Genomic DNA, 179,322 nt, shown 5'->3' on the forward strand with positions numbered 1-179,322 from the left:
CGGTGGGCGTCGTTGCGGGCCTGACCGCAGCGTCCGGCGTTCTGGTGGCCGTGCGCATGCGCAGCACGGACCACCATCCCGCTTCCTAGGCGGAGCAGCTATCCGGCTGCATCAGCCTGCTTCTTCAGGAACGCGAGCAGGGCCTCGTTGACCTCGGGCGCGTGCGTCCACAGCAGGCCGTGCGGGGCGCCGTCGATCTCCACGTAGTCCGCGGAGGGCAGCGCCTTGGCGAACCGCCGGCCGGTCACATCGATGGGGAGGATGTTGTCTGCGGTTCCATGCAGGATCAGGGCCGGCACATCGATTTTCGGAATATCGGCGCGGAAGTCGGTCAGCCAGGTGGGCTGTGCAGCGACCAGGGCGGTGGCACCGGCCGCGGCGGCGACGTTCCAGCTGGCATCCACTGCTTCCTGGCTGAGCCGCGGGGTGCCGAGGAAGGTGTCGCTGTTGTAGAAGTTCTTGAAGAATTCCCTGAGGAACGCATAAGGGTCTGCGGTGACGGCTTCGGTGAGTCCGTCAAAGACCTGCTGGGGGACACCGTCCGGGTTGTCGTCGGTCTTCAGCAGGAACGGCTCCAGTGAACCGAGGAACGCTGCACGGGCCACCCGCGCCGAGCCGTAGGTGCTCAGATAACGAGCCACCTCACCGGTGCCCATCGAGAAGCCCACGAGCACCGCATTGTTGAGGTCCAGGGTTTCCAGGAGGGTCTTGAGGTCCGCCGCGAAGGTGTCGTAGTCATAGCCTTTGGTGGTCTTGCTGGACTTTCCGAAACCGCGGCGGTCGTAGGTGACAACGCGGTAGCCGGCTGCCAGGAGGGCTGTGGTCTGCCGTTCCCAGGAGGAGCCATCCAGCGGGTAACCGTGGATCAGGACAACGGGTTGGCCGCTGCCGTGGTCTTCGTAGTAGAGCTCAATCTCGGTGCTGTTTTCGGTTCCAACGGTGACAAATGCCATCTCGGCGGTCCTTTCCAGGCTTCGGAATCAGGTTCAGGGCGCAGCAGTGTCCTGCGCCCGGCATTCCTTACTCTAGGGAACGCCGGGCGCGGCACCAAGGGCATGCCTACTGGGAGGGTTGAGGCAGAACGCAGTCGACCTTCGGGTTGACCCCCAGGTAGTTCAAGGGGCCGGCGATGATGGTCACGGCCACCGTTCCCGCTTCGGCGCAGGACCCTGGCGATCCGCCGAAGTAGCCGCGCTGCCAGGCAGCCAGTCCGCCGATGATGAGCCAGATGACAATCAGTGCTCCGAGCAACTTCATGGTGTCCTCCTAGGACCGCGGCCGCCTGTGCGTTCAATTATGCGCCGTTAACCGGAATCCGGACAGGTGGCTGGAAGGGCTAGCGGCGGGGGCCGAAGCCGCCGCCGCCCATGCCCCCGGCGGTGTATTCACCGGCCGTTACAGTGCCCACCTGGTCGGCGCCGTCAAGGGAACCTTCGCCGAGGCCTGCGCTGACGGTGGCGGTGCCGCCGGTGTAGACGGTGTATTTCTGGCCTTCGGTGATGGCGGCCGAGGAGAACACCAGCGACGCCGTCGCCTTGGTGGTCACGAAGGCTGCCACCACGGTGCCGGCCGAATCGGCGATCTGCACCACGGTGCCGGCCGGGACTGCCGAGCCGAGGGTCACCTGGACGCCGGACTGCGTGGAGGAGGTGCCCGGCGTGACCACCATGCCCACGCTGCCTGCCGCTGCCACGGTCCCGCCCGTGACGGTCAGTTCACCGTTGACGTCCAGGGCGCCGTTGCCGGAATTGGTGGGGCCGTTGACGACGACGGTGCCACCGGAGATGCTGGCGTTGCCGTTGGAGTCGAGGCCGTCGCCCTGGGAGTTGATGGTCAGGGAGCCGCCGGTAACCTCCACCGTGTGGGGGCCAACGGCTTCGCCGCCCCCGCCGCCCATCCCGCCACCGGCAGCCGAGGTGGACCCGCCCGAGGCGTTCACGCCGTCGTCGTTCGCGGTGATGTTGGCCGTCCCGCCGGTCACCACGATGTGCTGGGCCTCCAGGCCTTCCTCGGATTTCCAGACCGTGGTGACGCCTGCTGCGATGGTCAGGGTGTTGAAGGCTTTGATGCCGTCGTCCGCCGCGCTGACGTTCAGGGTGCCGCCGTTGATGAGCACCCAGCCGCGGCCTTCGTCCTCCCCGTTGTCGGACTTGAAGCCGTCGTCGCCTGCGGTGACCTGGTAGGCGCCGTCGAGGAGCACGGCGTAGTCCTTGCCGACGATTCCGTCGTCCGTGGCGTTTACGGTGACGTTGCCGGCGGCCAGCACCAGGCCGTCCTTGGAGGAGATGCCGTCGTTGAAGTTGCCGTCCACGTTCAGTGAGCCGGTGCCGGCGATGGTGAGATCGGCCTGGGAGTAGAGGGCGGCATTCGGGGCGTCCTCGGCGGTGTCCGCGTAAGTGGAGGCGTCGCTGATTGCGTTGGAGGTGCCGTCTTCGAGGTAAATGATTGCCTCGTTGGCGCTCCGGACCACAACCGGAGAACCGGTGGAGCTGGAGATTTCCGCGCTGTCCAGGATGATGCGCACCACGTCTTCCTCACCGGCGGCCACCACCACCTGGCCGTCGGACAGCGACCCGCTCAGGCGGTAGGTGCCGGCCGCGCTGAGGGTGACGGTGTCGCCGTCGACCTTCACGGCGTCCGACGACGAAGATGTCACAGAGCTGGCGCCGTCCGCCAGTGTCACGGCTACTTCGGAGGCCGCATCCCACGTGAGATCGTCCGAGTCGTAGTGCGTATCAGCGGCAAGGGTGTCCAGCGATACTGCGGCCTGGGCGGTGCCGGACGTCGTGGATGTGCCGCTGGACGAATTGCCGGTGGAAGTGGTGCCCGTCAGGGACGTTCCGGTGCTGGTGGGTGCGGTGGCGCAGCCCGCCAGTCCGAGGGCGAGGGCGAGGGCGGTGACGGAGAGGGCGTTGCGGAAGCGGTTCATGGTGTGTTCCTTCGGAGGTTCGGGGGAGGTGGGGGTCAGGCGGCGGGGCCGAGGTTCATGGTGCGGCGGAGGGTCCGGTTCCAGCGGTTGGCCGGCAGGTCCGGGCAGAGCGCCGCCATGCCGGTGGCGAACTTGGAGATCCGGGAGGGCCGGACGCCGTGGGCCCAGAGGTGCCGGTCCAGCGGGCCGGCGGCCGAGCCGGACTTGGTCTCAAGGATCACCGCGCCGTCCAGCACCCAGGCCTGCCCGCCGGGGCGTTGCCAGGTGACGCCGGTATCGATGGTGGCCCGGCTGCCGGATTGGGGCAGGTAAAGCGTGGTGCGGTGGTACCGGGTTTCGAGGACCGGTCCGAGGGGCCCGGCAGGGGCTCCGCCCACCGCGGCCGCCAGGGTTTCGTTGACGTAGTCCAGGCCTTCGGCGGTGATGCGGGCACGGTCCGTGAGCCCGTAAGGGATGCGTTCCTTGACTGTTGCTTCGCGGGCGCCTTCGGTTTTGACCTCCAGGAAGCTGAGGTTGCTGTCCACGTACGTCCTGGTGCGGACCTTGTAGCGGCGCCGCCGGCCGTGGGCGGCCAGCAGATAGCTGTCCAGCCGCGCGGTGTCGAAGTAGACGGAGTCGTAGGCGAAGCACCGGGAACCGTCCATTTCCAGGACCCGGACGTCGGCGTCGAACGTGGCCAGCAGCTCCTGGGCCAGTGTCTCGGGGACCACGTATTTGCGGTCGACCCGGGTCTGCAGCGCGGCGTCGGCGTTCAGCTCATCCAGGCCAACGGACGGCAGCCGGCTGAGCGAGCTGACGACGCCGGCGTCTGCAGGGGTGCTCATGCCGCACCTGCCGAGGCGTGAACGGGGGTTCCGATCGTCATGGTTTCGATTGCCGGCGGCCCGGCTGGGGTAATCCCGACGGCGGGGCTGTAGGCGAAGCGGACGTCCACGATGGTTTTGTCGTTGACCAGGTCGAGCTCGACGATGGTGGCGGAGTGGACCCTGCCGTGCAGGACTTCCTCGAGCCGGGCGTGCAGCTCGCCGTCCTCCGCCAGAGCACGGTCCAGGATCACGGTCTGGTGCCGGTGGGCCGGCAGGACGCGGGGGTGGTCACCTACGAACATCACCAGCAGGATCAGGCCCATCAAGGAGCCGGTCAGCCAGATGGGTTCGATGCCGAGTCCGGCGATCAGGCCGAGGGCAAGGGCCGAGAAGTAGTAGGCCACTTCATGCTGGGCCAGTTCGGTGGAGCGGAGCCGGATGATGGACAGGACGCCGAAGAGGCCAAGTCCCAGGCCGAGTCCTGCCGAGGAGCCAGACAGTGCGGTGGCGACGGCCAGGACGCCCACGTTCATGCCCAGATAGGAGACCACCAGGTCCCGGCGCCGGTGGCGGCGCAGGTAGAGGACGAACGTCAGGACGCTGATGGCCGCGAGGTCTGCGGCGATGAAGATAAGGGAAGTCATCGGATTCTCCGGAATCTGTTGGTGGGCTGTTCCCTACGATCCGCGGCCAAACTGTGCGGGTGCTGTGACGGGACCCAGGTCCGAATATGAGTGTTGGCCGGGAGCTCATCTCGTGTTTTCCGGCGCAGCGGGACCGCCGCGCCGCGGGGCCGGCATTCCCGGCGGACTTCGATCGCTAGGATCAAACCCGTGACAATTTCCCGTGACCTCGCACTCGGTCTGAGGCGACTCATGGTTTTCTGCGTTTTTATGACGTGCGTGATCACCGCGGTGTCATTTTGGGCGCTCCGGCAGCCCGGCACGGACGCCACGGAGGCCAGCGTGGCCCTTTCGCCCCCGCCCCGCTCGGAGGCGAAACTCGAAACGCTGTCCACCGGCATCACCCCTGCCGTGAACATCACCCGGAACGCGGATGCCCAGTGGCTCGAGCGGGCCGCGGTGCAAACCGGTATTCCGGCCCGCGCGCTTCAGGCGTATGTGGCTGCAGCCGGCGCGGCCAATCATTCCGCTCCGAACTGCGGGATCGGGTGGAATACGGTTGCAGCGATTGGCTTCATCGAATCCGCGCACGGAGCTTACGGCGGCGGAAACCTGACGCCCGCCGGGCAGGCAGGCGGACCCCTTGTTGGTCCGAGCCTGGACGGCAACGGATTTGCCGCCATCGCCGATACGGACGGCGGCGTCCTGGACGGCGACGCGCGGTGGGACCGGGCCGTCGGACCCATGCAGTTCATTCCCGCCACTTGGGAGTATGCGGGAAAGGACGGAAACGGCGACGGAACAGCGGACCCGTTTAACATGGACGATGCCGCCCTCAGCGCGGCCGGCTACCTGTGCGCCAAAGGCCGTGACCTCACCACCGCAACCGGGTGGACCGGGGCCGTCTACTCCTACAACCAGTCCCATTCCTACGTGGTCAAGGTACGCGACCAGGCCGTGTCCTACGCCGAGGCGACGGGCGCCACCGGATAAGGCCACGTGTGGCGGGCAGTACCTCGGCTACCGGCGCAACGTCGCGGGGTGGTGGCCGCGTCCCAGGTCCGGAGCCTCCTCGTGGTCAGCCTCCCGTACGGCGTTCCTGGCCATGTTCCCCCTGTCCGTATTCCCCACGGCCGCGTTCCCCGCAGCCGTATTCCCGGCAAAGAGGCGCTGCTGCACCGAGTAACTGACGGCCAGAAGCGCAACTTCGGCAATGAGCTTCGCCGGGAGGGCGGCGACGGACAGTGCGTCGAGCCCATAGATCAGCCCGTAGTTGGCGCCGAGCAGGACAGCCACCAGGCTGAAGTAGCGCACCCCGGCGGCAGCCGCGGGCTTGTCCCGGCCATGTTCAAACACCACGCGCCGGTTCACCAGGAAGTTCACGGCAGAGCTCACCACCCGGGCCCCCACCACCGCCAGCAGGAGCGAGTCCGTGGCCAGGGTCAGGAGCAGGAACGCCACCGTGTCCACCAGGAACGCCGCGAAGGAGGAGGCCAGGAACTTGAGGAGCGGCGCGTAGATGCGGACCGAATCTGCCACGGGCCGGAAATGGGACCCCGAGTTGTGGTCGAGGTAGACCGTGGCGATGTCCACGCTGCGGATCGCGTAGCCGGCCGGTTTCGCTTCCAGCAGCAGATTCAATTCGTACTCGTAACGTTCCCCGCGGACCGTGCGCAGCCACGGGAGCATGGATGCCGGATAGCCGCGCAGCCCGGTCTGTGTGTCGGGGATGCGCTGGCCGGTGGCCAGGGAAAACAGCAGCCCGGTGGCGTTGTTGCCGAATTTGCTGCGGGCCGGGACGTTGCCGCTGAAGTTCCGGGTACCCAGCACCATGGCCGCAGAGCCGGGCTGCACCGCAGCCGCAACGCGGAGAATGTCCACGATGGTGTGCTGCCCGTCGCTGTCCGCGCAGACCACGTTCCGCTCCGGCAGGTGGTCCGCGATGAAGCGGAAGCCGGTCTTGAGCGCAAAGCCCTTTCCCCGGTTGCGGGCATAGCCGATGACGTGGCACCCCAGTGCCCTGACGCCGTCGAACACGTCCTTGTACTCCGGCCCGCTGCCGTCATCGACCACCACCACGGTGGCCCACGGCTCGGCGTCACGGATGGAACGGATGAGGGCGGGCAGCTGCTGGTCCGGCTCATAGGCGGGGATCAGGATGATCATGGCAGGCCCTACTCCCCGATGTAGAGGATGTCGGAGGTGCCGCGTTCCTTGTTTTCACCCAGCGGGTTGTTAACCAGGTCCCCGTTGAAGTACATGGTGGAGGAGCCGCCGCCGTCGATGTTGTAGGCCGTGGTGGCGCCGAGGCCCTGCATGATTTCCGCCAGGCCGGTCATGGTGACGCCGGCGCTGTAGCCGGGGCTGCGGCCGTCCACCACCACGAACACGAGGTGGTTCTGCCCGATGATGCCGACGGCGGTGCGTGGCTGCTCACCCTGGATGGAGTGGTTGCCGAAGTTGGTGTCCACTTCCACGTCCTCGATGCCCTCGGCCACCTCGCCGTTGTCCAGCAGGGACGGGCCGAAGGAGAGGGTGTTCCAGACGCCGTCGGCCAGGAGCTGCCCGGCGGTGGTAGCTGTTTCGTCGTACACCTTCACGGTGCCGTCAGCGTAGAAGGCCAGGCCCTGGCGGGCGCCTTCATCGCGGAAAACCACGCCGTTGCGGATCACGATGCCGGTGTCACGGAAGCCGTAGTAATCGCCGTTGATGGCGAAAACGGCATTGTTGGCCTCGGCGATGGCGGACGTGGTTTCAGTGATGTTCTCGCCGAAGCTGTCCTCGGCGAAGGCTGATTTGAGGGTGGTGGCATCATCCAGCACGACGTCGGCAACGTAGTAGGTGACGGTGCTGTCGCCGCTGCCGGTGGTCACCGTGGAGATGCTGATGTTCGAGCTCTCGGATACGTAGGAGGTGTCCGTGGTGACCGCGGCAGTGGTGCCGGATCCGGTGGTGGTGTCCGCGGTGGTGCCGGTGGTGCCGGTCTGGCTCGTCCCCACCTGGCTGGCCTCGTACGCGGAAACGTCCGGGATTTCCACGTGCTGGACCACGAACCGGTCCAGCGCCCAGGCGGTTGCTCCGCCCGCTGAAAGCGTGAGGGCAACGGCCCCTGCGACGACGGCGCGCCGTACCCGGCCGCCCTTGCGTTCTGTGTTCTTGAGGGGAGTCATGCATCATTTCTAGGCAGCCAGGCTATCGCTCCGGTTTGCCGGAAATGTGCTGCGCCTGTGAAAGGGTGGGGACCATGGTCATCGCGGACAGGAACGTGCGGCTGCTGACGGTGGGCCACGGAACGGCGAGCCAGGCCGGGTTTGCGGAACTTTTGTCATCGGCAGGGGTCCAGGCGCTGGTTGACGTCCGGATAGCCCCCGGCAGCCGCAAGTTTCCGCATTTCGGCAAGGACCTCCTGGCAGAGTGGCTGCCCGCGGCAGGGGTGGAATACCGCTGGGAGAAACGGCTGGGCGGCTTCCGGAAGTTGCCGCCTGAGTCACCTGACGCAGCATTGCGCAACGAGTCATTCCGGGCCTACGCCGCCTACATGAGGTCACCGGAATTCCGGGCTGCCCTCGGCGGGGTGCTAAGCCAGGCCGGCGAGCAGTCCGTGGCAATAATGTGCAGCGAGACGGTGTGGTGGCGGTGCCACCGGCGGCTCATCGCCGACCATGCGCTGCTGCTCGACGGCGTCGACGTCCAGCACCTGATGCCGGGCGGAAAGCTCACACCCCACCAGCCTACGTCCGGGGTCCGGGTCGACGTGGCCGGGCTTGTGTACGACCAGTTGTAGCCCTGCTGAAAGCGGCGGCTACTGCTGCCGGTGCGAGGCAGAATCCTCCGTGGCCGTGGCCGTGGCCGTGGCCGTGGCCGGGGCATGGACAACGGGCGGGCAGAGGCTCAGGGCAAGCTCCTGCAGCTCCGTCGGGCGGAAGGGCTTGGTCAGATACGCCGCCGCGCCGGAAGCCATCCCGGCAAGGACGTCGTCCTCTTCGGACCTGGCAGTGAGGAATAACAGCGGCGCCGTGCTCAGGGAACGGATGGCGCGGGCGGCTATATGACCGTCCATGTCAGGCAGGCCAAGGTCGAGCGTGATCAGCGAAACGGACGGATCAGCTGCCGCAACGATGCCCTCGGCGCCGTTGGCAACTGCACGCACGTCAAAGCCGGCACGGGTCAGGACCGCCGTGACCAGCATGCGGATATCGTCGTCGTCCTCAATGACCAGACAGACGCGTTCGTTTTTCATTGTGAGCCCCCTGGAGCCAGCTTGGAACCAGTGTACGGGCTGGGGCGCAGGGCCGGCCCTACCCGTCGTAATGTGTCTCGACCGGCCCTTGGCCCAGGGCGTCAACTATTGACGACGCCACTTTGTGCAGCTTTGAATTGCGCGTACTGGACGCCGCCTTGAGGAGTTCGAAGGCTTCCTGCTGGCTGCAGCGGTTCTGGGCCATGATGATGCCCACCGCCATGTCGATCACCGTGCGGGATTCCAGGGTGGCCCGCAGGTTGGCTGCGGTTTCGCTGTAATGGGCGAAGCGCACAGCAAGCCGCAGCGCCAAGGACGTCTGGCGGACAAAGTCTTCCGCCGCGTCGATGAGGCGGGGCTCGAAGCGGCCGGCCCGGGGGGAGTAGGTCACCAGCGCGGCCTTGGTTTCGCCCTGCAGCTGGAAGGGAACGGCCAGTACAGAGCGGATACCCTGGCCCGCCACGGCTTCAGAGTATTCGGACCAGCGTGAGTCCTTTTCGGCGTCGGCTACAAGGACGGTCACCCGGTCCACGGAAGCAGCCATGCCGGGGCTGTCACTGGACTCGTATTCGATCTGCCCCAGGGCCCGGGCAGCAGCGCCGCTGCCGGCAATCGCTGCATCCTTGCGTTTGCGCAGGAGTACCAGGCAGCACAGCACTTCGTCGCCGGGATCGGAGAGTTTCCGGGCCGCTACCCGCGCGAGCTCGTCGAGGAACTCCTCAACATCGGTGCTGTTGAGCAACTCCTCGTGCAGGTGCTCGGTAATTGATGTAGCTGTGTTTGCAGTTGACTCGCCGGCCACGGTTCTTGGTGCCATTCGCTCAGGTCTAAACGAGCCATCGACTCCCCGCAATCCGCCACAGTGGCAGGAAGCCGCGAAGGTCGCTGGTTCGGACGAACTCTCCAACGGCCTGCTGCTAAACCGATAACCAGAAGTATATACAAGCCCGGGACCTCGAAAACGCGACCATGCCGGCCCTGCCGGAGGCTGGCGTTGTGTGACGGTTATGGGCAGAATGAAGCACACCGTCGGCGCTGCCGGGGGTGGACCCAGACCAGCCGGCTCTCACGCCGCGGAGGGACAGAACATGACCAGACTGCTCATCATTGGGCCGCCCGGATCGGGAAAAGGCACCCAGGCGGTACACATAGCGCGGCATTTCAGCATTCCCGCGGTGTCCACGGGCGACATCTTCCGCACCAACGTCAGCAACGAGACGCCGCTTGGCGTGGAAGCCGCCAGGTACCTCGACGACGGCGCGCTGGTGCCGGACGACCTGACCAACGCACTGGTCAAGGACCGGCTCCTGGAAGCGGACCTGCAGCCCGGCTTCCTGCTCGACGGGTATCCTCGGACCGCCACCCAGGTGACGGAACTGGACAACATGCTCGCCTCCCAGAGCAAGCGGCTGGACGCCGTCGTCGAACTCCGCGCCCCGGACTCCGAACTGGAGCAACGGATGCTCCAGCGTGCCAAGGAGCAGGGCCGGAAGGACGACACCATCGAAGTGTTCCGGCGCCGGCTTGACCTGTACCACAACGAAACGCATGAGGTCGTGGCGGTCTACGCCGGCAGGGGAATGCTGGTATCGATCGACGGCAGCGGCGACCCCGGGGACATCACCGAGCGCGCCATCGCCGCCGTCGAGAAGTTCCTAGCAGGAGGAGTAAAACCATGAAGATTGCTGTAACGGGCGGAAGCGGAAAACTCGGGCGCCACGTGCTGCGCAGGCTCGCTGACGAAGGGCACGAGGTGATGAACCTGGACCGTACCGGAGAGAGGAGCAAAGGGCTGGCCATCGTGGACCTCCGCAACTACGGCGAGGTCCTGGATGTGCTCCTCAGCCTTGACAGCAGGCACTCCGGGTTCGACGCCGTCGTCCACCTGGGAGCCATTCCTGCGCCCGGCATCATCCCGGACGCTGCGACTTTCGAGAACAACATGCTTTCCACCTACAACGTCTTCCAGGCCTGCAGGCGGGCCGGCATCAAGAAGGTGGTTTACGCGTCCAGCGAGACAGTGCTGGGAATTCCGTTCGCCATCGACCCTCCGTACATCCCCGTTGACGAGGAATACCCGGCACGGCCGGAAAGCACCTACTCGCTGGTCAAGCACCTCGAGGAACAGATGGCCATCCAGATGACCCGCTGGGACCCTGAACTGAGCATCACCGGCCTCCGGTTTTCCAATGTCATGGATCCTGAGGACTACGAGGGTTTCCCGTCGTTCGACGCCGACGCCAGGGAGCGCAAGTGGAATTTGTGGGGCTATATTGACGGACGCGACGGGGCCCAGGCAGTGGCCCGTGCACTGGAGAAGGGCACACCGGGCTTCCAGGCCTTCATCGTCGCGAACGCGGACACCGTCATGAGCCGCTCGAGCGCCAGCCTTGCTGCCGAAGTGTTCCCCAACGTCAAGGTGACCAGGGAGTTGGGCGAGCACGAGACGCTGCTGTCCATCGACAAGGCCCGGCGGCTGCTGGGGTTTGAGCCCGAACACACCTGGCGCACTTACCACCCGAACCGCACCACGCCTACGGAAGACTGACCCGGCGGCGAGGGGCACCGCTCTCACCCCGGATTTGCGCAACCGGCCAAGGATTCCCGCAGGATCAGGGAAGATTCCGTTATCGCAGGGCGGGGGCTCCTAGGCTTTTTATCGGGACGGTGTACCCGTTCCGACAAACAGCCGCCACAAGCCACTCTAGGACCCCGCATGCGCACCCGACGCTTTGTGCTGCCCGCCGCCAACGCAACCCTGATCGCCGCCGTCGTTCTGGCCGCAACTGCCCTCCCGGCGGTGGCGGCTGACGGGGCCGGGAACGACGGCGGGGCAAGGAACCGTTACATCGTCCAGTACGCCGGGGGAGCGGATGTCCCTGCCGAGGTGACGCGCTTGAAGTCCCAGGGCATCGCCGTCGGCCGCTCCTTTACCCACGCCCTGCGCGGCGCCGTGGTCACTGCCACGCCCGCCCAGGCCGCGGCGCTTTCCCGGTCGGCCGGTGTGGCATCGGTGGAGGTGGATGCGCCGGTGGGGATCACCGAGACGCAGCAGCCCGCGCCGTGGGGACTTGACCGGGTGGACCAGCGGGCCCTGCCTCTGTCAGGTTCCTATTCCTGGACGGCGGCGGGAGCCGGCGTCAGCGCCTACGTGGTGGACACCGGCGTGCTGGCCTCCCACTCCGAGTTCACCGGCCGGGTTACCGCCGGCTGGAGCGCTGTGGCCGACGGACGCGGGTCCGGGGACTGCAACGGCCATGGCACCCACGTTGCAGGGACGGTCGCCGGGTCAACCTACGGCGTGGCCAAGAGTGCGACGATCGTTCCGGTCCGGGTCCTGGACTGCACCGGCTCCGGCTACAACTCCGACGTCGTGGCCGGCCTGGACTGGATAGCCGCCAACCATGCCGCCGGAACCCCCGCGGTGGTCAACCTGAGCCTCGGCGGAGCCGCCAGCGCGGCCGTGGACACCGCCCTTCAAGGCGTCATCAACGACGGCGTCGCTGCCGCGGTGGCGGCGGGCAACTCCGCCGCGGATGCGTGCGCCGGCTCACCCGCGCGGCTGCCGGCCGCCGTCACGGTGGCCGCCAGCGACTCCGCCGACCGCCAGGCGTCCTTCTCCAACTTCGGCTCCTGCGTTGACCTGTACGCGCCCGGCGTCGGCATCACGTCCGCTTCCTACACATCAACAACGGCAACCGCTTCCATGTCCGGGACGTCCATGGCAACGCCGCACGCGGCGGGTGCAGCGGCAGTCCTGCTCTCCCAGAACCCGTCCCTCACGCCCGCCCAGGTGGCCTCGGCGCTTACCTCGAACGCCACCGCCGGCGTCATCACCGGCGCCGGGACCGGCACGCCGAACCGGCTGCTGTATGCCGCGGGCACAGCACCGGCTGCGCCTGCCGCGCCGGCGCCCACGGTGACGTCCCGGACGCCCGGTGCGGACTCGACGGCGGTGCCTGCAGGAAGCAATGTCACAGCCACTTTCAGCACGGCGGTCCAGGGCGTCAGCGCCGGGACCTTTGTGCTCCGGAACGCCGCCGGTGCGCTGATCCCGGCGGCCGTGGGCTACGACGCTGCCACCAGGACAGCAACCCTCGATCCCGCCTCCGCCCTTCCCGCCGACGCCGTTCTGACGGCCACGCTGACCGGCGGTGCCACGGCGATCCGGGATTCCGCGGGGACACCGCTGGCCAGCACCAGCTGGACCTTCCTTACCGGTCCGCCGCCCACGGTCACCGCTTTCACGCCGGGCAGCAACGCCCTCCTGGTCCGGCGGAGCAACAACATTTCCGTCACCTTCAGCGAAGCAGTCCAAGGCGCCGGCAACGCCACGTTCACGGTGAAAAACGCTGCCACCGGGGCCGTGGTCCCTGCCGCGGTCTTCCGCAACGGCACCACCGACCAGTGGATCCTGGATCCGCAGCAGGCCCTGGCGGCGAAGACCAAGTACACGGTCACGGTCACCGGCGGCCCCGCGGCAATCCGCGACCTCGCGGGCAACCAGCTGGCCACCAGGACCTGGCAGTTCACCACCGGTTCGTTCTAGCGGATCATTCCCGACGGGTCAGGCAGGCGGACGGTCAGGCGTCCGAGGGGCGGGAAGGGAGTCCGACGGCGGCTATTGGGGGGCGCCGTCGGACTCTCCTGACTGGCGTTCGGCTGTGTCCGCGCCGCCGTGGTGATGCTCGGACCAGATGTGGCTCATCTCTTCGGAGGACTGTTCCACAATCCTGCTCATCGCTGCGTGTGCGGCTGCGGCCTCGCCACGCTGGATGGCGCTGGCCACATCCACATGCAGCTGCAGCGCCTCATGGTGGGGAAGGTTAGGCATCAGGCCGTGCTGCGTTCGCCCGGTCAGGACCTCGGCCACGAGGTTCTGCAGCTGGGCGAACATGGCGTTGCCGGAGGCCTGGAGCACTGCGGTGTGGAACTCCACGTCCAATCGCAGGAATTCTTCCCGGTCGCCGCGCTGGCCTGCGGCCCACAGCCGGGCCGCCTGCGAGACAAGGTCGCTGCCGGCGTCCCACGATGCACGCTCGGCTGCAAGCCGGGCCGCCTGCGGCTCAATCGCGCCGCGGAGCTCATTGAGGGACTGCAGCTGTTCCAGGCGGCGGGATGAGGCGAGCCGCCACCGGATCACCTGGGGATCGTAGAGGTTCCATTCTTCTTCGGGCTGCACCACCGTGCCGAACCGCCGGCGGGAGGCCAGCATGCCCTTGGACGAAAGAACCCGGGCAGCTTCCCGGACCACGGAGCGTGAGACCTTGTGCTGCGTTTCCAGCTCGTCAAGCCGCACCAGGGAATTCGGTGCCAGGGCCCCGTCGGCAATAGCGAGCCCCAGACTCTGGACCAACGCAGCATGCCGGTCGGTAGGGGACACCGCCATGGGGTTCTTCATGGATAAATCATACTGCTTTGCAAAAGGGGTTGTTTAAGTCTGTCTTATTTCTCTATGCTCTTCCCCAGAGCAGATGTAAAGAGGCATTTGTCAGTGGCTGGACAGTGACGTCAGCCCGGAAGTAAGGGAGCGGTCGTGAAGCGACGTTCAATAGTTAAGTACGCGGCAGTCGCCGCAGCACTTTCGCTGGGGCTGACCGCCTGCGGCGGCGGCAGCGGCAGCAGCGACGCCAAGGAATCGGGCACCGTCCGGGTGACCCTGGCCAACCACGTCTGGACTGAAGGCATCAAGGCCGCCATTCCGGAATTCGAGAAGAGCTCCGGGCTCAAGGTGGAACTGACCCAGCTTGGTGAAGACCAGCTCTCGGACCAGTACAACGTCAAGCTCAACGCAGGCAGCGACGAGATCGACGTCATGATGTACCGGCCGCTCCAGGAGGGCAAGGCTTTCGCGAAGAACGGCTACCTCGCGGACCTGACCAGCAAGGTCTCCTCCGATTCCGGCTGGGACTGGAAGGACTACCAGGAGGGCCCGGTCAAGGCCACCACGGTTGACGGCAAGGTTGTTGGCGTCCCCATCATCACCGAGCGGGAGGTCCTTTACTACCGCAAGGACCTGCTCCAGGCCGCCGGCGTTGCCGTTCCCAAGACGATGGAAGAGCTTGAAGCCGCCGCAAAGGCCATCAAGGCAGCCAACCCGGACACTGCCGGCTTCGTGGCCCGCACCGGCAAGTCCGCCGCCGTCACGCAGTTCTCCAGCTTCCTGTACAGCTTTGGTGGCGACTTCACCGACTCCAGCGGCAAGTCCACCGTCAACTCGGATGCTGCCAAGAAGGCCTACGCCTTCTACGGCGGCCTGATCAAGAACTACGGCCCCGCCAACGTCAGCACGGACATGAGCTGGCCCGAGGCAATGGCCATCTTCACGCAGGGCAAAGCCGCCTTCTACACTGAGGCGGACTCGCTGTACAAGAACGCCACTGACCCGGCCAAATCCAAGGTTGCCGACAAGGTCGGGTTCGCCGCCCTGCCCGCCGGCCCCGCCGGTTCCAAGCCGTACAACATCCCGTCGTGGGGCCTGGCCGTGAACGAGGCTTCCGGCAACCAGGACAACGCCTGGAAGTTCATCCAGTGGGCCACCAGCAAGGAACGCACCCTGGCTGCACAGAAGGAAGGCGTCCCCGGACCCCGTGCCTCCGTCTGGGCTGACTCTGCGGGTACCTCCACGTACCCGAAGGACCTGGCCGAGGCCATTGCCACCAGTGCCAAAAACGGCATTGGCCACGACCGTCCCCAGGTGGTCACCGTAGGCAAGGCCCGCGAAATCGTGGGCGCGCCGATCGTAGCCAGCATCACCGGCGCCGACGCGTCCGCAGCAGCCGAAACGGCCCACACGGCCTTCCAGACCTTCCTGGACGGCGAAAAGAAGTAGTTCACACGGTGCACCCCAAGCCGCCGAGCGGTAACCGTGCACCACACAGCCAGGGCGGGACGGCAGCGACGCCGCCGTCCCGCCCTGGCTGGTCTTCACCCCCCAACTCTTTAGGTGAACCATGTCTGTATTGACTCCTCCCCGCAGCGCAGCACGGAACGCAGGGCGTGCTCCCGGTGCCCGCGACAAATTCTCCGACTGGGCCAACACGCACCGCAAATGGCTTTTCGCGGCCCCGGCGATGATCTTCGTCGGCGTCCTGATTATCTTCCCGCTTGCCTGGACCCTCTACCTGAGCCTCACCGATTCGCAGGGCTCCGTCCGGGCAGCCACCGAGTTCATCGGCCTGGAAAACTACCTCACCGTCCTCTCCGACGTGGAACGCTTCTGGCCTGCAGTGGGCCGCACCATGACCTTCACGGGCATTGCCCTGGTCTGCGAAGTGGTGCTTGGCATGGGCATCGCCCTGCTGCTATGGCGTCCGTTCCGCGGAGAAAAATGGGTCCGCGTCGCCATCCTGCTGCCGCTCGTCGCCACCCCGGTTGCTGTGGGCATGATGTGGCGGCTGATCTTCGATCCCAACATCGGGTTCGTCAACCAGCTGCTCGGCATGGTGGGCATCCCGCCGCAGCCCTGGCTTTCCGGCCAGGATACGGCGCTGGGCACCACCATCTTCATGGACGTCTGGCAGTGGACCCCCATGGTGGTCCTCATCCTGCTCGCCGGCCTGACGTCCCTCTCCGAGGAGCCCGATGAGGCGGCCCGGATGGACGGCGCCAACGCGTTCCAGCGTTTCTTCTACATCACCCTGCCCCTCATGATGCCCACCGTGATCGTGGCCATCCTGCTGCGCGGCATCGATGCACTGAAGACCTTCGACATCCTCTACGCCACCAAGGGCAAGGGCGGCGGATCCTTCCACGAAGTGGAGACCCTCAACGTCTACGCCTACGGGCTGAGCTTCGACTACAACCAGTACGGGCTGTCCTCCGCGGTGCTGATCCTGTTCTTCATGATCATCATCGGCACCATGTGGCTGCTGACAATGCGCAAGAAAGCGGCAAGCAAATGACCGTACTGAACGAAACCACCGTTAGCCGGACGTCCTCCGGACAGCAGCAGGTCCGCCGCCGCCGGAAGCCCCTGGGCACGCGCGCCTACAAGGTGTTCCGCGTGGCCGCCCTGATCGCCGTGGTGCTGTTCCTCATTGCCCCGCTGGTATGGATGCTGATGGCCTCCTTCAAGACCAACGTGGACATCTACGACACCGCCAAATCGATCATCTTCACCCCCACAGGTGAGAACTACGCGAACGTCCTCCAGCGCAACAACTACTTCGTCTTCATCTTCAACAGCTTCTGGGTGGCGTTCGTCTCCACAGCCCTGTCGCTGGTGCTGGGCGTCCCTGCCGCGTATGCCATGAGCCGGTTCACCATGCACCGTTCAGCCCTCGTGGTCCTGATGGCCCGCGTCATCCCCGGCGTTTCGCTGCTGGTGCCCTGGTACTACGTGTTCTCCAACCTGAAAATGGTCGGCGGGTTCGAAGTGCTGATCCTCAGCCACATGTTCGTCGCACTGCCGCTGATCGTGTACATCATGATGAGCTACTTCGACTCGCTCCCTCTGGAACTTGAGGAATCGGCCCAGGTGGACGGACTCACGCCCATCGGCGCGTTCCGCCGCATCACGCTGCCGCTTTCGGTGGCCGGAATGGCCACGGCCGGCATCCTGTCCTTCATCTTCTCGTGGAACAACTTCATGTTCGCGCTGGTGCTGTCCGGGTCCAAGACCAAGACGCTGCCCGTGGCCATCTTCGACTTCGTCTCCTACGCCAGCATCGACTGGGGCGGGCTCATGGCTGCCGCCACCGTGGTGACCATCCCCATCATGATCATTGCGCTCTTCACGCAGAAATACATCGTGTCCGGCATGACCGCCGGCGCCACGAAGGGCTAGGCCGGTATGACACTAATCAGCAGGATCGAAACCTTCCTCGTCGCACCGCGGTGGCTGTTTGTCCGGATCGAGACCGAGAGTGGGATCGTCGGCTGGGGCGAGGCAACCTGCGAGGGGCGCAGCGAGACGGTGCGCACCGCCGTCGAGCAACTCTCCGAGCTGTTGATCGGCAACGATGCCCTCCGGATCGAGGACCACTGGCAGGTCATGACCAAAGGCTCCTTCTACCGGGGCGGGCCCATCCTGGCCAGCGCGGTCTCGGGTCTGGACCAGGCTCTCTGGGACATTGCGGGCAAGCACTTCAACACCCCCGTGCACCAGCTCCTGGGCGGCCACGTCCGGGACAGGATCCGGATGTACGGCTGGGTGGGCGGGGACGAACCCAACGAGGTGGCGGACCAGATCAGCGCCCAGCTGGAAGTGGGGCTCACCGCCGTCAAGATGAACGCCAGCGGCCGGATGAGCCCGGTCGCCTCGGTGGCAGAGATCGACGGCGTCGTCCGCCGTGTTGCCGCGGCCCGCGAGGTGCTGGGGGAGCACCGCGACGTCGCGGTGGACTTCCATGGCCGCTTCAGCCTCGCCAACGCCCGTAGGGTGGCGCCGCTGCTGGAACCGTACCGGCCGTTCTTCCTCGAAGAGCCGGTGGTTCCGGAAAACACCCACCTGCTGCGCGAATTCACCTCCTCCACCACCACGCCGGTCTCCACCGGTGAACGGCTCTACAACCGGCAGGAATTCCTGCCCGCGCTGCAGGCCGGCATCGCGGTGGCCCAGCCGGACCTCTCCCACGCCGGCGGCATCACCGAGGTACGCAAGATCGCCTCGCTCGCGGAAATCTACGATGTCCAGCTCGCTCCGCACTGCCCCCTGGGCCCGCTCGCCCTGGCGGCGTGCCTGCAGGTGGGTTTCGCGACGCCTAACTTCCTGATCCAGGAACAGAGCATCGGGATCCACTACAACAAGGGCGCCGAAGTCCTGGACTACGTGGTGGACAAGACGCCGCTGAAGTTCGTGGAGGGCCACATTGAACGGCTGACCGGACCCGGCCTCGGCATCGAGATCGACGAGGCAGTGGTCCGCGCGGCGGACAAGCGCGGCCACGCCTGGCGCGGGCCGGTCTGGCGCCATGCCGACGGAGCCTTTGCAGAATGGTGAGTGAAATGACTGACGAACGCAGCAGCAACCTGACGTCCGAAGCGCTGCTTGCCGGCGTCAGGGAAACCCGGCTCGTGGGAATCGTGCGCGGCACCAACGGGACGGCCGCGGCGCGGGCTGCCCTGGCCGCGATGGAGGAGGGTTTCCGTTTCGTCGAGATCGCACTGACCACACCCGGTGCGCTTGAGGCGATCCGCGAGGTCCGCGCTGCGGCGCCCACAGGCTGTTTTGTCGGTGCCGGAACAGTGCTGAGCGTGCAGGACGTGGACGACGTCGCGGAGGCTGGCGGCCAGTTCGTGGTCACGCCGTCGCTGGCCGGGTCCATCCAGGAGTCTGCCCGGCGGGGAATCCCTGTCCTGGCCGGTGCCCTGACGCCCAGCGAAGCGCTGGAAGCGATGAACCGCGGGGCCACGGCAGTCAAGCTTTTCCCCGCCTCCATCGGCGGTCCCGGCTACCTCAAAGCACTGCGCGATCCCTTCCCCGGGATCCCCTTCATCGCGGTGGGCGGAGTGGGCCTTGCCGAGGCGGGCGGATACTGGGAAGCCGGCGCAATCGCCGTCGGACTTGGCGGACCGCTGTTCGGCGACGCCGGCTCCGGCGGTGACCTCGCGCCGATGCGTGAGCGGGCGAGGGCCTTTGTGGGCCTGGCGGACTCCTTTGCCAGCCGGAGCACCGCAACGGGCTCACGGTGAGCGCGGCCCCCGATCTCCTGACCTTCGGTGAATCCATGGTTTCGCTGCGGTCCACAGGCCCCCTGTCCGCCGGCGGCAGCCTGAGCATGCACGTCGCAGGCGCCGAATCGAACGTCGCCGTGGGCGTTGCCCGGCTGGGCCACAGTGTTGCCTGGGCAGGAGTGGTGGGCGCCGATCCGCACGGTGAATACATCCTGCGGCAGTTGCGTTCCGAACGGATTGCCACGCAGTGCAGGGTGGACGAAGCCCGCAGCACCGGCGTCATGTTCCTCGAGCAGAGGACGGCAGACCTCAGCCGGGTGTTCTACTACCGTGCCGGGTCCGCCGGCTCCACCCTCACGCGGGAGGACGTGGACGGTGCTTTATCGGCCGGCCCGCGCGTGCTGCACCTGACCGGCATCACCGCAGCCCTCAGCCCGGAAGCCCGGGACGCCGTGGAATACGCTGCCAAGCGCGCGGCGGCGGAGGGAATTGTGGTCTCGCTCGACGTCAATTACCGCAGCCGGCTCTGGTCCCGCGGGGAAGCCCGGGCCGTTCTGGCCCCTCTCGCGCGGCACGCGGACATCCTGATAGCGTCCGACGACGAACTGGACCTTGTTGCGTCCGGCACCTTGGGCGGCGGCAGCTCCGGCGACGCCGAAACAGCGCTCGCTGCCTCGTTGCTGGAGCAGGGTGTCGGCGAAGTCGTGGTGAAGCGGGGCGCTGCCGGTGCCGGCGTCCACACAGCCTCCGGCCGGATCGAGGCACCGGCCCTCACCGTGACAAGCATCGATACCGTGGGCGCCGGGGACGCATTTACGGCCGGTTACCTCTCTGCCCTGCTCGACGGCGGGGACGTTGCCGGCCGCCTGCAGCGCGGCTCCATCATGGGGGCGTTCGCTGTCAGTACTGCCGGCGATTGGGAGGGCCTGCCGGGCCGGAACGAACTGGCAATGCTGGGCGCCACGGCCAGCGGAACCACCCAACGCTAGCCGCCTGGGCCGAGGCCCGGCTCAGACGCGAACCTGGAACTCGGTGTGCCCGTGCCGGATCCCGTTAATCTGCAGTTCGAGCGCATGGACCCCCGCGTGATGCACGCGGGTGGTCATCTGCCGGAAGGCATGGCGCTTGGTCACCGAGCGGGTCTCACCCGCGGCCAGGGTCAGCGCTCCGATTTTGAAGACCTTGGCCGATCTGGTGCCGTTGGCTTTGACGTAATGGACCACATAGTCCACCGCCAGCCGGGCATCCGCGGGGCCGGTGTTGGAGATCTCGAAGTCGAAGGCCAGTTCGCCGGGCAGGGCCAGCGAGTCCCGGTCCAGCCGCGGTCCGTTCACAGCGATCGACGCCGGGACGAACCCCAGCAGCGCCAGCGCCCCCGGGTGCGCGTTCTTGATCAGGGTCCGCAGGCCGTGCCTGACCACCGGGGCGGTGTTGCTGTCCGGCGCCGACAGCCAGCGCTGTGCCGTCGCCACCACCAGCGCGGGCGCATGCCTGGCCACGTCATTGAGGTGGTTCGCGGCAGAGCGCCGCACGTAGTCCGACGGATCACGGTAGAGGGCATCCAGCAGCGGAATCGTCGCCTCCGGAGCCAGGACGATCCCGGGGACCCGCACCGCCCAGGGAAGGTAGGGCCGGGTTCCCTCACTTGCCAGCCTGCGGACATGCTCATCAGGGTGCACGGTCCAGCCCTGGATTGCCTGCAGGGAACGCTCCAGATCCGCGGCCAGGAGCCGGCGGACGGCGAATTCGCCGGTCAGCCTCGGCGTCAGTTCCGCCAGGAGGGCCAGGCAGTCGTCAAAGTCCTTCCCGGGATCAGCGCCGGAACCGGCCTCCAGCGCAAGCGTCACCGCGGCCTCCGATACCGGCCACAGGATCCAGCCGGTGAATCCCGCTGCAGTGAGGGCGCTCCGGAAGGCGCGGGCCGCCGTCGGGTATCCCGGGTCCGGCAGCAGCCGGAGGTCCGCCAGCAGCGCGCGGCTCACCGCATCAGTGCGGGCCCGCAGGCTCAGCAGGTCCAGTTCCGAGGCGGCGGCCACGACGTGGGGCCAGTGGGATCCCGGGGCGGCTTCGGCCAGGATTTTCGCCAGCATTCCCACGTTTTCCCGGTTGATCAACTCATTCATCACGCCCATTGAGTCAGGCTACCCGGCGCGGGTGGAGGCCTATGCCCTGCAGACGGGATAATCTTCACCCTAAGCAAATCCTCAACGGCGCACGGAGCGGAAATCATAGTGACAGAGCGGGCGGCATCAGGAAAGTCAGGCAATTCCGGAAAGAAGGGCGGCCTCTGGCGTACCTTCCACGAAAAGTTCGTGGTGGAGGAACGCTACGTGGAACCGGCCGCGAGGAGAGCCCTGTACCGGACCGCGGTGATCCTTATGGCCGTGGGTGCTGCCGCGTTCATCCTCACGCTGCTCCTGGTCCTGCAAAGCAACACCGGACCCTCCGCGGTCGACGAGTCCACCCGCAACTGGCTGCTGTCGCTCCGGTCCGAGTCGCTGACGGTTGTCATGATCTTCCTTGCCATCATCTTCGGCCCGATTGCGCTGCCCATCATCGTGCTGGTGGTGACTGTGGTGTGGGGTTTCGCGGCCAAGCATGCCTGGCGCCCCCTCGTCCTCGCTGGGGCAATGCTCAGCGGCGTACTGATATCGCAGATCATCCTGCAGATCGTCCGGCGCTCGCGGCCGCCGGTTGACCTGATGCTCTTCGGTGCCGACCACACATTCTCGTTTCCCTCCGGCCACGTGCTGGGGGCCTGTGACTTTCTGCTGGTGACCACGTTTTTGGTCTTCTCGCGCCGGGAAAACCCCAGGTCCGCTGTGATCGGCTTCGTGGGTGCGGGCGTCGGCATTGTCCTTGCCGTGGCGAGCCGGCTCTACCTCGGCTACCACTGGTTGAGTGACGCTGTGGCTTCCGTCTCCCTGTCGCTGCTGATCCTGGGTGTGGTCATGGCGCTGGATACGTGGCGCACTGCCCGGGTTCGCGGTGAACGGATCACCGGTGAACTCTCCAAAGCGGACGCCCCGGGAGACTAGTGGCAACATGCATCCCGGAAGATGGCGGCCGGACGGGGCGCCTGTGGCGCGGCCCGAATCCTGCAGGCTCTACTCTTCCGGCTGGGACCGCGCCCGTCTGAGCGCGCGGTGAAGCCTGGCGTTGGCTGCCTCGAGCTCCAGGACCCTGGCCACGCCTGCAAGATTGAGCCCCTGCTCCAGGAGTTCGCCGATATGCAACAGCAGGGCGATGTCCTCATCGCTGTACCGGCGGGTGCCGCCGGAGGTGCGGACGGGAGTGAGCAGGCCCCGGGTTTCGTACAGCCGGATGTTCTGCTGACCCGTGCCCGCCAGTTGGGCCGCCACGGAGATGGCATACAGCGGCCGCGCGGCGCGGGCCTGCGCTTTCCGTTCTGACATCCCGCGAACTATGTCCACTCGAAATTCCTTCCCTGCGATGTTGCATCAGTCTCTCACGGGTGCTATAAAAAATCTATATCCACCACCATAGATAAATGGGATGGATATGGACACTGGATACAACTTCTACACAGCTGAAGGAGTGGAAAGATGATGTTGATGCGTACGGACCCGTTCCGTGAGCTGGACCGGCTCACCCAGCAGGTCTTCGGAACCGTCGCCCGGCCGGCTGCCATGCCGATGGACGCCTGGCAGGAAAACGGAGAGTTCGTGGTGGCGTTCGATCTCCCGGGCGTCAAGCTGGATTCCGTAGACCTGAACGTGGAACGCAACGTGCTGACCGTCCGGGCGGAACGCAAGGATCCCACCCAGCCCAATGTCGAGCTGGTGGCCTCCGAGCGTCCGCGTGGTGTCTTCAGCCGCCAGTTGATTCTGGGTGAGGCACTGGACACGGACAACATCAAGGCCAATTACGACCAGGGCGTCCTCACGCTCCGGATCCCGGTCGCGGAGCAGGCCAAGCCGCGCAAGATCGAGATTGAAACGAAGCAGGAATCCATGCACGAGATCCGTTCGTAGGTCCCGGACGCCGGGGCGCAGGTGGCTTCCGCTGCCTGCGCCCCGAGCCGTTACCGTCCGAAAAGTACCCGCCAATGACCAGCCAGCCCGATTACTACGCCGCCCTGCGGCTGGATCCCGCTGCCACGCAGCAGGAGATTTCCCGTGCCTACCGGGCGCTGATGCGAACCCACCACCCGGACGTCCACGCCGGCCCGGCGGCCGACCGCGAGACCCGGGATGCCGAACTGCTGCGGATCATGCAGGCTTTTTCCGTCCTCCGCGACCCTGTGCGGCGGGCCGCCTACGACCGCACCGTTACCGGCGGCGATCGCCCCAGTGACACCGCAACCGACATCCCGGTCCGCAAGGTCCCCAGCAGGGCGGCTCCGGCCGGCACCAGCATCCGGATCACGCCGGTGCACTGGGAGAGTGGTCCGTGGATCTGAGGCGGAACCCAACAAACAGCCCTAACCGCGAGGAGGCGGATGAGCAATGAGCGAGTGGCGCCGCTACGATTCCCACCTTATTCCGGCGTTCCATGAACGGTTCGAACAGCGTTGGGGTGCAGGGACGGCGCCGTTCCTGGACCCCGAGGCCCACGAGGAGCCGCTTCCGCGGGCCCAGTGGATCAACCCCGCCACCGGTGCCGCCCTGGCAGTTGTCCCGGTATGGACCGCGGAGGAGCGGCAGCAGCGTTCCTTCGGGGTGTTCTACCTTCCGCCGGCCGGCGACATCTGGGTTCTCCGTCCCGGTTACACCGGTTACCTCGAACCTGCCGACGGCGAACCGGAACACCTCGTCACGCTGCGCAACGATGCCTACCGCAAGGCCGTTGCGCATGCCAAGGAGTTCCTCTTCGGTTCGCAGTGACACCGTGATTTCCCGGGGTTACAGTTCCGGTATGGCCGCACCCTCCCGGACAGTCCAGCGGTTGAAGGAGCTGTACGAAAATCTGCCGCTGCCAGCCGGGCATGTGATCGGAATGGCTGTTGACCTCCTCCTGGACCGGCTGCACCCCGCGCCCCTTCCGGGCTCGCGGTCCTTGCACCGGAGGGCCGGGGCGCTGCTGGTGTTCGCCGGCGTCGGCCTGAATCTTTGGGCGCTGCAGGAACGGCGACGCCGCACAGTGGGCCGCTTCGCACTGGAGCGGCCGGAGGAGCTGGTCACCACCGGCCCGTATGCCGTGACCCGGCATCCCATGTATGTGGGCTGGTGGTTCATTCGCCTGGGATTGGGAACCCTGGCCGGTTCAGCCTGGACCATGGTGACGCTGCCGGTCCTCTCGCTCGCGGGACACCCCGAAGTCCTCCGCGAAGAGGCACTGCTGGCCGAGCACTTTGACGAGTCCTACCCCGCCTATGCAGGACGGGTTCGGCGTTACCTCGGGTTTCCTTTCCGGCGTCCGCCGTAAGCCACGTCCCCGTGGACCATGGTGGGTCTTATCCGCACGGAATTATGCGAGGATATGGACCTGACAAAAGCGTGGGTCACGGATCCGCGGGAAACTTCTCCTCCGTCAATAAGGGCTGATTTCATGCACATTACCGCCAAGGAACTGGCCGGCCTGATCCCGGCGGACTTCACCCTGGGGGTTGCCACAGCCGCCTTCCAGATCGAAGGGGCGCTCGACGAGGACGGCCGCGGGCCCGCAGGCTGGGATGCTTTTGCGGCCAAACCCGGCGCCATCGTTGAGGACCACAGCCCGGTGACCGCCTGCGACCACTACCACCGCATGCCGCAGGACGTCGCCCTGATGAAGCAACTGGGCGTGGACTCCTACCGCTTCTCCCTGGCGTGGCCGCGTATCCAGCCCACCGGCAGCGGAGCCGTGAACAAAGCGGGGCTGGACTTCTATGACCGCCTCCTCGACGAGCTGCTCGCCAACGGGATTTCGCCCATGGTCACGCTCTATCACTGGGATACGCCGCAGGCACTGGACGACACCGGCGGCTGGATGAACAGGGACACCGCCTACCGGCTGGGGGAGTTCGCCGCCATCGCGGCCGAGGCGTACGGGGACAGGGTGGCACGGTGGTGCACCATCAACGAACCCGCCACTGTCACCACCAACGGCTACACCCTCGGCCTGCATTCCCCCGGCGAGGCCCTCCTGATCAACGCGCTGCCGACTGTCCACCACCAGCTGCTGGGCCACGGCCTCGCCGTGCAGGCGCTGCGGGCAGCCGGGGTACCCGGCGGAATCGGCATGACCAACGTCTACTCGCCGATGGTCCCCAACTCGATCAACCCGCTTGACCGGATCAGCGCCGGCCTGATGGATCTTGCCCAGAACCGGCTCTACGCGGACCCCGTGCTGACGGGCAAGTACCCGGACCTCATCCGTGCCGCGAAGTTCTTCAGCTCCTTCGAGCACCCGGACGAGGATATGGAGATCATCTCCCAGCCGCTGGATTTCTACGGCCTGAACTACTACATGCCCACCAAGGTCGCCGTGGGGCCGGGCAGCGGTGCAGTTCCCGCGAGCATGGCTGAGGCCATGGGCAGCGACCTGTCCGCCGTGGGCAACGGCGGAACGCCGTTCCATGTCGAAACCTGGCCCGAAGCGGACATCACGTCCTACGGCTGGCCGGTGAAGCCGGACTACATGCGCGTGGCGCTGAAGGAGATGGCCGAACGCTATCCGAACCTGCCGCCGGTGATCATCACCGAGGGCGGGGCGAGCTTCGAGGACATCATCGTCCGGGACAAGTCCACCAACACCACCTTCATCCCGGACGAACGCCGGCTGAAGTACCTTTCGGACCACATCGAGGCGGCACTGAAGGCCACAGCTCCCGGCGGTGAGGCCGAGACAATTGACCTGCGCGGCTACTACGTGTGGTCGCTGATGGACAACTTCGAGTGGTCAGCCGGCTACAAGCAACCGTTCGGCCTGCTCCACGTGGACTTCGAAACCCTCGAGCGGACCCCCAAGGCGTCCTACTTCTGGTACCAGGAGCTCATCGAGGAACGGAACCTCGCCGCAGCGGCGGGTGCCGCCGTCGCACAGGCCGTCACCGCGGAACCGGGCATCACGGACGTGCCCGACGACGACGTGCCCGCGTTGGGTGCCACCGCTTAGCGGGTGCAGCTGCAAGGCAGCGGGATCCGGAGCGGGATCCGCCTAGAGAAGGTCCAGGGCCTTCAGCTGCTTGGCCATCCCGGCGCCGTCCGTCGAGTAGATCCACGGCACCACCGAGGTGGTGTGGTCGCCGTCCTCGGAGTGGCCGCCGGCAAGGACTGACTCACTGACGGACAGCTGCCGGATAGCGATGGCGGCTACCTTGTCCCCGTACTCCTGGGCAAAACCGTTGTAGATCTCCTCGTCGTGCTGGCCGTTGTCGCCGATCAGGAGCCAGCGCATATCCGGGAATTCCTTGGCGAGCCGCTCAAGGTTGGTGTGCTTGTGCTCCTGGCCGCTGCGGAACCAGCGGTCATGGGTCAGGCCCCAGTCCGTCAACAGGAGCGCGCCGGCGGGATACATGTTCCGGCTGAGGAAGCGGGCCAGCGTGGGGGCAGCGTTCCAGGGACCGGTGGAAAGGTAAATGACCGGCGCTTCGGGATGCTCAATGGTCAGTCGGTCCAGCAGGACGGCCATGCCCGGGGTAGCCATGCGGGCACGTTCGCTGAGCACAAAGGTGTTCCACAGTGCCAGGAAGGGCCGCGGCAGGGCCGTGACCATCACCGTGTCGTCAATGTCCGACACGATGCCGAACTTTGCTTCGGCGTCGATCACCTGGATCAGCGTCTCCACGGGCTCTGTGCCGTCGGCGCGCAGGACGGCGGTGTGCCAGCCGGGGGAGAGCCGGACATCCACCACCGTGTCGATGAGCCCGCCGCGGTCCGCCTTGACCCTGGTGACGACGTCGCCGATGGTTATTTCAACCCCGGTGAACTGCAGCGGGACGCTGGTGAACGCACGCCAGCCCCGGATGTTCTGCGTGCCGTTCCGTGCCGCGTGCTCGGCCTGGCTGCCGGGAGTGGGCTTCTTCGTGAGAAGGACGCGCCCCAGCACGCGGACCCAGCCGGTGGAACCGTAGCCCTGGTAGGCGATGGTTTGCGGTGCGAAGTTCCAGCGCTTGGCAAGCCGGATGCGGACGCCGTTGACGACGTCGGATAGCCGGTGGGCCAGCAGGAAGAGCTGGGTGCCGGACAGCTGTGCCGTGTGCGGAAGGTTGTGCGGTGCGTTCTGAGGAGCCCTGTCCATGCTTACCACTCTGCCACAGCCAAGAGGCGGACCGGCAAGGCGGCGGCCCTTGCCGCCTTCCGTGACGTCAGCCCTCGCCGAGGATCCAGCGCAGGGTCTCGGCGTTCCGCACGGCGTTCCCGCCGCCGTCGTTATTGAAATAGGCATAAACATCCTGCCCGGCGCCGGCCCACTCGCGGATGCGGTCAGCCCACCAGTGCAGGTCGGTGTCCGAGTAGGAACCGCCGTAAAGGTGCTGGTGGTCCGGGCCGTGAAGCCGCACGTAGACGAACGGCGCCGTGGTTCGCAAAATGCACGGCAGATTGGCCCCGCTCATGATGCAGTAGGCCGCCTGGTGGCGTTCAAGCAGGGAATAGACGTCATGGTGCTCCCAGCTGGGGTGGCGGAATTCCACGGCAACCCGGATCCACCACGGGAGGGCCCCGAGAAAATAGTCCAGCCGGGCGTCGTCGCGCTCGAACTGCGGCGGGAGCTGGACCAGCAGGACAGCACGTTTGTCGCCCAGCTCGTGCCAGCAACGGGCGATGCGCTCGATCCACACTTCCGGCGCGTACAGCTTCTTCGCATGGGTCAGGCCGCGGGGAGCTTTGACGGACAGCTGAAAACCGTCAGGCAGCCTGCGGCGCCAACTGGCAAATGACGTATCCCGCGGCCAGCGGTAGAAGCTGGCGTTCAGCTCAACGGTGCTGAACCGGGAAACATAGTGCTGGAGCCTGTCCCGGGCAGGCAGGCCCGGCGGGTACAGGACGTTCTCCCAGTGGTCATAACTCCAGCCGGACGTGCCGATGTGGATGGACATTGTCAGCTCGGATCCGACGGCGTTGCGCAGGTCATGGTGCCTCCGGGGTTCAGGGCCGGCAATCAATTCAGGCTACACCGCCGGACTTCACCACCCGGGGCGATCCGTGTGGCACTGTATTGGAATGGCGCGGATAGAAGATTACGCAGTTGTTGGCGACCTCCACACCGCCGCCCTGGTCAGCACGGAGGGCTCCATCGACTGGCTCTGCCTTCCGCGGTTTGACTCGCCGGCCTGTTTCAACGCACTGGTGGATACGCCGGAAGCCGGACGCTGGCTGCTGGCACCGGAGGGCGGCGGCGCCTGCACCAGGCGCGCCTACCGCGAGGGCACCCTGGTCCTGGAAACAGAATGGGATACCCCCGACGGCACTGTCCGTATCATCGACTTCATGCCGCCGCGTGACGAGGTGGCGGACATCGTGCGGATCGTGGAGGGCGTGAGCGGGAGCGTCAGGATGCACGGCGAGCTGACCCTGAGGTTCGACTACGGGCACATCGTTCCCTGGGTCCGGCGGGACAAGCGCGGACTCCATGCCATCGCGGGACCGGACGCCGTCTACTTTGTCACCAACGCGCCCCTCCACGGGGAGAACCTGCACTCCGTCAGCGACTTCACGGTGGAGGCCGGGGAGCGGGTGCCGTTCGTCCTGACGTGGGCGCCCAGCCATGTTGGCCGCCCCCATACTGTGAAAGCCGAGGACGTGCTGGGCACAACCCTTGCGTTCTGGCGCGGCTGGGCGTCCCAATGCACAGTCAAGGGAAAATACCAGGACGCCGTGATGCGTTCTCTGATCACGCTCAAAGCCCTGACCTATGCCCCCACCGGCGGCATTGTGGCCGCCGTGACCACCTCCCTGCCGGAACAGATCGGCGGCCCCCGCAACTGGGATTACCGCTACTGCTGGCTGCGGGATGCCACCATGACCCTGCAGGCGCTGTTGGCCGCCGGTTACACGGCGGAAGCGGCTGCCTGGCGTGACTGGCTGCTCCGCGCCGTGGCAGGGGACCCGGCGGACCTTCAGATCATGTACGGGATCCACGGCGAACGCCGCCTTCCGGAGATGGAACTGCCGTGGCTTGCAGGGTACGAGAACTCCAAGCCGGTGCGGATTGGCAACGGTGCTGCGGAGCAGCTTCAGCTGGACGTCTGGGGCGAGGTCCTCGACTGCCTTGCGCTGACCCGGAATTCCCTGCTGAAGCACACGGACGAATCCTGGGATCTGCAGGTGATGCTGATGGAACACCTGGAAACAGTGTGGGACCAGCCGGACAACGGTCTTTGGGAGATGCGCGGGCCGCGGCGCCATTTCACCCATTCCAAGGTGATGGCCTGGGTGGCCGCCGACCGGATGGTCAAGGGTGTCCGGGACTTCGGGCTCCCGGGTCCGGCGGAACGCTGGGAAGCCCTGCGGGACACCATCCACCGGGAAGTGATGGCCAATGGCTTTGACCCGAAGCGGAACACTTTCACACAGTCCTACGGGCGCCCTGAACTTGACGCCAGCCTGCTGCTGATTCCGCGGGTGGGCTTCCTCCCGGCGGATGATCCCCGCGTGCTCGGCACCATCGACGCGATCCAGCGCGAGCTCACCGAAGACGGTTTTGTCCTGCGTTACCGTCCCGCAGACAGCGACGACGGACTCCCGGGGGATGAAGGCGTCTTCCTTGCCTGCTCCTTCTGGCTGGTGGAGGCTCTCCTGGGTGCAGGGCGTGCCGAGGAATCCACCGCCCTGTTCGAACGGTTACTGGAACTGGGCAACGATGTAGGGCTTTTCAGTGAGGAATGGGGCGTCAGGGCCGGGCGCCAACTGGGCAATACCCCGCAGGCCTTCAGCCACTTCGCGATGGTGACCAGTGCCCTTGAACTGCATCAGGACACCGTCCGGCGCAGCGACACCCCTATCCCCCCGGAGGCAGAAAGGGTAGGCCAGCGGGGACCCTAGGGCCTGATGGCACTACTGCCCCGGCCAGGAAGTAAGTATACTTACTAAGACTGGCGAAGCGCTCCAGGAAAAGCACAGCGCAGTGACTGAACAAGGGGTGATTGCAGTGGCCGGATATTTTGAACTGGTGGATGCGCCAGACGGCGGCTACAGGGTGCGGATGATGGATGGTTCCGGGAACCTGATGGCCATCTCCGTAACCTTTCCAACCAAGCGGGCCGCCGTGAAAGGCGTCGAAATGGCACGCGAGATCGCCGGCACGGGCTTGATCCGGGATTGCAGCAGCAACGGCGCCGGAACTATCCTCCGGGACCGGGTCCGTACAGTGTCTCCGAAGGATAAGGCTGCGGCGCACGGGAGGAAGCTGTCCGCACGCGCTGCTGTCGGGTGATGGGTTCCGGCGGTCCGGCCGGCGCGCCTCGCAGGGGTGTCCTGTTCGATGTTGACGGAACCCTGGTGGACTCCGCCTATGTGCACACCCTCGCGTGGTGGCACGCCTTCCGCATGCACGGACACGACGTCCCCATGGCTGCTATCCACCGGTGTGTGGGGATGGGCGGGGACCGTCTGGTGGACACCCTCCTGCCCGAAAACCGGGACCGGAACGCTGACTCCGAAATCATGGCAAGCCACGCGGCGGTCTTCGCCCTGAGCTGGCCATCGTTGCGTCCGCTCGACGGTGCCAGGGAACTGCTGGCCGCGTGCCACGCCCAAGGGATTGCCGTCGCCCTGGCATCCTCTGCCCGCGACCAGGACCTGGCGGCCACACGCCGGGCACTGGACTCAGATGAGTTCATCCACGCCGCCACCAGCGCCAACGACGCCAAGGCGAGCAAGCCGGCGCCGGACATCCTGGTGGCCGCCCTCGAAACTGTCGGCGTCCTCGCCACGGACGCTGTTTACGTAGGGGACTCGGTGTGGGACATGAAAGCCGCGGCCGCCCTGGGAATGCCGGCCATAGGAGTCACCTGCGGCGGGACCAGCGCGGCCGAGCTGCGCGATGCAGGAGCGGCCGAGATCTTCGACGGTCCCCGCGAGATCCTGGAGAATCTGCAGCACAGTGCCATTGGCAGGCTGCTCACACGGGCTTGATCCACGCGACGCTGACTTTGACCGAACCGTCGTTGCTCCTCTCCACCTCCTCAACCACCTCCGAAGCGGCAGCGCCCATGTCCAGGATCTTGGTGCGGTAACTCTCGAGCAGTTCCGTGAGGCTTTGCTCCGTCCATTCCCCTGGACGAATCCTCGTGGAGATCTCAACGGGCTCAGGCTGGTAAAGCGCCATAACGGCGTCTCCTCTCTGTCGGGCGGGATCAGGCTGGCGGGGCCGGGGCCTGCCGCCTCCTACGCTAGGGGCCTTCTCCGGCCCGCACAAGGAAAAGCAGCACGTGCACCGGTTGGGGGCCAAGCGGTCAGAGCGGCAGCAGTGAAGACAGGTCCGCCCGCAGCCCCGAGGCCGCCACCTTGCCCGCACCCACGGCATCCGCCCAACTCACCTTGCCGGTGACCATCCCCAGCCAGGTGGCGGCGTCGCACTCGATCACATTCGGCGGAGTGCCGCGCGTGTGCCGGGGCCCCTCAACGCACTGGGTAACGCCGAACGGCGGCACCCGGACCTCCACGGAGTTCCCCGGCGCCCTGGCGGTCACCTCCTCGAGCGTGTAGCGGACGGCCGTCGCGGTGACGTTCCGTGAAAGAGCGTCCGACGGCGACCCGGCAGCTTCCTGCCACGCGGCGAGGGCCGCTTTGCCCTCTTCAATGCCGATACGACGGCGAGCTGTGGCCATGAGGCCAGCCTCCCTTTTTCGGAAACAATCTCAGTAGTCGCGCAGCGCTTAGTCGAGGAGAGCGGACACTGCTGGCCCGAGGCGGATCCTTCCCACTGCCTGGCTGCCGCCCATGACCGGACTGACCACCCTTTCAAGGACACTGGAAACACCAGGGATGTCCACCGCCCCAGCGGCGGCTAGCATGGTCAGTCCTATCAGGGAGGTGGCGCGGATGTTGCCGTCCAGGATCTTCACGGCCACAGACACGCCCTGCGGAGTGGCCATCGCCAGCACACCCTCGGCGCCGATCTTGGCAATAATCCCCAGTTCGTCCATGACCACTGTATTGGCCTCGCCTTGGCCCTGGACAGCCCAGGGGTAGTCCAGCATGGACGTGGCGATGGTGGCTGCGCGGGCATTGGAGTTCTTGTCACCGGGCGCTTTTGCCAGCTTGGAGAAGGCCCGCGCCAGGCCGGCCAGCGATATGGCTGCCACCGGGGCCCCGCAGCCGTCAATCCCCAAATGCGCGATCCGTTCCCCGGCGTACTCTTCGATCACGCTTCGCACCCGCTGCTGCAGGGGATGGTTCGGCTCCAGGTAGCTGTGGGTGTCCCAGCCGTTTTCGGTGCAGGCCCACAGGAACGCCGCGTGCTTGCCGGAGCAATTAAAGGCAAGCTTTGACTTGCCGCGTTCGGAGCGCACCAGCCAGTTGCGGGCTGTCTCGTCCTGCGGCCACGCAGCGGGGCACTGGAGCTGGTCCTCGGTGACGCCGGCGGCCTTCAGCATTCCCGCCGCCACGTCCATGTGGTCAAGGGATCCCACATGGCTGCCGCACGCCAGCGCCACCTGGGCGCCACGCAACGGAACGCCGGACTGCATGGAGGCCAGTGCCTGAAGCGGCTTGAGCGCGGACCTGGCGAAGATGGGGGTGGTGATGTCGCCAAGCGCGGTCACCACCGTGCCGTCTGCTGCCAGCAGCACGGCGGAGCCGATATGCCGGGACTCCACAAAACCGCTGCGTTCGATGACGGCCAGTTCGACGGCGGAGTCCACGGTGAACGTGGCATGGGGGTTGTGCGGCATGAAGCCAGTCTAGGGGCCGGACCCCCTGATCCCGGGCTACTCCACGGTGACCATGACCGACTGCCAGCCGGACGCGCCGTCCGGCACGGGATCGGCCCGCCGGTCCGTCTGCACTTCGCCGGACCCGTCCGTGGCACGGACCTTGATGTAGTGCGGTCCGGGGGTGGCCTCCCAGTTGAAGGACCACTGCCGCCACGTAATGAGTGAGGCCTCGGTTGAAAGGACCGCTTCGGCCCAGGGGTTGTTGTCGATCTGGACTTCCACCTTGGTGATGCCACGGGTCTGCGCCCACGCCGTGCCGCCGATCGCGACGCGGCCGGCCGGCACCTTGGCGAACGACTTCGGAACCTCCACCCGGGCCATGGTCTTGATGGGGCCGCGTTCTGACCAGCCCCGCTGTGTCCAGTAGGCCTTGCTGTCCGCGAAGCGCGTTACTTCCAGGTCCACTACCCACTTGGTGGCGGAAACGAACCCGTACAGCCCAGGCACCACCATGCGCACCGGATAGCCGTGCTCCAGCGGAAGGGGCTCGCCGTTCATGCCGATCGCCAGCATGGCGTCGCGGTCATCCTGCAGTACTTCCAGCGGCGTGGAGGCGCTGAAGCCGTCGATCGACGTCGAGAGCACCATGTCCGCCCCGTCCTTGGGGCGGGCCCGCTTGAGGACCTCACGAATCGGAAGGCCCAGCCAGCGGGCGTTCCCGGCGAGGTTTCCGCCCACCGGGTTGGAGACACAAGTGAGCGTTACGTGCGATTCGATGAGGTCGGCGTCGAGCAGGTCCTGGAACGTGAGGCGGACCTCCTGCTCCACTAAGCCGTGGATCCGGAGCTCCCAGTCATCCGCGTTGATTTCGGGAACGCTCAGGGCAGTGTCGATCCGGTAGAAGTCGCCATTCGGGGTGATCCACGGCGTGACCCCGGGAGCGGGGGACTGGACGCCGGCCGGCACCGCCGCGGCGGGCTTGACCGGGGTGGGCAGCTGCAGGGCTTCGCGGGCCTGGGCGATGTTGCTGCGCGCAGCGCTGAGCAGGCGCCCGCCCGTGGCTGCGATCCCTGCACCGACAGCGGTGATGCCGGCAGCGGCAAAGAAGCGGCGGCGGCTGGTGGCGGGACGGCCGGGTTCCTCCGCACCGGTGTCAGCGGGCGCCTCCGGCCAGGCTTTCAGCCGCCAGAGCGGGGCGATCAGCAGCCGCAAAACCACGAGCCCGGCCACCGTTCCCAGGATGGTGGGGACGGCGTCGAGCGGCTTGACGCTTGCCCGCGTGACAACGCTGGCCACGATCACTGCCCCCATGAACAGCACGCCCGCCACGCCCAGCGACCATTTCCGGTAAGCCGCCACGCCCAGGACACAGGCCAGCAGCAGGATGGTCACTCCCATGCCCACGAACAGTGCGGCCTTGTCGTTGGTGCCGAACGTCGCGATGGCAAAATCCTTCATCCACGGCGGCGTGAAATCGATGAAGGTGGAACCCAACGCGATCACGGGCGTAGCCCGCGCCGTGAAGAACGCCCCTATCAGCTCCGCGACGGAAAGTACGACGGCGGCCGCCACCACGCCCGCCAGCGCGGCCATGGCGGTGGGACCCTTGAGCCAGTTCTTCAGCTTCTTCATACCTTGGGTTCGTAGCCGTCGGCACCGCAGATCGCTGATCCCGGTCACAGCTTGGACTTTCCTTAGGAGAGGGCAGGGTCCACAAAGTACCCTTGGAGACTGTGAAGGTACTCGTCATCGGCCCCGGAGGCCGCGAACACGCCATTGTCCGCTCCCTGCTCGCCGACCCCAACGTGTCCGAGGTCCATGCAGCTCCCGGCAATGCCGGCATCAGCAAGCTGGTCCCCACCCACCGGATTGACGGGAATGATCCCGGCGCCGTAGCTGCACTGGCTACCCGGCTCGGCGTCGACCTTGTGGTGGTGGGCCCCGAAGCTCCGCTCGCTGCCGGGGTTTCGGACGCGGTCCGCGAGGCCGGCATTCCGGTCTTCGGGCCCAGCAAGGCTGCAGCCCAGCTGGAAGCGTCCAAGGCGTTCGCCAAGGAAGTCATGGCTGAAGCCGGCGTTCCCACGGCCATGGCCCTGGTAGCTACCAACGCCGAGGAAGCAGCCTCTGCCCTGGACACCTTCGGTGCACCCTATGTGGTGAAGGATGACGGCCTCGCAGCAGGCAAGGGCGTTGTGGTCACCAAGAAGCGTGACGAAGCGCTGGCCCACGCCCAGGCGTGCTTCGATGCCGGCGGCACCGTCGTCATCGAGGAATTCCTGGACGGCCCTGAGGTTTCCGTCTTTGTCCTGTGCGACGGCCACAATACGGTGGCCCTCTCGCCGGCCCAGGACTTCAAGCGCATCTTCGACAACGACGAGGGCCCCAACACCGGCGGCATGGGCGCCTACACGCCGCTGGAATGGGCCCCCGCCGGCCTGGTCCAGGAAGTCATTGACCGGGTGGCACAACCCACCGTCAAGGAAATGGCCAACCGGGGCACGCCGTTCGTGGGCGTGCTGTTCGTTGGCCTGGCCCTGACCTCGCGCGGTACCCGGGTCATCGAATTCAACGTCCGCTTCGGCGATCCTGAAACACAGGCCGTCCTGGCCCGGCTCAAGACCCCGCTCGGTGCGCTGCTGCTGGCAGCCGCCAAGGGCGAACTGGACAACGCCGAGGAGCTTCGCTGGTCCAAGGAGACCGCTGTCGCCGTCGTCATCGCGTCCGAAAACTACCCGGACAAGCCGCGCACCGGCGACCGCATCCGCGGCCTGAAAAAAGCGGAGGAGCTTGAGGGCGTGCACGTCATCCATGCGGGTACCGCGTTCGACGACGACGGCAAAGTAGTCTCGGCCGGCGGCCGGGTGCTCGCAGTTGTTGCGCTCGGAAGTGACCTCGTGGAGGCCCGGGAACGGGCGTACGACGGCGTGGAACTGGTTCAGCTGGAGGGGGCCCAGTTCCGGACCGACATCGGACGGAAGGCCGCCCGCGGCGAAATCAAGGTGGCGTCCAACGCGACGGCATCACTGCCGGTGACGAAGGCGAGGGCATAACATGACCGGGAATTCCCCCCAGCGCGGATTCAGCACCGCCACCCTGGACTTGCCGGGTTGGACGCACGTTTACTCGGGCAAGGTCCGTGACCTGTACGAGCCGGCCGACGAAGCTGTCCGCCAGCAGGTCGGCCAGGACTGCGTCCTGGTGGTGGCCAGCGACCGCATCAGCGCCTTCGACCACGTCCTGGCGAGCGAGATCCCGGACAAGGGCCGCATCCTCACCCAGCTGAGCCTCTGGTGGTTCGACCAGCTTGACGTGGTCCACCACGTGCTGGCATCCACGGTGGAAGATGGGGTTCCCGCGGCCGTGGAGGGCCGCGCCATGATCTGCAAGAAGCTGGACATGTTCCCCGTGGAGTGCATCGCCCGCGGTTACCTCACCGGTTCCGGGCTGCTCGAGTACAACGCGCACGGGACGGTCTGCGAGATTCCATTGCCGCCAGGCCTGGTGGACGGCTCACGGCTGGAACGGCCCATCTTCACCCCGTCAGCGAAGGCCGAGGTGGGCGAGCATGACGAGAACATCTCCTATGACGACGTTGTGGCGATGGTGGGCGACGATATTGCCGGACGGCTGAGCGAGCTGACCCTGAAGATCTACACGGCGGCCGAGAAAATTACCCGGGAACGCGGCATTATCCTCGCGGACACCAAAGTGGAGTTCGGTTATGACGCCGTGTCCGGTGCCATCACCCTGGGCGACGAAGTGCTCACGCCGGATTCCTCCCGCTTCTGGGATGCAGCCACCTATGAACCGGGCAAAGCACAGCCGTCATATGACAAGCAGTACGTCCGCGACTGGCTGACATCGGCCGAGTCAGGCTGGGACAGGAAATCGGATACGCCGCCGCCGGCGTTGCCCGAGGACGTGGTGGCCCGCACCCGCGGCCGCTATATCGAGGCCTACGAGAAACTCACGGGCAAGGCGTTCGCTTAGCCGTTCGCTCAGTTTTGGCCCGCCTTCGGGTCAGCTTGCCTTGGCGTTTTTCGCCGCGGCGGCCGACCGCTCCTGGGCGAGCCTGATTTCCAGGATCGCGTCCAGCGCCTGCTGGACCCGGTCCTGGGCCCCGGCGGAGCTGAAATCTTTCTGTGCTTCGTGGAGGTACACCAGGGCTTCATCGGATTCGCCGGCGGCCTTGAGTGATTTGCCCAGCAGGAGTGCCACCTCGCCGGCGGTGTGCTTGGCCAGTGCGTCGGACTCGGCATGGATCTCGCGGAGCTTCTGGATGGCGGCAACGATGTCGCCCGTGAGGTACAGCCAGCGGGCGCGGATGAACGCGACCTCCAGCTGGTCGCTCTTCATGCCGTGCACGATGGAAAACGCCAGCTCCGCACGTTCAATGGACGCGAGCGTCTCGGGCTCCACAATGCCGGATTGGAGCCGCACCGCGGCCGAGGCCTTGTTGAAACGGGCCCACAGCTCGATGTCGTTGGCAGGGGAAAGCAGCTTTGCTGCCCGTTCGTGCTCTTTGACGCCTTCGGTGTAGTCGTGGCGCATAAAGGCCACGTTGCCGATGACCCAGGCCACCTCGCCCGCGAGCTGGGCCATTGAGGTCTCGTCCACCTGTTCCTTCATGGCCTGGCAGTATTTCCAAGCCTCGTCCAGCCTCCCGCTTTCGGCCAAAGCGCCGATGAGGATCCGGTGGGCACCGATAGTGACTGTCGAGCTCTTGGGAAGCTGCGACGACAGTTTCACCGCTTCCATGGCGTGGTCCACGGCAAGGGAGAGCTGGCCTTGGCGGTGGAACACAGCGGCAAGCATCTGGCGGGCCCGAACGGCCAGTCCAACTGACTCCTTGGCCATGGGGTGCTCCAGGAGGCGCTGGGTTATCTGCTGGCAGTCCTGCAAATCGCCGTGCTTCATGAGGCATTCCGCCTGCATATATGTCATGTTCCACCAGGCGCTGGTGTTTTTGCCCTCGAGTGCGATCCTGGCCGCAGTCGCTGCATGGCTCGCTGCCAGCGGGTAATCACGCAGGTCCCACGCCTGCCGTGCATAGAGGCCGGCAAGGACGTACTCGGCGTCGCTGACTGAGATGGGCTGGCTCCATGCTTCCAGGGCCTTGGGCGCCAGTTCCAACCGGCGGGCAAGTTCCTCGATGACCTCGGCCGTTGGCTCCCTGCGGCCGGTTTCCAAGAGAGAGATATAGCTCGGGGAATAAAGGTCCTTACCCAGCTCGGCCTGGGTAAGGCCACGTTCGAGCCGCTCCGCCCGGAGCTTCTCCCCGAATCCGTTGCCCACGGGATATCCTCCTTATTCTGGACAGCATATATACACAAAGCTTGACAGTCCCTGTGGAAGATATTTTACAATAGGTGTCAACAAGGACGTGCTGACTTTGTAACGAATCCGACTCGTATTGAGGACTCCATATGTTTAAGAAGATAGCTGCCGCTGCCGTACTGGCAGGCGCCTTGGCATTCTCCGCAGCGGCTCCGGCCGTCCTTTCCGCAGGTTCCATCTCCGACACCGCAGGTGTTTCTGTGGCCAGCGGTAACTGGCCCGATCCGGCATCGTCCAAGGTTTCGAAGAAGGACAGCGGCACCACTTACACCACCTACAGCGGTAACTGGCCCGACCCGGCCTAAGTAGCCTCCTGATAACGAGGCGGGGCCCCGGTGCATGAATTCCGTGCACCGGGGCTTTCTTTATGCCCCGAAGTTGTTGCACAAAAGAAATGAAAAAAAGAGGGTCTCCCGGGGGAGACCCTCTTTCATTTGGTCGGGATGACAGGATTTGAACCTGCGACCTCGTCGTCCCGAACGACGCGCGCTACCAAGCTGCGCCACATCCCGATCCGCTGCAAAAGCAACTTTACAAGGATAGCCGACACCGGGCCCGGAAGCGAAATCGGCCGGCATGACCGGGTCAGACCAGGGAATCCTTCCACGCCCCGTGGAGGTCCGCGAACCGTCCGCCACCGCCTATCAGGTCAGCCGGGGTGCCGTCCTCCACGATGCGGCCGTCGTGGACTACCAGCACACGGTCCGCCGACTCCACGGTTGAGAGCCGGTGCGCGATGATCAGTGCAGTCCGGGCGCCACGGGCGCCGCCATCGTCAGCGGAACCCCCGGGCACCCCGGCCGCCGCCGCGCGGTCCGCGCTGACTTCCTTTCCGCCTTCCGTAGTGCCGGCGCCAGCCCCGGCGTCCGCGGCGGCGCCGGACGTCGATCGAAGCAGCCGCGCAAGCCCGCTCTGGACCAGGCGCTCGGACGGAATGTCCAGCGAGGAGGTGGCTTCGTCCAGGATCAGCACTGCCGGACGGGCAAGGAATGCGCGGGCGAAACTGATCAACTGCCGCTGTCCGGAGGAAACCCGGCCGCCGCGCTTGTTGACGTCCGTGTCGTAGCCCTCAGGAAGTTCCAGGATGAACTCGTGGGCGCCTACAGCCCGGGCAGCGTCCTCGATATCTTCACGGGAAGCATCGGGCCGGCCCAGGGCGATGTTGTCCGCCACCGAACCGCTGAACAGGAAAGCTTCCTGGGTCACCATCACAATGTTCCGGCGCAGGTCCGTGGTGCTGAGGTTGCGCAGGTCCACGCCGTCCAGCATCAGCGATCCGGCAGTGACGTCGTAGAAGCGGGCGATCAGCTTGGCGAGGGTGGACTTGCCGGCGCCGGTCTGGCCAACAAGGGCCACCGTCTGGCCGGCGGCGATGTGCAGGTCCATGCTGGGGATGACCACCGGCCCGTCGCCATAGCGGAACTCGACACCCTTGAAGTCAATCGTGCCCCGGGCGTCAGGGAGGGCTACGGCATCCTTCGGCGGCCGGACCGTGGGGATCTCCTCCAGCAGGCCGGACACCTTCTCCAAGGCAGCCTGGGCGCTCTGGAAGGAGTTGTAGAACATGGCCATCTGGTCCACCGGCTGGAAGAACCGCTTGGTGGACAGCATCAGGGCAAGCAGGACACCGACGGCGAGATCCCCGTTCAGCACCCGGAAGCCACCGAACAGCAGCACCCCGGCCACGCAGACATTGCCGATCAGTACCAGGCCGGGTTGGAAGATGCCGTTCAGGTTGATGGACCGCACGGTGACCCGCCGGTAGTCATCGGAGAGCCGGCGGTACTCTGCCGCGTTCTCGCGTTCCTTCCGGAAGGCTTTTACGGCCCGGATCCCGGTCATGGTTTCCACGAAGTGCACGATCAGGCTGGCGGACACCACCCGTGACTCACGGAAGACGATCTGGGAGTGCTTTTGGTACCAGCGGGCAAGGAAGAACATGGGAACGCCTGCCGCCAGCACCAGCAGTCCGCTGCGCCAGTCCAGCGCGAAGACGGTTACGGCGGTGAAGACCATGAAGAGCATGCCGGACGCCAACGAGCTGACCCCGGAGTCAAGCAGTTCCCGCAGGGCCTCCAGGTCCGAGGTCTGCCGGGCAATGATCCGGCCCGAGGTGTACTTCTCATGGAACTCCAGGCTGAGGCGCTGGGTGTGCTGGAACACCCGCACCCGCAGGTCCAGCAGCATGGCCTGGCTGAGCCGCGCGGTGGCCGTGACGTAGAGGGCGGTGAGCCCCGCCGTCGCGATCGCGGCCAGGAGGTAGGCGACGCCGGTCAGCACCAGCGGCACGTTGTCGCCGGCACGCAGGGCCGGGAGGGCATGGTCGATTCCGAAGGCGATCAGGGCGGGGCCCGCGACGCGGGCTGCCTGCGAGAGGACCACCATGGCGATCGTCAGCCAGAACCTGAGCCGCACGGGACGGATCAGCGTGGCCAGCAGGGCGAGCGACCGGCGTCGTACTGCCCTGCTGTCGCTCTTACTGAGGTGGGCGTTGTCCTCGTTGGCGGTACCGAAGGTTGTGGTGGTCATCGCGTGATGTCCTCTGACTCTGAATCTGCCGCTTCCTCAAGCTCCGACAGTTCCGAATCCAGGTCGCGTGGTTCCCGGTCCAGGCTGGCGATGACGTAGCGGTAGTGCGGGCTGGTGGCGAGCAGTTCGGTGTGGGTTCCGACGGCGGCGATCCGGCCGTCCTCCAGCAGCGCCACCCGGTCGGCAAGGGCCACCGTTGACGGCCGGTGCGCGACGATCAGGGTTGTGGTGTCCCTCAGGACGGCACGGAGGCGGGTCTCCACAAGTTCCTCCGTGTGGACATCAAGGGCGGAAAGCGGGTCATCGAGTACCAGGACACGCGGCCTGGCGGCAATGGCGCGGGCCAGGGCAAGCCGTTGGCGCTGGCCGCCGGACAGGCTCAGGCCCTCCTCGCCGATGAGGGTGTCCACGCCCTCCGGAAGCGAGTACGCGAAGTGCGCCTGGGCCACGTCCAAGGCCTCGTCCAGGGCTTCGTCGGTCCTGTCCTGCGCCCCGAGCAGCACGTTCCCGCGGACAGAACTGGAGAACAGCGTGGTGTCCTCGAAGGCCACCCTCACCAGGCGCCGCAGCTGCTCGACGTCGAACTCCCGCAGGTCCACGCCGTCGATGGTGATCGAGCCCGCGGTGACGTCGTACAGCCGGGGGACAAGTTGGATCAGGGCACTCTTGCCGCTGCCGGTGATGCCCACCAGCGCCATGGTTTCGCCCGGCCGGACATCCAGGCTGATGTCCTTCAGGATGGGTTTGTCCGGTGCGTCCTCGAAGGCGAACGTGGCGTTGTTGAAGCTGAGCGCACCCTTGAGTTGTCCGGGCTTGCGCGGCTTCGGCGGGCTGGTGATGGTGTTGACGGTATCCATCACCTCGAAATGCCGGTCAAGGGCCGTCTTGGCCGTGAGAGCCATGGCCAGCAGCATGCCGGAAAATTCCACCGGCGTGGCCATGACGGCGGCCGTGGCGAAGAAGGCCACCAGCGCACCGATGCTCAACTGGCCGCCGGCGCACAGCATCACGCCCACCACCAGGCCGGCCCCGAGCGCCAGTTCAGGCAGCAGCGTGACCACCATGGTGAACGTGGCCTGGTGCCTGGCTTTGGCGATCTCGGTCTGGCGGAGCTCCTCGGCCTGTTCGTTGAAGTTCTCCAGGGCTTCCCGGCTGCGGCCGAACGCCTTGAGGACGCGGATGCCGTGGACTGACTCTTCAACGGTGGTGGCGAGGTCGCCTGCCTGGTCCTGGCTTCGCCGCGCCGCCTTGCTGAAACGGGTCCGGAAGCGGAAGCTGTAGGCCATGATGGGCACCGCTGCGGCCAGGAAGATCAGGGCCAACTGCCAGCTCATCGAGAACATGACCACTATCCCGATGATCACCGTCAGCGTGGTGACCACCAGCATGATCGCCCCGAACGCCATCCAGCGGCGCAGGAAGTTAAGGTCTGTCATGGCGCGGGAGAGCAGCTGCCCCGAACCCCAGCGGTCATGGAAGGACACCGTCAGGTCCTGCAGGTGGCCGTAGAGAGTCACCCGCATTTCCGTCTCCACGGTGGTGGCCGGGTTGATCACGAACTGCCGGCGGAGAGCCACCAGCACCGCCTCGGTGATGCCAAGGGCCAGGATCACGACGGCGGCAACCCACACGGCGCTTGAGTCCCCGCCCGGTTTCAGGGACTCATTGACAAGGACACGGAGCACCTGGGGGATGGTCAGGGCAACGACGCTGGCCAGCAGTGCGCAGAGGAGCCCCAGCACCAGCCGGGGGATGATCGGCCTGACGTGAGGGTAGAGACGGCTGATGGATCTGAAAAATGAGGTCTGCTTGGCCATGCCCGCTTCTCAAACTCTAAAACGAATGTAGTTTCCCGTAGCAACTACCCTATGCCATGGAGTGATAGGACTCACTCGCTACGGGATTATTCGCGTGAAGTAAGCGTCAGCAGGACGGCTTCGGGCTTGCACGCGATGCGGATCGGAGCGAAACGGGAGGTGCCGATACCGCCCGAGACGTTCACCGGCGTCGTACGTCCGTCGCTTTCCCAGTTGTTCAATCCCTTGGCCCGCCATGTGGGGAGATCGCAGTTGGACACCAGTGCGCCGTAGCCCGGGATACACAGCTGGCCGCCATGGGTGTGGCCCGCGAGGAGCAGATCCGCGCCGTCTTCGGTGAAGTGGTCCAGCACGCGCTGGTACGGGGCATGGATGACGGCGACGCGGAGGTGTGCGTTTTCGTCCTGGTTGCGGGTCCCGCGTGGCCAGCCTGCATAGCGCTCACGCTTCAGGTGGGGATCGTCAACGCCTGAGAAATCGAACCGGATCCCCTTCAGCACAACCGACTGGTGGCGGTTGGTCAGATCCACCCAGCCGCCCATCCCGAACCCTGTCCGGAGCCGTGGCCAGTCCAGCTCGACGGGGTTCTGCTTGGCCCTCGAAGGACCCAGCAGGTAGGCGGCGGGATTCTTGAAGGTGGGGGCGTAGTAGTCGTTGGAGCCCGGAACAAAGACGCCGGGAAACTCCAGCAGCGGGCGTAGCGCCTTCAGCAGAGGGTCGATTGCCTTGCGGTGGCTCAGGTTGTCGCCGGTGTTGACCACCAGGTCCGGTGTGAGCGACGCCAGGGATTGGAGCCATTGCGCTTTGGCGTCCTGCCCGGGGACAAAATGGATGTCGCTCAGGTGCAGGACCCGGAACGGTGCGTGTCCTGCCGGCAGGATGGCCAGCGTCTCTTCGCGGAGGACAAACTGGTTTTTTTCCCAGAGGCCGTAGCCGAAGGCGGCAAGGCCCGCGGTTGTGCCGGCGGCAGCGGTGACGGCAAAGCCGCGCCCGATGTTCCGGGCGCGGCTGGCCAAAGCAGGGCTGAGGTTCATGCGCGCCTAGCCATTGCCGTTTCCGTTGCCGGGCTTGCTGGGCTCGGGTGCAGGCGTTGAGGACTGCGGCGCCGGGGCGGGGGCCTGAGTTGAAGGCGTGGTGGGAGTGGTCCGTGCCGGCGTTCCGTTCACCATGTTGGTGGGCGGTGCAGGGAAGGGGTTCGTCCCGTAGGCGGGTGCAATCTGGGCCATGTACTTGGAGAACATCGGGCCCGCGATCATGTAACCGTCGATCGATTCATACTTCTTGCCGTTGATGGTCAGGTTCCGGCCGGGGCGGAGCTGGTCACCCAGCGGGTCGCCGAACCACGCCGCGGTAGCCACGCCGGTGGTGTAACCCACTACCCAGGTGGAGCCGTTGGTGTCGTTGGTGCCGGTCTTGGCGGCAACGGGGAAGTTGGTCTTGGTGGACAGCCGCGGCTGGATGAGCGCACCGGAGCCGCCGTTCAGCACTTCCTGCATGGCATACGCCACGCCACGGGCCACCTCGGGCTTGACCGCGTCCCGGCAGGAGGAGGACTGGGCGGGAAGCTGGGCGCCCGTCTGGTCAATGACCGACGTGATGGCGATGGGCTCGCAGTATTTGCCGTCGTTGGCAAACGTGGCAAAGGCGGAGGCCATGGTCAGCGGCGCGGTCTGGGTGGAACCGATGAGGTTTCCCAGCGTGGTCATCTTGACCTGCGGGTGGGGATCATTACCGGAGGGCAGGCCGGCGTGGATTCCCACGGCGTCCACGATCTTCTGGATGCCGCAAAGGTCAACCTGTGCTGCCGAGGCAAACGTGGCCGTGTTGATGGAGTTCATCAGGCCATACAGGACCGTCATGTTCCGGTAGTAGCCCTCATCGGAGTTCTGCAGGTCGAAGCTGCCGGAAACCCGCGAGTCATACCAGCCGACTGTGGGGTCCGGACAGGTGTTTTTCCAGGGGAAATTCTGCGGGTACTTGCGCACGGAGGCGTTGATGTTCGTGTTCATGGACTTGCCCTCGTTCAGCCACTCGGCGAACGTGAAGGGCTTCATGGTGGAGCCGGGCTGGAAACCGCCCAGGCCGTTGAGGTCGTTGCCGTCCTTGTCCAGCTTGTCCACATTGAAGTTCTGCGACTGGTTGAACTTGCCCTCCACGGGCAGGAAGGACGTGTTCTGCGCCATGTTCAGGATCTTGCCGCTGTTGGGCTGCACCGAGACGATGGACGCGCCCCAGTTGTCCGGATTGGCGCCGGCGGCCGCATCCGACTCAGCCTGGGCCACCTTCTGGGCGTTAACGTCCAGCGTGGTGGTGATGGTCAGGCCCCCGCGGAACACAGCATTGGTGCGCTCCTCGAGATCCGCGCCGTAAGCCGGGTTATTCAGGAGCAGGTGGAGCACGTAGTCGCAGAAGTACGGTGCCGTGGAGGCGTAGGCGCAGCCCTGGCGCGACGGCGTGACCTTCGGTTCCACCGGGGTGGCCACGGCGGCATCGTGCTCGGCCTGGGTGATCTTTTTCTGGTTAAGCATCAGGCCGAGCACCAGGTCGCGGCGCTGTTTGGCGTTCTCGGGGTTGGTGATGGGGTCGAACGCCGAAGGACTGTTGACCAGGCCTGCCAGCAGGGCGGCCTGCGGCAGCGTCAGGTCCTTGGCAGTGGTGCTGAAGAAGAATTTGGACGCCGCCTCAATGCCGTAGGCGTCGCGGTTGAAGAAGACGATGTTGAGGTATCCCTCAAGGATCTGCTCCTTGCTGAATTCCTTCTCCAGGGCGATGGCGAGCTTCATCTCGCGGAGCTTGTCACCCACACCCTTGTTCACGCCGTTGAGCTTGATGTCCGCGTCCTTGCCCTCGGCAGCGAGGTTGGAGTTGAGGACGTTGTTGACGTACTGCTGGGTGATGGTGGAGGCACCCTGCTTGTTGCCGCGGGCCGTGCTCACGAGGGCACGGAGGATACCCGTGGTGTCCACGCCGCCGTGCTCGTAGAACCTGCTGTCCTCGACCGCAATGATGGCTTTCTTCATGAACGGCGAGATCTGGTCCAGGGAAACCTTGGTCCGGTTTTCCTCGTAGAGGTTGGCGATCAGGCTGCCGTCCGCCGCAAGGATCCGGGTGGACTGGCTGGGCGGGTCAACCTGCAGCTCGGCCGGAAGGGTGTCGAAGAAGTCGATGGAACCGCTCGCCGCGCTGCCGGAAACGGCCGCCGCCGGAACCAGCAGGCCGGCCACCAGGACACCGCAAATAGCGCTCACGCCAAGGAAGCCTAAAATCTTTCCGAGGGTAGTGGCTGTGTCGAAAATGGGGTTCCTGCGAGTCACCATGTTTTCCACTTTACCGGCAAGGACTAGTCTTTCTCTCATGACCAAATGGGAGTACGCCACGATTCCGCTCATTATTCACGCCACAAAGCAGATCCTGGACCAGTGGGGCGAGGACGGCTGGGAGCTCGTCCAAGTAGTCACCGGACCGGACGGCAATGGCCTGGTTGCCTACCTCAAGAGGGAGAAGCAGTAGCAATGAGCACCCCCGCAGAAACCACCTCCGGCGCGGCAAACCTGCCGGATCCGGCCCCCGTTTCAGCCGTCGAGCAGCGCCTCGCCGAGCTGGGCCTGACCCTTCCCGAGGTTGCAGCCCCGGTAGCCGCCTACGTGCCGGCCGTGATCTCCGGCAACCACGTCTACACCTCCGGCCAGCTGCCCTTCGTCAACGGCAGGCTTGAAGCCACCGGCAAGGTCTCCACCGGCACCGAGGGCTACGCCGACGAGCCCACCGTGTCGCCGGAAGACGCCCATCGCTTCGCCGCGATCTGCGCCGTGAACGCCCTCGCGGCCGTGAAAAGCGTCATCGGCGACCTCGACCGGATCACCCGGATCGTCAAGGTTGTGGGATTCGTCTCGTCCGACCCCACCTTCACCGGCCAGCCCGGCGTCATCAACGGTGCCTCCGAGCTTCTGGGCCGCGTTCTGGGTGAGGCAGGGCAGCACGCCCGCTCCGCCGTCGGCGTTTCGGTCCTTCCCCTCGACTCCCCGGTCGAGGTCGAACTGATCGCCGAATTCAGCTAGGACCGGTCGCTTCCTTTGCCTCAGCTCGCCCGACGCCTGTTTGTCCTCCCTGCAGAACTTGAAGGAGCAGCACGAAGCTGGATTGAACACGGTGAGCGGACCCCGCGAGCCGCCCGCTACGCATCTTCGGTGGTGCTTTTGCGGGACTCGCCCACCGGCCTGGAGACCTGGCTCGGTTACCGGCCAGGCTCCTCGCCGCTGGGCGTGCTCGCCTTCCCCGGAGGTTCTTTGGACGCGTCCGACGACGACGCCGTCGGCTGGCTGGGGCCCTCACCCCAGCATTGGGCCGAGCAGATGGGGACAACTGACGTCGGGCTGGCGCGCCGCCACGTGGTGGGCGCCATCCGCGAACTTTTCGAGGAAACCGGGGTGCTCCTGGCAGGCCCGGACATGTCCACCACGGTGGAGGCCACGTCAAGCCACGAGTGGATGCGGGCCCGTGTGGCGGTCGCCGACCAGGAGAAGACGCTCGCCGAGTTGCTCGCCAAGCGAGGCCTGTCGCTGCGGACCGACCTGCTCAAGCCCCTGGTCAACTGGCGCAGCCCGGACTTCGCGCACCGCCGGTTCGATACCCGCTATTTTGCCGCCACGGTGCCCATGAACCAGAAGCCCAGCCTCCTGGAAGGCAAGGGCGTGTGGGGGCGGTGGGTCTGTGCCACTAAGGCCATCGAAGAGCGCGACACCACCAACCTCGGCGATGAAGTGGGCCAGGAGAACACTGTTGGCCTGCCCCTGAGCCAGCTCCTGGTGCCCGGTTCCGAGATCATGCTCGAGAAGATGGCCGCCGCGAATGGCTGCATCGCCTACCTCAGCTACAAACGCAAGCCGCACGTTTACCAGCCGGCGCTCGTTGAAGAGGACGGGAAGCTGATGCTCGAAGTCGAGGCCGCGAAAACCGTCGCCGGCGATCCTCAGCGGGACCGCTAACCCCTGTTACCCTGCTGTCGCCCAGCTCAAACGCTCTGGCACTTCCTGCAGGTCTTCAGGGAACGCTCTTTCACTTCCTGCAGGTTTTTCCCAACGCTCTGGCAGGTCCTGCAGGGAGTTGGCCGACGCTCTTGCGGGTATTGGCGCAACGATCTTTCCCTATGCGCCCGCGATGCGCTTCAACCGGATGGCGGCGTACGGGCGGCTGGGCAGGTTGCCTGCCGTCCAGGACTCGTCGGACGGCTCCACTGGTATTTCGCCGCGTCCGTCGCGGATCATTAGGATCACCGTGCCGATCACGGCCGCCACGGAAGCCGCACCCAAAAGCGCCATCAGGATCACAACTGCCAGGGACATCGTCATGCACCTCTGACTTAACTTTAAGTCCGGGAGCTCGTTCCGGCACCTGCTGTTCCGAAAGTCAAGAAGCCTGGGAGAAAGTGAGAGAGGGGTTGCGGAAAACGTGCAGGGAGTGCCAGAGCGTTTGTGGGGATGCAAAAGGCCCGGGGTCCGGCATCCCCCACGCCGTCAGGGGGACGGTGGGGTGGATGCCGGCCTCGGGCCGGCAGATCAGCTCGTCAGCGGGAGCGCTGGCGCAGGCGCTGCATGTCCAGGATCACGACGGCGCGGGCTTCGAGGCGGAGCCAGCCTCGCTGGACGAATTCCGCAAGTGCCTTGTTGACTGTCTCGCGGGAGGCGCCGACCAGCTGGGCCAGTTCTTCCTGGGTGAGCTCGTGCGCCACCAGGACGCCGTCCGTTGCCGGGCGGCCGAAGCGGTCAGCGAGGTCCAGGAGTGCCTTGGCCACGCGGCCCGGTACGTCGGAGAAGACCAGGTCGGAAAGGGAATCGTTGGTGCGGCGCAGGCGGCGGGCCAGGGCCTGCAGCAGCTGGGCGGAGACCTCGGGGCGGGTCCGGAGGAGGGCGTTGAGGCTCTCGTTCCTCAGGCCGGCGAGGCGGGTTTCGGAAACAGCCGTGGCGGTGGCGGTGCGGGGGCTGGGATCAAAGAGCGCCATTTCGCCGAAGAGTTCGCCCGGGCCCAGGATGGCGAGGAGGGACTCCCTGCCGTCAGGGGAGGTGCGGCCCAGCTTCACCTTGCCGGAGACGATGAAATAGAGCTGGTCCCCCTGGTCGCCTTCGCGGAATACCGATGCGCCGCGGGAAAGGTCCACCTCGGTCAGCTCATCCGTCAGCAGACGGAATGCTTCGTCGTCGAGCGTGGCGAAAAGGGGCGCTCGGCGCAGTACCTCGATGTCCATAAAATCTCCTGATAAAAGTTTCGGCTGTGGCGCTTTTGCCATTGTTTCAGAATTTTGGCGGTTCTGTGACGTACTTGGCAGCCGATTCGCCCTGAAGCACCGGCGAAGGGGCCTATTTGAACCGGGGGAGGGCTCGATCCCACACCGTGCGGGCTCTTGCGTGGGGCTGGGCCCCGGTGCGGCGGGAATCCACAGAATAATGTCAGGCATCGCCACTAGAATTGTGAGTCAACCGTAAATAAGGAGCCTTGGTGTTTGGCTTGACCGTTCTGGACCTGGTGCTGATCCTGGCCCTGCTGTCGTACCTGATCTATGGCCTGCGCAATGGCTTTCTGGTGACCCTGGGCGGAATCGTGGGTTTCGCCGCCGGCGCTCTCGCTGCCTTCTTTGCCGTCCCGCTCGTCAGTGGCTTCGTGGAGGACTCCGGCTGGAGGCTCACCGCGATCGTGGCCGCCGCCGTCGTACTGATGGCCGTGGGGCATGGCCTCGGGACCATGATCGGGCGGAAAATCCGCGGCGCGGTGCGGATCAGGCCGTTGCGCGCAGCGGACCGGCTCATTGGCGGCGCGGCCAATGTGGTGGTCTCGGCACTTGTCATGTCCATGCTGGCTTTCAGCATCAGCTCCCTGGGCGTTCCGTTTGTCTCCCAGCAACTGGCCGACTCCAAGGTCATCCGGTACATCGACGGGCTGACTCCTGTTCCGGTGAAGGCAACCATGGCGCAGCTGCGTTCCACGGTGATCGGCAACGGAATTCCCACACTGATCGAAGGGCTGGACCAGGCCCCGCAGGTTGCAGTGCCCAATGCCAGCACCAATACTGTCGCCCTGAACCGGGCCGGGGAATCGGTCCTGAAGATCGCGGGAACGGCTTATCAGTGCGGCCAGAACCAGACCGGCACCGGCTTTGTGGTTTCGCCGGGGCGGGTTGTCACCAATGCGCATGTGGTGGCGGGCGTGTCGGAGCCGGTTGTGGAGATTGCCGACGGCGGTGCGATGCCCGGGCGGGTGGTCTATTTCGACACCACGCACGACCTCGCTGTGCTGGCGGTTGACGGACTGAGGTCAGAGCCGCTGGAGCTGACTTCGGACCTGCCGGCGGGCAGCCCGGCCGCGTTTGCCGGTTATCCCCACGGTGGCCCGTTCTCAGCGAAACCCGCCACAATCCAGGATATCGCCACGGTTCTGGTGCCCGATATTTATGGGAACAACCCTTCGCCCGAGGACATCTACCGCCTGGCCGGCGACGTCCAGCCGGGAAATTCCGGCGGCCCGCTGCTGACCACGGACGGCCTGGTGGCGGGCGTGATCTTCGCCAAGGCAACATCCGACGCCGAGATGGGGTTCGCCATCACCATGGATGACCTCTACCCGGTGGCCTCCCAGGCTGCCGGCATGAGCGCCCCCGTTTCTTCCGGGCAGTGCATCCAGAAGTAGTCGCCGTTACAGGACCTCGGCCAGGTAATCGATGGCCAGCTTGTAGCCGAAAACGCCCGCTCCCACGATCACCGCGGCACAGACCGGCGACAGGAATGAGTGGTGCCGGAATTCTTCACGCTGGTGCACGTTGGTGATGTGGACCTCGACGGCGGGAAGCTGCACCGCTGCCAGGGCGTCACGCAGGGCAACGGAGGTGTGCGTGAAGGCGCCGGCGTTCAGGACAATGCCGACGGCGGTGCCGCGGGCGGCGTGGATGACGTCAAGCAGGACGCCCTCATGGTTTGACTGGACGCACTCCACCGTAAAGCCGTGGGCCTGAGCCGCTGCGGCCGCCAGTTGTTCCACATCGGCGAGGGTGGACGTGCCGTACTTTTCCGGCTCGCGGGTTCCCAGCAGGTTAAGGTTGGGCCCGTTGATGACCAGGATGGTCCCGCGGCTGTCTTCGTTGGAGATGGCTTCAGTCATGGGTGCAAATCTATCGCCAGAGTTATCGCCACAAGAAACGCGGGGTCACTTCACGCCCGTTGTGGGCCCCTGATTGGGCGTGAAGTGACCCCGCGTTGCCTTGAAAGCGCTGGGTACGGGCGCCTGCGGAGCACCGATGGCTAGATCAGCAAAGGATGGCTAGATTGCCGTGAACCTCAGCAGCAGTGCGTGTTCCGGGTTGAGGATGGGCATCGGCAGGCCCACCTCGGCCAGGAAGCGGCCGCCGGCCACCGCACCGTCGGCGAGCCATGCCGGGGGACGTACCTGGGTGAAGGTGTGGGCGTAGTCGGCGTCACCGGGTGCCGGGAAGATGGCCTCCACCCGGTAGTCCACGTCCGGTTCCAGACCGGGGATGGCGATCCGGCCGGTCTGCTCGGCGAACGAGGTGCGGGTGCTCACCAAGGTAAACAGCGCCGCCGTCGTGCCTGGCAAAGCGGCTGGTCCAGCCGGCCCGGCAGCGGGGGCCACCACGCCGTGCAGCATCAGCGATCCGTCCGCGATGTCCGCACGGACCATGCGCCCGGAGTGGATCAGGTCCCGGTGTTCCTTGTAGAGCCCGATGAAGCGTTTGAGCTGTTCCCGTTCGGCGCCCTGGACCCCGCGGACGTCCCACTCCATGCCGAAGTGCCCGAAGAGAGCGGTGATGGCGCGGAAGGACAGATCGTGTGTGCGGGCCGTGGTGTGCGAGGTGGTGGGGCCGATGTGCCCTCCCACCAGCTCCGGCGGGACCACAATTCCGGTCCAGCGCTGGATGGTCTGCCGTTCCAGGGCATCGTTGCAGTCAGAGGCCCAGATCCGGTCGGTCCGTTCCAGGATGCCCAGGTCCACGCGGGCGCCGCCGGAGGAGCAGCTTTCAATCTCGACGCCGGGGTGGGCCTTCTTGAGTTCGTCGAACAGCCGGTAGGCGGCCAGGGTCTGCTCGTGGACTGAGGACCGTCCGGCGTGGCCGTGCTCCAGCAGGTCCCGGTTCTGGTCCCACTTGAGGTAGCTGATGCTGTTCTCACGCAGCAGGGCATCCACGCGGTCGAAAATGTATTGCCACGCTTCCGGGTTCACCAGGTCGATGATGTGCTGGTTCCGCCATTCAAGCGGCAGCCGCCCGCCGTCCTTGTGCGATGCGGCGGCCGGCCCCGCGATCCATTCGGGGTGTGCACGGGCGATATCGGAGTCCAGGTTGACCATTTCCGGCTCCACCCAGAGTCCGAATTCCATCCCGCGGGAGGTCACAGCCTCGATCAACGGCGTCAGGCCGTCGGGCCAGAGGGATTCGTCCACGTACCAGTCGCCCAGGCCGGCGTGGTCGTCGCGGCGTCCGCGGAACCAGCCGTCGTCGAGTACGAACCGCTCAACGCCGAGCTCCGCGGCGGAGTCGGCAAGCTCGATCAGCGTGGGGAGGTTGTGGTCGAAGTAGACCGCTTCCCAGGTGTTGAGCACCACGGGGCGGGCCTTGCCGCCCGGCAGGCCGGTGGTGCCGGCAGCGGCGCCTGTGCCTGCTGCCGCGGGCAGGACGTGGTGCGGGCGCGACCGGAACCAGCTGTAGAACGCCTCACTGACGCCGTCCAGGCCGCGGTCCGAGTAAGCGGCGAACAGTGCCGGGGTGGTGTAGCTTGCGCCGGGTTCGAGGATGACCTCCGCCGGGCCCAGGAGTTCGGAGCCGCCGATCATGGTGCGGCCATCGCCGATGCTGTCCGCGAACTGTTCGTGGTTGCCGCTCCAGGCCAGGTGCGTGGCCCAGACCTTCCCGTGGCGGTTGCCGAAGCCGGCGGTGCCGGCGGCGAAGAGCAGCGAGGAGTCGTGCCCGGTGCGGCCGTGCCGTCCGGTGCGGACCCAGGTGCCCTGCTGGATGGCGCGGCGCTGCGGGTGGTTTTCCCGGCACCAGCGGCCGGTCAGGTCAAGGAGTTCGGTGGCGTCCGGTGCCACCGGGAGGACCGTCGCCAGTTCGTCGAGCTGGTAGGGCGTGGTGCCGTCGTTGGTGAGGGTGTGCCGCAGCTCCAGCAGGCCGCCGTCGTGCAGGGTGAGGGAGGACGAAACGGTGACGCCGGCGTCGGGGTCGGACTGGACAATAACAGCGGAACGGCCGACGGCGGTGCCGCCTTTGGTGCCGGCTGTCACCGTGCGGAGGCGGGCCGAGAAGTCCAGGCCGGAGACGCCGTCGGCGATCCGGTGGCCGCGGAGGCCGGGGCGGCCGCGCCAGCTCGAGGAGGCCTGCGGCAGAAGACCGGCGGGAACTGTGGCGTCGATGGCGGAGTGCGGTACGGGTTCGCCGAGGATGGCGAGGTCCGGCAGGGTGCTGCCAAGGTCCGCGCCCCAGTGGATAACCTCGGCCTCCCCGCTGTCGAAGCTGATCACCAGGCTGGTTCCGGCGGAACGGAGGTGGAGGGGGTCCATAAGTACTGTCCTTCTAAGGGGTGGGAGTCAGAAAATGAGGCTGCGCGCCGCGGGAACACGACGCCCGCGGCGCGCAGCCGGTAAAGCGGGTGGCTTACTTGAAGAGGGCGTTGACCTGTTCGTTGGCCTTGGTCAGGGAGCTGGCGGGCGCCTTTCCGGAGACCACGGCGTCCATGGCGGGCTCCATGATGCCCTTGACCTTGGCGGTGTTGTCCGTGATGGGGTACAGGAACGTGGTCTTGTTCTTGACGTGCTCGGTGAAGGCGCTGACATCCACGCCCTTGGCCTTGAATGCTGCGGCAGCCTTGTCGGAAGAGGCCTTCAGTGCGGGGAAGACAACGGCCTTCGAGGCCACAACGTCCTGGCACGCGGCCGAGGCGAGGTACTCAACCCACTTGATGGACGCGTCCTTCTTCTTTGTTCCGGCCCAGATCGAGTCGGCCAGGCCGTTGAACATGGAGGCGCGCTTGCCCTCCGGGCCCACCGGGGTGGGAGCGATGCCCACCTCGATGCCCTTGTAACCGGTGTACTGGCCGGTCATCCAGGAACCGTGGGCGTTGATGGCGGACTTGCCAGCTGCGAAGGTGTCGGCCATTGCCGCGCCGACGGTGGTCTCCAGCTTGGGCATGTAGCCCTTCCCGGCCAGGCCCGCGAACCACTCCATGCTCTCCTGGAACTTGGGGTCATCATAGTTGTAGTGCGTGCCCCACGGGTTCTTGTCCGTGTGGGACCAGCCGGTGGTGTTGGTGAGGTAGCTCCACTCGGTCTGGCCCGAGGAGTCGCCGCCGCCGTTCAGGCCCAGGCCGTAGACCGCAACGTTGTTCTTGTCGAACCCGGCCTCGTCACCGCGCTTTCCGCTCTTGTCCACGGTCAGGTGGGCGATGACCTTCTCGTATGTTCCGCCATCTTCCGGGTTCCAGCTGAGGGTCTTCATCTGGTCCTCGGTGACGCCGGCGCTGGCGAGCATGGCCTTGTTGTAGAACAGGCCGATGGTGTCCCAGTCCTTGGGCAGGCCGTAGCGCTTGCCGTCCTGGCCCACCCAGAGGTCCGCGAGGCCCTCGTTGTAGGCGGTGAGGTCCACGTTGTCTTTCTTGACGGCGTCGTCAATGGCCAGCAGCTGCTTGTTCTTGGCCAGCTCGCCGTAGCGGCCCAGGTGGTTGGTGAAGACGTCCGGGGCGGTGCCGCCCACGAAGCCGTTGGTGAGGGTGCTCCAGTAGTCATCCCAGCCGCGCTGGGTGATCTTCACCTTGATGTCCGGGTTGGCCTTGGTGAAGTCATCGGCGCACTGCTGGTAGGCGGGGAGCTGGTTGGCGTCCCACAGCCAGTAGCTGATCTCGCCCTTGGTGGCTTCGGCGGAGGATGATGCGCCGCTGCAGGCGGAGAGGGAGAGGGCCACAGCTGCGGCGACGGCGACGGCGCCGAGGGTTTTCTTCATGGTGTTCTTTCCGTTCGGGGTGGGGTTTCTTCGGGTGGGGTTTCTGTACGGGTAGGGCGGGAGCGCTTATTTGATGCCGGAGAAGCCGATGGAGTTGACGATCTTCTTGCCGAAGGCGGCGAAGAGGACCAGGACGGGGAGGGCGGAAACCAGGACGGCTGCCATGAGGCCGGACCAGTCGGGGGCTCCCTGGGGGGACTGCGATTTGAAGACGCCGAGGCCCACCTGCAGGACACGGACGTCATCCTGGGAACCGACGAGCAACGGCCAGAAGTATTCGTTCCACTGGCCGATGAACGTCAGCAGCGCCAGTGTGGCCAGGGGTGCCGCGGCGTTGGGGAGCACGATCTGGAAGAAGATGCGCAGGTGCTTGGCGCCGTCGAGCATGGCTGCTTCTTCGACCTCACGGGACATGTTCAGGAAGAACTGGCGCAGGAAGAAGATGGCGAACGGGGTCATGAACAGGTACGGCAACACCATGCCAAGCATCGTGTTGAGCAGGTCCAGGTTCTTGATCAGCAGGAAGTTCGGCAGTGCCGTGAAAATCGGCGGGACCAGCATGGTGCCGAGGAACAGGCTGAACACCACGTTCCGGCCCTTCCAGCGCAGCCGGGCAAAGGCGTAGGCAGCCATCGCGCTGAAGAACACGGCCCCGGCAGTGGTGATGGAGGAGAAGATGATGGAGTTCCGCAGGTAGAGCCAGAAGTCGATGGCGGCACCGGAACCGCCTTCCGCGACGGCGTCGGCCGGGCTCTGCAGCCCGAACACCCGCATAAAGGCGCCGAAGGTGAAGTCGGCCGGAAGCAGGCTGGCCGACTGGGTGGCCAGGGCGCTGTTGGTGGACAGGGCCGTCCGCAGCACCCAGAGGAACGGGACAACGGAGACCGCGATGGCCAGGGCGAGGAGCGCCCAGGCACCCGCGCGGCGGGGGTTGAACGGACGACGGCGGCGGGTTGCGGCCGGCAGCGGTGCGCGGCTGGTGGTGGTGGTCATGCGGGGCTCCTAGTCCAGGTCCGACTCGTTGCCCTTGAGGAACTTCATCTGGATGAAGGCCACGAGAGCGAGGATGAGGAAGAGAATGACGGCGATCGCCGATCCGTAGCCGAAGTCCGACTCGGTGAAGGCGCGCTGGTAGATGTAGTACTGGATGACGCGGGTTGCGTTGACCGGGCCACCCTGGGTTGTCACCGCGACGGAGTCGAAAACCTGGAAGGAGCCGATCACCGTCACCACCAGCACCATGACCAGGACCGGGCGCAGCAGCGGGATGGTGATTTTGCTGAAGGTCTGGAACGGTGAGGCGCCGTCCAGTTTGGCCACCTCGTAGACGTGGCCCGGAATTGCCTGCAGGCCGGCGAAGATGAGAAGCGCGGTATAGCCCATGTGGCGCCACGTGTTGATGAGGGCCTGCGTGGGGATGGCCCACTCCTCGCTGCCGAAGAACGCGACGCGGGGGAGGCCGGCCCACTCGATGAACTGGTTCACCACACCGATCTGGTAGTCCAGCATCCAGAACCACAGCAGGGCCGCGATGACGTTGGACATCAGGTAGGGCAGGAGCAGGGCGCCCCGGATAAGCGTGGACTTGGCAACCTGGTACATCAGGAGTGCCAGGCCAAGGGCCAGCGCTGTCTGGAGGACGATGTTGAGGAAGACGTACTGGCCTGTCACGGCCAGGGAATTCCAGAACAGCGGGTCCTTGGCGATGGCCGTGTAATTGTCCATCCCCACCCATTCCGGGTCTCCGAGGATGTTGTACTCGGTGAAGCTCAGGTACACGCCGCGGATGGTGGGAACAACGTAGAAGAAGATGAAGCCGATCATGGCCGGGGCGATGAAGAACAGTGCGATCTTGAGGTCGCCGAGCCGGCGGAAACCGCCGCGCGGTGCGGGAGCCCCGGATTTGAGCGGGGCAGTTCTCGTGTGTTTGGCAAGGGTGGTCATCTTCGACCCTTCCTGACTGTGATGGAGGTAACAACTGGAAAGAAATCTACACGAGTAGATTGATGAGGGCAAGGGCTAATTTTTACCAATGTCCGCAACGTTTTCTCCAGTGATTTGTCTATTGACTCGTGTAGATTCCGGTGAAACACTGGGAGCCTTGACGGACAGCGCTTGCCCGGACCAGTGCCAGAGCCTGCATGATTCCGCAGCCCCACGGAAAGAGAGACAATGACGTTTTCACTCGGCGTAGTAGGAGTCGGGCAGTTCGGCGGCCAGTTCGCCCACCTCTTCAATCTCCACCCAGGCGTCAGCGCCGTTTATGTGGTGGACGAGCTGCCGGAACGTGCGGCGGAAGCCGTGGAGCGCCACCACCTGGCAGGGTCAATGGCGGGCTTCGAGGACCTCCTGGCCTCCGACGTCGACGCCGTTGCCATCTTCACCCAGCGCTGGACGCACGGTCCGCTGGTGGAGCAGGCCCTCCGCGCGGGCAAGCACGTCTACTCGGCCGTACCCATGGCTGTCTCCGAGGAGGAGATCGCCCGCATCATCGACGCCGTCCGGGAAACCGGGCTCGTCTACATGATGGGGGAGACCAGTTACTACAACCCCGCCACGGTTTATGCCCGCAGGCAGCTTTCCGCCGGCAAGTTCGGCCGGAACTTCTACTCCGAGGGCGACTACGTCCACGACATGGACCTGGGCTTCTACGACGCCTACCAGTACAGCGGTGGTGATCGCTGGAAGGAAACGGCCAGCTACCCGCCCATGCTGTACCCCACGCACGCCGTGGGGGGCGTGCTGGGAGCCATTCCCGCCCACGCCGTCAGTGTCAGCTGCGTCGGAGTCAAGGATGACCGCAACGACGGCGTCTTCGACAAGGACATCAGCATGTTCGGCAATGATTTCTCCAACGCCACGGCTCTCTTCGAACTCAACGACGGCGGCGTGATGCGCACCAACGAGATGCGCCGGGTGGGCTATCCATCGCACATCCGGGAGTCGCGGTTCAGGTTTTTCGGAACCGAGGCCAGCTTCGAACAGCTCGCCAAAGTCACTGTCTGGCAGGACAAGGAAAACGTCCATGACATCTCCGAACAGTTCGAAACCCGTCCCAGCATGTCCCTTGATGACCCGTCGCTGGCCAACGTGGCACCGGAGCTGAGGGACGCTTTCGTCTCCGGGCTCTCTCCCGTCCATGACGCGGAACGGCTTCCGGCTGAGTTCCGCGGCGCACCCAACGGACACGAGGGCAGCCACCACTTCCTGGTGGACGACTTCGTCACGGCGGTCAACGCCGGCACGCTGCCTCCGGTCAACGCCTGGGTTGCCGCCCGCTTCACGCTGCCCGGCATCGTGGCGCACGCGTCCGCCATCCGGGGCGGGGAGCGGCTGCCCATCCGCGACTTTGGCGACGCCCCGGCGAACCGCTAGCTAGCATGTACACCATGACGACTCCAGTAGTGCAGGCCCCGCGCGGCCCGGTGACCCGCAAGGATGTTGCCCGGTATGCCGGCGTCAGCACCGCCGTCGTCAGTTATGTGGTGAACGGCGGGCCCAAAAAGGTGGCGCCGGCCACCGAAGCGAAGGTCCAGGACGCCATCCGCGTCCTGGGTTACCGCCCCAACGCGGCGGCGAGGGCGCTCAAGCTCGGGTCCAGCGAGACCATTGGGCTGGTCATCCCCGACAACAGCAACCCCTTCTTCTCCTTTTTTGCCCATGCCGTGGAGGATGCGGCCGCCGAACTGGGCTACGCCCTGGTGCTGAGCAACTCGGACGGGAACCTGGCCAAGGAGCGGCGCAACATCCGCAACCTTGCTGCCCGGCAGGTGGACGGTGTGCTGTTGGCCAGTGTCCTTTTCGAACCGGATCTGGAGTCGCTGGAGACGGCGGACATACCGTCGGTCCTGCTGAACCAGGAGCGCGACGCCCCCGGCTTCAACAGCATCGGCGTGGACCTTGCCGCCGGCGCCCGCATGGCCGTAGAGCACCTGATCGGACACGGCCACACCAACATCGGCCTGGCCATGGGCACCAACGTTTCCAGCAGCACTGACGGGCGTGAACTCGGCTGGCGGGAGGCATTGCAGGCCGCGGGACTGCCGGAAGGCCCCATCGCGTACAGCGACTTCACCCGGCCCGGCGGTTACAGTGCCGGGCAGCGCCTGCTCGCCTCAGTCAACCGGCCCACGGCGATTTTCGCCAGCTCGGACATGCAGGCGATCGGCCTGCTGCGGGCGGTCCACGAAGCCGGCCTTGCCGTGCCCGGTGAAATCGCCGTCGCGTCCTTCGACGGTTCCCTGGAGGCCGAGTATTCGTGGCCGCCCCTGACCACGGTTGAGCAGCCCGTGGCCGAGATGGCGGAGGCCGCCGTGGCTGCCCTGGTGGGCGCCGGCCGCGGCGAAAAGCCCCGGCACCGGATCTTCCCCACGAAACTTCACATCCGCCAGTCCTGCGGCTGCCCCTGAACCAGAGGGCCTATCAACCCCGGACGCCGCTGTTCGCTGCCTTAGCCTGCGATGCGGAGCCGGGTCCTCTCGCCCAGGAGGCGCCGGGCTTCAGCGCCCAGGCCCGCGTCGCTGATGACTTCATCTGCTGCTTCCAGGGCGGCGATGGTGCTGATGCCCAGCGTGCCCCACTTTGTGTGGTCGGCGAGGACCACCACTTTCCTCGCGGCGGAGACAAACGCCCGGTCCGTCTCGGCCTCCAGCAGGTTCGGCGTGGTGAATCCGGCGTCGGCATCCATCCCATGCACCCCCAGGAACAGCACGTCCAGGTGCAGCTGCTTCAGCGCCGCCGTCGCGATGGGGCCCACCAGGGCGTCCGACGGCGTGCGTTCGCCGCCGATCAGGATCACGGTGGATGCGAAGCGGGCTGAGCCGGCCGACGCGCCGTGGTGGAAAAGGTCGGCGATGCGTACGGAGTTGGTCACCACGGTGATGCGCGGACCGTTGACGAGTTCCTTGGCAAGGGCCCAGGTGGTGGTTCCGGCGCTCAGGCCCACCGCCATGCCCTCCTGGACCAGGCCGGCCGCCTCGAGGGCGATGGCCCGTTTCTCCGCGGTCAACTGGGTGGACTTGAGTTCGAAGCCGGGCTCATGCGTGCTCGCATCGCCGGGAAGCTTAGCGCCGCCGTGGATGCGCTCCAGCCGGCCGCCTTCCTCCAGCAGCTCAATGTCGCGGCGCACCGTCATGAGGGAAACCCCCAGCTGCTGCGCCAGGTCCGAAACCCGAACCACCCGCTCCCGCTGGACAGCCTCAACAATGGCCTGATGTCGAGCGGCAGGAAGCATCGGGGCGGGTCCTTCCAGGCAGGCGACGGGGCTGGGTCCAGTCTATGCGCGCACCACCGCTGACGAGTGGCAGCCATCCTCTGTGTGCTAGCTCCCAATTCATACGTCAACGGCGCCACCCACTGTGGTGGAAAGCGCCGTTGACGAGGAGTGGGGGTTTTGCGGAAGCGTGCGTCAGAAGCGAGGAACGAGCTAGCACGCGGAGCATGACTCCCGCTCCTCGCCCGCCGAGCGCTTACTTACGCAGGGACGCCGCGATCTGGGCCATGACGGTGTTGTCGGCCAGGGTGGTGGCGTCGCCGGGGTCGCGTCCTTCGGCGACGTCCTTGAGGAGCCGCCGCATGATCTTGCCGGAACGGGTCTTGGGTAGTTCCGGGACCACGAGGATGGTCTTCGGCTTGGCGATCGGGCCGATTTCCTTAGCGACGTGGTTGCGGAGTTCCTGGACGATTGCGTCGCCGGTGTCCACGGCGTCCCCGCGGAGGATGACGAAGGCGACGACGGACTGGCCGGTGGTTTCATCCGCGGCGCCGACCACTGCTGCTTCGGCGACGGTGGGGTGGGAGACCAGGGCTGATTCGATCTCCGTGGTGGAGAGCCGGTGGCCGGAGACGTTCATGACGTCGTCCACCCGGCCCAGGAGCCAGATGTCGCCGTCCTCGTCCTTTTTGGCGCCGTCGCCGGCGAAGTACATGGTCTCGAACCGGGACCAGTAGGTTTCCTTGAACCGTTCCGGGTCGCCCCAGATGCCGCGGAGCATGGCGGGCCAGGGTTCACGGATCACCAGGAACCCGCCGTGGCCGTTCGGTACGGACTCGCCCATCTCGTCCACGACGTCCACGGCGATGCCGGGCAGCGGGGTCTGGGCAGAGCCGGGCTTGGTGGCGGTCACGCCGGGGAGCGGTGCGATCATCTGGGCGCCGGTTTCGGTCTGCCACCAGGTGTCCACGATCGGGGCGGGGTGTTCCTTCTTCTCGCCGTTCTTGCCCGCGTTGGCGCCGATGACGTTCCGGTACCACATCCAGGCTTCGGGGTTAATGGATTCACCCACGGATCCGAGGACCCGGATCGAGGACAGATCGTACTTGTCCGGGATGTCCCGGCCCCACTTCATGAAGGTACGGATGGCGGTGGGGGCGGTGTAGAGGATGGAGACCTTGTACTTCTCGATGATCTCCCACCAGCGGCCCTGGTGCGGGGAGTCCGGGGTGCCCTCGTACATGACCTGGGTGGCGCCGTTGATGAGCGGCGCGTAGGCGACGTAGGAGTGGCCGGTGACCCAGCCGACGTCGGCCGTGCACCAGTACACGTCCGTCTCAGGGTGGAGGTCAAAGACTGCCTTGTGGGTGTAGGCGCCCTGGGTGAGGTACCCGCCGGTGGTGTGCAGGATGCCCTTGGGCTTGCCGGTGGTCCCGGAGGTGTAGAGGATGAACAGCGGGTGCTCGGAGTCATGCCCGACGGCGGTGTGCTGGGCGGATGCCTGCCCGACGGTGTCGTCCCACCAGTGGTCCCGGCCATCGTGCCAGTCCACGTGCTGGCCGTTGCGCTTGACCACCACGACGTTCTGGACCGTGTGCCCGCTGCCGTCCCCCACGTGCGAGAGTGCGTCGTCCACTGCGGTCTTCAGGGCGCTGGGCTTGCCGCGCCGGTAGGTGCCGTCGGCCGTAACCACGAGCTTGGCCCCGGCATCATCGATCCTGGACCGGAGGGCCTCGGCGGAGAACCCGCCGAACACCACGGAGTGCACCGCGCCGATCCGGGCGCAGGCCAGCAGTGTGATGACGGCCTCCGGGATCATGGGCAGGTAGACGGCCACCCGGTCGCCCTTGGCGACGCCGAGGGACTCGAAAGCGTTGGCCGCCTTCTTCACCTCTTCGGTGAGCTGGGCGTAGGTGTAGGTGCGGGTGTCCCCGGGTTCGCCTTCGAAGTAGATGGCCACCCGGTCCCCGAGGCCGTTCTCAACATGCCGGTCCAAAGCGTTGTAGGCCGCGTTGACCTCACCACCGACGAACCACTTGGCGAACGGCGGGTTGGACCAGTCAAGGGTCGTCTCGAAATCCTTGGACCAGGTCAGCAGTTCCCGGGCCTGCCTGGCCCAAAAAGCCGGACGGTCAGCCTCGGCCTCAGCGTAATCGGCTGCGGTGACAACGGCGTCGGCAGCGAATTCCGGGGTAGGGGCAAAAGCGCGGTTTTCCTGAAGCAGGTTTTCAAAAGCGTCGCCCTGCTGGTCACCCTGCAGGGCGACGGTGGATGCCGTGGCGGCGGAGCTGTTCTGGGACATGCTGAACCTCATCATTCATCGATCTTTACGGCGGCTCTGCCGTTACCGGACCGTGCCCGCCACCCACGCGGCAGGCACAGCCCGTCACGGACATTCCGCGAAGAGCTGTTCCGAAATCAACCCTAATACTTCAACGGTGCCAGTGTGTGTGCGGTGTCACACATGTGCCCTGAGCGGCATTTAATTAGCGGTGAATGGTTGCCGGGGGCCGTTCGCAGGGTCCCCGCCGCCGCCGATCAGCTAGTGATCGGCCATGCTGTTGGCTAGGCTGAGTTGGAATTGTGACTTCCACGGAGCCACGCTAAGGAGAACAGAATGAACCAGCAAAGCTTCGGCCAGAAACTTGGCAACGCAGCGAGGTCCAGGTCCGGTGCCACCTCCGGAGACGGGGCAACAACAGGAGGGCAGCGGCCTGCGCGGGTCAAGCCCGGCACCACCAACCAGGCCGTTCTGGGCCACTTCACCGCCAGGGACCTGACGGTTTTCGCCGCCACACTGATTCTTTTGGTGGCCTCGCTGCTGCCGGTCTTCTTTGGCCGGTTCAACCTGTGGAACGCGGGCAGCCTGTTCTTCCTGGGCCTCGGGATCCTGCTGCCCCTCATAGTGACGGCTTTGTTCGTTGCCCGCCGCCTCGCCCCCGCCACAAAGGTCCGCATCGGGTCGCTCTCTGTTGACCAGTTCGCCTCCGTGGTGGCCTCTTTTGCGCTGGCGTTCTTCTTTGTCTCGGCGGCTGCGGCATATGTCCCCAGCCTTCTGGTTGGCCTGGTGGGCTCGGCTGTCCTGTTCGCAGCGACCGTGCTGGGCCGGTTCATTCCGTATTTCGCCGGCGACTTCCTGGGCCGCGACGAGACCCCGTCCCACATTGTGGCGCGTGACGCCGCGGCTCCGCTGCCGAGGCCGCACACCCCCAAGGAGGCCAAGCCTGCCGAGGGCGCTGCGGAAACCCGGCCGGGCGTTTCCGACGAATCGCGGACCGCTGTGCGCGCTGCCGGTGCGTCCGCGGCGGGGGCAACCGCCGCGGCAGCTGCCCCCGCCGCGGTCTCCTCCGCCCCTGAGGTCAACGATTGGACCGCAGCAGGCGACCCCAGCCCTGCAACGCAGGCGTCCGACGTCGTCCCCTCGTCCTCACCGTCCCCTGCACCTTCACCGGCAGCCCCTTCACCGGCAGCCCCCTCAGCGGCGGCCGCCTCCCCGGCCGCCGAACCTGCGGCCGCCCAGGAGACGATGGCCGCCGACGTTCCGGTTGTTGCAGCCGCAGCTGCCGCCAGCACCCCTGCCACCGCGGGAGGCCCGGGCCGTATGGACCACAACGACCAGGTGAACCAGGGCGACGGCGTGGCGACCGCCGCTGCCTCCGCGCGCCGGCCTGCGGCGGAGCCGGCCCCGACGGCCGTTCACCAGCAGGTGTCGCCCCAGCAGGTGCGGAATGCAGAGCCCATCGGCGCCACCGTGGATCCGGCCAGCCGGCCGGAGGAAACCGACGAACATCCTGCGCACGAAGCATTCTGGTTCGCTGTGGCCCAGCACCGGACAGCCGTGGATCCCCGGACGGGCGCGCCTGCCTTTGTCATCGAACCGGGCGGCTGGGTGTTGGCCTTGGAGGACCGGGGGCACGAATTCCTTGTCCAGCACACGGACGGCCGGGTAGGCGTGCTCCGCGACCTCAGCAACATCGAGCGCGGCTAGCCTCCACGATGGCCACAGCCGAGTCCTTGCTGGCCTTGAAGCGCCGGGCGCGGAGGATCAACAGGGTTTTGGCGGAGAAGTACCCCTACGCCCACGCGGAGCTGGATTTCCGGAACCCTTTCGAACTGCTGGTTGCCACGGTCCTGTCAGCACAGACCACGGACGTCACTGTCAACGCCATCACCCCGCACCTGTTTTCGCGGTTCCCGGACGCCCGGCACCTGGCGGAGGCCGACCCCGCGGAGGTGGAGGCCATCATCAAGCCCACGGGGTTCTTCCGGGCCAAAACCCGGAACCTGCTGGCGCTCGCGACGCGCCTGGTGGACGAGTTCGACGGCGTGGTTCCTGGCCGGCTCGATGATCTGGTGACCCTGCCGGGGGTGGGACGCAAGACCGCCAACGTGGTTCTGGGCAACGCTTTCGGCATCCCCGGGATCACCGTGGACACCCATTTCGGCCGGCTGGCGCGGCGCTTCGGCTGGACCGAATCCGAGGACCCGGTGCAGATCGAGTCCGATGTCGCCGAACTGTTCGAACCCAGGGACTGGACCATGCTCTCCCATCGGGTGGTGTTCCACGGCCGGCGGGTGTGCCATTCCCGGAAGCCCGCATGCGGGGCATGCCCGGTGGCCAACTGGTGCCCCAGCTTCGGGCTCGGGGAAACCGATCCGGTGAAAGCCGCGAAGCTGTTGAAGTATGAACTGGCCCCCGGCAGCGAGCCCCTCCTGGAGCGTTTGCTCGCCGAAACCCACCGGGCGGCTGAAATCCGGATGGAATCCCAAAGGCGGCTCCCGTGAGCGCACGCCAGGACCTGATTCAGCTGGTGCAAAGATCAGAAAGCGGCGACGTCACTGCCCCCAACACCCTCTGGGCGGCGCTGACCGTGGACGAGGCCATCGCCCGCAAGGCTGCCGTCCTGATGCTTTTCGGCGTGCTGGACGATATTCCGGCTGCTTCCGACGAGCCTCTCGCAGCGGCGGATCTTGACGTCCTGCTGCTGGAACGCGCGCACACGTTGGGCTCACACCCTGGCCAGGTCGCTTTTCCCGGCGGGACCATCGATGCGGACGAGACGCCGATTGCCGCGGCCCTGCGGGAAGCCGAGGAGGAAACCGGCCTCGACTCAGCCGGGGTGGAGGTTCTTGGCACCCTCCAGGAGCTTGGGCTCGCCCGCAGCAACTTCCTGGTGACGCCGGTGCTCGGGTGGTGGGCATCGCCGTCGCCCGTGCGCGTGGTCGACTACGGCGAATCCGCGCAGGTCTTCCGGATCCCGGTCCGTGACCTGCTGGACCCGGCCAACCGGGTGACCGCTACCGTGAGCCGGGACGGCAAAACATACAGCAGTCCGGGCTTCGCGGTCAGCGGCGTCCTCGTCTGGGGTTTCACCGGAATTATCCTGGACGGCCTCTTCGAGCAGTTGGGCTGGTCCGTACCGTGGGACCGGACCCGCGTGCACCGGGTGGCGTTCTAGCGTCAGTTCGACTGCGGCTGCTGGCGAAGATCCACCACAATCCCCGTGGCCGCGTTTTCACGCAAGGCCCTGATCCCGTCTTTCAGTGCCGCGAGATGCTTGTAATCAGGTGATATCGCCACGGTGTTCCCCTGAGAGTCTGTAAGCCTCAGCCGGTAACACCCGTTGCTTACACGATGAATTTCGAATTTGCCCGCCATCTACCGGACCTCCCCTGCTTATGCGTCTTTGCACTTGTAGCTGCGCCGTCTGCATCAGTCGCTCCCTTGAGAGTAACCTCGCCCGCAAAGCCCGGCCAGCTACTCCCGGGTAGGTTACTTCGCACTAACTGAGTCCCCGTTATTTTGCGTTGTCGTAGGAGTCCACCACCGCGACGCTGACCGGGAACTCGACAGGGATGGGGCCGAACAGAAGTTCCTTGGCCGCGCTTGCGGCCTCTTCGATGGCCCGGATGCAGGCCGCAACCCCGGCCTCCGGTGCGTGCACCATCACCTCGTCGTGGAGGAAGAAGACCAGTTCCGCTTGAACGGAACCCTCGGCACGCAGGGCGCGAAGCCGCCGTCGTAAGTCAGCCAGCCAGCACGCCGCCCAGTCAGCGGCTGAGCCCTGCACCACGAAGTTGCGGGTGAAACGGCCCCGCGAGCGGGCGATCGATTCCGCGCGGCGCTGCTCTTCCGCCGACGCCGACTGCTGGCTCCGGAACCAGTTTTCCGACGGCGGCGGGCTGCTGCGTCCCAGCCGGGTGGTCACGGTGCCGCCGGCCTCGCCGTCGCGCGCGGCCTGCTCCACAAAACCGACGGCACGCGGGTAGGTCTTGGCCAGCTGGGGCATGAGGCGGCCCGATTCTCCGGTGGTGGCACCGTAGATGGCGCCCAGCAGGGCCACTTTTGCCTTGGCGCGGTCGCCGCCGAAACCCTGGGCAGCGATGCCCGCGTAAAGGTCCTTGTCGCGGGCCGCTTCGGCCATCTTTGAGTCCTGCGCCAGCGCCACCAGGACGCGGGGTTCCAGTTGGGAGGCGTCCGCCACGATGAGCTTGTGACCGGGGGCTGCGTGCACGGCGCCGCGGATCTGCCGCGGGATCTGCAGGGCGCCGCCGCCCCGGGAAGCCCACCGCCCGGACACCACGCCGCCCACCACGTACTCCGGCTGGAAGCGGCCGTTGGCCACCCACGCGTCCAGCCACGCCCAGCCGTTGGCGGTGTGCAGGCGGGACAGTTTCTTGTAGGCCAGGAGCGGTTCAATGGCGGGGTGGCTGGACTCCTTCAGCTCCCACTGCCGCGTGGTCTTGACCTCGATGCCGTTGCGGTGCAGGGCACGCATCAGTTCCTGCGGCGAGTCAGGGTTCAACCCGGGGGCATTGAGCAGGCTCTTAAGCTCGGTGTTCAGCGCCTCCAGCTTTGCCGGGCGGTGCCCGGACGGCGGCCGGGGCCCGAGGTGTTCGGCCAGGATCTGCTCATGCAGGTCCTCCCGCCAGGGGACGCCGGTGTGCTGCATCTCCGCGGCGATCATCGCGCCCGCGGATTCGGCGGCGAGCAGCAGCTGGAGCCGCTTCCGTTTGTTTTCTTCCGCGTCTACCGAGGCGACGGCCATCTGTTGCGCGGCATATTCGCTGCGCAGATCGGCCAGGCTGAGGCGCGGCGCAGACCCCCGGGCGGGGGCGTCAAAGAGCGCACCCTGGTCTGCCGGCGGGGGCGGCGGCTGGAGGGAACGGGGCGGCTGCTGGGGATCGTCCAGCGTGACCTTTTCGGCAGTCATGGCGTACTCGGTGTGGGCAGTGAACTGCGAATAGGCCAGGATATTGCTGCTCAGGCTCAGGTCGTAGCAACGTTCCAGCTCTACTCCTGCCGCCAGCAGGGCGGGGTACCACTCCTGGGTCCGGTGCCAGATCCACCGTGGCGACGCCTCGCGCGGCCGGTTTTCCAGCTGACGCACGACGCCGGCCAGCTCGCCGGCGCTGATCAGCCGCGGTTCGGGGCGGTCCGGGTGCGGAGCGCCGGCTTGCGTGAGCTGCTGGAGGGCTGCGCCGTTGGTGTGGGCAGCGAGCAGCAGATACATACGTCCAATTCTGCCCTGTGGCCGGGCCTGCATCGTGCGGCGGGTTGTCCACATAGGGCAGCCACCCCCTGTTTCTCCCGCTTTGTCCCGGTGGAGAGTTGCTCCATGAGCAGGCACCAGCAATCGCCATCCCCTTCCGAGCGGCCACTTTCCGGGCTGGCGCGTCCACACGGTCTGGCCCACCCACCTGACCGGGCGGCCGTCTTTCCCTCCGGGCAGTCTTCCGGCGCCTGGCTGCCGGAGCAGCACGGGGCCGCAGAGGTGCTGCTGGTGACCGGCTACGCCTTTCTCCAGGGCGAAGTTGAACAGATCGTCGCCGCCGCCGGGGGCCAGTTGCGCGTGGTCGAGGATGTTGCCGACGCCGCAAAGTACTGGGACTCCGCCGCAGCCGTGCTGGTGGGGAGCGATATCCGCGAACTGCCGCCGCGCCGCCGGGCACCGGCCGTGCTGGTGGGACTGAACGGCGAAGGGGACAGCCTCTGGCACCTTGCCGCTGCCCTTGGTGCCGAGCGCGTGGCCGTTCTTCCTGACGCAGCGGCCTGGCTGGCAGAGTACCTCAGCAGATCGCGTTCCCCTGAAGCCGGCGGGCTGGTGCTGGGGATAACAGGGGGCTGCGGCGGAGCGGGCGCCACCACCGCCGCCATCTGGATCGCCCAGGCAGCGGCAGGGCTGGGCGTCCGCGTCCTGCTCGTCGATGGGGATCCGTGGGGTGGCGGCGTGGAGCTGGCGCTGGCCGCTGAGGAGACACCGGGGCTGCGCTGGCCGGACCTTGCGGACGCGAGCGGCAGCATCGACCCCGGCCAGCTCTCCGATTCCCTCCCGGTCGCGGGAGGTTTTTCGTTCCTTTCCTGGCCGGGCAGCCGCGAACGTCCGGCGCCCGTAGACGCCGCCACCACCGGCGGCGTGCTTGACGCTGCACGGCGGGGGTACGAGCTGGTGGTGGTGGACATCGGCCGCGGGGCGGAGCCAGTCCACACTTTCGCGTGGGACTGCGACCGCATCCTGGTTGTCGTCCCGGCGCAGCTCAAAGCTGCAGTGGCCACGGCACGGCTGCTGCAGGAACTTCCGCCGATTGAGGCGGCCCTCCTGGTCAGGGGAAAGGCCGGCGCAGCACTGGACAGCGGGCTGATCGCCGATGCCGTCGGGCTGACGGTCCAGGGACGGGTACCGGAACTGCGCGGGGTTGTTGCCGCGGCGGAGAACGGGCGGCTCCTTGAACTGGGGAAACGGCGCAGTGTCAGGCATTTTGCTGCTGCGGTGCTGGATCTGTTCGACGAGGAGATACCTGTTGGGGACCTGCCGTGAGTGCGCGGCAACCTGTCCCGGCACCATCCCCCGGCCATCTTTCAGGTCAGCGCCGCCGCCAGGCCCGGGTCCTGGATCCCCGCGTCCTGGACTCTGCCCTGCTGGAGACGGTCCGGGAATCAGTCATGGCGGACGCCGGGCCCGTCACCGCCTCCCGCGTGGCGGCGGCAGTCCAGGCCACAGGACGGCTGCTGGGGACAGCTGGCTCCCTCGCCGCCGTCGAACGGATCAGCGCGGAACTGAACGGCCTCGGCCCGCTCCAGGAACTGACACGGGACGTCCAGGTCACCGATATCTTCGTCAACGCCCCCGACTCGGTCTGGATCGACCGGGGGAGGGGCATCGAACCTGCCGGGATTTCGTTTTCCGGTGAGGCGCAGGTGCGGGCTTTGGCATCACGTCTCGTGGCAGCCGGCGGCCGGCGGTTGGATGACGGGTCCCCTTGCGTTGATGTCAGGCTTGAAGGAGGTTACCGGGTCCACGCCGTGCTGCCGCCCATTTCAACCGCGGGGACCCTGTTGAGTGTCCGGATCCGACGTGAGCAGGTGTTCTCCATGGACGAGCTCCGTGCGGCCGGCATGTTCGGCAGGGTCCTGCAGGACGTCCTGGAACGCGTTGTCGTGCATCGGCTGAGCTTCCTCATCAGCGGAGCCACCGGCTCGGGCAAAACCACGTTGCTGTCCACCCTGCTGGGGCTGTGTTCCCCGGCCGAACGGCTCGTCCTCATAGAAGATGCTTCTGAACTGAACCCCGTCCATCCGCACATTGTGTCCCTGGAGTCCCGCCACGGGAACCTGGAAGGCGGCGGCGAAGTGGATCTGGGCGAGCTCGTCCGGCAAGCGCTTCGCATGCGGCCGGACAGGCTGGTGGTGGGTGAATGCCGTGGAGCCGAGGTCCGCGAACTTCTGACCGCCATGAATACAGGCCACACCGGCGGCGGCGGGACAATCCACGCGAACGCGGCCACCTCCGTCCCGGCACGGCTGACTGCCCTGGGTGCCTTGGCTGGCCTGGGTTCAGACGCCGTCCGGCTGCAGGCGGCCAGCGCCCTTGATCTCGTGGTCCATGTGGAACGGTCCCGTGCGGGGCGGCGCGTCGCCTGCCTGGGCCTGGTGCAGGACGGTCCCGGCGGGCTTTCCGTGGTGCCGGCCCTGGAAAGCCGACCAGGCGGGCTCACCGCCGGGCCCGGCTGGGAGACGCTGTGCACGCGGCTCGGGATGTCCCCCGATTTGGACGTTGCTGGTTTGGACGTTTCTGGCAGGGACGTTGCTGGTGTGGACGCCGCCGGGCGGGACGGTGTGGTGTGAGCGTCCTGCTGGCCGCCCTTCTCGTGCTCGCGGCAGTCCTGCTCTTCAGGCCACCAGGGGGAGCGACGGGCCGGTTCCGGAGGGCAGTGGGCAGTACTGGACCGGGCCACACCGCCATGCCCCGTTTCGGGCAGGCAACTTCAGGCAGGGGTGCCGGCACCCCGGGCGGCGTCAGTTTTGGCCGGGCTGGCAGGGGCTCCCGTTCAGTGCGCCGCACCGGTCCAGAGCAGGCCGGACTCTCGTTGACCCTGTTGGTTCAGCAGCTGGCCGCCCTGCTGCAGGGCGGCCGTACTCCGGGGCGGCTTTGGGACGAACTATGGCTGGTCCACGGGGGCCGGCCTGAGGCCGGCTCCGGCGCATCTGAGCCGTTGACGGGGGGACGCGTCACCGGGGCGGTCACATCCTCCGGCCGGTCAGGAGCAGCTGGCCGGTCAGGAGCAGAGCATCCCGGCGCTGGCCTGAGCCCGGGTTCACTGGTGATTCTCGGTGCGGTCAGGGCGGCCGCGTTCCGGGGTGCGCCGGTGTCCGCGGCGATCAGGAGTTCTGTCCGGGCGGCTTTCCCGCGTCACGGCGGCAGGGAACCGCGCATTTGGTGCGAGCTGGCCGCATGCTTTGACATTGCCGAAGCCAGTGGCTGTCCCCTGGCTGATGTGCTGGCTCGGTTTGCTGCCCAACTCGAGGTGGAGGACGACGCCGAGGCTGCGCGGCAGACAGCCCTTGCGGGGCCAAAGGCGACCGTCGGTCTCCTGACCTGGCTTCCGCTGATGGGTCTGGGCCTCGGAATGGCGCTGGGGGTGGATCCGCTGGCCATCCTGGTGGGGACACCGCTGGGCATCGCGGCATTAGGCGCCGGGGCGGCACTGACAGTTTCCGGACGCATCTGGTCTGCCCGTCTGGTCCGGACCGCCGCCGGGGCGGGGCCGGCGTGACGGGGGCAGCGGTGCCCGGGCTGGCCCTCATCGTGGTTCTGGCTGCCGCCGCATGGTTGGCCTTTTCAGCACCGGGCCGGGTGCGGCTGCGGTTGCTCCGAGTGCGCGGCCAGCCTGGCCGCGGACGCGGGCCGGACGGGAATCCTGGCCCCGCCCGTGACAGTCGGGGCGGTGACGGCAGCAGACGGAAGACAGCCGAACCTGCAGCCCTCGGCGGCCAACATTTCGGGTTGCATGACCCCGCCATGATGCTCGAACTCGTGGCCGCAATGCTGGACGCAGGTTCAGGGATCGGCCGCTCCCTTGAACTCGTGGCCGCCTCGGCCTCCCCGGACTACAGCAAGGCGCTGCGGCCGGTGGTTTCGGCGCTCGCGATCGGAGCCGACTGGGAGACGGCCTGGCGAAGTTCCGAGGTGAGGTTTCCTGAAATCCTGGAGTTGCGGGACGCGTTGGGGTTTGCCGCGCTGACAGGTGCCCCGTCCTCGGCGATCCTCTATGCCCAGGCCGCCAGGCTCCGCAGGGAAAGGTTCCGTGCTGCTGAAAAGCGGGCGGCCTCTCTCGGGGTGAAGCTCGTCATTCCACTGGGCCTTTGCTCGCTGCCGGCCTTCATCTGCCTGGGTGTGGTCCCGGTTCTCCTGGCACTGGTGCCTTCCGGAACGTAACTGATTGCGGTGCACCCTCTCAGCGGGGACCGGTTTCCGGTGTGCCAGGTGATGACTCCCCCAACACAATGCGTCTGTCTTTTCCTCCACATCCAGCCGGAGTGTTGGTTTTCCACTTACGGAACATCCGCCCTTACCGGCGGCGGCTGGGCCGGGAAGAGTCGGATCAGCCGGCAACTCCGCCGGAACACAGAGGGGAACACCATGACCATCGTCAACCGGATTTGCACCTGCCACACCCAGACGCAGCACACCATCGCAGGAATGAGGGCAGGATTATCGGGCCCGGGAGCATCACCCGCGGATCCAACCAGCACCCGATCAACCAGCACCCGATCAACCAGCACCGAACCCGGTGAGATGGCGCAGGCGGCAGACGGAGAAGGCAGCAACGTCGTGAAGATCAGCGCAATTGCGGACAGGGCGGAAAAGCGCAGCCGTTGGCTCCCGGCGTCTGAGGCCGGTATGGCCACTGCAGAGTATGCCATCGCAACGCTGGCCGCCGTGGGCTTCGCAGGCCTGCTGGTCTTCATCCTCCGCAGCGACGAAGTACGCGGGTTCCTGCTGACACTGATCCGCACGGCGCTGGCCCTGCCATGAGCCGGGCGCCGGCAGCGCCGCCTGCGGATTGTCGCCGTGAGTCCGGGACGGCCTCGGGTGCGGTTGCCCGCTCCAGCCAAGGCAGCCGCGGGCCCGGAAATGCCCGTGGCGCCGTGACGGCCGAGTTCGCGGTGGCGCTGCCGGCGGTCCTCCTGCTTTTGGCAATGCTGCTGGCCGGAGCTGCCGGCGGCGTCACCCAGCTCAGGCTCGAGGAGGCGGCACGGGCCGGCGCCAGGGCCCTGGCCCGGGGTGAGGACCCGGCAGCAGTGGCGGGCATCGCCAGGGCCCTGGCCGGGGCGTCGGCTACTGCGTCCGTTACGGCCGACGGCGAGTGGCTCAGCGTCACTGTTGCTGACAGGGTGGGCGGACCGCTGGGGGCAACCGTCCCCTGGACGCTGACGGCCAAGGCCACCGCGCGCAGCGAAAAGCCGGCGGCGGCCCCGTATCAGGCCCCGTCGTTGATGGAGGCAGGGACGTGAACAGCAGGTTCGAGGACCACCCGGAGCGCGGCTCTGGAACCGTTCTGGCTTCCGGACTGGCGCTGGTTGTCATCATGGCCATGGTCCTGACGCTGCTTCTGGCACAGTCCGCCGTAATGGCCAGCCGGGCAGCGGCAGCGGCGGACCTCGCCGCGCTTGCCGCAGCCGATGCCCTGCGGGGGCTCACGTCCGGGGAGCCCTGCGCGATCGCGGCTGCGGTGGCAGCACGCCACGATGCTGCGGTCGTCAGCTGCAGCGAAGGAGCAGGCCAGACCGTCGAGGTGCGGACTGAGCTGATTGCCCGGACCATGCTCGGTGCCGCCAGCGGTCAGGCCCGGGCCGGACCGCCGCCCTGAGTGAGTTCGGTGGAGCGGAGGAGTTCTGTGCCCTGCAAGGGTTCGCTGCCCTGGTTGGATCCTGCACGGTGGAAGGGGTTCGTGCCGGGGGGAGTCAGTTGGCTCGCATCCTTGAGGAGGACGTTGATGAGCGTGATGGCCGCGGCCTTGTCCAGTGGATTGTTCTTGTTTCCGCATTTGGGGGACTGGACGCAGGAGGGGCAGCCGGCTTCGCACTCGCAGGCCTTGATGGCGTCCCTCGTTGCGGTCAGCCACACTTTGGCCTTATCGAATCCGCGTTCGGCGAATCCGGCACCGCCGGGGTGCCCGTCATAGACGAAGATGGTGGGCACCCCGGTGTCGGCGTGGATGGCAGTGGACACTCCGCCGATGTCCCATCGATCGCTGGAAGCCACCAGCGGCAGCAGGCCGATCGCTGCGTGCTCTGCCGCATGGAGTGCGCCGGGGAACTCTGCCTCGATGAGTCCGGCGCCGGTCAGCGAACGGTTTTCCACCACAAACCAGACAGCCTTGGTGAAAAGGTCGCGGGCGCCCAGTTCCAGCGGCTCCTCTCCCAGGATTTCGTTCGAAATCAGGGCTTTGCGCTGAAAGGAGACCACCTGTGTTGTCACTTTTACATCACCGAAGTGCACGGCAACGTCGCCCCATTGCGCTGTCCGCTGCGTTTCGAGGACCTCGATCTGGGTCACGTCCCGTGCCGTGGTGTAGTAGTCGGGATTGGCCCGCCGCACCACCACACAGTGGTCATCCTCGTTCAGGTCCTCCACCACGTAGCTGTCACCCTGATGGATGTAGACCGCCCCGGTGTGTGCCTGGTAGTGCGTCTGGGGCGAGTCCATGGTCCCGAGAAGTGAACCGGTATCCGCGTCCACGATACTCACCGGTCCGCCGCCGTCCGCCCTCAGGTTCACCATCGCGGCAGCGCTCTGGGAGTGCGTCCAGAACCAGCCCGCCGGCCGGCGCCGCAGATAGCCCTGTTCCACAAGCTGCCCCAGCAGCTTCTCGGCCGTACCGCCGAACAGGCCCAGCTCCGCCGGACCCAACGGCAGTTCCGCGGCGGCGGCGCAGAGATGCGGACCCAGTACGTACGGATTGGACGGATCAAATACCGTCGCCTCCACCGAGACGTCGAAGATGGCCTCAGGGTGGTTCACCAGGTAGGTGTCCAGCGGATCATCGCTGGCCACAAAGGCAGCGATGGCGTCCTGTCCTGCGCGCCCCGCCCTGCCGATCTGCTGAAACAGCGACGCCCTGGTGCCCGGCCAACCGGCGACCAGGACGGCGTCCAGTCCGGAAATGTCGATGCCCAGCTCCAGGGCAGAGGTGCTCGAGACCCCCAGCAGTTCGCCGGACCTCAGTGATTTCTCAAGCGCCCGCCGCTCTTCCGGGAGGTAGCCGGAGCGGTAGGCGGCCACACGTTGCGGAAGGCTCGGATCCACCTCGTCCAGGAGGCGCTTGGTGATGGACGAGATGGTCTCCGCACCGCGCCTGGATTTGATGAAGGCGATGGTCCGGATTCGGGACGAGACCAGGTTCGCCAGCAGATCGGCCGTTTCCGCGACGGCGGTGCGGCGTTGTGGCGCCCCGTTCTCGCCCTTTAAGTCCATGAGTGCCGGCTCCCAGAAGGCCACGGTAGTGGAGCCGTGCGGTGAGGTGTCCTCGGCGACCGCCCGGACAGGAGCGCCGATGAGCCGTCCGAAGGAGGTGGCGGGTTCCGAAGCAGTGGCAGACGCCGCGATGAAGACCGGCCCGGGATGGGAGGTCCCGGCACCGTAGTAGGCGCAGATCCGGCGCAGCCTGCGCATCAGGTTGGCTACATGGGAGCCGAAGACTCCGCGGTAGCTGTGGGCTTCATCCACGATCACGTACCGCAGCCGCCTGAAGAAGCCGGCCCACCATGCGTGGTTGGGAAGAATGCCGAAGTGGAGCATATCCGGGTTCGCAAGGATGAAATTGGCGTGGTCCCGGATCCAGCGGCGTGACGCGGGATCGGTGTCGCCGTCGTACGTCTCCGCCCGGACGGTGGGCAGCTTCAGGGACCGGATGGCTGCGAGCTGGTCCGCGGCGAGGGCCTTCGTTGGGGAAAGATAAAGGGTGACGGCACCGTCGTCGTGGATCTTTCCAGGTTCCGCCAGGACACGGAGTTCGGAGCGGTGGATCGCGTCAATGGCCGGCAGCTGGTAGGCGAGGGATTTGCCCGAGGCGGTGCCGGTGGCAATCACCACATGCTCGCCGCCGTGGGCGAGGTTGGCGGCCTGGATCTGGTGCCGGTAGGGCACATGAATGCCCAGCGAGCCGTACGCGGACACCAGATCCGGGTGGGCCCAGTCCGGCCAGGGCTCGTGGACGGCCTTGCGGGCAGGGATGGTGCGGACATGACGCAGCTGCTCCGGGTCCGGGCCGCGGCCCAGCAACGGAATCAGGGAGTCATGGGGGTTCACCCCAACATTCTTTCACCCGCGGAAAAATCGGACAGCCGAATCAGCCAGCGGGGTCGGCCAGCCGAATCAGCCAGCGGATCGGCAAGCAAGGCCAGCCAGGAGGGTCCGCCAGGGAATCAACCCACGGAGAGGTCGGTGCCCTCATGGGAGGTGGACAGCATCAGGACCCGGCAGACCGTGGACCAGCCGAGATGGGAATACAGTTTCTGGCCGTCAAGGGAGGCGAGCAGCAGCCCGTTCTCCACATCCGGACCGATGGCCTGGGCCGCCAGCGCCTTCATGATGAAGCTGCCCAGGCCGCGGCGCTGGAACTGGGGCTCGGTGACAATCTTGTCGAACACGGCCGTCCCGTCCACCACAAAGACCCTTCCGCTGGCTGCCACGGTGTCGCCAGAGCGGACCACGGCGTGGTGGACGCCGTCTAGTTCTGAGGTAACCAGTTGAAGCTCATCGTCTGAGAGCCAGGGATCTTCGGTGTCCTGCGTTTCCATATCCACGATCATCATGGCCTGCGAAGCGGACGTGACGTTCAGGGCGTGCTTTTCGGCCAGTTGCGTGTACCGGAGGACGTCGTCGGTCAGGATGGTCAGCACCCGTGTGGGGGCTTCAGCGGTCTTCGCGGCCAGTGCCGCGAACTCGGCGTCGGAGGGGTCGTGGGCGAAGTATTCCCAGTCCCCGGTGGTGTCGGCCCGCAGTGCTGCGGGGAAGCGGCCTTCAACTGAGGTCTGGTAGCCGCGGCAACCCGCCCAACCGGCTACCCAGACTTCAAGAAGGTTCGTGATGTTTCCAACCAAGGCGTCGGGACTCATGAGATGAGGGTATTCCAGCCTTGTCACAAGTAACAGGGGTTCCTTATCCGGATCTGGGTTGCTTATGCAATTGTGATGAGCGCTCCGCCCGGGCCAGCGGCTCCGCCCGGGCCAGTTACCGCGAAAGGTTCCGTTGCCGGCAAAGCCAGTACCCTTAAATACGTGGCTTTGAACCGAATTGTGCTTTTTTACGGCTTTACCCCCATCGCTGACCCGGACGCGGTGCGGCTCTGGCAGCGTGCCCTCTGCGAAAAACTTGGGCTGACCGGGCGCATCCTGATCTCCAAGGACGGCATCAACGCCACGGTGGGCGGCGAGATAGGTGCGGTCAAGCAGTACGTCAAAACCACCCGCGAATATAAAGGCTTCCACGCCATCGACGTGAAGTGGTCCGATGGCGGCGCCGAGGACTTCCCCCGGCTGAGCGTCAAGGTCCGGGACGAGATCGTCTCCTTCGGCGCTCCAGGCGAACTTAAAGTCGACGGGAACGGCGTGGTGGGCGGCGGCACCCACCTCAAGCCCGAAGAGCTCCATGAACTCGTGGACGCCCGGAAACAGGCGGGCGAGGAGGTGGTGTTTTTTGACGGCCGGAACGCTTTTGAAGCCCAGATCGGCAGGTTCAAGGACGCGATCGTCCCGGATGTGGCGACAACCCACGATTTCATCAAGGAACTCGACTCCGGCAAGTACGACTCCCTCAAGGACAAGCCGGTGGTCACCTACTGCACCGGCGGAATCCGCTGCGAGGTGCTCTCCAGCCTGATGGTCAACCGCGGCTTCACACAGGTTTACCAGCTCGACGGCGGCATCGTCCGCTATGGCGAGACGTTCAAGGACCACGGCCTCTGGGAGGGCTCGCTCTACGTCTTCGACAAGCGCATGCACCTTGAATTCAGCGAGGACGCCAAGACCATCGGCGAGTGTGTCCGCTGCGCCGCACCCACCAGCAAGTTCGAGAACTGCTCAAACCCCAGCTGCCGGACACTGACGCTGTACTGCGCCGGGTGCGCGGCCAGCCCGGAGACACTGCGCTGCCCCGAAGGCTGCGCCGCCTAACGGGTCCTGCCATCTACGGATCCAGATGAGAAGGGCGCCCGGCGGCGCTCAGCCATGAATGATCCGGTAGGCGAAGTTGGCGGCGGACTGTGCTTCCACCCGGAAGGTCAGGGCGGACTCATCCGACAGATAGATCACGTTTTCGCGCCTTGATCCACAGCGCAGGCTGAGGTTCACCAGCGTGGCGTCATCATTGCGGACGGTGAAGTTCACCCGCCGCTGACTCCGGCAGACCAACGCCAGGACATAGGTGCCCTCGGGCAAGACAGCCGTTGCCCCGCTGTGGACTTCCAGTGCCTGCAGCAGACCGTAGCCCCGGTGCACCACCTCGAGACCTGCTCCCATCTGGGACTGCTCCAGCCAGTCGTCCAGGCGGGCCTCGTCCACAGGATCGTCCCGCCACCAATCCGAGTTTGGTTCCGCACGGGTGGCCGAGGGCGCCGCGGTGACGTCCTGGGCCGGCCGCCAACCGTCGTCGTACGTGTATTCACAGCCGGTCAGCGCAAGGCCGGCCACCAGCGCAGCGGTTGTCCACAGTACGACGGCGGCCCTCACCCGGGTGCGAAGGGGCAGCTTCCGGGGCGGGCGGTGGCCCGGAAGAAGTACTGCATGTGGGCGTGGAAACGGCCCCTGCAGTGCGGCCATCTTCCGACTGTAGGCCGGTTCGGGGCCTCAGACCAGACCCGCAGGCCCCCTGCTCAAAGGCAGGGGTCCTGGCTATTCTGCCGCCACCAGCCGGTAGGCGTAAATCAGGGGTGCGTCCAGGCTGGAGGTGCTGAACTCCAGCGCTGCAGCCTGCTTGAGGGGCAGCTTCACGGACTCTTTCGTGCCGTTGCAGGCAGCGCCGAGGTCGGCCAGTTCCTTCCCTGCTGACCGTACTGCGAGGAACGCCTTGCCGCCTCCCTCGCAGACCAGGGTCAGGGTGTAGGAGCCTGCAGGCACGTTCGCGGTCCGCTCCACGGCCTTGGCGTTCAGGATCTTGCCGGCGTCCTCGGCCACGATGCCGCTGGCTGAGGGCAACGCGGTTGCTTTCCAGGACGGCACATCCGCGTTCTCGACGGAAACCTGCGCGCTGCACGCGGAAACGGCGAGCAGGACGGCGGCGGCAGCCACCCCGGAGAGGGCGCGCGGGAGGGAAAGCGGATGGAAAGCCATGCCTCCAACCTACCCGCCAGCCGGCCCCGGGTTCAGCCGGCCCGGGGTTCAGCCAGCGATGAGCTCCAGCACCTCCCCGCGGTGCAGCGCCACGTATACCCTGTCCCGGAGTGCGTTGGCCTCGCTGGCGGTCAGCGTCCGGTCCAGCGGCTGCAGCACCAGCCGCAGCAGCACGTTTGCCTGCCCGGGCCGCAGCCGCAAGCGTTCGACGGCGGACGGCGGCAGGTCCGCCGCGGGCGTCACGGCGTTGACCTCCAGGGCCGCCAGGACGTCCGCATCTGCCCCCAGGGCGGTGCGGGCCAGGTCACCGAGGAGTTCGACGTCGGCATCGGTTTCGGAGTCCAGCACGAGGGAAAGGTCGCGCCGGATTTCCGGCATCGCGGAGACGGGACGGTACGGCGCCAGGTCCAGCATCTGGGACTGTACGTCCGGATGCCGGGACCGGAGGAGGCGGATGTCGGTGATGCCCTTGCGCAGCATCAGCGCACGGTCCAGGCCCATGCCCAGGGCCAGGCCGGCCCAGCGTCGTGGATCCAGGCCGGACCCGCGCAGGACCGTGGCGGCCACCAGTCCGCACTCGGCCAGTTCCAGCCACTCGCGGCGTCCATCCGGCTGCGCCACCAGGACGTCCAGCTGCCTGCCGGCGGCTGTATAGCTGTGCCGGGCAGGAGTTGAGCGCCACTGCACCTCCGGATGCCCGGACGAGGGGAGGACCGCCTCCACGACGGCAGCCATCATCGCATCAAGATCCGGCGGGCCCAGCAGTCCGCGGGCCTTCAGCCGCCACAAATCCACCTGGTGCGGCGCACCCACGTGGGTGCGGTCGATCGCATCGCGGCGGTACACCAGCCCCGGCAGCACGTGCAGTTCGTCGTAGGGCCGCAGTTCGCCGCGCAGGGAATCCAGCAGCGCCGGAATCCCTGCGGACGTGTGGCTGCGGAGCATCACGGTGGGGCTCACATGGCGTGAGTAGCGCGAATCCCGGGTGACGTCGTCGGGCGAATATCCCAGCCGGTCGTAGTTGTCAGCGGTGGCCACCAGCGGATTGAGCCGGTGCGTCCGGGACGGTACTCCCCAGAGCCGCTCCAGGGAAACCACCACATCGGCCAGGAGCAGCTGCATGGCATGCGGGCCGGCGTCGGGATCGGACAGGTCCCTCAGGGAAAGGCCGGCGTTGAGTTGGGGGAGGGAAAGGTAAGTCTTCATGTCAGGGGTCCTTTGGTGCATCAGGTGCGGGAGGGGGAAATCACCCTCAACCGCTGAGCCGGACGGACCCCGGCAGCTCCAGTCAGGCGCGCGATGGGAAGCCCGTGCGGCCGGTAAGCGGCCGAGGGCTGATAAATCGCTGCTGACGTTGCATGGGTCCATAGTACGCCGGGCCGCCGGGTCCGTTTGTGGAATCCACGGACACAGACTCTTGACGTTGACGCTACGTCAAGATCTATCGTCAAGGTATCGGCCCGGAACAAAGGCCGCGGCGCGGAAGGAGGAACGCGTGGACTGGTCCATCCAGGAGATAGCCCGGATCGCCGGCACCACCAGCAGGACGCTGCGGCACTATGACGACATCGGCCTGCTCAAGCCCAGCCGCACCGGGCACAACGGCTACCGGTACTACAACCAGGCGACGCTGGTGCAGCTCCAACGCATCCTCCTCCTGCGCGGACTCGGGCTGGGCCTGCCGGTGATCAGCCAGGTGCTCGACGACGAAACGGACGCCGCCAGGGCACTCACCGGCCACCTGGAGTGGCTCAAGCAGGAACAGGACAGGCTGGCGCGGCAGATCGCGTCGGTCACCCAAACCATCGAAGCAGTGAAAGGAGGTGGCGAAATCATGGCGGAAGACATGTTCAACGGTTTCGACCACACGCAGTACAAGGACGAAGTGGAGGAACGCTGGGGAAAGGATGCCTACGCCCGCGGCGACTCGTGGTGGCGCGGCATGGGTGCGGAGGAGAAGGCCGCGTGGAAGCAGCGCTCGCAGAAGCTGGGCGAGGACTGGATCGCCGCCGCCACTGGGGGCATTGCCCCGGACAGTGCCGAAGCCCAATCGATCGCGAAGCGGCACGTCGAATGGCTCACCGGCATCCCGGGAACCCCGGCGGCGGACGCGGCGGGTGCCTCCGGTGCCGCTTCAGGCGGCACGTCCCACGTCAAGGAGTACGTCACCGGCCTCGGCGAAATGTACGTAGCGGATCCCCGCTTCGCCAGTAATTACGGCGGCGCCGAAGGAGCTGCCTTTGTCCGGGATGCGCTGAAGGCCTACGCGGAGGAGAACCTGTAGCAGCCAAGGGCAGGGGCAGCCGCCAATAGACTTGACCGGTGACTGACTCCACGCTTTTTTCGGCCGGCAACACCCCCGATGCTCCCCGGAGCGACCTCCCGGATCTGCTTGCCGCACTCGCAGCGGACCTGCGGAAGGTGGACTACACGCTCGACGGCGTGGCAGGGCTCCTGGGGGAGTCCGCCTACCGCGCGCTGAACCGGGACCAGCTCATCCCGGCGCTGCTGGCGACCGAAAAGGCTCTCGACGGGGAGCAATCCGGGCGATCGCCCGCCGCCGGCGAAGGAGAGCCTGCCGGCGGTGACGCGGCTGCTGCGGCGCTCGCCGCCGTCGTACGCCTCTGGCTCCTGGCTGAACCGCAGGCCCGGGCAACGCTCGACGCCGCCCTGCCTGGGATCGGTGCCGACGGTCTGGCGGAGCTGGGGCTGGTGGAGCCCGTTCCCGGCGTTGTGGGGGGCGGCTCTGGGGGGTCCGGTTTGCTGCAGGCCAAGGCGGATCTGCGGCCGTACGGCTGGGATGCGAATGAGGACGGCAGCGGAGGCGCCGAACTGTGGGTGGCGAGCGACCTCGCCGCCCACCAGCAGGCCGGTGTGCTGCGGCACGACCACGTGCTGGGCATCGGGCAGGCGTCCACCACGCTCGTTCAGACCACCGTCCGCCGGCATGTGGCCAAGGCGCTTGACCTCGGCACGGGCTGCGGCATCCAGTCCTTCCATCTCCTGCACCACGCGGAGCACGTCACGGCCACGGACATTTCCGCGCGGTCGCTGGCCTTCACCCGGTTCAACCTGGTGCTGAATGCCGAGGCACTGCATCTTGACCCGGCGCGGCTGGAGGACCGGGTGAGCCTGCGGCTGGGATCGCTGCTGGAGCCTGTAGCCGGCGAGGAGTTTGAGCTGGTGGTGTCCAACCCGCCGTTCGTTATCACGCCGCGGACCCTGGGCGAAGAGGCGTCCGGGCAGTTCACCTACCGGGACGGCGGCCTGCCCGGCGATGAGATCGTGTCCTCGCTGGTCAGGAACCTGCCGTCGGTGCTGGCCCCCGGCGGAACAGCCCAGCTGTTGGGCAACTGGGAGATCCTGGCGGGTACGGAGTGGCAGGAACGGCTGCAAAGCTGGGCTGGTCCGGACACGGATGCCTGGTTCATCCAGCGCGAGCAGGTGGGGCCGGAGCAGTATGCCGAAACGTGGCTGCAGGACGCCTCGGAATCCCGGGACCGCCAGCACTATAAGGATGCCTACGCTGCCTATCTGGCGGATTTCGCGTCCCGGAACGTGGCCGGTATTGGTTTCGGGATGGTCTGGCTGCGCCGTCCGTCCGTTTCCGGCCCTGACGCTGCCCTCGTCCGCCGCTTCGAGGAAATCACGTACCCCATCGAGCAGCCCATCGGGCCGCACCTGGGCGCCGCCGTCGGGCGTTCCGATTGGCTCGCTGCCAACAGCCTGGCGGACGCGCACCTGCTTGTGGCCGACGACGTCACCGAGGAACGCCATCAGCGCCCCGGTGCCGAGCACCCCGGCGTGATCCTGCTGCGCCAGGGCGCCGGCCTGCGCCGCACCAATTTGCTCAGCACGGAGCTGGCCGGTTTTGTCTCCGCGTGCGACGGCGATCTGTCCGTCGGGCAGATTATCGGAGCCCTGGAAGCGCTGCTGGGCGGGAGCCTGGCAGGGGAAGAAGGGTTCGACGGCGAGGCGTTCCGGAGCGGTCTGCTCACCGAAGTTGCCAACCTGGTCCGCGATGGTTTCCTGCTGCCGGCGGAGCTTTCGGAGTAACCGGATTGGGGCCGCGGGAAGGCCGTAGTCGGAGCGCCGGGACGGTCCAAATGACCCGGACGTTTTCCACATGAATGCGCACTATTGACCAAAATATGGTGAACTAGGCCAATATGGGCTCATCTGCCCCAGCAACCTTTTTCTGTAGGAGCACCGTGCCAAGCAAGGCCAAAACAGGCAAGAAACTCGTGATTGTGGAGTCTCCGGCCAAGAGCAAGACCATCGCCAAGTACCTCGGCGAGGGCTTCATCGTCGAGGCCTCCATCGGTCACATCCGGGATCTGCCGCAGCCGTCCGAGCTCCCCGCAGAACTGAAGAAAACCTCGGTTGGAAAGTTCGCCGTCGACATCGACAACGACTTCAAGCCGTACTACGTGGTCTCCGCCGACAAGAAGAAAAAGGTGACTGAGCTCAAGGCCGCGCTCAAGGACGCCGACGAACTTTATCTCGCAACCGATGGGGACCGCGAGGGCGAGGCCATCGCGTGGCACCTGCTGGAAGTACTCAAGCCCAAGGTCCCGGTCTACCGGATGACGTTCGGCGAAATCACCAAGGAAGCCATCCAGCGCGCCATGGGCAACCTGCGCGATGTTGATTCGGCCCTGGTGGACGCCCAGGAAACCCGGCGTGTGCTGGACCGCCTCTACGGCTACGAAATCTCCCCCGTCCTGTGGCGCAAAGTTGCCCGTGGCCTGTCCGCTGGCCGCGTCCAGTCCGTGGTCACCCGCATGGTGGTTGACCGGGAACGCGAACGCATGGCGTTCAAGGCTGCCTCCTACTGGGACCTGACGGGCCAGTTCGGCGCCGGATCCGGTTCGTTCAAGGCGAAGCTTGCCTCTGTTGACGGCTCCAAGGTTGCAAGCGGCAGGGACTTCAACGACGACGGCGTACTCACCGCGCGCAACGCTGTCCACCTGAACGAGGAACTTGCCACGTCCCTGGCTGCCGGTCTCCAGGATGCGGACTTCCGTGTCCGGTCCGTGGACACCAAGCCCTACACCCGCCGGCCCGCCGCGCCGTTCACCACCTCCACGCTCCAGCAGGAGGCCGGGCGCAAGCTCCGCTTCAGCTCAAAGAGCACCATGCAGGTTGCCCAGCGGCTGTACGAAAACGGCTACATCACCTATATGCGTACCGACTCCTCGGCGCTGAGTGACGAGGCCGTCACGGCCGCCCGCCGCCAGGCCTCCGAGCTGTACGGCCCCGAGTACATCCCGGCGTCCCCCCGCGTGTACTCCAGCAAGGCCGCCAACGCGCAGGAAGCCCACGAGGCCATCCGTCCCGCCGGTGACTCGTTCCGCACTCCGGCCCAGGTGGCCAAGCAGCTCTCCGGCGACGAATTCCGCCTGTACGAGCTGATCTGGAAGCGCACCGTCGCCTCCCAGATGGGCGATGCCAAGGGCTCCACCGCCACCATCCGCCTGGGTGCAGTGGCGACGGACGGCCGGGACGCTGAATTCTCGGCTTCCGGTACCGTCATCACGTTCCCCGGCTTCCTTGCCGCCTACGAAGAAGGCAAGGATGAGAGCCGCGGAGACGACGACTCCGAGGAAGCCCGCCGGTTGCCGAACGTTGCCAAGGACGATGCCCTGACGGCGTCGGACATTGTTGCCGTGGGCCACGAGACGTCCCCGCCGCCGCGCTTCACGGAAGCCTCGCTCACGGCTGAGCTGGAGAAGAAGGGCATTGGCCGCCCGTCCACGTATGCCTCCACCATCTCCACCATCCAGGACCGCGGCTACGTCCGGAAACAGGGTTCCGCGCTGGTGCCGAGCTGGATCGCGTTCTCCGTGATCCGCTTGCTCGAGCAGCACTTCCACGATTACGTCGACTATGAGTTCACGGCGGACATGGAAGGCGACCTGGACAAGATCGCCAACGGCCAGGCTGTGGGTTCCGCCTGGCTCAAGCACTTTTACTTCGGTGAAGACTCCGATCCCGGTCTGTTGAGCATCGTCAACAACCTGGGCGATATCGACGCCCGCGAAATCAACTCCATTCCCATCACGGATGAGATCACGCTCCGGGTGGGCAAGTTCGGTCCGTACCTGGAAAGCTCCGCTGCCACTGTTGATCCGAAAACCGGCGAAATCGTTGAAAACTCGCGCGCCAACGTGCCCGAGGACCTGGCTCCTGACGAGCTGACCGCAGCGAAGGCCATCGAACTGATGGAAACTGCTGCCCCGGAGGAACGCGTACTGGGCGCCGATCCGCACACCGGCCACACCGTCGTCGCAAAGAACGGCCGTTATGGCGCCTATGTCACCGAAGTCATCCCGGAGATGACCGAGGAGCAGATCGCCAACCAGCCTGTTGAGTACTACAAGAACGGCAAGCCCAAGCCGCCGAAGAAGCCCGTCAAGGCCAAACCGCGCACCGGATCGCTGTTCGCCTCCATGACCGTTGACTCGGTCACCCTGGACGAGGCGCTGCAGCTCATGAGCCTGCCGCGCGCTTTGGGCGAGGACGCCGAAGGCAACCTCATCACGGTACAGAACGGCCGGTTCGGCCCGTACCTGAAGAAGGGCACGGACTCCCGCTCCATCGGCTCTGAAGAGGAAATCTTCACCATCACGCTGGAGCAGGCCCTGGAGATCTACTCCCAGCCCAAGCAGCGCGGTGCCCGCGCCGCGGTGCCGCCGCTGGCCGAGTTCGGCCCGGATCCGGTGTCCGAGAAGAACATCGTGGTGAAGGAAGGCCGCTTCGGCCCGTACATCACCGACGGCATCACCAACATCACCGTGCCCCGCGCCACCTCGCTGGAGGAACTGACGCGGGAACAGGCTGTTGAACTCCTCGCCGAGAAACGCGCCAAGGGCCCCGTCAAACGCACCACGACGGCCCGCAAGGCTCCGGCGAAGAAAAGGGCTCCAGTCAAAAAGTAACTCAGGCCCGGGGATGGCAGAAATCCTCGGAATTGCGGTGTCGGGGACAACGTGGTCGAGTAGAGGTATGACTGAACAGCCCGCAACAGCCGACACCACGCCCCTCAACGAACTCGAAGAGAAGCTGGCGCTGGGCGGACAGCCCGATGCCAGCCCGGTGGACGTCATCCTGTCCTTCCTCAACAGCGAGGTCTACGTCATCAGCACCGACGGCATCGAGGGCGAAGACTCACAGGTTGAGCCCCTGGTGCTGGCGAACGCCGACGGCGATCCGGTCCTTGCCGTGTTCTCGCACCCCAGCCGCGTGGATGAGCAGTACCTCGAGGCGGCCCCGAACGTCCTGGGGACCCAGGGGGCGGCCATTATCGCCAATATCGGCGAGGAGCTGGGCATGGTGATCAACCCCGGCGCCGCGTATGGCTTTGAGATCAACCCGGAGGGCGTCGCCAACATCAAGCGGGATTTCAAGCGTGCGGATGAGACGCCCGAGGGCGCTCCCGAAGACCCCTCAGCCAACTGACATCTGCCGCGCGGTTTGGGTTTGACGGGCCGCGGCGGGGAATAATGGCAGGATGCGGCTAGGCGTCCTCGATATCGGGTCCAATACTGTCCACCTCCTCCTGGTGGATGCCCACCCTGGCGCGCGCCCGGTGCCATTTGCTTCGCACAAAAGGCCGCTGTCCCTGGTCCAGTACCTCGACGCCGATGGCAGCATCACCGACCAGGGGCAGCACGAGCTGACCGAATTCGTCCTGGAAGCGTGGGAGTTCGCGGCCAAGCACAAGGCCGACGATCTCCTGGCCTTCTGCACCTCTGCCATCCGCGAAGCCACCAATGGTCCGGCGGTGCTCGCCCACGTTAAGCATGAGACCACCGTCACCCTCCAGGAACTGACCGGCAGCCAAGAGGCGTCCATGACCTTCTTTGCCGTACGCCGCTGGTACGGCTGGGGCGCAGGTCCCATCCTGAACCTTGACATCGGCGGCGGCTCCTTCGAGATGGCGTTCGGCCAGGACGAGCTGCCCGAGGTCGCCACGTCGGTTCCGCTTGGGGCCAGCCGCCTGACCCGGGACTGGCTGGCCGAGGACCCACCGACGGCCAAAAGCGTCAAGGAACTCCGGCGCTACATCCGGGCCACCCTCAGCCCCGCAGTGAAACAGTTCGACGGCCTGGGACGGGCGAACCTGGTTGCCGGGACCTCCAAGACCTTCCGCTCCCTGGCCAGAATCGCAGGGGCGGCCCCCAGTGCAGCAGGTCCCTACGTCAAGCGCACGCTGAACGGCACGGACCTGGGTGTCTGGGCGCAGCGCATCTCAGCCATGAAGGCCGAGGACAGGCTGTATCTGCCGGGAGTATCCGAAGCCCGCGCACACCAGTTGCTCGCCGGTGCTCTGGTGGCGGAAGCTGCCCTGGAGATGTTCAAATTCAAGAAAATCAAGATCTGTCCCTGGGCGCTGCGCGAAGGGCTGATCCTGCGCCGGCTCGACCAGCTGGTTTTCAACGGTCCGCTGGGCAACAGCCCGCACGTCGCGCCGGGGCGGCAGGCCATCGAGGTTGCGCCCGCCTGATCTGCCCGGGCCTCTGCAGGGTAAAACCAGCAGGAACGGCCAGGCGTTAACCTGCGGTTAACGCGAAAGCACCGGCGTCGGCAGCAGGAAAATGGGGGGAAACCTGCTGCCAACCACCGGCGCCTTGGGCAAACATCCCCATGCTTGCCGCATCACTCGCACCCTCAATGAGGTAATAACTACGTTAGGCCGCCAAGTTGTGTGCAACCTGCGGCGAACATGGGAGTCCGCTGTGAATGGCTTTTGGCGAGTTCCCGCCGTCGGGTTCCGCTGTATGGATGCGGTTTCGGCAGTCCGAACCGAACTGCCATGATGGACCCATGAGAAACCGAATCGCCTTCCTTGGCTGTGGATCCATGAATGAAGCCATCCTTTCCGGACTCGTGAATGCCGGGACCGACCCCGCAGACATCGTGGCCACGGTCAGGCGTGCGGAGCGCGCAGAGGAGCTGGCCCTACGGCATCACGGCATCACCGCCATTGCGGGCGAAGAGGAACCGGACAACAACAAGCAGGCGGCAAAGGGCTCCGCCGTCGTGGTTCTCGGCGTCAAACCTGTAGGCATCCAGGATCTTGCCCGTGAGATCAGCGGCTCCCTGTCCCCGAAGACCATCGTGGTCAGCGTGGCTGCCGCGGTTTCCCTGGCGCAGCTGGAAGCCGCCCTCCCCGCCGGGCAACCCGTGATCCGGAGCATGCCCAACACGCCTGCCAAACTCGGGCGGGGGGTCATCTCCGTCTCGGCAGGGAGCAACTGCACCCCTGAGCAGCTCCAGCAGGCCAAAGACGTCTTCCGCGGCGCCGGAACGGTGGTGGAGGTGCCCGAGGAACAGGTTGACGCGGTCTCGGCCATCAGCGGCTCAGGCCCTGCCTACGCGTTCTACCTCGCCGAAGCCATGGCGGCTGCCGGCGTTGAGCTGGGCCTGGACGAGGAGCTGTCGCTGCTCCTGGCCCGCGAGACGGTCGCCGGTGCGGGAATGATGCTGGCTGAGCCCGGCGCCGACCCCGCGGCCCTGCGCAAAGCGGTCAGCAGCCCCAAAGGCACCACGGAAGCCGCTATTGCAACCTTCGACGAACAGGGCCTTCCAGCCATCATTGCCGCCGGTGCGCGGGCGGCAACGGACCGGGCCGCCGAGATCACCAGGCAGCTCGGGTAATACAGCGGCCAGTCGCGAACCGGCACTGCTACGGGCGGGCGGCGAACCGTTCCAGCAGGTCCACGTGGCCGGACACGATCAGCATGTCGCGCGCCGACACTTTGGTTTCCGGACGGGCGTAGGTGAAGTCCTCGCCCGGGGATTTCACGCCCACAATGGTGACGCCGTACTTGGAACGCACCTGGGACTCATCCAGGGTGAAACCCACAGTTTCGCGGGGCGGGTACATCTTGACGATGGCGAAGTCGTCGTCGAACTCGATGAAGTCCAGCATGCGGCCGGAGACCAGGTGCGCTGCCCGGACGCCGGCGTCGGCCTCGGGGTAGATCACGTGGTTGGCGCCGATCCGCGTGAGGATCTTGCCGTGTGAGGGCGTGATGGCCTTGACCCACAGGTGCTCGATGCCCAGGTCCACCAGGTTCACCGTGATCAGCACCGAGGACTCGATTGACGTCCCTACGCCCACCACGGCCGAGCTGAACTCCTGCGCGCCGAGCTGGCGCAGTGCGTCAATGTTCGTGGCATCAGCCTCCACCACGTGCGTCAGCAGCGGCGCCCACTTCTGCACCAGCGTCCGGTCGCGTTCGATCGCCAGGACTTCGCGGCCCTGTTTCACGAGCTGTTCGGCCGTGGACGAGCCAAAGCGGCCCAGCCCGATCACCAGCACCGGCGCGTTGTGGGCGGGACGGTTGGGGACGCCTGGGGAATTAGCCAATGATGGGCCTCTCTTCCGGGTAGTGGTACAGCTGGCTACGCTGGCGCAGGGCCAGGCCGGCAGCAAGGGTGACGGTGCCAACGCGGCCGGCGAACATGAGGGCAGTAAGGACATAAACGCCCGACGGCGGCAGCTCGGCCGCGAGGTTGGTGCTCAGCCCCACGGTGGCAAAGGCGGAAATGGTTTCGAAGAGTACCCGGTCCAAGGATGCACCGCTGATCTGCAGGAGCAGGAACGCCGAGACGGAGACCAGCGTTGCCCCGGCCACGATGACGGAAATTGCCACCCGCATGGCTCCCTGGGGAATGGTCCTGCCGTACACCTTCACGTCCGCGTCACCGCGGGCCTCGGCAACGATGGCAAGGAACATCACGGCGATGGTGGTGACCTTGATGCCGCCGGCTGTGGAGGCCGAGCCGCCGCCGGCGAACATCAGCGCGTCCGTCAGCAGCATGGTGGTGGACTCCATGTGGTTCTGGTCCACGAGGTTGAAGCCGCCGGACCTGGTCATGACGGAGGCGAACAGCGAGTGCGTGATCTTGTCGCCAAGGTCCATGTGGGCTATTGTCCGGACGTTGTCCCACTCCATGAGCCCCCACAGGAGCGTGCCCGCGAACAGGAGAATGAAGGATACCTGGATGGTCAGCTTGGTGTGCAGGTTCCATTTCTTCCAGTTGAGCCCGTTCTGCTGCAGGACCATGACCACGGGGAAGCCCAGGCTGCCCAGGAAGACGCCCAGCATCAGCGGAACCAGGATCCAGAGATCGGTCTCGTACGGCACAATGCCATCCGAATGCGGGGTAAAGCCGGCGTTGTTAAAGGACGAGATGGAGTAGAAGATCCCGTGCCACACCGACTGCCAGAACGGCTCGCCCAGCGTCATGAAGCGGGGGATCAGCACCAGTGCCAGCGCGCCTTCGATCACGACCGACGTGGTGATGACGATCCGCAGCAGCGTACCCACTTCACCCAGACGTCCCGCGTTGTTCATGGCTTCCTGCGCGATGAGCTTGCCGCGCACGCCGAGTCGCTTGCTCACCATCAGGGCCAGCAGGGAGGCGAGCGTCAGGGTACCCAGGCCGCCGACGAAGATGCCGATGAGGATGATCAGTTGGCCGAAGAAGGACCAGTGCGCCGCCGTCGAAACAACCGTCAGGCCTGTCACACAGACAGCCGATACGGCCGTGAACATTGCCTGGTGCAGCGGGGTGGCCGAACCGGCGGCCGAAGAGGCAGGCAGCGAAAGGATGAACGTAAACACGAGGCAGACCGCGGCGAATACTGTCAGGGCAAGCCGGGCGGGCGAGGTGTTGGCAATGTCGTCTATGAAGTCCCGCAGCCGTGCGAGCATCCACAGGCCTTCGTGCTCCGGTGCGGCTGGGTGCCAGCCGGCCGGAGTCCGGGGCCCCGACTGGCGTTGCGTCATAGGTGGCTTTTCCTCGGTTGAAACATGTTCCTCCAGTAGTAAACCACTAATGCCCGCGTAATGGCCGGGGTTGCGCGGTGGCAGGCTCGGGTAGCCTGTGATTGATGACATATCTGCCCGGTCTCAGCCAGCCCGCACCTCCGACGACGGTGGTGTGGAATTCCGCCATGACCGCCTATAACTTTGGTCCCGGCCACCCCATGGCGCCCGAGCGGATGGACCTCACGGCGAGGCTGGCCGGCAGCCTGGGCCTGTTCGACCTTGAACACGTAACCGTTGCCGCTCCCGAGGTGGCTTCGGATGCCGAACTGGAAACCGTGCACTCTCCCGAGTTCGTCGCAGCTGTCCGCAGGGTCAGCGAAGATCCTACGACCCCCGATGAAGCCCGCGGCCTGGGAACCGACGACGACCCCGCCTTCGCCGGCATGCATGAAGCTGCCGCGAGACTGGCAGGAGGATCGCTGCTTGCCGCCTCGGCCATCCTGGACGGCACCGCCCTCCACGCGGTGAATTTCGGCGGTGGCCTGCACCATGCCGCGCGGGAGCGTGCCAGCGGGTTCTGCATCTACAACGACTCCGCCCTTGCCATCCAGAGGCTGCTCGACGGCGGCGTCCCCCGCGTGGCCTACGTCGATATCGATGCCCACCACGGGGACGGGACGCAAAGCATCTTCTGGGACGACCCGCGGGTTCTGACCATCTCCATCCACGAATCCGGGCTCACGCTTTTCCCGGGTACGGGCTTCGCCAACGAGATCGGCGGCCCGGCTGCCGAGGGCACGGCCGTGAACGTGGCACTTCCGTCCGGGACCGGGGATGCCGGCTGGCTTCGCGCCTTCCACGCGGTGGTGCCGCAACTCATAGGAGCCTTCGATCCGGCCGTGATCGTCAGCCAGCACGGCTGTGACTCGCACCGCCATGATCCCTTGGCCCACCTGCGGATCAGCGTGGACGGCCAACGGGAGGCCGCCACAGCGATCGCCAACCTGGCCACCCGGCACTGTGACGGCCGCTGGATCGCCACCGGCGGCGGCGGGTACAGCGTGACCGACGTCGTCCCGCGCTCGTGGAGCCACCTGATCGCCATCGCAGCAGGGCGGCCGGTTCCGCTGCGGACCGAGGTGCCCGAGGACTGGCGCGCCTATGTACTGGCGAAGTTCGGCCGGGACGCGCCGCGGCTCATGGGCGATGATGTGGAGCTCTGGTGGCGTTCCTGGGAAGTCGGGTTCGATCCCAACGATTCCGTGGACCGGTCGGTGATGGCCACCCGAAAAGCGGTTTTCCCGCTGCACGGCCTGGATCCCTGGTTCGACTGAATTTCCTGTCGGGCAGTGCCGGCCAGTTCAGGTCAGCAGAGGAAATAGTTGATGCCTTGCGGCGTATATGTCGCTAGGGTGGGAGGCATGGTGACAGACGACGTATTTGCCGTCATTGCGGAAGCAACCCGGCGCGATATTTTGGTATCCCTTCGCGCAGGCGACAAGGCGGTAGGGGAGCTGGTGGAGGAACTGGCGGCAAGCCAGCCCACCATTTCCAAGCACCTGAAAGTCCTGCGGGAAGCACAGCTCGTGAGCATGCGGGCGCAGGGGCAGAAGCGCTACTACGCGCTGAACCGCAAACCCCTGGAAGGTATCGCCAGCTGGCTGGAAACGTTCGACGTCGGCCCGGCGGCCGCCGTCGCCGGCTCACCTGCCGCCTCGACGGAAGCAGGCGCCGGGCATGCCGCGGCTGCCGCCCTTCCGTCCGAGGAAGCCCTGACCGCCGTGCTGGAGCGCGAAGGCGCAGAGTTGAGCCCCGCCGTCGTGATCCCGGGCGGAACCGCAGCGCCGCTCAGCGACGACACGGTGCCGCAGCAGATCGGCCGCACCGTGGGGCGCGCCGCCACCAAGGCCGCCGACCTGCTGGCCAACCTGCCGAAGTTCGGCCGGAAGAAGTAGCCTCCGCTACTTGCCGAGCAACCGGACGTGGTCCGGGGTCAGTTCGGAGATCTTGCTGACACCCAGCAGCGCCATGGTGCGCGCCATGTCCTTCTCGAGGATCTGCAGCGCGCGGTCCACGCCGGCCCTGCCGCCGGCCATCAGGCCGTAGAGGTAGGCGCGGCCGATCAGCGTGAAGTCGGCACCCAAAGCCAGCGCGGCCACGATGTCCGCGCCGCTCATGATGCCGGTGTCCAGGATGATGGCGGCGTCCGAGTTGTCCCTGGTCAAGGCATCCTTGACCTCGGGCAGCAGGTGGAACGGGATGGGTGCGCGGTCCAACTGGCGGCCGCCGTGGTTGGAAAGCACGATGCCGTCGGCGCCGTGGTCCACCACTTTGCGGGCGTCCTCAACGGTCTGGATGCCCTTGACCACGAGCTTGCCCTTCCAGGTTTCACGCAGCCAGTCCAGGTCCTCGAACGTCAGGGTGGGATCGAACATCGAGTTGATCAGGTCCGCCACCGTTCCGGTGTAGCGGGAGAGTGATGCGAAGGTCAGCGGCTCGTGCGTGAGGAAGTTGAACCACCAGGCCGGGCGGTAGGACGCGTCCAGCACGGTCTTGACGGTCAGCGCCGGCGGGATGGTCATGCCGTTGCGGACATCGCGGAGGCGGGCGCCGGCGACGGCGGTGTCCACGGTGACCATCAGCGTGTCATTGCCGGCCTTGGCGGCGCGTTCGATGAGTTCCAGCGAGCGGTCGCGGTCTGTCCACAGGTAGAGCTGGAACCAGTTGCGGCCGTTCGGCGCGGCGGCGGCCACGTCCTCGATGGAGGCGGTGCCCATGGTGGAGAGCGTGTAGGGGATGCCGGCGGCTTCGGCGGCCTGCGAACCGGCGTATTCACCCTCGGACTGCATCATCCGGGTGAAGCCGGTGGGTGCGATGCCCACGGGCAGACGGGAGGGCTTGCCCAGAATGTCGGTGGTCAGGTCGATGCTGGAGACGTTGCGGAGGATGCCGGGCCGGAACTCGATGTCCAGGAAGGCTTCGCGGGCGCGGCGCAGGGTGATCTCTTCCTCCGCGGCGCCGTCGGTGTAGTCGAAGGGAGCCTGGGGCGTGCGGCGTTTGGCCATGTCGCGCAGCTCCCAGATGGTGCTGGCGCGCTTGAGCCTGGCTTCCTTGCTGAACTCCGGCTTCTTGAACTGCATCAGCGGGGCGAGGTCTGCGTACTTGGGGATGCGGCGCTTGAGCGCAGCGGGCACGGCCGGCGCTGCGGGGCGCGGTGCCAGGGCGGCCGGGAGATCCGCGGCGTCGGGAGCCGGCGTGATCTCGGGGTTATTCGGCTGGATCGTGTGGGTCATGGCTTCCTCCGTTGGCTGGCCGGCGCAGTTAGCAGCCGCTGCTGTGGTCTAACCACACTGTAGGCCATGTGGTCCAACCACATCAAGTAGCATTGCCGTATGCGCACCCACCAGCTTGTCCTGCACTGGATCGAGGGCCAGCTCGCCGAGGGCAAGCTGGCCGTCGGAGGGCGGCTGCCCGCCGAACGGACCCTCGCCGAGCAGCTGAAGGTTTCCCGCACTTCGGTGCGCGAGGCGATCCGTATTTTGGAAGCGATGGGCGTTGTCCGTGCCGGCGTCGGGTCCGGCCCTGAGGCCGGAACGGTGGTCATTTCAGACCCGACGGCGGCGCTTGGCTCGGCGCTGCGGCTCCACGTCGCCACGCAGCACCTGCCCGTGTCGGACATCGTGGAGACGCGCGTCCTGCTGGAGTCCTGGGCGGTGGCCCGGGCCAAGGCTGACGCTCCCGAGCTGGAACGTGCCGCGGCGCTCCTTGACGAGATGGACGCCGTCGGACGTGCCGACAAAACCGCAGACGATTTCCTGGCCCTCGACGTCCGGTTCCACCTGGCCCTGGCCGATGCCGCAGGCAACGCCGTGGTCAGCGCCATGATGGGCTCGCTGCGCGAATCCATCCAGGGTTACGCTGCCCGGTTGACCGGCAATCTCCCCGACTGGGACGAAACGGCGGCCCGGCTCGGGGCTGAGCACCGGGAGATCCTGGCCGCCATCCGGAACGACGACGGCGTGCGGGCGGCCAAGCTGGTGGCCGCCCATATTGAGGGGTACTACCGGGAGGCCGGCGTCGGGCGGACCGCAGAGTCCTGACCGGTCTCAAGACCGGTGCCTGCGCCTCTAGCCGTGGGCGGCGGTGCGGGGAACCTTGGCCGGGCCGCTGCTGGCCCGGATTTCCAGGCGCGGCTGGTAGCGGCTGCCCGGTGCGTCGTTCTCTTCCTTGCGGATCAGTGCACGCAGCTGGTGCCATGCCTGCTGGCCGAGCTCGGTGATGGGCACGGCGGCGGTGGTAAGCGTTGGCGTGGTGTAGCGGGCGAACGGGATGTCGTCGAAGCCGGTGACGGAGATGTCGCCGGGAACATCGACGCCGCGCTCGTGGAGTCCGCTCATCAGGCCCATGGCCACGAGGTCGTTGAACGCAAGAATGCCGGTGGCGCCGCTGTCCAGCACAGCATCCACGGCCTCATGCCCGGTATCGAAGTCCGAGCCGCCTTCGAGCATCAGGACCTCCACCTGCGGGTTGGCTGCCTTGAAGGCCTCCAGGCCCTCGAGCCTGAGCCCGTTGGAAGCGCTGCGGGGCGGGCCGGCCAGGAACGCCAGGCGGGTGTGGCCCAGTTCCACGAGGTGCCCGGCGAGGTCCTGGACTCCCTGCCCGTAATCCACCACCAGGCTGGGGACGTCTGCGGCTGTTGTGGTCCGGTTGATCAGCACCAGCGGGTGCAGCGAGGGGACTATTTCCTCCAGTTCGGCATCGCTCATGCGCGGGGCACACAGAACCAGTCCGTCGCACCGGCGGCGTGCCTCACCCGCAAGGATGGCTTCCTCGCTGGACACCTCGAAGGAGTCGGCGATCAGCACGCGGTAGCCGTCCTGCGCCGCCGCCCGGCTCAGTCCGCGGAGGATGGCCTGGAACGTGGGGTTGGCCAGGTCCGGGACAACAATGCCGATGGTGTCCGTTTTTCCGAGGGCGAGGCTGCGGCCCACCGGGTTGGGCTGGTACTTGAGTTCGGCCGCCGCCGCCCTGACCCGCGAGGCAATCTCCGGATCCACGGTGAAGTTGCCGTTCATCACGCGGGAAACGGTAGCGTGCGAAACGCCGGCCTTCACCGCTACTTCCGCGATGCCGATCCTGCCGCTTGCCGATCTCCTGACCATGGCCTGCCTTTCGTAGGTCCCCCGGGCCATTCTGCCGCCAGGGGGCTGGCAACGTTCACAGCAGATGGCGGTGTCGTGGGAAAAGCATATAACGCCGCGGGAAAGCGATTTCTACCTTGGCGGGATATTCGGGGAGCGTTCCAGGGATGGAGCCAGACGCACCCGGGGCGCGAGCTCGGAAAACGCTTACTCGCAGAGAGGACAAGGGTTGACGGGACTGCAGTGCTCTTGGTACAAATCATGTAACGAACCGAGAAAACGCTTTCTCGCGTGAGTTCCAGAAACTGATCCAGCGCACCACCTCCAACGGCCACCACGCGGCCGGGTTTTGAGCTTTTGAAAGGGACCCTTCATGGTCAACACAGTCGAATCGAGTTCTGCTACCGCTGCCGGCGCGTCCGGCCTGCTGCAGCCGGGCCAGCACACCAAGGCACGCATCGCCCTCATCGGGACCGGCGGACGCTCGGAGATGTACATCCGTGCGGTCTTCGGCAAGCACTCGGACACCGCGGAACTCATCGCCTTCTCAGACGTGAACCCCGGCCGGGTGGAGTTCTACCAGAAGCTCATCCAGGAACTCGGTGCGCCTGGCCCGGTTGCCTCCTTTGACCCGGCAGAGCTCACCGCGTTCATCCAGGCCAACAGCATCGACCGCGTCGTGGTGACCACGCCTGACTACACCCACGCGGACTACATCGTGGAGGCACTGGAGGCGGGCGCCGACGTCGTCGTCGAAAAGCCCCTCACCATCGACGCCGAAGGCTGCCGCCGCATCACCAAAGCCGTGGAGGAGACGGGCCGCAACGTGGTGGTCACCTTCAACTACCGGTACTCGTCGCGGAACAGCGCGCTGAAGGAAGTCATCCAGAGCGGCGTGATCGGCAAGGTCACCTCGATTGATTTCAGCTGGGTCCTGGACACCGTCCACGGCGCGGACTACTTCCGCCGCTGGCACCGGGAGAAGAAGAACTCCGGCGGCCTGCTGATCCATAAGGCATCCCACCACTTCGACCTGGTGAACTGGTGGATCAACGATGTCCCGGAGCGCGTGTTCGCCTCCGGCGGGCTGAAGTTCTATGGCGATAAGAACGCCGCCGAACGCGGCCTGGGTCCGCGTCCGGAGCGTGGAACGCCCGACGCCGGGGCTCCGGCCGCCGCCGCAAAGGACCCGTTCACCCTGGACCTGCGGGAGGATGAGCGGCTCAAGGCGCTGTTCCTGGATAACGAGCACTACGACGGTTACCGCCGCGACCAGGACGTCTTCACCGGCGGCATCACCATCGAGGACAACCTGGCACTCGTGGTGGAGTACCAGGGCGGCCCGCGGCTGAGCTACTCCCTGAACGCCCACAGCCCGTGGGAGGGTTACCGGGTTGCGGTCAACGGCACCGAAGGCCGCGCCGAACTCGAAGTGGTGGAGCGCGCCGCCGTCCTGAACAGCACGGACAAGAAGACCGTGGTGGACCCGAGCGCCACCCCCATTCAGGAGGAGGACGCCGTCCGCCGCAACGGCGAACGCCTGGTGGTCCAGCGCCACTGGGAAGCAGCCTACGAGGTGCCCATCGTCAACGGCGAGGGCGGCCACGGCGGCGGCGACGAACTGCTCCTCTCGGACCTCTTCAACGGCCCGGGCGAGGACCCGCTGGGCCGCCCGTCCGGCTACCTCGACGGCCTCCGCTCAGTCTCCGTCGGCATCGCCGGCAACCGCTCCCTGGAGTCAACCCTCCCCGTCCGCATCGAAGACCTGGACCTCGGCGCCGACCTCCGCCGCGGCAAGTAAGGAAGACATGAGCAGGATTTTTGTCACCGGCGGCTCCGGCCGGCTGGGCCGCAGCGTTGTGGCCGGCCTCGCCGAAGCAGGCCACGACGTAATTTCAGTTGACCGCGACGCGCTTCCGGCGGATCAGTTGCCGGCCGGCGTCGTGCAGGAAACCGGGGACCTGCTGGCCTCGGGCGAGGCCCTGCGCCTCCTGACGGAAACCGCGCCCGACGCCGTCATCCACCTCGCCGCGATTGCCGTCCCGTTCAGTGCACCGGAAGATGTCATTTTCGCCACGAACACCCGCCTCGCGTATGCCATGATCAGTGCGGCCACCGAACTGGGCATCGGCAGGATCGTCACCGCCAGCAGCCCCACAGTCCTGGGCTACGGTTCACCGGCGGGTTGGCTGCCGGACAGCTTCCCGCTGGACGAGCGCACCACGCCGAAGCCCTGGAACGCCTATGCACTGTCCAAACTGATCGCTGAACAGACCGTGCAGATGTTCGCCGCCGCGCAGGGTTCCAACATCCGGTACGCCGCCTTCCGGCCCTGCTACGTCATCTCCCCGGAGGAATGGGAGGGTGCGCCCACGCAGCAGGGCCACACCCTGGCCGAGCGCCTGGCCGACCCCGCACTGTCCGCGCCGGCCCTGTTCAACTACGTGGATGCCCGGGATGTTGCCGACTTCCTGGATGTGCTCCTGCAGAAGATGGACGCCATCCCGAACGGGGAGACCTTCTTCGTCGGCGCTGCAGACGCGCTGGCCACCGCACCGCTGGCCGAATTGATGCCCCGCTTCCTGCCCGGAAGCGAAACCCTGGCCGCCGGCCTGACCGGCACCAGCCCCGCCTTCTCCATCGCAAAAGCCCGCGAACTGCTGGGCTGGGAGCCCAAGCGCAGCTGGCGGACCGAACTGAAAACAACCACCCCCCTCAACGACGAGCCGTCCGCCACCCTGGTCACAGCAGGTGCCGGATCCAAGGAGACATCATGAAATTCGACGGCGTACTGTTCTTCCCCGTCACCCCGTTCACGCCCGAAGGCGCCGTTGACGTGGAGCTCCTCAAGGAGCACATCGGTTCACGGCTCCCGTTCGGTCCGGGCGGCGTTTTTCCCGCCTGCGGCACCGGCGAATTCCACGCTCTGAGCATCGACGAGGTGCGCACCGTGGTGACTGCCGCCGTCGAGGTCGTAGCCGGAAAGGTTCCCGTGGTGGCCGGAGCCGGCGGGCCGCTGGGCCACGCCATCGCGTGCGCCCGGATCGCCGAGGAAGCGGGCGCCGATGCCCTGCTGGTCCTGCCGCCGTACCTGGTCACCGGACCCACCGACGGGCTCGTCGCGTACATCGAGGCAGTGGCCGACGCCAGCAGCCTGCCGGTCATCGTCTACCACCGCGGCAACGCCAAGTTCACCGCCGCCTCCATGACCCGCCTCGCCGCCAACCCCAAGGTGATCGGCTTCAAGGACGGCCTGGGCGATGTGGGCCTGGCACAGGAAATCGTCTCCGCCATCCGTGCCACGGGACGCGAGGACTTCGCCTTCTTCAACGGCCTGCTGACCGCCGAGCTGACCCAGGGCGCCTACCGTGGCCTGGGCATCCCGCTGTACTCCTCGGCCGCCTTCGCGATGGCCCCGGAGATCGCCAAGGCCTACTACGACGCCTACGTCTCCGGTGACGAGGACCGCCGCAACGCCCTGCTTGAAGGGTTTTACGCTCCGCTGGTTCGCCTCCGTGACCAGACCCCCGGCTTCGGCGTCTCACTGATCAAGGCCGGCCTGCGCCTCGGCGGCATGGCTGTCGGTTCGGTCCGTCCGCCGCTGGTGGACCCCACCGAGGAGCAGCTGGTCCAGCTGAAGTCCATCCTGGCCAAGGGCTACGAGCTGGCCGGCCGCTGATGAGTGCGCCGGCACTCGATTCCGTCAGGACCGCACCGCTGATCACCGGCCTGACCACGCGGCTCCTGACCGTCCCGCTGCTGCGCAGCTGGGGAGTGGAGGCGCCGGAAAACCATGTGATCGTTACGGAGATCCAGACGGACGACGGCGGCGCGGGGCACGGTTTTTCGTGGACGCCCACCATCGGCCCTCAGGCCGTCAAAGCCCTCCTCGACTACGACATCGCGCCCTTCATCACCGGGCTACCCGCCAACCCCGAGACGGTCTGGGACGTGCTGTGGAGGCGGCTGCACGAGGCCGGCGGCGGGGGACTGACCACCATCGCCATGGCCGGCGTCGACCTTGCCCTGTGGGACCTCCAGGCACGCCGGGCGCAGACCTCGGTGACCGGGCTGCTGGGCCAGCGGCAGGAGTCCGCGGAGGTGTACGGCTCCGGTGTGAACCTGCACTACACCCTCGAGGAACTTGTAGCGCAGACCGAACGCTGGGTCGCCGCGGGGCACCGGGCCGTCAAGATCAAGGTGGGCAAGCCGGACATCCGCGAGGACGCGGAGCGTGTAGCCGCAGTCCGGTCCGTACTCGGCCCGGACCGCAAGCTGATGATCGACGCCAACCAGCGGTGGGACCTGCCCACCACCTTCAAAGCCCTGGACGCGCTGGCGGAATTTGGACTGGAGTGGCTGGAGGAGCCCATCCGCGCGGACGACCTCTGGGCCTACCGCCGTCTGCGCAAGCATTCACCGGTACCCATCGCCCTCGGCGAAAACCTGCACACCATCTACCGTTTCCGCGATTTCATTGAGGCGGAGGCGGTGGACATCGTCCAGCCCAATATCATCCGGGTAGGCGGCATCACGCCGTTCCGCCGGATCGTGGAGCTGGCACGGACCAACAGCATCCGTGTGATGCCGCATCTGCTGCCGGAACTTTCTGGGCAGCTCGCCCTCACGCTGGCGGAGCCCACGCTCGTGGAAGACGTGGAGGACGCCTCCTTCGAACAGCTTGGCATCCTCGCCGGCCCCTCGCCGGTCCGCTTCGCGAACAGCCGCGTTACGCTGACGGACCAGCCGGGGCTGGGCTTCCGCTTCACGGACCACCCGTAGACGACGAACAGGAACTTTCAGTGACAACTGCAACCCTTTCACTTTCAGAGCTCACGGCCGCCGCAACGCAGGCCGCCGCCATCTCGGCCAACGCGTCGGACGCCGACCGCGCAGCCTGGCTCACCGCCGTCGCCGACGCCCTGGACGCCAACGTGGCCGAATTGGTGGAGATCGCGGACTCCGAAACCAGCCTCGGCACTGCCCGCCTGACAGGCGAAGTGGCCCGTACATCCGGCCAGCTCCGGCTTTTCGCCCGCGTGATCACCGAGGGCTCCTACCTCGAGGCCGTCATCGACCACGCGGACCCGTCCGCCACCCCGCCGAAGCCCGACCTGCGCCGCATCCTGCGTCCCATCGGCCCGGTGGCTGTCTTCTCCGCTTCCAACTTCCCGTTTGCCTTCTCGGTGGCCGGCGGCGATACCGCCTCCGCCTTGGCTGTCGGCTCGTCGGTGATCGTCAAAGCGCACTCGGGTCACCTGAAACTGTCCGAACGGACGGCCGAGGTGGTCACCGAAGCACTGCGTTCCGCCGGGGCCCCGGACGGATTGTTCGCCCTGGTGAGCGGCCGCGAGGTGGGCACCGCGCTGGTTCAGGATCCCGCCATCAAAGCCGTGGGATTCACCGGCTCCATCCCCGGTGGCCGGGCGCTGTTCGACCTCGCCGTCTCCAGGCCCGATCCCATCCCCTTCTACGGCGAGCTGGGCAGCCTGAATCCTGTAGTCATCACCGCAGCCGCCCTGACGGAGCGTTCCGGCCAGCTTGCGGAGGGGCTTGCGGCGTCCTTCACGATGGGTGCCGGCCAGTTCTGTACAAAGCCCGGCCTGGTGTTCATCCCTGCTGGGACCGGTTTCGCCGCTGAAGTGGCTGAGGCCAGCAAGGACAAGCCGACGGCGCCCATGCTCACCACCAGGATTTCCGACGCCTACCCGGATGGCCTGCGCAGCGTGGCTTCGCTGCCCGACGTGACCATTGTCAGCGGCTCCGCGGACCAGGACGCAACCCGCGACGGCGCCGCCCCCGTGGTGTTCTCCACCTCCGCCGCCAACGTCCTGGCCCGTCCGGACGAGCTGCTGGAAGAGTGCTTCGGGCCCACAACGCTGCTGATCGAGTACTCGGACCACGAGGAACTCTCGGCAGTCCTGGCCAAGGTTCCCGGCAGCCTGACCGCCACAGTCCACGCCCAGCCAGGGGAAGACATCGCGGACCTTGTGGAGCAGCTGTCCGGCCTCGCAGGCCGGGTGCTCTTCGACGGCTGGCCCACCGGCGTCGCTGTGAACTGGGCGCAGCAGCACGGCGGCCCGTACCCGGCCACCACGTCCCTGTTCACCTCTGTCGGCGCGACGGCGGTCCGCCGCTTCCAGCGCCCGGTCGCCTACCAGGATGCGCCGGAATCAGTCCTGCACCCGGCGCTGCGCGAAAGCAACCCGCTGGGCATTCCCCGCCGCGTTGACGGTGAGCTCCGCCTCCCCTAACAACCCTCTTGGACTTGATGTCGCTTTATTCGAAACGCTCTTGCAGTTGATGCCGCTCCAGACGAAACGCTCTTGCAGTTGATGCCGGTAGTTCGGCACCAACTGCAGGAGCGTTTCTCGTAAGGGTGCGGGATCTGCCAGAGGGTTTTCTAGAGCTGCAGGGTGACCGGGCGCCGCAGGCCGTTGACAGTGGATGTGGGCCAGCGCTCGTCCACCGTCAGAACCACTAGCCCGGCCTCGGTAACCTGCACGGTGTCTTCGATCTTCACTCCCGGACCCGACGGGTTCCAGGTGAACGGCTGGTTGAGGACCACGGTATCGGTGACGCCGGCTGTGACGCGGGGGTCGCGGCCGGCATAGCCCGCGGGACCGCCCTGGTGGTGCTGCTCCCACTGGTCCGCGCCGAAACCATGCCGGACATAGGCCGCTTTGATCTCCCCGAAGATGCTGTCCAGCCGGGCGCCTGGTACGGTCGCGTCGAAGATGTCCGCCTCAACGGCTGCGATGCGGGCCTCGGCGTCGAGCTCCTCCGGGGTGCCGGCGTCGAACCTTACCCAGCGGGTGATGTTGGCAACCAGGCCGTCCCGGCGGGCACACACCACGGCCATGGCGCGGCGGCCGAGCGGCGCGTGCGTGGCCAGCGGGTGGCGGAATTCGCTGCGGGAGCTGCCGTTGCACAGGAGAACCAAGGGTTCCGCGCCTGCGGCAACCACCCGGCCGGCCAAGGCGGAGGCCAGCTCGAACTCGGTGGTCTCCGGCCCGGCTGTGGAGAGAACATCGGTCATGATGCCGGCCAGTTCTGCGCTGAGATGGGCGTACCGTGAGCTCTCGGCGGGGAGCAGCTGCTGCCGCGCCGCCCTGAGTTCGGCGGCCACCTCAGCTTCCGGCAGGGGAGTGCCGGCCGATCCTGCGGTTCCGGTGGAACGTCCGACGCCCGCAGCGGCCTCGTGGAGGTTTCCGTACCACGGCACTGAATGCAGGGTGACGCCGGCGGGGAGCTCCTCGGCGGCCATGCGGCCGGCCTCGTTGTTGAAGGTCACCAGGTGGTCGCCGTCCCGGTCCACCAGCACCGCGGCGATGGGATCGCCCGCCAGGCTGATGTGGACGCGGCTGCCGTCCAGGTACCAGGTCAGGGCGGTGTGGGTGGTCAGGAGCAGCGAATCCTGTTCCCTGGCGTCGAGGATGTCCAGGACGCGGCGGCGCTTGATCTCGCGGTCGGCTGCGGAGGCCGGTGCTGTCCGCCCACTGAGGGTTGCCTCCAGCGGTGCCCCCAGCGGGAGCGGTGCCCCCAGTGGCAGCGGCGAGGCTGCGGTGGTGGTGGTCTGGCTCATGACTGGTCCCCCTGTGTTTTGATCAATGTCTCGATGTCTTCCGTGCCCAAAATTCCGTCGGCGATGAATACCGTGATGCTGCGGCGCACCGGCGTGCCGGGTTCGGCAATCACGGGCGCATCCCACGCCAGCGACTGTCCCACACCCGGGTAGCCGTCCACCCTGACGAACCATGGGTCCGTTGAGCCTTCCCCGGCGACGAATACCAGCGTGGCGGCACCGCTGGCAGCAGCGGCCATGTCAGTGCCGCCGTCGGGCGTTCCTGACCGGTCGCGCGAACCAGCTCCAAAGTTGCCCGACCACGCGAGCCACGAAGTGACACTTCCGTGCACCGCTGCCTCGCCGGTAAGTGGAATGCCCGTAGCGCCGGGCGCCCATACAGCGGCGCCTGAACATTCCGGCAGGCGCCAGAAAAATCCGCCGTAACCACCCTGGTCGCGGCCGTTCGAACCGGGGCTGCCCAGGCTGACCGGGTGATCGCCGGCGGGGGAAAGCGCGAAATCGAGCGTCAGGCGCCAAGCTGAGGAGCCGGCCTGCGCCCAGGACCAGGTGCGCTCCTCGCTCAGGACGGGAGCGCCGTCGGGGCCGTTCCAGGAAAGGGTTTCGGCCAGTTTGCCGCCGTGCCCGGAACCGGTGTCGCCGGAACTGTCGTGCCCGGCGCCGCCGTCGACGTAGCCGCTGAGCCCGGAACTGCCGTCGTTCTCCGATGGTTCGCCCGTGCGGACAATGCTGCCGTGGTCCGGCCGCCAGATGTATTCGCCGGCGGCCCTGGTGTAGGTCCGGCCACCCCAAAAGTTGACCCCGTCAACGTCCTGCAGGGCCACGCCCACGCCCAGATGCCAGACGTGGTCCAGCGGCTGGTGGTCCGTGACGACAGTTCCGGCGAGGGTGCGGACGGGGTGGAGGTAGGGACGGGGTGAGGACACGGCGCGGATATGGCTGCCGTCCTGGTACTCGGCCACGGGCTGTCCGGCAATGTCGAAGGTCCGCGACGGCGCCAACTGGCGGGCCCACGGCACGCCGAGCTCCGCAAACGTGGCCTGTGCGTTGGCCGCCCGTTCGATCAGTTCAGGGATGCCTTCGACGACGGGGTGGGCGTCGTCGCCGTCACCCTCCCAGCTGAGGTGTTCGGCGCCGATTTCCTGCGGATCCGGGGCAGTGCGGATGGCTTCCAGGACTGACGTAAAAGCGCCGGTATCAGCCAGCCCACATAGCAGGGGAGCGCCGGTGGCCCGGGCGGCGAGCAGGTTCTCCAACAGGTCAGTCCGCCCGAACGTCTCGTGGCGCTCGCCGGACGAAGTAGTGGTGACCACCTCGTCCTCAGTGTAGAAAAACGTGATCTCGCCCAGTGTGCCGTGGACCGTCACCGAAGGATTCTGCTGCTCCGGCGCGCAGAGCGTCAGGCCGCACAGCAGGGTCTGCCCGGCCGCGGTACGGACACGGATCACGGACGTATCGTCGCTCTGGGTGTCGTGGGCACGGTAGAGGTCGGTCTCCACAGAGGCAACATCGGCAATCGTGTGGGCGCCGGCCATGTGCAGCCCCGTGGCCACTGCGTGCGCCAGGGCGTTCGTGGCCACGCCGTCAACAACATCCGTGCCGTCCAGGCTGCGCTTGCCCGCCCAACGGGACCGTTTGAAGTACCCCTTGGACCGCAGCCACAGGCCTTGGGCGCTCAGGCCCAGGACATCCCCGATTTCGTCGGCCGCAATGGACTTGTTTATGGCCGGCAGGGCCAGCGATCCCAGGCTTTGGAAACCCACCTGGACCAGCCTCCCCGATGCTTCGGCCGCAGCCGCCACCTCCTGAAACTGTGCCAGCGAGGCCACGGGGGGCTTTTCCACATAGACGTCACAGCCCGCCGCAAGCGCAGCCAATGCCAGGGGCGCGTGCGTCTGGATGGGGGTGGCCAGAATGACCACGTCAGGAGCGGTTCCCGAGGCGAGCAGTTCGTCCAGGGCAGTGAAGACCGCCACGGAACTGCCCAGGCTGCCGTCCTGCGGCGGATGCGGATCGGCCACGGCCACGAGTTCGACGGCGCCGGAGGCCTCCAGCCGGGCCAGGTTGGCCAGGTGCCGCTCGCCGAAACCGTGGACACCCACCAGGGCGATGCGCGGCCGGGCAGCCGAAGCCTCGCCCGGACCGGCCCCGACGTTTGACCGCGGTTCTGTGCTGCCTGCTGTGGTGCCATCCGCTGTGAAGGCTGATTGCTGGGTCATCAATGGTCCTTGGGTACCTATGCTGTTGGAACGGTTGACTGGATCCGCGCGCCCGGGCTGCCGGCGCCCAGGTTTGCGGCTAAGTAGGTGATGGCTTCATTCTGCATCCCGGCAGTGAAGACGTGTCCGCCCGGCCAGAAACTCCCCGTGTAGCCGCCGGGGTGGAGTGCCTCCAGGGTCCTGTGGGCATCGCGCATGCCAGCCTCCGGGAAGAGCTGGTCAGCGAGGGCATACTGCACCAGGAACCCGTCCGCCCCGGATCTCGCTGTGAGCTCCGGCCAGTCGCCCAGTTTCCACAGCCCCGGAGTCTGCAGCAGCCAGGAATGCGCATCCAGGTAGGCCGGCAGGAGGGAGTCAAAGGTGGTCATCATGCAGGTCACCACGTAGTTCCGGATCCTCGGACTCAGCGCCGCGAGGGTGAGTGCCCTGCCGCCTCCGCCGGAGAAGCCCAGGCAGCCCAGTCGCGCCGCGTCGACTTCGGGCAGCGAGGCAAGTATCTCCAGTGCCGCGAGATCGTCATGAGCCACCATCCCGGCCAAGCTGGTGCCCAGCAGTCCGGCCGTTTTGGCCACGGTGTCCTCGTGGAAGCCCGCCGCTGCGTTGTACAGTTCCGCGTCGGTTGGTACGACGCCGTCCTCTTGCCACTGCGACTTCCTCGCCTCGAGTGCCGAGGAAGTCCGCCATGGCGGCTGGGAGAGGTCAAACCGCCGGCTGCCCCACGCAAACGTGTCGTGGGCCAGGACGGCGAAGCCCGCCCTGGCCACCTCTGTGGCGAGGGCCCGGCCGTCATAATGGCCGGCTCTGGCCTCGGCAGCCGACGGGTGCGCCTCGCGAAGCTCCACCAGGCGGTCGGCCCCGCCGAACTTGTTTCCGCCGTGGCAGTGCAGGGCGAGCAGGCCCGGAAGCGGCCCGGAAACGCCGGCCGGACGCACCAGCCAACCCGTGGTGCGGGGGCCGAACCCCAACTGCCAGCTGAGCTGGGAGGTGGTGACGCCGTCGTGCGTTTCCGTCCAGTCGATGGTGGCGTCCGGTGGGGGGCCTACGGCCGGAACACCCAAGGCTTCCGACAATTCCTGCGCGGCTGCGGTGGCCGAGACGTAGCGCTGCTGGCCCTGTACATAGCGGGGCCAGTCCTCATAACCGGCAATGGCGCTGGGCCGGGCCGGCTGGTCTGCTGTGCTCACGGGCCTGCCTGAAGTTCGGGGGGATGATCTAGAAAACGCTTTCTCAAAAACTAACAAAGGGCTGTACACGAGTCAAGAAACCGTTTACTTTGGTACGGAGCCGCTTTCTTCAACGTCCCGCCGGACGGTGGCATATCCGGATCGCTGCTGCAACGATAACCCGCTGCAGCCGGCAGGAGGATCTTGTTCCCCAGGCGGCACGTTGCACCGATCGCCCCGGCGATCACCCAGACGTGGATGGCCACGATGACCAAAGGAGACCACATGGCCGCTAAATCAATCCCCAGGACGCCCAGCCCGGCATGCTTGCCGGCGCCGGCGGGCCTGATGTGTGAAACGGAGTCGCCGCAATGAGCGCCATCAGTGAACTCAGCACCCTCAAGCGCCGCAAGGGGCCAATGACCGCTGAGGAAAAGAAGGCCAACGGCCGCGACAACAAGGCCGCCTATATCTTCCTCCTGCCCTGGCTGGTGGGCCTGGTAGCCATCACTATCGGCCCGATGCTGATGTCGCTGTACCTGTCCTTCACGGACTACAACCTGCTCCAGCCGCCGGAATGGACCGGCCTGGACAACTTCATCAGGATGTTCAGCGACGCGCGCCTGCATAACTCCCTGGGCGTCACGTTCACCTACGTTTTGGTCGGTGTGCCGTTGCAGTTGGGGGTGGCCCTGTTGATCGCCCTGGTCCTGGACAAGGGACTGCGCGGGCTGCCGTTCTACCGTTCGGTGTTCTACCTGCCCTCGCTGCTGGGCGGCTCCGTTGCTGTTGCCATCCTCTGGAAGCAGATCTTCGGCACCACCGGCCTGGTGAACCAGGTCCTCGCGATCTTCGGTGTGCAAGGTCCGGGCTGGATTTCCGATCCCAGTACGGCCTTGGGCTCAATCATCCTGCTGCACGTCTGGACGTTCGGCGCCCCCATGATCATCTTCCTAGCGGGCCTGCGGCAGATCCCGGTGATGTATTACGAGGCCGCCAAGGTCGACGGGGCCAGTACCCTCCAGCAGTTCTGGCGGATCACGCTTCCCATGTTGAGCCCGATCATCTTCTTCAACCTGGTGCTGCAGATCATAGGCTCGTTCCAGTCCTTCACCCAGGCGTTCATCGTCTCGGGCGGCAACGGCGGCCCGTCCGACTCGACCATGTTCTTCACGCTGTACCTGTACCAGAAGGGGTTCGGCCAGTTCGACATGGGCTACGCCTCAGCCATGGCATGGTTCCTGCTGGTCATCATCGGCATCTTCACCGCTATCAACTTCATCGCTGCAAAGTATTGGGTGTTCTATGACGACTAAGCTTCAGACGCTGCCCGCCCCGGACAAGAAGTCTGCCGGCGCCGGCAAGCCTACGAACCACCGCAAGCCCCGCAAGCCCCGGGAGTCCCGCGGGACCCTGGCCTTCAGCCGGAAACAGCGGACCAAAGCCCTGGCCAAGCACGGCATCCTGATCCTCGCCGGTGCTCTGATGATCTATCCGCTCCTGTGGATGGTGGTCTCCTCGCTCCGGCCCAACGAACTGATCTTCCGCGACCCGGGACTCTGGCTCAACAGCCTGGAGATGAGCAACTACACCGATGGCTGGTCGGCCCTGACCCACCCGTTCGGGCACTACATGCTCAACTCCGCGATCGTGGTCATCGGCTCGATCCTGGGCAACCTGATCTCCTGCTCCATGGCCGCCTATGCCTTCGCCCGGCTGCAGTTCACCGGCAAGAAGCTGTTCTTCGGCATCATGCTGCTGACCATCATGCTCCCGTTCCATGTGGTGATCGTGCCGCAGTACATCCTGTTCTCCCAGATCGGCTGGGTGAACACCTTCTGGCCATTGCTGGTGCCCAAGCTTCTGGCCACGGACGCGTTCTTCGTCTTCCTCATGGTCCAGTTCATCCGCGGCATCCCCAAGGACCTGGACGAAGCGGCGCGCATCGACGGCGCAGGCCACCCCCGGATCTTCCTGCGCGTGATCCTGCCGCTGATGGTGCCTGCACTGGCCACCACCACCATCTTCACGTTCATCTGGACCTGGAACGACTTCTTCGGCGCGCTGATCTACCTCACGGACCCGGACATGTTCACTGTCCCTGTGGCCCTGCGGGCGTTCGTGGATTCGCAGTCCGCCACCAGTTGGGGATCACTGTTCGCGATGTCGATCGTTTCCCTGCTTCCGGTGTTCCTGGTGTTCCTCTTCGGCCAGCGGTTCCTCATCAAGGGCATCGCCACCACCGGCATCAAATAGGTCCGGTCTGGAGATTCGTGCCCCGCGCACACCGCTCAAGCCAGCGGCCCGTCCCATCGGACGGGCCGCTGGCCGTTCGGGGCCTCATGGCTCGGAGCTGTGCCGGCACGGGGCGCTGAGGCGACACGGCCGTCGTCGGGGTGTCTCGAACGACGACGGCGACACGGCCGGCGTCGGGGTGTCTCGAACGACGACGGCGACACGGCCGGCGTCGGGGTGTCTCGAACGACGACGCTGCGCAGCTTTGCGGCGGCGGCAGGTGTCGCGCCAATTTCCAGTCGCGCCAATTTCCACAGCCAGTCCCTCTTGTATTACAAGTGTCCTACTTGTAATATTACGGACAAGAAAGCGCTTTCTCGCTTCTCACCAAAAATAACTAGATCAAAGAAGATCGGAGTACCCAGTGCCTTTATTTCACCGCTTTGAGTCGGCTGCCAGTCAACCGTCGGAGACCCCTTCTCCCCGCGCCAGGCGCCGGTTCCGCTCAACGGGCATTGTTGCAGCTGCGGCTGCCGCCGTCCTGACCCTGAGCGCCTGCGGCGGGGGTGCCTCGCCGCAGAGCGCTGACGGTACCGTTGAATTGCGGTTTTCCTGGTGGGGCAGCGACAAACGCGCCCAGCTGACCCAGGCCGCTATTGCAGCGTTCGAGGCCGAAAACCCCAAGATCAAGATCAAGCCCGAGTACGGTGACTGGAGCGGTTACTGGGACAAGCTCGCCACCCAGGTAGCCGCCAACGATGCGCCGGACATCATCCAGATGGACGAGAAGTACATCACCGAGTACTCCAGCCGCGGTGCCCTGTTGGATCTTTCCAAATACGAAATCGACACCTCCAAACTGGACGAAGCCGCGCTGAACGCGGGCAAGAGCGAAGACGGCCTCACCGGTATCGCGGCCGGCATCAACGCTGCCACGATCGTCGCGAATCCGGCGGTGTTCAAGGCCGCTGGTGTGGCGCTGCCGGACGACAAGACCTGGACGTGGGAGGACTTTGGCCGCATTGCTGCCGAGGTCACTGGGAAGTCCCCGAAGGGGACCTACGGTTCTGCCGCGTACGGTACGGACGAGGCCTCGCTTGGCGTCTGGCTCAGGCAGAACGGCAAATCCCTCTACACCTCCGATGGCAAGCTTGGTTTCGAGCCGAAGGACATCGCCGAGTGGTGGACATTCCTCAAGCAGCTCAGCGAGAAGAAGGCCGTGCCGTCGGCATCGGAAGTGGTGGAAGCCGAAGCCGCACCGCTCGACCAGAGCGGTCTCGCCACCGGCAAGAACGGCCTGGCCTTCTGGTGGTCCAACCAGCTTCCGGCGCTGGAGAAGGCCGCCGGTGCCGATCTGCAGATCCTGCGCTTCCCGTCTAAGACCGGCGAGGCGGCAGACGCCCAGCTTTGGTACAAGGCTTCTCAGTTCTGGTCGGCATCCTCACGCACCAAGCACCCCAAGGAGACTGCGAAGTTCATCGACTTCCTGGCTAACAATGAAAAGGCCGGAGCGGCGCTGTTGGCAGACCGCGGCGTCTACCCCAACTCCGCTGTCCGGGCGGCCATTGAGCCCAAGCTGACCCCCGCTGACATCAAGGTGGTCAAGTTCATCGATCAGATCAAGGGCGAACTCGGCGAGGCTCCGGCTCCGCCGCCGAAGGGCGCCGGGGCAATCCAGGAGATTGTGAAGCGCTATACCTCCGAGGTCCTCTTCAACCGGCTCTCAGCTGACGAGGCAGGCAAGAAGGCCCACTCAGAAATGAAGTCGGCCATCAGCAAGTAGTCCTCGCACCACCCCTCATACCGCCAACGCGGCTTCGGACAATTCTGCGGGAGTTTCCCCTGCATAAGCGTCCGACGGCGGGTGGCAGCTCCGCCCCGGCAGGAACCCTAGGTTCCCGGCGGGGCGGAGCTGTTTAAGGAAGCCCCTCTATGTTCCCCGGCGCGGAGCGGCCGGCCCGCCGACTGTGAGACAGCGGGCAGCGTACGCAGAGGAGGCGCGGACCGCCAACAACCATTGAAGCGGTACAAGTAGTGCCGCCCATTTAGTCAAGTCTTGACGTCGATGCTTTGGTGGCCGAGACTCTCTCGATGGGAGTTTGCGAAGAGTTGCGGGCGCTGGCAGTTGTAGTCGACCGACTCGCCGAAAGGTTTCCGGAAGTGCCCAGGGACGTCGTCGAAGAGGTAGTCCAGCAACAGCACCGTGCACTGGATGCCGGGAGAGTTAGGGACTTCGTCCCCGTCCTCGTGGAGCACGCGGCAAGGGAACGCCTGGCTCAATGACAGTGGTGCGGGCTGTGGGTAAATGAAGCCGATCATCCTGCTCGACATCGACGGAGTCCTCAACCCGGTTGCTGGTCCGGTTGACGGCACCGATCGTCCGAAGTTGACCCTGCCGCCGCAAAAGACCGCCTTGGTCCGCAAGCTCGCTGCCCTTGGCCGGATCGCCTGGGTGTCGACGTGGCCAGCGGATCTCGTGGGTGGGATAGAGGCCCAGCTGAATCTTGAGGTGCAGCCCTTGCGCGCCGTGATGGTGCTGCGACCGGATGACGATGACCAGCCGACGCCTAAGCTGCGGTCCGTGACCACATGGCTGGCCAGGATGGAGGCCCTGGGCGAAGCCGACTGGGACTCTGTCGTCTGGATCGACGACGTACTCGGGGCCGACGCCCGGGAATGGGCGCACAGCTACACGCGGCCGGTGTTGCTGGAGAAGCCGACAGCGGACGTTGGCCTCGCGGAAGTGCATGTCGTCGCAGTAGCCGTGTTTGTTGATTCCGTAGCCGCCGGCTGAACTGTCGATCGGAAGACACTGAACTACTAAGGCGACAACCTCAGTGGCCGAGCTTCATCGACCTCGCGTTGTGGTGGGGGTGGTGGTTTGAAGTAGTGGTTTTGTTGGGGTTTTTGGGTGGGGTCGATGTGGGGTGGGGGTGTGAACCAGGGGGTGCCTTGGTGGGTGGTGATGGTCCATTGTTCTTTGTGGATGAGGTGGTGGTGGTGTGAGCAGAGGAGTGCGCCGTTGTTGGTGTTGGTGGGGCCGTTGTGTGACCAGTAGGTGATGTGGTGGGCTTCGCACCAGGGTGCTGGGATGGTGCAGTTGGGGAAGGTGCAGCCTTGGTCGCGGGCGGTGAGGGCGAGTCGTTGGGCGGTGGTGAAGAGGCGTGTTTTGCGGCCGAGGTCCAGGATTTCGCTGTGGGTGCCGAGGAGGGCGGGGATGATGTCGGCGTCGCAGGCGAGTTTGCGCAGGGTGTTGGCGGCGACGGGCCCGGTGAAGGCGTAGTTCCCGGTCCCGTCCTTTGGTTCTCCCGTCCTGTTGGTTGGTTCTCTGGTGCTGGTGCCGGTGGTGGTGTGGGTGCTGTGGTGTGGGGGGAGGAGGTCCTGGTAGTGGATGGTGGCGAGGATTTGGGGCCGGTTTCCGCCGGTGGTGGGCAGGGCGTTGGTGCGTAGTGCTGCTTTGACGGCGCCGATGATGCCGTCGAGTTGTTTTTGGGAGCGGGTGCGCCGGTCCAGGTCCATGCCGGGGTCCGGGTCCGCCCAGCCGTCCTGGCCGGCGCCGCCGCCGATGTCCCCGTCAATGCGGCCGTCAATGCTGCCAGCCGTGCAGGCGCCGGTACTGCTGGTGGTGGGTGTGGTGGTGCGGGGGTTGGTGGCGGCGTTCATGGCGGCGAGGAGTGGTTCGTATTGGTCGGTGGTGGCGAAGATTTCGAGGTGGTGCAGGCCGTGGCGGGGTTTGCGGATGAACGCGCCCTGGGTGTGGCGGAGGGCTTCTTCGCTGGGTTCGGTGCCGTCGGCGTCGAGGGTGTCTGACCAGCGGCGGGCGACGCGGGCGAGGAAGTCCGGGTCGGTGGTGGCGGCGGTGCGGGTGAGGTCGGTCTCGATCAGGGTGAGGGTTTCGGGGGTGGTGCGGTGTTGGAGCCGGTCCAGGGTGAGGCTGATGATTGTCCCGGCCCGGGAGGACACGGCAGGGCAGGCCAGCGCGGGGCCTGAGGCGCCGTCTGCGGCGTCGTCGGAGTCGGGGCCGGTGGTGGGGGTGAGTCCTGCCGCGAGGTGTTCCCTGGGTGGTGGGGTGGTGTCGCCGGTGAGGGTGGTGGCGGGCAGCACGGCGTGGGCGAGGTGTAGCCGGCGGTGGGCTTCGCTCTTGCCGATCCGGAGCCGGACCCGGAGGAACTCGGCGGTGTTCGCGCACCCGTCGTCCGCCGGGGACGCGGGAACAGGCGGCGTTGCGGGTCCGGCGGGCCAGGTGGCGTCGGTTTCGTTCAGGGTTTCGGTGCCGTTGTCCCAGCCGGTGATCCATCCCCGGCCGGGGTTGGTGCGGGCGGTTGCGGCGGTGGTGATGGCCTGGCTGCGGGTCCTGTCCACGGTCCCGGCGGCGAGGATCTGGAGGTACTCCACGGTCCGGGAGATGTTCTCTACGTTGCCGGCGAAATCGGCGGCCTCAGCGTAGCTGGCCATCGCGAGCCGGGCGGGCGCTGCGGCGGCGACGGCGTTCGCCGCGGCCAGCAACGCGGCGAGCCGGGCGCCGGGGGCCATCCCATCGGTGGAAGCGCCCCCAGAAGCGCACCCAAGGGTGGAAACGACCCCATCAGGCGGATCCACAACAGGCGGGGCCGCGCGCGTCAGCACGGCGGTATTGCCGCCGGACTCCGCGAGCTGATCCCCAAAAGCTTCCATGGGAATACTCTGCCGAGGGGGTCTGACATTATTGCCGGCGTCGGCCGTCCTGCCGCTGGAAGCGCCCCCAACAGGCGGAGCCGCGCGATTGAGCACGGCGGTAGAACCGCCGAACCTCGCGAGCTGATCCCCAAAAGCTTCCATGGGAACAGTCTTCCCGGAGGGTCTGACATTATTGCCGGCGCCCGCCGTCCCGCCACTGGAAGCGCCCGCAACAGGGGCGTGGGTACAAGACGGGCCGGCGCGATTGAGCACGGCGGTAGAACCGACGAACCCGGCGAGCTGATCCCCAAAAGCTTCCATGGGAACAGTCTTCCCGGAGGGTCTGACATTATCGTCGGCGTCGGAGGTCCTGCGACCCGGAAGCGACCCAACAGGCGGATCTACAACAGGCGGATTCCCAGCACGCGGAACCGCGCGCCTCAGCACGGCGGCAGAACCGCTAAACATCGCGAGGTGACCCCAAAGCTTCAATGGAAACACCCTGCCAAGGGGGTACGACAATAAGGGAGAATGGCCCCGGACCCGGATAAAAGATCCGGGGCCACCCGAAGAGCCTTACGCCTCGGCGATCACCGCAACACTGCCCGCGGCCACCGTTCCAGCAAAGGGTTCTCCGCTGAGCAGGTCCGTCCCGGAGGCCTGCACCGACGCCGACGAGCGCGAGTGGTTGATGACGAAGAGGTACGAACTGCCGTCGGAGGCGCGGCGGCGGGTAAGTTCCAGTCCCGCGTCAGCCTGGGCCACCGGAGTGACTCCGGATTCCGCCAGCAGCCGCTCCACCACCGTTTCGATGCCGTCTGGGTCCGGGAACGTCGCCAGGTACCACGCCGCGCCGGAGCCAACGGCGTGGCGGGTCAGCGAGGGCACACCTTCCAAAGGGTATTCCGTGAAGGTCTGCACCGCTTCAGCGCCGGCGAGGCGAAGATCCTCGCTCCACACGGTGGACACGCCGCCGTCGCTCAGTTTCAGCCGGGCACCGGCCAGCAGCGGGTGGAATTCCTCCACCCGGATCCCCAGCAGATCGCGGAAAGCGCCGGGGTAGCCGCCAAGCCGGATGTGGTCCTGTTCGTCCACGATCCCGCTGAAATACGTGACCAGCACAGTCGCCCCGGCGTGGGCGGCCGCGGAAATATTGGCGGCGGCGTCATCGGAAACAGAGTACAAAGTGCACACCAGCACCAAGTCGTAGCCCTCCAGCGAAGCCGACGGGTGCACGATGTCCACGGAGATCCCGCGCAGGAACAGGGAACGGTGGAACGCACGCAGGACGTCCAGGTACTTCACCTCCTGGCTCGGTTTGGAGTCGATCTCGCTGGCCCACCATGCCTCGTAATCGAACACGATGGCGGCCCTGGATTCCACTCGCGAGCCACTAACGGGTGCGAGCCGTTTCAGCGCAGACCCCAGCTCCACCACTTCGCGCCAGATCCGGGTGTCCGTACCGCCGTGGGGAACCATCGCCGAGTGGAACTTCTCAGACCCGGCAATGCTCTGGCGCCACTGGAAGAACATCACCGCGTCCGCGCCGCGGCCCACATGCGAGAGTGAGTTGCGCAGCATTTCGCCGGGCATCTTGGGCTGGTTGCGCGGCTGCCAGTTGACGGCCGACGTCGAATGTTCCATCAGGATCCACGGGTCGCCGCCCGCAATTCCGCGGGTGAGGTCCGCGCTGAAGGCGAGTTCGATGTGCCGCTCGGGATCGGCGGCCACGAGGTAGTGATCGTTCGCGATGACATCCAGGTCCTTGGCCCACTCGAAGTAGTCCATGGCTTTGGTGGCGCTCGACGCCATCAGGTTGGTGGTGCAGGGGATCGTGGGCGTGACCTCGCGCAGGACAGCCACAAGGGATTTGTAGTAGTCCATCAGCGCCCACGAGTTGAACCGCTGGAAGTCCAGCTGCTGCCCCGGGTTCAGGGTGGAAGGTGCGACGGCGGGCGGCAGTATTTCGCCGAACGAGCCGTAGTTCTGGGACCAGAAAGCCGTTCCCCAGGCGGCATTGAGGGCCTCGATGCTTCCATAGCGGCGTTCCAGCCACGCGCGGAACGCGGCAGCATCCTCCTCGCCGTAAAACTCGGAGACGTGGCAGCCGAGCTCGTTGTCCACATGCCACAGGGCCAGCGCCGGGTGGTCCTTGTATCTCTCGGCGATAACGCGCGTGATGCCCGTGGCGTACCGGCGGTAAACGGCCGACGACGGCGTGTAGTGCCGCCGCGAGCCCGGTCCCAGCACCGTTCCGTCAGCCGTGACCGGCAGGATCTCCGGATGTTTGCGTACGAGCCACGCCGGCGGAGCCGCCGTGGCAGTGGCCAGAGCCACCTTGATGCCTGCGCCGGAGAGGTTGTCCATGACCTCGTCCAGCCAGCCGAAGTCGTACTCGCCCTCGGCGGGTTCCAGCAAAGCCCAGGAGAAAATCCCGACGCTGAGGAAGCTGACTCCTGCTTCCTTCATCAGCCCAAGGTCTTCCAGCCGCACACTGACCGGCCATTGTTCCGGGTTGTAATCCCCGCCGTAGGCAATCCCTTCCACGTTGCTCCAGATGCTGGAGGGGCCGGAATTTTGCTGCAAAGTCATGGGACTCCTTTGTCGTGGCGTGATGGTGGCGTGGTGCCGGCGAAGGTGGTGCAGAAGATCGTGGCGAAGGTCCGGGGACGGACCCAACCTACAGGACACCGGCGTTTGGGAAAACGCTTGCCCAAATCGGGAATTGCCGATATTGTATCGATTCAGAAGGTGTGTAAGCCAGCTCACAGCACACGTTGTGGCTATCGGAACGATGCGGCTTACACAAACGAGCAAGGAGGCTCTCATGATCAACAGAAGGAATTTCCTCACCACGGTGGCTATCGGCACCGCGTCCGCCGCAGCCCTGGCGGCCTGCGGAACCGGGTCCAGCACCACCAGTGGTGGAGCGACGGGCTCGGCCGAGAACCCGGTCACCATCAACTACACCTGGTGGGGCAACGATGACCGCGCCACCCGCACGCGCAAAGCCATTGAACTCTTTGAGTCCAAGAACAAAGACATCAAGGTCAATGGCAACTTCACCGACTTCGCCGGCTACTGGCAGAAGCGTGCCACCGAGGCAGCCGGCGGCGGCCTGCCCGACGTCATGCAGTGGGACCTCTCCTACCTCCGCGATTACGGCCAGCGGAACCAGCTCCTGGACCTGGGCACCGTCAAGATCAACACGGACTCCTTCGATAAGTCCCTGCTGCCCTCCGGCCAGATCAAGGGCAAGACCTTCGGCATCCCCACCAGCACCAACGCCTTCGCCGTCTACTACGACCCCGCCAAACTCAAGACGCTCGGCATCGCCGAACCGGACGGCAGCTGGAACTACAAGGAGTTCAACACCTTCCTGACCGAGGTCGGAGCCAAGGGCAACGGCGCACTCTTCGGCGGCACGGACTACACCGGCGTGTGGTGGATGTTCAACGTCTGGCTGCGCCAGAACAACATCGCAGCCTTCACCGGGGATGGCAAGCTCGGCTTCAGCAAGGACGACCTGAAGAAGTGGTGGAACACCTCCGCGGGCCTGCGCGGTACCCCTGCCCTTATCTCCGAGGAGCGCGCCACCCAGCTCGCCCCCAAGTCGCCGTTCGGCTCGAATGTGACTGCCACTGAAGTCACCTGGGACAACTTCATGGCCGGCTACCTCGCCGACAGCGGCGCCAAGGAACTCAAGCTCGTTCCCGTTCCCTCGGATGACAAGGACAACCTGGGCCTGTTCCTCAAGCCCTCCATGCTCATGGTGGCCAGCGCCAAGACCAAGAACAAGGATGCGGCTGCCCGCTTCATCGACTTCATGGTCAACGATCCCGAGGTGGGCCAGATCTTCAAGACCTCCCGCGGTGTTCCGGCGTCGAAGACCCAGCGCGACGGCACCACCTTTGAAGGCACCGACAAACTGGTTGTTGACTACGAGAAGTCCATCGAGAAGTATCTCAAGGACGCCCCCGAGCCGCCCATCGTCGGTTTCGGCACGCTTGAAGCATCCTTCAAGCGCATCAGCTCTGAGCTGAACTACGGCAAGGTCACTGTGGACGGCGCTGCGGACGCGTGGTTCAAGGAAGCCGAAGACCTCATCAAGCAGAACGCCTGATCAGCAGATTATCTGCCAGGCCTTCACAACTGACGGAATGAACTCGTGACTCAAAGCCCAACCCTGAGCAGGCGTTCGGTATCGCCGTCCGCTCCCGCTCCGCGCAAATCCAAGCGGAGCGGGGCGGACGCCCGCGCCGGCTACACCTTCCTGCTGCCCTGGCTGCTGGGATTCATCGCCCTGACCGTAGGCCCGATGGTTTCCTCGCTCTACCTCTCCTTCACCAACTACAACCTGTTCGAACCGCCCAAGTGGATCGGGCTGGACAACTACACCACCCTGTTCCAGGACGAACGGTTCCTGCAGTCGGTGGGCGTGACCGTCTCCTACGTGGTCTTCGGCACCCCGCTCAAGCTCGCCGCCGCCCTCGCCGTGGCGATGCTGCTGAACAGCAAGCGCAAGGGCCAGGGGTTCTACCGGTCCGCGTTCTACGCCCCGTCCCTGATCGGCGCGTCGGTCTCCATCGCGATCGTCTGGAAGGCGATGTTCGGCGATTCCGGCCCGGTGGACCAGGGCCTGTCCTTCTTCGGCATCAACCTCGGCGGCTGGGTGGGCAACCCCAACCTGAGCATTCCCATGATGATCCTGCTGACCGTGTGGCAGTTCGGCGCCCCGATGGTCATCTTCCTCGCCGGCCTCAAGCAGATCCCCGCGGACCTGTATGAGGCGGCGTCGATGGACGGTGCCGGCCCCATCCGGAAGTTCCTGAACATCACCTGGCCCATGCTCTCCCCGGTGGTCTTCTTCAACCTGCTGATGGAAACCATCCACGCATTCCAGATCTTCAACTCCGCCTACATCATCTCCAACGGTGAAGGCGGCCCGGCCGGCTCCACCCTCTTCTACACCCTCTACCTGTACCTGCGCGGCTTCAGCGACTTCCGGATGGGCTACGCCTCGGCCATGGCCTGGCTGCTGCTGATCGTGGTCGGCATCATCACGCTGGTCATCTTCAAAACCTCCAAGTCCTGGGTCCACTACAGCGGAGACACGAAATGACAACCATGGCAACCCCCACCAAACCCGTAGCGGACATCGAGCTGGCCGACTACAACCCCAAATCAGAATCCGTGCTGGCCAAGCGCATCAAGAGCGGCATCTTCCACGCCGTGGCACTTGCCCTTACGTGCGCGGTGCTCTACCCGGCCCTGTGGATGATTGCGTCCTCCTTCAAGCCGAACTCCGAAATCGGCGGCGCCAACACCTCGCTGTGGTCGAACAACTTCAGCTTCGATAACTTCATCACGGCCATGGACGGGATCGGCGGGGTCTCCACCCTGACCTTCTTCACCAACTCCCTGGTCCTGGCCATCGGAGCGGTGGTGGGCACGGTCCTCTCCGCGTCAGTTTCGGCCTACGCGTTCGCCCGGATCAAGTTCCCGGGACGCAGCGTGTTCTTCGGCATGATGATCGCCACCCTGCTCCTGCCCTTCCACGTGGTGATCATCCCGCAGTACATCATCTTCAACCAGCTCGGCCTCGTGGACACCTACGTCCCGCTGCTGATCGGCAAATTCCTCGCCGGGGACGCGTTCTTCGTCTTCCTCATGGTCCAGTTCATGCGCAACCTCCCCTCCGAACTCGACGAAGCAGCCAGGATCGACGGCGCCGGGCACGTCCGGATCTTCACCGCCATCATGCTCCCGCTGATGAAACCGGCCCTGATCTCCACCTCGATCTTCTCCTTCATCTGGAGCTGGAACGACTTCCTGGGCCCGCTGCTCTACCTGAACACCCCAGAGAAATACCCGCTGCCGCTGGCCCTGCGCCTCTTCGTGGACCAGACCCAGTCCTCGGACTACGGAGCCATGATCGCCATGTCCGTCCTGGCCCTCCTCCCGGTCCTGATCTTCTTCCTCGTCTTCCAGCGCTACATCGTCGAAGGCGTCTCCACCCAGGGCCTCAAAGGCTGACAGCCGCGGATAACGGATAAAGAAAATGAGCATCATGGACAGCACCACACCCGCCTCCGACCGGGGCGAACCCATCCCGGTGAACCGCTTCGCCCTGTTTTCCGAGACCCTCCTGGCCGGACTGCTGGTGCTGGTGCTGTCCCTTCCCCTGGTCACGATCCCGGCCGCCTACGCGGCCGGGATCGCCCACCTGGAACGGCACCTCTCCGGAAGGGATGATTCCATCCGCGGTCTGGGGGGCACCTTCCGCTCCGCCCTGCCGGGCAGCTGGAAGCTGGGAATCACGACGGCGGCAGCCGCCGTCGTGATTGTCCTTAACCTCCTGCTCGCAACGGTGGGGCAACTGCCGGGAAGCTCCGTGGTGCTGCCTGCGACGCTCATCCTGGCCGGCGCCGGAGCAGTCCTGCTGCTGCGCACCACCGCCGCGTGGTCCGACTTCTCGGGCGCCAACAAAGACACCGGCCAGGCCGCCGCCGTCGCGAAAACTCCCTCGGCCCACTGGTCCGCCGCCCTCCACACCGGCAAGGCGTTGTCCCTCCGGGACTGGACGGGTTCCCTCCTGCTGGTCGCTGCGCTCTTGGGGGCAGTGGTCTTCGTGTGGATGCTCGTTGCCCTTTTCGTGGTGGTGCCCGGCACCCTGATCCTGGCCGCGGCCGCGGTAAAGATACGGTCCGCCCGCGCCTAGCCCGAAGTTCCTGCAGTCCTGTTTTTCCATCACTACCGAGCTGAGTGACGCGTCGTGTCTTCCGACAGCCCCCAGTCCGCAGAATCCCTTCGAACCTCCCAGCCCAGGGCCCGCTGGTACCACCCGCTGACCCAGTACAACTACCGCCTGTACATGGCCATGTCACTGGCAGGCAGCATGGGCGTCTGGATGCAGCGGCTGGCCCAGGACTGGCTGGTCCTGCAGCTCACCGGGAGTCCGGCCGCCGTGGGCATCGCCGTCGCGCTGCAGTTCCTGCCGATGCTGATCATCGGCCCCCTGAGCGGCCTGCTGGTGGACATGTTCCCCAAGCGCCGCATCATGATGGTGTGCCAGTCGGTGATCGCGCTCCTGGCGGCCGGGCTGGCTGCGGCGGCCGCCACTGGAAACATCTCCGTGTGGGCCGTCTACGGAAGCTGCATCGCACTGGGGGTGACGTCCGCCGTCGATGGTCCGGCCCGGCAGGTTTTCATCAACGAAGTGGTGGGCGACGCGGGCCTGCGGCCCGCCATCGGCCTCAACAATGCCATCGGCCAGTTCGGGGCCATGGTGGGTCCGGCGCTCGGGGGCGTGGTGATAGCCCAGGCCGGTTCTGCCGCAGCTTTTGCCTCCAACACAGTGCTCTCGTTGCTGGTGCTTGGCATGATTGCCGCCATCCGTCCGGAACTGCTGCACCTCACGGCTCCAGCGGCCCGGGGCCGCGGCCAGTTGCTGGCAGGCTTCCGGTACGTCTGCCGGCGGCCCTCCTTGTTGCTCGTCATCGTTCTGGCCGGGCTGATGGGGGCCTTCGGCATGAATGGACCTGTGGTGCTGACGGCGTTTGCTGAGCGGGTCTGGCACAACGGCGCGGCGGGGTTCGGCCTGTTCAACACCATGGCTGCTGTGGGCGCCTTTGCCGGTGCTCTCCTGTCGGCAAGGTTGAGGGGCCTGGGCCGCAAAGGAATCGTCGCTGCGGCTGGTCTATTTGGCCTCGCCCAGCTGATTGCGGCGCTCATGCCTACACTGGTTCTCTTTGTCATCATGCTGGTGGCCGTGGGGTTGATGACCCTGCTGTTCCTCACGAGCGCCGCAACCGAGGTCCAGCTGGAAGCCGGCCCTGGGATACGGGGGAGGGTGATGGCGCTCTACCTTCCGCTCCTGCTGGGCGGCCACGCCCTGGGCGGCCTGCTGGCGGGCTGGCTTACCGAAGAATTCGGCGTACGGACAGGCCTGGTGGTCACCGGTTCCCTGGGGATGCTGTCCGCCGCAGTCATCGGCCTCCTGCTGTGGATGAACTCCCGCCGCGCACGCCGTTGACCGTACCTGTGAGCAAAAGTAACTTTGTGTGAGTTCTTGACGCGTGGCATGGCTCACACCTAAGCTTCGAGAAAGCGGTTTCTCACTACATCGCAAGCCGTCAACCAGAGGACATCGAATGCTCTTTCGCGCCCGAAAATCCACCGTCCCCAAGACTGCGGCCGTCCTGGCTGCCATAGCCCTGGCCCTTACTGGCTGTGGGGGGAGCTCACCGGCCGCATCTGATGGGCCGGTCACCCTCCGCTTCAGCTGGTGGGGCTCAGATGTGCGGCACAAAATGACGCAGAAGCTCATCGATGCCTTCGAAGCCAAAAACCCCAACATCAACATCGAGGGCGAGTACGGCGACTGGTCCGGTTACTGGGACAAGCTGGCCACCCAGGTGGCGTCCCAGGATGCGCCTGACATCATCCAGATGGACGCCCAGTATCTTGGCGAATACGCCAAGCGAGGCGCCCTGCTGAAGCTGAAGGACGTGGATCTGTCCAAGTTCGACCAGGCTGCGGCCGACGCCGGCAAGACAGCGGACGGTCAGTTCGCTGTGACGGCTGGCATGAACGCCCTGGTGGTCCTGGCCAATCCCTCCCTGTTGTCAGCCAGCGGGGTGTCACTGCCGGACGACTCGAGCTGGACCTGGGAGGACTACCGGAAGATCGCGGCGGACATCACCGGCAAGAGTAAAGGCGGCGTCTACGGTTCGGGCGCCATCGCCGGCGACGCCTCGTTCAACCTTTGGCTGCGCCAGCACGGGAAGTCCCTTTTCACGAACGACGGCGGCCTGGGCTTTGATGAGGCGGACGCCACCGAGTACTTCGAAATGCAGGCCGGACTCCGGGATGCCAAAGCGGTACCGCCCGCCTCAGTGATGACTGAAGATGCCAGCGCATCGCTGGACCAGCAAGGCCTTGCAACGAACCGCGTGGCCCTGGGATGGGTGTGGTCCAACCAGCTGGGCGCGCTGACCAAGGCCTCGGGCCAGGCGCTGGAAATCCACCGGCCGCCGAGTGTGGAGGGTGATGCGGCGAAGGCCGAACAGTTCTACAAGGCATCACAATTCTGGTCCGCCAGTTCGCGGACCAAGCACCCCGCCGAAGCCCAGAAGTTCATCGATTTCCTGGCCAACAGCGTGGAAGCCGGCGAAATCGCGCTGGCAGACCGCGGCATCCCGGGCAACTCGGAAGTGCGCGCGGCCGTTGCTCCGAAACTGACCCCTACAGATGCGCTGACGGCAAAGTTCATTGATGACATCGCCGATGAAGTGGGCGAGGCCCCGGCCGTTCCTCCCGCAGGATCGAGCCCGGTTTCAGAAGTCCTGACCCGGTACGCCACCGAGGTGCACTTCAGCCGCATTTCCCCGCAGGAAGCGGCAAAGAAGTCGATCGCGGAAATCAAGGGTTCGCTCACCTAAGGGGACGGGACTCCCTGCGACGGGAAGGCCAATAACCGTCACCATGCATGAACGAACGACGCCGGATGCGAACCGCATCCGGCGTCGTTTGCCTGGGGGAGGCTGTCAGGTCCGGAGGCCGTCAGGTTGCGGCGGACCGTGTGGTTGGGTCGGACGGTGTGAAGGTCCAGGTTCCGCTGTGGATCCTGAAATCCCGCGAACGCACGTAGGCCTGCTCCGTCGTCGGGCCCTGGATTCCGTACGTTCCATCCGGCAGCCGGACGGTCGCCGTGACGCCGGCGGGAACCGTGCACTCCAGGTGGATTCCCTCAGGGGTCCGCCGCCAGCTGACGGCGGCGTAGCCGTTGGGCAGCGGCACACTTCCTGCGGCGTGTTCGAGCCGGCACGCCGGCGGTTCGATCAGGAGCTCACGGCCACCCGGGACGGTGGTGCGCACACCGAGGAGGTACTCCAGGATCTCCTTGACCACGGACGCGGACCACGCGTGGGACTGGCTGTAGTCCGTGCCGTCCGCCAACTCCCAGGCTTCCCATGTGAAGCTCGCGCCCTCTTCGAGCAGCCGCGCCCACCCCGGCTGGCCCGGGTTGGTGAGCAGATCAAGGACCGCGTCCGTTAGCCCCTCGGACAGCAGGGCGCGCACCAGCCGGTGGACGGTCATGGGTCCCTGCCGCATTCCCTGGTCCGCGATCCTTTGCGCGTCGGCCACCGCATCAGCAGGATCGGTGATTCCGAGGGACAGCGGGAAGGACGTGGCGTGCTGGGAGGCGTGCCTGCTCGGGGTGCCGTCGGCGTGCAGGCCGTCCACCATCAGCCCGTCAACCCGGAGGCAGGAACGGATGCTTTCGCCGAGGGCACTGGCGTGGCCGGCATACCGCACGGCCGCATCCTCGTCGCCTGCGAGGCTGCATAGCCGGGCGGTGGAGATGAGGGCCGAGTACGCCTGCGCGTTCACGGTGGTCTTGGCAGCACAGTCCATGTCGTAGCCGAAGCGTCCCGGTGCGGGCCAGTCCACGATTCCGCGTAAATACGGGCCGGAGCCGCCGCCCAGTTCGGTGACCAGTCCCGCCGTCGGTCCTTCCGTGGCGAGGTAACGCAGCGCGTAGTCGGCCGTGTTGCACAGGTGCGGAAGCAGGTCCTGGATCAGGGCCAGGTCAGCGGTCCGCAGGTAGTATTCCTCGGCCCACTCCGGCATCATGAGCGAGAAGTCGGGGATGTCCCGTTTCCCATCGCCGTTGGGGTAGACGGCGTTGTAGCGGCCCAGGTCTTCGCCGTCGGTCCAGTAGCGCGCCGCGGACCAGCCAAATTCCCGCAGCGCCTGCGCGGTGTAGGCGTGTTCCCCGAACAGCGCCATGGTGGCGTAGGAGATATTGACGGCATCGGCCAGGAACTGGCCCTTCTCCCGCGTGGGCGTGTCCACGAACTGCTCCTGCACACCGTACAGAGCGGAATCGCGCAGCAGCCAGAACACAGCGTTCAGCGTGGAATCGGAACTGGTGAAGCTCCCTTCCTGCGGATGCCTCCCATGGACCACGACGGCTCCCACCCGCGAAAGATCCGCCGCCTCCACCCCGGGGACTTCCACGTACCGGAAGCCGAGGTGGACGGTGGCGTGGAACTCCTGCTGGCCGTCCGCCTGGGTGTAGGGGAAGGACATGTCCGTGTTCTGGCTGGCGGTCTTGCGCGTGTCCACCCTGCCGTGGGAGTCGAGAACGTAGCCCGCCCGGATCATGAGCGTCCGGCCAGCCACGCCGTTGAGGAAGTCCACTTCCGGACGGGCCGGGATGACCCGGCCGAAGTCCGCCACCAGTGTGCCGTCGGCTGCCGTGAGGAAGGCCGTCGGTGCTACGAAGGTCTCCACCAGGGAAGTCCGCCGGGGGTGCAGGGCCGGGAAGGCGGCGACCGGGTGGGCGCCCTGGCTCAGGGCAGGCAACAGGTCGGGGACGGCAACCAGATCTGTGGCGGCCTGGCCGTCCAGGTGCTCCACGGGGTCGCCCTCGTCATTGCGGTAGCCCGACTGGCGGTAGGGCGCCTCTCCGGCCGTCCAGTCCGTTCCGGAACCGAAGACCTCGCGCCGCCCGTCCGTGTAGTCCACGCTGAGCCGGACCAGCAACCCGGGAACGCCGGCGGCCCGGCCCTGGCCGGGACCGTACCAGTGCAGCAGCGCGGTTAACGGAACCTCGCCTTGCGGGCCTGACAGGTGAACCGGTGAGTGGGCGCCGAGCAGCGCGGTGACATCAGCGGCGTCGTAATATCCCTCCCCGGGGTAGCCGAAGGAGGTGACGCTGAGGCAGGTGGTGCCGTCCACGGCCAGTTGGGCATGGTGGCTCGCTGCCGCAAAAAGGCGTGCCCGGGCCACCGTTCCCGTGAGCCGGACAGTGGTGCGGAAGAGTGTCCATTCGTCGGGCTGCCGGTGGGTGGTGGTGAGCGCCCATTGGCTACGGAAGGCGTGGGACTCTTCCGGTCCGCCGTCGAACCGGTGGTTCAGCAGCACCGTGCCGCCCGCCGCCGCCGGGGAGATGACCCGCAGCGAGGCATACTCGGCCTGGCTGCGGGGCCCCTGATGGAGTGCCGGCCGGCCGTGGAGCCCGGCTGGGGCAGGCTCCGCCACGGTGAGCAGTTCGACGCCGTCGAGGCTGACGGTGATCGTGCCGCCGTCGTCGTCAACAGCCAGGTCATGCCAGGTGCCGGGGACCAGATCTTTGCCGGGCAGCCGCTCCTGAGCGGCCTGGACAGCGCGTTCAAGCCTTGCGCTGGCAAGCACCTCGGTGTCCGGAGTTGCAGCGGCGGGAATTTCCCAGGCCGCAGCCCGACGCAGCACAACGTCGCCTGCCGAGTTCAGTTCAAGCAGCAGCCCGGTTCCGGGGCCGGTGCTGCGGAGGAGCAGTCCGGCCCAGCCCATCACGGGCTTGAGGCGGGCTTCCACCCTGACCTGGCGGACCGGAGCGCAGGGGAGAGGCAGGAAGGGGGAGCCCGCCACGCGCAGGGCACCGTCCAGGATTTCCAGTGGAGCCCGGCCGCCCGGTGCCCGCTGGATCCACTCGGCGGCCCACCCGTTGTCCGGGAGCCCGGTGCTGAAGAAGCCGGGTTCGGACCAGGAACCCTGACGTCCGGCGGAGTCAGTTACCCGGACCCGCCAGCTGTAGTCCGCATCTTCTGCCAGGTCGGGTCCGCCATAGGGAATGTTGGCTTGCAGCCCGGACGCGACAGGCCCGGAGCACCAGACCTCTTTCCCGGCGGCGTCCTCCACGGCGATTTCGTAGCCGGTCTGCCGGGCGGCCGCAGGGTCGGCGTCCTCCGGGAGGGTCAGTTGCCAGCCGAAGACTGGCCGCGGGGATGCCGTCAGGCAGTCGGCGAGGCCGTCGGTCAGCAGGCCGGCAGGGATCAGGGCGCCCACGGGAGACCCAGTTCCTTGAACGTGGCGTGCTGCTGCGTGGCCCGGTCCAGGGCATCTTCAATCCCGACGACGACGGCGTGGGCAGCGTCACCCTCACCCACCCACTTGACGTACTCGCTGCCGATCAGGGCCGGCAGCGGCGCGGTCCGGATGGCTTCCAGCACCAGCATGAAGGCTCCGCTGTCCAGGAGGGGGCTGATCAGTCCGGTGCCGTCACGGCGGTGGGCAATCAGGTTCTCGGTGAGATCGTCCCGGCCGAAAACCTGCTCACTCTGTCCCGCAGCGGTGGTGACGGTGAGGCGGTCCTCGGTGTAGTGGAACACCGCCTGGCCTTCAGAACCCTGCAGCGTCACGTAGGGCTCCACTGACTCGGTGGCGCAGATGGTGAGTGCGCAGGTGACCGGGAGGCCGGCGGCGGTGCGGATCCGGATGACCGAGGTGTCGTCGGATTCGATGTCGTTGGCGCGGTAGAGATCCGTCTCCACCGAGGCGACGTCCGCCATGGTGCGTGCTCCGGCGATCCGCAGGGCCGTTGCCACGGCGTGGGCCAGGGGATTGGTGGCCACACCATCAACCACGTCAACGCCGTCGATGCTCCGTTTTCCGGCCCAGCGGGAGCGCTTGTAGTAGGCCCGGTCCCGGACCCAGCGGCCCGTGGCGGAAATGCCTTCCAGGGTGCCGATGGCACCGCTGGCCACCAGTTCCTCAATGGCCGCAAGTGCGTGTGATCCCAGGCTTTGGAAGCCGATCTGCACGCTCCGTCCGGACTTTTGGGCAGCCTTGCAGAGGGCGTTGAAGTCAGCCAGGGACGCCACCGGCGGCTTTTCGAGATAGAGGTCAGCGGCAGTGGCCAGGGCGGCCAGGCCAAGCGGGGCATGGGTCTGGATGGGGGTGGCCACGATGATCACATCGAGGTCCGCCGAGGCCGCCAGGAGCTGGGTGAGCCCGGGAAAAACGGCGGCCGTTGCCGGCAGGGATCCCGGGGCCGGAGGCTGCGGATCTGCCACTGCTACGAGTTCGACGGCGCCGGCGGCCTGGAGCCGCTCAAGGTTCCGCAGGTGGTGGGTGCCGAAGCCGTGGACACCTACCAGCGCCACGCGCGCGGTGCGGCCCTGCGCCACCGCCGGGGCCGGCGTCGGGACAGGATGTACGTTCCGGGACTGGAACTCGGCGTCGGTGCCGGCTGGCGTTCCCATGGGTCTCCGTTTCTGCCCGCAGGCACGAGTATCTTGGCTCCGGCCGGGAGTGGCCGCACCGGAGCGGACAAGTCCAGGGCAGACGAGTCAGGACAGGCAAGCCAGGGCAGGCAAGCCAGGGCAGGCAAGCCAGGACAGGCAAGCCAGGACAGGCCGCTTGAAGCGCTGGACAGCGTTGACCGGCCGAGCGGCCCGGTGCCAGCATACGTACCCAGGCAAGCGCTTTCCAATACCAAGTGTGCGGCAAGCACCCGGGCCGAGTCCACTAATGTAACGATTCAAAATTTAGCTTGACGCACCCGCCGTGAGGGGTCTAGGTTCTGAGAAACCGATTACTTACGTGACGCGGCCCACTTCTGGAACCGTTTCTGCAACGATGGAGAACCGAACGGAGCTTTGCCATGCTGGCTGGAACATTCAGCGCACGTGCCTACTCATTCTTCGATACGCTGCTGTGGATCGCCTGTCTGAACCTGCTGTGGATACTCTTCACGGTGCTGGGACTGGGTGTCCTGGGCGCAGGTCCAGCAACCGCTGCGGCCCACATCCTGGTCCGTCGCCGGTCCCGCGGCGAGGCCGCGCCGCTCCTGAAATCCTTCACCCGGGAGTACCTCACGAACTTCGCCCGAGCCAATGCGCTGGCCTTGCCCGTCATGGCTGTGGCCGTAGTCCTGGTGATGAACTGGAACTACGCGTCGCTGGCCGGCGGCCTGGTCTCGGAGCTCATGGCTGCAGCCACCTTCGTGGCGGCGCTCTTCCTGGCTGCGGTGGCCTGCTACCTGTTTCCGCTCTATGCCCGCTACGAACTCCCATTGGGCCAGTACCTGATGACCTCGTCGCGCTTTGCGGTCCGGCACCTGGCCGGCACAGCCATCCTGTTGTTCGTCAGTGCCGCGGCCGTTTACGCCAGCCAGACACTGCCGGGACTGATCCCCTTCTTCAGCATCGGCGCCTGGCTCTACGTGACCGGCTGGCTGTGTGACCGTTTCTTCACCGCCAACGACGAGTCCGTGACGGACATGGCCGCGGTTCAAGGCTCTCCAGTGCAGGATGCTGCCGTCCTCCGTCCGATGCAGCAGGGGGCACCCGTTGCCTGAGCTTTATGACAACCGGCTTTCTGACGGCCGCCTCTTTGACGAACGCCTCCTCTATGGCGCCGCGGTTTATCCCGAGGTCCTCGACGCCGCCACCTTCGAAGCCGACGCTGCCCACATGGCCCGGCTCGGCATGAACACTGCCAGGCTGGGTGAGTTCATGTGGTCCGCCCTGGAACCGGACGACGGCGATATCCGCCTGGACGTCCTCCACCGGGCCCTCGACGCACTCGGTACCAACGGAATAAAAGCCATCCTCTGCACACCCACAGTGACCCCGCCGGTCTGGCTGACCCACTGTCAGCCGGAGCGCCTGCACCACATGGCCGACGGCACCGCCCTGGGGCACGGCTCCCGGCAGCACATCTGCACGAACAACCCGGTTTTCCGCGACCGGGCCGCGCGGATCACCCAGGCCCTCGCGGCCGCCGTCGGGAACGACTCACGGGTGGTTGCCTGGCAGCTGGACAACGAGTTCAAGTCCCATGTGGGCGGCTGCCACTGCCCAACCTGCGCCGGGCTATGGACGGAGTGGCTCACCGCCAAGTATCAGGAGGTGGAGCTGCTCAACGAGGCATGGCACTCTTCGGTCTGGAGTGAAACGTATCAAAGCCTTGCCCAGGTACCCCTTCCCGGCCCTACACCGTTCCTGCACAACACCTCGCTGGTCAACGACTTCAGGCTGTTCAGCCAGGAGAACATCAACCGGTTTGCCCACGAGCAGGCGGACATTATCCGTGCCCACAGCACCCTGCCCGTGACGCACAACAGCGGCTTCGGCTTCGACCTGGACAACGCGGCACTCTTCGACGGCCTGGATTTCTCCAGCTTCGACACCTACCCGTCAGCGGACAACCATTCCGCGTTCCTGATGAACCTGGACTATTTCCCGGGGCTGGCCAAGTCCCGCCGCACCGTCCTGATGGAGACCAGCCCCAGCCACGGCGGCTCCGTGCAGAATTACGGCGTGCCGCACCCGCACGGGTTCGTCGAAGCAGAGGCCTTCGCCAACTACGCTTCAGGCTCCGCCGGATTCCTGTTCTGGCACTTCCGCCAGCACCGCGGCGGCAGCGAGCAGGCGCACGGCTCCGTAGTCAGCGCCTGGGGCCAGCCCACCATCGGCTACTCCAGCGCCGAGGCAATCGGCGCGATGCTTCCGGCCATCACGCCACTGCTGGACCACAGCAGCCCGGCCCGGCCCGCCGTTGCCGTCCACTATTCGGACCACGCCAAGGCATTCCTGGCGACGGAAGCCGGTGACAGGGCAGGCTACCGCGGCCTGATCTCAGCGTTCCACGCAGGACTGGTCCGTGCCGGTATCCAGCGGTCCCTGCTTCCGGTGGAAGCCTCCCTCGCAGGTGTCGATGTGCTGTTCACCCCGTTCGTCCACCATCTCCGGGCACAGGACCGGGAACGGATCCTTGACTGGGTCCACGCCGGTGGGACCTGGGTCTGCGGGCCCGGCACCGGTGGCCGCACGGAACACCACACGTGGCACGCTGACTCCGCCCTGGGCGGTCTGGAAGCCCCCGCCGGCGTCGAATCCGTGTTCCAGTTCCCGGCTACCGGCTCAGGTTCCCGGGGCAGCATCCTGGGACACGACGTCGCACTCTCCCGCATGAGCACGTTCTTCCGCCTGCCGGAAACTGAATCTCCCCGCGCGGCCACCGCCCTGGGGACGGTCACCGCCGGTCCCGCGGAAGGCCTCGAATTCGCCACCGAACGCCGGATCGGTGCGGGCCGGATGATCCTGCTGGGCGCCTACCCCGGAACCGGGGGACCGGACGACGACGGCGCGGCGCTTGCCGCCGTCGTCGAGCATGCGTGCGCCGGGGTACTGCCCACCGTGCGCACCGCGGGCGGCGCAGTGGTGGACTACCCGCGCTGGCGCAACGGCAGGCTTCAGCACTGGCTGGTCAACATGGGCGGTGAACCGGGCACGTTCACACTGTCACGTCCCGCGCGCCGGCTGCTGGCGAAGGAGGATGCCCCTTCCGCAACCGGCACTTACCCGGGTCATCCCGCCATCACCCTGACCGCCGGCGTACACACCCTGGGGGCCTACGACTACCTGGTCCTGGAAGACATCAAAGAGGAGCATTCACTGTGAAATGGCTTGAACAGGCACCCCGGATCGCTACGGCTGTGTCCTTTGGCCGGCCGTGGACCGAGGGCGAACTGGACCCCGCCAACGTGGCGGATATCCGGCTCGCCGATACCGCACTGGTCCATGAGGCGAGGCCGCTGGCTTTCTGGGCTGACGGCAGCGTTAAGTGGACTGCCCACGCCGTGGTGGTTCCGGCCGGAACGGAAGCGGGTGATCTGGAGCCGGTGCTGGCCCCCGTGTTGGCACCGGACACCGCGGTGGCTGTGGCGGAACCCCGGCTGCTGGCCACCCAGGAAGGCGGCGCCATCCGCGTGGACACCGGCGCTTTCGCCGTGACCGTTCCGGGCCCGGCCGGTAATGCAGGAGGGGCTCTCACCGGTGCCTTTGCTGCCACTGACGGGCGGCAGCTTGGCAACGCGCTTCGCTTGGTGGTGAGTGCGCCGGACGCAGAAGTGAACATTGAGTCCGCGGGCATCGAAACCCCGGGCGCGGTCAGGACCGTGATCCGGATTGAAGGATCGGTGACTGCGCGTGGAACGGAGTTGCTCCGGTTCATCATCCGTCTCGCCTTCTTCGCCGGCCAGCCCACCCTGCAGGTTACCCAGACCCTGCTGTTCCAGGACGCGGCCAAGGACCGGATCATCAAGGGCATCGGCCTGCGGCTCGATCGGGGCCTCAGCGGGGACCTGCTGAACCGCCGCGTCAGCATCGCGGGAGACACCGCCGTCTACACCGAACCCGTCCAGTCGCTTTACACGCGGCCGTTCAGCGGCGACAACTCTGATTACGCCCGCCAACTGGCGGGCCGGGCTGTCGAAGAGTCGGCGGACACCGCGGAGCTGTTCGCCGTCGGCCGGCAGAACGCCGTCTGGTCAGCCTTCCGGGTCACCCAGGAATCCGAGGACTACTTCCGGCTGGAGAAGCAAACCGCCGCCAAGCTGCTGCCCGTCCGGATGGGCAAGGGCCACCGCAGCCAGGGCCTTTTGTATGCCGGCGACACAACCGGCGGGGTGGCCGTCACCCTGCGCGGGTTCTGGCAGAAGTTCCCCGCGGCCCTTGAAGTGGACGGCATGGCAGGGGATACAGCTTCCTTCACCGCCTGGTCCTGGGCCGAATCCGTGGAGCCCATGGACCTGCGCCACTACTCGGACGAATGCTACGTGCCCAGCGCCTACGAGGGCTTCGACGAGCTGCGCTCCACTCCCGAAGGTGTGGCCAACACGTCGCACATTTCCTTCGACTTCGTGGACGTTTCACCGTCCAACGATTGGCTGTGGGAGCTCGCCTGCGAACGCCAGCAGCCTGCCCAGCCGGTCTGCCCGCCGGAGCTCTACTACTCGTCCCGCGCCGCCGGCACCACCTGGGGGCTGCCCGAAACGCTCCCTGCCGGGTTTGCAGTGGAACAGCGGCTCCACGGCCTGGTCGATTTCTACACCCAGGAGGTCGAGCAGCGCGGCTGGTACGGCTACTGGAACTTCGGCGACTTTATGCACAGCTATGACCAGTACCGCCACCAGTGGCGCTATGATCTGGGCGGCTTCGCCTGGGCCAACAACGAACTCGCGCCCAACATGTGGCTTTGGCAGTCCTTCCTGCGCACCGGAGACGCACGGGCGTTCCGCCTCGCCGAGGCCATGACGTGGCACAGCGCCGAGGTGGACCGGCACCACTTCGGCGACTACTCGCAGCTGGGTTCCCGGCACAACGTGGTCCACTGGGGTTGCGGCTGCAAGGAAGTCCGGATCAGCATGGCCGGCCTGCACCGGTACTACTACTTCCTCACCGGCGACGAACGGATCGGGGAACTCCTCTCCGAGGTGCGCGACGCCGAGCATGCCCTGGACCGGCTGGACCCCATGCGTGAGTTCTATGAGCGCACCCCGGAACGGACCCACATCCGGATCGGCCCCGACTGGTCGGCGCTGGTGTCCAACTGGTTCAGCGAATATGAGCGCACCGGCGACCACCAGTGGAAAGACCGGATCACCAAGGGCATCAGCCAGCTCGAAGCCATGCCGCACGGGCTGCTGTCCGGACCCACGGTTGAATTCGACGCATCCCGCCTGGACCTGCACCACATGTTCACCGGCACTGCCGGCGGCTTCCACATGATCATCGCCTTCGGTGCGCCGCAGGTCTGGATTGAGGTTGCTGAGGCGCTGGACCATGAGGGCTTCCGCCGTATGCTTGCCGATTTCGGCAGGTTCTACGCACTTCCGGAAGAGGAAAAGCAGCGCCGGACCGGCGGTGCCCTGGACGATACCCACTTCAGCTGGCCGTCCATGGCCACCGGAATGATGGCCTACGGCGCCTGGTACTACCGGGATGAGGAACTGGCAGCCACGGCGTGGGACATCCTGCTGGACAACGCGGGCGGCGGACTTTCAGCCCCCTTCGCCGAATCGCTGCAGCAGGCGCAGACCTGGCAGCCCGTCGTCGAACATCCCGCCATTTCCACCAACTGGGCCTCCCAATGGGCCCTCAATGCCACCCTCTGCCTGGAGCTGATCGGCCCGCCGGGCAGTCCGCGCTGGGCTGACCGCCCCCAAAACCTGACCCGCACCGCCAACTGAACCGCACCAACTGCACAGCCTTCACCAACTGACCGACTCAACCCCGAAGAAGTGGACAAGGAACACCATGATCAACAGAAAACTCAGCCTGGCCGCCGCCGTCGTGACCGCAACGGCCCTGACCCTGACCGCCTGCGCCGGCGGGGGCGAGGCCCCCGCGGCTGACCTGACCAAGGTCAGCATCATGGCCCCCTTCCTGGAGGCCCAGCCGCCTGGCGCCGACGGCGCCGTGCAGAAGAAGCTGGAAGAGATCACCGGCAAGGACGTCAACATCACGTGGACGCCCAATGCCTCCTACGAAGACAAAATGAACATCACCCTGGCTTCCTCCGAAATCCCCCAGGTCATGGTGGTGCAGAGCAAGTCGCCGGGATTCGTCAAGAATGCTGAAGCGGGTGCTTTCTGGGACCTGACCGACAAGCTGGACAAGTACCCCAACCTGAAGACCACCTTCCCGGACATCCAGCAAAACGCGAGCATCAACGGCAAGGTCTTCGGTATCTACCGTGGCAGGGCTCCCATGCGTGCTGCCGTCATGTTCCGCCAGGACTGGCTCGACAAGCTGGGCCTGCAGGCCCCCAAAACCACCGAGGACCTTTACAAGGTAGCGAAGGCCTTCACCGAACAGGACCCGGACGGCAACGGGCAGAACGATACCTGGGGCATCACCATCCCCAAGTGGGGTGCCCTGGGTTCCAACAGCCCCTATGACCTGATCGAGGAATGGTACGGCGCCGGCAACCGGTGGACCGAGAAGGACGGCAAGCTCATCCCGAGCTTTGAAACCGAGGAGTTCCTGGAGGCCAACCGCTTCGTCAAGAAGATGGTGGATGAGAAGCTCATCAACCCGGACTTCGCCACTTTCGACGGCACCAAGTGGAATGAACCGTTCTTCAACGGCAAGGGCGGCATCATCGTCGACGTCGACTCCCGGGTCAGCGTGCTGATCAACCTCTTCAAGCAGGCAGACCCGAACAACTTCGAGAACAAGGTCGGTTTTGTCGGGAACCTGAAGGGCCCCGACGGCGAACTGCACGCCCACCCCACCGATGGCTATTCCGGCTTCCTGGCCATCCCCAAATCCAGCGTCCGCACCGAAGCCGAGCTGACCAAGGTCCTGGAATTCATCAATACCCTCAACGGCAAGGACGCCGCAATACTGCTCAACAACGGCATCGAGGGCACGAACTTCACGCTCGAAAATGGTGCTGCTGCGCCGATCAAGCCGGAAACCCCTGAGGGCAAGGCTGTCGCCACCGACATCAAGAGCTACGCGCAACTGGGCATGAATGTCGCTGGTAACAGCTTCTACCCGGTCAAGCAGGCCTCCGTGTACGAACAGAAGGTCTTCGACAAGCGGACTGAAGTGATGGCGGCGGATCTCAAGAGCGCGGTTTACAACCCGGCAGCACCCTATGTCTCGGCCACCTACGTGTCCAAGGGCGCCCAGCTGGACAACATCGTGGCTGATGCGCGGATCAAGTACCTCGCCGGCCAGATCGATGAGCAGGGTTTGAAGGACGCCATCAAGCTGTGGAACACCAGCGGCGGCGACAAGGTCAAGGAAGAGATCAACAAGCTCTGGCAGGACAACAAGTAACATCCGCCCGGCGCTGCCGGCCGGCCCGCACCCAGCGTGCGGGCCGGCCGGCAGCGGACCATCACCACCAGAAAGGAGGCCTGCATGTCGCAACTGACAGACGCACTGGCCTCGAACATCGGCGCCGGCGACGGCGCGGGGGCGGAACCCGGCACGACCCAGAAACGGGGGAAGAAACCGCCCAAGGCTCCCAAGGTCCCGCGCGGGAAGTTCTCGGTCCATTTCGCCCACTACAAATGGCTGTACCTGCTGCTCCTGCCTGGAGTGCTGTATTTCGCGGTGTTCCGCTACGCCCCGATGTACGGGGTGTCCATCGCGTTCAAGGATTACGTCCCGTTCCTGGGCGTGAACGCCAGCCCGTGGGTGGGCTTCGAGCACTTCCAGGATTTCTTCGCCAACCCGGACTTCGCCCGGTTGCTGGGGAACACCCTGATCCTGGCGTTCCTGAACCTGGGCATCGCGTTTCCGCTGACCATCGTGCTGGCTCTATTGCTCAACGAAGTCCGGCTCTCGATCCTCAAACGCACCGTCCAGACCCTGGTCTACATCCCGCACTTCCTGTCCTGGACCATCGTGGCGTCGCTGAGCTTCCTGCTCTTCGCCCTGGATTTCGGGCCGCTGTTCCTGTTCATCAACAACGTCCTGGGCACGGACATCGACTTCCTCTCCGATCCGGCCTGGTTCCGGCCGCTGATCGTCCTGCAGGAGATCTGGAAGAACACCGGCTGGGGGACCATCATCTTCCTCGCCGCCCTGGCCACCGTGGACCAGGACCAGTACGAGGCCGCCATCATCGACGGCGCCGGCCGGTTCCGCCGGGTCTGGCACATCACCCTCCCCGGGATCCGCTCCACCATCATCGTGATGCTGATCCTGGCGATCGGGCAGATGCTGAACACCGGCTTCGAGCAGATCTACCTCATGACCAACGCCCTGAACAGGTCCGTGGCCGACGTCTTTGATACCTACGTGTACTTCGTGGGCATCACCCAGGGCGCCTACTCCTACTCGACCGCGGTGGGGCTGTTCAAGTCACTGGTGGGCATCGTGCTGATCTTCGGCACCAACGCCCTGGCCAAGCGATTCAACCAGAGCGGACTGTTCTAATGAAGATTCACAACACTCCCGGCGGCCGCGTCTTCGACGCCGTCAACTACGTTTTCCTGACCCTGATCGGCATCGTCACGCTGCTGCCCTTCGTCTACGTCTTCGCCGGCTCCTTCGCCACCGAAGCCGAGATCACCCGGCGCGCCTTCTTCGTCTGGCCAGAGCAGTTTTCCCTGGGCGCCTACGAGTACATTTTCTCCACCCAGGCGTTCATCAAAGCGCTGATCACCACCGTGCTCGTCACCGTGGTGGGCACCGTGGTGCAGCTGATCCTGACTGTCACCATGGCCTACCCGCTGGCCAAGCGGAACCTCCGCGGCCGCCAGCTGATCCTGTCCCTGGTGGTCTTCGCCATGGTGTTCTCCGGCGGCATGATCCCCACGTTCCTCCTGGTCAAGGACCTGGGCCTGCTCAACACCTACTGGGCCCTGATCCTGCCGGCCGCGATCAACCCGTTCAGCCTGATCATCATCAAGAACTTCTTCCAGGAACTCCCCGCGGAGCTGGAGGAGTCCGCCAAGATGGACGGCGCCACCGAAGTAGGGATCCTCTGGCGGATCCTGCTGCCCCTGTCCAAACCGGTCCTGGCAACGTTCGCCCTGTTCTACGCTGTCGGGATCTGGAACGACTTCATGTCGCCCCTGCTCTACCTCTCCGACAACTCCAAATGGACCCTGCAGATGTACCTTCGCCAGGTCACTGCCTCTTCGGACCTGCTGGGTACCGGAAACGTGGACCCGAACTACATCCCCCCGGAGCAGGGCATCAAGTTCGCCGTGATCGTGGTGGCCACCCTGCCCATCCTGATCTTCTACCCCTTCCTGCAAAAGCACTTCGCCAAGGGCATGCTCATCGGCTCGGTCAAGGGCTGACCGCCCGCCGCCGCACCCGCCGTCGCGCCTGAAGAGGTGCTCCGACCAACAGAAAGCACACCATGAAAATCCTGCTCGCCGGAGATTCCACCGTGGCGAACTGTCCAACTCACGAGTACCCCATGAGTGGGTGGGGTGCGCAGCTGCCCCGGCACGTGTACTCATGGGCGGCGGTGCACAATTTCGCCAAGGGCGGCGCCAGCACTGAGTCCTTCCGTGAGGAGGGGCTGTGGACGCAGCTCCTGGAAACCGCGGACTCAGGCGATCTCGTCCTAATCCAGTTCGGGCACAACGACCAGAAGAAGGCCCACCTCGCAGCAAGGACCGGCTATGCGGCCAACCTGCGCACCATGGTGGCCGAGGTCCGTGGCCTTGGCGCGGTCCCGGTGCTCTGCACCTCGGTGGAACGCCGGCACTTCCTGGATGGCGCGGGCACACGCGGCGTCCTTGAGGAGAGCCTCGAAGATTACCCCGAGGTGGTACGCGAGATGGCGCTCGAACTGAAGCTGGCCGTCGTCGACCTTAACTCGTGGACCCGCACGCTGTACGTGGAGCTGGGCGTGGAGGAATCGAAGTCCCTGTTCTGCCATTTCGGCCCGGGCGAGCACGCTCACTGGCCTGACGGGCTGGCGGACAACACCCATTTCTCCCAGCATGGTGCCTCCATTGTGGCGGAGCAGGTGGCGTCCCGGCTGGCCCGGCTCGGCTACAGCTCCAAGCAACGCGGAGTCACATCCGGCCCGATAATCGGTGAAAATCGGGCCGGGAGTGACCCCGCGTTGCGGTTAAGTACGACGGCGGTGCTGGGCTAGGTGGGCACGGGGAACCTGGGTGCGGTGCACTTGGGCGCGGCGCGCCTGGGCGGCGGGCTGTTGTACAGCAATCCGCTCGCCGGCCCGGCGGACGTGGCGGACTGGGTGCCCGAGGGGCCGCTGAATACGGGCAGCCACGACGGCGCATTGGAGCTCTCCGGGCTGCTTGACGACGAAGAGTTCGGGGATCACGCACACTGGACGTTCTGGTGCCCTGTGGAGTTCCCGGACGGCATCCGGATCCGTTGGGAGTTCATGCCCCTCGCTGAGCCGGGGCTGGCAATGCTCTTCTTTGCAGCGACGGGGCAGGGCGGGCATGACCTGTTTTCACCCGGTCTCGCGCCACGGACCGGCTACTACCCGCAGTATCACTCGGGTGACATCGATGCCCTGCATGTGTCCTATTTCCGCCACAAGCACGAATCAGAACGGGCCTTCCGCACCTGCAACCTGCGGAAAAGCGCCGGCTTTGAACTGGTGGCCCAAGGTGCCGACCCGTTACCGCCCGCGGAGGACGCGTTGGATTTCTACCGCATGGAAGTGGTGAAGGACGGCCGGAATGTGTCGTTTGCCGTCAACGGGCTGACACTTTTTGCGTGGACTGACCAATCTGACAACCCGCGGGGCGGCGGAAGCCTCGGTTTCCGGCAGATGGCTCCTTTGAATGCGGCGTACCGGAACCTGACAGTGGAGAAACTCCAGTCTTCACCGGCGCGGGAACACCAAGCTTGTGGATGCGGTTGACTCTGTAGGACGAAAAATGAGCACCACATTTACAGCACTGATAATCCCGGCCCGGACCAACGAACCCGTCCGGGTCGGACCGATCGAGGCCGCGCTGAAGAATCTTCAGGAGCTGGTTGAGGGCGATATTGAGTCGGTCACGCGCGGCGACTGGCATGTCTACCTGAACGCCGAGGGCGTGATCAAGGACCTACCGCCAAACCTGCGCGCCGCCCAGCTGATGTACGACTGCGGCCTGGACCTCGCCGGAGCTGCGCGGGGACCCGCCGTGTTCCTGGGAAACGACGAACACGGCCGGGAACAGGACGTTCCGGACCACCTCGTCAGGCGTGCCGGGGACCTCTTCGGTGTGCCCCTGGCGGCGTAACCACGCACCGAACGTAGTGCGCTGCGGTACGCCCGGAACACACCCGGAACCCAGTGATCAGTCGGGCCTGATGTTCTGGTTGAGGCTGAAGAAGTTGGTCGGGTCGTATTTGCGCTTCAGTGACTTGAGCCTCTCGTACTTGGCGGCTCCATAGGCCTGCCGGACGCGCTCCTCACCCTCTTCCATCAGGAAGTTCACGTAGACGCTGGTGTGGTGCGGTGCCAGGGCCGACCAGTAATCGCGCGCCCATTGGCGCTCAGCATCGAAGCCCTCGGCGGTCTTGCTGTTGCCGTTGATGTTGAACGTAAAGCCCGCGTTGCGGCCGTTGAATGCAGTGGCGTCGTTGCCGATCCGCCCTACCGCGCCGCCCATTTGCCAGAGGGCGACGCTGGTGACCGGCGACGTGATGCGCATGCCGTACTCGGCGACGATGTCGATCACCTCGTCGCTGAGGGATTCGATGTCACAGGACCGGACGTAGTAGGACCAGCCGTGGGGGAACGATGGATCGAACGTTTTCTGGTGTTCCAGGAAGGGTTTCGGCCGGCAGAAATCAAGGACCGGGAACCCGAACTCCTTCAACGGCTGCAGCACCCGTTCGCCATCCTCTACAGATCCGGCATAGCAGGAGGTGATAGCGAGGACCCGCCTGCCCACCAGCTCCGGCGGGACGATCGGCAGCGCCGGTGCCCTCCGCTGCACGGCCACGGTCATGAGCTCGTCAGGGCAGTCCGCGAGCCAGTCACGGTAAAACCGCAGCACCTCCGGAGTGTCCTCCATCGGCCAAAAGACCGGCCCCGCCATAACGGACGGACCCACAGGGACCAGCCGGAACTCGAACTCGGTAACGATGCCGAAGTTCCCGCCGCCGCCCCGCACGCCCCAGAAAAGGTCGGCGTTTTGGTCCTCGCTGGCAGTCACCAGCTCGCCGTCGGCCGTGACAACGTCAACGGAGAGCAGGTTGTCGACGGTGAGTCCGTGCTTGCGCATGATCCAGCCGATGCCGCCGCCCAGCGTAAGCCCCGCAACTCCGGTATGGGTGACGATCCCTGACGGGACAGCGAGCCCGAACTCCTGCGTTTCGCGGTCGAGTTCGCCCAGCAGCACACCTGCCTGGACACGGGCTGTCCGCGCGCCGGGGTCCACGCGGATGCCCTTCATGGGCGCGAGATCGATGACCATCCCGTCGTCGCAGACCGATAGCCCAGGAAAGCTGTGACCGCCTGCCCGCACGGCGACCTGAAGGCCGTGCAAGCGGGCGAACCGGATGGCGGCCCGGACATCTGCAACGCCGGTGCAGCGGGCTATGAGTGCGGGACGGCGGTCAATCGATCCGTTCCACACCTTGCGATGCTCGTCGTAGCCGGCGTCTGCCGGACCGACCAGGTCGCCCCGAAAGGATGCCTGCAGATCATCGACAGCGATGCGGCCGATCTCCGTGCTTTGTGTCATTGGACTCACGGACCTCTCTCCTCCCAGCAGATTCCCACTGTTTGGAGGACCTGACAAGAGGAAAACTGCGGGTGTCGATCCGGCGGCAGCCCCTAGATGAGTAAGTCCTATTGCTTTGGACGGTGAGGACGCTTTTAAAGTAAGGCGGAGAGTGTTAAACCTGTGATGTCTCAGGACATAGGTGACAGTTCTGCCTCACGACTTCGGTGACATTTGGTGTCTCAGCACATCGGTGACGGTTCACCTTTCACGCGCTACCTGCGGAAACGCGTCAGGGACTTGCTGATCCCGACGTATCCGGTGCCTTTTGATGGCCACACGTATTCCGCGATGACCTCGCCTTCGGTGTTGGCGAACATGACACCCTCCTGGTCCCAGACAGCAACGACGTCTCGTCCGCCCATCCGCTTGGTCAAAGAGAAGAGCGTTCTGCCAATATTGACGACGCCGTTGGAATAGACCCGGAGCTTCTGGCTGCCGGCGGCTGCCGGGTAAGAAATGCTGCCGGTGATTTTCTCGAGCGCACTGGTTTCGAGATCAGTTTCCGTTTGCAGACCGTTCGTGGTGCTGCGATCCGGCGCTCCCGGTCCGGCATCCACCACCGGTTCCACAAGGCCCGGATTTACCGGAGCAGGTGCGTTGGCTTCATGAAGAACCGCGATTGGTCGCGGCCTCGGTGCATCGGCGACGGTCGTGGCGTCCCATGACTGCCGCGGGGTAATGCGCCCGGGCAGTCCCTGGTGCGGGCGTTCGGTGTTATAGATCAGGTCAAACCGGTCAACCATCTCCTGCAACTCTTGATGTGTTGCCGCGAGGGGTTGCTTATCCAGCCACCGGAACAGAGTCTGGTGGAAGCGCTCGTTCTTCCCCTGCGTGGTTGGTTTGTATGGTTTGCCAGTGATCGCCTTGACCCCGAGCGAAGTCACGTAGGTGACCAGTTGGCCTTCGAGTCCACGGCGTGAGGGATTCAGAGCCGCCCCGTTGTCGGTCAGCAATCGTTGCGGCACCCCATGGGCTGCGATGCCCTTTTTCACGACCGCCAGGGCCGCCTGGCTGGTTTCACCTGATGCCACGTGGGAAGCGATCGCGAGCCGTGAGTGGTCATCCTGCAGCTGGAAGATCACGCACTTGCGCCCACCGGTGAGCACGTACTCGGTGGCGTCCAGTTGCCAGCAGGCGTTCGGGGCCGGGTAGACGAACCTGCGGTACGAGGCGCGGGGTTTCTTCGTCGGCTCGGACCGGGCCACGTTCTTTTCCCGAAAGATCCGCGCCAGCGAAGCAGGCGAGGGTGCGTGCATCCCCAGGGATACCATCTTGTCGTGCACGCTGATCGGCCCGTGATCCAGGCCGGAGGACTCCAGCGCCGCACGCACTTTCAGCGCCTCTTGCTTCAGGTCCTCGGAGAGCCGAGTTGGAGAGATTTTCGGGCGGCGTGAGCGCGGCTCCAAGGCCGCGGCTTGGCCTTCGTCACGCGCCCTGGCTCGGATCGCATAGAACGTCTTGCGGGTGATGTCATGCTCGGTGCAGAACGTGCTGACAGCGCCGCGTGGTGCGTCATCGGGCCACTGGGCGATGGCGAGGCGGATACGGGCGTTGACAGGCTCATTCTTTTTCACCTGTCATTCTTTGCCGCCGCCACGGGCCGGTCAGTAACTCGCTAACACCGGGGGAAGTGTCACCACCAAAACCCGCGGAAATGTGACCGATGTGTTGAGGCAGAACTGTTACCTATGTCCTGAGAGATAACAGGAGAGTGTTAAACCCGGTATGTGAACCCCGAACTAAACACTCTCCTGACCACACTCTATGTCCTTCTCACCGACCGTGTCCTGCCAGATCTTGGCGTGTCCCGGGACCGGCGGCCCGGGCGCAAGCCCGGCCTCTCGGATGCGGAGCTGCTCTGCCTGGCGGTGGCGCAGCAACTGCTCGGATTCTCCTCCGAAACCAGATGGATCCGGTACGCCCGGACGCACCTGACCGCGATGTTCCCCCACATCCCGCAGCAGTCCGGCTACAACAAACGGCTCCGGGCCGCGGGGACACTGATCTCCGCGACCATCACCGCCCTGGCCAAGGACACCCCGTCCTGGCATGACGTGCTCCGGCTGGTCGACCCCACTCCGCTGCCCTGCGGGACGTCACGGGAAACCGTCAAACGCTCCGATCTGGCCGGGCATGCCGGCTACGGCTACTGCGCTTCCCACTCCAGGTTCTTCTGGGGCTTCCGCCTATACCTGATCAGCACCCCTGAAGGAATGCCGGTCATCTGGGGCCTTGCTAACCCCAAAGTCGGGGAACGCGAAGTCACCCAGGCCCTGCTGGAAAAAGACCATCACCTCGTCCGCGCCGGCCAGGTCATCCTGGGCGACAAAGGCTTCGCCGGCAAGGACTTTGAACGGTTCATCACCGAAGACCTCGGCGCCCACCTCATCAGACCCGACCGAAAGGACGAGAAGCCACGCTTCGGCAAACTCGGCGGCATCCGGCAATGGATCGAGTCAGTCTTCGACACCCTCAAAGGCCAGCTCACCCTCGAAGACCACGGCGGACGCAGCCTTGAAGGCGTCAAAGCACGCGTCGCCGCACGCCTACTCGCCCTTGCCGCCGGCATCTGGCACAACTGGCACACCGGCGCACCCCGCAAACGCTCCCTGATCGCCTACGACCACTAAATCCAATAGGACTTAATCATCTAGCCGGCGGCGGGGCCCTTTGCCGGACCGGTGCTCTGGCGCACCACCAGTTCCGGAGTGAAGATCACGGCCCGGTGCCGCGGATTGTTCGCTTCAAGTTCCTCCGCCAGCAGTTCGATGGCGGTGCGTCCCAGCGCCTCGGTGGGCTGGCGGATGGAGGAGAGCGGTACCACGGCTGAGACGGCGAAATCGATGTCGTCGTAACCGATCAGCGCAATATCCTCGGGAATCCTCAGGGTGTGCGTCATGGTCAGGGATTGCATCACGCCCAGGGCCAGGAGGTCGTTGGCGCAGAAGATGCCGTCCGGCAGGTCCCCGCGCCCGCGCTCCACCAGCATGTTGCCCACGCTGCGGCCGGCCAGCACTGTCTGCCCGTCGGAATCGAGGACCTCCAGTGTGGCGTCCGGCTCTTCCTTCACCGCCCGCCGGGCACCCTGGAGACGGTCGGCCACCTGGCGGATGGACGTGGGGCCGCCCACAAAGGCGAGCCGACGGCGGCCGGTGTCCAGCAGGTGCCGGGCAGCGAGGTAACCTCCGGCGTCGTCGTCCACGGAGACTGAACTGTACTTTTCCTCGTCAGCCAGCCGGTCCACCAGCACGGTGGGGATGCCGCGCTCCCGGAGCAGATCCAGCCTCTCGGTGACGTCGCCCACGGGAGAGATCAGCAGGCCCTGGACACGCTGCTCCTGGAAAAGGTCGATGTAGTTGGACTCGCGGCTGGCATTGTGGCCGCTGTCGCCCAGCAGCACTGCACTGCCCTGGAGTGCCGCGGCGTCCTCTGCCGACCTCACCACGGAGGTGAAGAACGGGTTGCCGACGTCGAGCACAATCAGCCCGATGGTCCTGCTGTGTCCTGCCCGGAGCTGGCGGGCGGCGTCATTGCGGACGAAACCCAGCTCGTCAATGGCGCGCAGTACGCGCTCCTTGGTCCGCTGGGACACCCGGTCCGGGTAGTTCAGGACGTTGGAAACCGTACCCACGGCGACGCTGGCGTGGTTGGCGACGTCCTTGATGCTGGCTGAGCGATTCATGATTCTCCGTGCTGATCCGGGGGTCCAGTAATTCCTTGGGGCCTTCGGGGGTGGAATGCTTGACACCTTCTTGTCTTCCAGAGTACTTTGAATCGTAACAATGAAACGATTCAAAGATTTGGAAGTTCAGGAGAGTCGCAGATGAGGGTGTGTTTCCGTTCCTCGGTCCAGCCATCGCTGATCGGGGAGTACAAGCGCCGCCACGCTGCCGTGTGGCCGGAGATGCTGGCGGCCCTTAAAGACGCGGGCTGGAACAACTACTCGCTGTTCCTCGGCGATGACGGACTGCTCATCGGGTACGTGGAATGCGACGATTTCGGCGCCGTCCGCGCCCGGATGGCTTTGGCAGACGTGAATGCGCGCTGGCAGGCCGAGATGGCGTCGCTTTTTGACAACCCGGATCAGGCGCCCGACGCGGGGTTCCAGGTCCTCGAAGAAGTCTTCAATCTTGACGATCAGCTCGCGGCGGCGGAGGCCACGGCCAGCTGACCTGCCGGCTGATCTATCCAGGCTCCTGCAGCGGGGCCGCAGCACGAACACTCAACCGCAGGACCAGCAGTGAACCACACGCCCTTAATCTCAGCACCACCAGACCGGAAAGAATCCCATCATGAATGACGTAGCAACGGCGCTGGGCAGGCTCGGAGAGCTTGCCATCGAGGTCCCTTCGTGGGCTTATGGAAATTCAGGCACGCGTTTCAGGGTGTTCGGTACGCCGGGCACACCGCGGACTGTGCAGGAGAAGATCGCTGACGCGGCCAAGGTGCATGAGCTGACCGGGCTCGCTCCCACGGTGGCCCTGCATATCCCGTGGGACAAGGTGGATGATTATGCGGCCTTGAAGGAGTACGCGGCGGGCCTTGGCGTGGGCCTGGGCACCATCAACTCGAACACGTTCCAGGATGATGAGTACAGGTTCGGTTCGCTGACCTCTTCGAACGGGGCTGTCCGGCGGCGGGCCGTCGCGCATCACCTGGAGTGCATCGAGATCATGCACGCCACGGGCTCGCAGGACCTGAAGGTCTGGCTGGCGGATGGCACGAACTACCCGGGCCAGGACGATATGCGCGGCCGGCAGGACCGCCTGGCTGAGTCTCTGCAGGAGATCTACGCGGGCTTGGGGGAGAACCAGCGCCTGGTGCTGGAGTACAAGTTCTTCGAGCCGGCTTTTTACCACACCGATGTTCCGGACTGGGGTACTTCCTACGCGCAGACCCTGGCCCTGGGGGAGAAGTCGATGGTCTGCCTGGATACCGGCCACCACGCGCCTGGCACCAACATCGAGTTCATCGTGATGCAGTTGCTGCGCCTGGGCAAGCTTGGTTCCTTTGACTTCAACTCGCGTTTCTATGCTGATGATGACCTGATCGTGGGCGCGGCTGATCCGTTCCAGCTGTTCCGGATCATGTATGAGGTCATCCGCGGCGGCGGTTTCGGCAAGGAATCCGGCGTGGCCCTCATGCTGGACCAGTGCCACAACCTGGAAGAGAAGATCCCGGGCCAGATCCGCTCGGTCCTGAACGTCCAGGAAATGACGGCCCGCGCCATGCTGGTGGACACCGCCGCCCTGGGTGAGGCCCAGCGCGCCGGGGATGTCCTGGCCGCCAACGGTGTCTTCAATGATGCCTTCTACACGGACGTCCGGCCCATCCTGGCCGCATGGCGTGAAGAGCGCGGCCTGCCCGCGGACCCGATGGCCGCCTTCAAGGCCAGCGGTTACCAGAAACAGATCAATGAGGACCGCGTCGGCGGCCAGCAAGCCGGATGGGGCGCATAAGCGATGACTGCACAGAACATCAACAAGACTGTTGAAGACCTGATTTCCCGTTCCAACCGCCTGGGTGCGGATAAGCGGAACACCAACTTTGCCGGCGGCAACACCTCGGCCAAGGGCACGGAGAAGGACCCGGTGACGGGCGATGATGTCCAGCTTTTGTGGGTCAAGGGCTCCGGCGGGGACCTGGGCACGCTGCAGGCCGGGAACCTCGCGGTGTTGCGCCTGGACCGTTTGAACGCGTTGAAGAACGTGTACCCGGGTGTTGAGCGCGAAGATGAGATGGTGGCTGCTTTTGACTATTGCCTGCACGGTAAGGGCGGCGCCGCGCCGTCGATCGATACCGCCATGCATGGCCTGGTGGACGCCGCCCACGTGGACCACCTGCACCCGGATTCCGGGATCGCCATTGCCACCGCGGTGGACGGCGAGGCCCTGACCACCAAGATCTTCGGAAGCAAGGTTGTCTGGGTTCCGTGGCGCCGGCCCGGTTTCCAGCTGGGCCTGGACATCGCCGCGATCAAGGAGGCCAACCCGCAGGCCATCGGCACCATCCTCGGCGGCCACGGCATCACTGCCTGGGGCGCCACGAGTGAGGAGGCCGAGACCAACTCGCTCTGGATCATTGAACAGGCCGAGAAGTACATCGAGGACAACGGCACGGCTGAACCCTTCGGCCCCGCGCTGGACGGTTACGCCGCGCTGCCCGAGGCCGAGCGCCGGGCCAAGGCCGCAGCGCTCGCCCCGGTGATCCGCGGCCTGGCCTCCACCGACAAACCGGTCCTGGGGCACTTCAGTGATGACGCCGTCGTCCTTGATTTCCTCGCAGCCGCCGAGCACCCGCGCCTGGGCGCGCTGGGCACCTCCTGCCCGGACCACTTCCTGCGCACCAAGGTCAAGCCGCTGATCCTGGACCTGCCCGCCGAGGCGTCCATTGAGGACTCCATCGCCCGGCTCAAGGAACTTCACGCGGAGTACCGGGTGGACTACCAGGCCTACTACGACCGGCACGCCACCCCGGAGTCCCCGGCGCTGCGCGGCGCGGACCCGGCCATCGTCCTGATCCCCGGTGTGGGCATGTTCTCCTACGGCGCGAACAAGCAGACCGCCCGCGTTGCCGGCGAGTTCTACATCAACGCCATCAACGTGATGCGCGGCGCCGAGGCGATCTCCACCTACGCCCCGATCGAGGAATCCGAGAAGTTCCGGATCGAGTACTGGGCGCTGGAGGAAGCCAAGCTGGCCCGCCTGCCCAAGCCTAAGTCCCACGCCACCCGCATCGCTTTGGTGACCGGCGCGGCGTCGGGCATTGGCAAGGCGATCGCCACCCGGTTGGCGTCCGACGGCGCGTGCGTGGTCATTGCCGACCTGAACCTTGAGAACGCGCAGGCCGTCGCCGCGGAACTGGGCGGCGCGGACGTCGCCATCGGTGTCCAGGCCGACGTGACGGACGAGGCCCAGGTTATCGCCGCGATCGACGCCGCTGTGCTCGCGTTCGGCGGGCTGGACCTGGTGGTCAACAACGCGGGGCTGTCCATCTCCAAGCCGTTGCTGGAGACCACCGAGAAGGACTGGGACCTGCAGCACAATGTCATGGCCAAGGGCTCGTTCCTGGTTTCCAAGGCCGCGGCGAAGGTGATGATCGCCCAGGAAATGGGCGGGGACGTCATCTACATCTCTTCCAAGAACTCCGTCTTCGCCGGGCCGAACAACATCGCCTACTCCGCCACCAAGGCGGACCAGGCCCACCAGGTGCGCCTGCTCGCAGCCGAACTCGGTGAGCACGGCATCAGGGTCAACGGCATCAACCCCGACGGCGTGGTCCGTGGCTCCGGGATCTTCGCCGGCGGCTGGGGCGCAAAGCGCGCCGCGGTCTACGGCGTGGACGAGCAGGAACTGGGCAAGTACTACGCCCAGCGGACCCTGCTCAAGCGCGAGGTCCTGCCCGAGCACGTGGCCAACGCCGCCGCGGTCCTGACCAGCGCGGAACTGTCCCACACCACCGGACTCCACATCCCCGTGGACGCCGGTGTGGCAGCAGCCTTCCTGCGATGAGCGAAACAGCAGCACAGGACACGGCCCCGGCCACCGCCGGGGCGGTGTCCGCCGCTGGCCCCTCGGGCCAGGTCTTCGCCGGCAGTGTTTTCGCCGCCGTGGACATCGGCGCGTCTTCGGGCCGGGTCATTCTGGGCCGCGTGAGCGGTTCCGGCGTTGAGCTGGAAGTGGTGCACCGCTTCCCCAACGGTGTGGTGGAGCTCGACGGCGGCCTCCGCTGGGACTTCGACGCCCTGTTCGCTGAGGTACTCAAAGGCCTGGCGGCTGCCGCTTCGGTTGCGGCGGCAAAGAACGAAACCATCACCAGCATCGGCATCGACACCTGGGCGGTGGACTACGGCCTGGTCAACGCCAAAGGCGCGCTCACCGCCCAGCCGTACAGCTACCGCGATGACCGCAGCCGCGCCGCCGTCGCACCCGTCCACAAGAAACTGGACCCGGCCCGGCTCTACGGCACTACCGGGCTGCAGTTCCTGCAGTTCAACACCCTCTACCAGCTCGCCACCGAGCAGGACCTGGACGGGCTGCAGGCACTCCTGATCCCGGACCTGATCGCTTTCCTCCTCACAGGGCAGCGCCGGACGGAATCCACGAACGCCTCCACCACCGGCCTGTTCGACGCCGTGGCGGGGGAGTGGGCCACGGAATTCCTCAGCGCCCTAGGTCTGCCCAAAAAGCTGTTCCCGCCGCTGGTCGAACCCGGCGAAACGGTGGGCACCCTGCTGCCCGGCATCGCCGAACAGGTTGGCTTGCCCGCCGGCACGAACGTGGTGGCGGTCGGCTCGCACGACACCGCGTCCGCCGTCGCGGCCGTCCCCGCCCAGGAGAGCAACTTCGCCTACATCTCCTCCGGCACCTGGTCGCTGGTGGGCCTGGAGCTGAAGCATCCGGTTCTGACCGAGGCCAGCCGGGCAGCGAATTTCACCAACGAACGCGGCGTGGACGGCACCATCCGCTACCTCCGCAACATGGGCGGCCTCTGGCTGCTCAGCGAATGCCAGCGCACCTGGGCGTCCGAGGGCTTCACTCCGGAGCTCACAGCCTTACTGACCGCGGCTGCGGCACTGCCTCCGGGCGGGCCGCAGATCAATCCGGACGATCCTTATTTCATCGCCCCTGACAACATGCCCGAGCGGATCCGCTCCGCGGCCCGCCGCACCGGGGACATCCTGCCGGATGACCCCGCGGGAATCACCCGCTGCATCATGGACAGCCTCGCCGCCGGCTACGCCCGCACCATCCGCGACGCCGAACGCCTCGCCGACCAGCCAGTGGACGTGGTCCACGTAGTGGGCGGCGGCTCACAGAACCGGCTGCTCTGCCAGCTCACGGCCGACGCCACCGGCAAGACCGTGATCGCCGGCCCCGTGGAAGCAACGGCACTGGGCAACATCCTGGTCCAAGCCCGCGCGGCCGGGCAGGTCACCGGGGGGCTCAGGGACATGCGGGGGCTGGTGGTGAACAGCCACGCGCTGCAAACCTTCACCCCGCAGCTCGCGCGGCTCTAGACTCTTTTCGACCCAGAAAGGACCCGCCACCCCCATGCCCCTCTTTGACCTGCCCCTTGACCAGCTGCGCACGTACACCTCGGCCGTCACCGCACCCGCAGACCTTCAGGCCTTCTGGGACGGCACCATTGACGCAGCCCGCGCGTTTCCGCTCAATCCCACGTTCGAGCCGGTGGAGAACTACCTCACCGTCATCGACACGCTCGATGTAACGTTCAACGGCTACGGCGGGGCGCCGATCAAAGGCTGGCTCCACCTCCCGGCGAACCGTGCGCCCGGAACCCCGCTTCCCGTCGTCGTCCAGTACGCCGGCTACTCGGGCGGGCGCGGCCTGGCCAACCAGGACACCAAATGGGCCCAGGCCGGGTATGCGCAGTTCATCATGGACACGCGGGGGCAGGGGTACGGCGGGATTCTCGGCCACACCCCGGACCCGCACCCGTCCGCCGGCGACGTCGCCTACGCCGGCCTGATGACCAGGGGAGTGGGCAACCGGGAGGATTACTATTACCGACGGGTCTACGTCGACGCATTCCGGGCGGTGGAAGCCGCCCAATCGCACACGGAGGTGGATGCCTCCCGGGTGGTCCTTGCCGGCGTCAGCCAGGGCGGCGGAATCGTCGTTGCCACGGCCGGGCTGGCGGCTGGAAGGCTCGACGGCGTGATCGCCGCGCTGCCCGACGTCCCGTTCCTCCAGGACTTCCCGCGCGCCATCGACATCACACCGAGGGGCCCCTACCCCGAGATCGCGGCCTTCCTGGCCCGGCACCGTGAACGGTACGAGGCCATCCTGGACGTGCTGAACTACTTCGACGGCGTCAACCTGGCCCGCTGGGCCACCGTCCCCGCGCTGTACTCGGCGGCGCAGATGGACGATGTCTGCCCGCCGTCGACGGTTTTCGCCAGCTTCAATGCGTACGGGGCAGGGGCGGGCGGCGCATCCGGGACAGGTGCTGCCAAGGACATCGAGGTGTACCGGTTCAACAACCACGAGGGCGGCCAGGAGCACCACTGGATCAGGCAGCTGCAGTTCCTCCGCAAGCTGCTGGGCTGAGGAATCCTGTATGACGCCCCACTGGGCGGGGGATTTTGCCGGCGGCGCGCGGTGCCGTTATGGTGTGGCTATGACAAACCGTTGGTATGCGTATTTTTCGTTGGCTCTGGAGGGGCCCGCGTCTAACTGACACGCATCCAACTTTCCTTCAGAGCCAACAGGGCAGAGATCATTCTCTGCCCTTCGCCATTTCCCGGCGGGTTCTGAATTCGGGCCCGCTTCCTCTCCGGAACAGGACCCCACATGAGCACCGCACCAGCCACCACCGCCACTCCCGCCGACGCACAGGCAGGCGCATCTGCAACGAAATCCACGTCCAACCTGCGCGTCAGCGAATTCACGCCACTGCCCACGCCCCAGGAGCTCATCGCCGAGCTGCCGCTGGACGCCCGGGTGGCGGACGTCGTCGAACGCGGCCGGGATGAGGTCCGCGCCATCATGGACGGCGTGGACGACCGGCTGCTGGTCATCGTGGGCCCGTGCTCCATCCACGATCCCAAAGCGGGCCTGGAATACGCCCGCCGGCTCGTGAGCCAGGCGGAAAAGCACAAGGAAGACCTCCTGATCGTGATGCGGGCCTACTTCGAAAAGCCGCGCACCACCGTGGGCTGGAAGGGCCTGATCAACGATCCGCGCCTGGACGGCAGCCACGACATGGAAACCGGGCTCCGGACCGCACGCCGCTTCCTCCAGCAGGTCACCGCCCTCGGACTGCCCACCGCCACCGAATTCCTTGAGCCGATCAGCCCCCAGTACATGGCGGACCTGATCTCGTGGGGAGCCATCGGGGCCCGCACCACCGAAAGCCAGATCCACCGCCAGCTGGCTTCCGGTTTGTCCATGCCCATCGGTTTCAAGAACGGGACCGACGGCGACCTCCAGGTTGCGATCGATGCCTGCGGTGCCGCCGCTGCCGCGCAGGCCTTCCTGGGGATCGACGGCGAGGGCCGGGCGGCGCTCGTGGCCACGGCCGGCAATCCGGATACGCACGTGATCCTCCGTGGCGGACGCAAGGGGCCCAACTACTCCGCTGCCGACGTCGAAAGCGCCTCCGCCAAGCTCACGGCAAAAGCGCTGAACCCCCGGCTGATCGTGGACGCCAGCCACGCCAACAGCGGCAAGAGCCACCACCGGCAGGCGGAGGTGGCCTTGGAGATCGGCGCCCAGCTGGAGGACGGCGGCCAGCCGGCACACGCCATCGCAGGGGTCATGCTGGAGAGCTTCCTGGTGGGCGGGGCCCAGAACCTGGACGTCGCCGAGCACGCGGCCGGAAGGTCCGGGCTGGTGTACGGGCAGAGCGTTACCGACGCCTGCATGGACTGGGATGTGTCCGTCTCCGTGCTCAACCAGCTGGCTGCCTCCGCGCGCATGCGGCGCACGGCGTAATGATTACTCGAAATGACTTTCACTACAGCCCCATGAACCTCTAGAGTATCTAACACATGGTTGGTGGATGGCTCAGCATCGGCACACCGCAATGGAACATCAGCTGGGGCCCCTGTCGTCATCCGTCAGCAAAGGAAATAGGGAAATGTCCGCAGAACAGAACTTCTCGAACGCGAAGTTCCTGACCGTCGCCGAAGTGGCCGAGGTCATGCGCGTCTCTAAAATGACCGTCTACCGGTTGGTCCATTCCGGCGAAATGCCTGCGGTGCGTTTCGGCCGGTCGTACCGTGTACCGGAGAGCGCCGTCGAACAGTACCTCAAGGGTGCTGTGGTTGACGGCCACTCCGAAACCGCCTGATCAGCACCGACGCAGGTCAGGCAACAGGGACCGCATACACGCCGCTGGTTTCGGCCCTGGAAAGGCCGCGGTCAGTAGGCGCCGCCAAGAAGCGGTACCCTGTTAAGGAACGTTTTACGTCATTGTAAGAATCTGTCAGTTGTTTCAGTCTGTAGCTCTGCTCACGGACCAGTTCCATCAGACAGGTACTGCATCTAGTTTGTGAGGAACTTTCGTGGGTTCAGTTATTAAGAAGCGTCGCAAGCGTATGGCCAAGAAGAAGCACCGCAAGCTGCTTCGCAAGACCCGTCACCAGCGCCGCAATAAGAAGTAGAGATACTTCTCTCAGCGCAAAATGCCCGTTGCCTTCCCGGCAGCGGGCATTTTTGTGTCCGTGGGCCGGCCAGCGACTGTGTCTCGCCGTCGCTTAGCGTTCAGTCCCTGCCCAGCCCTCGCAAGCTCGGGCCGGGTCCCTGGGACTTCTTTTCGCCGAAAGGAGCTCCGTTGGTCGCTGGGCGACCTCTGTCGCTCGTTCGGCCGCGATGCGCTCCTACGCGAGACACAGCAGCTGGCGCGGCCTTCTATGCCCGGGGGCCGCGGATGCGGGCGAAGCCGCGCCAGAGGCCGTAGACGGCGCCGCAGGCAGTAGCCGCCTTGAGTCCCAGGGTGGCGGCGCGGCGGCCGGAACGGAAATCGTAGACCGGCCAGTTGTGGTCGCGGGCGTGGCGGCGGAGCCTGGCGTCCGGGTTGATGGCCACCGGGTGCCCCACGAGGGTCAGCAGCGGGATGTCGTTGTACGAATCGCTGTAGGCCCAGCACCGCTTCAGGTCCAGGCCTTCAGTGTCGGCAAGCTCCTGGACGGCAACTGCCTTGGCCGAGCCGTGCAGGATGTCGCCCACCAGCCGGCCTGTGTACATGCCGTCAGCGATTTCACCCACGGTGCCCAGCGCCCCGGTCAGGCCGAGCCGGCTGGAGATGACCGTGGCAACTTCGATGGGAGTGCCCGTGACCAGCCAGACCCGCCGGCCCACACGCAGATGCTGCTGCGCCAGGGCCTTGGCCCCGGGCCAGATCCTGGACGCGATCATCTCGTCATAGACCTCTTCGCCCAGGGCCTTGACGTCTTCCACGGTGATGCCCTCTGCAAGGGTGAGGGCCGAATCGCGGACAGCGTGGACGTCGTCCATGTTTTCGCCGCGTGCCACAAATTTGAACTGCTTCCAGGCGAAGCCGGCGGCCTGCGCCAGCGTAAAGGCCCCACGCTGGTGCATCTTGCGTGCAACGTGAAAAAGGCTGGCGCCCTTCATGAGCGTGTTGTCGACGTCGAAGAACGCAGCTTCACCGGTCTGCATCGCAGCATCCGGCTGCGTGAGAACAGCGACGTACTTCTCCTCGGGCATGTCCACGAGTCTAGTCAATGCCCGGGCCGCCGCCGTTCGCCCCGCGGTCACGCCCAAAGGGGGATACGGTTAAAGCATGGCAAAACCGGAGATAGTGCTCATCACCAAAGCAGACTGTCACCTGTGCGCAGACGCCCGCGACGCCGTCGAACGGGTAACTGCCTCCCTGGGACTTGGGTGGACGGAGCAGTCGGTGGACCAGTTGCCGGAACTGCGGGAGCGGTACGCCGAGGAAATTCCGGTGCTGCTGGTGGACGGGATCCAACGCGACTTCTGGAAGATTGACGAAATCCGGCTGGCGCGGGTCCTGCAACGTGCCATGGCCCAGTAAGACACCGGTTACGCAGAATGGCACCGGCTTTGTTGGCACCGGCGGCGGGGCTCTAGAGTGGAGTCACGACGCGATGGGATGGAGGGGAAAGTGACTTCGCTGGACTCATCCCCGGTCGTCCCCGCAGCTGTGCCCCCAGCCCGGGCTGTGCACGGTCCCGACCCCGCCAAGCAGATTCCGCCCGCGGCCGTGGCCCGGCTGACCATCTACCTGCGCGCCCTGAATACCCTGCTGTCGGAGGGGGTGGAGCGGGTGTCGTCGGAGTCGCTGGCGGAAGCATCCGGCGTCAGCTCCTCGACCCTCCGCAAGGATCTGTCCCATGTCGGCTCTTACGGCACACGTGGCGTCGGCTACGAAGTGCAATACCTGAGCCGCCACATCTCCGCCGCCCTGGGCCTGACCCATGACTGGAAAGTCGCCATTGTGGGCGCCGGCAACCTGGGCAAGGCCCTTGCCCGCTACGGCGGTTTCGAGTCCAGGGGCTTCGACGTCGTGGCAATTTTCGACGCCGACCAGATGGTGGTCGGCAACGAAGTGGGCTGGCTTCGGGTGAGCGACGTCGCAGACCTGGAAACAGTGCTGCAGCGGACCGGCGCAAACATGGTGGTCCTGGCCTTGCCCGCGGCAGTGGCACAGCAGATATGCGACCGCGTTGTGGCCGCTGGTGTCCACAGCATCCTGAGCTTCGCCCCCGTGATGCTGCAGGTCCCGGACGGCGTTAACCTCCGCAAGGTGGACATGGCCACCGAACTGCAGATTCTGGCCTACCACGCACAACGGGGGCAGACCCCGGAACAGACCGCCTAGGTCCCCCCGGCACTGCCCCCCCTCAGACGCTCTGGCAGATCCTGCAGCTATTCCACAAACGCTCTTTCACTCCCTGTCGCCCAAACCACAACGCTCTATCACTTTCCTCAAGAGAGTGATAGAGCGTTAGGGCTTTTCCTGCAGGAAGTGACAGAGCGTCACTGTTTTTCTTGCAGGTTGTGCCAGAGCGTCCGGGGGTGGTGGGTGCTGCTGCTACTGGCCGTAGGGGTTGGCGAACGGCTGCTGCGGGCGGAAGTACGGAGCCGCGGCGGGCAGGTACAGCAGGACGATTGCGACGATGCCCGCCAGCGTTCCCAGAGTGCCAAGGCTAGGCACCTGGAAGAGGCTGAAGACGGACAGCGCGGCAAAAACCGTACCCAGGATCCGGGCCCAGTTCTTGCCCTTGCGGACAAAGATGGCCACCAGCGCGTAGAGTGCGGCGCCGATGATGGCGAATACCACCAGCGTTCCGACGATGACTCCGCGGAGATCGTCGAAAGTCACATCAGCGCCGGCGCCGCCGCTGCTGCGCATGGCGTCCTCGAACGTGCTCCGCATCCGTGGATCGTCAAGGGTGCCGATGCCCAGGAGCATGGAAATGACGAAGATGGCAGCGGAAGCGATCAGAAGCCAGAACGAGATGTTGACCAGCTGCGGAACCCCGGTGGATCCCGTAGCCTGGGGCATTTCGGAGGGGTACTGGGCGTAGGGGGACTGGCCATACGGCTGTTGGCCGTATGCCGGCGGCTGGGGCGAGTTCTGGCCGTACTGCGGTGCGTTCTGCCCGTACTGCGGTGCGTTCTGCCCATACTGGGGCGAGTTCTGGCCGTACTGCGGTGCGTTCTGCCCATACTGCGGTGCGTTCTGGCCGTACTGCGGGGCCGCCGGGGGAGTCGGCTGCCCAAACTGCGGGCTGTTCTCGCCATAGCGGGGAGCCGGCGGCTGGTTGCCGGGCTCGGGTTCATTCGGAACAGGAGGCGGAACGGAGGGCGTGCTCATGAGCGGTCCTTTGCGGGTCGGATATCAGTTCGGCTGCTGGGTACAGTCAACTGGCCCTGCCCCCAGTACGGCTTACCTCCACCGTACCTCCGGCGGGTCCCGGTGCGTGCCATTGCGGCGCGGTTTTCGCGCCCCGGGCGGTTGCCGGGCGTTCCGGGCCACCTGAGGTGCACCGGCCGTTCACCCGCCGTTCGGAAACTGACGCTAGACACAGAATCCAAACACAGAACGCAAACACAGAACCCCGGCCGCCGGGATCCCTAGGGAAGCCTGGCGGCCGGGGTTCTGTCAGAACGGAAGGATTATGCTGCGGGGGCGATGAACGCCAGCTCCAGGTTGATGGCAACCTTGTCGCTGACCAGCACGCCGCCGGCTTCCAGTACGGCGTTCCAGGTCAGGCCGAAGTCCTTGCGGCTGATGGTGGTTTCGGCGGAGACGCCGGCGCGGGTCATGCCGAACGGGTCCACAGCAACGCCGTTGAACTCGGTCTCGAGCGAAACGGGACGGGTGACGCCCTTGATGGTGAGGTCGCCGGTCAGCTCGTAGCTGTTGCCCTTGGCTACGAGGCCGTTGGAGACGAAGGAGATCTCCGGGAACTTTTCGACGTCGAAGAAGTCTTCGCCGCGGACGTGGCCGTCGCGGTTGACGTCCCCGGAATCGAAGCTGGCGGTCTGGATGGTGGCGTTGATCCTGGAATCGGCCACGTTCTCGGCGAGGTCCAGGGTTGCTGCGGCATCCTTGAACTGGCCGCGGACCTTGCTGATGCCTGCGTGCCGGACGGTGAAGGCGATTTCGCTGTGCGAGTTGTCGAGGGTCCAGGTGCCGGTGGTGACGTCTGCGGGAAGAGCCATGGTGTTTCTCCTTGATTTTGTCGGGTGGTACTTCCGGAGTAGTTGATACTTCATCAGTTGAAATATCAACTATCCGCTGCATTCACTATATACATGCATTTGCATCTTTGTCACCCCCGTTCGGAACATTTTTCCAAAAGTTTCAGTTCTACTGGATGTAGAAGATTTCGGATCGCACGCCATCTTTGAGAAACTGGTAAACATGCCCCAAGCCACTGTCCATCTGCTCCGCCACGGCGAGGTCCATAATCCCGACGGCGTTCTGTACGGCAGGCTGCCCGAATTCCACCTGTCCGAGCTGGGCCGGGAGATGGCGCGGACCCTTGCCGCGCACTTCAGCGAGCGTGCCGCACAGGGTGCCCGGATCGTTTATCTTGCTGCGTCACCGCTGGTCAGGGCCCAGGAGACGGCGACGCCCACTGCCGAGGCGCTGCATCTCGAAATCCACACCGAGGAACGCATCATCGAGGCGGAGAACTACTTCCAGGGCATGAAGGTCACCAAGGCGGAGCTCCGCAAGCCCAAGCACTGGCCGCGCCTTGTCAACCCGCTCAGGCCGTCCTGGGGCGAACCCTATAAGGCGCAGGCGGCCCGTGTTCAGGCAGCCGTCCAGGATGCGCGGCTCCGTGCCATCGAACTTGCAGGCAATGACTTCGGAACCGGCGGGCCCGAGGCCATCATGGTCAGCCACCAGCTCCCCATCTGGGCCACCCGGCTCAGCGCAGAGGGCCGCCCGCTGTGGCATGACCCGCGCAAGCGCGAGTGCACGCTGACCTCCATCACGTCCCTGGTGTTCGACGACGACGGCTCCCTCCTGCGCGTTGAGTACAGTGAGCCCGCTGCCGCCCTGCTTCCCGGTGCCGCCACCACTCCGGGCGCCTGATCGTGACAACAGGACCCAGCACTTTCCGCAAGGCAGCATCCCGCCGCAGCGTCCTCGCTGCGGGCGGCGCAGCCCTGACCGCCCTCACACTGGGGCTGTCCGGCTGCGCGCAGGAGGATGCCCTGGCCAAGCAGGCCAAGGCCGGCGACAACAAGAACTACGTGGCGGGCGACGGATCAGTGACCGAATTTGCGGCCGGGGACCGTAAAGCCGCCGTGGCGGTCAACGGCACCCTGTTCAACGGGACCGCCGTCACCCCCGCAGACTTCCAGGGCAAGGTAACCGTCCTGAACTTCTGGTTCGCCGCCTGCGCTCCCTGCCGGGTGGAGGCCCCCATCCTTGAAGAGCTGCACCAGGAGTTCAAGGACCAGGGTGTGCAGTTCTTCGGCGTCAACCTCCGCGACGAAAAAGCCACCGCCGAAGCCTTCGACAAATCGTTCAACCTGACCTACCCCAGCTTCGACGACAAGAACGGCGGCGTCCTCCTGGCCGTCTCCGGCCTGGTCCCTCCGGGCGCCGTTCCCACCACGCTGGTCCTGGACAAGCAGGGCCGGGTGGCCTCGCGCGTCCTGGGTGAAATCCAGAGGGGCACCCTCAAAGCCCTCATTACCGCCGCCGTGGCAGAGTAGCGGCGGCCCCGGACCGTGAACAGCCCCTTCGCCGAAGCCATCCTGAACGGCTCGCTCCTCCTTGCCATCCCGGTGGCGCTGCTGGCCGGACTGGTTTCCTTCCTGTCGCCCTGTGTGCTGCCTCTGGTTCCCGGGTACCTCGGCTATGTCACCGGCCTCAGCGGGGTGGACCTGGAGAAGCAGAAGCGCGGCCGGATGCTTGCCGGAATTGGCCTGTTCGTGCTGGGATTCTCCGTGATTTTTGTCCTGCTCGGCGGAGCCTTCGGCCAGCTCGGCACCCTGATTACCGGCTCCCAGAACGCCTGGATCACCCAGATCCTGGGCATTCTGGTGATCATCATGGGCGTGGTGTTCATGGGCGGCTTCGGCTGGCTGCAGCGTGATGCCAAGATCCACGCCAAACCGCCTGCCGGGCTCTGGGGTGCACCGTTGCTGGGCATCACCTTCGGCCTCGGCTGGGCGCCCTGCATCGGCCCCACCTACTCGGCGGTGCAGCTCCTGAGCCTCTCCGGCGGCTCCTCGGCCGCGAAAGGCGCTTTCCTGGCCTTCGTCTACAGCCTGGGCCTGGGCATTCCCTTCCTCCTGATTGCCTTGGCCGTGCGCCGGGGCATGGGTGTGATGTCCTTCTTCCGTACACACCGCCTGGCCATCCAGCGGATCGGCGGGGGCATCCTGGTGGTGCTGGGCCTGCTGATGGCCAGCGGCGTCTGGGGCACCTGGGTCACCGGGCTGCAGTACTGGTTCCAAACCGATGTGAAGTTGCCGATCTGATGAGCGAGCGCGTGAAAGCAAACAAGAAGTCCCCGGCCCCCGTTACCGCCGCCAAGGCCGATGCGGCCCTCCCCACCCTGGGGCCGGTTGAGATGCTGCGGTGGGCCTGGACGCAGCTGACCAGCATGCGCACAGCGCTCTTCCTGCTGCTGCTCCTGGCCGTGGCGGCAGTGCCGGGTTCACTGTTCCCGCAGCGCCCGGCCAACCCCTCGATCGTCACCCAGTACATCCAGGACAACCCGGACTACGGGAAGCTGCTGGACACCCTGCAGCTCTACGACGTCTACTCCTCGGCCTGGTTCTCGGCCATCTACATCCTGCTGTTCATCTCGCTGATCGGCTGCGTTGTCCCGCGCGCCATCGCCCACTACAAGGCCATGCGCTCGCACCCGCCGCGGACCCCCAAACGGCTCTCCCGCCTGCCCGAGTACGGCACACTGGTGATCCCCGCGGACGCCGGCCTCCCGGCGTCGGACGCCATCCGCAGCGCCGCCGGAGTGCTGAAGAAGCGCGGCTACCGCGTTGAGGTGAGGGACGACGACGGCGCGCGGCCGTCTTTGGGGGCAGAGCGCGGCTTCGCCAAGGAGGTGGGGAACCTGGTGTTCCACACCTCGCTGATCGGCGTGCTGGTCTCGGTGGCCGTCGGAGGGCTGTTCGGCTACAGCGGCCAGCGGATCCTGGTGGAGGGCGACACCTTCGTGAACACACTGGTGGGCTATGACCAGTTCACCCCAGGTACCAACTTCCAGTCCAGCCAGCTCCAGCCGTACTCAATCCAGCTGGACAAGTTCGCCGTCACGTTCGACAGGGAATCCAAGGGCAAGGTGGGCCAGCCCATCGATTTCACCGCCAACGTGACCACCAAGGAAACCCCCGACGCGCCCGCCCGGCAGGAGGTCCTGAAGGTCAACGACCCCGTGACCCTGGGCGGCACCAGCATCTACCTCACCGGCAACGGTTACGCCCCGGTGGTCACCATCCGCGACGGCGCCGGAAACGTTGCCATGCAGGGCCCTGTGGTGGCCAAGCTGCAGGGCGAGAACTATTACTCGTCCGTGGTGATCAAGGTCCCCGACGCCAAGCCGGAGCAGCTCGGCTTCGCCGGGTTCTTCCTGCCCACCGCCTTCATCACCGAGAAAGGCGTCTCGTTCAGCGGCGATCCGGACCTGTTCAACCCGCAGCTGACCCTTAACTCCTACTTCGGCGACCTCGGCCTGGACAACGGCGCGCCGCAAAACGTCTTTGAGCTGGACGTCAAGGACCTCACCCCGCTGAACGCCCGCAACCTGGCCGCCGGCGGCATCACCCTCGCCCCGGGGACCAGCTTCACCTTGCCGGACGGCAAAGGGACCATCAGTTTCGACGGCGTGAAAAGGTACGTGGGCGTGGACATCCACCACAACCCCGGCCAGCTCTATGCCCTGATCTTCGCTCTGCTGGCTGTGGCCGGACTCATCGTTTCCCTCTACATCAACCGCCGCCGCGTCTGGATACGGACCGGAACGCACGACGACGGGCGGACCATGGTGGAATACGGCCTCCTGGCCCGCGGCGAGGACCACCGCCTGGCCGCCGAAGCTGCCACCATCCGCAAGCTTCTCGCCAACGAATGGCAGCTTCCGGCGGAACCCGCCGATGAATCCGCACCCACCCAGCAAACTCCCAGCCGCCAGGACCATAATGGCGCAGAGTCTGTCTCCATCCCTGCCGGCCCCGCCGGACCCACAAAGGACCAGTAATGCCTTTCGCCATCAACGAAACCATGGGCCAGTACAGCGAGCTTTTTATGCTGCTCGCCGCCGGCACCTACACCGTGGCCTTCATCGCCTTCGCCTGGGACCTCGCGAAAAGCAGCAAGGCCCTGCGCGCCGTTGACCTCAAGGCGGCGGCTGCTGCCGGCACCAAAGTGCCCGCGATGGCCGGGGCTGCTGCTCCGGGTAATTCCGGCGGCGCTTCCGTTGACGCGGGCGCGGCATCTGACAGGGCCGGTTCATCGCACCTGGCCGGGCCGGCGGGGCGGGCCGAACGGCCGTCGTCGTCCATTTCCGGGAAGGGCGGAGCCTCTTCAGGACCGGGACAGACCGCCAATGCCGACATGCGCTACGCAGCCGAACGCCGCGTGCCCGCGCGGGTAGCGGTGGCACTGACCGTACTCGGCGCTGCGATCCATGCCGCCGGCGTGATCACCAGGGCGCTGGGCTCAGGCCGCGTGCCGTGGGGCAACATGTACGAATTCCTGACCACGGGGGCCTTTGTGGCGGTGGCCGTGTTCCTGCTGGTGCTAATCCGCCGGGACCTGCGGTTCCTGGGCACGTTCGTGGTGGGGCTGGCCATTATTATGCTGGTGGCAGCGTCCGTGGCCTACTGGACCCCCGTGGGCCACCTGGTCCCGGCGCTGCAGAGCTACTGGCTGATCATCCACGTCTCCATCGCCGTTATGTCCTCAGCGCTCTTCACCCTCACGTTCGCCATGTCCGCCCTGCAGCTGGTCCAGACCCACCGGCAGAAGACCATCGCTTCGGGCGGTGCGGACAAACTCGGCTTCATGCGGCTGGTTCCCTCGGCCCTGAGCCTGGAGAACCTGTCCTACCGGATCAACGCCATCGCGTTCATCGGCTGGACCTTCACGTTGATGTTCGGCGCCATCTGGGCCGAGAAGGCCTGGGGACGCTTCTGGGGCTGGGACACGAAGGAAGTCTGGACATTCGTGATCTGGGTGGTCTACGCGGGCTACCTGCACGCCCGCGCCACCCGGGGCTGGACCGGGACCCGGGCAGCCTGGCTCTCGATCGTCGGCTACCTTTGTGTCGTTTTTAACTTCACGATAGTCAACCAGTTCTTCAACGGGCTGCACTCGTATTCGGGGCTCTGAACTGGGCTTTCTTTCGGCGACCTGGAGCACGCGGCTCAATAGCCCAATCGATGTATGAATAAGGGTGTCGCCGGCAAGTCGGTGGTGCTACGGTGGTTGGAGTTGTCAGTGATGAAGCTTGCTGAGAACTCGCAGCGTTCTTGCCGAGGTACCTATGAATTACGTTCTCGCCATAGATGTCGGGACCAGCTTCACAGCCGCCGCAACAGTACGAACCAATCAGAATGCACAGCCCGTTCCGGAAAGCCTACGCTTAGGGCTCCGCGGAATGGCCGTGCCTTCAGTGGTGTACTACCCGGCTGAAGGTCCCATCCTTGTCGGAGAACCAGCCGAACGCCGGGGTCTCGATACCCCCGAACGGGTGGTCCGCGAGTTCAAGCGCCGGGTAGGGGACGAGGTCCCGATTTCGGTCGGCACCCTCTTGCTCCCGGCCGAGGAAGTCTTCGCCACCATGGCACGTTGGGTTGTGGACCGGGCCCAGGAACGCGAGGGCGCACCGCCGTCGGACATTGTTCTTACCCACCCTGCCTCATGGGGCGCCCACCGCACTGACCTCATCCTCCGCGCCCTCGTCGCCAAAGGCCTCGCCAACGTCACGTTGGTGAGCGAGCCGGAAGCGGCTGCGCTGCACTACGCCTCCCAAACGCGGGTAGAGGATGGCAGCACCATCGCAGTCTACGATCTGGGCGGCGGAACTTTTGACACCGCCGTCCTGAGGAAGGCCGGCGCCGGACACTTCGAACTCCTGGGCCGCCCTGAGGGGATTGAGGGACTGGGCGGAGCAGACTTCGACGCTGCGGTCCTGCAGCATGTGGCCGAGCACGCAGGGCAGGCACTGGCCGGCCTGGACACCTCAGCTCCCGCAACGCTTGCAGCACTCGCCCGCCTGCGCCGGGAGTGCGTGGAGGCCAAAGAGGCGCTGTCATCCGATAGTGAAGCGAACATCTCGGTGCTGCTGCCGGGGGTCCAGCAGCAGGTCCGGCTGGTCCGTTCCGAGTTCGAGGCCATGATCGACGGGCCCATCCGGGAGACGGTTGACGCGCTCGAGACTTCCCTCCAGGAGCTCGGACTCACTCCGGCAGACCTGTCAGCCGTCCTGCTTATTGGCGGATCGTCACGTATACCGTTGGTCGCCCAGCTGATTTCGGAACAGCTTGACCGGCCCATCGCCGTGGACGCGGATCCCAAATCATCCATCTGCCTCGGCGCGGCGGTTTCCACCCTCCAGCGCGCTGCGGCTGCCCAACTGTTCAGCGCCGCCGTCGTCCCGCTTGAGGCTAAGGATGAAGCGAAAGCCGCCGACGCCGGCACTGTCGGGGCGGGGAGCCTTCCCAGTTGGTCACGGAAAACCCCTACAGCTTCCGTTGCGGTTTCCTCTGTGGGCGGCGTGCACAGCGGCGGCCGGAAGGCCGGCACCGCGCGGGGCGCCCACGCACCCCGCGCATCCGTTCGGCTGACTGCCGTGGCCGCTGCGGCAGCCCTCTTTACCGGGCTCACGGCAACAGCAGCACAGAGTCCCGATGGATTCGGCAGCCTGTCTGCGCTGCTGGTCCCCGGTGCAGAGGCGAATGCGGCGCCGAAAGACGGCACGACTCCTGACAGCGGTTCCGGCCTGGGCGGTTCCGGCACAGGCAGTGTCGCAGCCGGCGGAGGCGGGGGAGCGCAGGTTTCGGAGATTGGGATCGAGGCCAGCGCCAAGAGGGAAAGCGGTGCCATGGCCAGCGCCGCGGGCCTCGACGTCGAAGCGTCGCCCACCTCAAGGCCCTCGACCTCCACAAACCCGCCGGCAGCCGGAGGTGTTGAGTCAGGCACAGACTCCACCGGTGGCGGTGCTGCGGCTTCCCTTCCCGGCGGAACGTCCGGCGGCGCAACCGGTGCTACCGCGCCGGGTTCCGGCGGGGCGGGAACGGGGGCGCTGCCGCCCGCGGACACTGCGGTTCCGCCTGACACGCCGTCGCCGTTGCCCTCGGATACGCCCGTTCCGTCTGAGACGCCGTTGCCCTCGGATACGCCGGTTCCGTCTGACACGCCACCGCCGGAGCCGACGGTAACGCCGGACCCGACTGACACGCCGTCACCGGAGCCGACGGATACGCCGGTGCCGACTGATACGCCGTCACCGGAGCCGACGGATACGCCGGTGCCGACGGATACGCCGTCACCGGAGCCCTCGGAGACTGCGGTCCCGACCGACACGCCGTCGCCCTCGGAGACTGCGGTTCCGCTGACAAACACTGATACCGAAACCCCCGCTCCAATCGTCCCCGAGCCGGCGGTCTGAGGCATGTTGGACCATCATCAGCAGGCGTCGGGAGACCTCGTTCCCGACCACCGACCCGAAGAATCCCGCGGCCGGAACGCCGTCATCCGGGAGCTTCTGCTTGCACTGTCTGTTGGCTACACCATCCCGGGTCCGTTACCACGGGAACTCGAGCGCAAGATAACCGGCGGCGCCGTCGATAGCCTCGATACCTTAGTGGCAAGCGCGGAATCGACGGGGCTGCTGCAACCGGACGGAACAGTAGTGGGCACCGTACAGCAGGCCCTCCTGACGTCCACGCCGACAGCCAGGATTCATGCGCTGCAACGTGAACTGGTGGGATATTTTGCTGCAGATAACCGGCCGCTGGGTGACTTTGCCCGTGATTTGGCGCGGGGCGGCCTCGCAGATCACCGTGTTGCCGCGGAGCTCGAAAAGGCCGGGGACAGGGCGCTGGAACACCATCCCGGCGTGGCTGCCCAGCTCTATGGCGAGGCGCTGCTGGCAGGCGCAGATGAGCTTGCGACGGCGGCCAGGCGCGCCCAGGCCGCTTTCGCCACCGGCGATCTGGACTCCGCCGGGCGGATCATTGACGGGCTGCTTGTCTGTTCTGATCCGCCGGACCTCCGCCTCGGAATCGACGTTGCTGCCGCCGTCTGGGCACAGCGGGGGATGATTTCCCGCAGTGCGGACGTATACAGCTGGCTCGGCCCGGAGCGGGTGGGTCCATCCGCTCCGTTGGCCGCAGTGGCCATGATCGGCTGCGGCAACCGGGCCGGAGCCGAAAGGATGTTTCCGGGCAAAGCCGGGCAGGAGTCACCCACGCTCCTGGCCGTGGCGCTGGCGCAGATGGGCAAAGGCGCCCTGGAATCCTTGGCGGCCGACCCGCATCACGCACTCCCTGTCATGATCCACGCGTCCGATATGTTCACGGCGGCCGGGGCTTCCCTCCCTCTGCCGGAGACGCCTGGTGCCCTGGCAGGGCTGTTGGCCCTGCACAGCGGGGAGCCGCACCTTGCAGAGACGATCCTGCGCGCCGCCGTTACAGCAGGGCAGGGCGGCGATGCCGTCAAGCCCCGGCTGTTTCTGCTCCAGGCCTGGTCCGCCATGCAGCAGGACAATCCGGAAGAGGCGCGTCTGGCCATCAACGAAGCCTCCAAGGCCAACCCCTGGCCGCTTGTTCCCCGGGATGAATTCCTTTGCGCGGCCCTTGAAGTCGGCCTCGCCCGCAGGAGCGGCGAAGTCCACGACCTCGTCCTGGCCTGGGAACGTGCACGGGAAGCGATGCTGCACACGTCGGTGGACCTGTACAGCCTCCTCCCGTGGGGCGAACTGATGATCACGGCGGCCCGGCTGCGGGAGAGCAGACGGGTCTCGCACTACCTGGATGAAGTATGGAAGCTGTTGCAGACGTTGGGGGAGCCGCCCCTGTGGGCCGTGCCCATGCACTGGGCCGCGGTTCAGGCCGCCCTGCTGAATGAGAGCCCGGCGGACCTGGCACCCCATGCTTCGGCCCTGGTACGCGCCGCGCATCACAACCACCTTGCGGCGGTGCTGGCGGCAGCCGGCAAAGCCTGGGTGTCGGTTCTCGCCGAAAATTTCCAGGCATCTGACGTAGAGACTGCCGCCCGCGCGCTGAACGCTGTCGGCATGCCCTGGGAAGGTGCACGGCTGGCCGGCCACGCCGCGGCCAGGGCAGACGATCGGAAGGACATGGTTCGCCTGTTGTCCTGTGCCAGGGATCTTCATCCGCAGGGGAACTCCGGAGCGCCGAAGTCCTCGGGACGGTCCGAAATGCGGGCCGTTGCCTCGGCGGGCGATGCCATCGAGACCGCCCAGCCGGACGGTTCAGTGCTCAGCGAGCGCGAAAAAGAAGTGGCCAGGTTGGTGCTGGAAGGAAAAACCTACCGGGAAATAGGGGAAGCAATCTATATTTCCCCCCGGACGGCGGAGCATCACATTGCCCGGATGCGTCGCCGCCTGGGCGCGGAGAACCGCTCCGATCTGCTGGTCCGGCTGCGTCTTGCGCTGGGTCCCGAAAACCCCAACGGAGCGAGCCCCTAGTGCCCCTAACGTGGGGGCCGGCCAAACCCTGATACCGGGGCAGCCGGTAGGGTGCAGCGACCCGATGCCCGGTGGCCGACCGGGACCTTACGTTTGATGCAAGCCGGCAACGATGCTCGGCGATCGATTAACTCAAAGAAGAATTGAGGACATCCAATGCCTACACTCGCTAACGACCTCGTCCAGTTCCTGATGAGCCTTTTCGGAAGCCAGCAAGCAGCCCAGGAGTTCCTGGACGATCCCGAGAAGGTTCTGGAGGAGCACGGCTTGGGCCACGTGTGCTCGGCAGACGTTGATGCGGCAATGCCGGTTGTTCTGGACTACGCTCCGATCACCCTCAACCACTCGTCCTTCGACCGCGAGTACAACACCGGTGGAAACACCTCCTGGACCGGCGGCGGCAGCGGCGGCACGGGCGGCGCGGCCGGCCACACTCCTCCTCCGGCGGGCGGCGGCCTTGGCGGGGGAAACCATGGCGATGACCACGCGCACGCTGTGCAGCAGCTCCATCACGTCGTCAACAACTACTCCTACACCACCACCACATCAACGGTGGATGACCGCGACACGATCACCGACCAGTCCGTGAACCAGAACATCTGGGCCGACGGCGACGTACGGCAGTGGTTCGACAACGACTCCGTGGTTGCCTCCGGGGACCGTGCAGTGGCTGCCGGCGACGACGCAGACGTGCGGGACTCGAACAACATCCGCGATGCCTACAACACCGACAACTCCACGGACAACTCGACGGACAACTCGATCTACGCGGGCCGTGACGCCAGCGTCGGAAACGTCGACACGGCAATCGACGACTCCTTCAACACCGACCTCGACGTCGACGTGGCCGATTCGTTCAACGACAACTCCGACAACTCCGATAATTCAGACAACTCCGACAACTCGGACAACTCGATCAACGATTCGTACAACGACAACTCCGACAACTCGGACAACTCCGATAATTCAGACAACTCCGATAATTCGGATAACTCGGATAACTCGGTCAGCACCGACGTTGACATTGCCGACTCGTTCAACGATCAGAGCACCGATGTGGCCATCGAGGATTCGTTCCAGGACAACTCCGACAACTCGGACAACTCGGACAACTCGACCACTACCACCACCGACACGACCACAGAAACCACCGTGGACGTGGTTGTCGAGGATTCGTTCCAGGACAACTCTGTTGAGAACGACGTAGCGGTGGCTGATTCCTTCAACCCGGTCGACGTCGTGGTTGAGGATTCGTTCCAGGACAACTCGGATAACTCCACGAATGTTGATATGGACACCGAGCTGAACGCTGAACTCACCGCTGATGATGGCGGAGAGATTACCCTCTAATTGCCAGTCCCACGTAGCGGAAGTGCCCGGCAGGGAGCCGAAGAACCCTGCCGGGCACTTCCCGCGGTAGCCCGCACGTCCCATACTGAGACTTGAAGCAAAGGACTGGCTGTGGTTGAAATGCAACGACCGGAGGCTCTGGCAACGAAGGCGGGCTCTTCGGGACCGGCAAGGCCCTCGACGACCGCGACGGCGGCGCAACTGCTCAAACTCGTGGAGCAGGCGATCGGGCTGGTCAGCGACGGTGAACGAGCCGACCTGCGAAGGCGCCTGGACCAGACACTGCGCAGGCTCAAGGACCCAAGCGTCCGCGTCATTGTGGTGGGGGAGTTCAAGCAAGGCAAGAGCAAACTCATCAACGCCTTGGTGAACGCGCCTGTATGCCCGGTCGATGACGACATAGCCACCTCGGTTCCCACGGTGGTCCGGCACGGTGATCCGGCGTCGGCCTCCATCTTGTTGCCGGACGCGGACGCGGACCCCGGCGACGACGAGAAACTCGAACGCCAGCCCATCAACATCAGCGAACTGGCCGCCTACGTCTCAGAACGCGGGAATCCAGGGAACGCGAAGAAACTGGTGGCCGCCGAAGTCTTCCTGCCCCGCAAACTGCTGGCAGGAGGCCTGACCCTCGTTGATTCGCCCGGAGTCGGCGGACTGGGGTCCACCCACACACTGACCACCCTCACGGCGCTGCCGTCGGCTGACGCGATGCTCCTCGTTTCCGATGCCTCGCAGGAATACACCGAGCCGGAAATCAGGTTCCTTCGGCAGGCCATGCGCATCACCCCCAGCGTGGTGGGCGTCCTGTCCAAAACTGACCTGTACCCGGAATGGCGCCGGGTAGCCGAGCTGGACCGCGGACACCTCGCACAGGTTTCCCCTGACATCCCGCTCTTTCCGCTGTCCTCGGACCTGCGCCTTGAGGCCGCACGGCTGCAGGACGCGGAGCTGAACTCCGAATCGGGCTTTCCGGGGCTGATCGGCCACCTCCGGAATGAGATCGTGGGAAAAGCGGAGCGGCTGCAACGACGCTCCGTGAGCCAGGACCTGCTCTCCGTCACCGAAAACCTGCGGCTGTCACTCCAATCAGAACTGGGAGCGCTCGAGAATCCCGAGGACACGCCCCGGATGATTGCGGAACTGGAAGAAGCCAAAGCGCAGGCCGACGAGTTGCGCAAACGCTCAGCACGCTGGCAGATCACCCTGAACGACGGCATCGGCGACCTGATCGCGGACATGGAGTACGATCTCCGGGACCGCTTGCGCCGCATCCAGCGCGAGGCCGAAACCGCTATTGACCAAGGGGATCCCGGTCCAGCGTGGCCCCAGTTTTCCAAGTGGCTCGAAGAGTGCGCCGCCGCCGCAATTTCGGACACCTTCGTGTGGACGAACGAACGTGCACAGTGGCTGGCTGCCCAGGTGGCCGAGCACTTCTCGGAGGACGAAGTCGCCCTGCCGGCCCTGCGCGTTTCCGACGCCGGTGACGCGCTGGATCCGGTGGATGACATGCCCGGGCTGGACGACGGGCGCGTCAACCCGATGCAGAAGGTGCTGATCGGGATGCGGGGATCCTACGGAGGTGTGCTGATGTTCGGCCTCCTGACAGGTATTTTCGGGATGGCCCTGATCAACCCCCTGTCCGTTGGCGCCGGGCTGCTCCTGGGCCGCAAGGCGTACCGCGAGGACAAGGAAGCGCGCCTGAAGCGACGGCAGCTGGAGGCCAAGGCGTTGGTCCGCCGCCAGCTGGACGATGTCACCTTCCAGGTGGGCAAGCAGCTCAAGGACCGTCTCCGGCTGGTGCAGCGGTCCACCCGCGACCATTTCACCGAGATCGCGGACGAGCACCACCGTTCGTTGACGGACTCCGTGGCCGCAGCCCAGAAGTCGGCTACCGTCTACAAGCTCGAAAAAGATATCCGGGTGCGCGAAATCAAGGAAGAGCTCAAGAAGGTGGACGCCGTTCACCACGCAGCCGCGCTGGTGGCAGCCGAAGTAGGGCAGGTTTCGACGCCGGATGGTCCGAAGTCCGGTCGTCCTCCCGTTGCCGGGGGACCGGGTGCCGGCGGACCGACGTCGGGTGGCTCGACGTCGGGCGGTATGCCGCCGGGCCCGGCGCGGGCGGTTGCGGCGGGCAGATGAGTACGTCCATCAGCGCGGGGGTGGCGGACCTGATCCAGGATGCCCTGGCCCTGTATGCGGATGACCCTGTGGCGGTGGCGTCTTTGCAGGGGTACGCCACGCGCTTGTCCGAGCCGCTGCGGATAGCTGTGGCGGGCATGGTCAAAGCGGGAAAATCCACGCTCCTGAACGCCATTATCGGTGAGGAGATCGCGCCTACCGACACCGGCGAGTGCACCCGGATCGTGACATGGTACCGCTACGGCCATACGTCGAAAATTACGCTGTTCCCCGTTGAGGGCGAACCGCGGATCCTGCCGTTCAAGCGTGTGGACGGCCGCCTGGTGTTCGTGCTGGGCGGCTCCCGCGCCGAGGACGTTGAACGCCTGGTGGTCGAGTGGCCTTCGCAAAGCCTCCGGCAGATCACCCTGATTGACACGCCGGGGATAGCCTCGCTGTCCGGGGACGTGTCTGCCCGGTCCACCGATTTCCTGACCCCTGCCGATGCGCCCTCCGAAGCCGACGCCATCATCTACCTGATGCGCCACATGCACGCCTCGGACCTGCGGTTCCTTGAGTCGTTCCGGGACACGGAGGGGGGCAGGTCAGGGACGGTCAACGCCTTGGCCGTGCTGTCCAGGGCCGATGAGATCGGTGCCGGCCGCATCGACTCGTTGTTGTCTGCCGGAGATATTGCCGATCGCTACCGTCGGGACCACAGCCTGCGAAAGCTGGCATTGGGGGTGGTCCCGGTGGCAGGGCTGCTGGCGCAGAGCGCCCGCACCATGCGCCAGGCCGACTTCGAGTCGCTGCGGCTCCTGTCGGGGATGGACCGGCCCGCCCGGGAAAGGCTGCTGCTTTCCGCGGACCGGTTCGTCAGGGCCACCGGCCCGGAAGGCCTCGATGCCAAGGCCAAGGCTTCGCTCCTGGAGCGGTTCGGCCTGTTCGGGATCCGGCTGGGCGTGGTGCTTATCCGGAGTGGCTTTACCGAACCCACGCCCCTGGCGCATGAGCTCGCACGGCGCAGCGGGCTGGATCCACTGCTGCACCTTGTGGACCGACAGTTCCAGGCCCGAGCAGACGCCTTGAAGGCCCGCACAGCCATGGTCGGCCTGGAGGCCTTGCTGCGAACCGCGCCGAGGGAAGGTACCGGAGAGCTGGCCGTGGGCCTTGAACGACTCCAGGCGAACGCCCACGAGTTCCGTGAGCTCCGGCTGCTGGCCACTATACGCACCACGGGGATCTCCCTCAGCGACGAGCTGACGGAGGAAGCCGAAAGACTGATCGGCGGTTGGGGAGCAGCGCCGGGCGTCAGGGTTGGGCTGGCGCCGGACAGCCCGCCGGAGGAGATTCTGGCCCAGGCCCGGGGCTACCTGAAGCGGTGGCGGATCGTGGCGGAAAACCCCCTGACGGACCGTTCAGCCGTGGAGGTCTGCCGTGTGGTGACGCGCAGCTGCGAGGGCATCGTGGCTGAATTTTCCTCCCTGCAGCTGCAGCGCCAGTAGCCCGCTGAAGGTGCTCCTACCGAAGGGCCCTCCTGGACTTCAGCCACCTGCCGGCCGAAGGCACAAACAACGCCACCAGGCCCACGAAGGCCAGGAGCAACTCAGCACCCCACAACAGCACAACGTAGCTGCCGGCGTCGCCCTCGGGAACGAGGAAGGCGGCAGCCACGGCCATGACCGCCGCGTGCCCGGCCAGGAGCGCGGCCATCAGCCAGCGCGTCCAGCCGTGGCGGGCAGTGACAGCCGCCAGCGCGGCCGCCTCGAGCAGGGTCGCCAGCAGCAGGGCCGCCAGGCTGCCCCAGAATACGATGGCCGACGAAGCGGTGACAGCCGCGGCGTCACCGCCTGGTGCCATCTGATCCACGACCGTCCGGAGCCGCGCCAGGTTTGACTCCCGGGCGAGGAAGGAGCCGACGAGCACGGCGAGCCCGGCAACGAAGCTCAGCAGCCAGAACGACTGGGCAAGGCGGACGCTGCGCGGCGCCGGGGGAGTGACCAGGATCGGTGCGGGGGCAGCGTAAGAGAGGCCTGGGCGCGGCGGCGGTGGCGTAGTCCCGGCCCTGGCGGGCGAATCCGGCCTTTGGGGTTCTCCGTCGCGCTGCTGGGCCATGGCGTTACTTTACGTCGCCGGTATCACGGGTGTCTGCGTCCGGGCTGGACGTGCCGCCGGCGCCGCCGTCCCCAGTGGCCTTCCCGCCGCGGGTTCCGGGTGCGGGCCCGGAACCTCCCGTGCCGCCGTCGGACTTTTCCTTCGCCGCCAGCTCGTCCTTAAGTTTCTTGAGGCGGGCCGCCTCGGCCTGTTTCCGGCGGCGCAATTCCAGGTTTCGAAGGAAATCGGGATCGTCATCCGGTGCGATGGGATGGCCTGACGCCTGCCGGACTGGACCGCTACCGCGGGGCCGGCCGATCAGCAGCCACAGGATGGCGCCGAGCACCGGCAGGACGACCATCACGATGATCCAAGCCGGTTTGGAAATGCCGCGGGTCAGGCGGCCGTCAGTGCGGATCACGTCCACCAGGCCATACACAAAGATGGCGAGAACTGCGACGGCGAGAACCACACGGAAGAGCATGCCATTAAGTCTATCGTCCGCAGGCAGCGCGTGTTCAGGCAGACGGCTAAACTTGGATGGTGGCTTTCCTCAAATACTCCCTGATCCGGCTGGCGCTGTTTGTGCCGCTCTTCGTGCTGTTTATGTTCCTGCAGCTGGGGGCGCTGCTGTCAGTCATCTGCGCGGCGCTGATTGCCTTTGCGGTGAGCTACCTGTTCTTCCAGAAGCAGCGGGATGAGGCAGCAGCCGCCCTTCACAACCGGTTCTCCGGCAAGGCCAAGCCGCTGCGCAGCGCTGGCGAGGTTGCTGACGCGAACGCCGAGGACGGCCTGCTGGACGCGAACCCGGACCTCACTATCCGCACGTCCGGCCCCAAGCCCCGGGCGGGCAAGGCACCGGACGCCTAGAACCCTGGGGTCTAGATCCCTGACGCCTAGAACCCGTGGCTGAGCACCAGCCCCGCTGAGAAGAGCAGGCTGTAGCCGAGGTTGATCAGTCCTGTCTGCTGGAGTACCGGGATCAGGCTCTTGCGCTTGCGGCCGTTGATCATCAGCCAGGCCGGCATCAGGCAGGCGGGGATGAGCAGCAGCACGATCAGCATCCATGGCCGGCCCGGAGCCAGGATCACCACCAGGAAAATGGCCACGGCGAGCATCAGCACGTAGCTTTCGCGGGCGTGCTTGTCTCCCAGCCGCACCGCAAGGGTCTTCTTGCCGGCCTGGGTGTCCGTGGGGATGTCCCGGACGTTGTTTGCCATCAGCAGGGCGCAGGCAATCAGGCCGGTGCCGATCGCGCCGATGATGGCCGGCAGGTTGATCTGCCCGGCCTGGGTGTAGGTGGTGCCGAGAGTGGCCACGAGGCCGAAGAAGACAAACACAAAGACGTCGCCCAGGCCCATGTAGCCGTAGGGGTTCTTGCCGCCGGTGTAGCCCCAGGCGGCCATCACGCAGCCGAGTCCGACCAGGATCAGCCACCAGCTTTGGGTGATCACCACCAGCGCCAGTCCGAACAGCATCGCCAGGCCGAACGCTCCGAAAGCGGCATATTTCACGTGCTCAGGTTGCGCCGCGCCTGAACCAACCAGGCGCAGCGGACCCACCCTGTCCTCATCGGTGCCGCGGACGCCGTCGGAATAGTCGTTGGCGTAGTTCACGCCGATCTGCAGGAGCAGCGCCACCAGTGCGGCAAGCACGGCGTTGACCGGGCGGAACGAACCCATCTCGTAGGCCGCGGCTGCACCGATCAGCACCGGGGCGATTGCCGCCGGCAACGTGCGGAGGCGGGCGCCTTGGATCCATTGTGCGGCTGTGGCCACGTCAGTACCTCGTGTTGGGTCGGGATAACGGTGAAACGGTGGGGTGCGCAGGCTGCGCGCGCCGCCGGTGCAGGTCTACTCTACTTTCCCCCGTGCAGCGCGTTGAGCCGCCCGATCATTGCCAGGCGGTCAGGCTTGCCGTTGGGGAGCATCAGCAGTTCCGGGGCGGTCGTCACGGTCTTCGGGGCCAGCAGGCCGAGGCGCTGATGCCATTGCTGTTCAAGCACGACGGCGTGGTCCCCCGTTGCGGGGTCCGCGCCGGCTTCCACGCTGCCCGCCAGCGCCACATACGCCGCCACCGCCTGGCCCCATTCCGCGGACGGGACGCCGGCCACAAAAGCCGCCCTGACGCCGTCGGACTTTTCCAGCTCTGCCTGTACATGCGCCGCGGAGACCTTGACGCCGCCGGTGATGATGACGTCGTCGGCGCGGCCCAGCACGGTCAGGCGGCCGTTGTCGTCGAGCGTGCCGAGATCGTTGGTGCGGTACCAGCGGACGCCGTCTTCCTCGAAGAACGTCTCGGTGCTCTCCGGCGAGTCGAGGTAGCCCGCGGCCACCGTGTCCCCGCCCAGCAGGATCCGGCCCTCCGCCGTCACCCGGACGGACACGCCTTCCAGGGGCACGCCGTCGTACACGCAGCCGCCGCAGGTCTCCGCGGAGCCGTAGGTGGTGATGACGCGGATGCCCGCCTCACGGGCAGCAGCCAGGAGCGCGGCAGGTGCCGGTGCGCCGCCCAGCAGGATGCCGTTGAACCGGCGCAGCGCGGCGAGCGTGTCCGGCGAGGGTGCGTCCAGGAGGCGCTGCAGTTGGGTGGGCACCAGTGACGTGAACCGGATTTTGTCGGTCAGCTCCAGGGCAGCGGCCGTGAACGCCTCCGGTGTGAAGCCGCCGGAGAGGTCCATCACCCAGGGGCGGGTGCCCGCAAACAGCGACCGGACCAGGACCTGAATGCCAGCCACATATTGCACCGGGAGGGCCAGGAGCCACTGGCCTTCGCCCTTCAGTGCAAAGGCCGTGGCCATGGAGGATGCTGCCAGCGCCTCCACGGTGAGGATGGTGGCTTTCGGCGCACCCGTGGAGCCGGACGTGCGGACCACAGCCACCGCGTCATCGCAGCCCGGGGTCTCCGTGTGCCCCACCACCAGGCCGCCGTCGGGACCGATGGAAAGCTCGACGGCGGGGCCCTCGCCGCGCAGGGCGGCGGCCAGTGCCGTCAGTGCGGGGTCGATGTTGAGGGGTCCGCTGGTGCGGGGTCCGATATTCATGTGCCGTCCTGCCTTGGAAGGTTTGCGGTGGAGCGGGGCCGGGAATGGTCCGCGCGGCCTTAGAAGTAGTGCGGGAAGCGCGACCAGTCCGGGTCCCGTTTCTCCAGGAAGGCCTCCTTGCCTTCCACAGCCTCGTCCGTCATGTAGGCCAGGCGTGTGGCTTCGCCGGCGAAGACCTGCTGGCCGGCCAGGCCGTCGTCGGCGAGGTTGAAGGCGAATTTCAGCATGCGGATGGCCTGCGGTGACTGCCGGGCAATGTCCGCGGCGTATTCCAGGGCAACGTCCTCGAGCCGTTCATGGTCCACGGCTTCATTGACGGCGCCCATCCGCACCATGTCATCCGCCGAGTATTCGCGGGCCAGGAAGAAGATTTCGCGGGCGGTCTTCTGGCCGATCTGGCGGGCCAGCAGCGCGGAGCCGTAGCCGGCGTCGAAACTTCCCACCGTGGCGTCAGTCTGCTTGAACTTGCCGTGCTGGCGGGAAGCGATGGTGAGGTCGCAGACCACGTGCAGGGAATGGCCGCCGCCGGCCGCCCAGCCGTTCACGACGGCGATGACCACCTTGGGCATGGTGCGCATCAGCCGCTGGACCTCAAGGATGTGGAGCCGTCCCGCGCGGGCGGGGTCGATGGTTTCCTGGGTCTCGCCGTCCGCATACCGGTAGCCGTCCCTGCCTCTGATGCGCTGGTCGCCACCGGAACAGAAGCTGTGCCCGCCGTCCTTGGGGGAAGGGCCGTTGCCGGTGAGCAGGACCGTGGCCACGTCCGGGGACATCCGGGCGTGGTCCATGGCGCGGTAGAGCTCGTCCACGGTGCCGGGGCGGAACGCGTTGCGGACCTCGGGCCGGTTGAACGCGATCCGGACGGTGGGCAGATCCCTGGTGGTGCCATCCGCGGAGCGCTCCACCTGGCGGTGGTAGGTCATGTCCTGGAAGTCATCGAAGCCGGACACGGTGCGCCAGCGGGTGGGGTCAAAGACGTCGGACACCTTGGCGGGAAGTTGGTTGCTCACCGGACAAGTCTAGTAATCGGCTCAGCTGATGCAGAACCCGTTGGCAGTCAACAACCGTTTGCGTGATCAGTCCCATCGTTCCAAAGTACGGCGTGGGCGGGCAGTCCGATACCCCTTAATCCCTGCAACGCGGGGCTGACGATACTGCAACGCGGGGTCACTTTTGGCCCGATAACGCAGCATTATCGGGCCAAAAGTGACCCCGCGTTGGTTTGGGGAGCGTGGTTTGGGGAGCGTGGTTTGGGGGCTAGGGCTGGACCTGCTGGAGCTGTTCGAACACCTCGGGCGGGATGGCGTAGATGAAGATGACGGCCAGCAGGTTCTTGGCCGCATGGACGAAATAGGAGAACATCAGGTTCTTGCCGGTCCAGACGTAGACGAAGACCAGGGTGGCGCCCATCGCGAGGTAGGGAAGCAAAGCCGGGAACGTGATGGCCTCCTGGCCGGCAATGTGGATGCTGGCAAACAGCAGCACTGACAGGCCGCAGCACACCCAGATGTTGATCCGCCGGCTGAGCTTGCCGATCAGCAGGTGGCGGAAGATGTACTCCTCCACAAACGGGCCCATCACCACCAGCACCGGAACCATCAGCCACGCCGGGACCTGCTGCATCAGCGCCTGCAGGCCGGCCTGGTTCTCTGACGTCTCCACGCCACCGGCGGCCGAAACCACCAGGGCGGTCAAGATCATCATCACCACCACTGCGGTGGGCACCATCAGCAGCGTGAACCAGGGGCGGGTGGCAAGGACGCGGAGGTCGCGGGCGGCCACCTTGCGTGCGGCCAACAGGGCCAGGATCCCGATCGAGCCGTAGAAGATCAAGTTCACGCTGTAGGAGGCCACTGCCGGGCTCGGGGCCACCTGCAGCAGCAACGGAATCAGCAGTTCCCCGGCCACCGCGAAGAAGCCTGCCACGGCCACGTAGAGGGCGATGGTGGTGAAATCGAGCGGGGAAAACCTGTACAGCCCAGGCTGCGGGGCCGGTGGTTGCCGGTGTGTGGTGGCCATATATTCAGCCTAGCCGGGTGCGACGCGGCCAGGGCGTGTGGGAGCGGCGTCACATTGCGGCCCCAGTTCGGCGTCCCGTAGAATATTCGGTATGCCTAAATTTATGTTTCGGTGCGCCAAAGTAGCCGCCCGAACGTACGCGCGCCCAACGGTGGGCCTCCGCGCTGCCGGCGCTGCCGCCGTCGTCGTTCTGTCCCTTGCTCTTGCTGCCTGCGGCGGTAATGCATCCGGTAACGGTGACAGCGGCAAGAAGGTGGTGCTGACCACCTTCACGGTGCTGGCCGACGTCGCCAGGAACGTTGCCGGGGACAAGCTCACGGTGGAGTCGATCACCAAGGCGGGCGCCGAAATCCACGGCTACGAACCCACCCCCGGCGACATCCGCAAGGCTTCAAAGGCGGACCTCATCCTGGACAACGGCCTGAACCTCGAAGCGTGGTTCGCCCAGTTCGTGGAGGGCCTGGACGTGCCGCACGCGGTGGTCAGCGACGGCGTCCAAGTGATGTCCATCAGCGAGGACTCCTACCAGGGCAAGCCGAACCCGCACGCATGGATGTCGCCGGTAAACGTGCAGATCTACGTGGACAACATGGTGAAGGCCTTTGCCGAACTGGATCCGGAGAACGCCGGCGCTTTCAGGGCCAACGGCAACGCGTACAAAGCCCGGTTGCAGGCTGTGCAGGACGAGATGAAAGCCAGCCTGGCCGTGGTCCCGGAGAGCCAGCGTGCGCTGGTGACCTGTGAGGGCGCCTTCTCCTACCTGGCGCGCGACGCCGGCCTCCGCGAGGTCTACATCTGGGCCGTGAACGCCGAACAGCAGGCCACCCCGCAGCAGATCACCCGCGCCATCGAGTACGTCAAGGCCAACCAGGTCCCCGCCGTCTTCTGTGAGTCCACGGTGTCCGATGCCCCCATGCAGCAGGTGGTGGGCGCCTCGGGCGCCAAGTTCGGCGGAACGCTTTACGTGGACTCGCTCTCGGAAGCGGACGGGCCGGTGCCCACTTACCTGGACCTGATCAGGCACGACGCCGGTCTCATCACCAAAGCGCTGACCGGCACCACCGCCGGCACCCCGGCCGGTGCTTCCGCCGGCGCCTCAACAGGGGCAAAGCCGTGAGCACCCCGGCCATCCTGGTTGAAAACGTCACCGTCCACTACGGCGAGGTCCTGGCGCTCGATTCCGCCTCGCTGACCCTGGACACAGCCCGGATCTGCGGACTGATCGGCATGAACGGGTCCGGTAAATCGACGCTGTTCAAAGTGATCATGGGAATGATCAAGCCCGACGCCGGCCGCGTACTCATCGGCGGCCAGTCACCGTCGCGGGCGCGCAAGGAGGGCGGGATCGGCTACGTGCCGCAGAGCGAGGACGTTGACTGGCAGTTCCCGCTGTCCGTCCGCGACGTGGTGATGATGGGCCGCTATGGGCACCAGGGATTCACCCGGCGCCCGTCCAAAGCCGACAGGGCCGCCGTCGACGAAGCGCTGGACCGGGTGGAGCTGGGCGAATACGCCGGCCGCCAGATCGGCCAGCTGTCCGGCGGCCAGAAGAAGCGGGCCTTTGTGGCCCGCGGCATCGCCCAAGGCGCCACCATGATGCTGCTGGACGAACCTTTTGCGGGCGTGGACAAGCGCTCGGAGGCCACCATCACCCGGCTGCTGCGCGAACTGGCCTCCGATGGCTGCACCATCCTGATCTCCACGCACGACCTCCACGCTCTCCCGGAACTGTGCGACGAAGCGGTCCTGCTGATGCGCCGGGTGCTGATGCACGGCGCCCCGGAAAAGGTACTGCAGCCGGAGAACCTTGCCATGGCGTTCGGCCTGGACGTACTGAACCGTGAATTGCCGGAAGAGGGCGGCCGCCGGCACCATTCCGCCCGTGCCCACGCTGCGGTCCCGACAGAGAACAGGGGCTGAGCCATGGACTTCCTGGACATGCTGCTTGAACCGCTGAGCTACGACTTCATGGTCCGCGCCATTGTCACCACGGCGCTCGCCGCCGTCGTCTGTGCCGTGCTGAGCTGCTGGCTGGTGCTGATCGGCTGGTCGCTGATGGGGGATGCGGTCTCCCATGCAGTGCTGCCTGGCGTGGTGCTGGCCTACATCATGGGCGCGCCGTTTGCCCTTGGAGCGCTGGTTTTCGCACTGATCGCCGTGACCCTGATCGGCGTGGTCCGCAACACCAGCCGGGTCAAGGAGGACGCCGCCATCGGCATCGTGTTCACCACGCTGTTCGCACTGGGCCTGGTGCTCATTTCCGTCACGCCCAGCCAGACCGACCTGAACCACATCATTTTCGGCAACCTCCTGGGCGTCAGCATCCCGGACCTGATACAGGTGCTGGTGCTCGGCGTCGTGGCATTCGCCATCCTCATTCTCAAGCGCCGCGACCTGACGCTCTATGCCTTTGATCCCACCCACGCCCACGCGATCGGGCTGTCCCCGAAAAGGCTGGGGGCGCTGTTGCTGGGGCTGTTGGCACTGACTTCAGTGGTGGCCCTGCAGACGGTGGGCGTGGTGCTGGTGGTGGCCATGCTGATCATCCCCGGCGCCACCGCGTACCTGCTGACCGACCGCTTCAACCGCATGCTGGTCATCGCCCCGGTGGTGTCGGCCGTGTGCTCGATCGCCGGAATCTACCTCAGCTACTACCTGGACACGGCCTCTGGCGCCATGGTGGTGCTGACCCAGGGTGTGGTGTTCGCGGCGGTCTACCTCTTCAGCCCCCGGCAGGGCCTGATCGGCACCCGGCTGGCGAAGGCCCGCCGTCGGAAAGCGGCCGTCCTCGCTGCCTAGGCCCTCAGTCCACCGCAACGCGGGGTCACTAAACGCCCTTTCCGCAGGGGCAGAATCATACGGTCGTTGCAACATCTGATTTCTGGAGGTTGCCATGCCGAGTGGTTTTCGGGCGCCCGATGCGCTGAAGGATGAGTTCTTTTCGCTTCTGCGGCAGGGGGTGTCGGTGAA

General features: G+C 66.0%; 162 protein-coding genes and 1 tRNA gene (1 of these 163 cut by a window edge). 100 read left to right on the plus strand and 63 right to left on the minus strand.

Going from position 1 to position 179,322, the window contains the following annotated elements:
* On the plus strand, nt 1-89 hold the end of the coding sequence (locus tag ACS5PJ_RS05790) for an MFS transporter (protein WP_439433954.1). Its footprint begins 1,156 nt before the window's first position; the window shows 89 of its 1,245 coding nt (coding positions 1,157-1,245); its start codon lies off the left edge, out of view; the stop codon is at nt 87-89.
* Between the two features lie 9 nt (nt 90-98).
* On the opposite strand, the gene ACS5PJ_RS05795 is transcribed toward ACS5PJ_RS05790, so the two are convergent.
* The 5 genes from ACS5PJ_RS05795 to ACS5PJ_RS05815 all read right to left on the minus strand — a co-directional run bounded on the left by ACS5PJ_RS05795 (nt 99) and on the right by ACS5PJ_RS05815 (nt 4,379).
* On the minus strand, nt 99-953 hold the full coding sequence (locus ACS5PJ_RS05795) for an alpha/beta fold hydrolase (protein ID WP_439433955.1): 855 nt from the start codon (nt 951-953) through the stop codon (nt 99-101).
* Between the two features lie 106 nt (nt 954-1,059).
* Nucleotides 1,060-1,257 carry a hypothetical protein gene (locus ACS5PJ_RS05800; protein WP_354149103.1) on the minus strand — a complete coding sequence of 66 codons (198 nt, stop codon included), beginning with the start codon at nt 1,255-1,257 and terminating at the stop codon, nt 1,060-1,062.
* 79 nt (nt 1,258-1,336) lie between these two features.
* Nucleotides 1,337-2,929 (minus strand): carbohydrate-binding domain-containing protein, encoded by a 1,593-nt coding sequence (locus tag ACS5PJ_RS05805; RefSeq protein WP_439433956.1) that lies wholly within the window; start codon nt 2,927-2,929, stop codon nt 1,337-1,339.
* 35 nt (nt 2,930-2,964) lie between these two features.
* Nucleotides 2,965-3,753 carry a polyphosphate polymerase domain-containing protein gene (locus ACS5PJ_RS05810; RefSeq protein ID WP_439433957.1) on the minus strand — a complete coding sequence of 263 codons (789 nt, stop codon included), beginning with the start codon at nt 3,751-3,753 and terminating at the stop codon, nt 2,965-2,967.
* Complete coding sequence (locus ACS5PJ_RS05815) at nt 3,750-4,379, minus strand: DUF4956 domain-containing protein (RefSeq protein WP_439433958.1); 630 nt, start codon at nt 4,377-4,379, stop codon at nt 3,750-3,752. The genes ACS5PJ_RS05810 and ACS5PJ_RS05815 overlap by 4 nt, the downstream gene beginning before the upstream one ends.
* A 189-nt stretch (nt 4,380-4,568) precedes the next feature.
* Here ACS5PJ_RS05815 and ACS5PJ_RS05820 point away from each other — a divergent pair, with 189 nt between their 5' ends.
* On the plus strand, nt 4,569-5,351 hold the full coding sequence (locus tag ACS5PJ_RS05820; protein ID WP_439433959.1) for a lytic transglycosylase domain-containing protein: 783 nt from the start codon (nt 4,569-4,571) through the stop codon (nt 5,349-5,351).
* A gap of 27 nt (nt 5,352-5,378) precedes the next feature.
* Here the strand turns inward: ACS5PJ_RS05820 and ACS5PJ_RS05825 are convergent, their stop codons facing one another.
* Nucleotides 5,379-6,524, minus strand: a complete 1,146-nt coding sequence (locus ACS5PJ_RS05825; protein WP_439433960.1) for a GtrA family protein — start codon at nt 6,522-6,524, stop codon at nt 5,379-5,381.
* An 8-nt stretch (nt 6,525-6,532) separates the two neighbouring features.
* Complete coding sequence (locus tag ACS5PJ_RS05830; RefSeq protein ID WP_439433961.1) at nt 6,533-7,528, minus strand: phosphodiester glycosidase family protein; 996 nt, start codon at nt 7,526-7,528, stop codon at nt 6,533-6,535.
* Between the two features lie 74 nt (nt 7,529-7,602).
* Here ACS5PJ_RS05830 and ACS5PJ_RS05835 point away from each other — a divergent pair, with 74 nt between their 5' ends.
* On the plus strand, nt 7,603-8,142 hold the full coding sequence (locus tag ACS5PJ_RS05835) for a DUF488 domain-containing protein (protein ID WP_439433962.1): 540 nt from the start codon (nt 7,603-7,605) through the stop codon (nt 8,140-8,142).
* 18 nt (nt 8,143-8,160) lie between these two features.
* Here the strand turns inward: ACS5PJ_RS05835 and ACS5PJ_RS05840 are convergent, their stop codons facing one another.
* Complete coding sequence (locus tag ACS5PJ_RS05840) at nt 8,161-8,598, minus strand: response regulator transcription factor (RefSeq protein WP_439433963.1); 438 nt, start codon at nt 8,596-8,598, stop codon at nt 8,161-8,163.
* Between the two features lie 58 nt (nt 8,599-8,656).
* Nucleotides 8,657-9,415, minus strand: a complete 759-nt coding sequence (locus ACS5PJ_RS05845; protein WP_439433964.1) for a GAF and ANTAR domain-containing protein — start codon at nt 9,413-9,415, stop codon at nt 8,657-8,659.
* Nucleotides 9,416-9,686: 271 nt separating this feature from the next.
* Here ACS5PJ_RS05845 and ACS5PJ_RS05850 point away from each other — a divergent pair, with 271 nt between their 5' ends.
* The 3 genes from ACS5PJ_RS05850 to ACS5PJ_RS05860 all read left to right on the plus strand — a co-directional run bounded on the left by ACS5PJ_RS05850 (nt 9,687) and on the right by ACS5PJ_RS05860 (nt 13,147).
* Complete coding sequence (locus ACS5PJ_RS05850; protein ID WP_439433965.1) at nt 9,687-10,277, plus strand: adenylate kinase; 591 nt, start codon at nt 9,687-9,689, stop codon at nt 10,275-10,277.
* Nucleotides 10,274-11,146 (plus strand): NAD-dependent epimerase/dehydratase family protein, encoded by an 873-nt coding sequence (locus ACS5PJ_RS05855; RefSeq protein WP_439433966.1) that lies wholly within the window; start codon nt 10,274-10,276, stop codon nt 11,144-11,146. Before ACS5PJ_RS05850 ends, ACS5PJ_RS05855 begins: the two co-directional genes overlap by 4 nt.
* Nucleotides 11,147-11,314: 168 nt before the next feature.
* Complete coding sequence (locus ACS5PJ_RS05860) at nt 11,315-13,147, plus strand: S8 family serine peptidase (RefSeq protein ID WP_439433967.1); 1,833 nt, start codon at nt 11,315-11,317, stop codon at nt 13,145-13,147.
* Between the two features lie 72 nt (nt 13,148-13,219).
* Here the strand turns inward: ACS5PJ_RS05860 and ACS5PJ_RS05865 are convergent, their stop codons facing one another.
* Nucleotides 13,220-13,999, minus strand: coding sequence for a FadR/GntR family transcriptional regulator (locus ACS5PJ_RS05865; RefSeq protein WP_439433968.1), 780 nt, complete (start codon nt 13,997-13,999; stop codon nt 13,220-13,222).
* Nucleotides 14,000-14,134: 135 nt separating this feature from the next.
* On the opposite strand from ACS5PJ_RS05865, the gene ACS5PJ_RS05870 reads away from it, so the two are divergent.
* The 6 genes from ACS5PJ_RS05870 to ACS5PJ_RS05895 all read left to right on the plus strand — a co-directional run bounded on the left by ACS5PJ_RS05870 (nt 14,135) and on the right by ACS5PJ_RS05895 (nt 20,204).
* Nucleotides 14,135-15,430 (plus strand): ABC transporter substrate-binding protein, encoded by a 1,296-nt coding sequence (locus ACS5PJ_RS05870; RefSeq protein ID WP_439433969.1) that lies wholly within the window; start codon nt 14,135-14,137, stop codon nt 15,428-15,430.
* 121 nt (nt 15,431-15,551) lie between these two features.
* Nucleotides 15,552-16,502 (plus strand): carbohydrate ABC transporter permease, encoded by a 951-nt coding sequence (locus ACS5PJ_RS05875; RefSeq protein ID WP_439433970.1) that lies wholly within the window; start codon nt 15,552-15,554, stop codon nt 16,500-16,502.
* On the plus strand, nt 16,499-17,386 hold the full coding sequence (locus ACS5PJ_RS05880; protein WP_439433971.1) for a carbohydrate ABC transporter permease: 888 nt from the start codon (nt 16,499-16,501) through the stop codon (nt 17,384-17,386). The genes ACS5PJ_RS05875 and ACS5PJ_RS05880 overlap by 4 nt, the downstream gene beginning before the upstream one ends.
* A gap of 6 nt (nt 17,387-17,392) precedes the next feature.
* On the plus strand, nt 17,393-18,541 hold the full coding sequence (gene dgoD, locus ACS5PJ_RS05885; RefSeq protein ID WP_439433972.1) for a galactonate dehydratase: 1,149 nt from the start codon (nt 17,393-17,395) through the stop codon (nt 18,539-18,541).
* A 5-nt stretch (nt 18,542-18,546) separates the two neighbouring features.
* The gene (locus ACS5PJ_RS05890; protein WP_439433973.1) at nt 18,547-19,233 is read left to right on the plus strand and encodes a bifunctional 4-hydroxy-2-oxoglutarate aldolase/2-dehydro-3-deoxy-phosphogluconate aldolase; all 687 of its coding nucleotides are present in this window, start codon (nt 18,547-18,549) and stop codon (nt 19,231-19,233) included.
* Entirely contained in the window at nt 19,230-20,204 is a 975-nt protein-coding gene (locus tag ACS5PJ_RS05895; protein ID WP_439433974.1) for a sugar kinase, read from the plus strand. Before ACS5PJ_RS05890 ends, ACS5PJ_RS05895 begins: the two co-directional genes overlap by 4 nt.
* Nucleotides 20,205-20,225: 21 nt before the next feature.
* On the opposite strand, the gene ACS5PJ_RS05900 is transcribed toward ACS5PJ_RS05895, so the two are convergent.
* A complete protein-coding gene (locus tag ACS5PJ_RS05900) occupies nt 20,226-21,347 on the minus strand; it encodes a DNA alkylation repair protein (RefSeq protein ID WP_439433975.1) in 1,122 nt (373 codons plus the stop codon).
* 99 nt (nt 21,348-21,446) lie between these two features.
* Here ACS5PJ_RS05900 and ACS5PJ_RS05905 point away from each other — a divergent pair, with 99 nt between their 5' ends.
* On the plus strand, nt 21,447-22,253 hold the full coding sequence (locus ACS5PJ_RS05905; RefSeq protein WP_439433976.1) for a phosphatase PAP2 family protein: 807 nt from the start codon (nt 21,447-21,449) through the stop codon (nt 22,251-22,253).
* Between the two features lie 69 nt (nt 22,254-22,322).
* Here ACS5PJ_RS05905 and ACS5PJ_RS05910 read toward each other — a convergent pair whose 3' ends face one another.
* Nucleotides 22,323-22,631: a MerR family transcriptional regulator gene (locus ACS5PJ_RS05910; protein WP_439433977.1), complete on the minus strand. Its 309-nt coding sequence runs from the start codon at nt 22,629-22,631 to the stop codon at nt 22,323-22,325.
* A 153-nt stretch (nt 22,632-22,784) separates the two neighbouring features.
* Between ACS5PJ_RS05910 and ACS5PJ_RS05915 the strand changes: the two genes are divergently transcribed.
* The 5 genes from ACS5PJ_RS05915 (at nt 22,785) to ACS5PJ_RS05935 (ending at nt 26,274) form a co-directional block, all read left to right on the plus strand.
* Nucleotides 22,785-23,210 carry an Hsp20/alpha crystallin family protein gene (locus tag ACS5PJ_RS05915; protein ID WP_439434124.1) on the plus strand — a complete coding sequence of 142 codons (426 nt, stop codon included), beginning with the start codon at nt 22,785-22,787 and terminating at the stop codon, nt 23,208-23,210.
* Nucleotides 23,211-23,284: 74 nt separating this feature from the next.
* Nucleotides 23,285-23,638 carry a J domain-containing protein gene (locus ACS5PJ_RS05920; RefSeq protein ID WP_439433978.1) on the plus strand — a complete coding sequence of 118 codons (354 nt, stop codon included), beginning with the start codon at nt 23,285-23,287 and terminating at the stop codon, nt 23,636-23,638.
* Between the two features lie 46 nt (nt 23,639-23,684).
* A complete protein-coding gene (locus tag ACS5PJ_RS05925; protein WP_439433979.1) occupies nt 23,685-24,062 on the plus strand; it encodes a hypothetical protein in 378 nt (125 codons plus the stop codon).
* A 31-nt stretch (nt 24,063-24,093) separates the two neighbouring features.
* Nucleotides 24,094-24,603 carry a methyltransferase family protein gene (locus tag ACS5PJ_RS05930; protein ID WP_439433980.1) on the plus strand — a complete coding sequence of 170 codons (510 nt, stop codon included), beginning with the start codon at nt 24,094-24,096 and terminating at the stop codon, nt 24,601-24,603.
* Nucleotides 24,604-24,726: 123 nt separating this feature from the next.
* On the plus strand, nt 24,727-26,274 hold the full coding sequence (locus ACS5PJ_RS05935; protein WP_439433981.1) for a GH1 family beta-glucosidase: 1,548 nt from the start codon (nt 24,727-24,729) through the stop codon (nt 26,272-26,274).
* Nucleotides 26,275-26,316: 42 nt separating this feature from the next.
* Here ACS5PJ_RS05935 and ACS5PJ_RS05940 read toward each other — a convergent pair whose 3' ends face one another.
* Both ACS5PJ_RS05940 and ACS5PJ_RS05945 read right to left on the minus strand, forming a co-directional pair.
* Complete coding sequence (locus ACS5PJ_RS05940; protein WP_439433982.1) at nt 26,317-27,399, minus strand: App1 family protein phosphatidate phosphatase; 1,083 nt, start codon at nt 27,397-27,399, stop codon at nt 26,317-26,319.
* Nucleotides 27,400-27,466: 67 nt separating this feature from the next.
* The gene (locus tag ACS5PJ_RS05945) at nt 27,467-28,198 is read right to left on the minus strand and encodes a DUF72 domain-containing protein (protein WP_439433983.1); all 732 of its coding nucleotides are present in this window, start codon (nt 28,196-28,198) and stop codon (nt 27,467-27,469) included.
* 124 nt (nt 28,199-28,322) lie between these two features.
* On the opposite strand from ACS5PJ_RS05945, the gene ACS5PJ_RS05950 reads away from it, so the two are divergent.
* The 3 genes from ACS5PJ_RS05950 to ACS5PJ_RS05960 all read left to right on the plus strand — a co-directional run bounded on the left by ACS5PJ_RS05950 (nt 28,323) and on the right by ACS5PJ_RS05960 (nt 31,235).
* A complete protein-coding gene (locus ACS5PJ_RS05950) occupies nt 28,323-30,143 on the plus strand; it encodes a glycoside hydrolase family 15 protein (protein ID WP_439433984.1) in 1,821 nt (606 codons plus the stop codon).
* Nucleotides 30,144-30,249: 106 nt separating this feature from the next.
* Nucleotides 30,250-30,534, plus strand: a complete 285-nt coding sequence (locus tag ACS5PJ_RS05955; RefSeq protein WP_439434125.1) for a hypothetical protein — start codon at nt 30,250-30,252, stop codon at nt 30,532-30,534.
* Nucleotides 30,534-31,235 (plus strand): HAD family hydrolase, encoded by a 702-nt coding sequence (locus tag ACS5PJ_RS05960; RefSeq protein ID WP_439433985.1) that lies wholly within the window; start codon nt 30,534-30,536, stop codon nt 31,233-31,235. Before ACS5PJ_RS05955 ends, ACS5PJ_RS05960 begins: the two co-directional genes overlap by 1 nt.
* On the opposite strand, the gene ACS5PJ_RS05965 is transcribed toward ACS5PJ_RS05960, so the two are convergent.
* From ACS5PJ_RS05965 to ACS5PJ_RS05980, 4 genes are all read right to left on the minus strand, one after another.
* Nucleotides 31,222-31,428, minus strand: coding sequence for a hypothetical protein (locus tag ACS5PJ_RS05965; protein ID WP_439433986.1), 207 nt, complete (start codon nt 31,426-31,428; stop codon nt 31,222-31,224). The two genes, ACS5PJ_RS05960 and ACS5PJ_RS05965, sit on opposite strands and share 14 nt — an antisense overlap.
* Before the next feature lie 127 nt (nt 31,429-31,555).
* Nucleotides 31,556-31,930 carry a sterol carrier family protein gene (locus ACS5PJ_RS05970; protein WP_439433987.1) on the minus strand — a complete coding sequence of 125 codons (375 nt, stop codon included), beginning with the start codon at nt 31,928-31,930 and terminating at the stop codon, nt 31,556-31,558.
* A 48-nt stretch (nt 31,931-31,978) separates the two neighbouring features.
* On the minus strand, nt 31,979-32,995 hold the full coding sequence (locus tag ACS5PJ_RS05975; protein ID WP_439433988.1) for an asparaginase: 1,017 nt from the start codon (nt 32,993-32,995) through the stop codon (nt 31,979-31,981).
* 36 nt (nt 32,996-33,031) lie between these two features.
* Complete coding sequence (locus tag ACS5PJ_RS05980; RefSeq protein WP_439433989.1) at nt 33,032-34,609, minus strand: molybdopterin-dependent oxidoreductase; 1,578 nt, start codon at nt 34,607-34,609, stop codon at nt 33,032-33,034.
* Between the two features lie 101 nt (nt 34,610-34,710).
* On the opposite strand from ACS5PJ_RS05980, the gene purD reads away from it, so the two are divergent.
* Nucleotides 34,711-36,027, plus strand: a complete 1,317-nt coding sequence (gene purD / locus ACS5PJ_RS05985) for a phosphoribosylamine--glycine ligase (RefSeq protein ID WP_439434126.1) — start codon at nt 34,711-34,713, stop codon at nt 36,025-36,027.
* A 1-nt stretch (nt 36,028) separates the two neighbouring features.
* On the plus strand, nt 36,029-36,967 hold the full coding sequence (locus ACS5PJ_RS05990; RefSeq protein WP_439433990.1) for a phosphoribosylaminoimidazolesuccinocarboxamide synthase: 939 nt from the start codon (nt 36,029-36,031) through the stop codon (nt 36,965-36,967).
* A 30-nt stretch (nt 36,968-36,997) separates the two neighbouring features.
* Here ACS5PJ_RS05990 and ACS5PJ_RS05995 read toward each other — a convergent pair whose 3' ends face one another.
* Complete coding sequence (locus ACS5PJ_RS05995) at nt 36,998-38,272, minus strand: helix-turn-helix domain-containing protein (protein ID WP_439433991.1); 1,275 nt, start codon at nt 38,270-38,272, stop codon at nt 36,998-37,000.
* A gap of 131 nt (nt 38,273-38,403) precedes the next feature.
* Between ACS5PJ_RS05995 and ACS5PJ_RS06000 the strand changes: the two genes are divergently transcribed.
* Complete coding sequence (locus ACS5PJ_RS06000) at nt 38,404-38,619, plus strand: hypothetical protein (protein WP_439433992.1); 216 nt, start codon at nt 38,404-38,406, stop codon at nt 38,617-38,619.
* Nucleotides 38,620-38,749: 130 nt separating this feature from the next.
* Here ACS5PJ_RS06000 and ACS5PJ_RS06005 read toward each other — a convergent pair.
* The 5 genes from ACS5PJ_RS06005 to ACS5PJ_RS06025 form a co-directional block, all read right to left on the minus strand.
* Nucleotides 38,750-38,826, minus strand: a tRNA-Pro gene (locus tag ACS5PJ_RS06005).
* 73 nt (nt 38,827-38,899) lie between these two features.
* Nucleotides 38,900-40,843: an ABC transporter ATP-binding protein gene (locus tag ACS5PJ_RS06010; protein ID WP_439433993.1), complete on the minus strand. Its 1,944-nt coding sequence runs from the start codon at nt 40,841-40,843 to the stop codon at nt 38,900-38,902.
* Nucleotides 40,840-42,660 (minus strand): ABC transporter ATP-binding protein, encoded by a 1,821-nt coding sequence (locus ACS5PJ_RS06015; RefSeq protein WP_439433994.1) that lies wholly within the window; start codon nt 42,658-42,660, stop codon nt 40,840-40,842. Before ACS5PJ_RS06015 ends, ACS5PJ_RS06010 begins: the two co-directional genes overlap by 4 nt.
* A gap of 86 nt (nt 42,661-42,746) precedes the next feature.
* Nucleotides 42,747-43,694 carry a metallophosphoesterase gene (locus tag ACS5PJ_RS06020; RefSeq protein ID WP_439433995.1) on the minus strand — a complete coding sequence of 316 codons (948 nt, stop codon included), beginning with the start codon at nt 43,692-43,694 and terminating at the stop codon, nt 42,747-42,749.
* A 6-nt stretch (nt 43,695-43,700) separates the two neighbouring features.
* A complete protein-coding gene (locus ACS5PJ_RS06025; RefSeq protein ID WP_439433996.1) occupies nt 43,701-45,977 on the minus strand; it encodes a transglycosylase domain-containing protein in 2,277 nt (758 codons plus the stop codon).
* A gap of 37 nt (nt 45,978-46,014) precedes the next feature.
* Between ACS5PJ_RS06025 and sp36 the strand changes: the two genes are divergently transcribed.
* From sp36 to ACS5PJ_RS06040, 3 genes are read left to right on the plus strand one after another with little or no spacing between them, the layout of a single operon-like run.
* Entirely contained in the window at nt 46,015-46,170 is a 156-nt protein-coding gene (gene sp36 / locus ACS5PJ_RS06030) for a Sp36 family protein (RefSeq protein ID WP_011693223.1), read from the plus strand.
* A gap of 2 nt (nt 46,171-46,172) precedes the next feature.
* Nucleotides 46,173-46,718 carry a RidA family protein gene (locus tag ACS5PJ_RS06035; RefSeq protein WP_439433997.1) on the plus strand — a complete coding sequence of 182 codons (546 nt, stop codon included), beginning with the start codon at nt 46,173-46,175 and terminating at the stop codon, nt 46,716-46,718.
* A gap of 15 nt (nt 46,719-46,733) precedes the next feature.
* On the plus strand, nt 46,734-47,645 hold the full coding sequence (locus ACS5PJ_RS06040) for an NUDIX hydrolase (RefSeq protein WP_439433998.1): 912 nt from the start codon (nt 46,734-46,736) through the stop codon (nt 47,643-47,645).
* Between the two features lie 159 nt (nt 47,646-47,804).
* Here ACS5PJ_RS06040 and ACS5PJ_RS06045 read toward each other — a convergent pair whose 3' ends face one another.
* Together ACS5PJ_RS06045 and ACS5PJ_RS06050 are read right to left on the minus strand one after the other, a co-directional pair.
* Nucleotides 47,805-48,002, minus strand: a complete 198-nt coding sequence (locus tag ACS5PJ_RS06045; RefSeq protein WP_439433999.1) for a hypothetical protein — start codon at nt 48,000-48,002, stop codon at nt 47,805-47,807.
* A gap of 221 nt (nt 48,003-48,223) precedes the next feature.
* Nucleotides 48,224-48,901: a Crp/Fnr family transcriptional regulator gene (locus ACS5PJ_RS06050; protein ID WP_214961308.1), complete on the minus strand. Its 678-nt coding sequence runs from the start codon at nt 48,899-48,901 to the stop codon at nt 48,224-48,226.
* A 251-nt stretch (nt 48,902-49,152) separates the two neighbouring features.
* Here ACS5PJ_RS06050 and ACS5PJ_RS06055 point away from each other — a divergent pair, with 251 nt between their 5' ends.
* Complete coding sequence (locus ACS5PJ_RS06055; protein ID WP_439434000.1) at nt 49,153-50,337, plus strand: MarP family serine protease; 1,185 nt, start codon at nt 49,153-49,155, stop codon at nt 50,335-50,337.
* A gap of 6 nt (nt 50,338-50,343) precedes the next feature.
* Here ACS5PJ_RS06055 and aroQ read toward each other — a convergent pair whose 3' ends face one another.
* From aroQ to ACS5PJ_RS06080, 5 genes are all read right to left on the minus strand, one after another.
* Nucleotides 50,344-50,805: a type II 3-dehydroquinate dehydratase gene (gene aroQ, locus ACS5PJ_RS06060; RefSeq protein WP_439434001.1), complete on the minus strand. Its 462-nt coding sequence runs from the start codon at nt 50,803-50,805 to the stop codon at nt 50,344-50,346.
* A gap of 159 nt (nt 50,806-50,964) precedes the next feature.
* Entirely contained in the window at nt 50,965-53,214 is a 2,250-nt protein-coding gene (locus ACS5PJ_RS06065; RefSeq protein WP_439434002.1) for an alpha-galactosidase, read from the minus strand.
* 94 nt (nt 53,215-53,308) lie between these two features.
* Nucleotides 53,309-54,649 carry an ABC transporter substrate-binding protein gene (locus tag ACS5PJ_RS06070; protein WP_439434003.1) on the minus strand — a complete coding sequence of 447 codons (1,341 nt, stop codon included), beginning with the start codon at nt 54,647-54,649 and terminating at the stop codon, nt 53,309-53,311.
* Between the two features lie 66 nt (nt 54,650-54,715).
* Nucleotides 54,716-55,642, minus strand: a complete 927-nt coding sequence (locus ACS5PJ_RS06075; protein ID WP_439434004.1) for a carbohydrate ABC transporter permease — start codon at nt 55,640-55,642, stop codon at nt 54,716-54,718.
* Between the two features lie 9 nt (nt 55,643-55,651).
* Nucleotides 55,652-56,593 carry a carbohydrate ABC transporter permease gene (locus tag ACS5PJ_RS06080; protein WP_439434005.1) on the minus strand — a complete coding sequence of 314 codons (942 nt, stop codon included), beginning with the start codon at nt 56,591-56,593 and terminating at the stop codon, nt 55,652-55,654.
* A gap of 228 nt (nt 56,594-56,821) precedes the next feature.
* Between ACS5PJ_RS06080 and ACS5PJ_RS06085 the strand changes: the two genes are divergently transcribed.
* Nucleotides 56,822-58,024 (plus strand): Gfo/Idh/MocA family protein, encoded by a 1,203-nt coding sequence (locus ACS5PJ_RS06085; protein WP_439434006.1) that lies wholly within the window; start codon nt 56,822-56,824, stop codon nt 58,022-58,024.
* Between the two features lie 14 nt (nt 58,025-58,038).
* Nucleotides 58,039-59,058, plus strand: coding sequence for a LacI family DNA-binding transcriptional regulator (locus ACS5PJ_RS06090; RefSeq protein ID WP_439434007.1), 1,020 nt, complete (start codon nt 58,039-58,041; stop codon nt 59,056-59,058).
* 41 nt (nt 59,059-59,099) lie between these two features.
* Here the strand turns inward: ACS5PJ_RS06090 and ACS5PJ_RS06095 are convergent, their stop codons facing one another.
* Both ACS5PJ_RS06095 and acs read right to left on the minus strand, forming a co-directional pair.
* Nucleotides 59,100-59,882, minus strand: a complete 783-nt coding sequence (locus ACS5PJ_RS06095; RefSeq protein WP_439434008.1) for a DeoR/GlpR family DNA-binding transcription regulator — start codon at nt 59,880-59,882, stop codon at nt 59,100-59,102.
* Between the two features lie 235 nt (nt 59,883-60,117).
* Nucleotides 60,118-62,163, minus strand: a complete 2,046-nt coding sequence (acs, locus tag ACS5PJ_RS06100; RefSeq protein ID WP_439434009.1) for an acetate--CoA ligase — start codon at nt 62,161-62,163, stop codon at nt 60,118-60,120.
* Between the two features lie 315 nt (nt 62,164-62,478).
* On the opposite strand from acs, the gene ACS5PJ_RS06105 reads away from it, so the two are divergent.
* The 3 genes from ACS5PJ_RS06105 to ACS5PJ_RS06115 are packed head-to-tail and all read left to right on the plus strand — an operon-like array spanning nt 62,479 to nt 65,320.
* The gene (locus tag ACS5PJ_RS06105; RefSeq protein ID WP_439434010.1) at nt 62,479-63,849 is read left to right on the plus strand and encodes a hypothetical protein; all 1,371 of its coding nucleotides are present in this window, start codon (nt 62,479-62,481) and stop codon (nt 63,847-63,849) included.
* Nucleotides 63,850-63,857: 8 nt separating this feature from the next.
* Nucleotides 63,858-64,646, plus strand: coding sequence for an endonuclease III (gene nth / locus ACS5PJ_RS06110; RefSeq protein WP_439434011.1), 789 nt, complete (start codon nt 63,858-63,860; stop codon nt 64,644-64,646).
* The gene (locus ACS5PJ_RS06115; RefSeq protein ID WP_439434012.1) at nt 64,643-65,320 is read left to right on the plus strand and encodes an NUDIX hydrolase; all 678 of its coding nucleotides are present in this window, start codon (nt 64,643-64,645) and stop codon (nt 65,318-65,320) included. Before nth ends, ACS5PJ_RS06115 begins: the two co-directional genes overlap by 4 nt.
* A gap of 2 nt (nt 65,321-65,322) precedes the next feature.
* Here ACS5PJ_RS06115 and ACS5PJ_RS06120 read toward each other — a convergent pair whose 3' ends face one another.
* A complete protein-coding gene (locus ACS5PJ_RS06120) occupies nt 65,323-65,520 on the minus strand; it encodes a YegP family protein (RefSeq protein WP_439434013.1) in 198 nt (65 codons plus the stop codon).
* Between the two features lie 139 nt (nt 65,521-65,659).
* A complete protein-coding gene (locus ACS5PJ_RS06125) occupies nt 65,660-67,375 on the minus strand; it encodes a bifunctional 3'-5' exonuclease/DNA polymerase (protein ID WP_439434014.1) in 1,716 nt (571 codons plus the stop codon).
* 105 nt (nt 67,376-67,480) lie between these two features.
* Here ACS5PJ_RS06125 and ssd point away from each other — a divergent pair, with 105 nt between their 5' ends.
* The 7 genes from ssd (at nt 67,481) to ACS5PJ_RS06160 (ending at nt 73,013) form a co-directional block, all read left to right on the plus strand.
* Nucleotides 67,481-68,680: a septum site-determining protein Ssd gene (gene ssd, locus ACS5PJ_RS06130; RefSeq protein ID WP_439434015.1), complete on the plus strand. Its 1,200-nt coding sequence runs from the start codon at nt 67,481-67,483 to the stop codon at nt 68,678-68,680.
* Between the two features lie 125 nt (nt 68,681-68,805).
* Nucleotides 68,806-69,987: a TadA family conjugal transfer-associated ATPase gene (locus tag ACS5PJ_RS06135; protein ID WP_439434127.1), complete on the plus strand. Its 1,182-nt coding sequence runs from the start codon at nt 68,806-68,808 to the stop codon at nt 69,985-69,987.
* On the plus strand, nt 69,984-70,916 hold the full coding sequence (locus tag ACS5PJ_RS06140; protein ID WP_439434016.1) for a hypothetical protein: 933 nt from the start codon (nt 69,984-69,986) through the stop codon (nt 70,914-70,916). The genes ACS5PJ_RS06135 and ACS5PJ_RS06140 overlap by 4 nt, the downstream gene beginning before the upstream one ends.
* Nucleotides 70,913-71,578, plus strand: a complete 666-nt coding sequence (locus ACS5PJ_RS06145; protein WP_439434017.1) for a type II secretion system F family protein — start codon at nt 70,913-70,915, stop codon at nt 71,576-71,578. The genes ACS5PJ_RS06140 and ACS5PJ_RS06145 overlap by 4 nt, the downstream gene beginning before the upstream one ends.
* A 396-nt stretch (nt 71,579-71,974) precedes the next feature.
* On the plus strand, nt 71,975-72,178 hold the full coding sequence (locus ACS5PJ_RS06150) for a DUF4244 domain-containing protein (RefSeq protein WP_439434018.1): 204 nt from the start codon (nt 71,975-71,977) through the stop codon (nt 72,176-72,178).
* A gap of 113 nt (nt 72,179-72,291) precedes the next feature.
* Complete coding sequence (locus ACS5PJ_RS06155) at nt 72,292-72,657, plus strand: TadE family type IV pilus minor pilin (protein WP_439434019.1); 366 nt, start codon at nt 72,292-72,294, stop codon at nt 72,655-72,657.
* Nucleotides 72,654-73,013 (plus strand): Rv3654c family TadE-like protein, encoded by a 360-nt coding sequence (locus ACS5PJ_RS06160; protein WP_439434020.1) that lies wholly within the window; start codon nt 72,654-72,656, stop codon nt 73,011-73,013. The genes ACS5PJ_RS06155 and ACS5PJ_RS06160 overlap by 4 nt, the downstream gene beginning before the upstream one ends.
* Here ACS5PJ_RS06160 and ACS5PJ_RS06165 read toward each other — a convergent pair.
* Nucleotides 72,986-75,454, minus strand: a complete 2,469-nt coding sequence (locus tag ACS5PJ_RS06165) for a DEAD/DEAH box helicase (RefSeq protein WP_439434021.1) — start codon at nt 75,452-75,454, stop codon at nt 72,986-72,988. The genes ACS5PJ_RS06160 and ACS5PJ_RS06165 overlap by 28 nt on opposite strands.
* A gap of 116 nt (nt 75,455-75,570) precedes the next feature.
* Nucleotides 75,571-76,263, minus strand: a complete 693-nt coding sequence (locus ACS5PJ_RS06170) for a GNAT family N-acetyltransferase (RefSeq protein ID WP_439434022.1) — start codon at nt 76,261-76,263, stop codon at nt 75,571-75,573.
* 162 nt (nt 76,264-76,425) lie between these two features.
* On the opposite strand from ACS5PJ_RS06170, the gene trhO reads away from it, so the two are divergent.
* A complete protein-coding gene (trhO, locus tag ACS5PJ_RS06175) occupies nt 76,426-77,319 on the plus strand; it encodes an oxygen-dependent tRNA uridine(34) hydroxylase TrhO (protein WP_439434023.1) in 894 nt (297 codons plus the stop codon).
* 48 nt (nt 77,320-77,367) lie between these two features.
* Here trhO and ACS5PJ_RS06180 read toward each other — a convergent pair whose 3' ends face one another.
* From ACS5PJ_RS06180 to srmL, 3 genes are all read right to left on the minus strand, one after another.
* The gene (locus ACS5PJ_RS06180; protein ID WP_439434024.1) at nt 77,368-77,964 is read right to left on the minus strand and encodes a hypothetical protein; all 597 of its coding nucleotides are present in this window, start codon (nt 77,962-77,964) and stop codon (nt 77,368-77,370) included.
* Nucleotides 77,965-78,036: 72 nt separating this feature from the next.
* Nucleotides 78,037-78,474, minus strand: coding sequence for a DUF6023 family protein (locus tag ACS5PJ_RS06185; RefSeq protein WP_439434025.1), 438 nt, complete (start codon nt 78,472-78,474; stop codon nt 78,037-78,039).
* A 48-nt stretch (nt 78,475-78,522) separates the two neighbouring features.
* Nucleotides 78,523-79,680, minus strand: a complete 1,158-nt coding sequence (srmL, locus tag ACS5PJ_RS06190; protein WP_439434026.1) for a PheS-related mystery ligase SrmL — start codon at nt 79,678-79,680, stop codon at nt 78,523-78,525.
* A gap of 289 nt (nt 79,681-79,969) precedes the next feature.
* Here srmL and ACS5PJ_RS06195 point away from each other — a divergent pair, with 289 nt between their 5' ends.
* From ACS5PJ_RS06195 to proC, 6 genes are all read left to right on the plus strand, one after another.
* Entirely contained in the window at nt 79,970-80,758 is a 789-nt protein-coding gene (locus ACS5PJ_RS06195; RefSeq protein ID WP_439434027.1) for a MerR family transcriptional regulator, read from the plus strand.
* A gap of 38 nt (nt 80,759-80,796) precedes the next feature.
* Entirely contained in the window at nt 80,797-82,530 is a 1,734-nt protein-coding gene (locus ACS5PJ_RS06200; RefSeq protein WP_439434028.1) for a DUF7059 domain-containing protein, read from the plus strand.
* A gap of 155 nt (nt 82,531-82,685) precedes the next feature.
* Nucleotides 82,686-85,415 carry a type I DNA topoisomerase gene (topA, locus tag ACS5PJ_RS06205; protein WP_439434029.1) on the plus strand — a complete coding sequence of 910 codons (2,730 nt, stop codon included), beginning with the start codon at nt 82,686-82,688 and terminating at the stop codon, nt 85,413-85,415.
* A gap of 67 nt (nt 85,416-85,482) precedes the next feature.
* Complete coding sequence (locus tag ACS5PJ_RS06210; protein WP_439434030.1) at nt 85,483-85,935, plus strand: SseB family protein; 453 nt, start codon at nt 85,483-85,485, stop codon at nt 85,933-85,935.
* A 52-nt stretch (nt 85,936-85,987) separates the two neighbouring features.
* Nucleotides 85,988-86,983 (plus strand): Ppx/GppA family phosphatase, encoded by a 996-nt coding sequence (locus ACS5PJ_RS06215; RefSeq protein WP_439434031.1) that lies wholly within the window; start codon nt 85,988-85,990, stop codon nt 86,981-86,983.
* 320 nt (nt 86,984-87,303) lie between these two features.
* Complete coding sequence (gene proC, locus ACS5PJ_RS06220; RefSeq protein ID WP_439434032.1) at nt 87,304-88,137, plus strand: pyrroline-5-carboxylate reductase; 834 nt, start codon at nt 87,304-87,306, stop codon at nt 88,135-88,137.
* A 28-nt stretch (nt 88,138-88,165) separates the two neighbouring features.
* On the opposite strand, the gene ACS5PJ_RS06225 is transcribed toward proC, so the two are convergent.
* Both ACS5PJ_RS06225 and ACS5PJ_RS06230 read right to left on the minus strand, forming a co-directional pair.
* Nucleotides 88,166-88,804 (minus strand): potassium channel family protein, encoded by a 639-nt coding sequence (locus ACS5PJ_RS06225; protein WP_275213474.1) that lies wholly within the window; start codon nt 88,802-88,804, stop codon nt 88,166-88,168.
* A gap of 40 nt (nt 88,805-88,844) precedes the next feature.
* Complete coding sequence (locus ACS5PJ_RS06230; protein WP_439434033.1) at nt 88,845-90,278, minus strand: TrkH family potassium uptake protein; 1,434 nt, start codon at nt 90,276-90,278, stop codon at nt 88,845-88,847.
* Nucleotides 90,279-90,382: 104 nt separating this feature from the next.
* On the opposite strand from ACS5PJ_RS06230, the gene ACS5PJ_RS06235 reads away from it, so the two are divergent.
* Nucleotides 90,383-91,594 carry an acetoin utilization protein AcuC gene (locus ACS5PJ_RS06235; RefSeq protein WP_439434034.1) on the plus strand — a complete coding sequence of 404 codons (1,212 nt, stop codon included), beginning with the start codon at nt 90,383-90,385 and terminating at the stop codon, nt 91,592-91,594.
* Nucleotides 91,595-91,681: 87 nt separating this feature from the next.
* Complete coding sequence (locus ACS5PJ_RS06240) at nt 91,682-92,215, plus strand: ArsR/SmtB family transcription factor (protein ID WP_439434035.1); 534 nt, start codon at nt 91,682-91,684, stop codon at nt 92,213-92,215.
* A 6-nt stretch (nt 92,216-92,221) separates the two neighbouring features.
* Here ACS5PJ_RS06240 and ACS5PJ_RS06245 read toward each other — a convergent pair whose 3' ends face one another.
* On the minus strand, nt 92,222-93,553 hold the full coding sequence (locus tag ACS5PJ_RS06245; RefSeq protein WP_439434036.1) for an alpha-hydroxy acid oxidase: 1,332 nt from the start codon (nt 93,551-93,553) through the stop codon (nt 92,222-92,224).
* A gap of 99 nt (nt 93,554-93,652) precedes the next feature.
* On the opposite strand from ACS5PJ_RS06245, the gene ACS5PJ_RS06250 reads away from it, so the two are divergent.
* Nucleotides 93,653-94,360, plus strand: coding sequence for a FadR/GntR family transcriptional regulator (locus tag ACS5PJ_RS06250; protein ID WP_439434037.1), 708 nt, complete (start codon nt 93,653-93,655; stop codon nt 94,358-94,360).
* Nucleotides 94,361-94,387: 27 nt separating this feature from the next.
* Here ACS5PJ_RS06250 and ACS5PJ_RS06255 read toward each other — a convergent pair whose 3' ends face one another.
* A complete protein-coding gene (locus tag ACS5PJ_RS06255; protein ID WP_439434038.1) occupies nt 94,388-95,422 on the minus strand; it encodes a LacI family DNA-binding transcriptional regulator in 1,035 nt (344 codons plus the stop codon).
* A 352-nt stretch (nt 95,423-95,774) separates the two neighbouring features.
* Between ACS5PJ_RS06255 and ACS5PJ_RS06260 the strand changes: the two genes are divergently transcribed.
* Genes ACS5PJ_RS06260 through ACS5PJ_RS06280 form a run of 5 tightly spaced genes read left to right on the plus strand, consistent with a single transcriptional unit; the run spans nt 95,775 to nt 101,655 of the window.
* A complete protein-coding gene (locus ACS5PJ_RS06260; protein WP_439434039.1) occupies nt 95,775-97,202 on the plus strand; it encodes a Gfo/Idh/MocA family protein in 1,428 nt (475 codons plus the stop codon).
* Nucleotides 97,203-97,209: 7 nt separating this feature from the next.
* A complete protein-coding gene (locus ACS5PJ_RS06265) occupies nt 97,210-98,178 on the plus strand; it encodes an NAD-dependent epimerase/dehydratase family protein (RefSeq protein ID WP_439434040.1) in 969 nt (322 codons plus the stop codon).
* Nucleotides 98,175-99,080 carry a 5-dehydro-4-deoxyglucarate dehydratase gene (locus ACS5PJ_RS06270; protein WP_439434041.1) on the plus strand — a complete coding sequence of 302 codons (906 nt, stop codon included), beginning with the start codon at nt 98,175-98,177 and terminating at the stop codon, nt 99,078-99,080. The genes ACS5PJ_RS06265 and ACS5PJ_RS06270 overlap by 4 nt, the downstream gene beginning before the upstream one ends.
* Nucleotides 99,080-100,183: a mandelate racemase/muconate lactonizing enzyme family protein gene (locus ACS5PJ_RS06275; RefSeq protein WP_439434042.1), complete on the plus strand. Its 1,104-nt coding sequence runs from the start codon at nt 99,080-99,082 to the stop codon at nt 100,181-100,183. Before ACS5PJ_RS06270 ends, ACS5PJ_RS06275 begins: the two co-directional genes overlap by 1 nt.
* A 20-nt stretch (nt 100,184-100,203) precedes the next feature.
* Nucleotides 100,204-101,655, plus strand: coding sequence for an aldehyde dehydrogenase (NADP(+)) (locus tag ACS5PJ_RS06280; RefSeq protein ID WP_439434043.1), 1,452 nt, complete (start codon nt 100,204-100,206; stop codon nt 101,653-101,655).
* A 149-nt stretch (nt 101,656-101,804) separates the two neighbouring features.
* Here the strand turns inward: ACS5PJ_RS06280 and ACS5PJ_RS06285 are convergent, their stop codons facing one another.
* The 3 genes from ACS5PJ_RS06285 to ACS5PJ_RS06295 are packed head-to-tail and all read right to left on the minus strand — an operon-like array spanning nt 101,805 to nt 106,389.
* Nucleotides 101,805-102,986 carry a M24 family metallopeptidase gene (locus tag ACS5PJ_RS06285; protein ID WP_439434044.1) on the minus strand — a complete coding sequence of 394 codons (1,182 nt, stop codon included), beginning with the start codon at nt 102,984-102,986 and terminating at the stop codon, nt 101,805-101,807.
* The gene (locus ACS5PJ_RS06290) at nt 102,983-105,205 is read right to left on the minus strand and encodes a DUF6807 family protein (protein ID WP_439434045.1); all 2,223 of its coding nucleotides are present in this window, start codon (nt 105,203-105,205) and stop codon (nt 102,983-102,985) included. Before ACS5PJ_RS06290 ends, ACS5PJ_RS06285 begins: the two co-directional genes overlap by 4 nt.
* 17 nt (nt 105,206-105,222) lie before the next feature.
* Nucleotides 105,223-106,389: an acetylxylan esterase gene (locus ACS5PJ_RS06295; protein ID WP_439434046.1), complete on the minus strand. Its 1,167-nt coding sequence runs from the start codon at nt 106,387-106,389 to the stop codon at nt 105,223-105,225.
* A gap of 350 nt (nt 106,390-106,739) precedes the next feature.
* Here ACS5PJ_RS06295 and ACS5PJ_RS06300 point away from each other — a divergent pair, with 350 nt between their 5' ends.
* The 5 genes from ACS5PJ_RS06300 (at nt 106,740) to ACS5PJ_RS06320 (ending at nt 111,397) form a co-directional block, all read left to right on the plus strand.
* Nucleotides 106,740-107,684: a carbohydrate ABC transporter permease gene (locus ACS5PJ_RS06300; RefSeq protein ID WP_439434047.1), complete on the plus strand. Its 945-nt coding sequence runs from the start codon at nt 106,740-106,742 to the stop codon at nt 107,682-107,684.
* Nucleotides 107,674-108,624 (plus strand): carbohydrate ABC transporter permease, encoded by a 951-nt coding sequence (locus ACS5PJ_RS06305; RefSeq protein WP_439434048.1) that lies wholly within the window; start codon nt 107,674-107,676, stop codon nt 108,622-108,624. Before ACS5PJ_RS06300 ends, ACS5PJ_RS06305 begins: the two co-directional genes overlap by 11 nt.
* A 403-nt stretch (nt 108,625-109,027) precedes the next feature.
* Nucleotides 109,028-110,386: an ABC transporter substrate-binding protein gene (locus ACS5PJ_RS06310; protein ID WP_439434049.1), complete on the plus strand. Its 1,359-nt coding sequence runs from the start codon at nt 109,028-109,030 to the stop codon at nt 110,384-110,386.
* A 308-nt stretch (nt 110,387-110,694) separates the two neighbouring features.
* Nucleotides 110,695-110,886 carry a three-helix bundle dimerization domain-containing protein gene (locus ACS5PJ_RS06315; protein ID WP_439434128.1) on the plus strand — a complete coding sequence of 64 codons (192 nt, stop codon included), beginning with the start codon at nt 110,695-110,697 and terminating at the stop codon, nt 110,884-110,886.
* 22 nt (nt 110,887-110,908) lie between these two features.
* On the plus strand, nt 110,909-111,397 hold the full coding sequence (locus tag ACS5PJ_RS06320; RefSeq protein ID WP_439434050.1) for an HAD domain-containing protein: 489 nt from the start codon (nt 110,909-110,911) through the stop codon (nt 111,395-111,397).
* Nucleotides 111,398-111,423: 26 nt separating this feature from the next.
* Here ACS5PJ_RS06320 and ACS5PJ_RS06325 read toward each other — a convergent pair whose 3' ends face one another.
* Entirely contained in the window at nt 111,424-113,277 is a 1,854-nt protein-coding gene (locus ACS5PJ_RS06325) for an HNH endonuclease signature motif containing protein (protein ID WP_439434051.1), read from the minus strand.
* Between the two features lie 558 nt (nt 113,278-113,835).
* A complete protein-coding gene (locus ACS5PJ_RS06330) occupies nt 113,836-115,851 on the minus strand; it encodes a beta-galactosidase (protein WP_439434052.1) in 2,016 nt (671 codons plus the stop codon).
* Nucleotides 115,852-116,086: 235 nt separating this feature from the next.
* Here ACS5PJ_RS06330 and ACS5PJ_RS06335 point away from each other — a divergent pair, with 235 nt between their 5' ends.
* The 6 genes from ACS5PJ_RS06335 (at nt 116,087) to ACS5PJ_RS06360 (ending at nt 122,702) form a co-directional block, all read left to right on the plus strand.
* Entirely contained in the window at nt 116,087-117,382 is a 1,296-nt protein-coding gene (locus ACS5PJ_RS06335; protein ID WP_439434053.1) for an ABC transporter substrate-binding protein, read from the plus strand.
* Between the two features lie 45 nt (nt 117,383-117,427).
* Entirely contained in the window at nt 117,428-118,381 is a 954-nt protein-coding gene (locus tag ACS5PJ_RS06340; RefSeq protein ID WP_439434054.1) for a carbohydrate ABC transporter permease, read from the plus strand.
* On the plus strand, nt 118,378-119,295 hold the full coding sequence (locus ACS5PJ_RS06345) for a carbohydrate ABC transporter permease (RefSeq protein ID WP_439434055.1): 918 nt from the start codon (nt 118,378-118,380) through the stop codon (nt 119,293-119,295). Before ACS5PJ_RS06340 ends, ACS5PJ_RS06345 begins: the two co-directional genes overlap by 4 nt.
* Nucleotides 119,296-119,320: 25 nt before the next feature.
* Nucleotides 119,321-119,980 carry a Poxvirus protein I5 gene (locus ACS5PJ_RS06350; protein ID WP_439434056.1) on the plus strand — a complete coding sequence of 220 codons (660 nt, stop codon included), beginning with the start codon at nt 119,321-119,323 and terminating at the stop codon, nt 119,978-119,980.
* Nucleotides 119,981-120,034: 54 nt separating this feature from the next.
* Nucleotides 120,035-121,294 carry an MFS transporter gene (locus ACS5PJ_RS06355; protein ID WP_439434057.1) on the plus strand — a complete coding sequence of 420 codons (1,260 nt, stop codon included), beginning with the start codon at nt 120,035-120,037 and terminating at the stop codon, nt 121,292-121,294.
* A gap of 118 nt (nt 121,295-121,412) precedes the next feature.
* A complete protein-coding gene (locus tag ACS5PJ_RS06360; RefSeq protein WP_439434058.1) occupies nt 121,413-122,702 on the plus strand; it encodes an ABC transporter substrate-binding protein in 1,290 nt (429 codons plus the stop codon).
* 121 nt (nt 122,703-122,823) lie between these two features.
* Here ACS5PJ_RS06360 and ACS5PJ_RS06365 read toward each other — a convergent pair whose 3' ends face one another.
* Together ACS5PJ_RS06365 and ACS5PJ_RS06370 are read right to left on the minus strand one after the other, a co-directional pair.
* Nucleotides 122,824-126,096, minus strand: coding sequence for a family 78 glycoside hydrolase catalytic domain (locus ACS5PJ_RS06365; RefSeq protein ID WP_439434059.1), 3,273 nt, complete (start codon nt 126,094-126,096; stop codon nt 122,824-122,826).
* Entirely contained in the window at nt 126,084-127,292 is a 1,209-nt protein-coding gene (locus tag ACS5PJ_RS06370; RefSeq protein ID WP_439434060.1) for a Gfo/Idh/MocA family protein, read from the minus strand. The genes ACS5PJ_RS06365 and ACS5PJ_RS06370 overlap by 13 nt, the downstream gene beginning before the upstream one ends.
* A 401-nt stretch (nt 127,293-127,693) precedes the next feature.
* Here ACS5PJ_RS06370 and ACS5PJ_RS06375 point away from each other — a divergent pair, with 401 nt between their 5' ends.
* From ACS5PJ_RS06375 to ACS5PJ_RS06415, 9 genes are all read left to right on the plus strand, one after another.
* The gene (locus ACS5PJ_RS06375) at nt 127,694-128,389 is read left to right on the plus strand and encodes a YesL family protein (protein WP_439434061.1); all 696 of its coding nucleotides are present in this window, start codon (nt 127,694-127,696) and stop codon (nt 128,387-128,389) included.
* Nucleotides 128,382-130,496 carry a beta-galactosidase gene (locus tag ACS5PJ_RS06380; RefSeq protein ID WP_439434062.1) on the plus strand — a complete coding sequence of 705 codons (2,115 nt, stop codon included), beginning with the start codon at nt 128,382-128,384 and terminating at the stop codon, nt 130,494-130,496. Before ACS5PJ_RS06375 ends, ACS5PJ_RS06380 begins: the two co-directional genes overlap by 8 nt.
* A complete protein-coding gene (locus tag ACS5PJ_RS06385; RefSeq protein ID WP_439434063.1) occupies nt 130,493-133,066 on the plus strand; it encodes an exo-rhamnogalacturonan lyase family protein in 2,574 nt (857 codons plus the stop codon). Before ACS5PJ_RS06380 ends, ACS5PJ_RS06385 begins: the two co-directional genes overlap by 4 nt.
* Before the next feature lie 67 nt (nt 133,067-133,133).
* Nucleotides 133,134-134,666 carry an extracellular solute-binding protein gene (locus tag ACS5PJ_RS06390; RefSeq protein ID WP_439434064.1) on the plus strand — a complete coding sequence of 511 codons (1,533 nt, stop codon included), beginning with the start codon at nt 133,134-133,136 and terminating at the stop codon, nt 134,664-134,666.
* Nucleotides 134,667-134,750: 84 nt separating this feature from the next.
* Entirely contained in the window at nt 134,751-135,773 is a 1,023-nt protein-coding gene (locus ACS5PJ_RS06395; protein ID WP_439434065.1) for an ABC transporter permease, read from the plus strand.
* Nucleotides 135,773-136,645, plus strand: coding sequence for a carbohydrate ABC transporter permease (locus tag ACS5PJ_RS06400; RefSeq protein ID WP_439434066.1), 873 nt, complete (start codon nt 135,773-135,775; stop codon nt 136,643-136,645). Before ACS5PJ_RS06395 ends, ACS5PJ_RS06400 begins: the two co-directional genes overlap by 1 nt.
* Nucleotides 136,646-136,707: 62 nt before the next feature.
* Nucleotides 136,708-137,457: a rhamnogalacturonan acetylesterase gene (locus ACS5PJ_RS06405; protein ID WP_439434067.1), complete on the plus strand. Its 750-nt coding sequence runs from the start codon at nt 136,708-136,710 to the stop codon at nt 137,455-137,457.
* The gene (locus tag ACS5PJ_RS06410; RefSeq protein ID WP_439434068.1) at nt 137,458-138,201 is read left to right on the plus strand and encodes a DUF1961 family protein; all 744 of its coding nucleotides are present in this window, start codon (nt 137,458-137,460) and stop codon (nt 138,199-138,201) included.
* Between the two features lie 16 nt (nt 138,202-138,217).
* Complete coding sequence (locus tag ACS5PJ_RS06415; RefSeq protein WP_439434069.1) at nt 138,218-138,568, plus strand: DUF3846 domain-containing protein; 351 nt, start codon at nt 138,218-138,220, stop codon at nt 138,566-138,568.
* A 57-nt stretch (nt 138,569-138,625) separates the two neighbouring features.
* Here the strand turns inward: ACS5PJ_RS06415 and ACS5PJ_RS06420 are convergent, their stop codons facing one another.
* Both ACS5PJ_RS06420 and ACS5PJ_RS06425 read right to left on the minus strand, forming a co-directional pair.
* Complete coding sequence (locus ACS5PJ_RS06420; RefSeq protein ID WP_439434129.1) at nt 138,626-140,020, minus strand: FAD-binding oxidoreductase; 1,395 nt, start codon at nt 140,018-140,020, stop codon at nt 138,626-138,628.
* Nucleotides 140,021-140,274: 254 nt separating this feature from the next.
* Nucleotides 140,275-141,636, minus strand: a complete 1,362-nt coding sequence (locus ACS5PJ_RS06425; RefSeq protein WP_439434070.1) for an integrase core domain-containing protein — start codon at nt 141,634-141,636, stop codon at nt 140,275-140,277.
* A gap of 153 nt (nt 141,637-141,789) precedes the next feature.
* On the opposite strand from ACS5PJ_RS06425, the gene ACS5PJ_RS06430 reads away from it, so the two are divergent.
* Nucleotides 141,790-142,692, plus strand: coding sequence for an IS982 family transposase (locus tag ACS5PJ_RS06430; RefSeq protein ID WP_439434071.1), 903 nt, complete (start codon nt 141,790-141,792; stop codon nt 142,690-142,692).
* Between the two features lie 20 nt (nt 142,693-142,712).
* On the opposite strand, the gene ACS5PJ_RS06435 is transcribed toward ACS5PJ_RS06430, so the two are convergent.
* Nucleotides 142,713-143,744, minus strand: coding sequence for a LacI family DNA-binding transcriptional regulator (locus ACS5PJ_RS06435; protein ID WP_439434072.1), 1,032 nt, complete (start codon nt 143,742-143,744; stop codon nt 142,713-142,715).
* 141 nt (nt 143,745-143,885) lie between these two features.
* On the opposite strand from ACS5PJ_RS06435, the gene ACS5PJ_RS06440 reads away from it, so the two are divergent.
* The 8 genes from ACS5PJ_RS06440 to ACS5PJ_RS06475 all read left to right on the plus strand — a co-directional run bounded on the left by ACS5PJ_RS06440 (nt 143,886) and on the right by ACS5PJ_RS06475 (nt 152,192).
* Nucleotides 143,886-144,233: an L-rhamnose mutarotase gene (locus tag ACS5PJ_RS06440; RefSeq protein ID WP_439434073.1), complete on the plus strand. Its 348-nt coding sequence runs from the start codon at nt 143,886-143,888 to the stop codon at nt 144,231-144,233.
* A gap of 121 nt (nt 144,234-144,354) precedes the next feature.
* Nucleotides 144,355-145,521, plus strand: coding sequence for an L-rhamnose isomerase (gene rhaI / locus ACS5PJ_RS06445; RefSeq protein ID WP_439434074.1), 1,167 nt, complete (start codon nt 144,355-144,357; stop codon nt 145,519-145,521).
* Nucleotides 145,522-145,524: 3 nt separating this feature from the next.
* A complete protein-coding gene (locus tag ACS5PJ_RS06450) occupies nt 145,525-147,573 on the plus strand; it encodes a bifunctional aldolase/short-chain dehydrogenase (protein ID WP_439434075.1) in 2,049 nt (682 codons plus the stop codon).
* Nucleotides 147,570-149,081: a rhamnulokinase gene (locus ACS5PJ_RS06455; protein WP_439434076.1), complete on the plus strand. Its 1,512-nt coding sequence runs from the start codon at nt 147,570-147,572 to the stop codon at nt 149,079-149,081. The genes ACS5PJ_RS06450 and ACS5PJ_RS06455 overlap by 4 nt, the downstream gene beginning before the upstream one ends.
* Nucleotides 149,082-149,115: 34 nt before the next feature.
* Nucleotides 149,116-150,135 (plus strand): acetylxylan esterase, encoded by a 1,020-nt coding sequence (locus ACS5PJ_RS06460; RefSeq protein WP_439434077.1) that lies wholly within the window; start codon nt 149,116-149,118, stop codon nt 150,133-150,135.
* A 243-nt stretch (nt 150,136-150,378) separates the two neighbouring features.
* Complete coding sequence (locus tag ACS5PJ_RS06465) at nt 150,379-151,521, plus strand: 3-deoxy-7-phosphoheptulonate synthase (RefSeq protein WP_439434078.1); 1,143 nt, start codon at nt 150,379-150,381, stop codon at nt 151,519-151,521.
* A 145-nt stretch (nt 151,522-151,666) separates the two neighbouring features.
* Nucleotides 151,667-151,879 carry a helix-turn-helix domain-containing protein gene (locus tag ACS5PJ_RS06470; RefSeq protein WP_058931377.1) on the plus strand — a complete coding sequence of 71 codons (213 nt, stop codon included), beginning with the start codon at nt 151,667-151,669 and terminating at the stop codon, nt 151,877-151,879.
* A 214-nt stretch (nt 151,880-152,093) separates the two neighbouring features.
* Nucleotides 152,094-152,192 carry a 30S ribosomal protein bS22 gene (locus ACS5PJ_RS06475; protein ID WP_003792170.1) on the plus strand — a complete coding sequence of 33 codons (99 nt, stop codon included), beginning with the start codon at nt 152,094-152,096 and terminating at the stop codon, nt 152,190-152,192.
* Between the two features lie 247 nt (nt 152,193-152,439).
* Here ACS5PJ_RS06475 and ACS5PJ_RS06480 read toward each other — a convergent pair whose 3' ends face one another.
* Complete coding sequence (locus ACS5PJ_RS06480; RefSeq protein WP_439434079.1) at nt 152,440-153,258, minus strand: HAD family hydrolase; 819 nt, start codon at nt 153,256-153,258, stop codon at nt 152,440-152,442.
* Nucleotides 153,259-153,334: 76 nt separating this feature from the next.
* On the opposite strand from ACS5PJ_RS06480, the gene ACS5PJ_RS06485 reads away from it, so the two are divergent.
* Together ACS5PJ_RS06485 and ACS5PJ_RS06490 are read left to right on the plus strand one after the other, a co-directional pair.
* Nucleotides 153,335-153,589 (plus strand): glutaredoxin family protein, encoded by a 255-nt coding sequence (locus ACS5PJ_RS06485; protein WP_439434080.1) that lies wholly within the window; start codon nt 153,335-153,337, stop codon nt 153,587-153,589.
* Nucleotides 153,590-153,679: 90 nt separating this feature from the next.
* On the plus strand, nt 153,680-154,396 hold the full coding sequence (locus tag ACS5PJ_RS06490) for a redox-sensing transcriptional repressor Rex (protein ID WP_439434081.1): 717 nt from the start codon (nt 153,680-153,682) through the stop codon (nt 154,394-154,396).
* Between the two features lie 213 nt (nt 154,397-154,609).
* On the opposite strand, the gene ACS5PJ_RS06495 is transcribed toward ACS5PJ_RS06490, so the two are convergent.
* Both ACS5PJ_RS06495 and ACS5PJ_RS06500 read right to left on the minus strand, forming a co-directional pair.
* Nucleotides 154,610-155,395, minus strand: coding sequence for an AI-2E family transporter (locus ACS5PJ_RS06495; RefSeq protein WP_439434082.1), 786 nt, complete (start codon nt 155,393-155,395; stop codon nt 154,610-154,612).
* 302 nt (nt 155,396-155,697) lie between these two features.
* Nucleotides 155,698-156,246 carry a YceI family protein gene (locus tag ACS5PJ_RS06500; protein WP_439434083.1) on the minus strand — a complete coding sequence of 183 codons (549 nt, stop codon included), beginning with the start codon at nt 156,244-156,246 and terminating at the stop codon, nt 155,698-155,700.
* Between the two features lie 202 nt (nt 156,247-156,448).
* On the opposite strand from ACS5PJ_RS06500, the gene ACS5PJ_RS06505 reads away from it, so the two are divergent.
* The 10 genes from ACS5PJ_RS06505 (at nt 156,449) to ACS5PJ_RS06550 (ending at nt 170,701) form a co-directional block, all read left to right on the plus strand.
* Nucleotides 156,449-157,129 carry a histidine phosphatase family protein gene (locus tag ACS5PJ_RS06505; RefSeq protein ID WP_439434084.1) on the plus strand — a complete coding sequence of 227 codons (681 nt, stop codon included), beginning with the start codon at nt 156,449-156,451 and terminating at the stop codon, nt 157,127-157,129.
* Nucleotides 157,130-157,131: 2 nt separating this feature from the next.
* Nucleotides 157,132-157,758 carry a TlpA family protein disulfide reductase gene (locus ACS5PJ_RS06510; protein WP_439434085.1) on the plus strand — a complete coding sequence of 209 codons (627 nt, stop codon included), beginning with the start codon at nt 157,132-157,134 and terminating at the stop codon, nt 157,756-157,758.
* Between the two features lie 15 nt (nt 157,759-157,773).
* Complete coding sequence (locus ACS5PJ_RS06515; RefSeq protein ID WP_439434086.1) at nt 157,774-158,529, plus strand: cytochrome c biogenesis CcdA family protein; 756 nt, start codon at nt 157,774-157,776, stop codon at nt 158,527-158,529.
* Nucleotides 158,529-160,268, plus strand: coding sequence for a cytochrome c biogenesis protein ResB (resB, locus tag ACS5PJ_RS06520; RefSeq protein ID WP_439434087.1), 1,740 nt, complete (start codon nt 158,529-158,531; stop codon nt 160,266-160,268). Before ACS5PJ_RS06515 ends, resB begins: the two co-directional genes overlap by 1 nt.
* Nucleotides 160,268-161,401 carry a c-type cytochrome biogenesis protein CcsB gene (gene ccsB, locus ACS5PJ_RS06525; RefSeq protein WP_439434088.1) on the plus strand — a complete coding sequence of 378 codons (1,134 nt, stop codon included), beginning with the start codon at nt 160,268-160,270 and terminating at the stop codon, nt 161,399-161,401. The genes resB and ccsB overlap by 1 nt, the downstream gene beginning before the upstream one ends.
* Before the next feature lie 154 nt (nt 161,402-161,555).
* Complete coding sequence (locus ACS5PJ_RS06530; RefSeq protein WP_439434089.1) at nt 161,556-163,682, plus strand: Hsp70 family protein; 2,127 nt, start codon at nt 161,556-161,558, stop codon at nt 163,680-163,682.
* Between the two features lie 3 nt (nt 163,683-163,685).
* Nucleotides 163,686-165,725: a LuxR C-terminal-related transcriptional regulator gene (locus ACS5PJ_RS06535; RefSeq protein WP_439434090.1), complete on the plus strand. Its 2,040-nt coding sequence runs from the start codon at nt 163,686-163,688 to the stop codon at nt 165,723-165,725.
* 156 nt (nt 165,726-165,881) lie between these two features.
* On the plus strand, nt 165,882-167,075 hold the full coding sequence (locus ACS5PJ_RS06540; RefSeq protein WP_439434091.1) for an IniB N-terminal domain-containing protein: 1,194 nt from the start codon (nt 165,882-165,884) through the stop codon (nt 167,073-167,075).
* 120 nt (nt 167,076-167,195) lie between these two features.
* Nucleotides 167,196-169,217 (plus strand): dynamin family protein, encoded by a 2,022-nt coding sequence (locus ACS5PJ_RS06545; RefSeq protein ID WP_439434130.1) that lies wholly within the window; start codon nt 167,196-167,198, stop codon nt 169,215-169,217.
* A complete protein-coding gene (locus ACS5PJ_RS06550) occupies nt 169,214-170,701 on the plus strand; it encodes a dynamin family protein (RefSeq protein WP_439434092.1) in 1,488 nt (495 codons plus the stop codon). The genes ACS5PJ_RS06545 and ACS5PJ_RS06550 overlap by 4 nt, the downstream gene beginning before the upstream one ends.
* Nucleotides 170,702-170,717: 16 nt before the next feature.
* Here ACS5PJ_RS06550 and ACS5PJ_RS06555 read toward each other — a convergent pair whose 3' ends face one another.
* Together ACS5PJ_RS06555 and ACS5PJ_RS06560 are read right to left on the minus strand one after the other, a co-directional pair.
* Entirely contained in the window at nt 170,718-171,311 is a 594-nt protein-coding gene (locus ACS5PJ_RS06555; RefSeq protein ID WP_439434093.1) for a hypothetical protein, read from the minus strand.
* A 4-nt stretch (nt 171,312-171,315) separates the two neighbouring features.
* Nucleotides 171,316-171,774, minus strand: a complete 459-nt coding sequence (locus tag ACS5PJ_RS06560; protein ID WP_439434094.1) for a PLD nuclease N-terminal domain-containing protein — start codon at nt 171,772-171,774, stop codon at nt 171,316-171,318.
* Nucleotides 171,775-171,830: 56 nt separating this feature from the next.
* On the opposite strand from ACS5PJ_RS06560, the gene ACS5PJ_RS06565 reads away from it, so the two are divergent.
* Nucleotides 171,831-172,160, plus strand: a complete 330-nt coding sequence (locus ACS5PJ_RS06565; RefSeq protein WP_439434095.1) for a DUF4229 domain-containing protein — start codon at nt 171,831-171,833, stop codon at nt 172,158-172,160.
* Nucleotides 172,161-172,186: 26 nt separating this feature from the next.
* Here ACS5PJ_RS06565 and ACS5PJ_RS06570 read toward each other — a convergent pair whose 3' ends face one another.
* The 4 genes from ACS5PJ_RS06570 to ACS5PJ_RS06585 form a co-directional block, all read right to left on the minus strand.
* Nucleotides 172,187-173,068 (minus strand): 1,4-dihydroxy-2-naphthoate polyprenyltransferase, encoded by an 882-nt coding sequence (locus tag ACS5PJ_RS06570; RefSeq protein ID WP_439434096.1) that lies wholly within the window; start codon nt 173,066-173,068, stop codon nt 172,187-172,189.
* 80 nt (nt 173,069-173,148) lie between these two features.
* Nucleotides 173,149-174,333 carry an AMP-binding protein gene (locus ACS5PJ_RS06575; protein ID WP_439434097.1) on the minus strand — a complete coding sequence of 395 codons (1,185 nt, stop codon included), beginning with the start codon at nt 174,331-174,333 and terminating at the stop codon, nt 173,149-173,151.
* A 59-nt stretch (nt 174,334-174,392) separates the two neighbouring features.
* Nucleotides 174,393-175,343: a 1,4-dihydroxy-2-naphthoyl-CoA synthase gene (locus tag ACS5PJ_RS06580; RefSeq protein ID WP_439434098.1), complete on the minus strand. Its 951-nt coding sequence runs from the start codon at nt 175,341-175,343 to the stop codon at nt 174,393-174,395.
* Between the two features lie 247 nt (nt 175,344-175,590).
* Nucleotides 175,591-176,352 carry a CPBP family intramembrane glutamic endopeptidase gene (locus ACS5PJ_RS06585; protein ID WP_439434099.1) on the minus strand — a complete coding sequence of 254 codons (762 nt, stop codon included), beginning with the start codon at nt 176,350-176,352 and terminating at the stop codon, nt 175,591-175,593.
* 91 nt (nt 176,353-176,443) lie between these two features.
* Between ACS5PJ_RS06585 and ACS5PJ_RS06590 the strand changes: the two genes are divergently transcribed.
* From ACS5PJ_RS06590 to ACS5PJ_RS06600, 3 genes are read left to right on the plus strand one after another with little or no spacing between them, the layout of a single operon-like run.
* Entirely contained in the window at nt 176,444-177,469 is a 1,026-nt protein-coding gene (locus ACS5PJ_RS06590) for a metal ABC transporter substrate-binding protein (RefSeq protein ID WP_439434100.1), read from the plus strand.
* Complete coding sequence (locus ACS5PJ_RS06595; protein WP_439434101.1) at nt 177,466-178,272, plus strand: metal ABC transporter ATP-binding protein; 807 nt, start codon at nt 177,466-177,468, stop codon at nt 178,270-178,272. Before ACS5PJ_RS06590 ends, ACS5PJ_RS06595 begins: the two co-directional genes overlap by 4 nt.
* Nucleotides 178,273-178,275: 3 nt before the next feature.
* Nucleotides 178,276-179,151 (plus strand): metal ABC transporter permease, encoded by an 876-nt coding sequence (locus ACS5PJ_RS06600; RefSeq protein WP_439434102.1) that lies wholly within the window; start codon nt 178,276-178,278, stop codon nt 179,149-179,151.
* Nucleotides 179,152-179,322 lie beyond the last annotated feature (171 nt).

The sequence above is a fragment of the Pseudarthrobacter cremeus genome, from assembly GCF_051857465.1.
Classification (GTDB): Bacteria; Actinomycetota; Actinomycetes; order Actinomycetales; family Micrococcaceae; genus Arthrobacter.

Coding starts and splice junctions, on each gene's coding strand:
- ACS5PJ_RS06405 (WP_439434067.1), top strand. CDS start 136,708: ATGAAAATCCTGCTCGCCGGAGATTCCACCGTGGCGAACTGTCCAACT.
- acs (WP_439434009.1), bottom strand. CDS start 62,163: ATGTCCCAGAACAGCTCCGCCGCCACGGCATCCACCGTCGCCCTGCAG.
- ACS5PJ_RS05855 (WP_439433966.1), top strand. CDS start 10,274: ATGAAGATTGCTGTAACGGGCGGAAGCGGAAAACTCGGGCGCCACGTG.
- ACS5PJ_RS06240 (WP_439434035.1), top strand. CDS start 91,682: ATGGTGACAGACGACGTATTTGCCGTCATTGCGGAAGCAACCCGGCGC.
- ACS5PJ_RS05945 (WP_439433983.1), bottom strand. CDS start 28,198: ATGTCCATCCACATCGGCACGTCCGGCTGGAGTTATGACCACTGGGAG.
- nth (WP_439434011.1), top strand. CDS start 63,858: ATGGCCACAGCCGAGTCCTTGCTGGCCTTGAAGCGCCGGGCGCGGAGG.
- ACS5PJ_RS06235 (WP_439434034.1), top strand. CDS start 90,383: ATGACATATCTGCCCGGTCTCAGCCAGCCCGCACCTCCGACGACGGTG.
- ACS5PJ_RS06015 (WP_439433994.1), bottom strand. CDS start 42,660: ATGGCCAAGCAGACCTCATTTTTCAGATCCATCAGCCGTCTCTACCCT.
- aroQ (WP_439434001.1), bottom strand. CDS start 50,805: ATGACTGAAGCCATCTCCAACGAAGACAGCCGCGGGACCATCCTGGTC.
- ACS5PJ_RS06025 (WP_439433996.1), bottom strand. CDS start 45,977: ATGGTGACTCGCAGGAACCCCATTTTCGACACAGCCACTACCCTCGGA.
- ACS5PJ_RS05815 (WP_439433958.1), bottom strand. CDS start 4,379: ATGACTTCCCTTATCTTCATCGCCGCAGACCTCGCGGCCATCAGCGTC.
- ACS5PJ_RS06350 (WP_439434056.1), top strand. CDS start 119,321: ATGAGCATCATGGACAGCACCACACCCGCCTCCGACCGGGGCGAACCC.
- ACS5PJ_RS06505 (WP_439434084.1), top strand. CDS start 156,449: ATGCCCCAAGCCACTGTCCATCTGCTCCGCCACGGCGAGGTCCATAAT.
- ACS5PJ_RS06095 (WP_439434008.1), bottom strand. CDS start 59,882: ATGCTTCCTGCCGCTCGACATCAGGCCATTGTTGAGGCTGTCCAGCGG.
- ACS5PJ_RS06260 (WP_439434039.1), top strand. CDS start 95,775: ATGGTCAACACAGTCGAATCGAGTTCTGCTACCGCTGCCGGCGCGTCC.
- ACS5PJ_RS06360 (WP_439434058.1), top strand. CDS start 121,413: ATGCTCTTTCGCGCCCGAAAATCCACCGTCCCCAAGACTGCGGCCGTC.
- ACS5PJ_RS06125 (WP_439434014.1), bottom strand. CDS start 67,375: ATGTATCTGCTGCTCGCTGCCCACACCAACGGCGCAGCCCTCCAGCAG.
- ACS5PJ_RS06450 (WP_439434075.1), top strand. CDS start 145,525: ATGACTGCACAGAACATCAACAAGACTGTTGAAGACCTGATTTCCCGT.
- ACS5PJ_RS05935 (WP_439433981.1), top strand. CDS start 24,727: ATGCACATTACCGCCAAGGAACTGGCCGGCCTGATCCCGGCGGACTTC.
- rhaI (WP_439434074.1), top strand. CDS start 144,355: ATGAATGACGTAGCAACGGCGCTGGGCAGGCTCGGAGAGCTTGCCATC.
- ACS5PJ_RS06245 (WP_439434036.1), bottom strand. CDS start 93,553: ATGACCCACACGATCCAGCCGAATAACCCCGAGATCACGCCGGCTCCC.
- ACS5PJ_RS05920 (WP_439433978.1), top strand. CDS start 23,285: ATGACCAGCCAGCCCGATTACTACGCCGCCCTGCGGCTGGATCCCGCT.
- ACS5PJ_RS05965 (WP_439433986.1), bottom strand. CDS start 31,428: ATGGCGCTTTACCAGCCTGAGCCCGTTGAGATCTCCACGAGGATTCGT.
- ACS5PJ_RS06375 (WP_439434061.1), top strand. CDS start 127,694: ATGCTGGCTGGAACATTCAGCGCACGTGCCTACTCATTCTTCGATACG.
- ACS5PJ_RS06300 (WP_439434047.1), top strand. CDS start 106,740: ATGAGCGCCATCAGTGAACTCAGCACCCTCAAGCGCCGCAAGGGGCCA.
- ACS5PJ_RS06135 (WP_439434127.1), top strand. CDS start 68,806: ATGGCGGACGCCGGGCCCGTCACCGCCTCCCGCGTGGCGGCGGCAGTC.
- ACS5PJ_RS06275 (WP_439434042.1), top strand. CDS start 99,080: ATGAGTGCGCCGGCACTCGATTCCGTCAGGACCGCACCGCTGATCACC.
- ACS5PJ_RS06315 (WP_439434128.1), top strand. CDS start 110,695: ATGGGAGTTTGCGAAGAGTTGCGGGCGCTGGCAGTTGTAGTCGACCGA.
- ACS5PJ_RS06090 (WP_439434007.1), top strand. CDS start 58,039: ATGACGACTCCAGTAGTGCAGGCCCCGCGCGGCCCGGTGACCCGCAAG.
- ACS5PJ_RS06575 (WP_439434097.1), bottom strand. CDS start 174,333: ATGAATATCGGACCCCGCACCAGCGGACCCCTCAACATCGACCCCGCA.
- ACS5PJ_RS06250 (WP_439434037.1), top strand. CDS start 93,653: ATGCGCACCCACCAGCTTGTCCTGCACTGGATCGAGGGCCAGCTCGCC.
- ACS5PJ_RS05825 (WP_439433960.1), bottom strand. CDS start 6,524: ATGATCATCCTGATCCCCGCCTATGAGCCGGACCAGCAGCTGCCCGCC.
- ACS5PJ_RS06415 (WP_439434069.1), top strand. CDS start 138,218: ATGAGCACCACATTTACAGCACTGATAATCCCGGCCCGGACCAACGAA.
- ACS5PJ_RS06045 (WP_439433999.1), bottom strand. CDS start 48,002: ATGTCCCTGGCAGTTGTGATCCTGATGGCGCTTTTGGGTGCGGCTTCC.
- ACS5PJ_RS06585 (WP_439434099.1), bottom strand. CDS start 176,352: ATGGCCACCACACACCGGCAACCACCGGCCCCGCAGCCTGGGCTGTAC.
- ACS5PJ_RS06105 (WP_439434010.1), top strand. CDS start 62,479: ATGAACCAGCAAAGCTTCGGCCAGAAACTTGGCAACGCAGCGAGGTCC.
- ACS5PJ_RS05925 (WP_439433979.1), top strand. CDS start 23,685: ATGAGCGAGTGGCGCCGCTACGATTCCCACCTTATTCCGGCGTTCCAT.
- ssd (WP_439434015.1), top strand. CDS start 67,481: ATGAGCAGGCACCAGCAATCGCCATCCCCTTCCGAGCGGCCACTTTCC.
- ACS5PJ_RS06185 (WP_439434025.1), bottom strand. CDS start 78,474: ATGGCTTTCCATCCGCTTTCCCTCCCGCGCGCCCTCTCCGGGGTGGCT.
- ACS5PJ_RS05860 (WP_439433967.1), top strand. CDS start 11,315: ATGCGCACCCGACGCTTTGTGCTGCCCGCCGCCAACGCAACCCTGATC.
- ACS5PJ_RS05880 (WP_439433971.1), top strand. CDS start 16,499: ATGACCGTACTGAACGAAACCACCGTTAGCCGGACGTCCTCCGGACAG.
- ACS5PJ_RS06495 (WP_439434082.1), bottom strand. CDS start 155,395: ATGAGCACGCCCTCCGTTCCGCCTCCTGTTCCGAATGAACCCGAGCCC.
- ACS5PJ_RS05960 (WP_439433985.1), top strand. CDS start 30,534: ATGGGTTCCGGCGGTCCGGCCGGCGCGCCTCGCAGGGGTGTCCTGTTC.
- ccsB (WP_439434088.1), top strand. CDS start 160,268: ATGCCTTTCGCCATCAACGAAACCATGGGCCAGTACAGCGAGCTTTTT.
- ACS5PJ_RS06465 (WP_439434078.1), top strand. CDS start 150,379: ATGAGCACCGCACCAGCCACCACCGCCACTCCCGCCGACGCACAGGCA.
- ACS5PJ_RS06070 (WP_439434003.1), bottom strand. CDS start 54,649: ATGAAGAAAACCCTCGGCGCCGTCGCCGTCGCCGCAGCTGTGGCCCTC.
- ACS5PJ_RS06330 (WP_439434052.1), bottom strand. CDS start 115,851: ATGACTTTGCAGCAAAATTCCGGCCCCTCCAGCATCTGGAGCAACGTG.
- ACS5PJ_RS06050 (WP_214961308.1), bottom strand. CDS start 48,901: ATGGACATCGAGGTACTGCGCCGAGCGCCCCTTTTCGCCACGCTCGAC.
- ACS5PJ_RS06210 (WP_439434030.1), top strand. CDS start 85,483: ATGACTGAACAGCCCGCAACAGCCGACACCACGCCCCTCAACGAACTC.
- proC (WP_439434032.1), top strand. CDS start 87,304: ATGAGAAACCGAATCGCCTTCCTTGGCTGTGGATCCATGAATGAAGCC.
- ACS5PJ_RS06500 (WP_439434083.1), bottom strand. CDS start 156,246: ATGGCTCTTCCCGCAGACGTCACCACCGGCACCTGGACCCTCGACAAC.
- ACS5PJ_RS06540 (WP_439434091.1), top strand. CDS start 165,882: ATGCCTACACTCGCTAACGACCTCGTCCAGTTCCTGATGAGCCTTTTC.
- ACS5PJ_RS06065 (WP_439434002.1), bottom strand. CDS start 53,214: ATGGACCCCCTCCACCTCCGTTCCGCCGGAACCAGCCTGGTGATCAGC.
- ACS5PJ_RS05875 (WP_439433970.1), top strand. CDS start 15,552: ATGTCTGTATTGACTCCTCCCCGCAGCGCAGCACGGAACGCAGGGCGT.
- ACS5PJ_RS05795 (WP_439433955.1), bottom strand. CDS start 953: ATGGCATTTGTCACCGTTGGAACCGAAAACAGCACCGAGATTGAGCTC.
- ACS5PJ_RS05910 (WP_439433977.1), bottom strand. CDS start 22,631: ATGTCAGAACGGAAAGCGCAGGCCCGCGCCGCGCGGCCGCTGTATGCC.
- ACS5PJ_RS06290 (WP_439434045.1), bottom strand. CDS start 105,205: ATGACCCAGCAATCAGCCTTCACAGCGGATGGCACCACAGCAGGCAGC.
- ACS5PJ_RS05990 (WP_439433990.1), top strand. CDS start 36,029: ATGACCGGGAATTCCCCCCAGCGCGGATTCAGCACCGCCACCCTGGAC.
- ACS5PJ_RS06565 (WP_439434095.1), top strand. CDS start 171,831: ATGGTGGCTTTCCTCAAATACTCCCTGATCCGGCTGGCGCTGTTTGTG.
- ACS5PJ_RS06480 (WP_439434079.1), bottom strand. CDS start 153,258: ATGCCCGAGGAGAAGTACGTCGCTGTTCTCACGCAGCCGGATGCTGCG.
- ACS5PJ_RS05800 (WP_354149103.1), bottom strand. CDS start 1,257: ATGAAGTTGCTCGGAGCACTGATTGTCATCTGGCTCATCATCGGCGGA.
- ACS5PJ_RS06120 (WP_439434013.1), bottom strand. CDS start 65,520: ATGGCGGGCAAATTCGAAATTCATCGTGTAAGCAACGGGTGTTACCGG.
- ACS5PJ_RS05830 (WP_439433961.1), bottom strand. CDS start 7,528: ATGACTCCCCTCAAGAACACAGAACGCAAGGGCGGCCGGGTACGGCGC.
- ACS5PJ_RS06485 (WP_439434080.1), top strand. CDS start 153,335: ATGGCAAAACCGGAGATAGTGCTCATCACCAAAGCAGACTGTCACCTG.
- resB (WP_439434087.1), top strand. CDS start 158,529: ATGAGCGAGCGCGTGAAAGCAAACAAGAAGTCCCCGGCCCCCGTTACC.
- ACS5PJ_RS06320 (WP_439434050.1), top strand. CDS start 110,909: ATGAAGCCGATCATCCTGCTCGACATCGACGGAGTCCTCAACCCGGTT.
- ACS5PJ_RS05930 (WP_439433980.1), top strand. CDS start 24,094: ATGGCCGCACCCTCCCGGACAGTCCAGCGGTTGAAGGAGCTGTACGAA.
- ACS5PJ_RS06345 (WP_439434055.1), top strand. CDS start 118,378: ATGACAACCATGGCAACCCCCACCAAACCCGTAGCGGACATCGAGCTG.
- ACS5PJ_RS06255 (WP_439434038.1), bottom strand. CDS start 95,422: ATGGTCAGGAGATCGGCAAGCGGCAGGATCGGCATCGCGGAAGTAGCG.
- ACS5PJ_RS06305 (WP_439434048.1), top strand. CDS start 107,674: ATGACGACTAAGCTTCAGACGCTGCCCGCCCCGGACAAGAAGTCTGCC.
- ACS5PJ_RS05845 (WP_439433964.1), bottom strand. CDS start 9,415: ATGGCACCAAGAACCGTGGCCGGCGAGTCAACTGCAAACACAGCTACA.
- ACS5PJ_RS06035 (WP_439433997.1), top strand. CDS start 46,173: ATGAGCACCCCCGCAGAAACCACCTCCGGCGCGGCAAACCTGCCGGAT.
- ACS5PJ_RS06285 (WP_439434044.1), bottom strand. CDS start 102,986: ATGAGCCAGACCACCACCACCGCAGCCTCGCCGCTGCCACTGGGGGCA.
- ACS5PJ_RS06370 (WP_439434060.1), bottom strand. CDS start 127,292: ATGGGAACGCCAGCCGGCACCGACGCCGAGTTCCAGTCCCGGAACGTA.
- ACS5PJ_RS06335 (WP_439434053.1), top strand. CDS start 116,087: ATGATCAACAGAAGGAATTTCCTCACCACGGTGGCTATCGGCACCGCG.
- ACS5PJ_RS06440 (WP_439434073.1), top strand. CDS start 143,886: ATGAGGGTGTGTTTCCGTTCCTCGGTCCAGCCATCGCTGATCGGGGAG.
- sp36 (WP_011693223.1), top strand. CDS start 46,015: ATGACCAAATGGGAGTACGCCACGATTCCGCTCATTATTCACGCCACA.
- ACS5PJ_RS05810 (WP_439433957.1), bottom strand. CDS start 3,753: ATGAGCACCCCTGCAGACGCCGGCGTCGTCAGCTCGCTCAGCCGGCTG.
- ACS5PJ_RS06435 (WP_439434072.1), bottom strand. CDS start 143,744: ATGAATCGCTCAGCCAGCATCAAGGACGTCGCCAACCACGCCAGCGTC.
- ACS5PJ_RS06460 (WP_439434077.1), top strand. CDS start 149,116: ATGCCCCTCTTTGACCTGCCCCTTGACCAGCTGCGCACGTACACCTCG.
- ACS5PJ_RS06080 (WP_439434005.1), bottom strand. CDS start 56,593: ATGACCACCCTTGCCAAACACACGAGAACTGCCCCGCTCAAATCCGGG.
- ACS5PJ_RS05980 (WP_439433989.1), bottom strand. CDS start 34,609: ATGAAGAAGCTGAAGAACTGGCTCAAGGGTCCCACCGCCATGGCCGCG.
- ACS5PJ_RS06270 (WP_439434041.1), top strand. CDS start 98,175: ATGAAATTCGACGGCGTACTGTTCTTCCCCGTCACCCCGTTCACGCCC.
- ACS5PJ_RS06230 (WP_439434033.1), bottom strand. CDS start 90,278: ATGACGCAACGCCAGTCGGGGCCCCGGACTCCGGCCGGCTGGCACCCA.
- ACS5PJ_RS06550 (WP_439434092.1), top strand. CDS start 169,214: ATGAGTACGTCCATCAGCGCGGGGGTGGCGGACCTGATCCAGGATGCC.
- ACS5PJ_RS06170 (WP_439434022.1), bottom strand. CDS start 76,263: ATGAGTCCCGACGCCTTGGTTGGAAACATCACGAACCTTCTTGAAGTC.
- ACS5PJ_RS05805 (WP_439433956.1), bottom strand. CDS start 2,929: ATGAACCGCTTCCGCAACGCCCTCTCCGTCACCGCCCTCGCCCTCGCC.
- ACS5PJ_RS06395 (WP_439434065.1), top strand. CDS start 134,751: ATGTCGCAACTGACAGACGCACTGGCCTCGAACATCGGCGCCGGCGAC.
- ACS5PJ_RS06265 (WP_439434040.1), top strand. CDS start 97,210: ATGAGCAGGATTTTTGTCACCGGCGGCTCCGGCCGGCTGGGCCGCAGC.
- ACS5PJ_RS06535 (WP_439434090.1), top strand. CDS start 163,686: ATGTTGGACCATCATCAGCAGGCGTCGGGAGACCTCGTTCCCGACCAC.
- ACS5PJ_RS05915 (WP_439434124.1), top strand. CDS start 22,785: ATGTTGATGCGTACGGACCCGTTCCGTGAGCTGGACCGGCTCACCCAG.
- ACS5PJ_RS06215 (WP_439434031.1), top strand. CDS start 85,988: ATGCGGCTAGGCGTCCTCGATATCGGGTCCAATACTGTCCACCTCCTC.
- ACS5PJ_RS06180 (WP_439434024.1), bottom strand. CDS start 77,964: ATGGCCGCACTGCAGGGGCCGTTTCCACGCCCACATGCAGTACTTCTT.
- ACS5PJ_RS06530 (WP_439434089.1), top strand. CDS start 161,556: ATGAATTACGTTCTCGCCATAGATGTCGGGACCAGCTTCACAGCCGCC.
- ACS5PJ_RS06555 (WP_439434093.1), bottom strand. CDS start 171,311: ATGGCCCAGCAGCGCGACGGAGAACCCCAAAGGCCGGATTCGCCCGCC.
- ACS5PJ_RS06085 (WP_439434006.1), top strand. CDS start 56,822: ATGACGTTTTCACTCGGCGTAGTAGGAGTCGGGCAGTTCGGCGGCCAG.
- dgoD (WP_439433972.1), top strand. CDS start 17,393: ATGACACTAATCAGCAGGATCGAAACCTTCCTCGTCGCACCGCGGTGG.
- ACS5PJ_RS05950 (WP_439433984.1), top strand. CDS start 28,323: ATGGCGCGGATAGAAGATTACGCAGTTGTTGGCGACCTCCACACCGCC.
- srmL (WP_439434026.1), bottom strand. CDS start 79,680: ATGAAGACTTACCTTTCCCTCCCCCAACTCAACGCCGGCCTTTCCCTG.
- ACS5PJ_RS05975 (WP_439433988.1), bottom strand. CDS start 32,995: ATGCCGCACAACCCCCATGCCACGTTCACCGTGGACTCCGCCGTCGAA.
- ACS5PJ_RS06000 (WP_439433992.1), top strand. CDS start 38,404: ATGTTTAAGAAGATAGCTGCCGCTGCCGTACTGGCAGGCGCCTTGGCA.
- ACS5PJ_RS05850 (WP_439433965.1), top strand. CDS start 9,687: ATGACCAGACTGCTCATCATTGGGCCGCCCGGATCGGGAAAAGGCACC.
- ACS5PJ_RS06400 (WP_439434066.1), top strand. CDS start 135,773: ATGAAGATTCACAACACTCCCGGCGGCCGCGTCTTCGACGCCGTCAAC.
- ACS5PJ_RS06390 (WP_439434064.1), top strand. CDS start 133,134: ATGATCAACAGAAAACTCAGCCTGGCCGCCGCCGTCGTGACCGCAACG.
- ACS5PJ_RS06075 (WP_439434004.1), bottom strand. CDS start 55,642: ATGACCACCACCACCAGCCGCGCACCGCTGCCGGCCGCAACCCGCCGC.
- ACS5PJ_RS05900 (WP_439433975.1), bottom strand. CDS start 21,347: ATGGGCGTGATGAATGAGTTGATCAACCGGGAAAACGTGGGAATGCTG.
- ACS5PJ_RS06590 (WP_439434100.1), top strand. CDS start 176,444: ATGCCTAAATTTATGTTTCGGTGCGCCAAAGTAGCCGCCCGAACGTAC.
- ACS5PJ_RS05865 (WP_439433968.1), bottom strand. CDS start 13,999: ATGAAGAACCCCATGGCGGTGTCCCCTACCGACCGGCATGCTGCGTTG.
- ACS5PJ_RS05890 (WP_439433973.1), top strand. CDS start 18,547: ATGACTGACGAACGCAGCAGCAACCTGACGTCCGAAGCGCTGCTTGCC.
- ACS5PJ_RS06420 (WP_439434129.1), bottom strand. CDS start 140,020: ATGACACAAAGCACGGAGATCGGCCGCATCGCTGTCGATGATCTGCAG.
- ACS5PJ_RS05840 (WP_439433963.1), bottom strand. CDS start 8,598: ATGAAAAACGAACGCGTCTGTCTGGTCATTGAGGACGACGACGATATC.
- ACS5PJ_RS06545 (WP_439434130.1), top strand. CDS start 167,196: ATGCAACGACCGGAGGCTCTGGCAACGAAGGCGGGCTCTTCGGGACCG.
- ACS5PJ_RS05835 (WP_439433962.1), top strand. CDS start 7,603: ATGGTCATCGCGGACAGGAACGTGCGGCTGCTGACGGTGGGCCACGGA.
- ACS5PJ_RS05940 (WP_439433982.1), bottom strand. CDS start 27,399: ATGGACAGGGCTCCTCAGAACGCACCGCACAACCTTCCGCACACGGCA.
- ACS5PJ_RS06560 (WP_439434094.1), bottom strand. CDS start 171,774: ATGCTCTTCCGTGTGGTTCTCGCCGTCGCAGTTCTCGCCATCTTTGTG.
- ACS5PJ_RS06325 (WP_439434051.1), bottom strand. CDS start 113,277: ATGGAAGCTTTTGGGGATCAGCTCGCGGAGTCCGGCGGCAATACCGCC.
- ACS5PJ_RS06455 (WP_439434076.1), top strand. CDS start 147,570: ATGAGCGAAACAGCAGCACAGGACACGGCCCCGGCCACCGCCGGGGCG.
- ACS5PJ_RS06020 (WP_439433995.1), bottom strand. CDS start 43,694: ATGAACCTCAGCCCTGCTTTGGCCAGCCGCGCCCGGAACATCGGGCGC.
- ACS5PJ_RS06010 (WP_439433993.1), bottom strand. CDS start 40,843: ATGACCACCACAACCTTCGGTACCGCCAACGAGGACAACGCCCACCTC.
- ACS5PJ_RS05970 (WP_439433987.1), bottom strand. CDS start 31,930: ATGGCCACAGCTCGCCGTCGTATCGGCATTGAAGAGGGCAAAGCGGCC.
- ACS5PJ_RS06470 (WP_058931377.1), top strand. CDS start 151,667: ATGTCCGCAGAACAGAACTTCTCGAACGCGAAGTTCCTGACCGTCGCC.
- ACS5PJ_RS06600 (WP_439434102.1), top strand. CDS start 178,276: ATGGACTTCCTGGACATGCTGCTTGAACCGCTGAGCTACGACTTCATG.